Raw genomic sequence first — 225196 nt, forward strand, 5'->3', positions numbered from 1 at the left:
GTGTCCTCAGTAGAGATTGTCGCCCGCCGGCTCCGATCCGGGCATCGATATCGTCGACGGTCTCGCTGTCGAACCTTGTCTATTCCCGCAGGATTCCGACACGATCGCCAGCTCGGTGCGGTTGAGGCGAGAACCTGTTGCTTTCATGGTTCATTGACCAGTGGCACGAATGCCGGTTATCGTGAACATCATGCCAAATTCGCCCGCTGCTGCCGGCAGATCGCGTCTCTCCCGCGACAAGCGCGTCGTCGCCGTACTTGCCTATGATGGGGTCAATGCCTTCGAGCTCGGTCTTGCCGTCGAGGTCTTCGGCATGGCCCCCGACCAGTACCGCGTCATGGTTTGCTCCGAGCGTCCAGGACGGCCGCTGCTTGCCAATAATGGCCTCAGGATCATCGCCGATATCGGTTTACGGGCATTGGCGCGAGCTGACACGATCATCGTGCCTGGCTCGCTCGAAATCCTGGAGTCCCCGCCCGCAACGCTGCTCGATGCGCTCCGACGAGCGCATCGGCGCGGCGCGCGCGTCGCATCGATTTGTGCCGGCGCTTTCATTCTGGCTGCAGCAGGGTTGCTTGACGGCCGGCACGCTACAGCGCACTGGGCGCACACGGAGACGCTCGCACGGCGATATCCGCGTGTGCAGGTTGATGCAAACGTGCTCTATGTCGAGGACGGCAACATCATGAGTTCGGCCGGCCGGGCCGCCGGGCTCGATTTGTGCCTTCACATCGTGCGTCGTGATCATGGCGCCGAGATCGCCAACCGGGTGGCGCAGCGCCTGGTGATTGCGCCACATCGCGACGGCGGGCAGGCACAATTCATTCCCCAGCCGGTGCGCAAGACAGAAGGCGACGCCCTCAGCTCGGTATTCGCATGGGCACAGCGCCATCTTGATCGCGACCTGACGATTGCAGGTCTCGCGACGCGTGCAAGGATGAGCCGGCGCACCTTCATCCGACGCTTCGAGGACGCGACGGGGATATCGCCTGGCGAATGGGTGGTGCAGGCGCGCGTCTCAAAGGCGCGCGAGCTCCTGGAGGCGACAGAGATCCCGATCGAGCGCGTCGCGACCGAGACCGGCTTCGGCTCCGCGGACGCGATGAGGCATCACTTCAGGTCACGCCTCGGCACCAGCCCGGCACTCTACCGGGCAGCTTTTCGCGCACCCGCCGTCTAGGGCCTGCCTCAAAACGCAGGAATCTGGCCAGGCAACTTGTCTTTGATGAGTTGGCGAATGGTGTCGTTCTGATAGGCACGCACCAGCTTGGGTACCCACGGTGCATCCTTGTCCCGCTCACGTACGGCGATGAAGTTGTTGTAGGGGTTGTTGACGGCGGATTCGATCGCGATCGAATCTTTGCCCGGAATAAGTCCGGCTGGAACGGCGTAGTTGGTGTTGATGACAGCGGCGTCGAGATCGTCGAGGCTGCGTGGGAGCTGAGCCGCGTCGATCTCGCGGATCTGGAGCTTCCTGGGGTTGTCGATGACGTCGAGCACGGTCGGCAACAGGCCCACGCCGTCCCTCACCTTGATCAGCTTCTCGGCTTGCAGCAAGAGCAGCGCGCGCCCGCCATTGGAAGGATCGTTCGGAATCCCGATCGAAGCGCCCTCCCCGATCTCGGCGACGGACTTGGCCTTCCTGGAGTAGAGACCGATCGGGGCAACGATCGTCTCTCCGACCGGAACGATCTTGTAACCCCTTGTCTTGATCTGATTGTCGAGAAACGGCTTGTGTTGGAACGCGTTGGCGTCCAGCTCGCCGGCGTCGAGGGCCGCATTCGGCAAGAGATAGTCGTTGAAGACCACGACACTGACGTCGAGCCCATCCTTCGCGGCAATCTCCTTGACTTTCGCCCAGACGATCTCGGAGTCGCCGCCGGATATTCCGACCTTGATCTTCTGATCGGCAAGGGCTGGAGCAGCAAAGAAAGCGATTGCGACCACGAGAGAGAGTAGACGGTTCATTTGTACGATCCCCAAGACTCAGACTTAAGGCTCCACGCGAGGAGGCACGAGCCGTCATCACCGCATTCACTCGGCGGCGGCGTTCAACGAGCCTCGGCGAAGCGAAAGCCGCACTGGCGTGGGATTGTGAAGGATGTCCAGCACCGGGCAGTGACGGTCGACGATCTCTTTCAACCGCTTGAGGTCCGCCTCGGACGCCGGGCTGTCTAAAACAACCTCCGCCTCGATCGTCTGATAGCCCGGCCGCACGTCATCTTGGACATTGAAGAAGCCGCGCAGATCGATCGTGCCTGAGAGCTGAACGGACACGCCATTCAGGGGAATGCCGAGCGCATCGGCATAAAGGCGATAAGTGATCTCCTGGCACGAGCCTAGCGCCGCCAAGATGTATTCCACGGGATTGGGTGCACTATCCTGTCCACCAAGCCCCGCCGGCTCGTCGACAGCGACGCTGAATTGGCGAATGGCAACATTGCTATTGACGCCGTGACCAAGGCGAGATTGCGCATGAAACTCAGCCTGCGCCTGCGTGGGATCGGCGCCGAGCGCGGCTTGAGTTCCCGAAAACACTTCCTTGAATTTGAAGGTCATGCTGGTTGCCTCCGCTGGCAGTGGTCCACGATGAAATCATGTTGACCACCCTCATCCGCTTTATCAATTGAGCGGCAGCAAAAACGATGAACGCCATCCGGAGTGAACGAATGCCAGCACATTCATTCCACGACCAGGCACGATGGCAGACGAAACGGTGGGCTTGCGCGTTGCGAGGAGGAGCCCATTCCAGCCGATTACTGCCAACCCGAATGATCGGACTGCGCGTTCTCTTCGGATGGCCGCTAGTCTAGCAGCGTGTAGGAAATCGAAGAATGTCGTTCTTGACCGTCCTCGCGGTTCGGTAGCGGAGGCGAAGCTACTCCTGGGTTAAGGCTTCTCGGGCCCCCCGGATACGATCGAGGGCGACCTTGTAGGCCTTCTCGCCGATCTTCAGCCGGTGCCCCAAATCAACCGAAGCCTCGCCCCAGATGGGCTAGTAGTTCGTCGCGGACTTCTCGTTCGGAATGCCGTCGATCGGGCATTCCTCCGTCCCGACCGTCGGGCGGGTCAGCGCCTCGACCATGTTCCGCGTGCCTTCCGGATCAGCGATCCATTTCTGGTAAAAGTCGTAGGGGCAGGCGGCGACGCCGCGCGCGCCTTCGCCGGAATTGATCATGCCGGTGTAGCCGCGATGCAGCAGCTTGAACAAATGGTTCTGTGATTGGTTATTGCGGCGGGCATCCCGGATCAGGCTCTTCGACAGGCCGGCGTACTGGATTCCGTATTCCTCCTCGCCGGTCTCGCCAAGCGTGCGGCCATCGAATCCGATGATCGCGGAGTGGCCGAAATAGGAGTACACGCCATCGAAGCCCGCGGCATTGGCAACCGCGACGTAGACGTTGTTGGCCCAGGCCATCGCCTTGGATATCAGCACCTGCTGCTCCTTGGCCGGATACATATAACCCTGGCAGCGCACGATTAGCTCGGCGCCCCTCATCGCGCAGTCGCGCCAGATCTCCGGATAGTTGCCGTCGTCGCAGATGATCAGGCTGATCTTCAGGCCCTTCGGGCCTTCGGAGACATAGGTGCATTTGCCAGGATACCAGCCCTCGATCGGCACCCAAGGCATGATCTTGCGATACTTCTGCACGATCTCGCCCTTGTCGTTCATCAGGATCAGCGTGTTGTAGGGCGCCTTGTGCGGATGCTCCTCATGGCGCTCGCCTGTGAGCGAGAACACCCCCCACACTTTCGCCTTGCGGCACGCCTCGGCAAAAATCCCGGTCTCGGCACCAGGCACCTGTGAAGCGGTGTCGTACATCTCATTGGAGTCATACATGATGCCGTGCGTGGAATATTCCGGAAAGATCACCAGATCCATGCCCGGCAGGCCGCGCTTCATGCCGACGACCATCTCGGCGATCTTGCGGGCGTTGTCGAGCACCTCGGCCTTGGTGTGCAGGCGCGGCATCTTGTAGTTGACGACCGCGACGCCGACCGTGTCGTTGCTGGAAGATATGTCACCGTGAAGCATTTGAACGCCCTTTTCTGGTTTGAATTTTCAGTCTGCGACGGCCGCGCTACGTCAGTGGCTGATCATCCAAGGGCGCGCGGTCGGGAAGCCGACAGCGCCGCTCCTGCTTTTCGTGATGAGCCGTCCCGCTTTCTTCTTGCCGGTCGTGCAGCAGCCACAGCCCGCGCCGTGGCTAGCCTTGTACTGATCGAGCGTCTTCGGCGCATGCCTGCTCCGCTCGTTGGTAACGTGCGCCTTGCGCTTGTCCGCTGGCATGCAGAAGAGCGCCGGCGCGGTGAGGATCACGCGCGGCGATTTCATCTCGCATTGCGGACAATCCTGCGGATCGTCGCATTCGGTCATCGGACGCATATCAGTGAACGGGCCGCAATCGTTGCAGAGATATTCATAGACGGGCATTTCTGATCCTTGCGCAGCGGTTGATGGGTGCCGGGTGCGGGGCAGCGAAATACGGCCGTCCCGCATCCTTCGCACAGGGATCACTTGTCCGGCGAGATCGGCATCTGGATGTCGCCCTTGATGTGCTTCACCGGACCGGCCGACGACGGCATGACGTCGAATTCAAAGATCTCGGTCGGGAGCCACAGCGTGGCACAGGCGTTCGGCACGTCGACTACGCCCGAGATGTGGCCCTGGCACGGCGCGGTCCCGAGGATCGAATAAGCCTGCGCACCGGAGTAGCCGAACTTCTTGAGATACTCGATCGCGTTCAGGCAGGCCTGCCGATACGCGATGTGGACGTCGAGGTAATGCTGCTTGCCGGCCTCGTCCACCGAGATGCCCTCGAAGATCAGATAGTCCCTGTAGCTCGGCGTGATCGGCGACGGCTTGAATACAGGATTCTTAATGCCGTACTTCGCCACGCCGTCCTTGATGACCTCCACTTTCAGATGCAGCCAGCCGGCCATTTCGATGGCGCCGCAGAAGGTGATCTCGCCGTCGCCCTGGCTGAAGTGCAAATCGCCCATCGAAAGGCCGCCGCCCCGCACGTATACCGGAAAGTAAATCTTCGAGCCGCGGGAGAGATCCTTGATGTCGCAGTTGCCGCCATGCTCGCGCGGCGGCACGGTGCGGGCGCCTTCGAGACCGACCTTCTCCTTGGCATCACCCTTCGCCTGCCCGGCATGCGCGGTCGGCGCAAACGGTGGATTGGCAAGGCCGGGTACGCGTGTCGGATTGGTGGCGATCAAGTCGGCTTCGCGCGCATTCCAGGCCGCGAGCATCTTGGGATCAGGCAGGCAGCCGATCAGGCCGGGATGGATCAGGCCGGCGAAATTCACGCCGGGCACATGACGCGATGAGGTGTAAAGACCCTTGATGTCCCAGATCGACTTCTGCGCCAGCGGGAAATGATCAGTCAGGAAGCCGCCCCCGTTCTGCTTGGAGAAGAAGCCGTTGAAGCCCCACAAGCTCTCCTTCAGAGGGCCGACATCGAGCAGGTCGACCACGAGCAGATCGCCTGGCTCAGCGCCCTTGACGCCGATTGGCCCGGACAGGAAGTGCACGATCGAGAGGTCGATGTCGCGCACATCATCGGCGGAATCGTTATTTTTGATGAAGCCGCCGGTCCAGTCATAGGTCTCGATGATGAAGTCGTCGCCCGGATTGACCCACGCTACGATCGGAATGTCGGGGTGCCAACGATTGTGAACCTTGTCGTTTTCGTAGGCGGACCTGGCGAGATCGACCTTAATCAGTGTCTCTGGCATCGAGATGCTCCCCTTCGTTTACAGGCTGTGGTTAGACCGAGAGGTATTTCGAGATCTGCGCGGCATCGATGCCGTCCCGCGGATCGTCACGCACGATCTCGCCGTTCTCGATCACGAGCACGCGGTCGGCGATGTCGAGCGCAAAGCTCAGGACCTGCTCGGAGACGACGATCGACAGGCCCCGCTCGTCACGGATTCGCTTCAGCGTTCGCGCCATCTCCTTGATGATCGACGGCTGGATGCCTTCGGTTGGCTCGTCCAGCAGCAGCACCTTCGGCTTGGTGGCGAGCGCGCGCGCGATCGCCAATTGTTGCTGTTGCCCGCCCGACAGATTGCCGCCGCGGCGGTTCTTCATCTCCAGCAGAACCGGAAAAAGTTCGTAGATGTCTTTGGGCACTTCCGAGCCGCCAGACACGACCAGACCGGTCTCGATGTTTTCCTTCACCGTCATGGTCGAGAAGATCATGCGACCCTGCGGCACGTAAGCGAGGCCCTTGGCGACGCGATCGTAGCTCGGGAGCGCGCCGAGCTCGGTGCCGTCCATCGTCACCGAGCCGCTCTTGGTCGGCACGATCCCCATCAGCGACTTCATCAGTGTTGTCTTGCCCATGCCGTTACGGCCCATGATTGCCACGATCTCGTTGGGCGCCACCGATACGTTGAGACCGTGCAGCACCTCGCTCTGTCCGTAGGCAACGTGGAGATCATTGATGGCCAGCATGAACGTACTCCTTAATGGCCGAGGTAGACTTCGATCACTTTGGGGTCGTTCTTGACGTGCTCCATGGTGCCCTCGGAGAGGATCTGGCCCTGGTGCAGCACGGTGACCTTGTGCGCGATGTCCTCGACGAATTTCATGTCGTGCTCGATGACCAGAACCGAGCGGTCCTTGATGATGCGGTTGAGCAGCTCGGCGGTCTTGGCGCGCTCGCTGACGCTCATGCCGGCGACGGGTTCGTCGAGCATCAGCAGATCGGGGTCCTGGATCAGAAGCATGCCGATCTCGAGCCACTGCTTCTGGCCGTGGCTGAGCAGTGCAGCGCTCATGTTGAGGCGGTCTTTGAGGAAGATCATCTCGGCGACCTCGTTCACGCGGTCCCGTACGACAACGTCGCGCGTGAACGTCAGCGCGCCGAACACGGTGCGGCCACGCGGAAAGGAGATCTCGAGGTTCTCAAACACCGTGAGGTCGTCGTAGATCGACGGCGTCTGGAACTTGCGGCCGATGCCGGCCTTCACGATCTGGTTCTCCTTCAGTTTGGTCAGGTCCTTGCCGCGGAACTCGATCGAGCCTGACGTGGCCTTGGTCTTCCCACAGATCAGGTCGAGGACGGTGGTCTTGCCGGCGCCGTTGGGGCCGATAATGACGCGGATCTCGTTTTCCTCGACATAGAAGGAGAGATCGTTGACCGCCTTGAACCCATCGAACGATACGGTGAGTGCTTCGACCGACAGCAGGAAGGGTTTGGGCTGATGACCGATGAGCATGGTGTCCTCCTCATTCCGCCGGCGCGCCATCGGCGACCGAATCTTCGGTCCAGCCGGTGCCGGACTTCGGCTTGCGCGCGGCGATCAGCCGGCTGATCCGCGGCTGGACGTAGTCGCCCCAGAGACCGGCGAGGCCGTTGGGGAACGCGAGCACGACGGCAATGAACAATCCGCCGAGGCCGAATAACCAGAGTTCGGGAAAGGACTCGGAGAGACTGGTCTTGGCGAAGTTGACGAGGAGCGAACCGTAGACCGCACCCAAGATCGAGAGCCGGCCGCCGACCGCCGTGTAGATCACCATCTCGATCGAGGGCACGATGCCGACGAAGGAAGGCGACATGAAGCCGACATTGAGCGCGAACATCGCACCGCCGATCGCGGCGAAGACCGCGGCGATACAGAAGACGAAGATCTTGAAATTGGCCACGCTATAGCCGGAGAAGCGAACCCGGTCCTCCTGGTCGCGCATCGCGACCAGGATACGGCCAAGCTTCGAATGCCGGATGAATTGCGCGAGGAAGATGCAGGCGAACAAGCAGCCGACCTCGAAGAAGTAGAGCACGACCTTGGCGTGATCTGGCCGGATGTCCCAACCCTTCAGCGTGCGCAGATCGGTCATGCCGTTGATGCCACCGGTGTAGCCCTGCTGGCCAACGATCAAGATGGTCAGGATCGCAGCGACCGCCTGCGTGATGATCGCGAAATAGGTGCCGCCGACGCGGCGCTTGAACATGGCAGCGCCGATGATCAAGGCAAAGATGCCCGGCACCAGGACGACGGCGGCGATGGTGAAGGCGAGGCTGTGGAAGGGCTGCCAAAAAAACGGCAGCGTCGTGATCTGATTCCAGTCCATGAAATCGGGAATGCCGGGTGTCGACTGGATCTTGGTATTCTCCACGCTCGACGCCTCGAGCTTGAGGAACATCGCCATGGAGTAGCCGCCGAGGCCGAAGAACACGCCCTGCCCCAGACTCAGGATGCCGCCATAGCCCCAGCAAATCACCAGCCCCAGCGCAACGAAGGCGTAGGTGAGATATTTGGCGACCAGATTGAGCCTGAAGACGTCGAGGCAAAGCGGCAGGATGACCACCAGCAGGACGGCCAGCACCAGGATGCCGATCAACTCCGAACGCGTGGTGAAGCGACTGTCGTTCATGGATTCAGCCCCTGCACTTGTTATTTGCGGATCTTGAGGGCGAACAGGCCTTGCGGCCGCAGCATCAGAATTCCGACCACCACGAGCAGCGTCAGCACTTTCGCCATCGATCCTGACATGAAGAATTCGAGCGTCGATTGCGTCTGCGAGATCGAGAAGGCCGAAGCGATGGTGCCGAGCAGGCTGGCGGCGCCGCCGAACACGACGACCAGGAAGGTGTCGACGATGTAGAGCTGACCTGACGTCGGTCCGGTCGAGCCGATCATGGTAAAGGCGCTGCCGGCGACGCCGGCGATGCCGCAGCCCAGCGCAAAGGTGTTGCGATCGACCTTCGCGGTGTTGATGCCGACGGCACCCGCCATGACGCGGTTCTGCACGACGGCGCGGACCTGGCGGCCCCAGCGCGACCTGAACATAATGTAGGCGACCGCGATCGTGATCAGCACCGTCAGACCCATCACGAAGACGCCGTTGATCGGCACTTCAATCGAGTCGGTCACGTGCAGCGATCCCAGCATCCACTGCGGCAGTTCGACGCCCACCTCGCGCGCGCCGAAGATCGAGCGATAGGCCTGCTGCAGCATCAGGCTGAGGCCCCAGGTTGCAAGCAGCGTGTCCAGCGGCCGTTTGTAGAGATGGCGGATCAACAGCCACTCCACCACCATCCCGAGCGCGCCGGAGGCCAGGAACGCCAAGATCATCGCGAGGAAGAAATAGCCGCTGAAAAGGCCCGGCAGATAGGATTGGAAGACGTTCGACGTGATCCAGGTGACGTAGGCGCCGAGGATCATGAACTCGCCATGCGCCATGTTGATGACGCCCATCTGGCCGAAGATGATCGCAAGGCCGAGCGCCATCAGGACGTAGACGGAAAACAGAATCAGGCCGGCAAAGCCCTGCATGACGAAGATGGAGCCCAGATCACCAATCGAATAGTCGCCGAACATCGATGTTTCTCCGTCGGGAATAAGGTCCCGCGTCGCGAGACAATTCGCGATGCGGGGTCGTGAAGCGTGGATTGACGATCCACGCCAGGGAGCGGTTGGCTGGGAACGCCGGAGGAGAATTCCGCGCGCTTACTGATAGCCCTTCGGGAACGGATCCGGCTCGACCAGATCTGCCGTTTCGTAGATCAGCTCGAACTGGCCATCGAGCTTGGCGCGACCGACGCGGGTCTTCGACCAGAGGTGATGGTTCTCGTGGATGCGCACGTATCCTTCCGGGGCGCCCTTGAATTCCACGCCCGGCGAGGCAGCCGCGATCTTGTCGATATCGAAGCTACCGGCCTTCTCTACCGTCAACTTCCACAGCCACGGGCCAAGATAGGCGGCCTGCGTCACGTCGCCGATCACCGTCTTCTCGCCCCACATCTTCTTGAAGGCGGGGACGAAGGCCTTGTTATTGGCATTGTCGAGCGACTGGAAATACTTCATGCAGGCATAGGCGCCCGCGATGTTCTCGCCGCCGATGCCGTCGATTTCGTCCTCGGTGACCGAGATCGTCAGCAGCGCCTGCTTGGATAGATCGATACCGGCCGCCTTGAGCTGTTTGTAGAAGGCGACGTTGGAGCCACCGACCACGTCGGTGAAGATCACGTCCGGCTTGGTCAGCTTGATCTTGTTGATCACCGAATTGAACTGGGTGCTGCCGAGCGCATAATATTCCTCGCCGACGACCTTGCCCTTCAGCACGTTTTCGACATGCTTACGCGCGATCTTGTTCGAGGTGCGCGGCCAGATATAGTCCGAGCCAATGAAGAAGAACGACTTCGCCCCCTTCTCCTTGGCGATCCAGTTCAGGCCGGCGAGAATCTGCTGGGTGGCTTCCTGGCCAGTGTAGATGACGTTCTTGGACTGCTCGAGACCTTCATAGAAGGTCGGGTAGTAGAGCATACCGTTGTACTGTTCCACCACCGGCAGCACTGCTTTCCGCGACGCCGAGGTCCAGCAGCCCATGATCGCCGCGACCTTGTCGTTGACGAGAAGCTTCTTGGCCTTCTCCGCGAATGTCGGCCAGTCGCTGGCGCCGTCCTCCTGGATGAACTTGATCTTGCGCCCGAGCACGCCGCCGGCGGCGTTGATCTGCTCAATCGCGAGCTTCTCGGCTTCGATCGAGCCCGTCTCCGAGATCGCCATTGTGCCGGTGGCCGAGTGAAGGATGCCAACCGTGACCTCAGTATCGGTCACCGCAAGTCCCGTGGAGTTGACCGCGGATGTTGCTGGCGCCTGCGCAAAGGACGACCGCGGAAGCACGGTTATGGCGGGAATCGCCGCCATTCCCATCAGCAGCTTGCGGCGGAATGCCGATTGCAGGCCCTGGTTGGTTTCGTCTGACATTAGCACCCCGTTGGTTTGAGAACGCGCTTATTGGTCAGGCGAGGATGGCCTAGAATTGTGCACCGCACGGATACGCAAGATTGCGTATACTGCACCGCAAAATAGCGACGTAGGTTTTTGGTACGGGGTTTGCTGGCGATCGAGAGGGTCGGTCGTTTGCAGTGAGGGTACGGACGTGGCAGGACGGCAGCGGATAGACCGCGTCAGGCGCCAGTACAATCAATGGGTCGCCAACCAGACGCTGGAGGACTATGCGCTGCGCTTCACCGCCAAGGGCGCGCGGCGCTGGTCCGCCGCCCGCGTCGCCAACACCGCGCTCGGCGCGATCTCGTTCCTGGCGCTGGAAGCGATCGGCGGCACCATCACGCTGAACTACGGCGCGGCCAACGCGACCGCTGCCATCCTGGTCGTCAGCGTCATCATCTTCTGTTGTGGACTGCCGATTGCCTATTATGCCGCAAAATGCGGCATCGATATCGACCTGCTGACCCGCGGCGCCGGCTTCGGCTATATCGGCTCCACAATCACCTCGCTAATCTACGCGTCCTTCACCTTCATCTTCTTTGCCTTCGAGGCGGTCATTCTCGCGGCCGCCCTGGAGATGTGCTTTGGTATCCCGCGGCCGCTCGGCTATCTCATCAGCGCCATCGTCATCATTCCGCTGGTGACCTACGGCATCACCCTGATCAGCCGCTTCCAGTTATGGACGCAGCCGCTCTGGATCATCCTGCACGTCCTCCCCTTCCTGGCGATCGCCTATGCTGATCCGCATTCGTTCACGGAATGGCGGAAATTCGCCGGCGAGCATGGCAATCCAGACGGCCATCTCGACCTTCTGCTGTTCGGCACCGCGGCGTCGGTGGTGTTTTCGCTGGTGGCACAGATTGGCGAGCAGGTCGACTTCCTGCGCTTTCTGCCGCGCGACCGCCGCACCTCGCGGACCTCGTGGTGGATCGCCCTGCTCGGTGCCGGTCCCGGCTGGATCATCTTCGGTGCGCTCAAACTGCTCGTAGGTTCATTCCTCGCCTATTTCGCGCTGAGCCACGGCGTCGCCGTCGAACAGGCCGCCGAGCCCGCCAACATGTATCTCGAAGCGTTCCGCTACGTGCTGTCGCAACCGCATCTGGCGCTGGCGCTCACCGGCACCTTCGTCATCCTCTCGCAAGTCAAGATCAACGTCACCAATGCCTATGCCGGCTCGATCGCGTGGTCGAACTTCTTCTCCCGGCTGACGCACAGCCACCCCGGCCGCGTGGTCTGGTTGGTGTTCAACGTCATGGTGGCGCTTCTCCTGATGGAAATCGGCGTCTACAAAGCGCTAGAGCAGACGCTGGCGCTCTACTCCAACGTCGCGATCGCCTGGGTCGGCGCGCTGGTCGCCGATCTCGTCATCAACAAGCCGCTCGGCCTACGCCCGCAGCAGATCGAGTTCAAGCGCGCTCATCTTTACGACATTAACCCGGTTGGCGTCGGCGCCATGACGATCGCGACCATCGTCTCGATCAGCGCGTTCTACGGCCTGTTCGGTCCCACCGCGAAGGCGCTGTCGGCCTTCGTCGCGCTCGCGGCGGCCTTCATCTCGGCGCCGCTGATCGCGTGGGCCACCGATGGCAAGTATTATATCGCCCGCAAGCCGAAGCGGAGCTGGCAGAACGTCGAGGCGATCCAGTGCTGCATCTGCGAGCATTCGTTCGAACCGGAGGACATGGCGTCCTGCCCGGCCTACGCCGGGCCGATCTGCTCGCTGTGCTGTTCGCTCGATGCCCGCTGCCACGATCTCTGCAAGCCGCACGCGCGGATCGGCGCACAGGTGTCGGAGACGCTCGGTAAAATATTGCCCGAGGCAGTCTATACCCGGATCAACTCGCAGTTCGGACATTATATAGGCGTGTTCGCGATCTCCGCCGGCCTGGTCGGGTTGACGCTGGGACTGATCTATCTGCAGACATCGGCGACCGTGCATGCGGACGCACTATTGGCGGATGTGCTGTGGAAGGTGTTCTTTGCGCTGATCATCATCATTGGCGTGGTCGCTTGGCTGTTCGTGCTGGCGCAGCAGAGTCGCCGCGCCGCGGAACAGGAAACACGGCGACAGACCACGCTTCTGATCCAGGAGATCGACGCGCACAAACGCACTGATGCGAAATTGCAGCGCGCCAAGGAGGTCGCGGAATCCGCCAACCTCGCCAAGAGCCGCTATGTCGTGGGCTTGAGCCACGAGCTGCGCTCGCCGCTGAACGCGATCTCCGGCTATGCGCAGCTCCTGGAGCAGGACAGCAGTTTGCAGGCGCGCCCGCGCGAGCAAGTGCATGTGGTCCGCCGCAGCGCAGACCACCTCTCCGGACTGATCGACGGCATCCTGGATATCTCCAAGATCGAAGCGGGACGGCTCTATCTGTCGCGCGACGAGGTGCGCCTCAGCGATTTCCTCGATCAGCTCGTCGGCATGTTCCGCGTTCAGGCGGCGGCCAAGGGCATCGACTTCGTGTTCAAACGGCCTGCGGTGCTGCCCGTCGTGGTCTATGCCGACGAGAAGCGGCTGCGGCAAATCCTGATTAATCTCTTGTCGAACGCGATCAAGTTCACGCTGGCCGGCAGCGTGCAGTTCGTGGTGCATTACCGCAGCCCGGTCGCCGAGTTCGAGGTGACCGATACCGGGCCTGGCATCCGGGCGGATGACCTCGAGCGCATCTTTGCTCCCTTCGAACGCGGCGCGCTCGGCGTCTCGCAGCCGCAGACCGGCACCGGCCTCGGACTGACCATCAGCCGCTTGCTTGCCGGCGTGATGGGCGGCGACATCAAGGTGACCAGCACGGTCGGTACCGGCAGCACATTCCGTGTGAAACTCCTGCTCTCCGAAGTCACCAATCCCAGGCGTGAAGCGCCGGTGGAAGCTCCCATCTACGGTTATCTCGGTCCACGCAAGACCATCCTGATCACCGATGACGACCCGACCCATCGCGACCTCTTGCGCGAGGTGCTGGCGCCGCTCGGATTCATCGTGCTCAGCGCCCCGGACGGGCCGGGCTGCCTCGCGCTGGCGCTGCACTGCCGCCCGGATCTGTTCCTGCTCGACATCTCGATGGCCGGCATGGACGGCTGGACGGTCGCGGAGACGCTGCGCGCAAACGGCCATCACCAAGCGCGCATCCTGATGGTATCGGCGAGCGCGCTCGAAGCACACGGCGCGCCGCTGGCGCAGCCATTCCATGATGGTTATCTGATGAAACCGATCGATATCCCGCGGCTGCTCGAAACCATCAGGCAATTGCTCAGGATCGAATGGCAATATGAAGCCGACCAGATCTCGGCGCCGCTCTGGAAACCGGAGAGCGGCTCGCGGCCTCCGGTGAAATATGTCGAGGAGCTGATTGGTCTCGGCCAGCTCGGCTATATCAGAGCGATCCAACTCAAGCTCGACGAGATCGGCTCCGAAAACCCTGAACACGCCGACTTCGTCTCGCAGATGCGCACGCTGATCGACCGCTTCGATCTTGACCAATACATGGCGACGCTCAAAACCTTGCACAACTATGATCACTGATCCGAAAAAGCGCGACGTCGCCCTCGTCGTCGATGACTCCCCGGAGACGCTGCGGCTGCTGACCGACGCGCTTGACGGCGCCGGTATGACCGTCATGGTCGCGCTCGATGGCGCATCCGCGATGCGAATTGTCGACCAGATCACGCCCGACATCGTGCTGCTCGATGCGGTGATGCCCGGCATGGACGGGTTTGAGACCTGCAAGCGGCTGAGGCGCGACGCCGGCCTCGACGGCGTGCCGATCATCTTCATGACGGGACTGGCCGAGACCGAGCACATCGTGCGCGGGCTGGAGGCCGGCGGCGTCGATTATGTGACGAAGCCGATCGCGGTCGAGGAGATGCTGGCGCGGATCCGCGTCCACCTCGCCAATGCGCGGATGACCCAGAGCGCGCGCGCAGCCCTCGACGTCTCCGGCCGCTATCTGCTCGCAGTCAACAGCGATGGCAAGTTGTTATGGGCGACGCCGCAAGCCCAAAAGCTTCTCGCGGACACCCTGACCGACGACGCTATCGACGATTTCGTGCTGCCCGACCCGATGCCGCAATGGCTCGACGAGGTGCAGAAGGCCAAATCTGCCGCGAAGACCGCGACCATGCCCTCCCTCCCCGTCAAGGAGCAACTGCGACTGCAATATATGGGCAAGCTCGGGCCGAACGAATTCCTGCTCCGCCTCGCCAAGGATTCAGGCGCCGATGCGCCAGCGGAATTTTCAAAAGAGCTAGGTCTTACCACGCGCGAGGGCGAAGTGCTGTCCTGGCTGGCTAAAGGAAAGACCAACCGGGATATAGCGCAAATCCTGGGCTTGAGCCCACGTACCGTCGACAAGCATCTTGAGCAAATCTATTCCAAGCTCGGCGTCGAGAATCGCACCGCGGCGGCCGCGATCGCAGTCAAAGCCAAAAACTTGAAGCAATGATCTGCGAGGCCGCTTAAGCGGCACCACCCTGTTTTCTCAAAAGCTCTCGCGACGGGCATTCAGAAGCAATCCTTCCATAACGCGCCCATTTCGCGATTTGAACCTCCACGACTGACCGGCACAAATTCGCGGCTTGCCTAATAAGAGCACTCGCCTCCCGAACGTCGGCGGCAAACGCCGCAGTACGTATTCGATACTGCACAGCCTCACGCATCCACGGCTGATGACAACAGGAGACGCGAATCACGTAAATATTGCAAGTTTGACGACAGAAAGGAATGGATGCAGTAAGCCGGCGACTGCTGTCGTTGAAGCGCAGCAGCTTGGCTCCCCTCACCGGTCACGGCCAAGCGCCGAGCCGAAAAATGCATTCATCGTCGCGAGGCAGGTCAAACGCTATCGTGGGCAGTCGTAGGTTGGCGTCGAAAATTGTCGTATTCAGCGCTGACGGAGCCCAGTCCGGGTAACTTCCCCGATCGTCAGACCGCACAACCACCCTCAAGCTCGTCCATTTCCGCCCAAACGGGCATTCCCAAGCTAAGCAGTGCCAGCAGATCGGGTATCGACCAGCACCGCGCTCACTTCGACGTCGAACTCCGTAAAGCCCGACTGCATCAACACTCTGGCGGGCGGCGGATTTCCGACGTACTCGGCGTAAATGGCGTCAAATATCGCATGCTTGCCAAGATCCTTTAAGAAAACATCGATTTTGACCGCTGAGGCCGTGCTGTCGCTTCGCGCGTTCTGCCGCGAGATCCTGCGTAACGAGTTCTTTCTCGCGACTATCCAGCCACCGCGCCGCCGCGGGATTATCATCCAGATAGAAAAAGCTCACGATGCCGAGAACGATGGCGGCGACCGCGAACAGCAGGAACAGCCACTGCCAGCCTCGGAGGCCCGCCACGTCATTCAGATGCTGCACAATGAGGCCTGACAGCGGCGCTCCGATGATGGCCGACATCGGCACACCGACAAAGAACAATGCCGTGATCCGGGCGCGATATTGTGCCGAGAACCAAAACGTCAAGTACAGCATCACGCCCGGAAGAAAGCCGGCTTCCGCCGCTCCGAACAGAAGACGAAGAATATAAAGATCGGTCGAGTTCCGGATGAACATCTGCGCGCCGCTGACGAGACCCCACAGAACCATGATCCGAAGCAAAGTCTTGCGTACTCCGATGCGGTCGAGCATCAGGTTGCTTGGGACATCGAACAGACTGTAGATAACGTAAAACAGGCCCGCGGCTAGGCCGTAATGAGCGTCGGTAAGATGGAGGTCGTCGAGGAACTGCAGTTTGGCAAAGCCAATATGGACGCGATCGATATAGCAGATGAAGTAGAGCAGCAGGATAAAGGGGATTATGCGATAGGATATTTTTCGATACGTTGCGGCCTTGATATCGGCGAGACCTTCAGAAACCACGGCAATCCTCCCTTTCTTATTTTATCTCGTTTTTATCTTTATCTGGCTCGACATTTACGGCTTTCCAAAGCCGCCGCCGCCGGGTGTCTCCAGCGTCAAACGCGCGCCCGGCTGAAGCAGTATGATCTCCCGCGGATCGATTGGCGTACCATCGACCAAGACTCGGCCGCAGCTTCCTGCGCTGCCTCCCAACAAGCCGGGCGCTGGCGTTTTCAACCGATCGGCCATGAAGGAGGCGGTCACCGGACTATCCGCAAGAACGACCAACTCGAAGGTTTGCCCGTCGCCGCCGCGGTGATGGCCCCTGCCTCCTGTCTCGCGTCGAAGAGCACGACGGATGACGCGTACGGGCGCCTGCGTCTCCAGCACTTCGATAGGCGTATTGGCGAGGTTACTCGGCAAGCTGAGCGTCGGCAGGCCATCGCTGTTGGCTCCGCCGCCCTGCCCTCCGTTCAGGAAGAACCTTGAGGTGAAGCGATCATCTTGGTGAACGCCCGACAGATGAATGCACCACAGCGGAGAACCGGATGCAGCCCGTACCTTGTTCGGCAATATCGGAGCGAGCGCTCCCATGATGGCGGGCGGGATGAGCTGTCCCGTCATTGCACGCGCGCTGACGGCTGCCGGAAATTTAGGATTCAGGATCGAGCCGAGCTCGAACGATGAATTGGATCGAGCAACTGAGCGACGTAGTGAGCGCGACTACGCGGTATGGCCGGGATCGACATCCCTCGGGGTCTTCTTACGCGATTGTGGCGTCATCCTCGCAGGAGATGGCTTACCAAGCACACCGCGTGGTCCCAACTGTTCACGCTGGACGTCTTCTTCTGAAAAGTCCGGCTCTCTTCCATTGGGTTCTTTTGACATGTCGTTGTTCCAAAGGGATCAAGATGACAACCACTGCTCGTTCACACCTTTCCTGCCAAGTGGCAACGTTAATCGCCGCTCGAACGCCGATCTGGAATCGAAGAACGAGTAACTTCCCAACCGTCCAAGAGATAGCCGTCCCAAGCGATCACACCCTCGCCAGGCTCAGCGGCGAACTCGCGGTAATGAGGTGCCCACTCCGGCTTCCAGTTCAAGAACTGGTCGTTCAATCCATCATGCACGCGACATGGTTTGTCCGGATCAAATTCGCTCATAGGATTCATTTGTCGTCGTCCAGCTTCGGAGGTTCGTCATAGCCCTGACGGCTGCTGTAGAACAGTAAGGCCATCAAGCCGATTCCAATGATCAATGAGAAAGCGACGCCAGCCACCAAGGCGATCCAACCCGCAAGCGGCATATCGCCGAGCCCGGAATAGGCGAAGAGCAGACTGCCCGCGAGGAGCAGAAGAAGCGCAGTCCCAAAGAGGATACTTCCAATCCGCATGGCAGACCTCTGCTCACCAATCGCAATTGGATGTGGAGGTTCCTAGCGCTCAATGTCGTAAAGCGATAGAGCAGACTGCGGGGCACCTAAGGGCGGGTAACGAATTTTCCGACGACGCGATCTGCCGAGCAGGAGCTTGTGTCGCGGGCACAGTTCGACGGTGTTTCCCGGAGCCGGTTTTGCGATGCGGGAAAGATTACATCGCTAATCCACGGAGCCGCAGAAAACAATTTGGTGGTGTTCAATGGTGGCGCAGGAGAAAAGATGCAATCGCCCACGGTCGAACTTGCCCGGAAGCTCGTTCAGTTGCCCTCGTTGAATCCGCCCGGACAGGAGAAGGATTGCATCGCCCTTCTCGCGCATATGCTGACGGACGCTGAACTCGACGTCCGCACCTACGAATTCGCTGCGGGGCGTCCTTCCCTCGTCGCACGTGCCGTGGGGTCGGAAAACGCGAAACCCTTGGCATTCACCGTCATGTCGACGTTGTGCCGCTCGGAGAGAAGCCGTGGACGGTCGAGCCATTCGCTGGTGAGATTCGCGACGGTAAGCTGTTCGGTCGCGGCGCGAGCGATATGAAGTCCGGGGTGGCTGCCTTCGTCACTGCCACGCTGGCGCATGTGCGGAGCAATACTCCGCTCAAGCGCGGCGTCACGCTTGTCATCACCGCGGGGGAAGAGACGGGATGTGAGGGCGCCTTCCATCTCGCCAACCAGGGCGCGCTGGGGCCTGCAGATCTCCTGATTGTTGCTGAACCAAGCTCCAACCTGCCGATCATCGCGCACAAGGGCTCAGTGCGGCTGCGCATCTCCGCGAAGGGAAAGACCGCCCAGTCATCAATGCCGGAGTTGGGCGATAACGCGATCTACAAGATCACCAAGTGGATCCGGCTCATCGAGACTCTCAAATTCCCGATCCAAAACCACCCTTTGCTCGGTAGCACGACATCCTCGGTGACCACCGTATAAGGTGGACAGAACATCAACTCCGTTCCGGATTCAGCAGGGTTCACCGTCGACTTCCGTACCGTTCCCGCTCACGACCACAGCCGCCTCGTGGCCGATGTTCAGAAGATATGCGGCGATGAAGCGGCGATCGAAGTCGTCACCGACTTCCGGGGCTTCGCGACGGACCCAGACGATCCGAATATCGACCCGCTGGTGGACATCCTCGCGGCGCGGCTGGGAAGGCGGCCGCAAGCGACCGGTGCTCCGTATTTTACGGACGCTTCCGCATTGGTGCCCGGCTTCGACAACGTTGCGACCGTCGTCATCGGACCCGGCGAGGCCGCCCAGTGCCATCAGACCGACGAATTTTGCTACGTCCAGAATATCGATGACGCGTTCGACATCTATAGCTCGCTCATCCAACGGATGTGCAAATAACTCGGCGGCGCCTATCCCGGCGCCACTGGGCTCGTGACGGGACCGCCACGCCTGGCGTCAACCGGAACATCACACATCCTTCGGGCGTTCCTCTCTTTGAGGACGGTCGACATGTGAAGCACGGGCCGTTGATGGATCAGGTATGAGCCGAACGTCGACCCTGCCGAAGCGCCTGCAGCCGATGCTCGCGACACTGACGGACGCGCCCTTCGATGATCCCGGTTGGGTCTTCGAAGACAAGTACGACGGCTTCCGCATGATCGCCGAAATCGAGCACGGCAAAGTCACGCTCTACAGCCGCAACGGCAAGATCATCAGCCACAGCTACATCGAGGTCGCCAAGGCACTCGAAGGCGTCAAGAGCGACGGCGTCATTGACGGCGAACTCGTCGCAATGGGAAAGGATGGCGTCTCGCGTTTTCAACTGCTCCAGAACGCGCTGCGACACGAGGCAAAGCTTCTGTACTGCGTTTTCGACCTGATGTTCGAGAACGGAGTGGACCTGCGAAAGCAATCTCTCCTCGAGCGCAAAAAACGGCTTAAAACCATCTTGCCGCGCCAGAAGCTGATCGCGTTCAGTCACCACCGTAATGCAAATGGCACGAAGTTCTTCGCGGAGGCCGAGCAGAAGGGACTGGAAGGGATCATGGCGAAGCGCGCAGACAGCGCGTACACCTCCGGCGGCCGGACGGCCGATTGGCTTAAGATCAAGACGGCGAAGCGACAGGAAGTCGTGATCGCCGGCTTCACAGCGCCCCGACGCACTAGGCCGTTCTTCGGCGCCCTCGTTCTCGCGGTAAGAGAGAACGATGCCTGGAGTTACATCGGCCATGTAGGGACCGGCTTCAGCCACAAGACGCTGAAGGAGCTGCACGGCAAGCTCGTGAAGCTGAAAGCCTCAAAACGCCTTTCCCTGCCAAGGTCAAGGACGAGAGCGTGACCACCTGGGTCAAGCCGTCGCTGGTAGCCGAGGTGAAGTTCGCGGAGTGGACGAGCAAAGGCGAAATGCGTCAGCCCGTCTACCTCGGACTCAGAGCCGACAAGCAAGCGAATGACGTCGTACGCGAACGAGAGCGGCCTCGAAACAGCGCCCGGCGTTCAAAATAGAAGGGAGGACCATGCCCAAGGCCGACGCGAGAACGGTGGCGAAGCTTCTCCGGGAGTACGCGCAGCGCACGGCCTTGCGCGGGGGCAATCCCTACCGGGCGAAAGCCTATTCGCGCGCGGCGGACAGCCTGGCCGCTCTCGCTGAGCCGCTGGACAAGCTCATCATGGACGAGCGGCTCACGGAGATTCCGGGCGTCGGCGAAGCGATCGCCGACATCATCACGAAGCTCTACCAAACCGGCACCCACCCGAGCCTGGAACAATTACGCAAGGAAATCCCGGCGGGCGTGCTCGAACTCTTGGATGTTCCCGGGCTGCGGCCGGAAAAGGTTTTACCTCTCTACAAAGATTTGGGCATCACTTCACTGGCCGAACTCGAAGCGGCTGCGAAGGAAGACCGCATCAAGACAAGCAAGGGTCTGGGCGGCGCACTCCAGACGAAGATCCTGCAGAATGTGGCGATCGCGAAGAGCGGAGAAGGAAGCCTCCATCTGCACCGGGCCGCTGCCCTCCTCGATCACGCGAAGGACTCGCTGCGAACCGCCAGGCCAGAGCTCAAGCACCTGACCGTCGCCGGCGACTTCCGCCGTGGGTGCGAGTTGGTGCGAGACCTGGCGATCGTGGCGGAAAAACCCGTATCCGATGATCCCGACATCAATTCCGGCGGCCTTCAGCTCCACCTCGCCGATCGCAAGCACTTCGGAGCCGCCCTCCTATTCGCGACCGGCTCTGCCGCCCATCTCGAAGGGCTGCGCGAGCTCGCGGAAAGAAAAGGCATGACTCTCGAACCGGACGGACTCCACAAGGGCGGGAGCGTAATCGCCGCCAAGGAGGAGGATATCTACCGTGCGCTCGGCCTGCCTTTCATCGTACCGGAGTTGCGCGAGGGCCGCGGCGAGATCGAACGGGCGCTCAAGGGCAAGCTGCCGAAGCTCGTCAGGGATGATGACCTTCGCGGAATCCTGCATTGCCACACGGATGCGTCGGACGGGACGGAAACGCTGGAGACGATGGCCAAGGCCACGCGCGACCGAGGCTTCGACTATTTTGGGGTGGCCGACCATTCAAAGTCGGCGCACTACGCCGGAGGGCTCTCCGTGGAGCAGATTGAGCAGCAGCACCGCGAAGCCGACCGTCTCAACAAGAGGTTCGGAAGGGACTTTCGGATCCTGAAGGGTATCGAGTCCGACATCCTGGCGGACGGATCGCTGGACTATCCGGGCGATATGCTGGCCCCTTTCGACTTCGTGGTCGCCAGCATCCATGGCCGCTTCAAGATGGACAGAAAGACCCAGACCGACCGGCTGTTGCGGGCGATCGCCAATCCGTTCACCACGATCATCGGTCACATGACCGGCCGCCAGCTTCAGCGCCGCCCGGGATACGAAATCGACATCGAGAAGGTGCTTCGCGCCTGTGCGAAGCACGACGTCGTGGTCGAGATCAATGCGCATCCATGGCGGCTTGATCTGGACTGGCGCTGGCACCAGGCAGCGCTCGATTGCGGATGCATGATGAGCATCAATCCGGATGCGCACTCGATCCGAGAATTGGATCACATGCACTGGGGTGTCGAGATGGCCCGGAAGGGCGGCGTACCGCCTGATCGCGTGCTGAATGCGAGGTCGCTTCAGGAAATCACGCGATACTTCCGGCAAAAGCGGCGCTCTCAATCAAAAGCGACCTAACGGATTTCATCAGGATGGACGTACTCCGAGGCAGCGTGGTGGCAGTCGCCTGCGACTCCGGGCATCATTTCAGCAAGCCACGCCGCGGATTGGTGCAACTCGTCCCAGGTCACGGCCTGGAGGGCGATGCACATGGGAGACCGTACGTCCGACACCGTTACCTCGCTCGCCGCAACCCTCGCGCTCCAAACCTCCGCCAAGTCCATCTGATACCTGTTGAGTTGTTTGACGAGTTTGCAAGCTTCGGCCGCCAGATCTCGCCCGGGGATTTAGGCGAGAACATCACGACCAGCGGGCTCCAACTGGAGCGGTTGCCGCTCGGGACCTCCTGCGGCTAGGTTCACATGCCACCGTCGAATTGACGGGTCTGCGAACACCGTGCGTTCTCCTCAATCATTTCCAAACGGTCTGAAGAACCGGCTGCTCAACGGAAACGAGAGGCCGCCCTACAAATGCGGCGTCATGGGAATGGTGCGCGCAGGAGGTCCGTTACGCGCCAGCGACAAAATCTGCGTGTTCCTGCCGGACGGTGATCAGGTGCCGCTGCCTCCTCTGTAACGAAGGCGCCCTGCCGCCTCCCCCGCACGCGCAGTGCGCCTTTCAGCTGTTCTCTTCCTTTTCCACATCGAGCTTTTCTCGCCCGCGAGCAGGTATTGCCGGCGCCTCACGATCATGTGTCCGGCCAAATCCGGGTTGTCCTATTGAATTACGATTGTAATTTAATATTACGGTCGTAATGACATCTACTCGCCCTCTCGACGCGGCCACGAGATGCCGCCTTTCAGCTCTTTGCGAGGACCTCATGGACGACACGACCGCCACTCCGAGCCGCCCCGTATCCCGGGAAACGGACGACCTCGCATTCCTTGGGCTCGCAGCCGCTGCAGCCGCGATCCGCAAGGGCGACGTCACCTCCGAGAACTACGCTACTGCGCTTTTGCGGCGCGCCCGAGCCCTTGCCGATTTGCATGCCTTCATCACCATCGACGAGGCCTCCGTGCTCGCGGCCGCGAGGGAAGCAGATAAAGCGCGTGCAGCCGGCTCAGCGGCCGCGCTCCTGGGCGTGCCGCTGGGGGTAAAGGACAGCTATCTGACGAAAGGGCTGCCAACGAGCCTGGGCCTCGAAGAGCTTGCCCACTTTGTGCCGCATGAAGACGCAGACGCTGTTCGCGCCATCAAGGATGCGGGCGCTCTGGTCTTCGGCAAGAACAACCTCGTGGAGATGTCCTACGGCTTGACCGGTCACAACGCGCGGTATGGCCAGGTGAAGAACCCGCACGCCCGCGATCGCATGTCGGGCGGCTCGTCGAGCGGCTCCGCCGCATCCGTCGCTGCCAACATCGTACCGGCGTCTCTAGGGGGCGATACCGTCGGATCGATCCGGGTGCCCGCGTCGCTTTGTGGCGTGGTGGGGTTCAAGCCAACGACCGGGCGATGGCCGCGTAATGGGGTCGCGCCGATCTCGCATACCCTCGACACCACAGGCTTGTTCGCGCGCAACGTTGAGGATTGCGCTCTGGTGGATCAGGTCGTGATTGGTGAACAGGCCGCGGAGCTCCCAGACGGCGGCTACGGCCTGAAGGGAGTCCGGCTGGCCTTTGCGCCGCGGCAGTTCCTGCATCTGGTAGACTCGGAAGTCGAGGCCCGCTTCCGCGAGGTGATTCGGCGGTTGCAGGACGCCGGCGCGGAGGTCCTTGAGGTAAATCTTGGCGACGATTTCAATGCCCTTATCCAAACTGCGACATGGGGCATCTTTGCTCATGAGACAATGGGTGCAATTTCGGAATTCCTTCGTCGCCATGAGATTCCGACCACGTTCGAGGCCATTTACGAGGGTCTTAAACCCCAGCTTCGCCAGGCGTGGGGGCATATCGTATTGCCGGGCGGCGCAGGCGCTATATCGGCAGAGGCCTATCAGACGGCGCTCAACGTGAGCCGCCCGGAAATCAAGCGCCGCCTCAACGAGGCGTTCCTCACGGAAGGCGCGCAAGCCATTCTACAGCCAACGACGCCGTGCACGGCGCCTTTCATCGAGGAACAGGCAACCGTCCATATTGCCGGGCAGGAAGTCAGCTACCTTGCTTTGGCGAACCACACCGTGTCGGCGAGCAGCGTGGGGCTGCCGGGTATCAGCCTTCCTGTTGGCTTGTCTCGCGCAGGGCTGCCGATCGGCCTTGAGCTGGATGGCCCCTTAGGGAGCGACCGAGCGCTTTTGGATTTGGCGCGCCGTCTCGAAGGCGTTTTGAGCGCCTAGCCGCTTCGGTAGCTCAATATTCCTCGATGCAGCTGTAAGCGCGACAGGCGAGAAAACGGGAAGCAACGATGCGTTTCGAGAAAGGTCACAAAGCGGCCACGCGACGGCACATCGTCGATGTAGCATCGAAGTGCATCCGTCGAAATGGCGTCTCTGCCGCCGGGATCGGCGGCATCATGGCCGAATCCGGTCTGACAAAAGGAGCATTCTCTCCCCACTTCGAGTCCAAGGAAGCCCTCGTTCGCGAGGCGCTCGCGAGCGCGCTCGCCGTGCAGCAAGGTCGACTCGATGAAAATCAGCGGAAGGGTGTGGACCTCGATGGCGTGATCCGAAGCTACCTCAACCGCGCCCACCTCAAAGATCCGGCAGAGGGGTGCCCCTCGGCAGCGTTGCTTCCGGAAATCGGCCGACAACCCGTACCTACCCGGCAGGCCTATCAGGAGGGAGTGCGTAGCTATGTTTCGGCCTTGGCCGGGCTGCTTCCGGGCACCGACTCCGCAACGAACCATCGCCGCGCGACGGCAATCTTCGGCCTCATGGTCGGAACCCTGCAACTCGCGCGGGCCGTGCCCGATGCTACCCATGCCGAGCAGATCCTGGAAGGCGGCATCGAGGCTGCGCTCCACCTGGCGCGAACTCCGAGTCCCGATGGTTGAGGCGGTCTTGCCACCTACTCCCGCGCACGACGGAGCGCACCCTGGAGCCGCTCCCTCTCCTTTTCCCACCGGTCGTCCTCGGCGCGCGAGCGCTTCTCCAGAGCCTCGACCTCCGCCTGAATGGCCGCAGCCCTCTTCGCATGCTCGCGCTGGGCCTTGTCCAGCGCGGCCTGCGCCGTTGCCGTCGCCTTCTCGCGCCGTTCGCGATCCCGTTCCCGGGCGGCCTCCTCGCGCCGGCGCTCGGCGTCACGGCGTTTTTGCTCCTTCTCGAACTCGGCGGCGGCCTTGCGGGCATCCCGTTCGCTGATCTTGGGAGCGGCTCGCTTGCTCGGCTTCTCGCGGCGTCTTTCCCGCCGATCCTCCGATCCCAGGTCGGACGGGAGATTGGAGTGTTCCGCGAAGCGCCCGTTCGATCCTGCCGGCCGCTTCAGCACCACGCCCGGTTTCGACATCGTCGCTGCGACCACGTCCGGACCGTCCGTCTCCTTAGCGACGCCTTGGTGGAAAAAGATTGCTGCCCGCGCCCCAGGCCTCCAGCGCTGCCTTCATCGAGGGCGCCGCGATCGCAAGATCGTAAAAGCCGAGCGAGGTCTGGAATGTCTTGAGCTTCCTGGCCATGAATCGTGCTGGCTCTCGGGTCTCCTAGCGCCGACGCGCAACCCAGATACCAAGTAGAAACGCGACGAAGAGCGACTGCAAGGGAGCCTTCACAGTCACCTTGCGCAGCCGCTCGGCCCAGCGGACCGCGGTATCCTGCGAAGGCGACTGGAGCCATGGCCGGCGCGGTTGAACGAGTGCTCGTTACCGCCCTGCTCGTTCGTGAGCCCGGAGGCCTCGGTCACTGCCGAGGCCTCTTTCATATCCATACGGCTCTCCTCCTCGGGCTCAGGCAGACTTCCGATGCTGCCTAGCGGCGGGCTTCTTCGTCGCCGTCTCCTTTGCCTGCTTCTTGCCAGCGATCGACATCAGCATCTCCTTCTGACCAGCAGCCGCGGTGCGTTGCTTCTTGGCCGGCTTCTTCGAAGCCGAGGTCTCGGCCGCGGCGCCGCCGACGCTCCGGGGCAGCGCCTCCATCAGGTCGACGACGTTTTCGCCCCGCGGCCGCTCCTTCGGCGTGATCGGCTTGCCTTGACGGCGGGCCCAACGCCGCTGACGCCCGCGAACGATCTCGACCAGGCATGGACGCCATCAGAGGCGTTGCAGCGTTTTCTGAAACGCACCGAAAGCGGTGAAACGTACTTTAGGAAATTGATGCGGAGTCACCGCATCGCTAGACTCCAAGCATTGGCGTGCGGAGAACGCATGCTTGAGCCAGAAAAACGCGATCCCCGCGCGCCCGGGGATCGGCGGATGTATTTGTACTTCAACTATTCCGAGTCCGGCTCGCTGCGCTGGTATGTGAAAGTTAGTCGCAAAGGCCGCAGGATCGGGATCAGTGAGGAGTATGGCACGCCAGCGTTCGACGCCGCTTATGAAGCAGGCGTCGCAGCGTTGGGAGGGGTCACCCGTATGCGTCGCGTCAAGACCACGCTCAGACCGGACCAACCGGAGCGACGTTATCTCTATGTTGATGTGAGTCAGCGCGGCCAACTGCGCTACTATGTGCAATTGCGCAACAAGCTGCCGAAGATCCGGATTAAGCCTGAGTTCGGCACGACCGACTTCGAGACCGAGGTCGATGCTGCGATCGCCGCCCAGATCGCCGTCTGTGGCAATGAAGGCGACTACATCAACGCGCAGAAGCTGCGGAACGAGAAGCGCCTTGCTCTGCCGACCACGCAGGCCAAACTCGGCACGCTGCGCTGGTACTGGAACGGCTACCAGCAGAGTGATCATTGGCTTGGTGATCTCAGTGTCGGCCACGAAGGCCTGGCCGAGTCGACTCGGCTCCAGCGTACCGGGCTGATCGAGAGCTTGTTGCCCGAGAATGGGGAGAAGCCGTTCGCTGTACTGACACGCAAGGCCATCAAGGCGGAAATGAAGGCACGCACGCCCTCCCAGGCCGGCAACCTGCTGTCGGCCCTGCGTGGGATGATCCGCTGGATGATTGACGAGGGCCACCTCGATGAAGACGATAATCCAACGATCGGCCTGCGGTCGGGCAAAGCGAAGGCGTCACGCGAGAGCGGTGGGTTCGTGCCATGGACCGAGGAAGATATGGCAATGTACCGAGCGAAGTGGCCGCTTGGCACCGAGCCACGACTGATGTTCGACATCCTTCACTACACCTTCCTGCGGCTTGGCGATGCTCACCGTTTCGGCCCGCCGCACTTGCGGCAGATCGTGCGCAAGATGGCGGTGCAGATTGCCACCGAGAAAAGCCGGGGCAACACGACCGTCACTGTGCCTGTGCACCCCGAATTTGCGGAAAGCTTGTGGGCGGGTCGGGCTGCCGGGATCATCGGCTCCGAAGTATTCACCGGCAAGATTGTGCGCGGCCGCGTTCTGCCAATGAAGAAGAAGACATGGGCGGCCAAGTTCAAGAAATACGCGGTCCTGGCCGGCGTCAACGAGCCCAAGAAGAGCTGCCATGGGGTGCGTAAGGCCCGTGCGGAGGTCGCCGCTTATGCGGACTGCACGGAGAGCCAGATGATGGCGATGTTCGGTTGGACGGACCCGAAAATGCCCGCGCATTACATCGCGCAAGCGAACCGGGAAAAACTCGGCATGAGTGGTATGGAGAAGGTCGTGGCGTTCGATGAGAGCCAGTCACTCGACGACTTTTTGCAGCTGCCGGAGACGAACAGCACGCGAACGCCGGCCGGGAACGGACTGGTAACATTCCCGGGTAACATCAGGAAAAAAGCGTAGGGATTTCAAGGCCAAACGTGGGTTTATGGTGCGCTCGGAGGGACTCGAACCCCCACGATGTTACTCACTGCCACCTCAAGGCAGCGCGTCTACCAGTTCCGCCACGAGCGCGCTTGGGAAGTGCCGGCGAAGGCGCCGGATCAACGGCGCCGATGTAACAAATCGACCCCGGGGGGACAAGGCCTGACGGGCGTCCAAACCCAAGGTTTTGCGATAGTTTTGTGGGATCTTACCGGGTCCCTGGGGATTTCGGCAGCATCTGCTTGACCTCGACCGCAATGCGGTTGCGGTCGACCAGCACGACCCCGCTGGCAACGGGCAGATTATTGGCGAGCACCTTGACCTCGTCCGCCTCGGTGGCGTCCAGTTCGATGATGGCGCCGCGCGACAGCCGGAGGACTTGATGGATGGGCATGGTCGAAGTCCCCAGGACGACCATGAGATCGACGGTGACTTTATCGAGAGTTGACACTTTTGAACCGCCGAAACCGGGACTAGATGGCTACCTGGAAAGACATCACCACGTTATGGTTAGCCAATGGTTAATGGCCGCGAAAACCTCGATTTGACGCCCTTTGCGGGGCCGGCCGGCAATGCGGTGGAATGGCGGATTTCGGATTCGCTGGTCCCCTACCCGGACGCGGTCGCAGCTATGGAGGCGCGCGCGGCAGCTATCGCGGCCCAAGAGGCGCCCGAACTGGTGTGGCTCTTGGAGCACCCCCCGCTCTACACGTCCGGCACCTCCGGCAGGTCCGGCGACCTCCTGGAGGCCCGCTTTCCCCTGTTTGCGACCGGGCGCGGCGGCCAGGTGACCTATCACGGTCCGGGCCAGCGGGTCGCCTATGTCATGCTGGACCTGAAGCGGCGGCGGCCGGACGTGCGCGCCTATGTCGCCAGTCTGGAGGAATGGATCATCCGCACTCTTGCGGCCTTCAACGTCCGCGGCGAGCGGCGCGAGGACCGCGTCGGCGTCTGGGTGAAGCGGCCGGACAAGGGCCCCTCCTTCGAGGACAAGATCGCCGCCATCGGCGTGCGGCTCAAGCGCTGGGTCTCCTTCCACGGGGTCGCCCTCAACGTCGAGCCGGAGCTCTCGCATTTCTCCGCCATTGTGCCCTGTGGTGTCGTCGACCCGCGCTATGGCGTCACCTCGCTGGTCGATCTCGGTCATCTCGTGACCATGGCAGATGTGGACATCGCGCTGCGGCAGGCCTTTGAGGAGATTTTCGGCGCCACAAAGGCCCGCTTGCCGGAGGCAACGGCTTGAAAGCTCAAGCCGCCGCCTTGTCCGGCGCCACCTCGAGCTTGCGCGCGATATAGCGCCGCTCCTGGCTCAGGCCGCCAAAGCCATAGGCGTCCGCCTTCACCTCATCTACGTGAGCATAGCTCTCGTGGTGCAGTGGCCCGAGCAACTCGCCCATGCGCTGATGGATCGCGGCGAGATAGGCCGCCTTCTCATCCTTGGTGTTGGTGCCATCGACGACATGCACGTCGAGCCAGTAGCTCGCGAGCTTCGCTTCCGCCAGCGACTTGCCGCCGGCGAACCAATCCGCGGCATCGACCGCCTTGACGATGACGGCAGTCACCTTGGGATCCTTGCGCAGGATCTTTGCAGTGAGCTCGTTCACCGCGGACGCGATCTCGGCCTTCAGTCGCGGCCGCTCACGAGCGGTCGAATAGGTGACGGTGATCAGAGGCATGATCGTTCTCCTTTATCTTTCGCGCGAGGCTTTCGCCTCGCCGGGAAAAATAGACCCGCATCCGTCATTTTGGTATGTTATCTCGATTGATAACAATGATAACCATTCATAATGACAGGCATCCTCGACATCGCGACCGTCCAGGCCTTCCTGCTGGTTGCGGAATTGCAGAGCTTTACCCGCGCGGCCGAAGTGCTCGGCACGACGCAGGCCGCAGTCAGCCTGAAGCTGCAACGGCTCGAGGCGACGCTGGGCAAGCGGCTGGTCGACCGCGCGCAGTGCGCTTGACCGCGGATGGGAGGACCTTTGTTGCGCATGCCCGCGCCCTGATGGACGCGCACGATCGCGCCCTCTCCGCACCTGCCGTGCCGACGCAACAATTGACGCTTGGCATCAGCGATCATGCCGCCGGCGGCGAGCTCGTGCCGCTGCTCGAGCGGCTGCATGCGGTGTCCTCGCGGCTCGTGCTGTCGGTGACGATCGGCTTCTCCCGCGAACTGCTCGACGCCTACGATCGTGGCGAGCTCGATGCGGTGGTCGTGCGGCAGGAGGGCAGCCGGCGCGGCGGTGAGAAATTGGCGGAAGATGAGTTCGGCTGGTTCGCCTCGCCCCGTTTCGCCTGGCGCGGCGGCGAGCCGTTGCGGCTGGCCGTGCTGGCGCCACCCTGCGGCGTGCGCGCAACCGCGTTCCGCGCACTGGAGAAGGCGGGCACCGCCTGGAAAGAAGCGTTTGTCGGCGGCGGCGTGGCGGCCGTGGTCGCGGCGGCGCTGGCCGGATTGGCGGTGGCGCCGCTCGCGCGGCGCATCGCGCCGGCTGGCTTACGCGATATCGGCCCCGCGCACGGCCTGCCGCGGCTTGGCAGATCGAAGGTAATGTTGCACTCCAAGGTGAGCGAGCCTACCAAGCTTGCTGCGTTGCGAACGCTGGCGGCCACCTTCCGCAGCGTCGCCAAATCCGCCTAGCCAGAGGCAAAACGAACGAAATGCAATGGATGCGCTGACCCTGTTCGGCCTGTTCGCCGTCACCCTGATGCTCGTGTGCTACGCGCTCGAAGCGCGCAGCGTGTGGTATATACTTGCCTTTGCCGGCGCCTGCGCGCTCGGCTCCGCCTATGGCTTCCTGCAGGGCGCTTGGCCCTTCGGCTTGGTGGAGGCCGTCTGGGCCGTGGTTGCCTTCCGCCGCTGGCTTCAGGTTCGTGCGCTGGCTGGCTGAGTGGACGGTGACCCGAATTCAGGGGAAAAGGGCCATGCTGCGGAACAAAGTTCGGGCGCATGCGTTTGCCCGCGTCAAGGCGGGGTCCTGATGGTTCAAAAGGTCAAGCAACAGAGGGACTTGTTCGAGAGCGAACGCAGTTTCCGTCTTCTCGTCGAGGGCGTTGCCGATTACGCACTCTATATGCTCGATCCGAACGGGATCATTACCAGTTGGAATATTGGCGGCCAGCGCATCAAGGGCTATTTCCCCGAAGAGATCGTCGGCCAGCATTTCTCCCGCTTCTACACTGAGACCGACCGCGCCAACGGCAAGCCCGCGCGGGCGCTTCGCATCGCGCGTGAGCAGGGCCGCTACGAGGACGAAGGCTGGCGCGTCCGCAAGGACGGCACCTTTTTTTGGGCGAGCGTGGTCATCGATCCGATCTACGAGGATGGCGAGCTTATCGGCTACGCCAAGATCACCCGCGACGTCACCGAGCGGCGCGAAGCCCAGCTCAAGCTCGAGCAGATGCAGAAGCAGCTTGCCGAGTCGCAGAAGCTCGATGCGCTGGGGCAGCTCACCGGAGGCGTCGCGCACGACTTCAACAATCTCCTGATGATCATCAGCGGCAGCTTGCATGCGCTCAAACGTGGCGCCAGCAACGATCCCAAAATGCAGCGCGCCGTCGCTGCGATCGAGAGCGCGACCAAGCGCGGCGCGGCGTTGACCGGTCAGCTACTAACCTTCGCCCGCCGCCAGAGCGTCAACCCCGAACCTGTCAATCTGGCCGAAAGGATCGAGGCCGTTCGCGAGGTGCTGGACACCGGCGTCGGCAGCGCCGTGCGCCTCGTCTTCGACATGACGCCGGATATCTGGCCGGTGACGGTTGACATCGCCGAGTTCGAGACCGCGCTGGTCAACCTCGTGATCAATGCGCGCGACGCCATGCCCGTGGGCGGCACGATCACGATCTTTGCGCACAACGAGACGATCAACGAAGGGCCGAATGTGGGTGACTTCGTCGCGGTCGGCGTCGAAGACACGGGCCAGGGCATCGCGCCCGATATTCTCGGCAAGATCTTCGATCCCTTCTTCACGACCAAGCCCGTCGGCAAGGGAACGGGGCTGGGTCTGTCGCAGGTCCATGGCTTCGCGCATCAGGCTGGCGGCACTGTCAGGGTGGAAAGCGAGCTCGGCAAGGGCACCAAGCTGAGCATCCTGTTGCCGCGGCAGCATGTGGAGCACGGACCGGACCAGGGCGAAGCCATCGAGCTCGGCGGATGCGGTACCGTGCTTCTGGTGGAAGACAATCCGGATGTCGCTTCCGTGAGCCGCCATTTGCTGGAGCAACTCGGCTACAGGGTTCTTCGGGTGGCGGACGCCGATGCCGCGCTGCGCGAGATCGAGCGCGAGGACATTGATCTCGTGTTTTCCGATATCGTCATGCCCGGCAAGCTCGATGGCCTTGGGCTTGCGCGCCGCCTGAGGGAGAATCGTCCCGACCTGCCGGTCCTGCTGGCCACCGGCTATAGCGAGGCGGCGGCCGACGTCCGCGGCGATTTTCCGATCCTGCGCAAGCCCTATGAAATCCACCAACTCAGCCGCGCGATCGCCGGCCTGCGGCGCTAGATTAATCAAACGGTCGGAAGCACCGAGAAGCTCTCGCCCGGCCGGCGCAGATTGAGCTGGTGGGGCTCGGCAGGCTCGTTGAGCACGGCGCTGACGTAGGCCGAGGGTGGCCCCTGCTGGCACAACCTCACCAACTCGGCGACCGTAGGCGCGGCGCCTGCGAACAGCGCCTCCACGCTGCCATCGCGGCGATTGCGTACCCAGCCCTCGAGCCCGGCGGCCTGCGCCTGGTACTCGACCCAGGCGCGGTAGCCGACGCCCTGAACCCTGCCCTGAATCCGCACCAAGAGGATCGCGTGGGTCATCGCCTGGGCCCGAGAAAATCCGCGGCCCGCGCTTTCGTCGCCGCATCGCGCGTGACTTGGTTGGTGAGATCCGAAGAAGCAAGACCCTTTAGCTGCTTTGGCGGGGTTCCTTCACGCAGCGCCTTGAGCGTCTCGAAGACGGCCTGCGTTGCGGCAGCAATGGGCGCGTGGCCCTGCAGCGCGATCCGCACGCGCAGCGAGGCCAGGTAACCGAGATCGTTGATGTCGTCCGGCACCCCGCCAAGCACGATCGGGAGCTGCGTTGCGGCGGAGAGCGCTTCGAGCTCCGCAGCGCGCTTGATGCCGGTGAAAAACAGCGCATCGACACCGGCCGCCTCATAGGCTTTCGCGCGTGCGATCGCATCCTCAAGCGAGGTGATCGCTGCGGCACCCGTGCGGCCGATGATGACGATCGAGGGATCGCCGCGGCCGTCGAGCGCGGCCTTCATCTTGCCTACGCCCTCTTCCAGTGAAATCAGCCGCGTCTTCGCGTCGCCGAACGGCTGCGGCAGCAGCGTGTCCTCGATGGTGAGGCCACCCGCACCGGCCGCCTCCAATTCCTGCACGGTACGGCGGACATTGAGCGCATTGCCGTAGCCGTGGTCGGCATCGACCAGGACCGGCAACTGAGCTGCACGCGACATCCGCCGCATCTGTTCGGCAAGCTCGGTCAGCGTGATCAGTGCGATGTCGGGGTCGCCGAGCACCGCGAGCGAGGCAACCGAGCCGCCAAACATGCCGACCTCGAATCCGAGATCCTCCGCAATGCGGATCGAGATCGCGTCATAGACCGAGCCCGGACGGATGCAGGATGATCCCGCAAGCACCGACCGCAATTTCTCTCTGCGCTGACGAAAGGTCATGAAGATCTCTTCCAAACGTGACGTTTCGAGGACCGTCATTGCGATGAGCGAAGCGACGAGGCAATCCAGAGTCTCACGTGCGGCCTTGGATTGCTTCGCTGCGCTCGCAATGACGTCACGCAAACTCGAGGATCAACGCATCCACGGCCAGCGTGGCGCCCGGAGATGCATAGATCTTCTTCACCGTACCGTCCTGCTCCGCGCGCAACACGTTCTGCATCTTCATCGCCTCGACCACTGCAAGCGTCTCGCCGGCCTTGACCTCCTGCCCTTCGGTGACTGCGATCGAAACCACGAGCCCCGGCATTGGACACAATAGCTTCTTGCCGGTATCGGCTGCGGTAACGACCGGCATCAGCCGGGCGGAGGCGGCTTCCGCCTCGGTGAAGACGTAGACGGGAACTTCGACACCCTGATGGGCAAGCCGCACGCCGTTGGGAATCGGGCGCACCTGCACCGCGATCAAGAGACCATCAATGGTGCCTTCCCAGACGGGCTCGCCCGGCTTCCAGGGCGAGACCAGATGATGCGGACTGCCCAGCTCGCCGTCGGCGATGAATCGCACCGCGATCCCGCCATCCTCGCGCACGATGTCGAGCAGAACCTCATCATGATCGAGCCACACCGCGCGCCGGCGCTCGCGGCGCACCAGGCGTCCCTGCATCTGACCAGAGATTTGCCGCTTGCGCTCGCCGAGCACGTGGTCGATGGCGGCGCCGACTGCGGCGATCCGGCGCGCGATCTCGCCTTCGGGGCGCTGCGGCGAAAAGCCTCGCGGAAACTCCTCCGCGATGAAGCCGGTGGAGAGCTTGCCTTCACGCCAGCGCGGATGGTTCATCAAAGCCGAGAGGAACGGAATATTGTGCCGGATGCCGTCGACATAGAACGCATCCAGCGCGGTCGATTGCGCTTCGACGGCGGCCGCGCGCGATGGCCCGTGGGTGACGAGTTTCGCGATCATCGGATCGTAATAGATCGAGATCTCCCCGCCCTCCTGCACGCCGGTATCGTTGCGCACGGTGATGCCGTTGGCGCTGCTCTCCGGCGGCGGCTGGTATTTGACGAGGCGGCCGACCGAGGGCAGGAAATTGCGAAAGGGATCCTCGGCATAGACGCGAGATTCCACCGCCCAGCCCGTGAGCGTGACGTCCTTTTGCGTGAGCTGCAGTTTTTCGCCCGCCGCGACGCGGATCATCTGCTCGACGAGATCGATGCCGGTGACCAGTTCGGTTACGGGATGTTCGACCTGCAGGCGCGTGTTCATTTCCAGGAAGTAGAAACTCTTGTCCTGGCCCGCGACGAACTCGACGGTTCCTGCAGAATCATACTTCACGGCTTTCGCCAGCGCGACCGCCTGCTCGCCCATCTTGCGCCGTGTGCTCTCGTCCAGAAGCGGCGACGGCGCCTCCTCGATCACCTTCTGATTGCGGCGCTGGATCGAACATTCGCGCTCGCCGAGATAGATGACGTTGCCGTGCTTGTCCCCTAACACCTGGATCTCGATGTGACGGGGATCGACGATGAATTTCTCGACGAACACGCGATCGTCGCCGAAGGAGGATTTGGCCTCGGCGCGCGCGAGACTAAATCCTTCGGCGACTTCGGACTTTGAATGCGCAATGCGCATGCCCTTGCCGCCACCGCCGGCGGAGGCCTTGATCATCACGGGATAGCCGATCTCATCGGCGATCCGGACCGCGTGCTTGTCATCCTCGATGACGCCAAGATAGCCGGGGACGGTCGAGACTTTCGCTTTTGCCGCCGCTTTCTTGGATTCGATCTTGTCGCCCATCGCGGCGATCGCATCCGGATTGGGACCGATGAAGACGATGCCCGCCTTCGCGAGCGCGCGCGGAAAGGCCTCACGCTCGGACAGAAATCCGTAGCCCGGATGGACGGCCTCCGCGCCCGTCTTGCGGCAGGCCTCAATGATCTTGTCGATCACCAGATAGCTCTCAGCGGCCTGCGGCGGGCCGATCAACACGGCCTCATCGGCCATCTCGACATGCAGCGCGTCGCGGTCGGCGTCGGAATAGACGGCCACTGTCTGAATACCCATACGGCGGGCGGTCTTGATGATCCGGCAGGCGATCTCGCCGCGATTTGCGATCAGGATTTTCTTGAACATCTTTTGTTTTCAGGACCTTAGGCGGGCTCCTCCCGCGAGCCTTGCAGGCGGGGCGGACGTCACATTCCGTCTACAGCAAAACGGGGCCGAGGCAACGGCTGATCTGCCGCAAATGCGCAGGTCTGGGTGGATTTTGCCCGGGTGCTCTACCCCGTGCGTCCGCTTCGCACGCGCGAGGGCGCGGTCATGGCCTCCAGCTTCAAGAGCTCATCGAGCTGCTGGCGGGTCAAGAGCCCCTCCTCCAGCACGATGTCGGCGATTTTCCGCTTCTCGCTCAGCGCGCGTTTGGCGACGCGCGAAGATATCTCATAGCCGAGCGTCGGACCGAGCGCTGTGACGAGCCCGATCGAATCCTCGACCAGCGCGCGGCAGCGCTCGCGGTCGGCCTCGATCCCGTTGACGCAGCGCGTCGTCAACGTGGTGATCGCCGCGGTGAGATGGCGGAGCGACGACAAAAGGCAATAACCGATGGTCGGCTCGAAAGCGTTGAGCTGGAGCTGGCCGCCCTCGGCGCACATCGTCACGGTCATGTCGTGCCCGACCACCATGAAAGCAACCTGGTTGACGACCTCGGGGATAACGGGATTGACCTTGCCGGGCATGATCGACGATCCCGCCTGCACGGCGGGTAAGCGAATCTCCGCAAGGCCGGCGCGCGGGCCGCTGGAGAGCAGCCGCAGATCGTTGCAGATCTTGGAAAGCTTGACCGCGACCCGCTTAAGCACGCCCGAGAACAAAACGAATGCACCCATGTCCGATGTCGCCTCGATCAGGTTCGATGCCGGCACCAGCGGTTGTTTTGAGATGCGCGCAAGCTCCTCGATCGCGAGCGCCGCGTAGCGCGGATCGGTGTTGATGCCGGTGCCGATCGCGGTCGCGCCGAGATTGACCTCGCGGAACAACGCCGCCGCTTCCCTGATCCGTGACTCGTCTTCCTTGATGGTCACGAAATACGCATCGAATTCCTGACCGAGCGTCATCGGCACCGCATCCTGGAGCTGCGTGCGGCCGATCTTGAGCACGTCTCCGAATTCCACCGCCTTGGCCTTGAAGGCATAGGCCAATTCGTCCAACGCCGCGATCAAAGGTTCGGCGGCAAAGATCACCGCGAGGCGCAGGGCTGTTGGATAGGAGTCATTGGTCGATTGCGACATGTTGACGTCGTCATTGGGATGCAGCGCCGCATAGTCCCCCTTCGCACGCCCCATGCATTCCAGCGCGACGTTGGCGACGACCTCGTTGGTATTCATGTTCGTCGAGGTGCCGGCGCCGCCCTGCACGGCATCGACCACGAATTGGTCGTGATACCTGCCATCGGCGATGATGCTGCAGGCCCGGTCGATGGCGTCGGCCTTCTCCTCGGAAAGGTGGCCGAGCCGCCGATTGGCGCGCGCGGCCGCCTGCTTCACATAGACCAGCGCGCGCACGAAATTCGGGAAGTGCCCCACCGGCACACCGGTGATTGGAAAATTTTCGACCGCTCGCAAGGTGTGGACGCCCCAATAGGCGTCCGACGGAACGTCGCGTTCGCCGAGCAGATCGTGCTCGCGGCGCATCGTGGTCCGCGACAGCTCGATCGTCTGCGTGGTAGCAAGCTGGACGCTCGGACGAGCTTCGCCGGCAGGCGTTTCAGCGGAAGACGTTGTGACGGCCACTGGATGATCCCTTCAATGTAGCGTGCAGCAGGCCCGCTCAGTTGGATTCGGCGGGATGATGACCCGCTGCGTCGGCGCGTTCAAGCGCCGCTTGTTGACGGGATGCAGGCGGGATCAGCCGGAATAGCTGTGAAAGCGCCCGCGCACATAGGCGTGCGAAACCGCCTTCATCAGCTCGCTGACCTCGCATTCAAGAAAATTATTGGCAACGATAAGCGCGCGAATGGTCGCACGCATGTCTCCATCGCAGGCGGCAATGGCCTCATCCACCGTGCTCTCCAGTTCGTCGTCCTCCATCCCCTGCCGCTTTGAGCTGATGACATCGAAGCCATTCCCCTTGATCGCCATTTGACCGCCACAAGCTTCATGTTCTCCTTTTGTTCTCTTGTGTCAACAGGGAACAGCGGCGCCTCGGATTACCTCCCTCGCGGCTTGGCGACATCCTGCACCAAGCGGTGGATGAAGCGCAGCTTTTCGATCACTGCGGGTGTCAGCACGAACGGATAGAGATCCCGCGTGCCCATCGCGCGGTTGATGCTGTTCATGGCAAAAGTAAAGGGCAGCCACGCCGCAACGATCGCATCAAGACTTTCCGCGCCATAGGGATCAAAGGCGATCTGCGCCGACAGTCCGCCAATCCGGTCGGCGGAAGGTCTCACCTCGATCCCAAAGGCCGCCGCCATCTCCAGCGTGTCGACGATGTGCAGATAGTGCGCCCAGGTCTCGGCAAAATCCTCCCAGGGGTGCATGGCTGCGTAGGCGGAGACGAAATTTTCCCGCCAGTCCTGCGGCGGCCCTTCGGCGTAGTGGCGCTGCAGCGCGTGCCCGTAATCCATGGAGTCGTCGCCGAACATTGTGCGGCAGGCGTTGAGCCGGCCGCCATCGCGCACCAGCACATCCCAGAAATAATGGCCGACCTCATGCCGGAAATGGCCGAGCAGCGTGCGGTAGGGCTCGCCCATCTCGAGCCGGCGCCTCTCGCGTTCGAGTTCGTCCGCCTCGGTCAGCGCGATCGTGATCAGCCCGTTGTCATGGCCCGTCATGATGCGCTGTCCACGCGCGGGATCATCGGCGAGGAAGTTGAAGATCAGCCCGTGCTCGGGGTCTTCGGCGCGTGTCCTCACCGGCAGATTCCAGCGGAGCAGCGAATAGAACAGCCGGTGCTTTGCCGCCTCGAGCTCACGCCAGCACGCGAGCCGCACAGGGTCCGAGAGATCGGGCACCGTACCGTTGTGACGGCAGGCGCGACAATAGCGCTCGCCGGCATCGGTCAGCCAGTTGCACGCGTCGAAAGCGGCGTTGGCGCAGAACACGCGGCCTCTGCCCCCATCCGCCAGCGTCCGGAAGGTTTCGTCTTCAGGCTCGATCGCGGACATCGACGCCTTCTCCGGCAGAAATGCCAAGCCGTGACCGCAACGGGTGCAAGTGCGGTTCTCGAAATAAAGGACGTTGCCGCAGGCCTGACAGACGAACAGCTTCACGGGACCGATCCGACAGGTGAATAATTCGCAGCGCGCCCCCCCCGCAAAGACGCGGATCGGGCCGACATGGTTCCGTTGCGGCGGAACGATTCGCGGAGCGCTGCGTTTTCTCATGTGCGTTTCCCCAACGCGAGAAGAAGGCCCCGCCGATGGCGCTCCCAGGCAGAGCGACGGCGGGGCTTATCTTTGGCGCATCTCATTTTGATGGATTTGCACCGATGGCGCTTTACCGGGTGAAGCCGACGCGGACTGACGAGAAAATCGCCAAGGCGATTTCGCGCCACGCCAACCCCGCTTACGAGAAGGCTGCCGAGGCACTGTCCTGGGGCGCCGACGAGCATGTGCTGATCGCGCTCGCCGCAGGCTTTTGGCTGTACGCGCGAGGCTGCGGCGAGCGCGCGCGGGTCACCAGCAATCATCTGCTGTTAACAACCGCCGTGGTGACGCTGCTTCCGCATGTTCTAAAGAGCGTGTTCGATCAGGAGCGGCCCGACCGGCGTACGATCCGCGGCCATCTTCACGGCATCCCGTTTTCCGGCAAACCGTTCGACGCGTTTCCATCCGGCCATGCCATTCATGTCGGCGCGCTTGCCTCCGCCGCGACCGAGCTGCCGCCGCGCCAGCGTAACCTGGTATGGGGTGTCGGCGCCGGCCTGGTGCTGACGCGGGTGGTGCTGCTCGCGCACTGGCTGAGTGATGTGCTGGCGGGGCTTGCCATTGGTGCGCTGGCCGAGCGGCTGCTGCGGTTCTGGACCGGTTACGGTTCCACCCCCGAAGCATGACGGATAGAACTGCGCCCGCAATTGTGGGACTATTGCCCCGCTGGGGGATGTGTATGAGCAATCCGGACAGCTCGAACGGTATCCTGCCCGAAGCCGCCGCCGCCGAAAAGTTGCGGCTGCACTTGCAGGAAATTGCCCGCGAGCGCGACAGAGCCCATCGCGCGCTGCAGGAGCGCGAGGCTGAATTGGCGCGCATTCAGCGCATCGCGCGCGTCGGCGGATTGGAAATCGACCTGCGCGAGGGCTTTCGCAATTACCGATCGCCCGAATACCTCGTGATCCATGGCCTGCCGCCGGAAGCGGCCAATGAGACGCATCAAGACTGGGTCAAGCGCATCCACCCTGACGATCGCGCAGCGGCGGAAAGGCATTTTCTGGAGACCATCGCCGGCACGGCTGAGGACTACACAGCGGAATACCGCATCGTGCGGCCGAACGACGGCCAGGTCAGATGGATTCGCGTGGTCGCCAAGATCGAGCGCGATGCCGAAAGGCGTGCGATCCGCCTCGTCGGCGCCCATATCGACATCACCGACCGCATGCTCGCGCAGGCGACCTTGCGCGAGAGCGAGGAACGCTTCCGCCTCATCGCCAACAGCGCGCCGGTGCCGATCTGGGTCACCAGGCTCGACAGGACGCGCTCCTTCGCCAATCAGGCCTATGTCGACTTTCTCGGCCTGCCTTATGAGGAGGCGATCAAATATGACTGGCGCAAGGCCCTGCATCCGGACGATCTGCCGCGCATCCTGAAAGAACAGGTCGCCGGCGAATCCTCGCTCAAGCCGTTCGTCCTGGAGGCGCGTTACAGGCGTGCCGACGGCGAATGGCGCTGGCTGCGTTCGGAATCGCAGCCGCGCTGGGATCCGACCGGCAAGCATGTCGGCTTCATCGGCGTTGCGCATGACGTTACGGCCGCCAAGCAGGCCGAGATCGAGCTGCGGCGGCTGAACGAGACGCTGGAGCAGCGCATCAAGGAGCGCACCGCGCAGCTCGAAGCCAACGAAGCCAGGATGCGGGCCATCCTCGAGAGCAGCCATCAATATCAGGGCCTGCTGAGCCCTGAAGGCATTGTACTCTACGCGAACAGGACCGCGCTTGCCGGCATTCGCGCCACAACCGCCGACGTGATCGGCAAGCCATTCTGGGAAACACCCTGGTTCACCGCGACGGAAGGCGCGCCTGAAACAATCCGCGATGCCTTCGCCAGGGTGATGCAGGGCGAAGACATCCGCGCCGAGATGGCGCTGCGCCTGCCAATCGGCGAGCGCCATTTCGATTTCACCATGCGGCCGGTGTTCGATCAGCATGGCGCCGTCACCGGTGCCGTGCCCGAAGCGGTCGACACCACCGAGCGCCGCCAGGGCGAAGAGGTGCTGCGCCAGGCGCAAAAGATGGAGGCGATCGGCCAATTGACCGGCGGCGTCGCCCACGATTTCAACAACCTTCTCACCATCATCCGCTCCGCCACGGATTTCCTGCGCCGGCGCGATCTGCCGGAAGAACGGCGCCGCCGCTATGTCGACGCGATTTCCGAGACGGTGGAGCGCGCTTCCAAGCTCACCACCCAGTTGCTCGCCTTCGCCCGGCGCCAACCGCTCAAGCCGCAGCTCTTCGACGTCGGCACCGAGGTCGAAAATGTCGCTCAGCTCATTCGCCCGCTGGTCGGCAGCCGCATTCAGATCACGACGGACATCGCCGATGTCAAAACCTTCGCTGTCGCCGATATCGCCCAGTTCGAGACGGCATTGATCAATCTCGCCGTCAACGCCCGCGACGCCATGGATGGCGAAGGCCGCCTGAAGATCGCGGTCAAGACGGTCGGGCTGATCCCCGCCCTGCGCGGCCAGGCCCAGCGTCACGGCGACTTCATCGCCATTTCTGTTGAGGATACTGGTACCGGAATTGCGCCGGACCATCTCACCGCGATCTTCGAGCCGTTCTTCACCACCAAGGAAGTCGGCAAGGGCACCGGGCTCGGCCTCAGCCAGGCCTTCGGGTTTGCCAAGCAGTCCGACGGGGACATCGCGGTTGCCAGCACACTGGGCCAAGGCACAACCTTCACCATCTATCTGCCGCAGGCGGAGGCGCCAGCCGACGCCGCGCAGACCGCCAGCCTCGGCAACGAGCCCGCAACCAGCGGCCGCGGCTATCGCGTGCTGGTCGTCGAGGATAATGACGAGGTGGGGCGCTTCTCCACCGAGCTCCTGGAGGATCTCGGCTATACGGTCCACCGCGCTGATAATGCGGCCACGGCACTGAGGATCCTTGCCGAAGACGAGTTCACCGTCGATCTCGTGTTCTCCGACGTCATCATGCCCGGGATGAACGGCGTCGAACTCGCCGGCGCCATCCGCGATCGTTATCCGGGATTGCCGGTCGTGCTGACCAGCGGTTACAGTAACGTTCTGGCCGAGAACGCCCATCGCGGATTCGAGTTGATTCAAAAACCCTACTCCGTCGAAGCGCTGTCTCGCATCCTGCGCAAGGCCGTGGCAGGCAAGATAGCGGCCGCGCGTTGAGACCGCTTGCCCTGGAACAGAACACGGACGTCTGAGGCGCAAGAGCAGCAATGCCCTCCCTTCGCTCCCGATTGCTGGCTCTGTGGATCATGCTGGTCATCTCCGGCGCGGCGACGGCTTACCTTCTCGTCGAGTCCTTTCAGCAGACCGCAAATGCGCGCGTCGCGCGCGCGGAGGAACTGGTGGCGCGCGCTTGCCGCGACATCGCCGACCGATATCAATCCTCCGCTTCGGATCGGATCGGCCCGACGATCGATGACCGGCTCAAGCAACAGCTCACGGCCCTGGTCCAGGCGGCTCTCTCGACCGCCATTGGAGTCGAAGGCGGCATCTGGCAGGCGGACGCAGGCTCACTCGCTTATGCCTTTCCGTCCTATGAAGGCACCGGCCCGAAGACCGACCTTCCCGCGGCGGAGCTGAACACGATTGGCGGCATCAACGCCGAAGCGCTGCGCTCCGGGCAGCCGGCCGGGCTACGACAGCCGTCGCGCTCGCAAACTCTCCTCGTGCATGCCTGCCCGCTGCGCGGACCGCTGCAGGGCACCACCGCCTGGACGATGACGCGCGTGTTCTCGGCGCAGGGGCCGGCCTACACGCAGTTGCTCGCCGGCCTGATCGTCCTCGCACTGACCATTTTCGGTTCAGCCGCCTGGCTCGCGCGCGTGCTGCTGTCCTGGTCACGGAAGATCGCGCTATTGGAGGCGGCGCTTGGCAAGGGCGCCAGCGGCGCGGTCGATCTGCCCAAGCTTCCCCACACGCATGAGCAGGAGCTCGACCGTCTGGTCGACGCGCTGAATGAGACCGGCGAACGGCTTGCGCGGGAGCGCCGGCGTGCCGCCACGGCTGAACGGCTGGCCGCGGTCGGGCGGTTGTCCGCTGGACTTGCCCATGAAATTCGAAATCCCATCGCCGCAATGCGGCTCAAGGCCGAAAACGCACTCGCCTCATCGGACGACCGCCGCAAGACCACAGCGCTGCAAGCGATCCTTGCCCAGGTCGCGCGGCTCGATGCATTGCTGCGCAATCTCCTGCAAATGACCCAGGCAGGCGATCTGAAGCCGCAAGACATCGAGCTCGCCGCCTTCGTCCAAGGCACGATCGAACCCCATCAGGAGCTCGCGGCGGCAAAGGGCGTCACCTTGCAGGCCGGAACTTTGGATGCCGACAATCCGCTACCTCGCTTCGATCCCTTCCAGATGCAGCGGGCCCTCGATAACTTGATCCTCAACGCGATCCAGAACACCCAATCCGGTGATCGCATCATTATCGACGCGCTTCACTGCGGCGATAAACTGTTGTTGCGGGTCGCCGACACCGGCCCGGGCGTCAGCGAAGACATCCGCGAGCGCCTGTTCGAACCGTTTGCGACCGCGCGCGCCGATGGGACTGGCCTTGGACTGGCGATCGTGCGGGAAATCGCGGGCGCTCACCGCGGAGAAGCACGGCTTGCGCCGACAGCATCCGGCGCAAGTTTCGAGATCGAGGTGCCATGGCGAACGTCCTGATCATCGATGACGATGCAGCCTTGCGCGAGGGGCTCTCCGAGACGCTGAGCGATCTCGGCCACTCCGTGCAAACGGCCTCCTCGGGCCGCGAGGGTCTGGCCGTGCTCACCGACGAAGTGCATGCCGTGCTGCTCGACGTCAACATGCCGGTCATGGACGGCATCGAGGTGCTCAGGCGGATCCGATCGCGCGAGGCTCCGCCTGCCGTCGTGGTGTTGACCGCCTTTGCCAGTGCGGAGAACACGATCGAGGCGATGCGGCTCGGTGCATTCGATCACCTCACCAAACCGATCGGACGCGAGGAGCTGAAGCACCTGATGGAGCGCCTGCCTTCGCGACGGCGCGCGACGGCGATCGCCGCCAAAGGCACTCTTGATGCGCTGATCGGCTTCAGCGAAGGCATGCGGCGGGTGCAGAAGCAGATCGGACTTGCCGCCGACAGTCAGTCCACGGTTCTCATTCTGGGCGAGACCGGCACCGGAAAAGAGTTGGTAGCGCGCGCGCTGCATGTCCATAGCGCGCGCAAGAACGGCCCGTTCATCGCGGTCAATTGCGCCGCCATTCCCGAGGACCTCTTGGAGAGCGAGCTGTTCGGCCATGTGAAGGGCTCGTTCACCGGCGCGACCAACGACCGCTCGGGCGCGTTCCGCGATGCGGAAAATGGCACGCTGTTTCTGGACGAGATCGGCGACATGAAGCTCGCGATGCAGGCGAAGATCCTGCGCGTGCTCCAGGAGCGTATGATCACCCCGGTCGGCGGCAAGCCGGTCCGGACCACTGCCCGCATCGTCGCGGCGACCCACCGCGATCTGGCAAGGCTGGTGGCGCAGGGAGCGTTTCGCGAAGATCTTTATTACCGTCTGAACGTCGTTCCCGTCGCCATTCCGCCCTTGCGCGAGCGCGCATCCGACATCATGCCGCTCGCCGAGCACTTTCTCGCACTGTCCGCCTCGCCCGGACAGCCGATCAAGCAGCTCAGTCCGGCCGCGATCGACAAGCTCACGCGCCAGAGTTGGCCGGGTAACGTCAGGCAGCTCCGCAACGTCATCGAACGGGCCTGCGTGCTGACCAGGGGGCACGTGATCGAAGCCGATGATCTCGACACCAGCGCTGCGGACAACCATTCGGTTTCGACGGCGTTGCCCGAGAGCGATCTGCCGGCGGCGGTGGCCAAACTCGAGGAAGCAATGATCCGCAAGGCGCTGGAGGCTTGCGGCGGCAATCGCACCGAAGCGGCGCGACGCCTCAACATCAACCGCCAGCTTCTCTACACAAAAATGCAGCGCTACGGCCTTGCAGGAAGCGAAGCGTCAGGAAATCCGACGTCCGCCGTCGGGAAAGACGACGATTGAGCCCCCTCGCCCGCGGCTAACCCCTTAAAAAAACAAGCACCTTCTCTCTGGCACAGCGGTTGCTGAACCGCTTGTGTCGGCGACGTCGTCGCCACTTCGAAAAGAGGAAAGTCATGCACTGGATCGACCCCAACTGCCTGCCCGAGGTGAAAGGCACCATTGAACGCTTCGTGCTCAATCCGCACGGCGAGATCGACGGCTTCGTCATGATCGCCGAGAACGAGGCGCTCACGCTCGTTCACATGCCCCCACATCTGGAGGCCGAACTCGTGTCACATGTGAAGCCGGGGGACGCGGTCAGTGTCCGTGGCGTGCGGCCGCGCGGCACAGCCCTGCTCGCGGCCGTCGCGGTGACCGCGCCGGACGCCACAGAGATCATCGATCGCGGACCGGATCATGACCGCGAGCCGGCGCCGAAGCTCGAGAAAAAGAAGATGTCGGCGGCAGGCGCGGTGCGACTGTCGCTGTTCGGTCCCAAGGGCGAGCTTCGCGGCGCGCTCCTCGCCGATGGAACGGTTATCCGCATCGGGCCCAAGGAGGCCAAGGAGGTCGCGAGGCTTCTCGCGCCGGGTGCGAGCGTGGCGGTCAGCGGTGATGGCGCGGAAACCAAACATGGCCGCATCATCCACGCCAAGGAAATCGGCATCGCCTTGAGCGAGCTTTGGCCGATCAAGGCGGAAAGGCCGAAGCCCAAGCACGATGAGAAGCACAACCCCAAACGTGATGAAAAGCACGAGCACAAGCACGATCACGGGGCGCACGCCTGAGGCAGGCGCTCATCATCACTGATACGTCGAGGGCGCGAGGTTTCAACATGGCAGCCGATTCCAACACCAAACGGCGTGCGACCTGCGCCCTCGACACCGCCAATTTTTTTCTCGCCGATGTGCGTGACGGGCTGGGTCCGTATCTTGCGATCTATCTCTTGACCGAGCAGAAATGGGACGAGGCACGCATCGGCCTCGTGATGTCGATCGCAACCGTCGCCGGCATCATCGCGCAGACGCCGGCCGGCGCGCTGGTGGATGCGACACGCGCAAAACGTCTGATGATGGTCGCCGCGGCCCTGATCGTCACCGGCGCCTGCCTGCTGTTGCCGTTGTTTCCGAGCTTCTGGCCGGTCACGATCTCGCAAGGCATTGCGCATGCGGCCGGCGTGGTCTTCCCGCCGGCGCTGGCTGCGGTGTCGCTCGGCGCGGTCGGCACTCAGGCCTTCACCGCGCGGATCGGTCGCAATGAGAGCTTCAATCATGCCGGCAATGCGACCACGGCAGCCCTCGCAGGGGGAGCCGCCTACGTGTTCGGTCCGCAGGTGGTCTTCTGCCTGCTCGCCTTCAATTCCCTTGCCAGCCTCGTCAGCGTGCTCGCGATCCCGGAAAGTGCGATTGACCATAATCTCGCACGGGGCCTGAATGAACATGGAAGCAAGATCAGCGGCGCAAAGGGAGAGCCTTCGGGATTGAGCATTCTCCTGACCTGCCGCCCGCTCCTGATCTTCGCCGTCTGCGTGACGCTGTTCCATCTCTCGAACGCGGCGATGCTGCCGCTGGTTGGACAGAAGCTGGCGCTCCAGGACAAGAATCTCGGCACCAGCCTGATGTCGGCCTGCATTGTCGCCGCGCAAATCGTGATGGTGCCGATGGCGATGCTAGTGGGTGCGCGCGCCGACAGATGGGGCCACAAGCGCTTCTTCCTCGCCGCGCTCCTGATCCTCCCTTTACGCGGGGCGCTTTACACGCTATCCGATGACAGGGCGTGGCTCGTCGGCGTGCAACTGCTGGACGGTATCGGCGCCGGCATTTTCGGCGCAATTTTCCCCGTCATCGTGGCGGATATCACGCGCAACACCGGACGCTTCAACGTCGCGCAAGGCGCGATCATCACGGCACAGAGCATCGGGGCCGCGCTCTCCACCGCGCTTGCAGGCGTGGTGGCGGTCAAGGCCGGTTACAGCGCGGCGTTTCTCACACTTGGCGCGGTGGCGGCGGTCGGCTTTGCCGTGTGCTGGCTGCTGCTGCCGGAAACGCGCGAGAGGTCCGACGAAGGCACATGCCGATTGGGGCAGACAGAGCTGCCTGCATCCGCTATCGCTGCCGAATGATTATCCGCAACCTGCTGGAGACGACGCGAGAATGACGCCGCATGACATGCTTTGGGCCTGGAGCATCATCATCCTGGCGACCGCGGGCGTCATCGTCAGGCCCTTCCACCTGCCGGAAGCGATCTGGGCGGTTGCGGGCGCGGTCGCGCTGGTGCTGCTGGGGCTGTTGCCGTGGAACGATGCGCTCCGCGGCGTCGGCAAGGGTCTCGACGTCTATTTCTTCTTAATCGGCATGATGCTGACCGCCGAACTCGCACGCAGCGAGGGATTGTTCGATTACCTCGCGGCCTTTGCCGTCGACCATGCGCGCGGTTCACCGCGGCGGCTGTTCCTGCTGGTCTATGCGGTCGGCATTCTCGTGACGGTGCTGTTGTCCAACGACGCCAGCGCCATCGTGCTGACGCCTGCGGTCTATGCGGCGACCCGCGCCGCCGGCGCAAGTCCCCTGCCCTATCTCTTCATCTGCGCCTTCATCGCCAATGCGGCGAGCTTCGTGCTGCCGATCTCCAATCCCGCCAATCTCGTCGTGTTCGGCGCACGCATGCCGCATCTTGTCGAATGGTTGCGCGAATTCGCCCTGCCGTCGGTCGCCTCGATCGTCATCACGTATATCGTGCTTCGGCTGACCCAGGCCCGCGCCTTGGCCGAACAAAAACTCGAAACCAGTGTGCCCAAACCCAAGCTCGGGCGCGGCGGCAGATTGACCGCGATCGGCATTGCCGCAATCGGCGGGGTGCTCGTGACGGCCTCCGCGCTCGATGTGCAACTGGGCTTGCCGACCTTCATCTGCGGTGTACTTACCGCGACAGCCGTGCTCGGGTTGAGCCGACAGTCGCCTTGGCCGGTGATGAAAGGCATTTCCTGGAGCGTCCTGCCGCTGGTCGCAGGCCTGTTCATCATGGTGGAAGCGCTGGCCAGGATCGGTGCGATCGGCCAGCTTAACGCTTTCCTGCATGGCGCGGTCGAGATATCCGCAAGGCAGACCGCGTGGGGCACAGGACTCGTCACCGCAATGGCCACTAATGTCGCCAACAATCTTCCGGTCGGATTGGTGGCCGGCTCGGTCGCCGCAAGCGATCATCTTCCGTCGAAAGTGGTTAGCGCCATGCTGATCGGCGTCGATCTCGGGCCGAACCTGTCCGTCACCGGATCGCTTGCGACCATCCTGTGGCTGGTCGCGCTGCGGCGGGAGCGTATCCGCGTGACCGCCTGGCGCTTCCTGCAGATCGGCGTGCTCGTCACCCCGCCCGCTCTGATCGCGGCGCTTGCGGTGGCGATCCGCTAGATCATGATCCGATTGGACGGAATCGGATCATGATCTCATCTCTTTGTTTGAGCATGATGTTTTCGGAAAATTGGTTTCCACTTTTCCGGATCATGCTCTATCGCATGATCCGACCCGACGGGTCACGTCAGCGCATCCATTGATCAAGTTGTACCGACGAGTCCGTGTTTGCGAGACATCACTGGGCCGGCGGCCGCAAGGGGCTTTTGACCCATCCTTCGGCTTCGTCCGATTTGAGCGGATCGGGGCCGTCGCAGTCCAAGCATTGCGGCATGCGCTCGCCCTTGCCGCCCGGCACCAGGGCCAGCACCATTGGTTTGCCGCACTTTGGACAGCGCTTCTGGCCCGATGTTTGGGTCATTGCGACCCCACGATGGTCACTCCCGCGGGCGAACGCTGCGACCTGGCCCGCTCAAGCTTCTTATCAGCAGGGCGTCGGACTGGGCCGCCTCGCACGCGACTGTCTTTCCACGCCGACACTTCCTGTTGCAGCTTGGCCGCCCAGCGACGCTCGACGGCGTCGAGCACGTGCAGCGGCAATTTTGTCTCATACATATGCTTTTCCTCCCGTTCAGGCTGCGAGCGCTCGGCTCACAGATTGCAGGCGGTTGGGTTTTCCGCCCGGCGGATGCTGAGGCTTGCCGCCGCCCGGATCGCGCGGACCGTCATCAAGTTCGGACAGCGCTTCCAGGATCTCGTCGACCGTCACCGGCGCCTTGAGCACGCTTGGCTCGCGCAGCGCCGGGCATGAAGCGATGGCTGAGGCGTCGGAGACCCACGACGACAGGATGGCGCGCTTCTCGGCGAGGCTCAGCGTGGGATGTGACACCACATCTCGCGGATGGTCGAACTCGGTACCGGGATGCAGCAGCGCGTTGAAGTCGAACACATTGCCATTGGACGCGGTGGTCGGCCGCATGTTTTCCTCCAATCATTGACCAGTTGACTTAAAACCCGCGCACCCCGCGCGGGACGTCTCCAAGAGCAAAGTCGGATAGAAGAGGCTGCCCGCAAAGCCGGCTTGCGGGCGGCCACAACAAAATTGGAACGAGGCCAAAAGGTTTCAAGATCGCGGTGAAAAATTCGTCGCGGCGGCGCGCAATATGCACCCTGGCGAAAGTCGCCGGGGGCGTGGTCGGCATCGTCAAGCGGCCGCCTCGTAATTGACCGCCTTCTCCGCGATCTTGGTCAGCGTGTCGTCGGTCTTCTTTTCCTCCGACAGGGTCTGATCAAGCAGCTTCACCGCGTCCTTCAGGTCGAGCTTGGCCGCCCAGGATTTCAACGTGCCATAGCGCGAGATTTCGTAATGCTCGACCGCCTGGGCGGCGGCGAGCAGGCCTGCATCGAGCGCAGGCGTGTCGGCATATTCCTCCATCACCTCCTTGCCTTCGTCGATAATGCCGTCGATCGCCTCGCACTTCTTGCCGCGCGCGGGTTTCCCGATCAGCTCGAACACCTCCTCCAGGCGCTCGACGTGCTGTTCGGTCTCGTCATGGTGCTTCTCGAAGGCCGCCTGCAGGTCCTCCGAATTGGCGGCCTTGGCCATCTTCGGCAGCGCCCTCAGAATCTGCTTCTCGGCGTAGTAGATGTCCTTCAGCGTATCCAGGAATAGTTCGTTAAGGTCTTTCTCTTTCTGAGCCATCGCGCACTCCATTCGCTCTGCGCGAGACAACCGGGGCTTGCACGGAAGGTTCCTGTCGGGCTCGTGCAAGCGACAGTATTTCGGCGGGCTTCGGTTTCGTTCAGATCGACCTGGTCTCGAAATCGCATCGGGTTCTGGATCGGCTTACTCGCGCGCCTTGCCCTCCGGCAGCTCGCGGTCGCGGGCAACACTGAGCCGAGAGGCGGCCCCGCTCCGCCGGGTGTGGCGCAGCAAGCGCCGCAGCCACCACGCCGAGACGGCGAGGCCGAGCCAAGCGACACAAGCTATTGCGAGAGTGAGCACGGCCCCTTGGCGCGCCAAGAGCCACACGATGAGGCCGAAGACAGCAAGCGCGATGCTGCCCCAGCCGGCGCCCGCGGAATCGAGTGCGGCCGCCTCCTGCCCTCGCCGTCCGCCGGAGAGGCCCTTTTCCTCCTTACGCTTGCGCTCATGCTTTTCGATCAGTGTGGCGCTGGCGCAAAAGATGGCCGGAAAGGCGAGAAACAGGCCGCCGGTCACAGGCCCGTCGATTTTCGCGACGACACCGGCCAGCACCGTGGCGAGTCCGCCGAGCCCGAAGCGCACGGCGTGCTCGTACCAGCGGCTCTGCTGCAAACCCTGCGGCTTGAGATGAATGGGCATCGCCTACCCCAGCAAGGCGAGCTTGAGCGCAAAGGCGACGCCGAACCATACGACAACACACGTCAACGTCGCCGCGAGCGCCGACCAGCGCCAACGCATCAGGAGCTGGCAGACAGCGAAACTGTAGGTCGCAAGCGCGACCGCCCCGAGCGCCATCGAACGCCCCTCGATCGCGGCATAGCCGGCGCCCTCTTTCCAGAACGCTAGCGCCAATGTCGCGAGCGCGATCGAAGGCGCCGCGCCAAACAGGCCGGCAAAGCTCTTCGGCCGCAACATGTCGCCGAGCACGGCGAATGCGGACACGACCGCTCCGCCGACCAGAAAGCGAAACGCGTACTCCAAGGCGAGTTCCCTCCGAACAAGCTTTGAAGCTCAACGCCCCGCCGAAATCGCGGTTCCGGCCGGCTGTCATAATTGCGTCACGGACCGCTCGACCCGTGGGCAGAGGTTAACCCGCGTGATGCAGGTAAGCCGGGGTGAACAGGCCGGTATTTTTCAGCGCATCGAGATCGTTAATCGTCAGCATCCGCTCGCGCAGCACGATCAGGCCAGCCGCCCGCAATTCCTGCAGCGTGCGATTGAGATGCACGACCGACAGGCCGGTCGCGTCGGCAAGATCCATCTGGGTAATTGGAAAAGCGCAGCTGGTGCCGTCGACCTGTCCGATGGCCTTCAGCCGCTCGAAAATCTCGCAAAGCAAATGCGCGACGCGCTCCAGAGCGACCCGTCGGCCGATGTTGAGCGTCCATTCCCGCTGAATGGAGTTGTTGGCGAGCCATTCGCACCACACGGCCTCTGTCAAGGTGCGATCGCTCGCGATCAGTTCTTCAAAGCGCTCCCGTTCGATTTCGGAATAGATCACCGGCGTGAGCGAGCCGATCGAATGGTCCATGCGGGACAGCAGATAGGAATAGGCATCACAGACCTCGCCGGGCAGAATGAAATTCACGATCTGCCGTCGTCCGTCCTCCAGCGTCTTGTAGCGAGCGAGCCATCCCGACAGGATGAAGCGGATCCGGTCGGGCCGATCGCCTTCGGAGATCAGGTCCTGCCCCGCTCCCAGGCGCAACATGCGCTCGCGCACCGCCTTGTCCACGGCAGTGGCCGCCGGTCCGGACAATGGCCGGAACGCGGCCAGCCGACGCAATACCACCTGCGTTTGCGTTCCATCGAAGCGCGCCGGGCTCATTAACTCTCCATCGCCGGGCTATGCACAACCCGGCGGCTGAGCGGTATCTCGATCGTGCACTGGATGCCGGACGGATCGTATCGCAGCGAGGTCCTCGCCTTGAACTCGAACGCCAGCGTCCGCTCCAACATCTCGGTCCCAAAGCCCTTTCGCTGCGGCGGGGATACAGGCGGCCCGCCCCGCTCGTGCCATTGAAAGATCAGTTCGCGCGGATTGCTGGCCTCCACAATACGCCAGGTGATATCGATGCGTCCCGACGGCTGGCTCAGAGCGCCATATTTTACCGTGTTGGTCGCTAGTTCGTGAATGGCGAGCGCAAAGGTCTCCGCCGGTTTGGGCTGCAGGCGTATCGTCGGCCCGGAAATGCGCACCTGTTCGCCCTCGCGGGCATTGTAGGCCATCAATTCCTCGGCCACCAGATATTCGAGATCGACGCCGCCCTCCGGGTCGCGCGTCACCATGGCCTGCGTGCGCGCGAAAGCGTTCAACCGCCCGTCGAGATGAGCGGAATATTCCTCGACCGTGCTGCTGGTCAGCGCCGAGCGGCGGGCGATCGAGCGCACCACCCCGAGCGTATTGCGAACCCGGTGCTGGAGTTCCGAGAGCAGAAGCCGCTGCCGCTCTTCGGCGCGGGTGATGGCGGTCACGTCGATGAAGGTGATGACAACGCCCGCGATGAAATTGTCGATGCTGCGATACGGCAAAATCCGCACGATGTAGCGCGTGCCGCTGTCGGGCGCGGTGAGCTCGCGCTCGGCGCTCGCCAGTGTCCGTAGCACGCGCCGCACGTCGTCGTAGAGCTCCTCGATCGGGATTTTCGCCTTGATATGCGAGACCGGGCGGCCGATGTCGGTTTCCACCAGGTGCAACACCTGGGTAATGGCGGGCGTGAAATTCATCACCCGCATGTCGTTGTCGAGGAACACGGTTCCGATCTGCGTGCTCTCCAGGAAATTCTTCAGGTCGCTGGTGGCGCGGGTCAATTCCTGCACCCGATGCGCCAGCTCGCCGTTGACGGTCGTGAGCTCCTCATTGACTGATTGCAGCTCTTCCCGCGAGGTCTCCAGCTCCTCGTTGGCCGATTGCAGCTCCTCGTTCAGCGACTGGTATTCCTCGTTGGAGGATTTCAGCTCCTCATTTGTGCTCTCGAGCTCTTCGATGGTGGCCTGCAGGCGCTCGCGCGTGGCGCGCAGCTCGCTTTCCAACCTCTCGACATGCTCACTGCGGACCAGCGCATTGCCGTTGCTGTTCGGGCGGTTCGCGCCGCGGGCCGGTCCGTCCTTGAACAGCACCACGAAATTGCGATGCGCTTCGGCTCCCTCCAGAACAGGCTCGACCGTGATGTCGACCAACACGGTGTGTCCGTTCACACCGAGCGAGACCTGCTCGGCACGGACGGTATCGTTGCTTTCGCGCGCCTGGCTCAGCGCGGTGCGCAGTTCCAGCCGCAGATCGCGATGGACGAGACTGAGCAGGTCGAGCGTCGCGGCGCCCGCGGTCGGCTCGATGTAGCGGCCTGTCCGACCGGAAAAGTGCAGGATCTGGAACTGGTCGTCGGTGATGACATAGGCCGGCGCGTATCGCTCCGCGATGCGCTGGGCACGCCGCTCGAGGCCAACATCCGGGCCATAATTCCGCACCGGCGGCATCTCGACTGCCACCCGCCCCGCAGTCGTCGTGATTGGAAACTCCGGCGGCAGCCGTGTACCCGTCTCGAGCTTGCGGAAGATGCGGGCGCGGCGATCGACCGGCGCGAACAGCTTCGGATGCCGTGTAACGTTTTCGGAATTGCCGAGAAATAGAAAACGCCCCGGCAGCAGCGCAAAATGAAACAGCGGAATGACGCGGTTCTGCAGCTCGGAATTCAAATAGATCAGGAGATTGCGGCAGGAGACGAGATCGAGCTTGGAGAATGGCGCGTCCTTGACGACGTTGTGCTGCGAGAAGATGCACATCTCGCGCAATTCCTTCACGACGCAATAGGTGTCGCCTTCGCGGACGAACCAGCGCGCGAGGCGTTCGGGCGACATATCGTGCTCGATACTGGTGCGGTAGCGTCCGACGCGGGCGGTCGCGAGCGCGCGTCCGTCAATGTCCGTGGCAAAGATCTGCACCTGCGGCGGTGCTTCCAGTCTCGCCATGTGCTCGCGCAGCAGAATCGCGATCGAATAGGCCTCCTCGCCGGTCGCGCAGCCGAGAACCCAGACCCGCACCTGCTGGCCCGCGGACTTGTTCTCGAAGATCTTCGGGATCACCTGGGTTTCCAGCACTTCGAATTCGCGATTGTCGCGGAAAAATTCGGTGACGCCGATCAACAGATCGTTGAAGAGATGCTGGACCTCATCCTTGTCGCTGCGCAGAAAGTCGACATAAGCCGCGATGTCTTCGATCTGCACGACCTGCATCCGCCGCTGCACCCGTCGCAGGAAAGTGTTCTGCTTGTAGCCGTGAAAATCATTGCCGGTCTTGTTGCGCAGAATGTCCGCGATCCGCGTCAGAGAGGCGGCGGCGGCGGCAAGGACTTCGTCAAAACCCTGCCTCTGTTCGATCCGGCGCAGGTGCCGGGCATAGACCTGGATGTGCTCGGGAATCTCCTCGGGCGCGAGCACGAAGTCGGCAATTGCGGCAGGCGTGTTGACTTCGGCGAGATGATCCGCACTCGCCTGCGAGGTCTGCTCCGCGATAGCCAGTCCGCCGTGATCCTTCAATGTCGCAACGCCCAGCGTGCCGTCGCCGCCGGTCCCGGCCAGGATGACGCCGATCGAATGCTCTGCCCGGTCTTCGGCGAGAGAGACCAGAAAACTGTCGATGGTTGCGCGCTCCCCCGGCGCCTGCTCGGCCTCGCGAACCACAAATTTGTCACCTTGCAGCGTGGTGATCATATTGACGGGACAAAGATAGACGGCCCTGCCCTCGATCTCCGCGCCATCGCTCGCTTCGATCACTTTGACACCATCCAGATGCCCAAGCCGCTCCCGAAGCCACGCGGGATCGAGGGCCTCCCGATGCTGCAAGACGAGCACAACGGCCTGGTCGAGACCCAGCGCGAGCCTGGAGAAGAACCGCTCAATGCTGTCCTTGGCGCTGGCGGACGCGCCGACGCCAATCACCAGCGGCTTGCGCGTCGTTTGGCCGTCTCCGGTCTGCGTTTTACCGTCGTTGCTCATCGGGCCCGTTTTCAAAAAGTCCACAACTAGAAGAGCTTGCAAGTTAACCGAACTAGCCTTCCGGCGGAACAGGGGTGTCGATGTGGACGCCCGCCACCTCTGCGTGCCGGATGGTCGAACCCAGCTAACAGCGTACGGAAGACATTGGTCCGTGATGGCGTCCGATCTACCGCAACACGTTTTGCCATATCGCGTCTAGATTTTCTTCACGGCTGAAGCAATGACGCGCTCTCCGGATGGACCGGGACGAGTTGGCTGCTGGAAGGAGCTACGCCCGCCCGTTCCGGACTCGTGGGAGAGGCTGGGTGGGGGTCGGCCGCTGCACTGCATCGCGGAACCGCGGACTGCAGAACTGAATTATTGCGCGTGCTGAAGATGGACGATCCGCTGCTCGATGAGCGCACGGTGACGCTCCCATTCGACCAGCGTGCGTTTGAACAGCTCCAGAAGCCGTTCCGCCTGTGTGCTGTTCTGGCCGGAGGCTCGCAGCGACGTCACCAGGTCCTGCTGATTGCGAACCCGCTCCCGGCCCTTATCGATATCCGCCAGCGCCTTAAGCAACGTCCGTCGCTCCATCTGGAGCTCCCGAACCCATTCCGCTGCGCTTGGTTCCGGCATCTGGGCCCCACGGCCTAATCGTTGGAGGGCTTCGGATCGAGCGATTGTAGCATAACGCGCCGGATCATGTCGGCGTATCCACGATATTCGGCGGCCCTGGCATCGTACATCTGTGCCACCGCGAGCCTTCCGCTCTGGCGGCCATCTTCCGCCATGCGGTGGACGAGTTCGGCTCGCTCCTCGATGATGCGCAAAGCGACGCGTAGGGCCTCATCCACCCGGCCCTCCTGATCCTTCGCCAGCGCCTCGGCGGTATAGGCGTGACCGACCTGGCAGCGAAAACGCAGCGGACTGCCCGCTTTCAGCGTAGAGAGCACGCCGCCGCAACTCGGGCACGTCAGCGGCGCCGGATCAGCGATCTGCTTGATCCCTTCGCTGTCGATGCGCTCGCCGGCGGCGATTTCCACCTCCAGCCTGATCTCGGGCGGGATCGGCAACGGCGTGCCGGCCTGCTCGCGAACCAGGTCGGAGAGGACATCACCAAGCCGTGCTGCTGGAACGCAGAGATCGACCGTCGTCGTCTCCAGCGCCCGCCGCGGCATTTCATCCGCTGTCGCGTCCGAGGGGTCCTGCACCAGCGCCATCCCGCCGCAGCGCTTGATGGCATTGAGGCCGGCGGCCCCGTCCGAGAGCAGCCCGCTCAGCACCACACCGATAACACGTGGACCGTAGTGAAGGGCTGCGGAGCGGAATAAGGGATCGATGGCCGGGCGGACCATGTTCTCGCGCGGTCCGCGTCCAAGCATCATACGACCGTCGACCAGCAGCAGATGATGGTCCGGCGCAGCGAGATAAACATGGCCGTTCTCGATTTGCAGGCCATTTTCGGCCTCTCGTACCGGCAATTTGCCGGCCGCCGCGGCAACGGTACGGAGAATGCCAATTCCCCGAGCCGGAATGTGCAGCACAACAAATACAGCGGCCGGCAGATCGCGCTGCAGCCGGCCGAGAATATGCTTCAGGGGCGCCGTTGCTCCAGACGATCCCCCGATGACGATGATGTCGCGGTTGGCCAAGGCACTCATCCGCCTGCAAATCGTAGGCCCGGTGGAACCCAAGTAGCACCAAGTCGTTCTCCAACAAGGCCCAGCAACGGGTGGATGTTCCTAATTTGTTTTTAGCTGAATCGGGAATTGGAGCCAGATGTCGTCAATCGGCACGATCGCGGCGGCTGCACGCGCACCGCTGACTGGACGACGGGTGCTGGTCATCGAGGATGAGTATTTCATAGCCGACGACATCACCCGTGAACTCGCCTCGCTTGGCGCCGAAGTCATCGGGCCGATCGGCGAAATCGAAGAGGCGCAGCGCGTTCTGAGGGCCGGCACGGTCATTGACGGCGCATTGCTCGACATCAACATCAGAAGCTCGATGGTCTTTCCGCTCGCGCGCGAGCTGAAGACCCGCAATGTGCCGTTCCTGTTCACGACGGGATACGACAAGGCCACGCTCTCTCCCGAGTTCCAGGACGTGCCCGTGTTCGAAAAGCCGCTGGACCTGCCCGCGATGAGCCGCTCATTGGTCGGAATGATGCTCCGGGGCGGAACAGCCTAGCGGCAGGACGATCGCGGCACATCACAAGAGCGCTGTAGTCGCGCGGTCCGCCCGTCCTAATCCTCGGGCATGTTCGCGCCGCTCCTCTCGTTAGAATGGGGCAAGCTGCATCCACGCGACCCCGGCAATCAGGACAATGAACCCCGTCATGGCGACGACGAGGAAAGATCGTTCAACCCAATCCATTGCATACCTGCCCAATTGAAAGCCACAGGCTGTCGCGCCTCTCGCCGCGCGTCTGTCTCATTTGTGAATCTTTCGAAAAGATTTTGCGTAGTCCCAGTGAGAGCCGAGGTTTCTCGGCCGGAACATAGGTTCCGAACGTGGCTCGCGCTCTGGTCAGTCACAGCAAAGCTGCATCGCCGAACCACCCACGTAGGTCGGCTTGCCCACGGAAACGTTACAAAGCTCGCCTCACGCGCAACAAGACGCCGCATCGCTCTCTTTGCGGGCGCGGGAACGGCGCAGCAACTGGCAGGTTGATCGCACGTCTAAGCTCTTGAATGCATGGTCGAACGTGAACACCAGACAGCGATCCGCCGCCTCCGAGACCCGTCCAGCTGTGATGGTAGTCGAGGACGAGGTTCTCTTACGCATGATGATTGCCGAGGAACTTCGCAGATCCGACCTGCAAGTCATCGAATGCGGGACTGCGGATGAAGCGCTCGACGTACTGCATAGCGGCACGCCCGTTTCGACCGTCTTGAGCGATGTCCGCATGCCCGGTTCGCTGGACGGGGTAAAGCTAGCCAAGGCAGTACATGAGGAATTTCCGGGGGTGCCCGTCTTTCTGACCTCAAGCTTGGCTCCCCCGCTCGACACGGCGCCCCACGAAGGCTTCTTTCAGAAACCGTACGATCCGCGCGTGGTGGTGCGCACGATCAAATCCACCATGCGGTAGGAACGCCCGACGCCGGGTGCCGTTTGGCCGGCATGGAAGTCAGGCACGAACGAGTTGATGAACAGTGGGTGCTGCTTGCGGAGAACGACGTGCTCCTGCGCAGCCACCTGGCGCAATATTTGCGCGACTGCGGCTATAAGGTCGCGGAGGCCATCAGCGCATATGAGGCGATCACAATCCTCAACCGCAACCATCCGGGCATCGAGGCGGTGATCAGCAATGTCGAGATCGCGGGTGATGGTTTCGGGCTTTCGCAATGGCTGAGGCACAATCGAGCAGGGCTGCCAATCTTACTGACCGGCACTGCCCAACGCGCCGCCGACGCGGCTTCGCAACTGTGCAGGCGCGGGTCCGCCGCAACAGCATCGGAATCGCCTGATATCCTCCTGCGTCGAATTCAACAGGCGCTCGCGAATCGAAAAGCAGCAAATGCATCAGGACGAGCATAGCCCGTTGCTTTGAACGAGCGGTGCATACCGCATCGGCAATGAGTTATGAATGGCGCAAGCTGCAACGGCGGCGTGGCCGAACGCGACCGAGATCTGGTGCAGGTCGGTGACGACATCCCCGATCCCATATAATTGATCGACACTGCTCCGCTGTTTCGCATCCACTTTCAGGAAACCGTCGTCGGTGTGATCCGCACCAAGCTGAAGTGCCAATTCGGAGCGGACGTCGGACCCCATCGCCGGGTACACGACCTCGAACCGTTCGCGCGAGCGGTCGACGAGCACGGCTTCGATCGCACGCTCGCTTCTGTCAAGGCGGTGCAAAGGCGCAGTCACGCGCACCCCGGCCTTCGCCAGCCGCTGCAACGCTGCTTCATCGCGGTAGCCGTCGACTGGTATCAACGTGATATCGGCGCTGTAGACGCGCATGAACAACGCCTTCCCCGTCGCATGATCCGACGGGCCGATAATGGCGATTCGTCTATCGATAGCTTCGAAGGCATCGCAGATCGGGCAATATCTCAGGAGACCCTGCTGCACCGCCTGAACCCAATCAGGCAAAGGGGTCTGCTTGTCGACGATGCCGGTGGCCAGGATCACCCGGTCGGCCCAAAGCTCGCCACCGGCATGGCGGGCGAGGAACGCTGTCTCGGCTTTTTCCAGTGAGGTGACGGAAGCGCGGACGATGCGCACGCCGAGACGCCTAACCTGCTTCTCCATGCGCACCAGCAATTCGCGGCCCGGAATGCCGTCGGGAAATCCCGGCAGGTTGTGGCTGCGCGGGATCAGCGCCGCCCGGCTCGCACCATCATCGATGATGCTCACCTGCCGGCGGAAGCGCGCCAGGTAGATTGCCGCCATCAGCCCGGCCGGTCCTCCGCCGATGATCAAGACCTCGGCATGCGCATCGGATCCCGTCACTTGTGCAACCTTATCATCGATGGATGCAAGGGCGGCCGCGCCTGTCGCGCGCCTAATTGGTTAAGCCGCACCACCCGCGGAAGGTTCACATCCGGCGCTGATCGCGGCGACCAAGCCGCGACAGCCGGCCCACGACACACGAATGGCCAGGATCGGCGGAGCTTTGGCCAGGATCGACGGATGTCGCGCGTTGTAGCCAGCCTCCCGCGCTTTTAAGTCTCCGCTCGTCAACTCAATCGGCGCGGAGCCAAGCGATGTACCAGCTTCACTACTTTCCCGGCAATGCAAACGCAGCGCCTCACATGGTGCTGGAAGAGATCGGCCGGCGCCACGAGCTGGTCCTGGTCGATCGCGCCATGAACGCGCAGAAGTCGAACGACTATCTCAAGCTCAATCCCAACGGCCGCATCCCTACCCTGATCGATGGCGACCTCGTGCTGTTCGAGGCGGCCGCCATCATTCTCCATCTCGTCGACCAGCATCCCGAAGCGGATCTCGCGCCCAGGATCGGCGCGCGCGAGCGTGCGAAGTTCTATCAATGGATGATCTTCCTGACCAACTCGCTGCAGGAAGAGCTGATGATCTGGCAATATCCGGATCGCCTGACCGGCAGCGACGTCGCCGCGACCGAGATCGTCAGGCAAGGCGCCGAGAAGCGAGCCGGCGCCTATCTTGATGTGATCGAGCAGCATCTGACGGCCAACGGCCCGCTCTTCCTCGGCGACAAGCTGAGCGCCGCGGATTTCTACCTTGTCATGCTCGCCCGTTGGGCCCGCCCCATGGCCAACCCGCCGCGCGCGCGACCCCACATCGCCAATCTGCTCGACAAGATCACCGCCCTGCCCGCCGTCCGCCGCGCCTACGCGCGCGAAGGCATCACCGGCGAAATCTGCTGAGCAAGCAAACCAGTCCGCGCCCCTGTTGGCCGGCCCTAAGGAGCACAGAACCATGACGACACAGCGCACAAGCCGGAACATGCCTGATCGAATGGACCTGCCCTTCGTGGGACTGGCAACTTTCGCAGGCCAGCCCGCCTGCCCCGACTGGGACAGGCTCGACGGCGCCGATGTCGCCGTCCTCGGCATCCCGATCGACACCGCCTCGAGCTATCGCGTCGGAACGCGTTTTGGTCCGCGCGCCATCCGCGAGATGTCGATGTTCCACGGCTTCGGGCCGAAGGGCGTGTTCGATTTCGAGGACGAGGTCACCTATCTTTCCGCCGATGAAGTCAAGATCGTCGACGCCGGCGACAGCGACGTAATCTACGCCGATACCAAGCGTAGCCTGGCGAATGCCGAGCTGGCGGTCCGGGCGCTGCTGGATGCCAGGACGATGCCCTACATTCTCGGCGGCGACCACGCCATCACCATGGCGACCATCGCGGCCTACTCGAACGAGAAGCCGATCCACATCGTGCATCTCGACGCCCATTTCGATTTCATCGACCAGCGCAACGGCATAGGCTGGGGCCACGGCAGTCCGATGCGGCGCGCCTCCGAGATGGCGCATGTCAAAGCGATCACCACGCTTGGTCCCCACAACATGGCCGCCGTCAGCAAGGAGGATTACGAAGCCGCGAAAGCCTATGGCACCCATGTGGTGCCGTTACGCAAGATCCGCGCAATCGGTGCGGCCGCAGCCCTCGCCCATATCCCCGAGCGCGAGCGCGTCTACGTGTCGATCGACATCGACAGCTTCGATCCCTCCATCGCGCCCGGCACCGCGACCATCAGCCACGGCGGCTTCACTTACTACGAGGCGAAGGACCTCTTGCGCGAAGTGGCCCGGCGCTTCGAGGTGGTCGGCGTGGATTTCGTTGAGGTATCGCCGCCTTACGACCCCTCGGGAATCACATCGCTGCTCGCGGCACGAACCAGCCTCGATTTCATCGGCTCGATCTTCCACGAGCGCGCGAAGCGACGAGCCAGCTCGTAACCATACCGACCCCCGCAAGCAGACCTCGGGCGCAGCCTCTTAAGGCGCGCCAGCGATGAACTCATGCCTCTAAAACGAAAGGAAACTTCCGATGGACGACAAAATTAAAAGGCCGTTTCTGACTCACGCCTCCGGCGCGCCCGTGGCCGATAACGTGAACATCATGACGGCGGGGCCGCGCGGCCCGGCGCTGCTGCAGGATGTCTGGCTGATCGAGAAGCTCGCGCATTTCCACCGGGAAGTCATCCCCGAGCGGCGCATGCACGCCAAGGGCGCAGGCGCCCACGGCACGTTCACCGTCACCCGCGACATCACCCGTTACACCAAGGCCAGGATCTTCTCGAAGGTCGGCAAGCAGACGCCGATGTTCGCACGGTTCTCGACGGTGGCCGGCGAGCGCGGTGCGGCCGATGCCGAGCGTGATATTCGCGGCTTCGCGCTGAAGTTCTATACCGACGAGGGCAATTGGGATGTGGTCGGTAACAACACTCCGGTGTTCTTCTTCCGCGATCCCTTACGCTTCATCGACCTGAACCACGCGATCAAGCGACACCCGCGCACGGGAATGCGGGACCCGGATATGAACTGGGATTTCTGGACGCTGCTGCCCGAAGCGCTGCATCAGGTCACCATCATCATGAGCGATCGCGGCATCCCAAGGAGCTTCCGCCACCAGCATGGTTTCGGCAGCCACACCTACAGCCTCATCAACGCCAACAATGAGCGCGTCTGGGTGAAGTTTCACTTCCGCACGCAGCAGGGAATCCAGAATTTGACCGATGCCGAGGCCGAGGCGCTGGTCGGCAAGGACCGGGAGAGCCATCAACGCGACCTCTTCACCAGCATCGAACGCGGGGATTTCCCGCGCTGGACGCTGTTCATCCAGGTCATGACTGAGGCGCAGGCCAAGACTTTTCGGTTCAACCCGTTCGATCTGACGAAGGTCTGGCCGAAGGCGGATTATCCGTTGATCGAGGTCGGCTATTTCGAGCTCAACCGAAACCCGGAGAACTTCTTCGCCGAGGTCGAGCAGGCGGCGTTCACGCCCGCCAACGTGGTGCCCGGCATCGGCTATTCGCCAGACAAGATGCTGCAGGCTCGCCTGTTTTCATACGGCGATGCCCAGCGCTACCGTCTCGGCGTCAATCACCACCAGATCCCGATCAACGCGCCGAAATGTCCATTCCATACCTATCACCGGGATGGCGCCATGCGCACCGACGGCAATCTTGGCGGCACCGCGACGTATTGGCCAAACAGCCTGGGCGAGTGGACGGACCAGCCGGAGCTAAACGAGCCTCCGCTGGAGATCACCGGCGCAGCCGCCCATTGGGATCACCGTGTGGACGACGATCACTGGCAACAGCCGGGCGATCTGTTCCGCAAGATGAATGCCGCCCAGAAGCAGGCGCTGTTCGACAACACCGCCCGCCAGGTCGGCAAGGCTTCCAGGCACATCCAGGAGCGCCATGTGACCAACTGCGCCAAGGCGGACCCGGCCTACGGCAAGGGCGTTGCCGACGCGCTCGCCAAATTCGCCGCCGGCGAGCTTTGAGCCGACCGGAGTATGGTCCGAAATCTTCGCGACAAACGGGAAGATTTGCGCCGAGATCATGCTCAAAGGAAAAGATGGAGCGAGATGACGAAAGAAAAGCCATCCCGCTCGAGGTAGTTCAGCTCGTGCACGCTGTTCGACCGAGGCGAACGGCGTGCGCCGGCGCGGTCCACAGACAGCGGAACCGATGGCAGTAGGTGGGAACCGATCGATGGCGAAAGTGCTTCTGATCGAAGATGACAGCGAAACCGCAGAGGCCATTGCTGCAGGTCTGACCGATCGTGGCTTCGAGGTCGACTGGGCGTCGAACGGGATCGAGGGCCTGAACAAGGCGCGTGCGTCCCAGCCCGATGTCGTGATCCTCGATCGCCAATTGCCCGGAATGGATGGGCTCGATGTCATCTGGTCCTTGCGCCAGGACCGGATGCGCAAGCCCGTCCTGGTGCTAAGTGCGCTGACCGGAGTTGAGGATCGCGTGCGCGGGCTGCGAACGGGCGGTGATGACTATCTCACCAAGCCTTTCGCGCTCGTCGAACTCGCCGCCAGACTGGAAGCCCTGCTGCGTCGGCCGGCCGAGACGCGCGAGACCGTCTTGCGCGTCGGAGCGCTCGAGCTCGATCTGATCGAGCGGACCGTCAGGCGCGGCGACCGCCAGATCACACTCTTGCCGCGCGAGCTTCGCCTGCTCGAATATATGATGCGACGCAGCGGCCAATCGCTCACCCGGGCGATGCTGCTCAAGGACGTCTGGAACTACAACTTCGTCCCGGACACCAACCTGGTCGACGTGCATATGGGCCGCCTGCGCCATAAGGTCGACGGCCCGGGCGAGACGCCGATGATTTACAGTGTCCGCGGGGTAGGCTTTATTCTCCGTGAGACCGCGAGCAATCCACATGCCCCAGCGACGTCGTCACTTTCAGGCTGCGGCTAGAGCCCGCAGCCGCATTGCGGGCGATCGCTCGGGCGAAGGACGACATGCGTAGCATCCCTGTTGCCATCGTCGTTCCGGAGAACGCGCAGTCGCTGGACATTGCGGGGCCACTCGATGCCTTCCTGGAAGCTAACCGCCAGGCGCCGGGGACATGCAATTACGAGGTTCGGCTGTTGTCGACCGGCCGGAAACGCGCCGTCAAGGCGGGCAGCCTGTCGTTGCTGGCCGACAGCACGGTTTTCGACGACGACGGTCCGATCGAGACGCTGCTCGTCGCCGGCACCCCCGATTATGCTCAGGCTTATGGCAACACCGATCTTCACAACTGGCTGCGGCGCCGCGCACCGCAGAGCGCCCGCTATGGATCCGTCTGCACCGGCGCGTTCTTCCTCGGCGCCGCCGGATTGCTCGACGATCTGAACGCGACCACGCACTGGCAGCACGCCGCCGAATTGGCGGAGCGCTTTCCCAAAGCCAAGGTCGCGCCGGATCAAATCTTCGTCCAGGATGGCGCGCTATGGACCTCGGCTGGCGTGACGGCGGGCATCGATCTGGCGCTCAAGCTGATCGAAGACGATCACGGCCGCGGCGTCGCGCTTTCGGTCGCCCGCCGACTCGTGGTCTTTCTCAAGCGTCCGGGCGGCCAGTCGCAATTCAGCGCGCATCTGGCGGCACAGATCGCCGCGGAGAGCCGTATTCAGGCGGTGCAGCATTGGATCCTCGATCACCTTTCGATCGATCTCGCGGTCAAGACCCTCGCCTCCCGCGCAGCGATGAGCGTCCGCAATTTCACGCGCGTCTTCCAGCAGGAGACCGGGATCACGCCCGCCGATTTTGTTGAAATGGCGCGGATCGATTCCGCACGACGCCTGCTCGAGGAGACGGACAAGCCCTTGCAGCGCGTCGCGGCGGCCTGCGGCTTTGCCAATCCCGATACCATGCGGCGCGCCTTCTTGCGCCGGATCGGCACAGGACCCAGCGAATATCGGGAGCGGTTTCGCCGCTAGACATCGTCCGCGGCGCTGTTTCGCTTTGGCGGCTAATTCGTCGTCTGCCCCAGATATCGAAATAGAACGTCGTTCCACCAGTCCGACTGTTCCGCCTCAAGCAGCGCGACGTTCAGCTCTTTTCGCAACGGGCTGTCGCTGCGCAGCGCGATCGCATAGTCCTGCGGCTCAAACCTCACCTCGCTAAGTTCTGCGGACAAGCCACCCTGGCGGATCATCCAGGCCAGGATGGGCCGATCATAGGCAAACGCGTCGATCGTTCCCTTTCGCAGGGCCTCGAATCCCTCTTTTGGCGACGCAACCGTTCTGTATTTGACGCGCATCCGCGACAGCGCGTCCTCTGTCGCGGTGCCCTGCACGATGCCGACGCGCACGGCGGAAAGATCGCCAACGCTGTTGACCATGCCGTGCAGGCGCTTCGTCGTGAGTGTCGAGGTGATCCCTGCCGTGAACACCGCGATCGCGATCACCGAGACCACCATCCAGATTACGGCGATGATCCGCCCGGCCAGCGTGACAGGAATGATGCTGGCGTCGACACGCTGCGTCATCGCGTTGGCCGACCAAAATACGCCCGAACTGAGGCCGCGCACCACGCCGCCGCCAAATCCCTCATTGTTGCGGCGCTCGAACAGCCAGATCAGCACGCCTGCAAGGAGAGCTAGCCCAAGCAAGGCGCCTATGGCCTGCATGAAACTGTAGGAGGTGATCGAACGCACGACGGGCATCCAGCTTGCGACTCGGTCGGACTGCACGGCAACACCGGTTCCCGTGTGGAAGTAAGGCGTCGTGAAATCAACCTGCTGTTCACGCGCGGGCGTCACGGTAATGGCAGCCACGGCCACATCGAAATCCCCAGTGCGGACGCCATCCAGCAGTGATGGGACCGAGGCAGCCTCCGCGAACCGATATTGCAATCCGAGCTTGCCGGCAATGCGACGCCAGAGTTCGATGCTCATCCCTTCCCAGTTTCCGTCCTTGTCCTTCATCGCAAACGGCGGAGCCTCCTTGGTGCCGACAACGAGCTCGCGATTTTGGGCCTCGCCCTCCAGCGCGGCTGCCTGCAGGGACGTCGACAGAACCAGAACCGCGGTCAAAACAAGTATGACCGCGGTCGATACAGATCGAAGGTATCGCTTCATGCCATAACCAATATTCAGTTCACCGCCAGCCCTCGCGAATTTCCAGGTGCCGCTGAGAATTTTGTCGGGCGCGCGGTCGAGAGGGATCGTGTAGTTCCAGTCCCAGGATCGAGGATACCGATGACCGGCGCGGAAATGTGGTCGGCGCGCAGCGCCGTGCGGCGAGCCGAATGAGCACTCGCCTCCCGACCTCTCCAAGGCTCGATAGCACCGCTCCGCCAATCGGCCTCTTAGCGGCCTTTTTTCAAACCGACATCCCTGCGCAAACGGTTTTGCCGTTTGTCGCCGGGGGGCGCCACCGGGTCCACGCCAAGCGCAGGCCGATGACAGGCTCCGCGACGGCGCCTCGTCAGGGTGATGAGAGTTGCGTGCTCGCTTCGAACCGAGCTGATCTGCTCGCGTCAGGCCAGACCCCGCGCGATCAGTTTCTGGTCGCGCTCCGATTACCGTACGCCCACGGTTTTCGTTCCCGCCGGCTTATCTCACCGCGCGGGTTGGCGGCCCATGGTGTTCTTGATCAGACCAATGATCGCCGTAAGGATCGCGCCGGTGATACCGCCGCCAACGGCCTGGCCGACCAGCGCGCCGATATCGACACTATCGGCCGCGCCCTGCAGAACCGGCAGCAGCGCAGTGAGAATTGTCCCCCCGCCTGCCCCACCGATCGCGCCGGCGATGCTGTTGCCTAGCGGGCCGAGATCCAGGTTCTTCATCGACGCGCCCGCGGCGTTGCCTCCGATCGCGCCGGCAATAAGCTGGATGATGAGATTGATGATCGTTTCCGACATGACCTTCTCCCTTTCTCCACGCCATCAGAATCCTTCCGGTCGGCCCCATCATGAAGGTCCGCCATCAGCTCCAATCATCGAGATCTGCAATGCGCCGCCGCGAGAAGACGAGCGAGCCGGCGCCCGTCATTCCCGACTGTGCGCTGGGACGATCTTTCGGGTCCGGCGGGATCTGCGCCGTCGTTGCGTAGCGGTCGCCTCGACGGGTGCCGGTGCACTTCCGGTCGGTCACCGGTGTAAGATCGATCCGGAAGCCGTTCGCGCGCACGCGGTGAGAGGGCGCCCGTGCCGCACGATGACGGTTGGAACCCAGGCGGAAGGGGCGGCCGGGACTCCAGACCATGTCCCGAGCCAGAGCACCTTTTGGCTGCCTGCTACGCTCGATGCTTGGTTGCGGCATCGCGACGTCCCGCATCCGTTGGGCCGCGTCGAAAGATAGTTCTCGAAACCTTTCCGCCTGACGGAGTATTAGGTTAGGCGTACTACCCTAGGTAAGCAAGCAGATTAAATGACGTAGGCACTTACCTATTAGCAGCCGATGCATTCTGATGGTCGGCTATCGCCGGCCGCAAGCCTTGCGCTCAGTCCGCCGACCAAATCACAATCTGCTCTCCTCCGCTTCATGGGAGACGAGAGGAGAATCCTTCCGGAAAAGAACATACAACGCCGGCAGCACCAGGAGCGTCAGCACGGTTGAGGAGATGATGCCGCCGATGACCACCGTCGCCAGCGGCCGCTGAACCTCAGCGCCGGCGCCGGTCGCAATCGCCATCGGCACAAAGCCCAGCGAAGCGACGAGCGCCGTCATCAGAACCGGACGCAATCGCGTCAAGGCCCCCTCCTGGACCGCGTCCAGCACCGTCTTTCCATCTCGACGCAAGCGCTCGATGAAGGCGATGATCACCAACCCATTGAGGACCGCAACCCCCGAGAGTGCGATGAAGCCCACCGCAGCACTGATCGAAAGCGGAATGCCTCGCAGCAGTAGCGCCGCGACCCCGCCGGTCAGCGCCAGCGGCACGCCGCTGAACACCAGCAGCGCGTCGGCGGCCGACCCCATGCTCATGAACAGCAGCATGAAGACCAAGAGCAGCACCAAGGGCACGACAATCGTCAACCGCTTCGTCGCCGCGACGAGTTGCTCGAACTGGCCGCCCCATCCGATCCAATAGCCGGCCGGGACCTTCACGCTCCGGGCAACGGCATCCTGCGCCTCCGCCACGAACGAGCCGAGATCGCGCCCGCGGACGTTGGCCGTAACCACGATCCGCCGCTTGCCGTTCTCGCGGCTGATCTGGTTCGGTCCGGGCGTCGCCTCCACCGCCGCCAGCGAGGACAGCGGCACGAAGCGTGTCTGCGAGAGTGACGGTGCCGGCAATGCTGTCCTGATTGGTGCGAGCGAAGTCGCCTCCCCGCCAGGCAGCGGGATCGGAATTGCGCGGATCGCATCGAGATTGCCGCGCAGACGCTCCGGCAGTCTCACCACAATCTCGAAACGTCGATCTCCTTCGAACAGCTTTCCCGCGCTCTTGCCGCCGACGGCGATTTTCACCACGGTTTGAACGTCGCTGATGCTGAGGCCGTAGCGCGAAAGCGCGCGCCGATCGAGCTTTACGGTCAGGATGGGGAGTCCGGCGACCTGCTCGGTCTTGACGTCTGTCGCGCCGCGAATGCCGCGGATCACGCCTTCGACCTGCTTGGCCGCGCCTTGCAGGATGTCGAGATCGTCGCCGAAGACCTTGACGCCGACGTCGCTGCGCACGCCCGAGATCAGTTCGTTGACGCGCAACTGGATGGGTTGCGAGAACTCGTAGCTGCTGCCCAGGATTTCGTTGGCGGCATTTTCGATGGCCTCGACGACTTCGGATTTCGGCTTGTCCGGCTCAGCCCATTCCTCCCGCGGTTTGAGCATGACGTAGCCATCGGTCTGCGACGGAGCCATCGGATCGGTGGCCACTTCGGCTGTACCGATCCGCGTAAAGAAGTCCTTCACTTCCGGCACCTGCCGGACGCGCTTTTCCAATAGTTTTTGCAAATCGATCGATTCAGTAAGGCTGGTGCCGGGGATCCGGATTGCCGCGAGCGCCACGTCGCCTTCATCGAGGCTGGGAATGAATTCGCCACCCATGCGTGTGGCTGCAAAGCCGCCCGCGACTACGATGGCGGCAGCGCCGAGGGCGACCGCGCCCCTGTTTGCGATCGCAAGCCGCAACAACGGGACATAGATCCGCTTCGCCGCGCGCATGAACAGGCTTTCCTGCTCCGACACTTTGCCGGTCACGAAGACCGCGACCGCCGCCGGGACAAAGGTGATCGACAACAGGGCCGCACCGCCCAGCGCCATCAGCACGGTCAAGGCCATCGGCGTGAACATCTTCCCTTCGACGCCGGTCAGCGTCAGCACCGGAAGATAGACCACCGCGATGATCAGCGTCCCGAACAGGCTGGGCTTGATGACCTCGCTGGCGCCGCGGACAATAGTCTCCAGCCGCTCGGATGTCCTGAGTAGCCCGCCCTTGCGCCGCTGCGCCTGCGCAAGCAACCGGAGACAGTTCTCGACGATGATCACGGCACCATCGACGATGATGCCGAAGTCAATCGCGCCGAGGCTCATCAGGTTGGCGCTGACTTTCGTCTCGAGCATGCCGCTGACGGTCATTCCATGGACAGCGGTATCACGCAGGCTGCCACGAGCGCGGCCCTGATATTGCCGAGGATCAGGAACAACACGGCAACAACGAGAGCGGCGCCCTCCGCGAGATTGTTCTCGACCGTGCGGATCGTCGCCTCCACGAGGTGAGCCCGGTCGTAGACCGTCCGCGTCACGACGCCCTCCGGAAGGGACTTCGCGATCTCCCCCAGCTTTGCCGCGACGCGCCGGGCCACCGCCCGGCTGTTCTCTCCGATCAGCAGCATGGCGGTGCCGAGAACGGTTTCCTCGCCATCGAGCGTAGCGGCACCAGTTCGAAGGTCGCACCCCTCGGTGACCTCTGCGACGTCCCTGATCCGAACCGGCGTGCCGCTCCGGGACCCGATCACAACATCCTCGATCTCGGCAACGCTTCCGACCTGACCGGGAGAGCGGACCAGGTATTGTTCACCGTTCCGTTCGATATAGCCGGCACTGACGTTGGCGTTGTTGTTTGCGAGCGCGGTCATGACGTCGCGGAAGCCGAGGCCGTAGGCCATCAGCCTTCCAGGGTCGGGCAGGACATGGAATTGGCGCTCGAAGCCGCCGATGGTGTTGACCTCGATCACGCCGGGCACGTTGCGGAGCTGTGGCCGGATGATCCAGTCCTGCATGGTGCGCAGATGGGTCAGCGTGAAATCCTTGCCGCCGGGGGTCTTCACACCTGTCTTCGCTTCGACGGTGTACATGTAGATTTCACCGAGCCCCGTCGAGATCGGCCCCATCGCAACTTCGACTCCCGCCGGAAGCTGGTCCTTCACCTGCTGGATGCGTTCATTCACGAGTTGACGGGCAAAATAGATATCTGTGCCGTCCTGGAATACGACCGTCACCTGGCTCAAGGCGTAGCGCGAGAGCGATCGCGTGTAGTCCAGCTTGGGCAGGCCGGCCATCGCGGTCTCGACCGGAAAGGTGATGCGCTGCTCGGTTTCAAGCGGCGAATAGCCGGGCGCCTGCGTGTTGATCTGCACCTGCACGTTGGTGATATCGGGGACTGCATCGATCGGCAGGCATTGGAAATTCCACGTGCCGAACAGAGCAGCGCCGACGGCAAGCAGCATGATCAGCCAGCGTTGGCGCACGGAGAATGCGAGGATGCGCTCAATCATGGCCCGCTTCTCCCTTGCCCATCTCCGCCTTGACCAGAAAGCTCCTCTCGGCGACATAGCGCTCGCCGGCCGACAGCCCGGCCTTGATCTCCACGAAGTTCGGGTCCGACTCGCCGATTTCGACTGGCCGGGCCTCGATCTTGTCGCCCTCCTCGCGGACGAAGACGATCGTCCTGTTCTCAAGAGTCTGGATGGCCCCTGCCCGAACGGCCACCGGAACATGGCGCGCGGCCAGGACGAGCCGCGCGGTCACGAACAGACCGGGCCGCAGCCGTGCGTCGGCGTTCGGCAGCACCACGCGCGCCAGCGCCGTCTGGGTCTCGCTGGTTCCGATCGGAGCGAGATAGGAGATGGTGCCCCTGATCTCGCCGCGGCCATCGTCGGGATCGATCAGGATCGCCTCACCCACGCGGACGCGCTTCAGATCCTGGCGATAGATCGAAAGATCGGCCCAGATCGTGGAGAGATCCGCGACCACAAACGCCGGCTTCTGTTCGGAAACATATTCTCCGAGCGAAATCTGCCGGTCGATCACGGTGCCGCCGATCGGCGCCTTGAGATCATAGACGGTCAGGCTCTGGTTGCTTTCGATCGACGCCAGCAGATCGTCCTTCGCGACCGTGTCGCCGATCCGCTTTCTGATCGAACGCACGATGCCTGCGAATCTCGGGGTAACCTGAACCACCGTCTCCTGATTGGCGCGCAGCACGCCGTTGAACGAGAGAGTGTCGGAAAGCGTCGCGTTGGCGGCTTCGGCCAGCTTCACGCCGGCGGCAGCCAGCTTCACGTCGCTGATCCTGATCCGGTCGGCCCCGTGCTCGTCTTGTTCGACATGCTCCTCTGCCAGCTTCTCTTTCTTCTCCGACGCCTGGCCCGAAGCTTGCGTGGTCTCGACCTTTACGGGAGCGAGCACTTGGTGGCCGAAGGCGCCGATGGCAGCCGCCACAAAGGCCACAGCGAAAATGGTTGAGGTCTTCATCTCGCGCCCTCCCGCGCCAGCCTGAAAGGATCTCCGACAAGCCCCTCGATCGTCGCTACTGCGACGTGAAAATTCTGCAGAGCCTCCTGCTCGCGAAGCCGTGCCTGGGCGACGCTCGCCTGCGCGTCCAGCACTTCGAGCAACGTGTATCGGCCCTGGCCGTAGCCTTGCGAGATCGCGTCGGAAGCCTCTTGCGCTCGAGGGATCGCGGTCTCGCGCAGCACGGACAGCTCGCGCAGGGAGCCTTGCAGCGAGTCATAGGCGCGCCCTGCGATCACGATCAGCGCATTGCGGTTGGCCTCGCGCTCCGCTCGCGTCTTTGCGAGGCTTTCCTGGGCCGAAAGGATGTTGCCCTGGTTCTGATCGAACAGCGGGATCGGGACCGAAAGGGTCAGTCTGACCGCGTCGTCGTTAGTGTCGTTGAAATGACGCCATCCTGCGGCGATGCGCACGTCCGGATAGGGTTTCAGCCGCGCCAGCAGAAGCTCCGCGTTGCGCTGCGCATAGACGGCGGTCCAGCGGACCAGTTGCGGATTGGCGTCAATGGCCGCAATGACGGACTGAAAGGATGGCGGGCGGCCCGTGACCTCGAGCCGTCCGGAGACTGATACGAATTTGGGCGCTGTGTCCCCCATCAAGACCGCGAGTTCGCGGCGGGCGCTTGCCAGCATCGACCTGACCCGCTCGCGATCCGCCTTCACCAGCGCGGATGCGACTTCCGCTCGCCCCGTCTCTGCCGGCGAGGACGCTCCCGCCTCGACCCGGCGCCGCAACAGCGGCGTCAGCCGGTCGATGGCGGCGATCTGGTCATCGAGAATCTGAATCCGGCATTGCGCGCCGAGAACGTTGAGGAAAGCGACCGCCGTCTCCGACAGAACCTCGAGCCGAACAGCCTTGCGCTGGAAAGCGGCGACTTCGACTCCGGCCTGGCCGGCCGCGATCCGCGCCTCGCGTTTGCCGAACCATTCGAAGGCCTGGCTGATCTGCAGTGTGTTCTCCGCCGACTTGGTGCCCTGATAGATGCGCGACCCGAAGGAATTGTCCTGTTCGTACGACAGCTCTGGATTTGGCAGGACGCCGGACTGGATACGTTGCCCGGTGGCGATACCCATGTCACGCTCCGCCGAAGTCAGGCGCGGACTTGCGGCAAGAGAGCGCGCAAGCGCCTCCCGCAGCGTGAGCGTCTGAGCCTGCGAATCGCCCGCCACCACCAAGCTGATGGCAAATGCCGCCGCGCCCGCGATGCGCGCGGCCGTTGGTCCGAATGCCATGAAGACAACCTGCTGAACGAGGACTTTTGAAGCGGCCGCTGACGCGCCGCGACTCCGTTCAGATCAGGTGTTTGGGCGGTGGCGTATCGATGCCGGGTACGAGACCGGAAAGGCGCATCGTGCGCTGCAAGATCGGCGCACTCCGCGGCGCCAGGTTCATCCAAGCCTGAACCGGCGAAGGGACCGAGACCGAGAAGCAGCCGTGGCAGTGATGCTCGGCAGCAACGCCTTTGTCCCGGTGCTCCTCCCCTTTGGCAATATCGCTCACGACCATGCCGCCGGAAGGGTTCGTTACATCGAGGCCGCACACGCCGTGCAGCGCGCCCGCGAGCAAGTAGACCAGCGTCAGCAATACCGCCGCTATGCGTCGCGGAGCACTGATGACCAAGAGCTGGGGTTTTCTTGCGAACATTCGGAAATTGTTTGGTGCGGACTTCCGACTATCACGCCCTCCCCCCGGAGTCGACGTTACAACATTACGCTGTGAGTTCATCGGATGGTCGCAGCCCCGGAGCGAAGAATCGCAAGGCTGGCCTACTTGCGGTTGCCGCGCTGGGCTGGCGTGCACCGCCGCGGTGCGGTTGAAAAAAACTACGCATCGGCAGCGTGGATTGCCACGCGATCGGGCTGGCGAGGTCTGCCAGCCCGACTCTTTGTCACTATTGGAATGGTGCAGGAGCGGTATTGGGCATGCAGGGAGGTACAGTATAGGGATCCGAGGCAAACGCGCCGACATTTGGAGCCCGCATACAGTCTGTAACGCCTGGATGGCCCTTGGCCGTGGCGTGCCGTGCCGCGACGTCGCTGCGAGCAGCCATGGCCTGCGTTGTGAATACGGCAGCCGCGATCAACGCCGCCGACACGAAGGTCAGTTTGGTCATTTGTTTCTCCCACATGGTGACAGAAGCCAAGGAAGCGCTCGGCTCCTTGTTGTGAAGAGCGGCCGGGCTTGGAAAATATTTCATCACGCGCTTTCAACGAAACGCGATCTTCTGCGCACGCTGCGCGGCACGCTGAACACAGCTCACGCTGCTGCATCGAGGCTGAGCAACGGCACTGGTAGGCAATGTCATCGCTATCCGCCGCAGTCTCGCCGATACAGAAGTGGTGCGGCCCTGCCGTGAACCGATGCGATGTCTGCCTCATGGAGACAGATTTGCAAAGCTGCCAAACGTTTGCGTGATTGGGAAATATCCAGACTCCAATCTCGGTCTTCCTTTCAGAAACGCAAATGCCTCCGCTCGCGCGAGGCTCAATCGAGGAAGCCGACGTTGAAGATCACATACCTTCTGGCAGCCCTGCTGCTTGCGTCATCCTTCGCGACCCAAACCACGACTCATGTGCGAACCAACAGCAGCAGCAATCGAACGCATGTCGACACCCGACCGACAGATGGCAGTCGACTCCAGGGATACGGCATCGAAGGCCGCGAGATCGCAGCTCCGACCTGGAGCTTCGCCTGCATGAACGACCAAGGCCCACAACAATGTGACGAGCCCATGTGGGTCTATGGGAGCCCCGACTATCTCGCGCAATTTAAGAATGCCTTCTGACATTGACCCGCACACAGGAGAGAGAAAACGTGGAACTCACGACAGTAGCTAGCTGACGACTTGCCGCGACACCCAACTGGGCAGCCCTGCACCAGCGGCCATTCTGGTGGACGGCAATTGTCCACGCCGACCGTTCCGTCACCTCGGGAAATATTCCCGGGCGATGCCGGGAAAACATCTCAAGTCTTCCTTTGCCCTCTCAGCTATCGCTGCGCGTGCAGGATCTCCATCCTACAACGCGCGAAAGAATAGCCAGGGAGGAACACATGTGCACGTTGCCTCACCATGCCGGTTGCTCTTACGGTGCAGACGGACTCAGTCGGCGTTACATGCTGAAACGGCTCATGGCCCTGGGCCTGACGGCGTCGCTCGCCACGCTCGTCCTCGATCGCGGGGCCATGGCAGCCATAAGCCTTCTCGACCGCGCGGAACTCATCGACGGCGTGACGGCGCTCATCGCCAGGGCCAAATCCCCCGAGCTTCGCGAGGCCCGCGTTTTCGATCTCTCAGGCAGCGAGTTGCCGTGGAAGGATCTCGGCATCACCCTCGCTAAGGGGCAGGAAGTGACGTTCCTGCTCGGCGGTCGCGTGTGGCTCGCCCGCGAACAGGATCTGTGGGTCGAGCCCGGTGTTGCGTTTCACGTACGCACCCGCGGCGCCCGCCCGATGTTCAATCCGATGAGCAACACCGGGACGATGACCGCCGCCGCCGACGGTCCACTCGAAATCGCACGATCACTCGTCGAGTTCAAGGATGCGGCTGGCGAACTGGCGGTGCCGAAGGACGAGTACGCCAAGGCCGACGCGCACATCTACGGCGTGGCGCTGGTCTGGCGCGGCAGCGCGCTCGCGGGCCTGACAAGCCTGCTCAGCCACGGCGACATCGACGGCATCATCGCTGCGGAAGTGGCGCGGCTCCAGTCGCCCCGCAAGCTGCCGGCGGGCTGGCACAACTTCTTCATGCTAGGCGGCGGCCCGGTCATCTTCAACGATATCGGCAATGGCGCAATTTCCGTCGAACCGCTGAAAAACGCCGGCATTCTGCAGCGCCCCGTCGGCATCGAGCTGAAGCCGCAAACCAAGCTGAGCTGGCGTTGGATTGTCGAGGAGCTGCCCTCGCGGTTGCCGGAAGACCAGCTTACGTCGCACGACTATCTCTCCATCGCCGCGGAGTTCGACGACGGCCAGGACCTCACCTATTTCTGGAGCTCAAGCCTCCCTGTCGGCAAGGCGTTCCGCTGCCCGATCCCCCGCTGGACGCCGCTCGAGTCGCACATGGCGGTCCGCAGCGGCTCTGTCGATCTCGGCAAGTGGGTCAGCGACGAGCGTGACGTCTACGCCGACTACAAGGAGCACATCGGCGGCCCGGCCAAATCCATCGTAAACGTCTGGCTGCTCGGCGTCTCGCTCTTTCAGCGCCGTAGCGGCTCGTGCCGCTTCGCCGACATGCAGATCTCTCAACCGGGCGCCGAAACCCTGAACCTTTAAGACACCGCGAGAGTGAACCGGCTCAATCGGCTCGCCGCCAGGTTAAGTCAAGGTCTGAAGCCCGTGACGAACGGTTGTACGACGCGTGGCGCGGCCACCGTTCGGCGGATCGAAATCAAGACCAAGACAGCATCTCGTGGCACTCGCGGATCTGGTCACATGGCGCAGCTATTGCCCCTTCCGGCGCTGCGCACGCCGCGCGGCGAATCGCCGAATCGGGCGCGGAACAGGCGATTGAAATGCGAAACATCCGAAAAGCCAACCTCCAACGCGATATCGGAAATCCGGTGCGTGCTGGTCTGAAGCTCGGTTAGCAGTTCGAACGCCCGTTGAAGACGTAGTTCATTCAGGCGACAGGTGAACGACCTTCCCGATGACGCCATCAGGCGCTGCAGATAACGAGGAGAGATGCCCTGGCAGCGGGCAACTGTCTCGAGGCTAAGCTCGGGATCTTGAAAGTGCCCTGCGATGTAGTCGACGACGGCGCTGTGGCGCGCAGCCACAACAGCGCTCGCATTGCTCTCGCCCAACGGAGCGCACTCGCCGATTGCGAGCGCCACCAGATCATGGATGTGAGTCAGGACCGCATCGCGCAGCGCGGGGGCGGCTAGAGCGCCCTCGTTAAATGCGGACTTCAGATACGCCATGAGAAGTCGAAGCGCCTCGGCTCGGTGCGAAATCGGCCGCATCGCGAAAGTGTCGACATTCGTCACGCGCTGCGCAAGCGCGTCGCGCGGCACGGCCAAGCCGAATTGCAGCCCTTCCACATAGGTGACAGTGGCGGGCTCCGCATGCAGAATTGCGATTGCATCGCCGGCGCGAAGCTCGACTTCATGGCCGCGCTGCGACATGCGACTCCTGCTGGGAGAGCAGACGATGAGGCCGATCGAGTCATCACCATCAGCAATGCTCGTCTGCGAACGCTTGAAACGCATGGAGGACCCTCTCAACGCGAGCGTACGCAAACCCGGGATTGATTGCAGCCTTGCTTCAGCTCGAAATGGAACGTGCGACAGAGGTTCGATATCGACGTGAACTATGACCCTCCCAAAGTTCTCGCGCCACGAAGGGATGCGCATCCTCTCCGGGAGCTCACGCGTCGAGAACCGATATGATGAGAAATCGGCTGCGCCCGTAGACATGGGGAAATCTCCAGCCTTCATAAAAACGCTCGAATGAATTGCTGCCACAATCTACTACGGTATTTGTAATTTGCAGTTCGCGCACCGACCTTTTCTTGAGCGGTGCGCCGAAGTCCAAGAAGCTACACCATGTCCCTGCTAGTCTCATTCACCTGTGATCGATGGCGATGTGAACTGGCTTACGTTGCGCCTAGAAAATTAGGTCCATAGTGATTACGAAAGTCGTGATGCTAAAAAATCTCCTTTAAGAGGAGACGACCGTGGTGGCTCTATTTCTCGTTGCCGCCATCGGGTCCAATTTCAAACATAGCTGGCGGCTGCGAGCGCAAGTCCAGCTTTGCCAAATTGTTCGCGACTGATCGAACTCAACGATCCGCGGTGCAGATTGTTCTGCAGCACTTGGATGTCCTCTGATACCGGTTTCGGTTCGTCTGTTGGGCACGACACCGTCATCAGATTTCGTCGGACACAAACTCCCTTTACTTCCGCCGCGGGTGAAATGGCCGAAATCTATCGCGTACGACGTCAACGGTGATGATCAAGCGAGGGTTCGAGCATGCCCACCATATTCGACCTGCTTTACACCGAATATTGCCGTGCCCGCCTCGCCGAAATGCGAAAGCAGCTTCTGATCCCGGTTGTTTGCGACGAAAGCCTGAAAGCGGATCGGGATGGCGGCGATCCTGGCAGCCCCGTTGATCGGGATAGCGGTTGGGCTGACGGGCCGCGACGAACGGAGCTCGAACCACTACGTAGCCACCACCCGTAACCGCATCGCTCGGTCGGCGATCTGCTCGGTACCTACGCAGTCCAACGCGCATAGCGAGCGCTTCATCGACCCATCTCCGACCGAGAGCGTGCGCGCAACGCCGCACAGGGCAGTCAGATGCATGATCGAACTCACAGCTCGAAGCCATTGGTCGGCGAGACACCGCCGGAGCTCAAGGGGTCTGGTCGCGACCTGCGGATCGATGTCTGCCGCGGCATCGCGCTGTGGTGGATTTTTCTTGACCATGTTCCCAACAACATCGGGAGCTGGTTGACACTGCGGAACTACGGCTTCAGCGACGCGGCCGAGGTATTCATGTTCATCTCGGGCGTGACCTGCGCGCTGGCCTACGGCAGGGCATCTCAGCGCGACGGCTGGAGCGGTATGATCGGTCGCTCGGTCCGGCGGGCGTGGGACATCTATGCCGCATTTCTGCTGCTCACGCTCGCTTGCGCCATCATGGTCTACCTCACAGGCCGCGATCATCTTGCCGACGAGAGCAATACGCGAATTTTGTTGGAACGTCCGGGCGTGACCCTCGCGCACGCTGCGGTCCTCCAATACCGTCCCGTCAACACCGACGTCCTCGCCGTCTTTGTGATTTTCCACGCTTCGTTCGCGCCGCTGCTATGGCTGCTGCTGCGAGCACCAAACGCGACGCTTGGCGCCTCGCTGTTGCTTTATTCGCTCGTGCAGGTCTTCGGCTGGAGCGTTCCCGCCTGGCCCAGCGGGGCGTGGTTCTTCAATCCCCTGGCCTGGCAGTTTCTGATCGTGCTGGGCGCGTGGTGCGTGATCGAGGGGCAGAAATTCCGGCCGTTGCTGACCTCTCGCACCGCGCTGTTTCTTGCCGTTCTCTATCTGGTTTTCAGCCTGATCATCGCGTTGAGTTGGAATATCACGCCGCTGGAGCCGCTGGTCCCGCAGACTGTGACGAAGCTGCTTTTCCCGCTGGACAAATCGAATCTCAGCCCGCTGCGACTATTGCATTTCTTGGCTCTTGCCATTGTTGCGCTACGCTTCGTTCCTCACGATTGGCGCGCGCTATCGACGCCGGTGATGCGCTGCGCGAGGTGCTGTGGCGAGCACTCACTGCCAATTTATTGCCTCGGCGTTCTCCTGGCGCTCGCCAGCCACCTGACGCTACTCGACATCTCGGATCGGCTCGCGATGCAGATTGGGCTTAGTCTTGGTGGCATCCTGGTGATGATCGTCGCCGCGACGCTGCTGAAGTCGATCAGCATTAAACCCGGGCGGCAGCCACGGTGGATCCCGCCGATTAAGCCTGTTACCGCGACATTCTCAAACGAGTAGTGCGCAAATGGGCCGCTACACCGTAGCCGGCCATCTCCGGATCGGATCACAATCCGCGGTCGAAGCCTAGCCGCGGCAAAAATTTCCGCGACGCGAACATGTGCTCGCTGAAGTCTCTTGGCTTCATCGCTGCTTCCGCCACGAAATCAAAAAATTCAATTCGAAGAATTCAGAATTGTGACATCAAGACTGAAATAAGACATCGTCGTCGGCTGAGTTCGCAGGTAGCATACGGTAGAAGATAACGTGTGCAGAGAGGCCAAGGAGCCCTCTACCTGCACGGCTGGACATTATATGCACCGTCACCTGGCGGGGCGCCGTTTGCGGATGAGTGACGAGGAAGATTTGCGCTGCCCAACTCGCCAGGGCGGCAAGGAGGTGAGGCATGAGGATAACGACCGTAGCGTTCGCTCTCGGAGCGGCCCTGGTGTTGTGTGACTTGGGGACCTACAGTGCCGCAGCTCAAGTCGTTCGTGAGCCACGGGCGAGGCTTGTCGTCAGGGTGCCCGTGGTAAGGCCTTACTGGGATTCCTACATTGTTCCACGATATCGTTTTCGCCCTGAGGACGACCGCATCGATCCATACGGACCGCCCGTAGTTCCGGTGATACGCTATGGGGCTCAAGAGGTGACGCTTCCGGCGTGGGGCTGGTGGAGCTGGTAAGGACGCCGAGATACAAACGCGCGCCGTGCTGCCGGCGTTGTGACTGAGCCGCCGTCGAAGCGGAGCAAAAGTATGCCCCGCTGCACCTGCGCGAGATGCCGCCTATGATCTCGCACACCGGCAGCGGCTTACATTTGATTGCGCAGCACGTCACAATACGCACCGGCTGCCATTAGCGCCGCGCATAGCTTTTTTGCCGCGACCTGGGTGTCTTCACCGATTCGGACACGTGCGGCGCCCATCTCGCCCAGGATCCCGCGAACGACGACATGCGGTTCGCGGTCTGCGATGATCGCCGTGTATTTCGGCTTCCATTCACGATAGCGAGCAAGTGCCTTTGCCGGGGTTGGCGCGCCGACCACTTCCACGCCCCATGGTTTGATGGTTTCAGGTCTCGGCGAGGATGCATCCCCCTTAGGCGCAATCAAAATCGAGGTCGCCAGATTGCACGGCACAACTTCGACCGAGGCCATCGCAACTGGGTTGGTCTGGCCACTGGCCCATTCTTCGACGGAGCGACCGGTCACGAACCGCACATAGGCGCGCGTTTCCTGCGGAAGCGGCCGCCCTCCCCCAAGCCAATCGTGAACACGTCCAGATCCGGCATTGTACGCCGCTGCCGCAAGACCGAGATTTCCAAATTCACGACGCAGGCCAGCGAGCAGCTCACCGGACTTCGCAATCGCTTCGAGCGGATCAAACGGGTTTTCAAGGCCGCTCGATTTTGCGGTCGTCGGCATGAATTGAGCTATGCCCTGCGCACCTTTCGGGCTGATCGCGTCCGGCTTGAAGCGGCTTTCCTGCCAGATCAGGCGGGTGAAGAAATCGACCGGCAGATCATTGGCCGTTGCCGCCGTGGCGAGCACCTCACAAAGGCCTGGTGCTGACGATGGAGCGTTCTGCTCCGGCCGCTCATTTGACTTGGTCTCCTGATTATCTCCTGGTTGGCGGCTTTCACTGGAGGGCTGTTGTTGCACCGCCCTCGGATCACCGCCGAAGTCGGACGCGAGTGCGAGCGGCCCGATCAGCGCGACCATCGTGGACAGGAGCAGTCTCCGCAGGAAGTCGGAAGCCCGGCCGAAGCCGCCAGGTGATGGGGCGTTGCTCACCTCAAATCTCATTACGATCGCTTTCGCGAGGCCGGGTACGCGCGAAGCCAACCTCATCGGTGCCTCCCAGAACGCGACGATCAAGATCAGGACCTCAAGGAGGGCAAAGTAGAGAGCTTTGCAACGCACAACACCGAAGCGCGGGATGCGTTCCGACTAGCCGGACCGTCACGCCCCGCTCCGGCGGGGCACCCGGTAAGCCGCGGCCTATCGGCTCAAGCACCTGCGCCTCTGGAAGACTGGATGGCCCGGCCGAGAGCCGGACCATGACGGCGGCACGAGCGGCTGGCTGCAGTGCCCCCCACTCAATCGCCCGCGTCGCACACGCTTGCCCGCGCTGTAGCAAATCTGTCACATAGCAAAATTACACAGGGCACGCCCGGAATAGACCCCCATTCGTTTGCCCCAGGAGATTGTTATGCGCCGCGCCACCGTGCTGCTATCCGCCAGTCTACTCACCTTGGCCGCCAGCGCCGCCTCCGCTGCGAATAACGCCACGCCGCACAATCTGATTCTGTTCGTCCCCGACGGCCTGCGCGCACTGAAAGTCACGCCCGAGACGGCGCCGGCGATGGCCGAGGTCCGCGACAAGGGCGTCAATTTCAAAAATCCGCACTCGCTGTTTCCGACCTTCACTATGGCCAACGCCTCAGGCTTGGCAACCGGGCATTATCTCGGCGATACCGGCACCTTCTCCAACACCATCTTCACCGGCTACACCTCCGCGCCCGCGGGCGACACCGTGGTGCCCTTCCTCGAGAACGATGCAGTGCTCGGGGATGTCGACGAGCATTTCGGCGGCAACTACCTCAATGAGGAGACGCTGTTGAAACTGGCGCGCGCCAAAGGCTTTTCAACCGCGGCAATCGGCAAGCTAGGTCCGACCTACCTGTTCGATCACACCGACCGCGCCGACAAGGCGGGCGCGCATTCGATCGTGATCGACGACTCCACCGGGGCGAAGAACGGCGTCCCGTTATCCGATGACATGAAGGACGCACTCACCAAGTCCAACCTTCCCCTCACCGCGCCCTCGCGCGGCGACAATGGCAAGGCGGGCGACGCCAAGACGCCCGGCACGACGTCCGCCAACATCGCCCAGCAGGCCTATTTCGCCGACGTCGCGACCAAGGTCGTGCTGCCAATGTTCAAGGCGCGCAACAAGCCGTTCGTGCTCGTGTTCTGGTCCCGCGATCCCGATGGCACCCAGCATAACCAGGGCGACAGCCTCAACAGCACCACTCCCGGCATCAACGGGCCCACCACCATGGCCAGCATCAAGAACGCCGATGAGAACCTTGCGCAGCTCCGCAAGGCTCTCGACGAGCTCGGCCTCGCCTCCACCACCGACATCATCGTCTCCGCCGATCACGGCTTCTCGACGATCTCCAAGCAGAGCAAGACCTCGCCGTCGGCGAAGGTGACCTATGCGGATACGCCCGAGGGCTTTCTGCCCATGGGCTTCGTCGCGCTGGATCTCGCCAAGGCGCTGGATCTGCCGCTGTTCGACCCCAATGACAAGAATGCGCCCGTCGGCGCCAATGCCCATCCGAAGGCCGGCAACGGCGTGCTCGGCAAAGATCCCGCCAAACCAGACCTCGTTGTCGCCACCAATGGCGGCTCCGACCTGATCTATCTGCCAAACAAGGACAAGAAGCTCGCCGACCGCACCATCAAGGCGCTGCTCGAGCAGGACTATGTCAGCGGCCTGTTCGTGGACGACGCGCTGGGCCGCTTCCCGGGCACGCTGCCGATGTCGCAGATCAACATGAAGGGCAAGGCGGCGACGCCCACGCCCTCGATCGTGGTCAACTTCCGCTCTTATGTGGAAGGATGCAACGAGCCGACCAACTGCTCGGTCGAGGTCGCCGACACCGTGCTGCGGCAGGGCCAGGGCATGCATGGCAGCTTCGGGCGCGGCGACACCATGAATTTCATGGCGGCGATCGGCCCCGACTTCAAGGCCGGCTATGTCGATGCCCTGCCCGTCAGCAATGCCGATGTCGGCATGACCGCGGCGCAGTTGCTCGGTCTTCGTGCCGCCGCCAATGGCGGGCTCGAAGGCCGCGTGATCTCGGAGGCTCTGCCCAACGGCATCACGCCGAAAGCGGTTGCGGCCAAGCTGATTTCGAAGCCGGCCGCGAACGGCCTGCAGACGATCGTGAAGTACCAGCGGGTGCTGTCGCAGCGCTATTTCGACGTTGCCGGCTTCCCCGGCCGCACCGTCGGCCTGGATGAAGAGACCGGCAAAGAGAAGACGGCGGGGCGCTGACCCCGCCGCCCCGAAGGGAGATGCTGGTTGGTTGAATCGGCGCGAGTCGCGGATTCGGTTGACCTGCCCTAGAGGGAGAGGTCCGGGTGAGGGTTTACGGTGTCCGAGAGCTGCGGCCCCTCACGCGGATTGCACTGGACGATGCCTTAGCATCGCGAGGAGCAATCAGACCTTTTCCCGCCGCGGAGAGGTCAACGAGGGCCCGGCAACCGCGTCCGGTTGCGCCTACATCCCGATGTCGAAAACGTTCGGCAGTTGCGCAAGCGGCAGCGCGGCCACGCCGACGATGGTGGCGACCATCGCCATCAGCGTGCGGTTGGTGTTGCGCTTGCCGCGCATCTGGGCGGCGACCCACTCCAGGGCTTCGACATTGAGACCCTTCGCATAAGCAGGTGCCCAGCTCTCGATGTCGGTGGCCGGTGACAGCGCCACGTTGCGCGGCGGCACCGGCAGGCCGGACATCGCGGCGGCGTGGTGGGCCACCGCTTTCGCCAGCAGGTCGTCGAAACGGCCCTCATCGCTGCGCTCGGTCGCGGCTTGCGCGATCTCGAACAGCGCTTCGGCCTCGGCCCGGCTGACCGGCTGATTGTCGACCGCGGCCGCGGTGAGGATGCGCGCGCACCAGGCGGCGTCGTCGGCATCGAGCGAACGGGAAAAATGCACACGGCCCTTGGTCGTCGGGCCTTCGCCGGTGATCACGCCGTCGCGCACGATGGTCAGCGCGTGGGCGGCGGTATCGCGGCAGGTAGGTTCGAGGACGCTGAGTCCTTCAGCGGCCTCAACGCGAGGGGCAGACATAGTTAGGGTTCTCAGTTTCTTGTTCTCTTCCAGCATGTCCGTACGCGCATGAACGAGCGGTTAACGATTCGAAACCGTCATCCTTCAATTCGGAGATGGTTTCCGATTAGTCGCACGCATGTGCCGTTCGGTTCCGGCCTTGCGGTCGGGGGCGGCGTGATGAGAGCCATAAGAGGCGACATCGGGGCAATCAGGTATTTTGCGGGGGCTGTGCTTTTTCGCCGCAATCCCGTACTTCAAAAGAGGGTGCTAGAGCTATGCCTCACGAGAGAATGATTTTCCCTTTTTGACATGCCCCGTTCACTTAAGGCTATCCACCGCCTATACTAGCGAATCCGAATTCACCTGTAACATGAATGACATGAGGCTGTAACATGCCACTTCAGATCGGCTCTGTAGCCCCGGATTTCGAGGCCGAAACCACCCAAGGTAAAATCAAATTCCACGACTGGATCGGGGATAGCTGGGCCCTGCTGTTTTCGCATCCCAAAGATTTTACCCCGGTCTGCACCACCGAGCTCGGTGCGCTCGCCAAATTGAAGCCTGAGTTCGACAAGCGCGGGGTCAAGCTGATAGGCTTGAGTGTCGATCCCGTCGACCAGCACGCCAAGTGGTCGGAGGACATCAGGGAGACGCAAGGCGCCGCTCCCAATTATCCGATGATCGGCGACACCGACTATAACGTCTCCAAGCTCTACGACATGCTGCCGGCGTCGACCTCCGGCGATCCGAGCAAGCGCACGCCCGCCGACAACCAGACGGTCCGCAACGTGTTCGTCATCGGCCCGGACAAGAAGATCAAGCTGGTGCTGGTCTATCCGATGACGACGGGCCGCAATTTCCAGGAAATCTTGCGCGCGATCGACTCGCTGCAGCTCACCGCCAAGCATCGCGTGGCGACCCCATCCGATTGGAAGCAGGGCGAGGACGTCATCATCTCGGGCTCGGTTAGCGATGACGAGGCCAAGAAGATCTACCCGGATGGCTGGAAGGCGCCCAAGCCTTATATCCGCATCGTGCCGCAGCCGCGCTGAGCCGAGCCTGCCATTTCCGGGGGCCCGCGGCGGGTCCCCGGAATGATGCTAGCTCAAAACCTCAACTGTACCTTCATCGATTTCGCGCGGTCACTCGCGAGCTCAAAGGCCTCGACGGCCTGTTCGAACGGCACGGAGGCGGTGATGAGCGGCTTCACGTCAAGCCGGCCCTCGCCCATCAACCGCAGTGCGAGCTCAAATTCGCCATCGAAGCGGAACGTGCCGCGCAGCTTCAGCTCTTTCGTCACGATGCTGTTGACCGGAAGGGTCATCTCGCCGCCGAGCCCGAGCTGCACGATCACCGCGCCCGGGCGCAACACGTCAAATGCCAGCCGGAGCGCGGCCTGATTGCCGGAGGCCTCGAACAGGACATCGAACACGCCCTTGCCTGCGCGCCAGGGATCGAGCGCTGCGGGCTGCGCGGCGACATTGAAGACCTGGCTCGCGCCGAGGCTGCGGGCGACGGCAAGCGGCGTATCCGCGACGTCAGTGACGACGATTTCCGCCGCCCCCGCATAGCGCGCCACCAGCACCATCAGCGCCCCGATCGGGCCGCAACCGGTCACCAGCACCCGCTTACCCATCAACTGACCGGCCTGATTGGCCGCATGCAGGCAGACCGCAAGCGGCTCGGCCATCGCGGCCTCCGCCAGCGACAGCCTGTCCGCGATCGGGACCGCCTGCGCCGCGGCGACCGTGACATGCTCGCGGAAGCCACCCTGCACGTGCGGATTGCGCATCGCGCTGCCCATGAAGCGCATGTCGAGGCACTGGTTGCGCATGCCCTCGCGGCAGTGAACGCAAACGCCGCAAGGTTGGCTCGGGTTGACGGCGACGCGCATGCCCGGCGCGAGGTGCCGCACGCCCTCACCGACTGCGGCGATCACGCCGGCGATCTCATGACCCAGCGCCATCGGCTGTTGAATCCGCACCGTGCCGAACCCGCCATGATGGTAGTAATGGAGATCGGAGCCGCAGATGCCGCCGGCCTCTATCCTGACGCGAACTTCGCCCGCTCCGGGCGCCGGATCCGGAAAATCATCGATCCGCAAATCCTTCGGTGCGTGGATGACGACGGCGCGCATGGCTCAATCTCCCGTGGCTATTCCGGCAAAGGCAATCGCGACCATCACATCGCGGCCAGCATGCCTCCGTCGACATAGATGGTCTGCCCATTGACGTAGTCGGACGCGGTGGAAGCCAGAAAGATCGCCGCTCCCACCAGCTCGTCCGGACGTCCCCAACGCTTGGAGGGAATCCGCGACATCAGCCAGGCATTGAAATCGGCGTTGTCCACCAGGGCCTGGTTCATATCAGTCAGCATATAACCGGGGCCGATCGCATTGGCCTGGATGCCGCTCGCCGCCCATTCGACCGCCATCGACTTCGTCAGATTCTTGATGCCGGCTTTCGCCGCGGTATAGGGAGCGATGGTTGGCCGCGCGAGTTCGCTGGCAAGCGATGCAATATTGATGATCTTGCCGCACTTGCGCGGGATCATCCGCTTTGCGGCTTCGCGGCCGATGACGAAGGCACTGGTGAGATTGGTCTCGACCACCTTGCGCCAGTCCGCGCTGGAAAACTCCACCAGCGGCTTGCGCATCTGGATGCCGGCATTGTTGACGAGAACATCGATCTCGATCCCGGCTTTGTCGAATCCTTCGAACGCACCGACGATCGCGGCCTCATCGGTGACGTCGAAGGCTGCGCCTTCCGTGGCAAAACCAGCGGCACGCATTTCGCCGACGGCGGCCTCGACGCGCGCCGGGTCAGTGCCGTTGATGATCAGGCGCGCGCCGGCCTTCGCCAAGCCATCGGCGATCGCGCGGCCAAGCCCACGCGAGGAGCCCGTCACCAGCGCAGTGTGGCCTTTGAGATCGAACAGCGAGAGCGTCATGGCAATTCCTCACACATGGCTGCGGCGTACGACGAGACCGGAGCGGTCAAACACCGCAGGCAACAGATCGACGCCAAGCCCCGGCCCTTCCATCGGATAGACATAGCCATCCCTGATCACGGGCATCGCCGTGACCAGCTCGTTGTACCAGCCTTTGTAGAAGGCTCGTACCGATTCCTGGATCAGGGTGTTGGGCTGGCTGAACGACATATGGATGGCTGCGATGAAGCCGACCGGGCCGATGCAGTCGTGCGGCGCAAATGGCCGGTGATAGGTCTCCGCCATCGCCGCGATCTTGCGTCCCTCGGTCAATCCGCCGGTCCAGCACAGATCGGCCATCACGACGTGCATGGCGTCGCGGTCGAGCATGTCTTTATAGGGATAGCGCGACCCCAGCGTTTCGCTGGCGCAGACCCAGACATCGGTCGAACGCGCATACTCGGCCAGCGCCTGCGGCGAGTTCATCTTGATCGGGTCTTCGTACCAGGTCGGCTTGTAGGCTTCGAGCACGCTCGCGATCTGCTTGGCCGTGGGCAAATTCCATAGCGAGTGAAACTCGACCATGATCTCCATCTTGTCGCCGACGGCTTTGCGGATTTTTTCGAACGGCTCGACCGCCTTCTTCATCTGCTCGGCAGTGATGAAGAGCCCCTGGTTTTCCTGCGCGGGCGGATCGAACGGCCAGATCTTCATGGCGGAGATGCCGCTCTCGAGCAGGCTCTCGGCCAGCGCATCCGCGCGGTTCATGAAGGCGTCGAGGTCCTCATAGGGACTGTCCTCCTCACCAAGGCTCCAATTCGAGACGGGACGGATGTTGGTCGACCGCACGTATTTGGTGCCGGCGCAGGTGTTGTAGATGCGCTGCTTGTCGCGGCAGAGCCCGCCCAGCATCTGGTGCACCGGCTGGCCGCAGACTTTGCCGAACAGGTCCCACAGGGCGATGTCGATTGCCGAGGCCGCCCGATACTCGACACCGGTCGAGGACTGCGCCATCGGCAGATTGAGCAGGTCGCGGTGGATGGCCTCGATCGCCAGGGGATCGCGACCCAACAGCCGGCCGGCAAAGGTATCGTGAATCTGGGCTTCGACGGCGCCCGCGCCGTAAAAGGTCTCACCTAGCCCGATCAGGCCGGCATCGGTGTGCAGGCGGACCCACAGCACATTGGCGAATTCCTGCGTGCGCAAGGTCTCAATGGACGTGATTTTCACGCTTGTTCTCCTCCCCGCCGGGTTCTCTTTCTTGATCGCGCCGCCTCGGCGACGGCCCGTCACCAAGCCATACGCGCACTTGTAATATATCACAATATGTTTATGGTTGCACACAGGCCTGCGCCCAAGACGCGGCCGAGGAAACCCAAGGGAAACCCCATGGCGCGTCGTCGGAAAAGCGCTGTCAAAATCATCCAGCCAGCGCGGAACGAGGAGCCGGCAAGGCACAATCGGCTCAACCTGTTCGAACTCGCCTGTCAGCGGATCGAGGATCTGCTGGTCAATTGCCAGCTCCCTCCGGGCCGTTTTCTCACCGTGCAGGAACTGCAGAGCGCGACCGGCTTCGGCCGCACGCCCGTGCATAGCGCGGTCAACAGTTTTGCCGCCGACACGCTGATCATCATCCGCCCGCGCCACGGTCTGCAGATCGCGCCGATCGATCTGTCGCGCGAACGCCTGCTGCTCGGGCTGCGGCGCGACATGGAGCGCTTTGTCGTTCGGCTCGCGGCGGAGCGCGCCTCGCTGTCGCATCGCAACCAGATGCTGCATATCGAACGTGCGCTGGGCGATCGGCGGGCAACGCTGTCGATCGACGAATTCAACAAGCTCGACCGCCGCCTCGACGCCCTGATGCTTGCCGCGAGCGGCGAGCCGTTCTTGGCCCACACCATGCGGCCGCTGCATACGATCTACCGCCGCATCGGCTACGTCTACCATCGCCTCCTGCCCGGACACACCGACCTGACCGGCACGATCGATCGGCATCTCGCGATCATCAGCGCGGTCTCCAATCGGCACGTCGAGCGGGCCGTCGCGGCGAGCGATACGCTGATCGAGTTCATGGATCAGATGTTTGAGGAGATGGAAGCCGGCATCGACCCTCGCCTACTCGATTGCAGCATCGAACCTTTGCCCGGAACATGAACCAACAGACAAGGAAAGACGGGACATGACGACAGTCGCCACCGCAGCTCCCTCACCGCACCAGCCGGTGATCCAGGACACCGTTCGCTATCTGATCAAGAACTACAGTCCCAAGGGCAACCGGGTCGGATGGCTGATGATGGCTTCCATCCTGGTGGAAGCCTGGGATCTCTATTCGATCGCTTTCGTGCTCGTCTTCATTCGCGACCAGTACAATCCCGATCCGCTGCTGCTCGGACTTGCCGCCGCCGGAACGCAAGGCGGTGCGCTGATCGGTGCGCTGATCGGCGGCTGGCTCTCCGACAAGATCGGTCGCCGCGTGATGTTCCTGGCGACGATGATCATGTTCGTCGTGCTCGCATTGGCGCAAGCCTTCGTGCCCGGTGTCATCTGGCTGATCGTCATCCGCTTCCTGCTCGGCATTCCGCTCGGCAGCGACATTTCGACCGGCTACACCTACATCATGGAATCCATGGCCAAGGGCGAACGCGAGGTCATGGGCAACCGCTGGCAATTCATGTTCGCCGTCGGCGAGGTGCTGACGCTCGCCGTCATCGCGGTCTTCCTGGTGCTCGACATCAATCATGAAACGGTGTGGCGCGTCACGCTCGGCCTCGGCGCCGTGCCGGCGCTGATCATCCTGTTCCTGCGCCATGACGTGCCGGAGACGGCGGTGTGGCTCGTCAAGCAGGGTCGCTTTCGCGAAGCCAAGGTGGTCGCGCGACAGATGTACAATGACCCGCTCGACATGCTGCCGGACCAGGACGTGAAATTGTCGAAGCCGCGTCCGACCGCGTTCCTCGGCGATTTACGCCAGGATCCGATCCGCTGGCGCGCCACGATCTACGGCTGGATCGCCTGCTTCGCACAGGCCAGCGAATTTTCCACCTTCGCCTTCTACCTTCCCGTGCTGTTTGCGATGGTCGGCGTCTCATCCATGCTCGGCAATAATCTGGTGACCATGCTGCTGTTCTGCTTCGCGGCATTGTCGGGATGGGTGGGGCCGCTGCTCACGCCGAGGATCGGCCATCGCGGTATTGCCGTTGCCGGCTTCGGTATCGTGCTGGTGTCGCTCTTGATTGCTGCGGCCGCGCTCTATACCGGCCACAAATACATCCTGCCCTTTGCGGCGGCAGGCATGTTGTGGGGCCATTATTGGGACGCCTCGAACTGCATGACCATTCCGACCATGGTGGCCAAGCCCGAATATCGGGGAACCGCGAGCGGCTTCGCCTACATGTTCGTCAAGCTGCCGTCGTTCCTGGCGATCTTCCTGTTCCCCTCGCTATTCGCCGCGATCGGCCAGGCCAATGCCACGCTGTTCGTTGCAGTTTTCCCGCTCCTCGGCCTGCTGGCTGCGATCTTTGTCCTGCCCGAGGTCTACGGCTACGAGCATGACTGACGGCAGGCTCTGAGCGGGCTTCGCTCGAGCATCGGCAAGCAGTAGGGCGAGGCGCACGCCTCGCCCTACCAGTCATCCGGACAGGGATCGACGATCTTCCAGAGCTCGGTGCCGTTCTTGATCTTCTTCATCTCGGTGGTGAGGCCGCCGTTGCGGCGGATCCAGTCCTTCACCGAGTCGGGATAGTAGGACATCAGCTCGGAGGTCCCCTCGGCGCTGGTGACCTTGATGCCGAAGGTGAAGGCCTTGTCGTAATAGGCCTGGTGGAAGCCGAGGCTGGCGCGCGGGGTGACGCAGATCTTGTTCATCGGCACGATGCCGAGCACCAGCGTGCAGGCCGAATTGCAGATGCCATCGATGACGACGCGCTCGCCGCTGTCGCGGATGCGCTTGTACTTGGCTTTGTATTCCTCGACATAGCCGCCGTGATCCCTGGTGATGTGCAGCAGCGCATGCGCCGGCGTGGCGGCAACGAACCAGAGCAATAGCAGAGCAAGCGTCGTGATGCGCATATCGAGAGTGGCTTGGTCACCTGCGGTCAAGCGGGAGCGCCGTCAGCCCGGCTCTCGAAATGTCGCCAGACTGTGTTGGGAAAGTGTTAAGCATCCGGAAACGGCCAAAAATGGGCGTGGAAGGCCCTCTTTTTGCCGGGGTTTGCTCCCCGCCGGTCGCCAGCTTGCGGCTCATTTGACAGTCGGATTGGCTCGGCTAGCGTGGTACTTGTAGGAATATTCGGAGAATCGGGATGAAGACTCTCAAGCTTGTCGCAGCCGCCGCCCTCCTGTACGCGGTCGCCAGCCAGCCAAGCGCCGCGGACGGATGGCGCCACCATCACCACCGTCATCACGCCTGGCGGCTGCCCTACCCCATCAGCTATGTGCACAATTACGGCCCCGGTCCCACGCCCGACAGCTTTGCCTATTATGACGGCCCCTCGACCAATCTGTGCTATCGGGGTTCAGCCGCTTACCGCGGCCAGGACGGCCGGCGCCATCCCTGCTTCTGAGATTGGATAGAACTCGCCCGATAAGTCTGCTATCGGGTTTGCAGGCGCTCGTAGCTCAGCTGGATAGAGCATCGGATTTCGATTCCGAGGGTCGGGAGTTCGAATCTCTCCGAGCGCGCCATTTGCATTCAACACCGCGGACATTTCCGCTCTCAGAGGGGGTCAGCGCTCGATCGCCCGAACAAAGATGTCGACAAGCGACGTGATAAGATTCTGCATGTCGCGCTTGTCAGCCGCGGTCTCGCGCAGACCTCTCATGCTGAAGACGAGCGCACGCGCAGCCTGCTCCGTCGACATCTTTAGACGCGCAGTGCCGAAGCGCTCGGAGATGAGCTCGACGACGAGGCCCTGGAAATTTCGATAGACCTGCTGAACGACGGGATACTGCAGATCGAACAGGTCCGCGGCGTCCGGGTGTGTGGCCGCAAGATCAATGCCGTGACAACCCCATAATAGACAGGCGTGAAGCAGCTTACCACGCAGATCTTTCAGATGCGCCACCTCCGCACGGATGCTGGCCAGCTTATCCTGGTCCATCCGCTCGACCACCGCTGTGAAGATGGCCTCCTTGTCCGGAAACAGCAGATAGAGCGCCGGCCGGGAGATTTCGCAGCGTTCCGCAATGTCGCCCATTGTGGTGCGAGCAAAGCCATATCTGCAGAACACTTCCGTCGCGCGTTCGACGACGCGCTGATGCTTGCTGCCGGGAATAGCCATTCTTCTCGCATCTTCCTTTCGAAGGAGGTTGCCAAATTGACGATATGACATTAATACTTATTTTGTCAGATCGTCAAAAGAGCGCAAGCGAAGCGGAGAAGGCCACGTGAACAGCGAGATTCACTTGAAAACATGGAATGCGTATCAGCGCGCTTGGGGACCGGTCCATGAAACGGAACGCGAAGAGCTGCTTCGATCAAGCGTTAGCGACAACATTTTGTATACGGATCCTTCGTCGCAGACCCATGGTCTACAGGAACTCATGATCCGCATCGCGCAATCGCAGCAGAAGTTCACGGGCGCATACTTCAGAAACGACAGCTTTCTCGAACATCACGACCAGGGACTCTTCCTCTGGACGATGTACGACAAGGACGGCCGGGCCTTCGTGAAGGGGAGCAGCTTCGGCCGCTTTGGCAACGATGGCCGACTCGTTCAGGCAACGGGCTTCTTCGAAGCACCGTCGAACAAGACTTGAGCCATTCTCGACCACGTAGGAAAGCACCTCGTCCTTTCCGTCGGCGCGCTGGGTCACCCAGCACTCCTCCGAAAGAATCGGTGTTCTTTCCGTGTCGTTTTCAACAGTCTCTAGGCCGCCAAGCATCAATTGCTGCGAAACAGAGCCGTTCATAGCCAATCGCGTTGTTTTCCAAATGGATCGGCGTGGCGGCCACTCGAGGCCAAGCGGCAGACTAAGGCGATCGGGGATTGCCGCGAGGCGCAGCACGAAATCGTAGGGCATCGTAGAATGGGTGTTTCGACCGCGTCGCTGGCCGCAACATCATAGCGCCACGGCGAAACAGTAGTGCCCATCTTCATCGGCCGTGGCGCGCCACTGCACAATTTTGTACAATAGCGCCGCGCGGGCTTCGCAATTGGCGCATGAAGGCGCTGACGGCCACTTGAAAACTTGCTGCCGGCTGCCTCACGTAGCGCGCATTCCTTGCACCGAGCCTCTCGTAAGCTGGAGAAGTTGACAGTTCGGGACCCGCTTTGATCATGCGCACCATACCGATCAATGGGCAGAGCTTATCCAGGCCGAATCTTTATTCCCAAAACTCTTGCTCGCGCCCATATCCATCGGTACGGAATGGGCGCGATCAGGAGCGCAAGCGCCAGGACAGTAAAGCTCGCGGCCCAGCGCACGCGCTGGCGCGCCCGCCCGAGCACCTCGGTCATCACAAACTGCTCGCCATTGCGCATTTCACCGTAAGATCGCAGCAACGAGGAAATCCGCGCAAGGGTGAAGTCATCCAGCGCCTCACCCTCGCTCCGGCTTCGCCTCTCCAGATCGTTCAGGCGCTCCGCCTCAGTGCGGTAGCGCTCCGCGTGCTCGCTTGCATCCGCCAAGGCGGCCTGCTCGCCACGGGTCAAATAGATCATGCGCAGCCAAGGGAACATGTATTCGGCGCCGTCGAGCACCGGCTGGTCGGCATGCGGTACGACGGTGAGTTGTAGCGCGGAGGCAGCTAGAATCGTGACGGCACCCCAGCGCGCAGCTCTAGTCGTCCTGCGCCACGCCATACGGCGACTGTTCTGCAGGAAAGCATAGAGCACGCCGCTCAAAGCCAGCGCACCGCCAAAGGTGCAAACCATGGCGGCGCCGGTCGGTAGATCGAACGCAAATGAAGCCCCAAGTCCGACGGCACTGGTGAGCGTGCCGACGGCCCAGCCGATCGTCAGCTGGATTGCGAGCGAGCGGGCAAAAATGGCACCGATCGCGGCGGGGACGATGAGAAATGAAAAGACCAGCAGTACGCCGGCAATCGCGACCGAGCTTGTGACGACCACGCCGAACGTCGCGAAAAAGAAGAATTCCCAGCCGAGTGATGGAGATCCCGTCAGCTGGCGGCGCAACAGAAAGTGCAGCAGCGCCACGGCCGCATACAATGGAACGATTGCGTAAAGCTCGCCGGTCCCGGCGAAAAGAATATTTCCCGTCAAAATCTGCTTGAGATGTTCGGCCCCCTGCGGCGCGCGGTCTACGAGCAGGATCGCAACGGCGGCGGCGAAGACATAGATCACCCCAATCAGCGCCTCCTGGGGAACGCGGGTGGCCCAAGCCCGAGTGAAAGCAAGCAGCACCGATGCGAGCAGTGTGAACGCCAGCGAATAAGCATAGGTGGCTGGGCTCTGAGCCGGATGACCGAGCATGAATGCGACCGTGGCGCCGAGGGCGGCGATCTGCGCGAGCGCCAAGTCGACGAAGATTATTTTGCGGGCGAGGATTTGGATGCCGAAATAGGCGTGGATACCGACGAGGCAGACAGATACCAAAAACGGCGGCCAGAGAAGGACGATCGCCTGGCTCATTGTGCCGATGCCGCTGCTCTCAGGACTTCGACGTTTCGCTCGAACAGCGAAATGAAGTCGTCGGTTTGGGGCAGCGCGCCCACCGACGCCGCCAAGGTCACGACCGATGCGCCCGCTTTTGCCGCCACGAATGCCACCTCTCGTTCGGGCTGATATGGCTCGCGGACGACGATACGAACCGCTCGTGCGCGCATTGTCTGCAGGAGCGCGACGAGGTGCGAGGGGCTCGGCGGCACACCGGGCTTCGTTTCGAGAAAGCCGACGAAATCCAGGCGAAACCGCCGCGCAAAGTAAGGCCAGCTGTTATGGTAGGCGACGAGCGGCATGGCTTTCAGGGGCGCGAGTTTTGTCTCCCACTCGGACAGCTTCCTCTTCAGTCGGGCGAGGAAGGCCAGCCGATTGGCTTCGTAGGTTGCAGCGTTTGCGGGGTCGCGGCGCGCCAACGCTTCCAGAATTGTGCTCGTAATAATCTCGGCGTTCTTGGGATCGAGCCAATAATGCGGGTTCCCGTTGCCATGTGCGTGGCCGTCGCTCGGGCCAACGCTCATCCCGCGAACCTCCAGCACCGGAATAGCAAAAGAGGCATCGACATAACCGGCTTTGCCCCGGCTCAGGTCGGGATTTTCGGCTTTCGCGAGCAGGCCATCGAGCCACAAATCGTAATCGAGTCCCACCCGAACGAGCAGGCGCGCATTCTTCACGCGCAGCAGGTCCTGCGGCTTGGGCTGATATTCCTCGGCGTCCATGGCGGGCGGTACGAGGCTGATTGCCTCCACGCGATCTCCACCCACGGCTTCCACAAGACTGCGCAAGTCGGTCGTCGTTGTCACAATCTGAACGCGGCTCTGCGCGATTGCGGACGACACCAGGACAGAATAGGCGCAAGCGACCATCGTCGCGAAACACAACGAAATGGATTTCCTATTCGAAGAGCTGCGCATCATGGTCGACGCCGTGCGGCCCGAGGATAACAGCATTTACCATTCGGATTCCACCTGAGGACTTCTCAGCCACCGGCTGCTTGCCCGCAGCAAGTGCACACTGTTGTTGCGCTTGCGTCGCGCTCTCGGTGGACCTAAACTGTACCATAACCGCATGTCGTGGCAGAGGGCTTAGCAGGACTCCAGGCGAGCGGTTGATATGCGACAGTTAATTGCGGTCTTGATCGCGGCGTTACTGGTGCTTGTGGGCGCGAGCCGCACCGTAATTGCGCAGCAGACGCCATCTGCCCTTTCCGCAGCGCAGCAGCTTATGCTTGTGCCCGCTTCGAAGTACCCGGGCCGAGTCCACGTGCTGCCCGCAACTCTGGAAACGACACAATGGGGGTGGTTCGACAACGCCGAACTGCCGCGGCTGATCGTTGATTCCGGTGATACCGTCGTGGTCGAGACGATGTCGCATTCTCACGGTCAGCTTTGGCCTGGCCGCACCATCGAGGAATTGAAGAAGTTGCGGACGGATTGGCCTGGCCGGGGTCCAATGTCGTTGACAGGGCCGATCTACGTGAATGGAGCGGAACCGGGCGATACCCTGCGTATCAAAATTCAAAAGATCGTACCCCGGCCGTGGGGGGCAAACTTCAATATTCCCGGCTTGTTCGGCCAGTTCCCGAAGCAATTCCCGGACGGCCAAGTTAAATACTTTTACATCGACATCGAACGCAAGATAGCCGAATTCGCGCCGGGCATCGAAATTCCCTTGCGGCCATTTCCAGGGACGCTTGGTGTCGCACGCGCTGAACCCGGCCGGTACAACGCGGTGCCGCCAGGTCCGTTCGCGGGCAATCTCGACAACCGCGATCTCATCGAGGGGACGACGCTGTACGTTCCGGTGTTCGTCCGCGGTGCGCTCGTTTGGACCGGCGACTCGCATGCGGCGCAAGGCAATGGCGAGGTGAACCTCACCGCCATGGAAACCGCCTTTCAGGAAATCACGATCACCCTGACGGTCGACAAGACGACAAAGCTGCAATGGCCTCGCATCGAGGCGCCAACCCAGTGGATCACGATGGGATTCGACGAGGACCTCAACAAAGCGCTTGCCAACGCTAAGGCAGAAACCGGCAAACTGCTGGCGGAGCAGCGCAAGCTGCCGGCTGATGAAGCCGCGGCTCTGGTTGCGAAAGTCGCCGACTGTCGCGTGACGCAAGTCGTTGATATCAAGAAGGGCATCCACTGCATGACGTCGAAAGATGCGCAAAAATCGCTTGCCGAACCGCGACCATCGGCCGAAACGTCGGAATACCTCGTAACGTATGCCGCCGATGCGGACATAAACAAGGCGATGGATGCCGCGTCCTGGAGCATGATCGAACTCCTGCAGAAAGAGAGATCGCTCTCGCGTCTCGATGCTTACTCGCTCGCTAGCATGACAATGGATTGCCGCGTCGGCGGGATGGAGGCCGCCGAGAAGGGCGTACACTGTCTGGTGCCGAAGAGTCTCTGGGTCAAGCACTAGTCGGCTATGTCGAGTGCCTGAGGCCTAGCACAAGATCGCAAGCCGTCGCAGATTAGCCGATTCGAGCGGGTCGCAGGCTGAGGCATCATAGCGCCATAGCGAAGCAATAGTGCCCCTCTTCGTCGGCCGTGGCGCGCCACTGTTCGCCTTGACGTTCACGGAGTATCACCATGGCCGATGCAGTGAAGGACGCCAGTTCGCTCTACGAGGTCGAGCGCCGCGCGCAATATGGAGCCCGTCCCGGTTTCCGGATCACGGAATTGCAGATCAGCCCGACGCAGAAAGTCCCCTGGCATTATCACAGCAATGTCCAGGACACGTTTTACGTGATCGAGGGGGCGCTGCAGATCTTCCTGCAGAACCCGAAGGAGGACGTCCACCTTGCGCGCGGGCAGACATTTTCCGTGCCGCCGGGGGCGCCCTCACCTCGTCACCAATGCCGGCGACACATCGGCTGTGTTTCTCGTTCTGCAGGGCATCGGCGAATACGATTTCGTACCGCTGACGTGAGACGATCGGGGCGCGCCGCCGGAAGGCTGGCGTCCGCTCCGCCCCTTGCCGATCTGGTTAACGCGATCCCTTTCAGCGCTTGCCATGGCGTCATGTCGTTCGGTGGATTACGCTTTCGCTAATCCTCCCTACGCGCTACCGCCCCAATTCCCGGCCGGCAATGTCGGGCATCGTCGATAGCGGACCAGAAGGCGGACATGGCAATGCCGACGCGAATGGCCCGCAGCAGACACTCCGCCCGACCTAATCCGGCTCAAGTCGGGAGAAGCGAAAATTGCAGTGGCTCGCTCCGCCGGCCAGCGTTTGCGTCCGCTCCAGGCGGATGCCGCGCGTCGCATAAGCCTCGAAGTCGAGCCCGCAGATGTGCGGCAAGATTTCCTCGTCGCCATGACGCGCGGCAAATTTGCAGAAGCCGCACGCCTTGTAGTCGATGCCAAATTCGAAATTGTCGCCGGGGCCGGGCTCGATGAAATCGTAGACGAAATCGTCCTTGTAAGCTTCCGCAAGACTTTTCGCCGCCTGCTCGCGCAGCAAGGCGCGGTTTTCGGCCGACATAAATTGGCGCCCGGAGGCAAGCCTCTCGGCCTCAGGTACCGTAAGCAATTGCGCCTTGTAGCTCTCTCGCTCGATATCGCCGATGATTGGGAACGGCACGCCGTGTCGCCGCAGCACACGCCCGATAGCCATAAATCCCATCAGTCGTATGAAGAAGTCGCTCATGCGGCTGGCGAGACCGCCGACATAGGGCATTTGCGTGAGCACGACTTCAAACTCGTCCATGACCTCTAACCGGATCTTATCCAAATCGGAGAGGTGAGCACGCTCGCGCAACATTGGTTCGGCAAAATCAAGGCGCTGGCGCATGGCGGCTTCCATTGCGCCGCGATGGCCCTCGTAGAAGGGGTGGATTTCAGCCATCGAGAGTCCTCGTTTAAAGGGCGCAGCGTATTGCAGACTGCGCCTCGCGGTCCACCTCCGTGAAGTCGCTTTTACGAAGCTCGCGACGTTCAGCTCGTGGCCCATCACGTCGATCGCGCGACTGGTCGAAAGGGCCGCTATCGAAGGGTAACCGGGCCACAAGCGAAAGCGGGAAGACAGCCGCCCTTGAGGCGCAGCGCAAGATCGTGGTCCGTCGCTGCCAGGCGAGCCTGAAAAGACCGCCCCGCGCGACACACATGCGACACATGCCGTTGCTACCAAGGGCAAAGCTAGGAGGAAACACTATGGCGGATGACCATCTCGAGGATTTGTTGAAGGCACGCGCAGCTCTCGTCAACAAGCGCCGCACTTTGGCTCAAACCATCGCCGTTCCCAGTGATATCCCTGAGAACGCGATCCGAGGCATGATCGAGGTCCAGCAGGCAATCGCGGCGATCGACCTTGCTATCGAAGAGCTGGAAGAAGAGGAATTGGACGAAGAATTAGAAGAAGCCGAGGAAGAGGACGAAGAATGACAAGGCCCCGCCGGAGCGACCGGCGTACTTCATGAACTTTTTTGGATAGTCCGTGAAGGCACCGACAGTGTCATCCGGCAATTCGGCGGCCAGCCATTCGCTAGCCGTTGTATCCGCCATAGCACGCCATCCGATCCTGCCCCTGCGCCCGGCGTCACCGATCGCGGCGGCCGAGACGGTTGGAAAACGTCCCGATCACCAGCAGCCCGAACACGAGCAATGCGCATAGCAGCGCATCGGAGCGAATCGCGTGACTGGACATGCCGAAGTCGTTATGGGCGACATAAGCAAGCCAAAGCGCGGCCAGGGCCGCGGAGCCGGCAGCAACAGCGAGCATGAAGGGAATTTTAGGAATGCGCATGTGGCCGACTATGCGTCGGCGGGCCGGCCGAGGCAACCCTTCGCGCAATGCGCGTAAACGGACGATCCGCTATCGCATTACTTGAGCTGCCACAATCAAGAACGGTTAGACTGCCATCTGAGTCTCAATGGGGATTCCAGATGCCCAACGCCCGGCCCGCTCTTGCCGCGGACCTTCCATCATTGCTCGAGCTGTTTCGCGCCTCTGAGGTCAGCGCTGCGGCGGAGCCGAGAGGGCGGGCGGAAGCGATCTGGGCTCGGATGCTGGCGCATGAGGACGTTGCCGTGTTCGTGTCGGCAATGGACGACAGGATCGTCGCAACCTGCATGCTGATCATGGCGCCCAATCTGCTGCGCGACGGCCGCGGCTACGGCTTTCTCGAAAACGTCGTCACCCATCCCGCCTTTCGTGGCCAGGGCCATGGCCGCGCCGTCGTGAGCGCCGCACTCGCCACCGCCTGGGCGAAGGATTGCCATCACGTCCTGCTGCAGAGCGGCCGCAAGGACCCGCGCGTCCATCGCTTCTACGAGGGCTGCGGATTCATTCCCGGGCTTCGCGTCGGCTACGTCGCGCAGCGTCCGCGCGAATAACGCCTCCCCGAACTCCCCTGCTGGCCGCGTTGCGCTATTCGCCCACGCAGGTCTGGATGAATTCCTTCCGCTGCGGTCCGATCACCTTCTGGTCGATCGCCTGTTTCAAGCAGTCCAGGCGCGCTTGTGCCATGCAGAGCTGCATCTGATCGGCGCGATCCTGGCCCTTGAAGGATTGCGCCGCGGCCCGGCAGGCGAAGCGCTTGCTCGCCGTAACGGGCGCGGCCGGGGCGGTGTTGGCCTGAACGGCAGGCGCGGCTGGCATCGTGGTCGCGGACTGCGCGAACGCTTCAATCGCGAAAATCACCGCGGCCGCCGCAAGCAACGCGCCAAGCAGATGTTTCATCGGTCACCTCCCCAATCGACGACCACTCAAGTTAGGAATGCCCGGTCTGAATGGGAAGTGAACGCTGCTTCACGACGCATCAGGCGCGGCTCCAATTGCGCAAGTCCGGGCCCCGACTTCCTCAAAAGCTCTCGGTCGCGCCAGAGCCCGGCATGTCGGAGGTCATGACCCGATTGGACGGAATCGGATCATGATCTCATCTCTTTGTTTGAGCGTAATCTCCGCACAAACGCTTCGCGTTTGTCGCGAGGGAAAACCGGTTTCCACTTTTCCGGATCATGCTTTAGTGATGAGCCGCAACGCTCTTGACGCAACCCGACAAGAGCTCGCCATTGGCAAACTGGCCGATGTCGCCGAGGCTGACCATGCCGACCATGCGCTTGCTCTTGTTGATGACAGGAAGCCGACGGACCTTCAGGCTCTCCATGTGATGGATTGCTTTGGCGAGGTCATCGTCCTCGCGACAGCAGTGAATGCCTTGTGTCATCACGTCGCGCGCAGTGGCGCGAGACGCATCGAAATTCCTCGCGGCAAGTCCTTTGCAGACGATGTCGCGATCGGTCACCATCCCGATCAGGCGGTCATTGTCGCCGATGGGAATGCAGCCGATGTCATGACCCTTCATCAATTTGGCGATTTCGGTGACAGGCGTATCCGGGCCGACCCAGTCGACGCCCTTATGCATCACGTCCTTCACTTTCATGGCTGACCTCCGTTGCTGAACAAAACGCGATGTAGGCAACGCGCAGCCCCCTTGGCTTGATTATACAACCAATCAACCGCGACGAAACGCGCTGCTCCGGCACTGCAATGATGTCTGTTCGGGTTGCTCCTCGACATGTTCCGCCGAGACGCGACATCGCCTCATCCCGATCGTCCGCCACCACCGGTGTTCCGATCAGGTTGGAGGCGCTACGCCCGTCGCGCGCCTGTGCGGCGTCCGCGCGAAGAACCCCGCCAACAGCTTCTCCGGTGAAATCGAACGGCTTGGAATGCTTGTCCTAGGCCGCTTCCCGCAGCGACGGGCAGAGCCGGTTTCCCCGGGGCAGGCCAGGTGTCTGCCGATGGTGCATGTTGCGCGAGATCAAGTGGAAAGGCCGGCACGCGCGAAATTGTGAACGGCCCTCGCCGCGATTCCGCCGTTCGCCGCCCTATGATCCCGCCCGTTAAACGATTGAAAGCATTGGGAATTGATTGCGATGCGGATGAATCTGACGGCCATGTTGGCGATTTTGGCGCTGTCCCTGACCTCAATCCCGGCGGTCGACGCGCGCGGTGGCCATGGTTTCGGCCATGGCGGCTTCGGCCACGGCGTCCATGGCAGCCACGGGATGGGCGGGCACGGCGCCGGCTTTTCCGGCGATCAGCGTCACGCCAATGACACCTATGTGAACGCCGCAAGCGAAGAGGAAGACAAGCTGCTGGATACAAAGATCAAGAGCATCTGTCGCGGCTGCTAAAGGCCTGGATGGTCCAAGCGTCAGCCCGCCGATTGGGTGCCGACGAGTTCACCAGAAAAAGCCGAAATGCGGCTGCTGCGCGACCTGCATCGGCTGACGACCATAACCGTAGCCGTAGCCTCCACGGTACTGGGGATACTGGGGCGCATAGGCGTATTGGGGCGCGTAGGGCGAAGGCGCATGTGCTCTCGCGACCTTCCGCTTCACGACCGGCTTCTCCGGCTTCCTCGCCTCGGCCGCGACCTGTTTGGATTGGTCGGCGGGAACTTGAGCGAAAGCCTCGCGCATCCGCGCCTTGGCGGCCGCTTCAGCAAGTGCCGGCTGTGGCACCGGACCTTGCGGCTGTGCCACGACCGTAGCCCCAGCCGGCATGGGCGCACTGGTATCAAACACGATGCGCTCCGGCCATTTGCGTTCGGATTGGATGCGGATCGCCGGCGCGTCAGCGGCGGAAGCCACGGCGCCCTCCGTTGGTGACGGCTTCGGCAGCACGGCGGCGCAGACCAACAGCAGAACGAGCAGCGCACCGCCGACACACGCGAAATAACGAACGACCAACATCTTACTGCTCCACCCGCGCCCAGCGGGGACCACCCGGTAACATATGGTATCTAGATTTGTTCCTGGTCAGGATCGTCGGTTCAACTGGTGCGATAACTTTTTCGCTATCTAACCTTAGAGCATCAATCGACCCTGCCGACATTGCGGCGTCTCAAGGCGCCAGTCTTCCGAAAAAGCCCGCCCCGCGACGGGCGCATAGAGCGGGCTGAGGATTGAAGAAAAGGTTATGCCGCAGTCGGCCCGTTCGCCGAACGCAACGCGCGTGCGGCTCTCTTCGCATCAAGGTTACCGACCTGCTCTTCACACCAGCGAGGGACGTTTTTCGAGGCGTCCGACGCGCTCCCAAATCGGGACATCGGCACGATCCACCTCGCCTCCGCGCTCCGGGGATGGTCAGCGCGATGTGCGACCGGTAAGATGATGCGTGAACCGCTGCCGGTAAAGCGGCCATGAGGAGCATGAGGGAGACACAATGCCGATCGTCACATGGGATCATGTTCACCTGCGCAGCCCCGATCCGGAGGCAACCGCGGATTGGCTTGAGAATGTGCTTGGCGGCGTCGTCATCCGCGGCCCCGGACGCATCGACGTCAAACTGGGCGGCGCCAATGTCTTCATCGCCAAGGTCGAGCCGGGCTCCGGCGTCAACGCGCCGCCGCAGACGCCCTATCAGGGGCTGGACCATTTCGGGTTATCGGTAAAAGACATCGACGCCGTCGCCGCCGAAATCAAAGCCAAGGGCGTCGAGTTCACGACGGAACCGACGACCATCCGGCCGGGCGTGCGCATTTGCTTCATTCGCGGTCCGCAAGGCATTTCGATCGAGCTGTTGGAGCGCGATCCGAAATATACGTAAGGCGCGCCCTCACCCACCCGCCGCGCCATCTTGCCGTCGCGCCGTTTGCGGCACGCAGGACATGCGCCGCGAACGAGAAGCGATATTACAGACGTTTACGTCATGCTTCCGGGCATGAAGCAGCGGATCGAAATCCCGAGATAGCCGCGGATCGGCCACACCATGGTGCGTCCGATTCGATTGGGCTCGGTGATAACAGCTTCATCGGGCACTTCGATCCACTCGCCGTCGAGGCGTACCCGATAGTGACCGTTGGCCGACTCCCAATCGACATCGGCCACTGCGGTACCGTCCGCATCCGAACAGCACGGCCCCTTGCCGCTCCTCAATCCTTCGAACCATTTGTGCAACTCGGGATTTTGTGCCGCATAGCGGCCGTCGGGATCGCGCGCGTGCGATGTCGGCGCGGTCAGCATCACCAGGACTAAAGCACAAGCGATACGAACAGATGCTTTCCAGCCGCCAGCGCTGCCAATCGGATAGTTTTTACCTGCATACGCGTCACAAAACTGACGCGGCTCATGGCCGCCGGAATCAATCCAGTTGCTCATTTCCATGCTCCAGCCCTATCCCAGGGTGCACAGATCTGCATGCATTAAGCGGGCCAGATTGGGGGTCGCTCAATACGGACAACTACGGAACACGGAGAACTACGGGAAGCCGCGCATAAGACCCGCAAAGCCCACCGAGGCCGGCTTCGGCGGCCGATATCCCGCGTTGACGCTGTTCCCCGCACATTACAAAATACTGTGATCGATGGATGCGATCTTGGGGCACATGAAGAACGGTCTGTATTCCATCCATGTCAGCCTGCTGGATGGGCGAGTCGGCAAAGGCAGCGGCGTGGTGGTGTTCCGCGACGGCAAGATCGTTGGCGGCGACGCCTATCTCTATTACACGGGCACCTACACGGTGAAGGACAACACCTTCAAGGGCGAGGTGCTGGTGCGCCGTCATACATCGAGCAAGGACGACAATCCCCTGTTCGGCGGTCCGAACCCGGTTGGCATCGGCGTCTCCGGCACCTTCACCGACAAGGATGCCGTGATGAACGGCACCGCCCTGGTCGGCAACTCCAGCCAGCTCTTCGCCGCGACGCTACGCAGGCTCGCTGATATCGACTAGCCGGCAGTGCGCCGCCGCGCTTTGACGGAATGGTCCGTCAGACGAAAGGCCATCACACGTCTGAATAGCCCAACCGCAATGAACTGATTCGCCCGTTCGCGTTAATGTGACGCATGGACAGATCCGCGGCGTGCCCCAGGGCCTTCCGCCAGGACCAACACGACCCCGCTTACTCCGCCGCCTGCTCCAGCGGCGCGACGCGCGGCAGGATCATCTGGATGCGGGTGCCGCCGCCGGGCTCGGAATCGAGATCGAGCCGCCCGCCGAGCCGGTTGGTGACGATGCTGTAGACGATATGCAGGCCGAGTCCTGTGCCGCCCTGGTCGCGGCGGGTGGTGAAGAACGGATCGAAAGCACGGCGGCGTACGTCCAGACTCATGCCGACCCCGTTGTCGGAAAAAATGATCTCGACATTGTCCTTGCCGGACTCGCGCGCGGAGATCTCGATCACGCCGGGACGACCATCGGGAAAGGCATGCGCCACCGCGTTGAGGAACAGGTTCGTCAGCACCTGCCCGTAAGGACCGGGATAGCTGTTCATCATCAGATTGGGCTGGCAATCGACGCTCAACGTCAGATTCTGCTTGCGCAGGCCCGGCCGCAGACTCATCACCACCTGCTCGGTGAGATCGGCGAGATCGAAGCTGCGCTGGTCCGAATAGTTGCGGTCGGCGGCCACCTGCTTGAACGACTGGATGAGCTCGGCGGCACGATTGAGATTGGCGACGAGCTGCGACGACGCATCCTGCGTGGTGTTGAGGAAGTCCTTGAGGCTGGAGCGGCGCAGATCGCCGCGCGCCACTTCCGCGGCGAAATTCGCCGCCTTACGCTCCAGGGCGGACGCCACCGTGAGGCTGATGCCGACGGGGTTGTTGACCTCATGCGCAACGCCCGCGACCAGCCGCCCGAGCGCGGCGAGCTTCTCCGCCTCGATCAGCGAAGCCTGCGTCTCCCGCAGATTGCGCAGGGCGGTTTCGGCGGCATCACGCGCCTTCCGCATCTCCTGCTCGCCGCGCTTGCGCTCACCGATGTCGAGCGCGACGGTAACGATGTGCTCGATCTCGCCGTCGGTATCGAGCAGCGGCAGCTTGTTGACCAGCCAATGCCGCAGGTTGCCGGCCGAGTCCAGATACGCCTCTTCGTAGAAGCCGAGCCCGTTTTTGGTCCTCAAGACACGCTGGTCGTTCTCGTCGGTCTTCGCCGCGCCATAGCGCGACATCAGATCGGTGGTGGTGTGGCCGATGGCCTCATGAGGCTCGATGTCGAAGATGCCCGCCATGTAGCGGTTCATGAGCACGTAGCGCAGATTGCGGTCCTTGACGTTGATCACCGCCGGCACGGTATCGATTACCTGCTGCAACAGGCGGCGGCCTTCGGCAATCGCATCCTCGGCGCGCTTCTGGTCGGTGATGTCGCGTACCGTGCCCTCATAGCGCACCACCTCGCCCTTGTCGTCGCGCACCGCGGTCGCACTGTCGGAAAGCCAGAGAATGCCGCCGTTGCGCTGGCGTACCTGGTATTCGAAATCACGCACCATGCCGTGCCGCTGCATCAAGCGCTTGTATTCCTCGCGGGCCTCGGGATGGACATAGACATTCTTGGAGACGTCGCCGATGCCATTGATGAGCTGTTCGGGCGTGTCATAGCCCATCATCCGCGCCAGCGACGGATTGGCGTTGAGCAGCGCGCCGCCGGGGGTGGTGACGTAAATGCCCTCGACCGAGCCCTCGAACAATTTGCGATAGCTTTCCTCGGCAAGGCGCTGTTCGCTGAGCGCCCGCAGTGCCGCCTCGCGTGCGGCATCGGCATCGACCAGGGTGCGCCGGAAAACTTCGGCGGCGCGCGCGATGTCGCCGATCTCGTTCCTGATATCGGTGGCCGGGATCGAGGCGCTCTTCTCGCCCGCGGCGAGCGCGCGGATCGAGCTCGCGATCGAGGCCAGAGGACGCACGGTGCGGCGAACCACGAAGGACGCCGCGAAGGTGCCGATCAGCACGCCGATGGTGGAGAGAATGATGCTCTGCCATTTGGCCTCGGCGAGCGTACGCGCAAAATCGTGGCTCAGCACCCGCCCCCGCTTCGCGCTGAGCTCGCGCAGCAGCTCGGTCACGCGCCCGATCAGACGCCCCTCCGCACCGAGCACATCCTTATCCAGGGACGAAATCTCGCTCTCCGTTCCAGCGATCGCCGCGATCGCCTGCGCATAGGCATCGGCCGCCTCGTGCAGAGCGGGATCATCGATCGCGAGCGCCTTCATTCGTCTGGCCGCCTCCTCGGCACGAGCGGTGTCCCTGGCGAGCAAGGCGTTGGCGATTTCGTTCTGGGCCAAAAACAGGGCGCGGCGGCTGACGCGATCAGGCGCATCGGCGACGGCTTGCTCGAAGCGGGCGCGCGCCGGCGGCAAGGCCGCGACCAGTTCGGCGCGCCGCGTGATCAGGGTCGAGACCCGCTCGATGCCCTCGCGATAGTTCGCAAGGCGCTGACTGACGCCGTCGATCATGGCCTGCTGCTCGGGCGCGAGCTGCAGCCGCGTCTTCTTCAGGAGCGTGCTCAGTTCGGAAGCGGCTTGCGCCACGCGGTCCGACTGCGCCCCCGGGTCGGTGACGAAATCGCGCGCGGCGAGCCGCAATTCGTTCATCTGGCGGTCGATTTCGGCAGCGAGGTCGCCGACATCCTGCAGCCGCTGCAACTCGCTGAATGTGGTATCGATGTGGCGGATCGCGATCACGCTCGCCATGGAGATCGCGGCAATGACGGCGAGCAGCAGCAAAAAGCTGCCAAAGGTCAATTGCCCGATCGACAGCGAAAAGGATCGGGCACGTTTCAAGAACGCCGCGAAGGCAGGTGGCATGATAATTGGGGCCTAGGACTAAAGGCCCCATTATACGCTGTATTTTGTGCCGGCGAACATGCAGGAACGGCCCCTGCGGCGGCAAATAGGCCGATTCGGGCGAATCGGGCCCGCGCCGGCGTGGCGTTAACCAAGTGCGCCGACCTCGAAGACCTCACCGTCATAGCCGGCTTCGCGGGGAATGCGGAGCTGGCGGCCGCCATTGAGCCGGGTCATCACCGGCATCACGGTGACAATCGGCTGGTCGCGGGCATCCGCCAGCGCACCCCCGACACTCGTCTGTTTGCCCAGCTTGATCAGATTGCGCGTGGTCGGAAACGGCAGCTTGAACCGGCCGCTTTCGGCGCCCTCTAGCGCCTCGCGGGGCGACAGCCAGATCGAATCGGTCGATTCCCTGCCGTCGTGCGCGCCGAGTTGGTCCGGCGGGGCTGCCGCGAGGAAGAACCAGGTGTCGAAGCGCTTGGGCATGCCCTCCGGCGTGATCCAATGCGCATAGGGCACGAGTTCGTCCAGCGCCAGCCAGAGCTGGTTCTGAGCCAGCACGTTCAGGAACGTGGTCTTGCCCTCGCACAGCGGACCGCGGCACTCCGCCTCGATCTCTTTCGCGCGGGCGGCATCGATCAGGTCCTGCGACCCTTTCGGCCGCACCAGCAGAATCCCGCTCTCCTCAAAGGTCTCTCGAATGGCCGCCACGCGGAAGCTCAACGCGCTCAGCTCGAGCCCCGCTCCGCCGGCATAGAGCTCCGCCCTTTCGACGATCTCCCTGTCGCCCTGGTCGATGCTGCCGCCGGGAAACACCAGCGCGCCCGAGCTGAACTCGATCTGATGGTGACGGACCATCATGAACACCTCGATGCCGCCAACGCATGCGCTGTCGCGCAACAGCAGCGTGGTCGACGCAGGACGTGGAGCGACGATCTCAGCCATGGATCATCCTGCGGCGCTCGACTGTGGCTGCAGATTGGCGCGGCGATCGACGCGGGCAACGCGCGAGAGCAGATAATCGACCTCGGCTTTGGCCGTCGGCGTGATGCTCGCGCCGGGCTTGCGCTGCGCGCTGGACGCGATGATGCCGCGCTTCTGCAGCACATATTTGCGCACGGCGAGCCCTGCGCCGGGCTGCTGCTCGTAGCGGATCAGCGGCAGGTGCGCGTCGAACAGATCGTGCGCGGCATCGCGCTGGCCCGCCCTCGACAGCTTGACGACGTCGATCAAGAGCTCGGGGAAAGCGTATCCGGTCATCGCGCCATCGGCGCCACGCTCCATCTCGAAATCCAGGAACAACCCGCCATTGCCGCACAGGATCGACAGCGGCCGCAGCGAGCCATCCTTCTGGAAATTGCGCAGCGCCGAGATCTTTTCCAGCCCCGGCCAGTCCTCGTGCTTGAGCATCACGCAGGAGGGATTATCCATGACTATCTTGCGGATCACCGCCGGCGTAAAGACGACATTGAGCGTCAGCGGATAATCCTGCAGCACCCAGGGCACGTCCTCGCCGGTCGCTTCCTGCGCCTGCTTGAAGTAGTTGATGATCTGGTCGTCGGTGCGCAGGCTCGGCGGCGGCGCGATCATCACGCCGGCCGCCCCGGCATCCATCGAGGCCCGTGCCAGCGAGCGCATCGAGGCAAAGCCCGGCGCCGACACGCCGACGATGACCTGCATCGTCTTGGCGCGCCTCACAAAGCGAATCGCGACCTGCTCCGCCTCGACGGCGTCGAGCTTCGGCGCTTCCCCAAGGATGCCAAGCACGGTGACGCCCTCGCAGCCGACTTCGGCATAAAAATCGACGAGGCGGTCGATCGACCTTTCGTCGATGCGGCCGTCATCGTGGAACGGCGTCGGCGCAATCGCAAAGGTGCCTGCAGCCTGGGCGGTCAGTTTTGTCACGTGCGTCTCCAATCTCTTCCGTCATTCCGGGGCACGCGAACCGTGAACCCGGAATCTCGAGGTTCCGGGCTCGATGCTTCGCATCGCCCCGGAACGACAACCCATCAAAACCTCCGCGCCGACTTCTTGATCTCCTCGTCCGAGAAGAAGATCTCGCGCGCATGGTCCACAATGTCCTGCGCCGTCCAGCCGGTGTGCGGCGGTTTCCAGCCTTCCATCTCCATCATGCGCATTTCGCGCACGCCGCGCGGGCCGGAAACGCCGAGCACCTTGCCGGTTTGGTCGCCGGACAAATCGCTGACCATGTATAGCACGGCCGGCGCGATCCCGTCCGGTCCCAAAGCGGCGCCGGGGTTCTCTTTATATCGGGGCAGGTCTGCCGTCATGCGCGTCAGCGCACCCGGGGCAAGCGTCCAGACCCGGATGTTGTATTTGCGTCCCTCGATCGCGAGCACGTTGGAAAAGCCCCAGATGCCGCCCTTGGCGGCGCCGTAATTGCTCTGGCCGAAATTGCCGATGAGGCCGGAGGTGGAGGACGTATTGACGATCACGCCACCGCCATTCTCGCGCATCCAGCGGAATACCGGGAGCGTGGCGCAGAAGGTGCCCTTCAGGTGCACCTTGATGACCTTATCCCAATCTGCCTCATTGGATTTCGCAAAGGTCTGGTCGCGCAAGATGCCGGCATTGTTGACCAGAATGTCGGCCCGGCCGAAATGCCTAATCGCGTCGTCGAAGATCGACTGGCCGCCTTGCATGGTCGAGATATCCGCACCATTGGCGATAGCGCGGCCGCCCTCGGCCTTGATCACCTCCACCACCTTCTCAGCCATTGACGTGTCGGCGCCGGAACCATCGCGGGGACCGCCGAGATCGTTGACCACGACCGCCGCGCCTTCACGCGCAAACAGCTTTGCGTATGCCTCGCCTAGCCCGCCGCCCGCACCCGTGATCAGCGCCACCTTGCCGTCGAGCAATCCCATGCCGTCCTCCCGATTTTGTTGGTGTCATTCCGGGATGGTCCGAAGGACCAGACCCGGAATCTCGAGATTCTCAGATGTTCAATCGCACATCAGAGTTCGCGCTATCGCGCGCCCCGGAATGACGACGTTAACTGAGCACCGTCATGCCATTCTTGATCACCGTGACGCCACGCGCCTTTACCTTGGCTTCGAACGAAATCACATTGCCGTCCTTCCACATGTCGAGCGTCACGGTTTCGCCGGGATAGACCGGCGACGAGAAGCGCGCCGCGTGGCGCTTGAAAGCGCTCGGGTCGTAATCGGCATAGGTCTGCAAGATACCGCGGCAGGTCATGCCATAAGTGCACATGCCGTGCAGGATCGGCCTTGGAAAGCCCGCGCGCCTGGCGAATTCCGGATCGGAGTGCAGCGGGTTGCGGTCGCCGCAGAGACGATAGATCAGCGCCTGATCCGGCCGGGTCGAGATGTCGATGGTTCTGTCGGGCCGGCGGTCCGGCACCTGGTGCGGCTCGGGTTGGCCCTCCGACGGCCCGCCAAAGCCGCCGTCGCCGCGGGCGAAACGCGAGGCGACCAGCGTTGCCAGCGGTTCACCATCAGCGTTCTTCAACACGGTCTGGTGCCGGATCACCGCGCCCTTGTCCTTGCCCTTGTCATAGACGGCGAGCACCGAGGAATCAGCGGTGATGTGCGCCGCAGTCTGGAGTGGCTTGTGGAAGGTGATGTCGCGCTCGCCATCGACCACCATGACGCGGTTGAGATTCATCTCGCCGGGCCCCGCGCCCCAGGCCGCAACGGAGGCAAAGGTCGGCACCACCTTCAGCGGGCGCGGCGTGGCGGCTGCCTCGTTGACGAAGACGAGTTCCTTCTCATCCAGAGGATCGGCGCCCATTCCGATGCCGTAGGCGTAGAGCATCACCTCGCGATCGGAGTAGCTGTATTTCTGGCCGAGATTTTTCAGGGCCATCAGCTCTTCGTATTTGATCGGCATTTTTGCTGTTGCCTCCCCATATCGCTCTTTACATCATGCTGGCGAAGGCTGGCAGCCCGCGTAGGATGGGTTGAGCGGAGCGAAACCCATCACCGCCAACCGTGGGTTTCGCTTTGCTCAACACGAACTACGAACCGTGCAACCTCTCTACACCGGCGTGAAGAACGGCAGCGGCACGCCTTCAGTCGGCTTGAACACCACCTTCACCTTTTGCCCGATTTTCAATTTGTCGATGTCGCAATCGACGAAATTCGTCTGCAGCGACGGCCCTTCCTTCAGCGTGACATAGCCGATGGCGTAAGGACCGGTCGGGGATTTGCGCATCAGGCTGAAGGTGTAGATCGTGCCCTCACCCGCACTTTCCTCCCATACCGTCTTATCCGAAAAGCAGAACGGGCAGATCGAGCGCGGGAAGTAGTGCGCTTCGCCACAGGCGGTGCAGCGCTTGATCAGGAACTTGCCTTGGGCCGCGGCATCCCAGAACGGCTTCGTCTCGGGATTGGTGACGGGCGCCGGATACTTTCTTGCTTCGGTCATTTACACGCGCTCCAGAATTGCGGTTGAGGCGGCGTGGCGAACGCCAAGCAATCCGCCGGTGCCATGGGCGATGGCGAGGTCGCAATTTTTCACCTGCACCTTGGGATGGGCTTCGCCGCGCAACTGCCGCACCGCCTCGATGATCTTGGTCATGCCGCCGCGATTGACGGGGTGATTACTGCACAGGCCGCCGCCGTCAGTATTGAACGGCAGCTTGCCGACCCCGGAGATCAGGTTGCCGTCCGCGACGAACTTGCCGCCCTCGCCCTTCCTGCAGAAGCCAAGGTCCTCGAGCTGCATCAAAACCGTGATGGTGAAGCTGTCATAGATCGATGCGTATTTGATGTCTTTAGGCGTGACACCCGCCTCTTCGAACGCGCGCGGACCGGACCAGACGCCAGCGGAATAAGTGAGATCGAGATCCTTGCCGCCACGCGGTCCCTTCATCGCCTCGCCATGGCCGATCAGCCGCACGAGTGGCTTCTTCAGGCTCTTGGCAATCTCCGGCGTGGTCACGATCAACGCGCCGCCGCCATCGGTAACAACGCAGCAATCCATGCGATGCAGCGGATCCGAAATCATCGGCGAGTTGAGCACGTCCTCGACCGTGACGACATCTTTCAGAAACGCGTGCGGATTGTATTGCGCATGATGCGAAGCGGCGACCTTGATCCAGGCGAGCTGCTCGCTGCTGGTGCCATAGTCGTGCATGTGGCGCATGGCACACATGCCGTAGGCATTGTGGGTGGTCGCGCCATAGGCCGCCTCGAAATCGGCCTCGGCGCCGGCGGCGCGCGGCGGCATCGGGCCGGTGCGCGGCTTGCCGGCGAGCGTAATCAACGCGATCGAACATTTGCCGGCGGCGATCGCCTCCGCGGCATGGCCAAGATGGATGATGTAGGAGCAGCCGCCGGTCTCGGTGGAATCGACATGGCGCACTTTCAGGCCGAGATAATCGACCATCGGCCAGGCGCCGCCAGGCGCGTCGCCGGCACAGAAATAACCGTCGATGTCTTGCTTCGAGAGCCCCGCGTCTTCAATCGCGCCCTTGGCGACCTCAGCATGAAGTTGTGCGGTGGATTTGTCCGGTGCGTGCCGGGTCGGATGCTCATAGATCCCGGCGATGTAGGCCTTGCCTTTGATGGTCAAGTCGTTCTCCGCTGGCGTTTCTTCTTCCAGCGGATTTCTTGGCCTGTTGCCGCGGCCTTGGCAAGCGGCGAAATATTCCGCCACGCGAGATGGAGCCGCAACTCACTCCGCCGCGAGCTGCCGCGGTGCCGGCGGTGGGCTGGCGAGATCGGCAGCAAGCTGCGCGTGCCGGGCCTTCGCCTCCTTGGCAGCCTTCTCCTTCACCGGACCGAAGCCGCGGATGCGATCGGGCAGCGACAGCAGCTCGACGGCAGTATCGATCGTTGCCGGCGACAGCAGCTCCAGCACGCTGGCAACATCCTTTTCGTAGGACGTGATCAGCTCACGCTCGAGCTTGCGATCGGCGCTGTAGCCGAAAATGTCGAGCGGCGTGCCGCGCAAGAACCTCATCTTCGCGAGAAAGCGGAACACCGGCATCATCCATTCACCGAACGCGCGCTTCTTCGGGCGCCCGAGCGCATCCACACCGCTTGCGAGAATTGGCGGCGCGAGGTTGAAGTTGAACTTGAATTCGCCTTCGAACTGATCCCGGAGTTGCTGCTCGAACCGGCCATCGGTATAAAGCCGCGCCACTTCGTATTCGTCCTTGTACGCGAGCAGCTTGGCGTAGTTGATCGCAACTGCACGCGGCAGCGCCTCACCGTAACCTCCAGCGGTGGCGGCGTCGCGCACCTTGTCCACCAGCTTGCGATAGCGCGCGGCCAGGCGCTTGTTCTGGTAATCGGTCAAGAGCGCGCTGCGATGGGCGATGATCTCCTCGAGCGACATCGAATCCAGCGTCTTCGCCGGCGCGGCCGGCGTCTCCTGGCCCCTGATCATGGCGTCCAGCCGGGTCGGATCGACCACGGCGAGCCGCCCGAGCCGGAAGGCTTCGGTGTTCATCTTGATGGAGACGCCATTGACCTCGATCGCCTTCTCGATGGCTTCCGCCGAAAGCGGCAGCAAGCCTTTCTGATAGGCGTAGCCCAACATCATGATGTTGGTCGCGATGGCATCGCCAAGCAGGAGCTCCGCAGGCCTCGTGAAATCAAAGAAGACAGACCCTTTGCGCAGTGCGCTTTCCAGGACCGAATTGATCTTGCGAGTCTGGAAATTGAAGTCGCGGTTAAGGATGAAATCCGCTGTGGGAATAACGTGGCTGTTGATGATCCCAGTGGTACGAGTGGATTCGCACAGCGTGATCGTATCTTTGGACGCCGCCACCACCTCGTCGGCCGCGAGTACGAGATCGGCCGTGCCGGTGACGATACGCGAGCAGGTCACATCGGCCGTATGTTCGGAGAGTCGAACATGGCTCAGCACCGCCCCGCCCTTTTGCGCAAGGCCGGACATGTCGAGGATCATGCTGGCCTTGCCCTCGATATGGGCGGCCATCCCCAGCAGCGCGCCGATGGTCAGCACACCAGTGCCGCCGACGCCGGCAACGCCAATATTGTAGGGCTGCTCCAGCGACGGAAGGGATGCCGGCTCCGGCAGCTCGCCGATCTCGCCGAGTTCGGCCGGCGCACGGCTCCGCAGCTTGGCGCCGTCGACGGTTACAAAGGACGGGCAAAAACCCTTCAGGCAAGAATAGTCTTTGTTGCACGCCGATTGATTGATGGCGCGCTTGCGTCCGAGCTCGGTTTCGAGCGGCTCGACCGAGATGCAGTTCGACTGCACCGAGCAATCGCCGCAGCCTTCGCACACCGCCGGATTGATGATGACGCGGCGGGCCGGATCCTCCATCAGACCGCGTTTGCGGCGGCGGCGTTTTTCGGCGGCGCATGTCTGCACAAAAACGATGGCGGATGTGCCCTTCGTCTCCCGGCAGGTCTTCATCACGGCGTCGAGTTCATCGCGATGCGCGATCTTAACGCCCGGCGCAATGTCGGACGGCGGATAGAGATGCGGACTTTCAGAGACCAGGTAGATCTCGCGGATACCTTCGGCATGAAGCTGGAAGGTAATCTGCTGCGGCGACAGATCACCGTCGTGCCGCTGACCGCCCGTCATGGCGACGGCATCGTTGTAGAGGATCTTGTAAGTGATGTTGGCTTTCGACGCGATGGCCTGGCGTATCGCGAGAATGCCGGAATGGAAATAGGTGCCATCGCCGAGATTGGCGAAGATGTGCTTTTCGCCCGTGAACGGTGCAATGCCGACCCACGGCACGCCCTCTCCGCCCATATGGGTGAATGTCTCCGTGTTGCGGTCCATCCAGAGCGCCATGAAGTGGCAGCCGATCCCGGCCATGGCGCGGCTGCCTTCCGGCACCTTGGTAGAGGTATTGTGCGGGCAGCCCGAGCAGAAATAGGGCGTCCGACTGATCGGCGCGACCTTCTGCACCTGCGTGGCCTCGCGACCGTTGAACCAATCGGCCTTGGCGCGCAGCATCTCCGCGATTTCGGGATTGAGGTTGAGCCGCAACAGGCGTTCCGTCAGCGAGCAAGCCAGGGAAGCGACCGAAAGCTCGGCGGCAAAGGTCAAAAAACGCTTGTCGTGCTCGTCCATCTTGCCGACGATGCGAGGCCGCACGTCGTCGCGCCAGTTGAACAGCTCCTGCTTGACCTGGTTCTCGACGATCTCGCGCCGTTCCTCGACGATGAATATCTCTTCCAGGCCCACGGCGAAATTCCGCACCCCTTCCGGCTCGAGCGGCCAGGGCATGCCGATCTTGTAAAGTCGAAGTCCGATCTTGGCGGCGACGTCTTCGTTGATACCGAGCTCGCGCAGCGCCTGGCGGACATCTTCGTAGCTCTTGCCGGACGCCATGATGCCGTAGCGCGCATTGGGGCTGTCCATGGTGATGCGGTTGACCTTGTTGGCGCGCGCAAAGGCGATCGCGGCAAAGCCCTTGTAGTCCTGCAGACGCAGATCCTGCTGATAGCGATCATCGGGCCAGCGCAGGTTCAGCCCACCTGGCGGCAGCTCGAAGTCGGTCGGGATGACGAAAGGCTTCATCTCATCGGTGAGATCGATCTCGGCGGTGGTCTCCACCACTTCCGTGATCACCTTCATGCCGACCCAGCAGCCGGAATAGCGCGACATCGCGATGCCGAGCAGGCCCATCTCAATCATCTCGTGGATGCTGGAGGGATAGAGATAAGGCATCAGCGCCGAGATGAACGCGTGGTCCGACTGATGCGGGACGGTCGAGGATTTCGCGCCGTGATCGTCGCCGGCGAGGCAGAGCACGCCGCCGTTCTTGGCCGAGCCTGCGGCGTTGCCGTGCCGAAAGACGTCGCCGGAACGGTCGACGCCGGGGCCCTTGCCGTACCAGATTCCGACGACGCCATCATAGTTGGCGCCGGGGGATAAATTGAGCTGTTGCGAACCCCAGATCGCCGTGGCGGCGAGATCCTCGTTCACGCCGGGCTGAAATCTGATGTTGTACTGCTCAAGGTGCTTGCGGGCGGCGAAGAGTTGCTGGTCATAGCCGCCAAGGGGCGAGCCGCGGTAGCCGGAAATGAAGCCTGCGGTATTGAGGCCGATGGCGCGATCCCGGCGGATTTGCGCCATCGGCAAGCGGACCAGCGCTTGTATGCCGGTCAGAAAGACGTGGCCAGTGCCCTGGGTATATTTCTGATCGAGGCTGATCGCACCTTGGTTGATTCCCATTCCACCCTCGCTAAGGCCTTTGGCCGTCTCGGCTCTTTGTCAGCTATCGAATAGCTAATGCCGCCGCTCGCAATTGCCAATCTAAGGCGGTTTTTTGTGCCCACGCACCACAAATCTGGGGCGCCGAGACCGGCACACCCAAATCGCAATTTCGTGGCTTGGCAGCCGCTCTGTTTTTCGTCTTGTGTCGCAACCGAGCATGCCCGCGAAACGACATAACGCCCGTATAATGCGGCGTGAGCAAACGGGTGCAGGGAAGAGCTAGATCGATGCGGGCGATTCTTGCTTGGCTGTTTTTGTGCAGTGCATTCGCCAGCGGCGCGCAAGCCGCCGAGCCCACTGATGAGATGATCGCACACGGCAAGGCGCTGGTGGATGCCGGCGACTGCACGGGCTGCCATACCGCAGATCCGGCAAAACCGTTCGCCGGCGGCGTCCGGATCGACACCCCGTTCGGCGCCATCTATTCCCCAAACCTCACACCGGATCGAGAGACCGGTATCGGGGCGTGGAGCGACCAGGAATTCTACAATGCGTTGCGGTTCGGGATCGCGCCCGACGGCTCGCGCTACTACCCGGTCTTCCCCTATCCCAATTTTTCCAAGCTCACCCGCCCCGACATCCTTGCGGTCCGTGCTTACCTTGCCACGCTGACGCCGTTCGCCAACAAGGCACCGCCGCCACAGCTCCGCTTCCCGTTCAATTTCCGCATGACCATGCGGCTGTGGAACTATCTGTTTTTCCGGCCCGGCATCCTGGAGCCGGACCAGCAGAAGGGTACGGACTGGAATCGTGGTCGTTATCTGGTCGAAGGCCTCGGGCATTGCGGCGTCTGCCACACGCCGAAGAACTTCTTTGGCGCCGACCGGCGCGGACGCGCCTTTAGCGGCGGGGCGGTCGGCGGCTGGTTCGCGCCACGGCTCGATGGCGCCGAGCGGAGCGGACTGAAATCCTGGAGCGTCGATGACGTTGCCGAATATCTGGCGAGCGGGCGCAACGGCAGAAGTCACGCCGATGGGCCGATGGCCGACGTCATCGTCAATTCCACCTCGAAGATGAGCGATGCCGACGTCCACGCAGTCTCGGTCTATCTGAAGAGCCTGCCGCCGGGCCCACCCGAGGCCACCACCGTGCAGCCGCCGGATGCCAGCATGAAGGAGGGGGCGGCGATCTATGCCCATGCCTGCGTCGCCTGCCACGAGGCCGACGGATCCGGCGCGCCGCGCATCTATCCGCCGCTGCCTGGCAATGCGCTGCTGCAATCGGCCGACCCATCGAGCACGTTGCGCGTCATTCTCGATGGCGCGCAGACCGTCACCACGCCGCGCGCGCCCAACACGGGCTCGATGCCGGGCTATGCGAAGCAATTGTCCGATCAGCAGATCGCCGACGTCACGAATTACATCCGAAATTCCTGGGGCAATGCCGCCTCGCTGGTCACGGCAGACCAGGTCGCCAAGGCACGCAATACTCGATAGGCGCTCACCGCTCCTCGGCGCTAAGAATGACTCGGCATTTCCCATTTGCATGCCCTTCCCATTTGCATGCCCGCGACAATCACGACCGGCAGCGAAGCATCCATCTGCTATCGCTTGGTGCCCAGTTCCACATGGTGTTCCGGAAAACAGCTCCGGTTGAGACCGCGAAGTTCAGGTTCCAACCTGAACGGGACCAAAGGAACTGCCCGGCTCCGGGAACAGTGACCTCCATCCGGCGATTGTCCTTGCGCAACGGAGGAGCCCATCATGGCACGCATTCCGAATGACCCCTATGATCCCTACCGCTCCGCGTTCAGCGACGATCCCGTCGACCGCCGGTTCGACAGCGAGGCGCAGGTCGATCCCCAACTGTCCGAGGGTCCCGCCAGCAGTGGCAAGGTGATGCTGTATGCAATCGCCATCGCGGTGGTGCTGGGGGCCATTTTCTACGGCCTCAATAACACGAGCATCCACCAAGCCTCGACCGCGCCACCGGCTCAGACCGCGCAGACGCAGCCGGCGAACCCGAATAACCAGCCCGGTATGACCACGGGTTCGGCAACCAACCGGCCGACCCCTCCGCAGTCTTCATCGACCGGATCGGAGCTCGACCGCTCGGCCAATCCGACGGCCGGTCAGAACAACGACAACCGCTAGCGCGTCAACCCCTTCACGCTCGCGGCGGACATTGGCCATTGTCCGCCGCGTTCGTTCGCCCGGACTATTCGAACATCTTGTTCAGTTCGCCGCCCGGATAGCCGCCGGCCAGTTCCGCAAACGTCCCCTTCTCCGCCATCTCACGCGCCGCCCGCATGAAGCCTGCCCAGGCCATGCGAGCCAAGGAGCCGCCGACGCTGATGCGGCGCACGCCAAGCTCGGCCGCTTCATTGAGCGACAGGCCCGATGCCCCGATCAGAAGATTGACCGGCTTCGGCTGCACCGCCTTCACGACAGCCACAATCTCCTCTCTCGTCTTGATGCCCGGCGCATAAAGACAATCTGCGCCCGCATCGGCATAGGCAGTGAGCCGATCGATCACCAGCTTGAGATCGCTCTGCCCCCACAGAAACGCCTCGCAACGGCCGACCAGCATCACGCCGCTGTTGTCGGAATCGATCGCCGCACGCGCCGCCTTGATCCGCTCGATCGCCAAGGCGCGATCGTACAGCGGATTGGACTTGTCGCCGGTGGAGTCTTCGATCGATAGTCCGGCGACGCCGGTCCTCACCCCGCGCGCGACATTGGCGGCAACTTCGTCCGGCTCCCGCGCAAATCCGCCCTCGAAATCGGCGTTGACGGGAATATCGACCGCCGCGCAAAGCGCGGTGAGATGCGCGCATACATCATCGACGGTGACATGGTTGTCGGCCTTGCCGATCGACCAGGCGAAACCGGCGCTGGTGGAAGCAATCGCCTTGAAACCGAGATGCTCCAGCGCCTTCGCCGAACCGACGTCGAAAGGATTCGGCAGCGCGAAACAGCCGCTTTCGTGCATCTTGCGGAACGCGGCACGCTTGTCAGCAGTTGTCAGCGGCATGGCTCTCTCCCATTTTGCTATTGAAAAAGCGCAAGATAGCGTTGCGCGGCTTAAGCGACAACCTTGCGCAGGAATGTTCGCTGTTCCGCCAGAATGAACTTGTGCTCCTCGGCGAAATTGAAGTTCGCAACGCCATCGGCATCGCCGCGCAGCCTTGCGCGATAGGCTTCATAGGCGGCGAGGCTCTCGAACGAGATCAGGCCGTAAGCGATGTTGTTGCTGCCCTCGTGCGGCATGAAATAGCCGATCAATTCGCCGCCGCATTTGGGAATGATGGCGAGCCAGCGCTTGGCATATTGCTCGAACTGCGCGCGCTTGAACGGATCGATCTGGTAGCGGATGAAAACGGTGATGGTCATGGGAACCTCCGATGTTTCCGTCATTGCGAGAAGCGTAGCGACGAAGCAATTCAGTCACTCTCCCGTGACTCTGGATTGCTTCGCGGAGCTCTGTCATCGGGCGCGCGTTCGCGCGACCTGTTGGCTCGCAATGACGGCGGCCAATTTTCGTTCCTGACAATAGCCGCTTGCCCGTCGACAATGCTTCGGTTATCATCGAAGCATGAAAGCCGGACCCGACATCGCCATGGTTGCATCGCTGGTGGGCGATCCCGCCCGCGCCAACATGCTGACCGCGCTTCTGAGCGGCCGCGCGCTCACCGCAAGCGAGCTCGCGCAGGAGGCCGGCATCACGCCGCAGACCGCAAGCTCCCATCTTGCCAAGCTCGAGGCAGGCGGCCTGATCGAGCCGGAAAAACAGGGCCGCCATCGCTACTACCGCCTCTCCGATCCCGATGTTGCGGGTGTCCTCGAAGGTCTTGCCGGGCTTGCCGCGCGCGCCGGCCATATGCGCGTGCGCACGGGACCGAAGGACCCGGCGCTGCGGCGCGCGCGTATCTGCTACGATCATTTGGCCGGCGATCTCGGTGTGCAGATGCTCGAGAGCATGAAGGCGCAAAAACTGGTACGGCAGAAGAAGCAGGATATCGAGCTGACGCCCGAGGGCGAACGCTTCCTGGAAAAGAACCTGCAGATATCGCCCCGCATGCTGGCCCACCCGCGCCGCCCGCTGTGCAAGGCCTGTCTCGACTGGAGCGAGCGGCGTCATCATCTTGCAGGGATGCTGGGCGCGGCGCTGATGGCGCGCTTCACCGAGCTGAAATGGGCTGCCCGTGATCCCACGCCCGGCAGCCGCGTGGTTAATTTTTCGCGAACCGGCGAGAAGCGTTTTGCCGCGCTGTTTGGCAAGGGCGAATAACAGAATAACATTCGCGTGTGACTAATCATTGTCCTCACCGCCGGGCTTGACCCGGCCGTCTGCGTGTTTATTGCCTGCCGCACCGTGGAGACGTGGATGCCCGGCACGAAGCCAGGCATGACGATGGAGTTTTCGAATGCACCGCCTACCTGCCGCGACATTGGTTGTGGCTGCCCTGCTCTCGCCCTTCATGCCCGCCAACGCGGCCGATGCGCCGCGCGAGCCCTATGGCATTGCGCTCGAGGGCTATCCCTATCCTTATCCCGTCAACCTGCTGCCGCTGGTCAATGACGGGGAGCAACTCCGCATGGCCTACATGGATGTGGCACCTGCTAATCCGAACGGCCGTACGGTGGTGCTGCTGCACGGGCGCAACTTCCCGGCAAGCTACTGGGCGCCGGTCATCAAGGTGCTGAGCGATGCCGGCTATCGCGTGGTCGTGCCGGACCAGATCGGCTTCGGCAAATCCTCCAAACCGATGGGCGAACTGCATTTCGATACGCTGGCGCGCAACACCATCGCGCTGCTCGATCATCTGCAGATCCAGAAGGCCGATATCGTAGCCCATTCCATGGGCGGCATGCTGGCGGTGCGGATCGCGCGTGCCTATCCCGATCGCGTCGCCCACCTCGTGCTCACCGCGCCGATCGGGCTCGAGGACTACCGGCTCTATGTGCCGCCGGTGCCGACCGAGAAGATCCTGGAGAACGAGGACAAGCTGACGGCGGAGGGCTACCGCAAGCAACTCGAAAACAATTATGCCATCAAGCTGCCGTCGGACCAGATCACGCCGTTCATCGATGCGCGTTTCAACATCAAGGGCAGCGCCGAATATCCGCGCTGGCTGCGCGCCTTTGTCAGCTCGGGACAGATGATCTATCGCGAGCCGGTAGCGCACGAGATCCCGCTCATTACCCAGCCGACGCTGTTCATCATGGGTGCCGACGACCACAACGCGCCGGGTCGGCCGAACGCTCCGGAAGCACTGCGGCCGAAGATGGGCCATAACGCCGAACTGGCGCAGGCGCTTGCCGCCAAAATGCCCCATGCGCGCGCCGAGGTGATCCCGAACACCGGTCACCTGGTGTTCTTGGAAGCGCCGCAGAAATATGACGAGCTGGTGCTTGGATTCCTCAAGCAGTGAGTCAGAGGCACGCATGTGGCGCAATGCGCCATGCCGTTTTCGCTGTCTGCGTTCATCGGGCATATAACTCGCATCCTTAATCTCAGTGGCGGCGTGTCGACATGTCGCAACGATTTTGCATGTCGACTCGCGCAACATGCGAAGGGCCGCACTTGCCTCGATGGCGGTATCCGCTTTTCGGGGTCACGCTCTGATGCGGCTCCAAGAAAAAGGAAGACATCCATGAAGTATCTTGTCGCTATCGCTCTCGTTGCTGGCACGGTCGCGGGCTTCAGCGGCGCAGCCAATGCCGCCGGCGGCTGCGGACCCGGCTTCCACCGCGGTGCGTATGGCGCATGCCGCCCCAACTATGGACCGCCGCCGCGCGTGTATGGACCGCGCGTGGTCGTACCGCCCCACCGCTTTTGTCCTCGCGGTTTTGTCTGGCGTTTCGGACGCTGCCGTCCGATCTGATGATTCTTTCCAGATCAAATTTTGCCAGCTCAAAGGCCGCGCCGAATACCCCGGCGCGGCCTCATTTGCGAATCGCCACGCCTTACGTTGAAGCGTCCGCGCCTCCTGATGATAAGAATCGCACATCGTCCTGCTGACGATACGCGCGCTCGTTCTCGCCGCGCGATCCGCGCCCGAGCTTTGCATTTCGTTCGTCCCTCCAGTGAAATCAGAGGGCGCAGGGAAGGCCGCGGGAAGGCCGGGTGCCCGCCGCACCCGCGGCCCCGTGTGCAAAAAATGCGCGAGAAGCGCACACGGGAGTAACCACAGGTACAAGCGGAAGCATTCCGGCCTTCCCTGCGCGATGGTTTACGGCTTACTCCGCGCTCTCCCCGGTGAGCCAGACGTTGTTGTCACAGTCATCGGCGCGATGCGCTTGCGCATCGTCGCCAACTTAGCGCCAGCCTTGGGGCGCCAGGACCACACGGCTTCGCCGTCCGCGGAACATGCGGCACGTCTCTCAGCACGCTCGCGTCCACCGCATTCCGCTCCACGTTCGTGACGACGCGTACGCCCCTTCTCGGTGCGGAACGCCACCATTAGCCATCAATTTCGGGAAAAACGAAAGCAGAATATTTTTGCGCAAAGGACTGGACGACCCAAATCAGCTTGAAGCGCCTCATGAAATTGGCTTTTACGCGCAACGATTTTTCAGGACTTGTGGCCGAGAGAGCAACATAGCGCCCGGGTAGATTCGAACCGATGGCCCGGCGGGCAAACCCCCTCGTCGTCTCGGCCCAGCCAACGGGTCCGCGCAAAGCGCGGCCCGACGACAGGCTCCGCGCCGCCTACGCTCTCACCTCCTGCGCCAGAACAAAGGTCTCTCGCGTCCGCGGAATGCCTGGCCAGTCGCGATCAAAATCCTTCACCAGCCGCTTGAGCTCCTCGCCTTTCAGCATGCGCTCGAGCGAGGCTTCATCATCGAACTGATAGGTCGCCTGGTGCAGGGAAGGATCGGACAGGCTCCAGAAGCGCCACGCCTTCGTCACGCCGAACGATCTGACGGCGTCCGGCAGATGCTCGGTCTCGTACCATTTGTCGAAGGCGGCACGCTTCGAAGCATCGGACACGGTGGCGCGGACGACAAAGAAAGCGGCGGGCATGGGTTTCCTCCCGTGGTTGTTTTGTCCTACGCGGATGAGATGGAACCCGTGCATTGGCTCGATCCATCATCTGGCCGGACCATCACGCTTGTTACACGGCGGTCACACTTTCTGCAAAGAACAGGAGAAGGATTTGGAAAAAAAGAGACGCGGGGGCTGAGTTCATCCTTGACGTGAACCATATGAACCATGTCCAGTAAACCAGAGGAGACAGCCATGGCAACAAAGGCAAAACCGGTTCCCGAGGGCTACCACACCATCACGCCGTATCTTGTCGCCGATGGCGCAGAGAAGATCATCCGTTTCATGAAGGAAGCCTTCGGAGCCCAGCCTCTGTTCGAGCCGATGATGCGGCCGGACGGCAAGATCATGCACGCGGAATTCAAGATCGGGGATTCCATCGTGATGATCGCCGATGTGTCCGAACGCGCGCAGGCCACCACTGACGCGTTGCATGTGTACGTACCCAATGTCGATGCGGTCTATCAAAAGGCCCTCAAGGCAGGCGCCAGCTCGCTGATGGAGCCGGCGGATCAATTCTATGGGGACCGCAGCGGCAGCGTGAGGGACCCGGCCGGCAACCGCTGGCACATCGGCACCCACATCGAAGATGTGCCGCCAGCCGAGTTGAAGAAGCGTGCGGAGGATTTTATGAAGCAGCAAAACAAGGCGGCGTAAGCCGCGTCTGTCGCATTTGTCGGCGGGCGAGCGAAGCAAAAAATCAAGCGAGCGCGACGCCCGCCGCAGCATCCAAATGATCAGTCCTTCGGATGGCTTGAGCAAAGTGAACCGATCACGACGACGAGTGGATTGTGGAATCTGTCATCGGGCGCGCGTTCGCGCGACCTGGGTTCAACCCACCTCGATGGTGCGGTCGCGCGGCCCTGTTGCAAGCCGCAATGACGGCTCCGCATGAGGCTTTGCAACCATCGCCGATCACATTTGAGTCGCGCAAACGTCATTCCGGCCATCGCAGCCCGGCCGGAAGAAACGATGCTGGCCGATGTTCTCCCCTGATCCGGCAATGAAGCCGGACAGCAAAAGCAAAAGAAAAGGGAGACGTAAGGTGGTCAAAAACTTGCTCGCAGCAGCCGCCGTCGCTGCAACCGTCTATGCTTTCGTGCCTGTCCATGCCGCCAAGGTCGGCGTCGGATGCACTGGCGAGAACCTGGCCAGAGCGGAAGGCGCCGTCGAGACCATGCCTGACAGTCCCAGCAAGTCCATCGCCGAAAGGGAGGTCGCCGCGGCGCAGGACGCAATGCTCACGGGAAGGATGAGCGGATGCGCGATGCATCTTACGCGGGCCATGCATGCCGGCGCCATGGCTCAGGCTCCCCGCCCGGGAATGCCGGGCCAACCTTCCTACACAAACACGGTCGCCCAGCCCTCGGCCGAAACCATGCCGCAAGCCCCGTCACAACCTCAATGGGGATGGAAACCGCTGCAGTCGGCGCAATGAACTCGTGTGAGGCATTCGGACTGACCGGCAGGCCCTGTTTGGCTTGGAGTCCGCACACAAAGCCGCGCTCCACCTGGAGCGCGGCAACAGCGATAGATTACGCTAATCCGCCCTGCGTCGCTGTGTGAGACTGGGCGCGGCCCTTACTCCCGCTTCGCGGGCGGGCCGCTCTTGTTTCCAGGCATGCCCTGGATTTTCGCGGGGTCCTGCTGCCGAACCGTGGCATTGTCCTGCTTCTCTGTCGCGGAGCCGACTGTACCCGAGCGCGCAGACGGCCCGCTCTTGCTCCCCGGATGACCCTGTATTCCGGCACCAGAATTCTGCCCGCTGGGAACTGTAACATTCGAGCCCGCATTCGGGCTGTTGCTCGATTGCGCCAACGCCGGCAGGGCCGATGTCGTCAGCGCGAGCACTATTGCGCTTGCAATCATCTTCATGGTGTCAACCTCAATGGGGTTTCAATGCTCTGCGAACGTCGGCCCGTGCCCGCCGTTCCGGCCCGCGACGAATTTAAGTAGATCAATCTCCCTGCCCTACATCGCATCGCGGGAGTCCCTGCGGTGCCACACACGCGGGGCTCTTGCGCTTTCGCAAGCGGTTCCGAGCTAAGGCGACTTGACGCACGCCCCAGCCAATTTCTGCTGCATCAGGCGAGGCATGTAGAAATCGAAAAAGCGATCGGAGTCGGAGCGCAGACAGACGGAGCTGTTCGCCGCACCTGATGCGGCGCGGGTAAAGCCCTTGTCGTCGACCTCGATCCGCATCGGCGATGCTGGGCACATCGCGGGATCGATTGCGTAGGCCACGGCGACGTCGTCGTACAGGATCGGCGTCTGCTGGCGGAATCCTTCGGCCCATTGCAGGTACAGCAGTGCCAGATCGCCGGTGACATTCGTGCTCTCGGTGAAGAGCTGCTGGCGCTTCACCTCGTCCAGTTTGAGCTGCGTGGCATCGAGCGGCATCATAGTGAGCGGCACGCCGGCGTTGAAGACCGCGCGTGCTGCCGCAACGTCTCTCGCGATATTGTATTCCGCGTCGGGATGCGGATTGGGTGCGTAAGCGTCACCATAGCCGCGATGGATCGAGCCGCCCATGATCACAATCCGCTTCAGCTTCTTGAAAGTGGCGGGGTCGCGCTCGATCGCCGCAGCCAAGTTCGTGAGCGGCGCGATGCCGATCAGAGTGATTTCGCCGGGATGCTGGCGGATCTGCTCCAGCAGAAAATCGACCGCGGCCGGATGGGCCTTCTCCGCCTGGCGCGCGGCCCAGCGCGCCTGGCTGAACATCGCCTCGCCCGGAGCGTGCTTCTCGATCCCGACCGCCACGGGAATGTCGCTGCGCCCCGTGTCGCACAGCAGACGGTCGAGCAAGCGCGCTCGCAGGGCCGTATCGCCCCAGGCCGAGGTGATGCCGAGGATCTTCAGCTCGGGGCTTGCGAGCGCAAGGCCGACGGCGAAGGCATCGTCGATGTCGTCGCCGATGTCGGTGTCGATGATGACCGGCTGCTGGGCCGGCGCTTCTGCCGCCAGCGCCGGTACGCTATCGGCGAGATGTCCGAAGACCATCGCTATCAGCAGCACGGTTGCGATGCGGCCGAAGAGCGGTGACGGAAGAAGTCGTGCGACAAAGCACATTGCGAGCTCCCAAGCGCGCGTCGCCTGCGTCAACCTACCGGGATTGTGGGGCAGATTAGCGACAGCGTAATCCGCCATGACGCACACCTCGCAAAGACGGCGGATTACGCTTCGTTAATCCGCCCTACGAACTACGAGCTCTACAACGGCAAATTATCGTGCTTCTTCACTGGCATCTCGACATGCTTGTCCCGCAGCATCGCCAGCGCCCGGGCGATCCTGCGGCGCGTCGAATGCGGCATGATGACGTCGTCGATATAGCCGCGCTCGGCGGCGATGAAGGGCGACAGGAAGCGATCCTCATATTCCCTGGTGCGGGCGGCGATCTTGTCGGGATCGCCGATGTCGGAGCGGAAGATGATCTCGACCGCGCCCTTGGCGCCCATGACAGCGATCTGCGCGGTCGGCCAGGCATAGTTCATGTCGGCGCCGATCTCCTTCGAGGCCATGACGTCGAAGGCGCCGCCATACGCTTTCCGCGTGATCACGGTGACCAGCGGAACGGTGCATTGCGAATAGGCGAACAGGAGCTTGGCGCCGTGCTTGATCAGGCCGCCATATTCCTGCGCGGTGCCGGGCAGGAAGCCCGGCACGTCCACGAAGGTGACGATCGGGATGTTGAAGGCATCGCAGAAACGCACGAAACGCGCCGCTTTCCGCGAGGCGTCGGAATCCAGCACGCCCGCCAGCACCATCGGCTGGTTGGCGACGAAGCCGACGGTGCGGCCGGCGATGCGGCCGAAGCCTGTGATGATGTTTTTCGCGAACGCCTCGGAGATCTCGAAGAAGTCGCCCTCGTCCACGACCTTCAGGATCAATTCCTTCATGTCGTAGGGCTTGTTCGGATTGTCGGGGATCAGCGTATCCAAGGACATGTCGACGCGCTCGATGTCGTCGAAGCTCGGCCATTCCGGCACGCCGTCGGTGTTGTTGGAGGGAAGGAAGTCGATCAGGCGCCGCATCTGCAACAGCGCCTCGACGTCGTTCTCGAAGGCACCGTCCGCGATCGAGGAGCGCGTTGCATGCACCGAGGCGCCGCCGAGCTCTTCCGCGGTCACCACCTCGTTCGTGACGGTCTTCACCACGTCAGGTCCGGTGACGAACATGTAGCTCGTATTCTTCACCATGAAGATGAAGTCGGTCATCGCAGGCGAATAGACGTCACCGCCGGCGCAGGGGCCCATGATTACGGAGATCTGCGGGATCACGCCCGAGGCGATCACGTTGCGGCGGAAGACATAGGAATAGCCCGCGAGCGCCGCGACACCCTCCTGGATGCGCGCACCGCCCGCGTCATAGAGACCGATGATGGGGGCGCGCGCCTTCATCGCCATGTCCTGGATCTTGACGATTTTCTGCGCATGGGTCTCGGAGAGTGAGCCTCCGAACACCGTAAAATCCTTGGCGAAAACGAAGGTCTTGCGGCCATTGACGGTGCCCCATCCCGTGACGACGCCGTCGCCCGGGATCTTGGTTTTCTCCATGCCGAACTCGGACGAGCGGTGTTCGACGAACATGTCGAACTCCTCGAAACTGCCCTTGTCGAGCAGCAGCTCGATGCGCTCGCGCGCGGTCAGCTTGCCGCGCTTGTGCTGCGCCTCGATGCGCTTCTCGCCGCCGCCAACGCGAGCCCCGGCGCGCCGTTCTTCGAGGGTGTCCAGAATGTCTTTCATTGGCCTTCGCCCGTCCCCGCATTAGGATGGTTTTGAGGGGTTCTACACGGCCATTTCGCAAATCGGAAGGCGCATTCTGCCGATCCGAAAGCCCCTGATCCGCGTTAGAAGGGGTCTCGAATCGAAACGGGGAGCGACAGAAATGACCGAGATGACCATGCCCGCCAGCACCGCGCCCGCCCCGGCCGGCGCCGTCACCGGCGGGGTAAAGATCCTGCTCCGGCTCGAGGGCCTGACGCTGTTCGCCGGCATGGTGGTGCTCTACGACGTCTGGGGCGGCTCCTGGTGGGTGTTCGCGCTGCTGTTTCTCGCCCCCGATCTCAGCTTCATCGCCTATCTCGACAATCCCAGGACCGGCGCGGTCATCTACAACGCGGCCCACAGCTACATGGCGCCGGTGGCGCTGATGACGACGGGATTTGCGTTCGGCGAGCCGCTGACGCTGTCGATCGCGATGATCTGGCTCGCCCATATCGGCATCGATCGCGCGCTCGGCTATGGGTTGAAATATCAGGCCGGCTTCGGCTTCACCCATCTCGGCCGCATCGGCCGCGCGCGAGGGCCGGCCTGACGCGGTTCGCGTGCGAGCAGCCGCGGGCGCCCGAGCCGGGATTAGCGGATCGTTAGATATTTCTTCTGAAGAATCCCTGCTTTGATGAGGGCGTTCGCCCTGCTAACTCGTGCAGGATTCGTGAGATGAAGAAGTTCGTGCTTGGAGATGTGGTCAACAGCGACAAGGGGCGGCGCGGCATCGTCCGCGCCATTTTCCGCTCAAAGGACGGCCAGCAGCTCTACGCGATCGAGAAGGACGGTTCGTTGGATTTTATCGAAGAGGCCCGGCTGTCGCCGGCGCCGCGCATCGAACTCGCGGCATAGAACGAGATGAATTTTGGTTGAATCAAGCGCTAGCGAATTCGCTCCACCTCTCCCCAGCGGGGAGAGGTCGGATCGCATCGAATGATGCGATCCGGGTGAGGGGCCGCCGCCGCAAACAAACACCGTAACCCCTCACCCGATTTGCTGCGCAAATCGACCTCTCCCTTCGGGAGAGGTGAAGCGCAAGTCGTTTCAACCTAACTCAAATCGCCCCGATGTCGCGCAGGCAGGCCTGCGTCAAGGTCATGCGGTCGGCGATGTGGCGCGGCTCGCGGCAATCCATGTTCAGCGCGAACACGGTTTGCGCTGAACCCTTTTCAGCCCAGCCGACCATCCAGCCGAGCGACGGCTCGCCGCGCTCGGCACCGACCAGCCCGGACTTGAAGCGGATGACGGCGTCACCGACCTTGGTCACGGGCAAAATGTCGCGCACCAGATCCTGGCTGCGCTTGGAAATCGGCAGCGCGCCGCGGCGCAGGCGGTCGACGAAATCGACCTGCTGCACCGGATCGATGCGCAGCTTGCCGGTGAGCCAGAACTGATCGATGCCGCCGCCGATGTCGCGGTTGCCGTAGTCGAAGAGATCGACATATTTCTGCATCCGCTCCTGGCCGATGCGGCGCGCGATCTCCTGATAGACCGGAACGACCGAGGCCGCGATCGCCGAGCGCAGGGTGTGATCCTTATTCCACGCCTCGATCGGGCGTGTGACGCCGTCCCATTTGAACACGTCCTTGTCGGGGTCCTGCACCACACCGGTTTCCAGCGCGATCAGCGAATTGGGAATCTTGAAGGTCGAGGCCGGCAATTGCGGTTCGCCCGAGCGCTCCCTGTCGCTCGCGATGACGAGATAGTCGTCGACCTTGTAGGCGACGAAGGTGCCCGCCGTTCCGTCATCGCTAAAGCGCGTCGCCAGGCCTTCGCGAATCTCGCTGTTCATCGGTGCGATATCGGCGAGGCCGCGGCGGGGCAATAAGGTCGCCGCGGCCAGAAGTGTTAGCGCATGACGACGGTCGATCACGACTGGCTCCATTCCGGTTGAAAAACGGCCGCGACGATGCTGACGCGATCGTGGTGAAAGCAAGGCGAGGCTCAGCCTGCGGGCCTGCTCAGCCTGAGCACGAACACCAGGACCTCGGCGACGGCCTTGTAGAGCTCCACCGGAATTTCGTCGCCAAGTTCGACATTGGACAACGCGCCCGCGAGCACCTCGTTCTCCTCGATCGGGATGTCGTGCTCTCTGGCGATCTCGACGATCTTGGCGCCGATCGCGCCCCTGCCCTTGGCGAGGACGGTGGGCGCTCCCTTGCGATCGCGGTCGTAGTGCAGCGCGACCGCAAGCTGGTTCTTGGCAGGCGCGTTCATAGCGCGCGGTCCAGGAAATGGCCCGCTTTGGCGAGCGGTGCTTGCGGGGGCATGCCCTCGCGGATCACGATGTCGCCGGGCGCCAGATCAGCCCGGCTCAGCGCCTGGCTGAGCTCGGCGGCGCCGGCGCGCAGGCGCGCCGCGGTCTGCGGCCGTTCCGCCCACATCCGCACCGAGGTGCGCTGCCCGCTTAAGGAAACCAGCGCATGCACCGGACCGGCCGGCTCGATGTCGAGCGTGAAGCGCGCCCGCCACACCCGTTTTGCGCCCTCGCGCTCGGCGGCCCCGCCGCCATCGCGCGAAATCTCGAACTGTGCCATCGCGGTGCCCTGCTGGGTCGCGAAGGGGATTTCGAAATTCCAGCGCGGCAGGGTGGGATCGATGCGGGTCTGGGAGGGATCGGCCTGGCCGGGCAGCGAAGCGACCTGCAGCAGCGTCTGGCGCGCCAGCGCCGCGTCGGTATCCTCAAGCAGGCGGTGGGCGACCGTTGCCAGCGAGGCATCCTGCGGGATCGAGGCATTCGCGACCGGTTGTGCCGACGGCAGCGCACCGCGAAACGGCGGTGGCGGTGTCAAAGTGTGAAGAGTGACGTCCTCGCTGCGCCCATCCGGCAGCGTGATGGTGGCCGTCGGGCCGCCTGTGGCACGCGGGATCTCCTGCAGCGCCTCCTGCACCAGAGTCAGCACCGCGGCCGTGTTGGCCGAGCCGGTTTCGAGGCTGAGCAGTGCATCGGACAGCAGGATCTGCGCATTGCCGGCCACACCCTGCTGAGGGGGCGAGAGCTGCACCTGCGGCAGCAGGATGTCGTGGCCGAGGTGTTGCACGTCCATGTCGGGCGAGAGCGGCGGAGCTTGCGGCGCGCCCGCTGCATAGGTCGCCGGCTTGGCCACGCCGGCCTGCGGACTTGCGGCCGGAGGCGAGCTCGGAGCAGCACCCGTGGTCTTCACCGTCGCGGCCAGCGCCTCGCGCAGCACGATCAGCGCAGCCTTCAGGTCGGGAATGCCGCCGGACGGCAGAGATGATGGCGAGGCGAGCGAGGCTTCGAGAAACAGCCCGGATTTCTGAAACGCGGCCTGGATGTCGCTGCCGTCGAGATTCGGGCCGAGGCTGGTCTGCTGCGACAGCACCTGCATCACCGCCCGCTGCAGGGCCGGCGGCAGACTGTTCGACGCCGCCGCGGCCGTGAGGTTGGCAAACAGCGGGCCCAAGCTTTGCTGCCGCGTCGCGGCGCTTTCGGAAGCGACCGACACCGCCATGCGTTCGAGCGGCGTCAATGGATCGCGCGGCGCGACCGCTAGCGGTGACGTGATAGCCGCAGCATTCATCCCCGCATTTGGCGCGAGGCTCACGGTATCGGTGATGGTGGCGAGCGCCGTGCCTGCGCCGGTCCCCTGCCCCTGCCCGACGATGGCGAGCCTGACGCCGCCGTCCTGGGTTTGCGAGACCGAGAGCTGCAGCGCCTGGCCCGCGGTCAACGGCACTTCCGAGAGCACGTCGAGCGTCAGGCCAGCAATGGCAATCTGCACCAGATTGTCGGCGACCTTGAGAACCTCCGCGTTGACCAGCGCGCCCGGCTGCAGCGCGACGCTGCCCGTCGCGGTACCGGCACCGACATCTTGGCTGATGCCTTGGACGGCAATGACAGGAATGGTCGGGTTGATGGAGAGGGCCATACGCGGAACTCGGCTTAAGGCGTAAAGCCTAACCTGCCCTGCGTAAACCTCGCCTTAACCGACGCGCAGCTCGCTCCGCTTCATGATGCGGATGATCTCGGCGGCAGCTCGGAAATCGACCAGCCGCGCCGCACGCCGCTCCGCCGCTTCCTCGTCCACGCCCCACTGCGAGGCATTCCAGTCCTCATCGACGTGCGCGGCGGCCCAGACCTGGTCGGGGTCACGCGCGCCGTGCAGCAGCGCGATCGCAAGCAGCGCCGAGCCCGTCAGCGTCGTCACGACGTGCAGAGCCGCGATCGACCAGGGCTCATCGGGCAAGGCCGCGCGCGCGGCCTCGATCGCCGCGTCCGGCTGGCGCACGTGCATGATGCCTTGAGCCAGGATGAAATGCGCGCCCAGCTCGTCCGCGGCCCAGAACAGCACCGGGTCCCAGTGCTCGGCCTCGCGCGCCACCAGGCCTTCCGGATGGCCGGCGCGATAAAACAGGAGATCGGAGTCAAAGTATTTGGCGATGTCCTCGGCGACGAGACCAACCCGGTCGACCACCGCCTCCACGACGCTGTTGGCAAAGCGGGTCATCGGCATGGTCAGCGGATCGATGGTCTCCTGCTGCGCCTCCCATTCTGCCGCGATCGCTTGCGCGATCCCCCGCGCCGGCGCATTGACGACGCGGCCCGAGGGCGTGCGGATCGGCCTGCCATCCAATGTTACCGCAAAGCCGCCTTCGGCCTCGATCACATCGGCCTTGGCATAGAACCGCTTGCGCTCGGGCGCGCGGGCCGCCCGCCGCGCCGCCTCCTGCGGGTCGAGTGGCGACTGGCCCGCCACTTCGTCGAACAGCTCGCGCATGTGATTTTCGCTTCCTTTGGCCGCGTCAGGATTTGCCGCCATCTATGATAGGTATGGGCCTGAAATAAAGCGAGCCGTGGGTTCTCGAAAGTTTCGGCTAGCGGAATATTCGTGCTGCGAAGGATTTGGGTTGCGAGGGATCGTTCGAGCCGGAGTGATCCTGCTTGTGGGCCTCAGCGCCTGCCGCGCCGAGGCGGGGTTTCGTTCGCCAGAATCGCTGGTCCGCAACGTCTATGCCCATTACGGCGACGGCGCACCCGAACTGTCCAAGGGCCTGCCGCGCGACCAGGACACCGCACGAAAATTCTTCGATCCCAGCCTGCGCGTGCCCTGGACCTCCGTGACGAACGAGCCCTACGACTTTCTGGTGCAGAGCCCGACCTGGAAGCTTTCCGCCATCTCGATTTCGATCTTGCGTAAACAATACGACAAGACCTTCGTGGCTGTCGCCTTCGACAATGAAGGCCGCCACGTCAGCCTCAATTTCATTCTGGTCAAGGGACCGGAGGGCTGGCTGATCACGGACATCGAAAGTCCGTATGATTCCTTGCGGATGTTTCTCGAGCAATTCAGGAACTGAGGACCCGCGTCCCCGATCAGTGCGCTTCGAACCTCTTCTCGACGACAACGGCCTCAACGAGTTGATCAGCGCGAGATCGTGTGTGCAGCTTCGGGTTATGCAGTCGATGTCCGCGCGCCCGGTGGGGCCTGGATGGTCGGAGCGGCCGCGGCGAGGAGATCCGCGCGGTCGCGTGTTTGCGGCGGATAAATTCGCTTGTGATTGATGGTTTGCTTGGTCAGCTTGGCGGATGCGCCGACCGCGTGGACCTGGCGATCCCAGCCGACCGTGTAGAGCGCACCCCACGCGCCGAGATCGAGCACGGTGACATACCAGTCGATCTCAAGAGGCAGCATGGGAAGACCGAACAGATCCGCGACCACATTGTGTCCCGCAAAGCGTCCCATCGGTCGGGCGAACTGGCATGACATGACCGTCGCGTGAACGCCGTCGACGATGCTAGAGGCAACATCGCCGGCGGCAAAGACGTGGCTCAATCCGCTCGCGCGCATAAACTTGTCCACGAAAAGACGACCCTCATGGTCTCGCTTGGTCCCCAATGCGGCGGCAACCGGGCTTGCCCGCATCCCTGCGCACCACACCACGGTGTTGGTCGCGATGAACTCGCCCGAGCTGAGCCTGACGCCATTTGCATCAACGGCGCTCACCGAAACGTTCAATCGGGTTTCGATGCCGAGCGCCGAAAGTGCCTCATGGATCGTCGCTCGCGCATTGACCCCGATCGTCGCGCCAACATCCGAACTTGGATCAACGAGTATGATCCGATACGGGCCTGAGAGGTGCGCGCTGTCGAGCTTGGCCGGCATCTCGGTCGCAACCTCGATGCCGGTGAAGCCGGCTCCAACCACGACAACCGTGGAGCGTTCCGGCGAAAGCGTCTGTCTGCCAAGCTCCGCCAAGTGCGCCTGGAGTCGGGACGCGGCCGCATAGGTATCTACGTCAAAGCTGTAGACGGCCAGGCCGGGTATGGTGGGTCGCACCAATTGGCTACCCAGCGTCAGCACAAGGCGATCATAATTCAAAAACTCTTGGCCATGATCGGTCGCTAGCGTCACCCGCCGGGTGGTTGGATCGACCGCCTCGACCTCCGCGACGATATGCTCAACGCCGATCGGATCGAGCAGTTCGGCAAGCGGAATTGCAACGTCGCTCAGGTCGACTTCGTAATTTCGCACCCGGATATTGTGATAGTCGTTTCGGTCCACGACCAATATCTCGACCTCGGATGCTGCCCGCCCGATTTGATCGAGTTTGCGCGCCGCGCCGATCGCCGCCCACAGGCCGGCAAACCCCGCTCCAAGGACCAAAATGCGCGGCACCTTGCTCTCCGGCTTACTGTCGCAAGCGAACCCTCTTGACGCGACTATATCGGAGAGACCGGCGTTGCGGAATGAGGCAAGCGACTGGTTGTTGCTAGGGTAATCAGAGCAGTCGCCGAGCTGAACCAATCGGACGCGCGCCCAACCTCTGCTGTCATTGCGAGCGAAGCGAAGCAATCCAGACTTTCTCCGCGGATGCAGTCTGGATTTGCTTCGTCGCCTTCGCTCCTCGCGATGACGGAGCTGGGGTGCCGCCAAACCAGCTCACCAAGTAGAGAACGGAGCGCCGAAAGGTGAGCCCCAAAACGGCTGCCGTTCGCGCGGACGGGCGTAGCCGAATTCGGTCGCGGGAGCGCGTCGCCGAAACTTGATTCCTCCTTGCGGTTCGCCGCTCAACAGGACCACGAAGTCAGTTCCTTTGCCGGTTTCCGAGCTAGGTGCCTCGTCGGTTACGATCAACGACGATCGCGGCACAATCCCCGGGATGCGATCGAGCACGTCCTGCGCAATGACGATCCGGTCGAGCGCCGCCTTTGCGCTGTCGAGCCGTGCCGGCATCGTCTTGGCGTTTTGGTCATCACCGCCGCGAGACCTGCCATGTGGATCGGCACCGCTACCCTGCTCATGTCCATCGTCCAGCGAGACGACGCTCCATCGAGTCTTGGCGTCACCATCACTCCGCTCCATGGCGGTGAAGACATGCGTGCCAATCGGACGATCAGGATCCACGATCGTGACCGGGGCATCAAACAGGGGCTCAAAACCCTGCCGGACGTAAAGCCGCTGTGTCTTGCGGCTAATCAACACCGAGACCGGCTCGAGTTGGCGCGCGGCCTGACGCGCTACGTCCGCTGCAGCGGCGCGCGCAGTCTGCGCCGCCTCCGCTGCTTCTCGCGCGGCCGCGCGGGCATCGAGCTTCGGCTGCAACTCCGCTTTGGCGGCGGCCACTTGTGCTTCGAGTTCGGCGATCCTGGCGGCAGCCTTCGCCTTGGCATCTTCGGCCTGTTGCTTGGCCTCATCGGAGATCGCCGAGGCACGCGCGGTTTCTGCCGTTGCCAGTTCGGCCTCGGCTCTGAGTTTTAGATTTTCCGCCGTGCGCACCGGCACCATAGCCTTCGAGGCTTCGCGAAAGGCCGACGCGGCGGCAGATCTCGCCTGATCGGCTTTCCTGGCCGCCTCGTCCGCCTCCGCGATGCGCGCAGCGATCAAAGCGCCGGCACCTGGTTTTGGCTGGAACAGAAGGGGATGGGTGATCTCGACGGGGGCAACATCGGTCGGCGCGACAATCACCCGAAGGCCGAGGTCTGTCACGTCGAACAGGCGCGCCGCGAAGTCGAAGGGCATCCGGATGCAGCCATGAGATGCCGGATAGCCTGGCAAGGGGCCGCCGTGGAGCGCGATGCCGGACCAGGTGAGGCGTTGCATGTTCGGCATGTAAGCGTCGTCATAGATGTTCGAGTAATGCTCGGCATCCTTTTGGATGACGCTGAAGACTCCCGCAGGCGTCTCGCGTCCCTTCTGGCCACTCGACACCGGCGCCCTCAAGATCCAACCGCTGGCGTCGTAGACGGTGATCCGCTGCCGCTGCAGCGAAACGATGGCCATGATCGGCTCGCCGGCGGTGCGCGACTCCACCGTCTCGACGGAGCGTTCACCGCCCCTGCTTCTGGCGCTCGCAGGATCGCCTGTCGCGATCAGCGCAGCTAGAACGGCGATCGCAAGATGCACGGCACGTATCGGCATCCGCTTCGGCTTCGGCTTCGAAACATCACACGCCATGCGAGTCTCATCGGATCGCCCCGCGCCTTGCGGAGATTAACGCTATTCAGTCCCGGCAGCCAACTCGGAACTTGGCGAGAAGCGCCGCGTGCGAATCGCTATCGCGCCGTAGAGCATGATCCGGAAAAGTGCGCAGTGGTTTTCAGAACAAAACCTAAGGGTGCGATGACGATTCACCCTGATCTCATCGCGCGCTAGAGTCTTGATTGGGCAGGATCTTTTTTCGAAAGACCAATACCCGTCGCGCCTCGAGGGTCCGAACCATGCGTTTATGTTCGCCGGGCCGACCGGCGCAACCTGCGCGCCGTGTGTCAAAGGATCGCGAATGAGATGGGACAGCCGCCGACGATGCGCGACGCGCATCACCAATGGGCGCAGCGCGCGCAGCCCTCGCGGCTGAACGCGATGGCGATTGATCGACCGCGCAATAAGAAACGGCGCTGTTACCAGCGCCGTTCTGGTGCACCTAACGCGTGGTATCGCCCCACTTTGACTGGCGCTGACGGGAGCGACCCGCTCTGGCTCTGCTGGCGTGGGAAGCCTGTTCGCGATCCACCGAAAAGGTACGCCGCCTCCAAGCGGAGTCAATCGGATCGATAACAAATTTAGGCGAAAGCGATCCGCTCGCTGCACAGCAGCATCGGGGCGGGATCGCGGGACCGCGGATGATCTGCGCGCAAAAGGTTCGCGCGTCGCGATGGGAACCGGCTTTCGCTTTGAGCTTGCGCGGGTCTTCGGCCCGGATCACGCGCCCAACGGGTTGGCCCGCGATGCTTCACAGAGCCGCGACTTAATCGCCCTCTACTCCTCGGGCGCGTTTTCGATCGGATCGAACCGGCTCGTCTCAAGCCCCAGGAGGTTCCATGATTGCTGCATGTGCGGCGGCAGCGGCGCGGTGGCATCGATCACCCCGCCGCGAGGATGTGGGATCACGATGCGGCGCGCGAGCAGGTGCAGGCGGTTCTGCAGGCCGCCGGGAAACTCCCAATTCTCGCGATTGAAATATTTGGGATCGCCGACGATGGGATGACCGATATGCGCCATGTGCGCGCGCAACTGATGCGTGCGTCCGGTGACCGGCTTCAGCGACACCCAGGCGAGCTTGTTGCCGGCGGTCTCGACCACCGCATAATAGGTCACCGCATGGCTTGCGCCCTCATCGCCATGCGCGGCGATGCGCATGATGGTCTCCTCCTCGCCTTCCTCCTTCGCAAGATAGGTCGAGATGCGGCCCTGCTTGGGTTTCGGCACACCCGCGACCAGCGCCCAGTAGATCTTTCGCGCCGAGCGATGCCGGAAAGCGCCCGTGAGTGCGGTGGCGGCAAAGCGGGTCTTTGCGACCAGCAGGCAGCCTGCGGTCTCCTTGTCGAGGCGATGCACCAGCCGTGGCTTCTGGCCCTTGGCATCGCGCATGACTTCCAGCATCTGATCGACATGGCGCGTGGTGCCAGAGCCGCCCTGCACGGCGAGGCCCGCCGGCTTGTTGAGCACGAGGACATCGTCGTCCTCGAACAGCGTCATCTCCTTCAGCGCTGCAAGCGTCTTCTGTTCCGCTTCCGACCATGCGCCCGCGAGCTTCGGCGCATCGAGCCGAAGCGGCGGAATGCGCACGCTCTGGCCCGCCTGCAGCCGATCCTTGGAATCGGCGCGCTTGCCGTTCACGCGCAGCTCGCCTTTGCGGACGATGCGCTGGATGTGGGAGAACGACAGGCCGGGAAAGCGCGCCTCGAGAAAACGGTCGACGCGCATGTTATCTTCATCCGCCGTCACGACTACGGTCTGCACCTTGGTCGGAAGCGGCAGCGGCTCTGCGGGTGACTTGGGTGGTTTCGCCGGCTGTTGCGCAACGGCCCGTTTCTCGCCGCGCTCGGCCGCAAAGCGAGCAGCCTTGCCGGGCGCGCGAAAGCCCGCCTTCTGCTCGCTATGTGGCCGCTCGCGAAACGGACGCGGCGCCTTATCCTCGCGTGCGCGGGGGTTTGACTGGGTTCTCTTGATGCGACGGCTCATGAAGCCTCCTAGCGCAAAAGCCGCCAATCGTCACGGCGAAAACGGTATAAATCCGCACGCATGTCGGGCAAGTTGGGCAAAGGACTTCAAGATATTCGAGCAAGGCCCTTATGAGACCACCGAAATTCGCTACCGCCGTCATCGCCGCCACCTTGCTTCTGACTACGGCCGCACGAGCCGAAGGCCCGATGCCCGACGACCTCGCCTGGCAGTTGATCGAGATGGGCCGGACCATTGATCCGCCCAAGACAGCCGCGCTTTATGCGCCCCTCCAGCAGAAAGAGCCTTATCCGGGCGTTACGGTCGAGCGCGATGTCCAATATGGGCCGGCGGAGCTGAACCGGCTCGATCTTTTCGTACCCGATACCAGCTCGGACGCCCGCCCGGTGCTGGTCTTTCTTCGCGGCGGCGCTTTCATCACCGGCGACAAGCACATATCCGGCAGTCCGTTCTACGACAACGTCATGCTGTGGGCCGGGAAGAACGGCTTTGTCGGCGTCAACCTCAATTACCGTCTCGCACCGCGATCGCCGTGGCCCGCGGGGGCCGAGGATATCGCCGCCGCCATTCAATGGGTGGTCGACAATATCGCTGCGCATGGCGGCGATCCCACGCGGATTTATCTCATGGGCCATTCCGCCGGCGCGGTGCACGTTGCGACCTATGTGTCGCATGCCGAATTTCACAAGCTGAAAGCCGGAGGGCTCAAGGGCGCGATCATGCTCTCTGGCATCTACGATCTCACCGCGACACCGCTGGCCGAGCCCGAGAAGGCCTATTTTGGGTCCAATCCGGCCCGCTACGCGGAACGATCTTCGCTGGACGGCCTGACGGCGACGAGGATTCCTTTCATGATCGTCACCGCGGAATTGGACCCGCCCGGATTCAACAAGCAGTTCGATCTGTTGAAAGAGGCACGCTGTAAGGCCGAAAGCGGCTGTGTCCGGGCGCTGCTGCTGCCGCAGCACAGCCATATGTCGGAAGTCTATTCCATCAACACGGCGGATACGCGCCTGACCGACCAGATCCTGGATTTTGTGAAAAGCGGAAAGTAGGGAGTGGTCTATTCACCTCTCATCGGGAGAGGTCGGATCGCATCGGAACGATGCGATCCGAGTGAGGGCTCACGGTCCAGGTGAGAGCTGCGGCCCCTCACCCGACGCTTTGCGTCCACCTCTCCCCACTGGGGAGAGGTGGACCGAATCTGCGGCGCTACTTCCCCGCGCGCTCGCGCCTGAGCTTGGCCCAGTAATCCAGCCGCTTCCTGATCTCGCGCTCGAAGCCGCGCTCGGGCGGATTATAGAAGGTTTGGCGTCCCAGGCTTTCCGGGAAATAGTCCTGGCCGGAGAAGGCGTCCGGCGCGTCGTGATCGTATTCGTAGCCGGCGCCGTAGCCTTCTTCCTGCATCAGCCTGGTCGGCGCATTGAGGATGTGCTTCGGCGGCAGAAGCGAGCCGGCCTCCTTCGCGACCCGCTTGGCTGCGCCAAAGGCCGTGTAGGCGGCGTTCGATTTCGGCGCGGTCGCGACATAGATCACGGCCTGCGCGATCGCGAGTTCGCCTTCGGGGGAGCCGAGAAAATCGTAGGCATCCTTAGCGGCATTGGCGATCAACAGCGCCTGCGGATCGGCGAGGCCAATGTCCTCCACCGCCATGCGCACCACGCGCCGCGCCAAAAACAGCGGGTCCTCGCCGGCGTCTAACATGCGTGCGAGATAATAAAGCGCGGCATCGGGATCGGAGCCGCGCACCGCCTTATGCAGCGCGGAGATTAGATTATAATGGCCGTCGGCCGATTTGTCGTAGATCGGCGCGCGCCGCTGCAGGATATCCTGCAATTGCGCGGCATTGAAAATCTCGCCGTGGCGCGCGGCGCGCCAGACTTCTTCGGCAAGCGTCAGCGCGGCGCGGCCGTCGCCATCGGCCATGCGCACCAGCGCGGTGCGCGCTTCCGCATCGAGCGGCAGCTTTTTGCCTTCGACCTCCTCCGCATGCTTGAACAGCTTTTCGATGGCGGCGGCATCGAGGGAATGGAACACCAATACGCGCGCCCGCGACAGAAGCGCCGCGTTGAGTTCGAACGAGGGGTTCTCGGTGGTGGCACCGACCAGCACCACGGTCCCGTCTTCCATCACGGGCAGGAAGGAATCCTGCTGCGCGCGGTTGAAGCGATGCACCTCGTCGACGAAGAGCAGCGTGCCCTTGCCGGTCTCGCGCCGTGCGCGCGCCGCATCGAACGCCTTCTTCAGGTCAGCGACGCCGGAGAAGACCGCGGAGATCTGCTCGAAATGCATTTCCGTGGCATCCGCCAGCAGCCGCGCCACCGTGGTCTTGCCGGTCCCCGGCGGCCCCCAGAAAACCAGCGAGCCGAGCGTGCGCGTCTCCAGCATGCGCGTCAGCGCGCCGTCCGGCCCCAGGATGTGATCCTGGCCGACCACTTCGGACAGCTTGTGCGGGCGAAGGCGGTCTGGCAGCGGGCGCGGCGCGTCCTGCTCCAGCCCGGCTGCGGCGAACAGGGTTGAACTGGTGTCGCGTGGTCGCTTCGCGCTCATCCGCCCAGGGTCACATTGATCTGCTGGCCGCCGCGCACCAGCGTGATGCGCCACAGCCGCGCCTGTTCCCGCGCGGCCTTATCGAGGTCGCTGGTTCTGGCGATCTTCCTGTTGTTGACGGCCATGATGATGTCGCCCTTCTGGAAGCCGACATTGGCGGCGGCGGAATCCTCGGCAATGCTGGTCACCACGACGCCTTCGGTAGCGGCATCGAGATGCAATTCGTCCGCAACAGCCGGTGAGATATTGGCGATGGTTGCGCCGGAAAAGGGCGAGCGGCCCGACAGCGTAATCTCGTTGCGATCGCTGTCGGGTGCGGTTTCGAGCGCCACCGTCAGCTTCACCGGGCGCCCCGCTCGCACCACGTCGATCTGCGCGGTGCCGCCGAGCGGACGCGTCGCAAAGCGGTAGTCGAAGGCATTGGGATCCTCGACGGGCTGACCATCGATGGCCGTGATGAGATCGGACGACTTCAGCCCGGCGCGTGCCGCGGGAGAATTGGGCACGATGCTTGCGACCAGCGCGCCGCTCGGGGTCTTCAGTCCGAGGCTGTCGGCGATGTCAGGCGTCACCGCCTGCAGCCGCGCGCCCAGCCACGGCCGCTTCACCGCCTTGCCGCCGTTCTTGGCGGAAGCGACGACCACGCGCACCATGTTGGAGGGAATCGCAAAGCCGATGCCCTGCGAACCGCCGGAACGCGAATAGATCGCTGTGTTGATGCCGACGAGATGACCGCTCATGTCGACCAGCGCGCCGCCGGAATTGCCAGGATTGATCGCCGCATCGGTCTGGATGAAGAACTGGTAATCGGTAATGCCGACCTGCGTGCGTGCCAAGGCCGACACGATGCCGTGGGTCACGGTCTGGCCGACGCCGAAGGGATTGCCGATCGCGAGCACGACATCGCCGACCATCAGCTCGTCGGAATTGGCGAAATCGAGCGTCGGAAATTTTTCGTGGGAATCCTTGAGCCGCAGCACCGCGAGATCGGAGCGCGAATCCTTCAACACGATCTCGGCCTCGAATTCCCGCTTGTCAGAGAGCGAGACCTTGACCTGGTCGGCGCCCTCGATGACGTGAACATTGGTGACCACGAGGCCGGACGGATCGACCATCACGCCCGAGCCGAGCGAGCGCTGCATCTGCTCCTGCGGACCGCCGGGAATGCCGAAGAAGCGTCGGAAGATCGGATCATCCAGGAACGGATTGTGGTTCTGCACGACCTTGGCGGCATAGACGTTCACCACCGCCGGCTGCACGCGATGCACGATCGGCGCGTAGGACAGGCGGAGCTCGGCGGGTGAGCTCGGCACACGGCGGTCCTGCGCGGCCAAGGGCGTTGCAATCAGCGCGGAGACACACAGCGCGGCAAGGAAGCGGATCAGCGTCATCTCGAAAGGTCCTGAAAAGACTGCCCTGACATGGGCGGAAGGTAAGTTGGGAGAAAGGGCGAGCGTCAAGCCGCACGGCCGGGCGCTTGTGCGACGTCCGGCACAGGGGCGCAAGATAGACGCTCCTGGTGGCGTTCGCCCCATTCTTTCAGCGTATCGATCACCGGGCGCAGGCTTTCGCCGACCTCGGACAGGCAATACTCCACCCGCGGCGGCACTTCGGCATAGACTTTCCGGATGATCAGCCGGTCGTCCTCCAGCGCGCGGAGCTGCTTGGTGAGCATGCGCTGGGTGATGCCGGGCATCCGCCTGCGCAGCTCGCCAAAGCGCTGCGTGCCCTGCTGCAGGTGGAACAGGATGACCCCCTTCCACTTGCCGTCGATCAGGTCCAGCGTCGCCTCGACCGCGCAGCCCGGCCGATGCCCGAAATTCCGCCTTTTCATGGGAAGTCTTCCAATAGTATCCAAACGGGGACTATATCCCTGAATTTACAGTACTTGCCAAGTCGGCGCCATAGCGACAGTTAGACGGCGGGTTTCAATCCGAGGAGACAACAGCCATGAAGGCCGTAGGCTACAAGAAATCGCTGCCGATTGAGGCGGCTGACGCCTTGATCGATTTCGACACCGCCAAGCCGGAGCCGACCGGAAAGGATATCCGCGTCGCGGTGAAGGCGATCTCGGCCAATCCGGTCGACTACAAGGTGCGCAAGCGCGCCGAACCGCCGGAGGGGCAGTACAAGATTCTGGGCTTCGATGCGGCCGGAATTGTGGATACGGTCGGGCCTGATGTGACGCTGTTCAAACCGGGCGACGAGGTCTTCTATGCCGGCTCGATCCAGCGCCAGGGCACCAATTCCGAGTTTCATCTGGTCGATGAGCGCATTGTCGGCAACAAACCAAAATCGCTGTCCTTTGCGCAGGCCGCCGCCCTGCCGCTCACCTCGATCACCGCGTGGGAATTGCTGTTCGACCGGCTGGGTGCGGTGCCCGGCAAGAGCCTCGATCCGCGCACGCTGCTGATCACCGGCGGCGCCGGCGGGGTCGGCTCGATCCTGATCCAGCTCGCGCGGCGGCTGACGGGACTGACGGTGGTCGCCACCGCCACGCGGCCGGAGTCGCAGAAATGGTGTCTCGAACTCGGCGCGCATGCGGTGATCGATCACGGCAAGCCGATGAAGGAGCAGATCGAGGCCTTGAAACTGCCGCCGGTCGCACTGGTCGCGAGCCTCACGGCCTCCGACCAGCACTACAAGGCGATCGCCGATTTTATGGCGCCGCAGGGCAGGTTCGGCCTGATCGACGATCCGCCGGAGTTCAACATCGCGGTCTTCAAGGGCAAGGCGGTTTCGGTGCACTGGGAGTCGATGTTCACCCGCTCCTCATTCCAGACGCCCGACATGATCGCCCAGCATCAGCTCTTGAGCGATGTGGCCGACCTCATCGACAAGGGCGTGCTGCGCACGACGCTGGACCAGATCTTCGGCACCATCAACGCGACCAACCTGAAGCGCGCGCATGCGTTGCTGGAGAGCGGCAAGTCGCGCGGCAAGATCGTGCTGGAGGGATGGTAGGCACCAGATGAGGTGTAGGGTGGGCAAAGCGGAACGTGCCCACCAGCCAACGCGATGATCTCGCGACATGGTGGGCACGGCGCAATAGCGCCTTTGCCCACCCTACAGGTCTACGTCCTGTCGCGAGGAGGCTCGGCGCGCTCAACAAATCCCTTGGCGAGGGCGTGGTAGACGCCCTCCTCGCAAATGAGACGCGACGAGGCGTGAGCGATCAGGGCCGCCGCCATCAGCGGCACCACCATGGCGTGGTTGTCGGTCATCTCCGTCACGATGACGAAGGCGGTGATCGGCGCCTGCACCACCCCGGCGAAATATGAGACCATGCCGAGCAGCATGATCGCGGGCAGCGGCGCACCGTGAAAGAGCAAGGCGACGTTGGCGCCAAGTCCGGCACCCACCGCAAGCGATGGCGAAAAGATGCCGCCGGGAATGCCGCTGATCGCCGCAAAGGTGGTGGCCAGGAATTTGAGGATGCCGAAGTCGGCGGGCAGCGGGGCGCCATTCTCCAGCGCCGCCTTCACCTGTGCGTAGCCGGTGCCATAGATGGTGTCGCCGGAGATCAGGCCGCAGACCGCAACCGCAAGCCCGCAGAGCAGCGCGAAGGCGAGCAAATGGCGTTTGATCGCGCGCCCCACGCCGTTTGGCAGGCCGCGCGCCATCGTGATCAGGATGCGGCTGAACAGCCCGCCCATCAGGCCACCGACGACCCCGCAGACCGGAATCGCCAGCCAGTCGATGCCGTTCCGCAGCGCCATGGGGCTGGAGCCGAAATACGCGTAATTGCCCATCAGGGCGATCGAGGTCAGGCCGGCCGCGATCACCGCGGCGATGATGAGGCTGGAGGTACGGGTCTCGAATGCCCGGCTCATCTCCTCGATGCCGAACACGATTCCGGCCAATGGCGTGTTGAAAGCCGCGGCGACGCCGGCGGCCGCGCCGGCCAGAATCAATCCCGGTTGCCGGCGTGGCGAGAAGCGACCCAGCGCGAACATGATGGACGCGCCGACCTGAACCGTCGGTCCTTCGCGCCCCACCGAAGCGCCACATAGGAGTCCGAACAGCGTGAGAATGATCTTGCCGATCGCAATACGGATCGAGACAAGGCTGCCGCGGGCTGCCTGGTCTGTCAGGTGGCGTGCCGCGATCGCCTGCGGGATTCCGCTGCCCTGGCTGTTCGGGAAGAAGCGGTTGGTCAGGAACACCGAAAGCGCGAAGCCAAGCGGCGTCACCACCAGCGCGGCATAACGCGATTTCGAGAGCAGAAGCGCAAAGGCAGCTTGCGCCTGGTCGGCGAGCGCGGCCAGCGCCACCGCGGCACCGCCGACCACGACGCCGCCGAGCAGGAAGATCGCGCGGCGCTGCCATCGTGCCGACGTGATTTTCAGGCGTCGTTTGTTGCGGGTGGAGAGCGCCGGTATCATGCGCTGAGATTGCCGATCGCCGCGCCGGATGCAAGCCGATATCCTGCGCAGGCGCCATCCGGCAGATGCGCGCCCAAGCCCGCCCCATCGGCGAGTCCGCTGGGCTCAGACGACTGGCAGCCCCTCGGCGAAAATCAGCCGCCGCTCCAGCGCCGTCCGCCGCACCTTCAGTGCTTCGGCGTATTCCTTCGAAGCGTACCATTCGCGCGCACGCTGCATCGAGGGGAATTCGACAATGACCAGCGCCTTCGGCGGTGGAGCGCCTTCCACCGCTTCCGCCGCACCGCCGCGCGCCAGATAGCGGCCGCCATATTGCGCGATCGATTGCGCAGCAAGCGTGCGGTAGCGCTCGATCGCCTTTGCGTCCCGCACCTCGACTTCGGAAATGACGTAAGCCGTCATGGCGCCGCGCCTCAAGCGATGGTATCGACGATGCCGCCCTCGACCCTCAGGGCCGCGCCGTTGGTGGCGGACGCCTCCTTCGAGGCGACATAGACGACCATGTTGGCGATTTCCTCGGTCGAGGCAAAGCGTTGCAGCAGCGAACCCGGCCGATGCTGCCTGACGAAGTTGGCCACCGCCTCCTGCTCCGACTGGCCGTTTTGCCTGGCGAGATCCTTCACGAAGGTCTCGACGCCTTCCGACAGTGTCGGGCCCGGCAGCACGGAATTGACGGTCACGGCTGTGCCGCGCGTCAGCTTGGCCAGCCCCCGCGCGATCGCGAGCTGCGCGGTCTTGGTCACGCCGTACTGGATCATTTCGGTCGGGATGTTAAGCGCGGACTCCGAGGAGATGAAAACGATGCGCCCCCAATTGCGCTTCAGCATGCCCGGCATATAGGCGCGCGACAGCCGCACGCCGGACATCACGTTGACCTCGAAAAAGCGCGTCCAGTCCTGATCGGAGATCTCGAAGAAATCCTTCGGCTCGAAAATCCCGGCATTGTTGACGAGGATGTCGACCTCCGGCAGCGCTTCGAGCAGCGCGTTGCAGCCGCCTGATGTCGAGACGTCGGCGGCGATGCCGCGGACCTTGGCGCCGGGCGCAGTTTTCGCGAGCGTTGCAGCGGCCGCATCGACCTTGCCTTGACCGCGCCCGTTGATCACGACATCGGCGCCCGAGGCCGCAAGGCCTTTGGCAATGGCGTAGCCGATCCCCGCGGTCGAGCCGGTCACCAGCGCGGTTTTCCCCGAAAGGTCGATGTTCATGCGTTATCTCCGTCAGTTGGTGCGGGAGATATTGGAGACGATGATTGCAGACGCAATCGCCGACACCTTGCTTTTCAGCATGGCGGCTCCTACCCCGTCGTCCTGGCGAAAAGCCAGGACCTCAGCGCGCGCTTGCGCTCGTCGCGACACGCGCAAGCTGTCAATTGAAGTCGGTAGTAGACACCGTCCGCGAAACCACGGCCGTGGTTATGGGTCTTGGCTTTCCGCCAGGACGACGGTGGAAGATGGCCGCCGCAAATAAAAAGCGGCGCTCTTGGCGCCGCTCTTGAAACCCAGACGAGGCAGCCGGCTTACGCCGCTTCGGCCTTCGTCTCTTCCACCGGGCCGGAGTCCTGGCCCTTGGCATCGACGTCGCGGTCGACGAACTCAATCACCGCCATCGCCGCGTTGTCGCCGTAGCGGAAGCCCGCCTTGATGATGCGGGTATAGCCGCCCTGGCGGTCCTTGTAGCGGGTGGCCAGCGTGTCGAACAGCTTCTTGACCATGTCGACGTCGCGCAGCTCGCTGATCGCCTGGCGGCGATTGGCGAGACCGCCCTTCTTGCCGAGCGTGACCAGCTTCTCCACGATCGGCCGCAGCTCCTTGGCCTTGGGCAGCGTGGTGACGATCTGCTCGTGCTTGATCAGCGCCGCGCACATATTGGCGAACATCGCGCGCCTGTGCTCGTGGGTGCGATTAAGCTTCCGATGAACCCTGCCGTGACGCATAGTCTATCCCTCTACGTTTGATCTGCCGCGACGGTTCGTCGGACATGTTGTCAGGTGGGCTTCCTGCGTTCGCCCGCCAAAGCGCAATCGCGCTTTGGCTTTTCATATGATCAGTAATGATCCTCGAAGCGCTTGGCGAGTTCGTCGATGTTCTCCGGCGGCCAGCCCGGCACTTCCATGCCGAGATGCAGGCCCATCTGCGCCAGCACTTCCTTGATTTCGTTCAGCGACTTGCGGCCGAAGTTCGGGGTGCGCAGCATCTCCGCTTCCGACTTCTGCACGAGGTCGCCGATATAGACGATGTTGTCGTTCTTCAGGCAGTTTGCCGAACGCACCGAAAGCTCGAGCTCGTCGACCTTCTTGAGGAAGGCCGGATTGAAGGCGAGATCCGGAATGATCTCCTGCGCGACTTCCTTGCGCGGCTCTTCGAAGTTGACGAACACGTTGAGCTGATCCTGCAGGATGCGCGCGGCGAACGCGACCGCATCCTCCGGCGTGATCGCACCGTTGGTCTCGATCGTCATGGTCAGCTTGTCGTAGTCGAGGATCTGGCCCTCGCGGGTGTTCTCGACCTTGTAGGAGACCTTGCGCACGGGCGAGAACAGGCTGTCGATCGGGATCAAGCCGATCGGCGCGTCCTCGGGCCGGTTGCGCTCGGCAGGCACATAGCCCTTGCCGGTCGCGACCGTGAATTCCATGCGGATCTCCGCACCCTCGTCCAGCGTGCAGATCTGCAGCTCCGGATTGAGCACGGTGATGTCACCGACCGTCTGAATGTCACCGGCGGTGACGACGCCCGGGCCCTGCTTCTTCACGACCATGCGCTTGGGGCCTTCGCCCTGCATCTTGATCGAGATGTCCTTGATGTTGAGCACGATGTCGGTCACGTCCTCGCGCACGCCGGCGATCGAGGAGAACTCGTGCAGCACGCCGTCAATGTGCACCGACTGTACGGCCGCGCCCTGCAGCGAGGACAACAGCACGCGGCGCAGTGCGTTGCCGAGCGTCTGGCCGAAGCCACGCTCCAGCGGCTCGGCGACGAGTGTCGCAAAGCGCGAGGCATCGGAGCCCGGCGTCACCTGGAGCTTGTTGGGGCGGATCAATTCCTGCCAATTTTTCTGGATCGTCACGGTTTCACCCTCAGGCCGGCCAATCCGCCATTTCGATTGCCGGCGTTGGAAACTTCGCGGATCACTTGCCGCGGATCATCAATAAAAGTTCAAGACGCCGCGAGGGACAGGCTCTCCCTGCGGCGACAACGTCAAACGCGCCGGCGCTTGCGCGGACGGCAACCATTATGCGGAATCGTCGTCACGTCGCGGATCGAGGTGACGGTGAAGCCCGCGGCCTGCAACGCGCGGAGCGCGGATTCGCGGCCCGAACCAGGGCCCGCGACCTCGACTTCCAGCGTGCGCATGCCATGTTCCTGCGCCTTCTTGGAAACATCCTCCGCCGCGACCTGCGCGGCATACGGGGTCGATTTGCGCGACCCTTTGAAGCCCATCGTGCCGGCCGACGACCAGGCGATCGTGTTGCCCTGCGCGTCGGTGATGGTGATGGTGGTATTGTTGAACGACGAGTTCACATGCGCCACGCCGGAGGCGATGTTCTTACGCTCGCGACGGCGGACGCGGGTGGCTTCCTTGCCCATTTAAAACCTTTCCTCAAGATCTCAACGCCGCCGTAACGCCAGCGGCTACACCTGTGAACGCGAACGATCGGCGGTGAACGAACCTGCTCGCCGCTGACTGCTCGCAAAGTCTCGATTACTTCTTCTTGCCGGCGATCGCCTTGGCCGGGCCCTTGCGCGTGCGCGCGTTGGTGTGGGTCCGCTGACCACGCACCGGCAGGCCGCGGCGATGACGCAGGCCACGATAGCAGCCGAGATCCATCAGCCGCTTGATGTTGATGCCGGTCTCGCGGCGAAGGTCGCCTTCCACGACATAGTCGCGGTCGATGACTTCGCGGATCTGCAGCACTTCCTGGTCGGTCAACTGGTTGACGCGGCGATCCTCGGGGATCTTGACCTTTTCCATGATATCGCCCGCGATCTTGGGGCCGATGCCATGGATGTACTGGAGCGCGATCAGCACGCGCTTATTGGTCGGGATGTTGACGCCGGCAATACGGGCCACGGACTTCTCTCCTGTCGCCGCTCCCTCCGGGGAGGCAGCTTCTTAAGTTCTTGCTCTCGGGCAGGTGTCCGCAAACGCGAACACGACGCCTTGCCCTCTGCTTCCTCGGGGCGAGGCATCGTCTGAAAAACTATCCGACTTGGATGCCGCGCTTATTAATGGATTCAAGTGGCTTTCGTCAACCGCCTCTAGCCTTTAGCTCGCTTTTTCGTGAGCTTTTTTGCGACCTTCCGGGGCGCCTTCTTGGCCGCTTTCCGGCTGGCCTCCGAAGCCCGTTTAACCGCTCTGCGGGCCGCTTTTGGGCTCTTTTTGGCCGGAGTTCGGCCCTTGGCCGCCTTGGCAGCCGATTTTGCTGGCCTTGCTGCGACCTTTTTGGTGGTCTTCCGCGCCCCCGCGTTCCGCTTGGCGGAACCCGCTTTCTTGGCCGGCTTGGCTTCCGCCGCGCCGATGGCGTGCAGGATGCGGTTGATCTCGCGGGTGACCTCCTCGATCGTCATCATGCCGTCGACGGTCAACAGCTTGCGCCGCTCGGAATAATAGTGAATCAGCGGCTCGGTCTGGGCGCGATAGCTCGCCAGGCGCTTGGTGAGGACCTCCGGCGTGTCGTCGACCCGCACCTCCTCGCCGCGCGCGCGCATCTGCGCGACCCGGGTCTCGACACGCTCTAAAAGCGCGCTCTCGTTGACGCGCAGTTCGATCACCGCGTCCAGCTTTAGGTGCTTTTTCTTCAGGAGCTCATCCAGCGCCTCGGCTTGCGGAACCGTGCGCGGAAAGCCATCCAGCACGAAGCCGCTTTTGGCGTCGGGTTGCTCGATGCGATCGGAGATGATGCCGACGACGATCTCGTCCGGGACCAAGCCGCCGGCCGCCATGATGTCCCTGGCTTGCAGCCCGACCGGCGTACCCGCTGCGACGGCCGCGCGCAGCATCTCGCCGGTGGAAAGCTGCACAATGCCGTAACGCTGAACCAGCCGCTGTGCCTGGGTGCCCTTGCCCGACCCCGGCGGTCCCAGAAGAATCAGTCTCATCGGTGTTCGCCCCCCGGCGATCGGTGAGCGAAACTCACCTGTAGTTATCTGTCCACCGCGGCAGCCGCAGCTTCTTAGCGGCGCCGCCCTCTCAGTTTCGACTTCCTGATCAGCCCTTCATATTGATGGGCGAGCAGGTAGCCTTGAACTTGCGCCACCGTATCCATGGTGACACTGACTACGATCAAAAGCGACGTACCACCAAAGTAGAACGGCACCGAAGCGTAGGAAATCAGTATTTCCGGTATCAGGCAGACGATCGCAAGATAAATCGCACCGACGACCGTAATCCGCGACAGCACGTAGTCGATATACTCCGCGGTGCGTTCACCGGGGCGGATGCCCGGGATGAAACCGCCATGCTTCTTCAGATTGTCGGCCGTCTCGGTCGGGTTGAAGACGATCGCGGTATAGAAGAAGGCGAAGAACACGATCATCGCGAGATAGAGCACGAGGAACAGCGGCCGGCCATGGCCGAGCTGAGTCGTGATCCACTGGAACCATTCCGGCCCCTTCCCGGCATTGAAGTTGGCGACCGTGGTCGGCAGCAGGAGCAGCGAGGACGCGAAGATCGGCGGAATCACACCCGAGGTGTTCAGCTTCAGCGGCAGATGCGAGGATTGGCCCTCGAACATCTTGTTGCCGACCTGACGCTTCGGATACTGGATCAGCAGCCGGCGCTGCGCTCGCTCCATGAACACGATGAAGGCGATCACGGCGACCGCCATCACGATGACGATCAGGATGAGACCGGTCGACAGCGCGCCCTGGCGGCCGAGCTCGAGCATGTTGGCGAGCGCTGTCGGCAGCTCGGCCACGATGCCGGAGAGAATGATGAGTGAGATGCCGTTGCCGATGCCGCGCGAGGTGATCTGCTCGCCCAGCCACATCAGGAACATGGTGCCGCCGGTGAGCGTCACCGCCGTGGAGAGGCGGAAGAACAGGCCGGGGTCGGTGACGACGTTGCCGGCGCCTTCGAGACCGACCGCGATACCATAGGACTGGAACGCGGCAAGCAGCACCGTCAGGTAACGGGTGTACTGGTTCAGCGTCTTGCGGCCAGCCTCGCCCTCCTTCTTCAGCGCCTCGAGCTGCGGCGAGACCGTGGTCAAGAGCTGGATGATGATCGAGGCCGAGATGTACGGCATGATGTTCAGCGCAAAGATCGCCATGCGGTGGATGCCGCCGCCAGCGAACATGTTGAACATGCCGAGAATGCCGCCGGCCTGGGTGCGGAACACCTGCTCCCAGACGTTGGGATCGATGCCGGGCAGCGGGATGTAGGTGCCGAGCCGATACACCAGCAGCGCACCCAAGGTGAACCAGATGCGCTTCTTGAGTTCGTCGGCCTTGGCCAGCGCGCCGAAGTTAAGGTTGGCCGCCAATTGTTCCGCTGCTGAGACCATCTTTGACTCTCTCCCGCCGGCCCTGCGCCGTCATGCTCGCGTGACGCGAGACATCAGGCAGGCGCCGGACAGTATTTGGTGCTCGGCCTTTGATAAGTCCATCGCAAATCCTGCGTCGTCGCCCGCGAAGGCAAAGAATGACGCAGAATTTACGCCGCCTCGCCCTCTTCCTTCGCAGGTGCGAGGACCTTGACCGTACCGCCGGCCTTCTCGACCGCGGCGATCGCCGACTTCGAGGCGCCGTGCACCTCGACGTTCACCTTCGACTTGATCTCGCCCCGCCCGAGCAGCCGCACGCCGGCCTTCGCGCGGCGGAGAACCCCGGCCTTCACCAGCGCCTCGGCGTTGATGACGCTGCCCGCATCGAGCCGCTTGGCATCGATCGCCTGCTGGATACGGTCGAGGTTGAGTTCGGCGTACTCGACCCGGAACACGTTGTTGAAGCCGCGCTTGGGCAAGCGGCGGTGCAGCGGCATCTGGCCGCCTTCAAATCCCTTGATGCGCACGCCCGAGCGCGCGGTCTGGCCCTTGCCGCCGCGGCCCGAGGTCTTGCCTTTGCCTGAACCGATGCCGCGGCCGACGCGCATGCGCTTTTTGCGCGAACCGGCGTTGTCGGCGATCTCGCTGAGCTTCATCGCCCTTCTCCTTGTCTCACTACTTCTCGTCGACGATGCGGACGAGATGTTGAACCTTTTCAATCATGCCGCGAACCGCCGGCGTATCCGGCAGTTCGGCGGTGCGGCCGATCCGATTGAGCTTCAGCCCGATCAGCGTCGAACGCTGCGAGTGGTGGCGGCGGATCGGGCTGCCGGTCTGCTCGACCCTGATGGTCTTTGCGGCCATGGTCCTAAACTCCGAAAGCTTGAATTAGTCCGCCGCCGCCTCGGCATCGCCGCCGACGCGACGAGCCTGTAGCGTGGAGACCTTGATGCTGCGGCGCGCCGCGACCGAGCGCGGCGAGTCCTGGTTCTTCAGCGCGTTGAAGGTCGCGCGCACCATGTTGTACGGGTTGGACGAGCCGATCGACTTCGCCACCACGTCCTGGATGCCGAGAGTCTCGAACACCGCGCGCATCGGACCGCCGGCGATGATTCCGGTACCGGCGGGGGCGGCACGCAGGTAGACGCGGCCCGCGCCGTGGCGGCCGGCGATGTCATGATGCAACGTGCGGCCTTCACGCAAGGCGACCCGGGTCAGGTTGCGCTTGGCGGAGTCCGTTGCCTTGCGGATCGCCTCCGGCACCTCACGCGCCTTGCCGTGGCCGAAACCGACCCGGCCCTTCTGGTCGCCGATCACGACCAGTGCCGCAAAGCCGAAGCGCTTGCCGCCCTTGACGACCTTCGCCACGCGATTGATGTGGACCAGCTTGTCGACGAACTCGCTGTCGCGCTCCTCGCGCTCCCTGCTCCGTTCGCGTCCGCCGCGTTCGCGTTCCGCTGCCATAGCTCTTTCCAATCTCTAGAGAGGCCTTCGCCTCTGTTCTATCCGTTCAGTTCGTTTTGAGCATGATCTTGTCGGAAAACCGGTACCCCCTTTTCCGGATCCTGCTCGTTAGAAGCTCAACCCGCTCTCGCGCGCCGCGTCCGCGAGCGCCTTGACGCGCCCGTGATAGAGATAGCCGCCGCGATCGAACACCACTTCGGTGACGCCGTTCTTCACGGCGCGCTCCGCCAGCAACTTGCCGACGGCCTTGGCCGCATCGATATTGGCGCCGGTGTTGCCGCTTGTGCGCATTTCCTTCTCGAGCGACGAGGCCGAAGCCAGCGTCTCGCCCTTCAGGTCGTCGATCACCTGGGCGTAGATGTGCTTCGACGAGCGGAACACGCTCAGCCGCGGACGGCCATTGGCCGAGCGCCGCAACGCCAGGCGCACGCGCTGCTTGCGCCGGGCATTCGTGACCTTGTTTCTGGACATGACCGGCTCCGTTACTTCTTCTTGCCTTCCTTGCGGAAGATGAATTCGTCGACATACTTCACGCCCTTGCCCTTATAGGGCTCCGGCGGACGGAAGGCGCGGATCTCGGCGGCTACCTGGCCGACGCGCTGCACGTCATTGCCGCTGACCGTGATCTCGGTCGGCTTCGGCACCGCGATCGAGATACCCTCCGGGATCGGGTAGATCACGTCGTGGCTGTAGCCGAGCGCGAGCTGCAGGTTCTTGCCCTGCATCGCGGCGCGGTAGCCGACGCCGGTGATCTCGAGCTTCTTCTCGAAGCCCTTGGTGACGCCGGCCACGAGATTAGCGATCTGCGCCCGGGCCGTGCCGTAAAGCGCACGCGCACGGTTGGTCTCGTAGCGCGGCGCGACCTTCACGGCGCCGTTCTCGAACTTCACCTCGACGTCGTCGTGGACGACGAACTGAAGCTGGCCCTTCGGCCCCTTCATCTTGACGGTCTGCCCTTCGACGGTCGCGGTCACACCGGACGGCACCGCCACGGGCTTTTTGCCAATGCGTGACATGGCGTAAAAATCCTTCCTCAGAACACCGTGAAGAGAACTTCGCCGCCCACATTCGCCTCGCGCGCTTCGTGGTCAGCCATGATTCCCTTCGGCGTCGACAACACCGAAATGCCGAGCCCGTTGTTGACCCGCGGCAGGTTCTTCACCGAGGTGTAGACCCGCCGGCCCGGCTTGGAGACCCGCTCGATCTCGCGGATCACCGGCTCGCCATCGAAATACTTCAGCTCGATCTCGAGCTCGTTGCGTCCCGACGGGTGCTCGACCGTGGCGTAACCGCGGATGTAGCCTTCCGACTTCAGCACATCGAGCACGTTCTGGCGCATCTTCGAGCCCGGAGACGTCACCTTGGATTTCGAGCGCATCTGCGCGTTGCGGATGCGGGTGATCAAATCGCTGATCGGATCGTGCGTTGACATCGTGCGACCCTCCTTACCAGCTCGACTTCACGAGCCCGGGAACCAGGCCCTTGGAGCCGAGTTCGCGCAGCGCGATGCGGGAGAGCTTGTTCTTGCGATAGTTGGAGCGCGGACGCCCCGTCAGCTCGCAGCGGTTGCGGATCCGCGTGGCCGACGAATTGCGCGGCATTTCCGCGAGCTTCAGGGTCGCGGCGAAACGCTCTTCCATCGGCTTGGTCTTGTCGGCGATGATCGCCTTCAGCCTCGCCCGCTTGGGCGCGGCATTCTTGGCCATCCGTTTGCGCCGGTTGTTCTTCTCGACTGAACTCTTCTTTGCCATGCTTGGCTCCTAGGTATCCGCGTTTGAGACGCTTCTCGTCAGCGTCTCACTGCCGGAACGGGAAATTGAAAGCGGTCAACAGGGCACGTGCCTCGTCGTCGGTGCGCGCGGTGGTGCACACGGTGATGTCCATGCCCCAGGACTCCCCGGCCTTGTCGAAATCGATCTCCGGGAAAATGATGTGCTCCTTGATGCCGAGCGAATAGTTGCCGCGGCCATCGAAGCTCTTCGGGTTCAGCCCGCGGAAGTCGCGCACGCGCGGCAACGCGACGTTCACGAGCCGGTCGATGAACTCGTACATCCGTGCCTTGCGCAGCGTGACCTTGCAGCCGATCGGCTGGTTCTCGCGCAGCTTGAACGTCGCGATCGCGCCCTTGGAATAGGTCACCACGGCCTTCTGGCCCGCGATCAGCGACAGGTCGGCCGCCGCGGTCTCCGCCTTCTTGCGGTCGTTCACGGCCTCGCCGACGCCCATGTTGAGCACGACCTTGTCCAGCCGCGGCACCTGCATGACGTTGCTGTAGCCGAACTTCTCGGTCAGCATGGATTTGATCTTGCGATCATACTCCGCGCGCAGGCGCGGCACGTAAGCGGTCTCAGCCATCGATCTCAGCTCCCGAGCTCTTGGCGATGCGGACTTTCTTGCCGTCCGCGTGAATCTTGAATCCGATGCGCGTCGGCTTACCGTCCTTGCCGAGATACGCGATGTTGGACAGGTGGATCGGCGCCTCCTTGGAGATGATGCCGCCCTCCTGGGACTGGGTCTGCTTCTGGTGGCGCTTCACCACGTTCACGCCGCGGACCAGCGCGGTGCCTTCCGCGGGGCGCACCTCGAACACCTCGCCGGTGCGACCCTTGTCGCGGCCGGTCAGCACGATGACCTTGTCACCTTTGCGAATCTTGGCAGCCATCACAGCACCTCCGGCGCCAGCGAAATGATCTTCATGTGGTTCTTGGCGCGCAGCTCGCGCGGTACCGGCCCGAAAATACGGGTGCCGACCGGCTCCTGCTGGTTGTTGATCAGCACCGCGGCGTTGCGGTCGAAACGGATCACCGAGCCGTCGGGCCGGCGGATGTCCTTGCGGACCCGCACCACGACGGCCTTCATCACGTCGCCCTTCTTCACCTTGCCGCGCGGAATGGCTTCCTTGATGGACACGACAATGACGTCGCCCACGGTCGCATAGCGGCGCTTGGAGCCCCCGAGCACCTTGATACACATGACACGGCGTGCGCCGGAATTGTCGGCCACGTCGAGGTTGGTCTGCATCTGAATCATTGATGCACCTCGTCCTCTTCAATCTGTCGCGCAAGCAGCTTGCGCTTTGAACTTTCAAAAAAGCCGGCCCGGCCACTCAAGGCCGGAGCCCGCCTCAGGCGGTTTTCTTGTGTTCGCCCCGGATCACGGTCCAGCGCTTCAACTTCGAGATCGGCCTGCTCTCCTCGATCCACACCGTGTCGCCCGGCTTGAACTCGTTGTTCTCGTCGTGCGCGTGGTAGTTCTTGGAGCGGCGGATCGTCTTCTTGTAGATCGGGTGGGTGAAGCGGCGATCGACGCGCACCACCACCGTCTTGGCTTGCTTGTCGCTGACGACCACGCCCTGCAGCGTACGTTTCGGCATAGGTTGTCCCTTACTTCTTCTTCGCGCGCTGTTCGGCGGCGATGGTCTTGATGCGGGCGATGTCGCGACGCGTCTCCTTCAGCCGCGAGGTGTTCTCGAGCTGCCCGGTGGCGCGCTGGAAGCGCAGGTTGAAACGCTCCTTCTTCAGATTGAGGACGGCATCCTCCATCTGGTCGGGGCTCATCGCGCGGATGTCGGAAACTTTCATCTGGGCCATGAGCATTACTCCGCAATGCGCTCGACGAAGCGCGTCTTGATCGGCAGCTTGGCGGCGGCGAGCCCCAAGGCCTCGCGCGCGGTCTGGTTGTTGACGCCGTCGATCTCGAACAGCACGCGGCCGGGCTTCACCCGCACCACCCACAATTCCGGCGAGCCCTTCCCGGAGCCCATGCGGACTTCGGCCGGCTTCTTCGACACCGGCACGTCCGGGAACACGCGGATCCAGACGCGGCCGGCGCGCTTCATGTGACGGGTGAGCGCGCGGCGGGCGGCCTCGATCTGGCGCGCTGTGACGCGCTCCGGCTCCAGGGCCTTCAGGCCGAACTGGCCGAACGACAACGTCGCGCCCGAAGACGCGACGCCGTGGATGCGGCCCTTATGCGCCTTCCGGAACTTCGTTTTCTTTGGTTGCATCATGGCTTTAAGCCCTCAAACTCTTCTTTGCCTTAGGCGGCGTCGCGGCGCTGCCGCGGGCTGCTCTCGCCCTCGGCCATCCGCTTGTCCTGCGCCATCGGATCGTGCTCGAGGATCTCGCCCTTGAAGATCCAGACCTTCACGCCGCAGGTGCCGAAGGTCGTGAACGCGGTGGCGACGCCGTAGTCGATGTCCGCGCGCAGGGTATGCAGCGGCACCCGGCCCTCGCGATACCACTCCATACGCGCGATTTCGGCACCGCCCAAGCGGCCCGAGCAGTTAATACGGATGCCTTCGGCGCCCAGCCGCATCGCCGACTGCACCGCGCGCTTCATCGCGCGGCGGAACGCGACGCGACGCTCGAGCTGCTGTGCGATCGATTCGGCGACGAGTGTCGCATCGAGCTCCGGCTTGCGGATCTCGACGATGTTGATGACGACGTCCGACGAGGTGATGTCGGCGACCTTCTTGCGCAGCTTGTCGATGTCGGCGCCCTTCTTGCCGATCACAACGCCCGGCCGCGCCGAGTGGATGGTGACGCGGCACTTCTTGTGCGGGCGCTCGATGACGATGCGCGCGACCGCAGCCTGCTTCAATTCCTTGTGCAGGATCTCGCGGATCTTGACGTCCTCGTGCAGCAGCTTGCCGTACTCGGCCTTGCCGGCGAACCAGCGCGAATCCCAGGTCCGGTTGATGCCGAGACGCAAGCCGATCGGATTGATCTTCTGACCCATCTTATTCTCCTACGCCCCGCCTTACGCGCTCGCCTCGACCTGACGAACCACGATCGTGAGCTGCGAAAACGGTTTGAAAATGCGACCCGAACGGCCGCGGCCGCGCGGAGCGAAACGTTTCATCACGATGCCGTTGCCGACGAACGCCTGCGAAACCACGAGATCATCGACGTCGAGGTCGTGGTTGTTCTCGGCATTGGCGATCGCCGACTCCAGGCACTTCTTCACGTCGACCGCGATCCGCTTGCGCGAGAACTGCAGGTCGGCGAGCGCGGCCGAGGCCTTGCGGCCGCGGATCATCTGCGCGACCAGGTTGAGCTTCTGCGGGCTCACCCGCAGCATCCGGGCGACCGCCTTGGCCTCATTGTCCGCGAGGGCGCGTTGGCGCTTTGGTTTGCTCATGGCTTAATCCTCAAGCCTTCTTGGCTTTCTTGTCGCCCGAATGGCCGTGGAAGGTCCGGGTCGGCGAGAACTCGCCGAACTTGTGACCGACCATTTCCTCGTTGACCGAGACCGGCACGTGCTTCTGGCCGTTGTAGACGCCGAAGGTCAGCCCGACGAACTGCGGCAGGATGGTCGAGCGGCGGCTCCAGATCTTGATCACGTCATGACGGCCGGAGGCGCGCGCCGCATCTGCCTTCTTCAGCAGCGACGCTTCGACGAACGGGCCTTTCCAGACTGAACGAACCATGTCCGGCGTTCCTTACTTCTTCCGCTTGTGGCGGCTTAGGAGAATGAATTTGTCGGTCGACTTGTTGGAGCGGGTCTTCTTGCCCTTGGTGGGCTTGCCCCATGGGGTGACCGGATGACGGCCGCCCGAGGTGCGGCCTTCGCCGCCGCCGTGCGGGTGATCGATCGGGTTCATGGCGACGCCGCGGTTATGCGGCCGACGGCCGAGCCAGCGCTTGCGTCCCGCCTTGCCGATCGAGATGTTCATGTGATCGGGGTTGGACACCGCGCCGATGGTGCCGCGGCAGCGGCCGTGCACCAGGCGCTGCTCGCCGGAGTTCAGGCGGAGAATGACGTGGTCCTGGTCGCGGCCGACGATCTGGGCATAGGTGCCGGCAGAACGCGCGAGCTGACCGCCCTTGCCGATCTTGGTCTCGATGTTGTGCACGATGGTACCGACCGGCATGTTGCCGAGCGGCATGACATTGCCCGGCTTCACGTCGACATAGCTGCCGGCGATGATCGTGTCGCCCACGGCCATGCGCTGCGGCGCCAGGATATAGGCCTGCTCGCCGTCCTGGTACTTGATCAGCGCGATGAAGCCGGTGCGGTTCGGATCATATTCCAGCCGCTCCACGGTCGCGGGAACATCGACCTTGTTGCGCTTGAAATCGACCAGGCGATAGGCCTTCTTGTGGCCGCCGCCGCGGAAGCGCACGGTGATGCGGCCGTTGTTGTTGCGTCCGCCGGTCGACAGCTTGCCTTCGGTCAGGGTCTTGACCGGCTTGCCCTTGTAGAGGGCCGAGCGATCGACCGTGACGAGCTGACGCTGGCCCGGGGTCGTGGGATTATAGTTTTTAAGTGCCATGACCGTATCGCCTTAGAGTCCGGTGGTCACGTCGATGCGGTGGCCCTCTTCGAGGGTCACGATCGCGCGCTTTGAGTCCGACTGCGAACCGAAATTGCCGCGGAACACCTTGGTCTTGCCCTTGCGCACCAGCGTGTTCACGCTCTTCACCTTGACGTCGAAGAGCTTTTCGATCGCTTCCTTGATCTGCGGCTTGGTCGCCTTCGCAGCGACCTTGAACAGGACCTTGTTGTGCTCGGACGCCATCGTGGCCTTTTCGGTCACGACCGGTGCGATGATCACGTCGTAATGGCGCGGCTCGATATTCTTCATTTGAAGCGCGCCTCCAGCGCATCGATCGCCGCCTTGGTCAGCACCAGCTTCTGACGGCGCAGAATGTCGTAGACGTTGATGCCCTGGATCGGCAGCACGTCCATGTTCGGGATGTTGCGAGCAGCGGCGGCAAAGCCGTTATGCAGCTCGGCGCCGTCGATGATCAGCGCATTGGTCAGCCCCAGGCCGGAGAAATGTCCGACCAGCGCCTTGGTCTTGGCGGCCTCGAGCTTCGCCTCCTGCAGCACGACCAGGTCGCCGTCCTTGGCCTTGGCCGAGAGCGCGTGCTTGAGCGCGAGCGCACGGACCTTCTTCGGCAGGTCGGTGGCGTGCGAACGCACCACCGGACCGAAGGCACGACCGCCGCCGCGGAACTGCGGCACGCGGGCCGAGCCGTGACGGGCGCCGCCGGTGCCCTTCTGCTTGTACATCTTCTTGCCGGTGCGCCAGATTTCGGCGCGGCCCTTGACCTTGTGCGTGCCGGCCTGGCGCTTGTTGAGCTGCCACTGCACGCAGCGAGCGATGATGTCGGCGCGCGGCTCGAGACCGAAAATCTCGTCCGAGAGCGTGACCGAACCCGCTTCCTTGCCTTCGAGAGTCGTGACTTTCAGTTCCATCTCACGCCCCCTGCACGGCCGGCGCTTCGGCCGCCTGTTCGCCTGAACCCGCAACCTTGAACTTGCCGGGCTTCGGCGCATCCTTCGGCAGCGGCTTCTTGATGGCGTCGCGCACCCTGATCCAGCCGCCCTTGGAGCCGGGAACGGCGCCTTCGACCAGGATCAGGCCGCGCTCGACGTCGGTCTGCACCACACGCAGGTTGAGTGTGGTGATGCGATCGACACCCATGTGACCGGGCATCTTCTTGTTCTTCCAGGTCTTGCCGGGGTCCTGACGGCCGCCGGTCGAACCGATCGAACGGTGCGAGATCGAGACACCGTGGGTCGCGCGCAGACCGCCGAAATTCCAGCGCTTCATGCCGCCCGCAAAACCCTTACCGATCGAGGTGCCGGTCACGTCGACGAACTGGCCGACCACGAAGTGATCGGCCTGGATCTCCGCGCCGACCGGGATCAGCGCGTCCTCGGACACGCGGAATTCCGCGACCTTGCGCTTCGGCTCGACCTTGGCGACCGCGAACTGGCCGCGCTCGGCCTTGGGCATGTAGACCGTCTTGCGGGCGCCGGCGCCGAGCTGCAGCGCGACATAGCCGTTCTTGTCCTTGGTGCGGTGGCCCAGCACCTGGCAATTGCCCAGCTTCAGCACGGTCACGGGGATATGCTCGCCGGTCTCTGTGAAGACCCGCGTCATCCCGACCTTTTGTGCGATCACTCCGGAGCGCATCGGTGTGCTTCCTGTCCTTAACTGTCCGCTTCATCAAAAGCGGACGGAATTGAAATCCTTAGAGCTTGATCTCGACGTCGACGCCGGCGGCCAGATCGAGCTTCATGAGAGCATCGACGGTTTGCGGTGTCGGATCGACAATGTCGAGAAGGCGCTTGTGAGTGCGCATCTCGAATTGCTCGCGGCTCTTCTTGTCGACGTGCGGCGAACGGTTGACGGTGAACTTCTCGATGCGGGTCGGCAGCGGAATGGGTCCGCGAACCTGCGCGCCGGTCCGTTTCGCCGTGTTCACGATCTCACGGGTCGACGTATCGAGGATCCGATGGTCGAACGCCTTGAGCCGTATGCGAATATTCTGGCCGTTCATTGCCGTTTGCTTTCTTTAAGTCGGTGGTGGATAGCGAGCGGCCGATTTTCGTCGGCTGCTCGCTACCCTATTCGTTGGTTTGCTTACTCGATGATCGAGGCAACGACGCCGGCACCGACGGTGCGGCCGCCTTCACGGATGGCGAAGCGCAGCTTCTCTTCCATCGCAATCGGCACGATCAGGTGCACTTCCATGTTCACGTTGTCGCCCGGCATCACCATTTCGGTGCCTTCCGGCAGGTGCACGACGCCGGTCACGTCGGTGGTGCGGAAGTAGAACTGCGGACGATAGTTGGTGAAGAACGGCGTATGGCGACCGCCCTCCTCCTTGGTGAGAATGTAAGCCTCGGCCTTGAACTTGGTGTGCGGCTTGACCGAACCCGGCTTGCACAGCACCTGGCCGCGCTCGACTTCCTCGCGCTTGGTGCCGCGGAGCAGCGCACCGATGTTGTCGCCCGCCTGACCCTGATCCAGCAGCTTGCGGAACATTTCGACGCCCGTGACGGTGGTCTTCTGGGTCGGACGCAGACCGACGATCTCGATTTCCTCGCCGACCTTGATCACGCCGCGCTCGACACGGCCCGTCACCACGGTGCCGCGGCCGGAGATCGAGAACACGTCTTCGACCGGCATCAGGAAGGGCTGATCAATCGGACGCTCGGGCTGCGGAATGTACTCGTCGACATTGCGCATCAGCTCGAGGATCGCGTCGTGACCGAGCTTCTTGTCGGAGTCTTCAAGAGCGGCCAGCGCCGAGCCCTTGATGATCGGGATCTTGTCGCCCGGGAATTCGTACTTCGAGAGCAGCTCGCGCACCTCGAGCTCGACCAGCTCGAGCAGCTCCGGATCGTCGACCATGTCGCACTTGTTGAGGAACACGACGAGCGCGGGCACGCCGACCTGGCGGGCGAGCAGGATGTGCTCGCGGGTCTGCGGCATCGGGCCATCAGCGGCCGACACGACCAGGATCGCACCGTCCATCTGGGCCGCGCCGGTGATCATGTTCTTCACATAGTCGGCGTGGCCGGGGCAGTCGACGTGCGCATAGTGGCGCTTCTGGGTCTCGTACTCGACGTGGGCGGTCGAGATGGTGATGCCGCGCGCCTTCTCTTCCGGCGCCTTGTCGATCTGGTCGTACGCCGTGAACGTTGCACCGCCGGTTTCCGCCAAGATCTTGGTGATCGCCGCGGTCAGCGACGTCTTGCCGTGGTCGACGTGACCGATCGTTCCGATGTTGCAGTGCGGTTTGGTACGTTCAAACTTTGCTTTGGCCATTTGACTCTCCGTTCAATCGCTAGCTTGCGGCTACCGACAATCAGGCAAACTTCTTCTGGACTTCTGCCGATACGTTCGCCGGCGCTTCCGCGTAGTGGTCGAACTGCATCGTGAAGGTTGCGCGCCCCTGGCTCATCGAGCGCAGGTTATTCACGTAACCGAACATGTTCATGAGCGGCACCATCGCACTGATGACGTTGGCGTTGCCGCGCATGTCTTGACCCTGGATCTGCCCGCGCCGCGAGTTGAGGTCGCCGATGACGGAGCCGGTGTAGTCTTCCGGCGTCACCACCTCGACCTTCATGATCGGCTCGAGCAGAACGGACTTGCCCATCTGCAGCGCCTCGCGGAAGCAAGCGCGCGTTGCGATTTCGAAGGCCAGCGCCGACGAGTCGACGTCGTGGAACTTGCCGTCGATGAGCTGGACCTTCACGTCCACCACCGGGAAGCCCGCGACAACGCCCGAACCCAGCACGCTCTCGAGGCCCTTTTCGACACCCGGGATGTATTCCTTCGGCACCGCACCGCCGACGATCTTCGATTCGAACTCGTAGCCTTTGCCCGGCTCGTTCGGCTCGACGATGAGCGTCACCGCGGCGAATTGACCGGTACCGCCGGTCTGCTTCTTGTGGGTGTAGCTGTGCTCGACCCGCCTGGTCACCCGCTCACGGAACGCCACCTGCGGCGCGCCGATGTTGGCGTCGACCTTGTAGGTACGCTTCAGGATATCGACCTTGATGTCGAGATGGAGCTCGCCCATGCCCTTCAGAATGGTCTGGCCGGACTCGTGATCGGTCGATACCCGGAATGACGGATCCTCGGCGGCGAGCTTGGCGAGCGCGATGCCCAGCTTTTCCTGGTCCGCCTTCGACTTCGGCTCGATCGCGATCTCGATCACCGGCTCCGGGAATTCCATCTTTTCCAGGATCACGGGATGGTTGGGATCGCACAGCGTATCGCCGGTGCGCGCTTCCTTCAGGCCCGCCAGCGCCACGATGTCGCCGGCATAGGCTTCCTTGATGTCCTCGCGGTTGTTCGCATGCATCAACAGCATGCGCCCGATCCGCTCCTTCTTCTCGCGGGTCGAGTTGATGACGCCGGTGCCCGATGCCAGCACGCCCGAATAGATGCGGCAGAAGGTGATGGTGCCGACAAACGGGTCGTCCATGATCTTGAACGCGAGCAGCGACAGCGGCTCCTTGTCGTCGGCCTTGCGCACGACCTCGTTGCCCTTGTCGTCGGTGCCTTTGATCGCGGGCACGTCGAGCGGGGACGGCAGATAATCGACCACGGCGTCGAGCAGCGGCTGCACGCCCTTGTTCTTGAAGGCCGAGCCGCACAGCACCGGATAGAACGCGCCCGAGAGCACCGCTTTGCGGATCAACCGCTTCAGCGTCGCCTCGTCCGGCTCCTTGCCTTCGAGGTAGGCGGTCATGGCGTCGTCATCGAGCTCGACGGCGGCCTCCACCAGCTTCTCGCGATATTCCTTGGCCTGGTCGGCGAGATCGGCGGGGATGTCGACATAGTCGAACTTCGCGCCGAGCGACTCGTCGTTCCAGACGATGCCCTTCATCCTCACGAGGTCGACGACACCCTTGAAGTTGTTTTCGGCACCGATCGGGAGCTGGATCGCAACCGGCTTGGCACCGAGGCGATCGACGATGTCGGACAGACACTTGAAGAAGTCGGCGCCGGTCTTGTCCATCTTGTTGGCGAAGACGATGCGCGGAACCTTGTACTTGTCGCCCTGGCGCCAGACGGTTTCGGTCTGGGGCTCGACGCCCTGGTTGGAATCGAGCACGCATACGGCGCCGTCGAGCACGCGAAGCGAACGCTCGACCTCGATGGTGAAGTCGACGTGACCGGGCGTGTCAATGATGTTCAGCCGCTTGCCGTTCCAGAACGCGGTGGTCGCAGCGGAGGTGATGGTGATGCCACGCTCCTGCTCCTGCTCCATCCAGTCCATCGTCGCGGCACCTTCGTGCACTTCGCCGATCTTGTGGCTCTTGCCGGTGTAATAGAGGATGCGCTCGGTGGTCGTGGTCTTACCGGCGTCGATATGCGCCATGATACCGAAGTTGCGGTAGTCCTCGATGGCATGTTGACGGGGCATGGAGCTATTCCTTCAAATTCCGTTCGTTTCGCCGGATCACCAGCGATAATGCGAGAAGGCGCGGTTGGCTTCCGCCATGCGGTGCACGTCCTCACGCTTCTTGACGGCGTTCCCCCGGTTGTTCGACGCATCGAGCAGCTCCGCCGAGAGCCGCTCGGTCATGGTCTTCTCGTTGCGATCGCGCGCAGCCGCGATCAGCCAGCGAATCCCCAACGCCTGCCGGCGCACCGAGCGAACCTCGACCGGAACCTGGTAGGTGGCACCGCCGACCCGGCGGGAGCGCACCTCGATCGTGGGCATGACGTTTTCCAGCGCCTGCTCGAAAACTGTCAGCGGGTTCTGCTTGGTCTTGTTCTCGATGATGCCGAGCGCGCCGTAGACGATGCTTTCGGCGACCGACTTCTTCCCGGCATACATCACCGAGTTCATGAACTTCGTAATGATGATGTTTCCGAACTTCGGGTCCGGAAGCACTTCACGCTTTTCGGCAGAATGGCGACGCGACATCTGTTCGTTTCTTTCCTCGTCATGGCCGGATTTGCCCCGGCCATCCACGACTTGGTTCCTTGCTCGAGGCCCCCGGGTCTCATTTCGTTCGCCCGAGGATGACCTTCGCTACGCTCCGGTCAGTTATTTCGGACGCTTGGCGCCGTACTTCGAACGGCGCTGCTTACGGTTCTTGACGCCCTGGGTATCGAGGACGCCGCGGAGAATGTGGTAGCGCACGCCCGGCAGGTCCTTGACGCGGCCGCCGCGGATCATCACCACCGAGTGCTCCTGCAGGTTATGCCCCTCGCCCGGGATGTAGCCGATCACCTCGAAACCGTTGGTCAGGCGCACCTTGGCAACCTTGCGGAGCGCCGAGTTCGGCTTCTTCGGGGTCGTCGTATAGACGCGCGTGCACACGCCGCGCTTCTGCGGCGACTGCTGCAGCGCCGGCACCTTCTTGCGCGACTTCTGCACCACGCGCGGGCTTGCGATCAGTTGGTTGATCGTCGGCATCTTGGCCTTCACCTTCCAGTTCGCGCGAAACCGATCGGCTTCGCAAAAATCTCTCGTTCGGGGTTACCCGCCCCGGCGGTTTCGAGGGTTACCCGCCCCGCCGGGCTCCGCTCCTTGCGAAAACAATCGCGCAAAGCGAAATCGCGCCAGCCGCTCATCGCTGAGCGGAAAGCGCTTCGACGCCACAGAGGACCGCGGTTTATTGACCTAACAGCAAGCGCTGTTCGATCCGCCACCGAGGTCATGCATCCGAATTCAATCTCAAGAGGACGTGCTCTAGAGAACTAAAATCGTCCTGGCATTGCCTAGCTATTTGCGACAGCGTTTGAGCGGCATTCGTCGAGGTTGGTGCCCATCCATGCCACCAGGGCGGGATGGGTGTTCCGTGCCGACGCTGGCGTTGCTCACCGCCTGTCGTTAAGTGCGCGCCTTGTATAAGCGTGAAATAGGCAAGTCAAGGCGAAACCACAAGTAAAGGAGAACGGAAGAAGCGCCTTTCTCAGCTACGGAATTGGCTGCTTCGCAAATGTGCAACCGATGGTCGAGGCCACCCTCGCCGCCTATGCCTTTATATCTAGCATATCCAGCAGGCGGCCGAGTCGGTGTTCGGCACCGAGCCGACCGGCATTTTACCCGGACATTATATTGCCAGATATTGCCGGGCATCAAGGCCGCCAAGCCGAGGACCCCCAGCGCCGCGATGATGGTGCCGGAATCGAGACGGCGGGTGCCTGATTCGGCCCCATAGGCATCCGGGCGACCGTTCACCAGCAGTTGCAAAGGCCCGACGGTGGTATGTACCGGCCGGCGCGATCAACGGCCATTGCCCCCGGCTTAAGACGCCAGTGCAAGCGCCATCCCCCCGCAGGCGCTTGCGATGACAACCACGAGCGGCGGCGCCCGCCACGCGATCAGCAGCACGAAACCGACCAGGGCGATTGCGAAATCACCCGGCGCCTTCACGCTCGAGGTGAAGACCGGGTTGTAAAGGGCTGCCCCGAGAATGCCGACCACGGCGGCATTGACCCCACGCATCGCGGCCTGCGCGTCCGGGCGCGTCCGGAATGCGTCCCAGAACGGCAGCATGCCGAGGAGAATCAGGATTCCCGGAAGAAATATGCCGATCAGGCCGAGTGCCGCGCCGGCGAGGCCGTGCGGCTCCGGCCTGACGACGGCGCCGAGATAGGCGGCGAAGGTAAAGAGCGGTCCCGGCACCGCCTGCGCCGCACCATAGCCGGCGAGAAAGGCGTCGTCGCTGATCCAGCCTGGCGTGACGAAGGCTTCACGGAGCAGCGGCAGCACCACGTGGCCGCCGCCGAACACCAGCGCGCCGGAGCGATAGAAGGCCGCGAACAGATCGAGCCCGCCGGCCTGCGAATGGCCCGGCACGGCCAGGACCCCGACCAGAAGGATGAAAAAGGCGGCAAGCGCCGCCACGCCGGCGCGGCGCGAGACCGGCATGCTGACATGCCCGCCGGTCGGCGGGGGTGCGCCGCGGCAGAGCCAGAGGCCTGCCAGAGCGCCGAGCAGGATCGCCGCGATCTGTGCGACGGAGGCGGTGCTGAAGAGGATGATCACGGCGGCAAGCGCCGCGATCGAGGCGCGCTCGCGATCGGGACATAGTGAACGCGCCATGCCCCAGACCGCCTGCGCGACAATTGCAACCGCGACGAGCTTGAGGCCGTGCAGCAAGCCCGTGCCGAGCGGGCCGCCTAGCGAGGCCGCGCCATAGGCAAACAGCACCAGCACGATCGCTGACGGGAGCGTGAAGCCGGTCCATGCCGCCAGCCCGCCGAGATAGCCGGCGCGCATCAGACCGATGGAGAAGCCGACCTGGCTGCTCGCAGGCCCCGGCAGAAATTGGCACAACGCGACCAGATCGGCATAGGCCTGCTCGTCGAGCCAGCGCCGGCGCGTGACGAACTCATCACGAAAATAACCGACATGCGCGATCGGTCCGCCGAAACAGCTCAAGCCCAGCTTGAGAAAGGCCGAGAGCACCTCGATGGCAGCCCCCCTTCCGGAGGCCTCCGACTGCTGTGATTGAGCAATGCCTGCCATTGAACCCCCTTCTTCGCGCTCATGCCGCACCAGCTTGTCAGGCGTAGTTGAAGAGCGCCATGAAGCCGAAATCCATATGCAGTTGCTGATGACAGTGAAATAAAGTCGATCCGGGATTGTCGGCGACGAAGTCGAATTCCGCCTCCTGAAAGCCGCCGAGCATCACCACATCCTTGATCACGCCCGCCGTCGGCTTTCCGCCGACGCGAACGAGTTCGAAGCTGTGTCGGTGCAGATGCAGTGGGTGAATGTCGTCGCTGGCGTTCCGGATTTTCAGGCGATAGCGCCGCCCCTTTTGGATAGTATAGGCGGGCTTCAGGCTGTCCATCGAGAACGCCTCACCGTTGAGCGTCCACTGGTTGAAGCCGCCGAGCGCCGCATTGTGCTTGAGGATCGTAAACTCCATCGTCTCCTCGGGCGCTGGGGGCGAAGTGTTTGCCTTGCCGAACCGGCTGTAGTCCCAGCGGAACGGCTTCGGCTTGCTCCACTGCGGTTTGCCCTTGTGACCGGCATATTCGACGACGATGCCCATCCCGCGGTTTCGATCGTCGTCGGTGAGATCGCCCATGATCCAGACGCCGGGATGCTTCATTTCGACGCTAGCGGAAACGCGTTCGGCAGTCCCGATCCAGAGCAGCGGCACCTCGGCCTCGGTTGGCACCGGATTGCCATCGAGGGCGACGACGTTGAAGCTGTGCCCCGGCAGCGCGAGGCTGCGTATCTCGCCCGCGCTGGCATTGAGCACATGAAAGAGCACCCGCTCGCCCTGCTTGACGCGGATGGGCTCACCATGACCCAGCATCCTGCCGTTGATCGAGAACAGGTCGTAGCTGAGTTCGTAACCCTTCGCCTTTTCTCTCGCCGCTGCGTCGGCGGCCTTGCCCATGTCCTGCAGCGCCTTGATCGGCTCGCCGACCAGCGCCTCCATGGGCATGTCACCGCCGTGGCTGAAGGAAGGCTCGAATTCCTTCAAGACCAGGAAGATTTCCTGGTCGTAGGCACCGGGATTGTTGCGCGGTTCGATGTAAACCGGGCCGGCCTGGCCCGTATAGGTGCCGCGATCGAGATCACTGCCCGCCACCACATGGGTGTGATAGAAGCGAAAGCCTGAAGGCTTCGGGGTGAACGCGATCCTGCGCATGCCGTGGGCTGGCACGAAGGGCGTGCCCTCCTCGGCCGCACCGTCCACCTGGCTCGGAAGCATCTGCCCGTGCCAGTGAACGAGCTCCGGCGTATCGGTATCGTTGTGAACGTCCACGACGACGCGCTGCCCCTCGTGGAAGCGCAGCCGCGGTCCTGGAAACTGTCCATTGTAGAGCGTGGTCGAGACGATGTGGTCGGGCGCGAGCTCAACCAGGCCATTGGCAATTCGCAAGGTGTAGTCAGGCTTCTCATGATCCGGCTCCTCGGCCCTCGCGAGCCGCGGCCACGCGCCTGCGAACGGCACCAGGGCGGCGCCTTTGAGTAAGTTGCGGCGGTCAATCGACATGGTTTCCTCCAAGTCGTTTCCTCACGGCCGCCCTGCCCGGATCATGCTAACGCGCGAGATTATCGAATGTCGATTCGCGAGCTGACCGGCGAATTGCACGGCTCAAAGCGAGGGTGGCGCATGCGCGTGTGGACCGGCTGGCCAACGAGGGATCCCTGTCATCCGTGGCGCGTGAAGCCGCGGGTCAGTCCTCGTCGTCATCATCGTCGTCTTCGTCGTCAGCGTGATCCGCACCGTGCTGCGCGTGGCTTTGGTCGTCCCAGAGCTTGCGATAGACGCCGTTCTTCGCCAGGAGTTCCTCATGCGAGCCGCGCTCGATCGCCTTGCCGCCCGAAATGACGATAATTTCGTCCATATCCACCACCGATGTGAGGCGATGGGTTGACCAGATCAGCGTTCGCCCCTTGGCGAGCTTGAGCAGCGTGCGGTTGATTGCGGCTTCCGTGGTCTGATCGAGCGCCGAGGTCGCTTCGTCAAGCAGCAGCACCGCGGGATCGCGGATGATCGCGCGCGCAATCGCGATGCGCTGGCGCTGGCCGCCTGAGAGCGTATCGCCGCGCTCGCCCACGACCGTGTCGTATTTCTGCGGCAGGCTCATGATGTAGCGATGGATCTCCGCCTTGCGCGCAGCCTCGACCACCTCCTCGTCCGTCGCATCCTCCTTGCCGAGCCGGATGTTCTCGCGGATCGACATGTTGAACAGCATGTTTTCCTGAAACACCACCGCCATGCAGCCGCGCAGCGACGCTCGGGTGACCTTGCGGATGTCGACGCCGTCGATCGTGACCCTCCCCTCGTCGGGCACGTAGAGGCGAAGGACCAGGTTCAGCAGCGTGCTCTTGCCCGAGCCACTGGGGCCCACGATCGCGATCGTCTTGCCGACGTTGAGCCGGAGCGAGAAATCGTCCAACACCGGCGTCAGCGCGCCCTCATATTGGAAGGTCACATGATCAAAGCTGATGTCATGGGTGATGCCCGGCAGATCCGGCGCGCCGGGCCGGTCGGCGCCACGCGTCGGCTCGTCAAGGAGTTCCTGGATGTGACGCACCGCCGCGGCGGAGGAGATCGAGACCGGGATGAAGTGCATCACATGGGCGATGTTGTAGGACACCTCCCAGAACGCGCTCTCGAAGGTGACGAAAGTGCCGACGGTGATCTGGCCCTTGGTCGCGAGATAGGCGCCGATCGCCAGCACGACGAGGTGCAGCAGCAGCACCGCGATCGTCACGGTACGCTCGACCATGGTCGACAGGAACGTGGCCGAAGCGATCTTGCGGCGCGCCTCGTCGTTGCGGAAACGGAACCAGCCGAAGGCTTTACGCTGGAGGCTGAAGGCCTTCACCACCGCTTGCGCGGCGATATTCTCCTGCAGCATGCCGAGCAGCGCGGATTCGTTGAGCTTCTGCTCGTAATTCGCCTGCACTGCCTTGGGCGTGAGAATGCGCGGACCGATCAGCGTGATCGGGAACACGAGCAAGGACACTACGGCAAGCTGCCAGTTCAAGAACAGCATCAGGATGATGCCGGCGATCAATTCGAGAAACGGCAGCGCCGCGCTGTTGGAAAAGCCTTTGACCGATCCCTCGAATGCGGACATGTCGACGGAAAAGCGCGACAGGATTTCGCCGCGCTTGGTGCGCGCGAAAAATGCGGCCGGCAGATTCTGGATATGCTCGAACAAGCGCGTGCGCACATCTGAAATCAGCGCCGCCGCGAGCCTTGCGTCCCATCTTTCGTACCAGACGGCTACGATCGAGGTGAAGATGCCGGCTGCCGCCAGCACGCCCAGGATGCGGTAAAGGGCCTGGAAATCCTCCTCGCCCAGCGCATCATCGATCAGGAACTTGAGGCTGAGCGGCATGATGACGTTGAACAGCGTCTCGACGACGACGCCGAGGCTGACGAATGCCAGTGTCTTCTTGTAGTTGCTTAGGAGGGGTTTGATGAAACCGTAGATGGTCGCGAGCGCACCGGCGGCTTCCTTCGCGCTGAAGACGACGAGCTCTTCGTCCTCATCGTCGTCCTCGAGTTCCAGCGCCTCCTCATCGTCCTCCTCCGGCTCGTCGGACGACGGCTTCGCCGGACGCTCTTCGACGACGCGCATGGGCGCGCTTTTTCGGGCGCCGAGCCGCTCATCCGGCTCCGGCGCATCCAGGGCGCTCAGGATCTCTTTTTCCGACACTGAAGGCTTGGGCGCCATTCGACCAACCGATGCTGCACGGCCGGCACGACCGCAAACAGGGCAAGGCGCGCCACCGCAACGATTCCATGCGATCGCGCGATCAACAAAACTAATACGGCAATGCGACGGCGAGGTTAATCCTCGTCGTCGACCTTGTCGAAGAACGAGTAGCGCAGGCTCTCGGCGTCCGCATACCACTGACCGGGTCCCTTGTTCGCGGCAAGGGTCGCGGCCCATAGCGCATCGCTGCAGTCGTGGCGATGCATGGAGAGGTCGAAACCGTTGCTGAAAAACAGTTCAGACCATTCCCACCAGGTGCCGAGCTTCTTCACCCCGCGCAAGAGATCGTAGCGGTCGATCAGGCCAGGCGCCATGTCCGAGGTGACCGATCCGAAGATGAGACCGGTCTTGATCACACGATTGAGTTCGCGAATGGCGCGAAGGACCTGCTTTTCGGTGACGTGGCACAGGCTGGTCTCGAATACAAAATCGAACTCGCCGTCCTCGAATGGCATGTCGACGATCGATCCGAACTTATTGAACGGCTTCAGCGCCTCCGGCGTCTTGTTGTGGACGAACCGGTTGTTCTCGATCCCCCAGGCATCGATGCCGCGATCGCGCAGCGCGCCCACCAATTCGCCGCTGGCGGAGCCGGCGACCAGAAGCTTAAAGCCCTTGTCCTGGCCCCAGACGATCTTGATCAGCTCGCTCAGATAGGCGGGATCGGTGAACTGCCGCCACACGTCACGATACGGGCCGAGCCCACGGTAATTCTCGAAATAGTCGCGATCGATCTTGTCGGACAGCATCTTGCCGTCCTGTGCGCGCGCGCGGCGCAGGCGCATCATCTCGGTGACGATAATGTCAGTCGCGGCATCCGAGGAATCGAGCAGCCCGTTGAGGGTCGAATCGAAAAGATAGTCGCCGACCAGCACCAGGCCCGGATGCTCATTCGGCTCAGGCCTATGATTGGTCATGACGTCCCGCACCGGCAGCCCGCCCGGGATCGCATTCACCGACGACAGCCAGCGATGCACCTTGCCTTCCATGAAGTGCGCGCGGGCATCGCCGAGCGAGGCCGGGAGCGACTTCAGCGCCGCCGTGATCAGCTCCTCGTCGCTGAGATTGGCAAAGGCCAGCGCGTCGGAACCTGGGATCAGGAAGTTGAGCACACCGTGCCTGCCGACATCGTGGCGCGCGCCTTCATTATAGACGCAGCAGCCGCCGAAGGCCTCCGACATGAACCAGGCGCCCGGGATCTTGTCGCCCCAGAACGGCTCGTCGAACAGCAGCGATGCGCGCAGATAATGCGCCGGCCGGTCGAAATAGGCGATGTGCTTGACCATCGACTTGCGCAGGATCTCGCCCTCCCAGCCCAAGGTCGCGAGCCAGGAGTGCGGCAGGCACATCAGCACGAGGTCGAATTCCCGCGTCTCCGGTCCCTTGCCGTTCATCATGTTGAGGCGGTAGCGGCCGGATGCGGCCTTGCCGACCTTGAGGACGCGATGATTGAGCTGAATGTCCGCATCGACCTCGGACTGCAGGCACTCGATCAACTGCTCGTTGCCGTTCTGGATCGAGTACAGGCCGATATAGCCGTCGATATCCATCACGAAGTTTTTCAGCGCGTTCAGGCCGTTGGTGTTGTGGCTTTCGGTCGCGATGTCGGAGCGGGCCATCACCTTGAAGAAGCGCCTGGCGGTCTCGTCGTCGACCTCCCTGTCGAGCAGTTCATCCGCCGTGATCTGGCTCCACGGATGCTCGTTATCGTGCGCACCGACGCCTTCGTAATATTCGATCGGAGAGATCATCTCGCTGCAGCGCCTGCGGAAGGCTTCGATGGCCTGCGCGGTCTTGGCGCCGTATTTGCGGCGCATGCCATGCACGTCGTCGAGGAGTTCACCATCGAGCTGGACCTGCTCGGCATCCATCGGAATCGTCTGCAGGCCGAAATGCTGAATCAGTTCGCGCAGGGGATCCGGCCCCGTCATCGAGTAGTCGTAAATCTCCGCGACCCCCGCCTCATACATTGCAGGAGCCGAATCGAACTTGCGCGTCGCGATCTTGCCGCCAAGGCGGTCGGACGCCTCGAAGATGGTGACGCGGCACAGGTTTCCCAGTTTCCGCTTCAGATACCAGGCGCTCATCAGGCCCCCGGGCCCGCCTCCGACAATTGCGAGATCAAGCATGATTGTTCCGTGGTTGCCGGCCGCTCCCCCAGGAACTTCCGGTCTAAGTCAAAACAGCAAAAGCGCTTTTCAGCCTGAAGGAAAGATGAACAAACCGCGCAGCGCAGCGCACAAACAGGGAAAGGAGGAAGAATATAGGTTCTTTTGGCGGCCTTTTTGGCCGATCCGTAGTCATACGGAGGCATCCCGCAGAGGTCGCCTCTCCGGAAAACCGGGACCGCCCCGCCTGACCGGGCGGCATCGCGCCTGCCGGTTGTCGCGCGGTCAGGGCCCGGCGAAGCCTCAAGACCTGCCCGCCGATCCAAAATGAAAAACCACCGGCGGGGCATCGCCGGTGGTTTTTGGAGGTTTAGCAAAAAGTAGTGACGTCTCCCCGAGACTAAGCTGCCGTCAAACGATTTGACCGGCTACCTGCGGAGGACACTACGTTATCAGATTATGTGAGTAAATAAGGTTTTGAAGAAAGCGTTATTCTTCCGGCGTGGTGTGGCGTTTCGGCATCACGCGAAGGCCGATCGGCGCACCTTTCGACCGCCCCGAGATCGTCGTCTGGGCAGCACCGGCGATCAGATCCTTGGAGTCGAGCGAAGCCCCCGGAGGGAATTCCATCCGGGGGCTTTGTTAGATTTTGAGGTTAGATTTTGAGACGATCGCGGGATCAGAAGTTGCGCTGAGCGCGAACGTTGAACGACAGCGTGTCCTGATCCTTGTATGTCCAGGTCTGTGCCGGCTCCGGTGCACCCGGCGAGAACGTCGCCGATCCCGAGAAGCCGGTGTGCAGGTGGGTCCACATCGCTTCGGCCGAGAACGTCAGGTTCTTGACCGGAGTCCAGCGGGTGATCACGCCGAGCTGAGAGACCGAGAAGTTCGGATCGCAGCTATAAGTCGTGTTCAGGCCGGCGACGACCGCACCATAGGCAGCGCAGTACTGCACCTTGGCGGTGTCGTCATACTTCACCCAGCTCCAGCCACCGAACAAGCTGGTCGACCAGTAGGGATCCCAATTGTGGTTGAACGCACCGCGGAAGCCAAAAGCCTCCGTCAGGTGGATCGAACCGTCGCCCCTGACGCCGCCAACCGTGGAGGTGGTGGGCAACCAGATGCCGTCGGTGGTCGCACCAAAGCCGATGCTGCCATCCGATCCGAACTGACCGAGCGTACCGCCCGCCATCAGGAAGTTCGGCGAAGTCGAAGACGTCGCGATCACGTTCTTGGTGTCGCCCTTCGCCCAGCTCGCGTCGATCTTGATGTCGTCGCCGGGTCCGGTCGGGATGTTCTTGATCTGCAAGGCAGCCATCACCGAGCCACCGTACTTCGTCTCGGGAGAGCCCGACAGGATCGAAGCAGTCGTCGGCGCTGCGCTCGAGCCGAGCGTGTTGTACGAGCCATTAACCTCGTGCAACGCACCCGAAATCTGGAACAGGCCCCAGGCTTGGTCGATGCGAACGTTGCCGACCACGTCCGGCATACGCACGCCGGCATAGGCGTTGGACGACGTGCCGGCCGGAGTGAGGCCGACCGAGAGGTTGTACACGGCGGTGCGGTTGTACACGACCGGATCGTCGAGACCGATGGTGGCCGACACGCCGTTGCCGAACTGCGCGGTGTATTGGATGTTGTTCACACCGGTGACGGTATCGTGACCGCCGAGCAGGTAGGACGAGTTGTTGCCTGGATACCCTTCCCAAGGCGTCGCATAGGCCGAGGACGACTTACCGAAGGTGAAGCCAGCGAACTGGATGAACACGTACTCAACCGCGACATAGCCGCCACCGGTTGTGTTCAACAGGTTCTGGTTGTTGCCGAGGTTGGTGGCGAGACCGTTCGGGTTCTGCGAGTCGTTGCCCAGCGTGTCGAACTGGATGTCGGCCTGCGCGAAGGTACGGACCACGCCGTACTCGGTCGCAGTGCGCGTATCGGTCGTGAACGCGAAACGCGAGCGGGTGATGAAGTAGTTCTTGTAGCGATCACCGAGACCGGAATCGCCGTTCCAGGCCGGCCCGTCCTGCGTACGGCTGCCGTTGAAGGTAGTGTCGATACGGAAGTAGCCGCCCAGCTTGATGCAGGTGTCGGTGCCCGGGATGTACCAGAAACCAGCACCGTACAGCGAACAGACCTTCACGTATTCGACCGCTTTGGCCTTTACGGGAAGATCAGCAGCCTGCGCCCCGCCCACGGCGAGCAAGCCCGCCGCAGAGCCGAGGATGAGGCTCTTAATCGTCTTCATTTCAATCCTCCAAGTTGCTCACTGGGAAAGGCGCCGGCCAAGCGGATTTGCATCCCCCCAGGGGCCGACCCCCTTGTCCCCTTAAAAACCGCTCAGTCGTTTCGCGCCTTTGGGACTTCCCGCCCTAAATGCGCGGGACTTGAGCGAACCACCTCACGGGACGATCCAGGACCCCCAGGCCGTCGGGAACGAATATGCATTTGCCACTTCGGTAATCAAAATAGTTTATTTGATCAGCTATTAGATTGCGGAACGCATGTATCCTTTTTGCAACGTCACAGATGCTTAAAGAGCGCAGCAAGCTGCTTTATTGACTTGGTAAATGATCTTTTTTTCTTGTTTTGCAGAAGAATTGGCACAAGATGGGGTATGGGAGCGAACAGCAAGAGGAGCGTGAGCCCAAGCGGTCCGACAAAGATGGCCGGCTTGAGCAGCGCGACGGGCAAGAATCAGGATGCGATCAGGCGACTCACCTGGGTGATCGCCGCGATCAGCGTGCACCTCGAAGAACTGCGCTACTACTGGGCCAAGACGCTCGGCATCAGCGGTCCGCAATGGATGATCCTGATGGCCTTGGCGGACCTGGACCAGAATGACGGCGTGCCGGTGAACGTCGTCTCCAAGAGGCTGCACGTCGATTCCTCGTTCGTCACCACCCAGTCAAAGCTTCTGGAGAAGAAGGGTTTTGTCCGCCGCCGGCCGTCGACCGAGGATGCGCGGATCGTCCAGATGTCGCTGACCGACAAGACCTATAAGCATCTGGCAGGCCTGGCCTCGCAGCAGGAAACCTTGAACGAGTTCATTTTTGCGGAGTTCGACAACCGCGAGCTGGAAGAGATCACCGACAAACTCGCCGCCCTGCAGGCGCGCCTCGAGAAGGCCTGCATGAAGGTGACCCTGGACATCTGAGCCCGAACGAGCAGCGAAGACGACGAAGAATCCGGACTGCATCCGCGGAGAAAGTTTGGTTGCTGCGCTTACGCTCACAATGACGTCCGCAGGTTGGACGCGCTGGCTGGAATCGCGGAGATCAGCGGCTGCGCTAGCTGGCCACGCGCTCGCCGTTGCCCAGGCGCGCGGCGATCCAGTCGAATATGAACTCGTTCGCCAGCGTCGGATTATCCAAATGTCCCTGCGCCGCGCCGGTTTCCTCGTTGGTGAAGATCTTCAGCGTCACATCCCGACCATCGGCCTTCAGACCCTCGTAGAGTTCACGCACACGATCGGCCTTGAGCCAGCCACCCTCGCCGGCCGGAATCAATACCGGGCATTTGATGTTGCGTGCTACCCTGCTCACGGCAGCACCGGAGCCGGTACGTCCGAAGCGTTCGCGCAGGAAAGCCCGTTCATGCAAGTCCCAGATGCCGCCGTCGCAAACGGCGGCCGCAAAGCGGTCATCGAATGCAATTCCACGCGCGACAAAGGATGAGCTGCCGCCGTCTGCAACGATCGCGATTTGACGGGCGTCGACGTCATCCCTTGCGACGAGATAGTCCATGATGTCGCCGATCACGGTCTCCAGATCAGATCGGCCGACCACGTCCTCGAAGGGCTCGTCGGACCCCGCCCCCAAGAGATCGACCGCCAGCAACGACATGCCGCGGTCATTGGCGTAGCGCGCCATCTTGAACAGATATTCTTCCTTCGGCTGTCCGGGCTCACCGATACAAATCACCGCCGGTCGGGGGCCCGATCCGTCGCGGGGTGGCAGAAAATAGGCCTCGAGCGGATAGCCGCTTGCCCAGGGAATCAAGACCACCTCACCCGCTGGGTCGCGGTGGCGAACATAGTTGGCGGCGCAACTGCGCATGCTCTCGACAGCGGCGTGATGTCGTTCGTCGGTGCGCTCGAAAGGAAAGGCTGCAGCCTGGTAGTAGCCGATCGCGCGGAGCCAGTTGCTGTTTGCCGTCAAGACATTGCCGCCGCGCAGCGCCGCATGGCCCCGCTTGTCGCTTGCCTCAGCGATTCTCATCCATTCCGCGTGCCATGACTCGTCGTCGGAAAAGTCGATGCGGCTCGCGGTCAGCAAGCACTCGGCAACGGTAGATCCGCCTTCTTGGGCGGCGCCAAGCAGACGCGTGAATTCGACCGACAAGTCTTCCCTGTCGGGCCAAAAGGCCTGACCTGCAGGGCTCGCTTCAAATTTCATGTGGTGAAGGTTCAAGGCATTATTCCGTCAGGTGACTTAGCCAATCGCCTTGCTCTGGGGAAGACGATAGCCCACGCCGTCGGTGCATGGGTACCCATCATTTCCAATGGGACGAGGTAGAGCGCTGCAGGATTTGCCGTAAATGTGCAGGCGCTCGGATTCGCGACGGCCGATCTTGCGCGCATGAGCGCATTGCGCGCAAAGCCGAGCAGCGCGATCAAGGCCTAACATCGTTCGTTTGCGAGCAAATGAGTTTTCGCGGCGGTTGCTGCCAATTGTTGCCGCGCGCGGATCAAGCAGTCCCGCGCGCCGCAAATGACTGCTGCCGCGCAGAGCCCCTACGATTGATGCGCCCGGCATATGCCGCCTTTCCAGTCCACGCCACCGCGCCCCTGCTTAATGCGTCTTGTTTGCGGTTTTGCGAACGCGGTCTTCACATATCTTTACACTGTAAAGATCATAGTATAGTTCGGAAACCGTCCGGTCAAGGTCAAAGTTGTCGCAACGCAACACAGAGACGCGGTACCGAACGCGAAAAACTCCTGCACCATGAGGGCTTAGCGGGAGTGACGGTGCGGGCACACGAATTGGTGATAAGCCGCACCTTGCATCGGACGATCGGATCGCGCCCAACCGCAACTAATTGCGCAATCAGCGCGCTCTCAAATCATCGAATGAGCAACGAGCATGACCGCTTCAGCCGAGCGGGCAAGCGGTTCTGCATTCATCGTGATACCGACCTGACCTCATCTTCTTGTTTGAGGATGTGCACGCTGCGCGATGCGGCCAGTATGTGACGCTCTCGCGTCTCGAATGCAGCGCTGTGATCGATCGAGAACGGCTGCCAGCAACGCCAGTTCACAACCAGCAACAAAAAAGGCCGGCGCGAGCCGGCCTTTTCGTCGATGGAATCGGGATTACTCCGCCGGCGGCAACGCCAACGGTTCGGTCTCCGGCGCCGACGGCACGATGGCCGCCTGCTTCTCGCGCTCGTCCAGAATCAGCTTGTCGCGCTTCATCGCGACTTCGCGGATCCTCGCCATCGAGGCGCCGGTACCGGCCGGGATCAGACGGCCGACAATGACGTTCTCCTTGAGGCCTTCCAGCGGGTCCACCTTGCCGTTGACGGCGGCTTCGGTGAGCACACGGGTGGTCTCCTGGAAGGAGGCCGCCGAGAAGAAGGAGCGGGTCTGCAGGCTCGCCTTGGTGATGCCGAGCAGAACCGGCGTACCCGTGGCGGGCTTCTTGCCCTCCTCCTTGGCCTTGGCGTTGAGCGCGTCGAACTCGATCTTGTCGACCTGCTCGCCCGCGATCATGTCGGTGTCACCCTGATCGGTGATCTCCACCTTCTGCAGCATCTGACGGACAATCACCTCGATGTGCTTGTCGTTGATGAGCACGCCCTGCAGCCGATAGACCTCCTGGATTTCGTTGACCAGATAGGCGGCGAGTTCCTCGATGCCCTTGATCGCCAGGATGTCGTGCGGTGCCGGATTGCCCTCGACGATGAAGTCGCCCTTTTCGACGACGTCGCCGTCCTGCAAGTGGATGTGCTTGCCCTTCGGGATCAGGTACTCACGCGGCTCTTCGGTCTTGTCGAGCGGCTCGATCGAGATGCGACGCTTGTTCTTGTAATCGCGGCCGAAGCGGATGGTACCGGCGATCTCAGCGATGATCGCCGCATCCTTCGGCTTGCGAGCCTCGAACAGTTCCGCCACCCGCGGCAGACCGCCGGTGATGTCGCGCGTCTTGGCGCTTTCGGTGGAGATACGCGCCAGGATGTCGCCGGGCTTGACCACCGTGCCGACGTCGACCGACAGAATGGCGTCGACCGACAGCATGTAGCGGGCATCGCCGCCACGCGCGAGCTTCTGCACCTTGCCGTCCTTGCCCTTGACCACGATCGCCGGGTGCAGGTCGGAACCACCCCGGGTCGTGCGCCAATCGATGACGACACGCTTGGCGATACCCGTGGACTCGTCGAGCGTCTCCGAGATCGACTGGCCCTCGACCAAATCCTCGAATCCGATCGTGCCCTCGGCCTCCGACAGCACCGGCCGGGTATAGGGATCCCATTCCGCGATCCGCTGGCCACGCTTGACCATGTCGCCTTCGTCGACATGCATGCGCGAACCGTACTGGATGCGGTGGGTCGCCCGTTCGGTGCCGTCGGCATCGACGATCGCGACCACCATGTTGCGCACCATCGCGATCAGGTGGCCCTCGCTGTTCCTGGCCACGGCGCGGTTCTTGATGACGATCTTGCCTTCGAAGTTCGATTCCACGAAGGACTGCTCGTTGATCTGCGCCGCACCGCCGATGTGGAAGGTACGCATGGTGAGCTGCGTGCCGGGCTCGCCGATCGACTGCGCGGCGATGACGCCGACCGCTTCGCCGTGGTTGACCGGCGTGCCGCGGGCGAGATCGCGGCCATAGCATTTGCCGCAGATGCCGTTGACGAGCTCGCAGGTCAGCGCCGAGCGGATCTTCACCTCCTGAATGCCAGCCTGCTGGATGGCATCCACGTGGCTTTCCTCCATCAGCGTTCCGCGCTTGACGACCACCTTGTTGGACGCGGGATCGCGCACGTCCTCGCCCGCCACGCGGCCGAGAATGCGGGAGCCCAGCGACGCGACGACCGTGCCGGCATCGACGATGGCGCGCATCTTGATGCCGAGATTGGTGCCGCAGTCGTCGGCATTGATGATGCAGTCCTGCGCCACGTCGACCAGGCGGCGGGTCAGGTAACCGGAGTTCGCGGTCTTCAACGCGGTATCCGCGAGGCCCTTGCGGGCGCCGTGGGTCGAGTTGAAGTATTCCAGCACCGAGAGGCCCTCCTTGAAGTTGGAGATGATCGGCGTCTCGATGATCTCGCCCGACGGCTTGGCCATCAGGCCGCGCATGCCGGCGAGCTGACGCATCTGCGCGGGCGAACCACGCGCACCGGAATGGGCCATCATGTAGATTGAGTTAATGTCGGCATCCGCGCCCTTGGACGTCTTCTTGGTCGCGGAGATCTCCTTCATCATCTCCTTGGCGATTTCTTCGGTCGCCTTCGACCAGGCGTCGACCACTTTGTTGTACTTCTCGCCATGGGTGATCAGGCCGTCATTGTACTGCTGCTCGAAATCCTTCGCGAGCGTGCGCGTGGAATCGACGATCTTCCACTTGCCGTGCGGCACCACCATGTCGTCCTTGCCGAAGGAGATACCGGCCTTGAACGCATTGTAGAAGCCGAGCGCCATGATGCGGTCGCAGAAGATGACCGTCTCCTTCTGGCCGCAGTGGCGATAGACCTGATCGATCACGCCCGAGATTTCGCGCTTGGTCATCAGCTTGTTGATGATGTCGAACGCGATCTTCGGGTGCTTCGGCAGCACGTTGCCGAGCATCACACGGCCAGGCGTGGTCTCGATCCAGCGGCGGACCGGCTTGCCGGCCTCATCCGCACCTTCCCAGCGATACTTGATCTTGCTGTGGAGGTGGATGACCTTGGCATGCAGCGCGTGCTCGAGCTCGGCCATGTCGCCGAACGACTTGCCCTCGCCGGGCATGCCCTCGCGCATGATCGAGAGATAGTAGAGGCCGAGCACGATGTCCTGCGACGGCACGATGATCGGCTGACCGTTCGCCGGGTGCAGGATGTTGTTGGTCGACATCATCAGCACGCGCGCTTCGAGCTGCGCTTCCAGCGACAGCGGAACGTGCACGGCCATCTGGTCGCCGTCGAAGTCGGCGTTGAAGGCAGCGCAGACCAGCGGATGGAGCTGGATCGCCTTGCCTTCGATCAAGACCGGCTCGAAAGCCTGGATGCCGAGGCGGTGCAGGGTCGGAGCACGGTTGAGCAGAACGGGGTGCTCGCGGATCACCTCGTCCAGGATGTCCCAGACCTCGGGCCGTTCCTTCTCGACCAGCTTTTTCGCCTGCTTCACCGTGGTGGACAGGCCCTTGGCGTCAAGCCGCGAATAGATGAAGGGCTTGAACAGCTCCAGCGCCATCTTCTTCGGCAGGCCGCACTGGTGCAGGCGCAGCTCCGGACCGACTACGATCACCGAACGCCCCGAATAGTCGACGCGTTTGCCGAGCAGATTCTGGCGGAAGCGGCCCTGCTTGCCCTTCAGCATGTCGGCGAGCGACTTCAGCGGCCGCTTGTTGGCGCCCGTGATGACGCGGCCGCGGCGGCCGTTGTCGAACAGCGCGTCGACGGCCTCCTGCAACATGCGCTTTTCGTTGCGGATGATGATGTCGGGCGCGCGCAGCTCCATCAGCCGCTTCAACCGGTTGTTGCGGTTGATGACGCGGCGATAGAGATCGTTGAGGTCCGAGGTCGCAAAACGGCCGCCGTCCAGCGGCACCAGCGGACGCAGGTCCGGCGGAATCACCGGGATCACGGTCATGATCATCCATTCCGGCTTGTTGCCGGAATGGCGGAACGCCTCGACGATCTTCAGCCGCTTGGCGAGCTTCTTGTGCTTGATGTCGGAGTCGGTCTCGGCCATCTCCGCGCGCAGCGAGGTCTCGAGCTTCTCGAGGTCGAGCGCCTTGAGCATCTCGCGGATCGCCTCCGCGCCGATCATGGCGGTGAACGAGTCCTGGCCGAACTCATCCTGCGCCTTCAGATACTCGTCTTCCGACAGAAGCTGACGGTCCTTGAGCGAGGTGAGACCCGGCTCGAGCACGACGTAATATTCGAAGTACAGGATCCGCTCGAGGTCCTTCAGCGTCATGTCGAGCAGAAGGCCTATGCGGGAGGGCAGCGACTTCAAAAACCAGATGTGGGCAACGGGAGCTGCGAGCTCGATATGGCCCATGCGCTCGCGCCGCACACGCGACAGCGTCACCTCGACCGAGCACTTTTCGCAGATGATGCCCTTGTATTTCATCCGCTTGTACTTGCCGCACAAGCACTCATAGTCCTTGATCGGCCCGAAGATGCGCGCGCAGAACAGGCCGTCACGCTCGGGCTTGAAGGTGCGGTAGTTGATGGTCTCCGGCTTCTTGATCTCGCCGTAGGACCAGGACAGAATCTTTTCGGGGGACGCGATCGAAATCCGGATCTGGTCAAAGACCTGAGCCGGCGTGGTCGGGTTGAAGAGATTCATAATCTCTTGGTTCATCGTCTTCTCCTCGCGTGCCGGTCAAGGCCGGCAGGAAATTCGAAATCTTTGGTCGAGGCCGCACTGCCCTTTCTTGTGCGGGTCAGGCGCGCATGCCCGGCGCGGGGCGCCGGGCATCAATGTCTTCGCTACTCGGCCGCCTCGGAGGTCGGGGCCGGCCCCATCTTGGAGTTGTGCAGATCGACGTTGAGGCCGAGCGAGCGCATTTCCTTGACCAGCACGTTGAACGATTCCGGAATACCGGCCTCGAACGTGTCGTCGCCGCGCACGATCGCCTCGTACACCTTGGTGCGGCCGGCGACGTCGTCCGACTTCACCGTCAGCATCTCCTGCAGCGTGTAGGCCGCGCCATAAGCCTCCAGCGCCCACACCTCCATTTCGCCGAAGCGCTGGCCACCGAACTGCGCCTTGCCGCCCAGCGGCTGCTGGGTGACCAGCGAGTACGGTCCGATCGAACGCGCATGGATCTTGTCGTCGACCAGATGGTGCAGCTTGAGCATGTAGATGTAGCCCACCGTCACCTTGCGATCGAAGGGATCGCCGGTCCGGCCGTCATAGACGGTCGACTGGCCCGATGCGTCGAGACCGGCAAGCTTCAGCATCTCCTCGATGTCAGTCTCCTTGGCGCCGTCGAACACCGGCGTTGCGATCGGCACACCGTGGCTCAGGTTCCGGCCGAGTTCGATCAGCTCATTGTCGTTGAGCGTCTTGATCGTCTCGTCGTCGCCATAGATCCGCTTCAAGGTCTCCTTCAGCGGCTTGATGTCCTGCTTCGAATAGTAGGCATCAACCGTCTGCGCGATGCGCCGGCCGAGGCCCGCGCAGGCCCAGCCGAGATGCGTCTCGAGAATCTGGCCGACATTCATGCGCGAGGGCACGCCGAGCGGGTTGAGCACGATGTCCGCATGCGTGCCGTCCTCGAGGAACGGCATGTCCTCGATCGGCACGATCTTGGACACGACGCCCTTGTTGCCGTGACGGCCGGCCATCTTGTCGCCGGGCTGGATCTTGCGCTTCACCGCGACGAAGACCTTGACCATCTTCATGACGCCGGGCGGCAATTCGTCGCCGCGCTGCAGTTTCTCGACCTTGTCGAGGAAGCGCTGCTCGAGCCCCTTCTTCGACTCATCGTACTGCTTCCGCATGGCCTCGATTTCGGCCATCAGCTTGTCGTTGGGCGAAGCGAACAGCCACCACTGCGACTTCGGATACTCATCGAGCACCGCGCGGGTGATCTTGGTGTCCTTCTTGAAGCCCTTCGGACCCGCGATGCCCTGGCGGCCTTCCAACAGCTCGGCAAGGCGGCTGTAGACGTTGCGGTCGAGAATCGCCTGCTCGTCATCGCGGTCCTTGGCGAGACGCTCGATCTCCTCCCGCTCGATCGCGAGCGCACGCTCGTCCTTGTCGACGCCGTGCCGGTTGAACACGCGCACTTCGACGATCGTGCCCTGCACGCCCGGTGGCACGCGCAGCGAGGTGTCACGCACGTCAGAGGCCTTTTCGCCGAAGATCGCGCGCAACAGCTTCTCTTCCGGCGTCATCGGGCTCTCGCCCTTCGGCGTGATCTTGCCGACCAGGATGTCGCCGGCCCGCACTTCCGCGCCGATATAGACGATGCCGGCTTCGTCGAGGTTCTTCAGCGCTTCTTCCGAGACGTTCGGAATATCGCGGGTGATTTCCTCAGGACCGAGCTTGGTGTCACGGGCCATCACCTCGAATTCCTCGATGTGGATCGAGGTGAAGACGTCCTCCTTCACGATCCGCTCGGAGAGCAGGATGGAGTCTTCGAAGTTGTAGCCGTTCCACGGCATGAACGCGACCAGCACGTTGCGGCCGAGCGCGAGCTCGCCGAGATCGGTCGACGGACCGTCGGCGATGATGTCGCCCTTCTTGACGGTGTCGCCGACCTTCACCAGCGGACGCTGGTTGATGCAGGTCGACTGGTTGGAGCGCTGGTACTTCATCAGCCGGTAGATATCGACGCCCGATTTGGTCGGATCGAGATCTTCGGTGGCGCGGATGACGACGCGAGTGGCGTCGATCTGGTCGACCACGCCGGAGCGGCGAGCCGCGATTGCGGCGCCGGAGTCGCGGGCGACCACGCCTTCCATGCCGGTGCCGACGAACGGCGCCTCGGCGCGAACCAGCGGGACCGCCTGGCGCTGCATGTTCGAGCCCATCAGCGCGCGGTTGGCGTCGTCGTTCTCGAGGAACGGGATCAGCGCGGCGGCCACCGACACGAGCTGCTTCGGCGAGACGTCCATATAGTCGACCTTGTCCGGCGTCATCGGCACGACCTCGCCGGCGTGACGGCAGACCACGAGGTCTTCGGTGAAGCGGCCCTTTGCGTCGAGCGGCACGTTGGCCTGCGCAACGCGATAACGTCCCTCCTCCATCGCCGAGAGGTACACCACCTCGTCGGTGACGCGGCCGTCCTTGACCTTGCGGTACGGCGTCTCGACGAAGCCGTATTTGTTCACGCGCGCGAAGGTGGCGAGCGAGTTGATCAGGCCGATGTTCGGACCTTCCGGCGTCTCGATCGGGCAGATACGGCCGTAATGCGTCGGGTGCACGTCGCGCACCTCGAAGCCCGCGCGCTCGCGGGTCAGACCGCCCGGCCCGAGCGCCGACAGGCGGCGCTTATGGGTGATCTCGGACAGCGGGTTGGTCTGGTCCATGAACTGCGAAAGCTGCGAGGAGCCGAAGAACTCACGCACCGCGGCGGCCGCCGGCTTGGCGTTGATCAAATCCTGCGGCATCACGGTGTCGATATCGACACTGGACATGCGTTCCTTGATCGCGCGCTCCATGCGCAAGAGACCGATGCGGTACTGATTCTCCATGAGCTCGCCGACCGAGCGGACGCGGCGGTTGCCGAGATGGTCGATGTCGTCGATCTCACCCTTGCCGTCGCGCAGGTCGACCAGCGTCTTGATGACCGACAGGATGTCTTCCTTGCGCAGCGTGCGCTGCGTGTCGGGCGCATCGAGGTCGAGGCGCATGTTCATCTTGACGCGGCCGACCGCGGAAAGATCGTAGCGCTCGGCATCGAAGAACAGCGACTGGAACATCGCCTGTGCCGACTCCAGCGTCGGCGGCTCGCCCGGACGCATCACGCGATAAATGTCGAACAGCGCGTCTTCGCGCGTCATGTTTTTGTCGGCATGCAGCGTGTTGCGGATGTAAGGGCCGACATTGACATGGTCGATGTCGAGCAGCGGCAGTTCCTTGTAGCCCTGCTCGTTCAGCGACTTCAGAAGCTTCTCGGTGATCTCCTCGCCGGCTTCGGCATAGATTTCGCCCGTCTTCGGATTGACGAGATCCTCGGCGACATAATTGCCGACCAGTTCCTCATCCGACATGCGCAGCGCTTTCAGCCCCTTCTCCTGGAGCTGGCGGGCGGCGCGCACGGTGAGCTTCTTGCCCGCCTCGAGCACGACCTTGCCGGTGTCGGCGTCGATCAGGTCGTTGACGGTCGAGTAGCCGCGGAAGCGGTTGGCGTCGAACGGAACGCGCCAGCCTTCCTTGGTGCGCTTGTAGAGGATCTTCTTGTAGAAGGTCGAAAGGATCTGCTCGCCGTCGAGACCGAGCGCGAACATCAGCGAGGTCACGGGAATCTTGCGGCGACGATCGATGCGCGCGTAGACGATGTCCTTGGCGTCGAACTCGATGTCGAGCCAGGACCCGCGATAGGGAATGACGCGCGCAGCGAACAGGAGCTTGCCCGAGGAATGGGTCTTGCCCTTATCGTGATCGAAGAACACGCCCGGCGAACGGTGCATCTGGGAAACGATGACGCGCTCGGTGCCGTTGACGATGAAGGTGCCGTTCATCGTCATGAGCGGAATGTCGCCCATATAGACGTCCTGCTCCTTGATGTCCTTGACCGATTTGGCACCGGTCTCTTCATCGATATCGAACACGATCAGGCGCAGCGTCACCTTCAGGGGCGCAGCAAAGGTCATGCCGCGCTGGCGGCACTCGTCGACGTCATATTTCGGCGGTTCGAACTCATACCGGACGAACTCCAGCATGGAGGTGCCGGAAAAGTCCGAAATCGGGAACACCGAGCGGAAAACCGCCTGCAAACCCTCCTCGGGACGCCCGCCCTGGGGCTCCTCGACCATCAGGAACTGGTCATAAGACGCCTTCTGAACCTCGATGAGGTTCGGCATCTCGGCGACTTCCTTAATATGTCCAAAGAACTTGCGTACGCGTTTGCGACCGGTGAATGTCTGCTGCGCCATCGGGGCCTCTCATTTCGTCGCCCTTTAGGAGGGACGACCCTTCCGGAGCGCGACTGCCACCGCCCCCGGGTTGAATTTTGATCCATTTCGAAGGCCGAAAGCCCGGTTTCAGGCTGCTTAAGTCCTGAATCTGTTCTTCAGACCATCAAAACGCAAAACGACGCGCGGGGCGCAGGAGCGCGCCCGCCCGTCAGAACCATTTCCGTCACGGACTGCAAAAGCCCGAAATTGCCTATTCTCCCAACGGCTTAAGGGGATAACGCCGCCGTCCCCGCCTCAAACCGTGCTTTCGTGCTGCCGTCCCGATATGGGATGGCGATCGTGAAGATTCGAGGGACAAGCCCGCGAATCCCCACACTTTTTTGTGTTTGACGCGCAACGGGTCGCCCCTTTGCACATCTTTGCAGCGATTCCCGGCTCCGGCCCCGGGCACCGCCCAAATTTCAACTCCCGGGGCTTGCCTCGCTTCGCCCCAAGAACTCGCCCTCTCCTCGTCTTGGCAGGGCTGGACCCAGCCCTCCACGACGCGGAGAAAGATCCCCGGACCTTCGCTTTCGCTCGCCCGGGGATTCCGCTCAAGTAACCACGGTTACTTAAGCTCGACCTTCGCGCCGGCCTTCTCGAGCTGGGCCTTGATCTTGTCGGCTTCTTCCTTGTTCACGCCTTCCTTCAGCGGCTTCGGAGCGCCTTCGACGAGGTCCTTGGCTTCCTTCAAGCCCAGGCCGGTGATGGCACGGACTTCCTTGATGACCTCGATCTTCTTGTCGCCGGCAGCGGCCAGCACGACCGTGAAGTCGGTCTTCTCTTCAGCCGGAGCGGCGGCGCCACCGCCAGCAGCTCCCGGAGCGGCAACCGCGACCGCAGCGGCGGCCGAAACGCCCCACTTCTCTTCCAGGAGCTTCGCAAGCTCGGCCGCTTCGAGCACGGTGAGATTCGAGAGGTCGTCGACGATTTTCTGCAAGTCAGCCATTGATCTGTTTCCTTAAGCGATTTGGTTCGAACCAGGGTTTGAGTTTTGCGAAGGGCGTCAGGCCGCTTCGCCCTTTGAGGCATAGGCCTGAATGACGCGCGCGAGCTTCGCCGCGGGCGCGTTCGAGAGCTGGGCGAGCTTGGTCGCCGGCGCCTGGATGAGGCCGACAAGCTTGCCGCGCAGTTCGTCGAGCGACGGCAGGGAGGCAAGCGCCTTTACGCCATCGACATTCAGGACGGTCTTGCCCATCGAGCCGCCGAGAATGACGAACTTTTCGTTCGCCTTGGCGAATTCGATGGCGACCTTTGGCGCCGCGACCGGATCGTTCGAAGTAGCGATTACGGTCGGCCCCTTCAGCAGGGAACCGATGGCAGCGACGTCAGTGCCTTCAAGAGCAATTTTGGCGAGACGGTTCTTCGAGACCTTCACCGCCGCGCCCGCCTGCTTCATCTGCTTACGCAGGGTCTGCATCTGGGCTACGGTGAGGCCGGAATAGTGAGCAACGATCGCGACGCTCGTGGTCTTGAAGACCTCATTGAGCTGTTCGACCGCCTCTTTCTTTGCCGCTCGTTCCACAGCAAGCTCTCTCCGGTTGGCGGCCTTCGCGCTTTCCGCGGGACCGCCGGGTTGCACCCATCGTCCCGCCCAAATCCACTTTACGGAGCCTTTAGGACCCCAGCGACACGGGCAAGACGACGATCTAGAAGCCTGCCCTCCCGAGACGCCTCGCGGCCCCTCGGGGTGTCAAGGTTCGAACCAAATCGGCCTCATACCGCAAGGCGCGATGAGAGGCTTAAATCCGGTCTTCACCCGTCTATGCAGGCCATGAGATTAAGCCGCTGGAGAAACTTAGCATTTCACCGTGGCGCCTGCAGTCTCGGACAGGATCGGGGCCATCAAGCAAAGCCGAAGGCCCCTCGCCCGCATACCGCAAAAGCGATAGGCCTCCCTTCCTTTCGGGTGATCCACGAGGGACGTCCTGAAAGGAATGGTCTCCTATCGTTCTCTATTCGGAATGCGAGCACGGCCGTGCCGGCCAGAGCCGGCGCGTCCGGAGCGCGCTGTTTAGCCGGTCTGCCACGGCTTGCCAAGAGCAAAATTCACACCAATTTCGGATATGCGAACCCTAGAATCTATTGCGTTGAGGTCACGCCCGGAGCCGCCCGCGCACCTCGGACGAACGGGAACTCTTGCCCGAACCAAGCAAGGCCGCGACGCATCAGACCACCGCATATGGAAGCGGCTTTCCTTGAAAGAATGCCGCGAGGTTCGCGACGACGCAGTCCTGCATCGCCTGATGCGATTCCAGCGTGTGGCCGCCGATATGGGGCGTCAGTACCACATTCGGAAAGGCGGTGAGCGCCCCCGGCGGATACGGCTCCTTGGCATAGACGTCGAGCCCGGCGCCGGCGATGATCTTGTCCTTCAGCGCCGCAACCAACGCGTCCTCATCGATCACCGAACCGCGCGCGATATTGACGACATAGCCGTCCTCGCCGAGCCTCTTGAGGATATCGCCGTTGACAATGTGATGTGTCTCGGGCCCCGCCCGCACCGCGATCACCAGCACGCTGCACCAGTCGGCGAGCGCATCGAGCGACGGGAAATATTGATACGGCAGATCATCGTGCCGGCTGCGGCTGAAATAGCCGACCTCGGCCTCGAACGCCGCCGCGCGGCCGGCGACCTTGCGGCCGATCGCGCCCATGCCATAGAGACCGACTTTTCGCCCGCGTATGCCCTGCTGCGCGCGCATCATCGGCGATGGTTTCGCCGCGGCCCAATCGCCGCTGCGCACGTAACCATCGGCGACGACCAGCCGCCGCATGGCGCCCAGCATCAGGGTAATGGCGACATCGGCGACCGATGACGCATTCGCACCCGGACTGTGGCCGACCGCGATGCCGCGGCGACTGGCCGCCTGCAGATCGATACCGTCATAACCGGTGCCATAGCAGACGATAGCCCCGAGCTTCGGGAACCGGTCCATCATCTCACCATTGAGCAGCGAACTGCCCTGGGTGATCATCGCGCGGACCTGATCGAGCTCATGCTTTGCAAAGACCTCATGCGGCGGCTTGCCGCCGGCGTCGAGGAGGTCGAAGTGGTCGCCTATGCGCTGCATCAGCGACTTGGGAAACCGTGAATAGACCAGGACTTTCTCGGGCATTGTTCTTGTTTCCCGTTAGCGCCGCCACTTCACGCGCAAAGGGCGGAACTGGTTGCCCAATTCCGCCCTTTGACCAACTCTCTTGAAGTTCACCCTTAGGCGAGCAGCGTCGAGGTGTCGACCTTCACGCCGGGCCCTTGCGTCGATGACACCGCGACGCGCTGGATGTAGGTGCCCTTCGCGCCGGCGGGCTTCGCCTTGGCGACGGCATCAGCGAGTGCGCGAACGTTTTCGACGAGCTTGTCCTCGGCGAACGAGGCCTTGCCGATGCCGGCCTGCACGATGCCGGCCTTCTCGACACGGAACTCGACCGAGCCGCCCTTGGCACCCTTCACCGCACCCGCAACATCCATTGTCACGGTGCCGACCTTCGGGTTCGGCATCATGCCGCGCGGGCCGAGCACCTTACCCAGACGGCCGACCAGCGGCATCATGTCGGGCGTAGCGATGCAGCGATCGAAGTCGATATTGCCAGCCTGGACCTTCTCAACTAGGTCCTCGGCACCGACCACGTCGGCGCCCGCGGCCTTCGCCTCGTCCGCCTTGGCACCGCGCGCGAACACGCCGACCCGCACAGTGCGGCCGGTGCCGTTCGGCAGGCTGACCACGCCACGGACCATCTGGTCGGCGTGACGGGGATCGACGCCAAGATTCATCGAGATCTCGATGGTCTCATCGAACTTGGCCTTGGCGCGTTCCTTGACCAGCTTGATGGCCTCGGGCAGCGGGTAAAGCTTCTCGCGATCAACGCCTTCGCGGGCCTTCTTCAAACGTTTTCCGACTGACATCGCCGCTTACCCCGCAACTTCCAGACCCATCGAACGGGCGGAGCCCTCGACCATCTTCATGGCCGCTTCGACGGTGTCGCAATTGAGATCCTTCATCTTCTTCTCGGCGATCTCGCGCACCTGCGCTTTGGTCACCTTGCCGGCCTTGTCGCGGCCCGGCGCCTTGGAGCCGGACTGGATCTTGGCCGCCTGCTTGAGGAAGTAGGACATCGGCGGCGTCTTCATCTCGAAGGTGAAGGACCGGTCCGCGTAGATGGTGATGATCACCGGGATCGGTGTATTCTTCTCTTCCTTCTGCGTCTGGGCGTTGAACGCCTTGCAGAATTCCATGATGTTGAGACCGCGCTGACCGAGCGCGGGGCCGATCGGGGGCGATGGGTTCGCAGCCCCGGCCGGCACCTGCAATTTCAGGTATCCGGTCACTTTCTTAGCCATTTATCACTCCTGTTCTGCCGGCTCGCGCCGGCGGTTTCAGGTTCGTGGTTCGGTTCCGGACGGCTGGCTGACCGCCCTTCACCTCCCACGTCCTCAATTGGTGCGAAGATGTCCTTCGCGCCCTCCAATCAGACCTTCTCGACCTGATTGAATTCCAGTTCCACGGGCGTCGCGCGGCCGAAGATCGACACCGCGACTTTCACGCGCGAACGCGCCTCGTCGATTTCTTCCACCACGCCGGAGAACGACGCGAACGGGCCGTCCGCGACGCGCACATTTTCGCCGATCTCGAAGGACACCGACGCCTTCGGCCGCTCCACGCCCTCCTGCACCTGATGCAGGATGCGCATGGCCTCGGCTTCCGAAATCGGCATCGGCTTGTTTTCCGCGCCCAGGAAGCCGGTAACCTTCGGCGTGTTCTTGATGAGATGGAAGGCCTCATCCGTCAGCTTCATCTTCACCAGCACGTAACCGGGGAAGAATTTGCGCTCGGCGTCGATCTTGCGGCCGCGGCGCACCTCGGTGACCTTTTCGGTCGGAACGAGCACCTGCTCGAACAGATCCTCAAGCCCGCGCTGCTTGGCCTGCTCGCGGATCGATTCCGCGACCTTCTTCTCGAAATTCGAATAGGCGTGGACGATGTACCAACGCTTGTCGGCAGTTTGGATTGCTGCGGTTGCCATCAGTGGATGCCCAGCACAAAGGTGACGAGAACGCGGATAATCTGATCCGCTGCGAAAAAGAAAATCGACGCCAAAGCGACCATGACGAACACCATGATGGTGGTGATCGTGGTCTCGCGGCGGGTCGGCCAGGTGACCTTGGCGGTCTCCGAGCGCACTTCCTGCAGGAATTTGAACGGGCTGAAAGCCATCGTCTTAAGGATCCGCGTCCGTCGCCAGACGTATTAAGATTGAAGGAAACCGAACAGCCCTGTAGCCGCCCAACCCTCTTTTTGAAGGATGAGCCGGCACGCGGGCTCGCTTGTTCGGGGATTTTAATGCCGCGCCGGAAATCCGATAACGGGCCGGCTGCGGGTTGCGCGCTATGTACTGCCGGGAGGGGCAAAGGTCAAGCTGCGCCAAGGCGGAGTCTGTTAACGCCTCGTGGTACTTTTGATTGATTTCAACGGCTTCGCTGGCAGGAGTGGTAGGGCTCGAACCTACGACCCCCGGTTTTGGAGACCGGTGCTCTACCAATTGAGCTACACTCCTAGCGGGACCGAAGCAGTGCCGCCGGCAAGCGTCCTTCAAGCATAAGCCATGGCTGATTTGCAAGGGTGAACCGGGCCGGATGGCCTGTTCAAGCCCCAGCTTCTGCGTCAGACTTCGCCTTAAGCAAGAACGAGAGCTTTGGGAGAGATCATGACTGCCCAGACCGCCGCCAAAACGACCGCCGCCCCCCAGAGCCCGCCTCTGCCGCGAGGCAAGCCGGAGTCGCTTGGGCTCAGTCCTGCCGGTCTCCAACGGCTTTCGGACGCGCTGAAGCGGGAGGTCGACAAGGGAACCATGCCCGGCGCAACCATCATGGTGGCGCGCCGCGGCGAGATCGGCTGGTTCGACGCCGTCGGGCGCCAAAGCCCTGCCTCGCCGGGGCCTATGACGGAGGACAGCATCTTCCGCATCTTTTCCATGACCAAGCCGATCGTCTCGGTCGGCATCATGATGCTGCTCGAGGAAGGCCACTTCCTCCTCAACGAGCCCGTCGCGAAGTTCATTCCGGAATTTGCCAGCCAGAAGGTCGGGGTCGAGAATAACGGGAAGCTCGAGCTCGTCCCGGTCGAGCGGCCCATGACCATCCAGGACCTGCTCCGGCACACCTCCGGCGTCACTTACGATCACACCGGCAACAGCCTGGTGCAGCAGCTTTATCGGGAATCGCGGCTGCGCAGCCGCAAGATCTCCAACGCCGAACATGCCGCCCTGGTGGCGAGCCTGCCCCTGATCTGCCAGCCCAGCGCGGAATGGAATTACAGCCGCTCGACCGACATCCTGGGCCGCATCATCGAGGTCGTCGCCGGCAAATCGCTTGGCGCCTTCCTCACCGAGCGCATCCTCGCGCCGCTGCAGATGGCCGAGACCGCCTTCTTTACCGGCGAGGTGAATGCCGGTCGGCTCGCCGAACCCTTCCCGATCGACCCCTGGAACGGCGAGAAGGTCGTGCTTTTCAACATGCTCGAGAAGCCCGCGATGGAATCCGGCGGCGGCGGACTGGTGTCGACCACCATGGACTACGCGCGCTTCTGCCAGATGCTGCTCAACGGCGGCACGCTTGATGGCACCAGGATCATCGGCCGCAAGACGCTGGAGCTGATGGCCTCCGATCATCTCGCGCCCGGCGTGAAGATCCAGGGCACGCTGGTGCCGCCCGGCCACGGCTTCGGGCTGGGCTTTGCCGTGCGCACGCAACCCGGCATCGCCTCCTTCCCGGGCTCGGTCGGCCAGTTCTTCTGGAGCGGCATGGCCGGCACCTTCTTCTGGATCGACCCGAAGGAAGAGCTGTTTTGCGTCTTCATGTCGCAGGCGCCGGGACAGCGGGAGTACACGCGCACCCTGGTGCGGAATCTGGTGTATGCGGCGGTGGAGTGAAGCTGCGGCCAGCTCAATGTTGCCCCAACAACCCTTCAGGCGAGCTTGCTTTCCGTCGTGATCTCCGGACCCGCAGGCTGATGCATGGCCTTGTGCGAGACATCGGCGATCCAGGGCTGCTGGTTCACCATCGGCAGCCGCCAGCCGCTGTGATTATCGCTCGCGAGATGATCGAGCCGCGTCACCGAGCAATTGTCGATGGTGAAGGCCAGCCCCTTTTCGACGAGTCCGCCGAGCGCGAGGCCGATTGCGGCCTTGATGGTGCCGCCATGCGCCGCCACGATGACGTCGCGTCCCGCCTGCTCGACATTGATGCGATCGACCGCGGCCTTTACGCGGATATAGAGGTCAAGAAAACTTTCGCCGCCCGGTGCGGGATCATCGACCGGCGCAAACCAGTAGCTGCCGACCTCGATCGGACGGCTTGCAAAAAACGCGGCGCGATTGAGGCCCTGCCATTCGCCCAAATTCTGCTCGGCAAATGCTGCTTCCTGGATGAGCACCCCTGGCCGCGGATAGCCCGCGGCCCAGATCGCCTCCGCGGTTTGGTGAGTGCGCTTGAGATTGCTCGCGAACCACACCGCATCGCGCGGCAGGATCTTTCCCACCGCCTCCATCACCACGCGATCGGAGGTGTCGCAACCGATGTCCTCCTGCCCATAGATGCAGCCGCCATCCTCGCGCACCGGCGCATGGCGTATCCACCACCAGCGCGTCGATACGACGCCTTTCGGAACGGCATGCTGGGCGACGAAGGGTTGATCTGGCTTGGACATCTTGGACATGATGAAGGACCTTCCCTACTCTTTGCTGTCGCTGTACGTGAGAGCACGCATGGTCTCAAGTGACATCGGCGTTTGAAAATCTGTTTGAAATTCCGCGCGGCGGCAGGCGAGCGGAAGGTAAAGGGAGAAGCGCATGGGCCGCCTCGAAGGCAAATCCGTCATCATCACCGGCGCCGGAAGCGGCATCGGCCGTGCGGCAACGCTGCTGTTCGCAACGGAAGGCGCCAGACTGATCGCGGTCGACCGCAGCGATGGCGTCAATGAGACCGTGAGCGAGGTGAAGAAAGCGGGCGGCAGGGCCGAAGCCGTGATGGCGGACGCGGGATCGGAAAAGGATGTGATCGCCTTCATCGACAGGGCACTGAAGGCTTACGGCAAGCTCGATGCGATCTGGGCCAATGCCGGCATCAGCGGCGGGCTGGTGCCGCTCGCCGAGCAGACGGTGGAGCATTGGCAGGAAATCCTGCGCGTCAACCTGATCGGCGCGTTCCTCGCAGTCAAACATTCCATACCGCACATGACACGACAGGGCTTCGGCTCGATCGTCTGCACCGCGTCCGTCGCGGGACTCAAGGCCGGCGCCAGCGGTCACCCTTACGCAGCGAGCAAGGCCGGCGTGATTAGCCTCGTGCAGACCACCGCCTATTCGCTCTCCGGCACCGGCATTCGCATCAATGCGGTCTGTCCGGGCTTGATCGAGACCGGCATGACCAAGCCAGTGTTCGACCGCGCCAAGGAGCGCGGCACCACCGACAAGATCGGTCAGCTCAATCCACTGAAGCGCGCCGGCCAGCCGCACGAGATCGCGGCCATGGGCCTGTTCCTGGCGAGCGATGAGGCGTCCTACGTGAATGGCCAGGCGTTTCCGGTGGATGGCGGCTTGACGGCGTCGATGCCGTATACGGGCAAGCCGGTTTGAGGTTTTGGCGCGAGTTGTAGACGCCACAGCGCGTGTCAGACCCCGGTCGTCATACCCCACAAAAGCGGGTATCCAGTGTGCCGCGGCCTCTCAGTCTGACCTCCACGTCTCTGGAATACCGTCATCGTCCGCTTTCGCGGACGATGACAGTGCAGAACATGGCTTTGCTCTCGCAAACACGAGCCCGCGCTCGCGGCGGCTTTCGCCCGAGTTTTTGCGTCATCCTTGTCCCTCAAAAAGAATAGAGGGCGCAGGGAAGACCGGGGAAGACCGGGTGTTCGCCACACCCATGGCCCCGTGTGCAAAAAAGTGCGCAAAAGCGCACACGGGTGGTAACCACAGGTACAGGCGGAAACACTCCGGCCTTCCCTGCGCAGTGGTTTACGGCTTACTCCGTGCTCTCCTCGGTGAACCGAGCTTGATTGCCACCGTCGCCGGCGCGATGCGTCAGCATCGTCGCCAACTTGACGCCTGCATGGGCGCGCCGGGACCACACGACTTGGCCGTCCGCGCTTGTGCCGCTCGTCAGTCAACACCATCGCGTCCACCGCATCCCGCACTCAACGTCCGTGACGACGCGTACGCTCCTCAGCGAGGCGGGACGCGAAGAGGATGCGACTGATTTGGGCCAATCGCAAAGCGATTTATTTTTGCGGGCACATCTTGAACAGACCGATCAGCTTGAAGCGCTTTGCGAAATTGGTTTTTGCGCGCACGCTGGTTCAGCAGCTCAAGCTGGCGGAGTCCTGCAGCGGCCCGTGCCCGCGCGCGGGGCTGCGCTGCGGGTTCGTAGGAGGGCGTTGAGCGGCAGCGAAACCATCATGGCGCGCGTCGAGCATGATGAGTACCGCCTCGCTCCGCCCATCCTATTGCTAGCCCGTGCGCTCCTGACAATCGGGTCCGGAAACGCTCTCAGCACAACCATCACGTTATCGGCATCTGTGGGCAGCATCACACGCTCATTGTGCAATCCAACATACGCTTCTTGCGCAAGTTGTAAGCAGTGAAACTTGATTAGGAATTCGAGAAATGTAACTTCACGGAGAAATTTGTCATGGCTCGATCAATTCGCGTCCTGTATCGGGGTCAACAGGGCCGACAGCGCAAGAATTTCAACTGGCCGCCCATCAATTTGGATTCCGCAGTGATCATTACAGCCGCAGAATTTATCCCCCAATTCGGCGGTTTGGGGGGTGGCCCCAAGACACTTGGTCGCCCGAACCTTGGCGACGCGAATGTCTACGTTACGAATGTCGGACCTCATGGAAGACCGGGCGGCGAAGCTGGGGGCGTGGAATTCCATCTGCATGTCGATTTTGGCAGCCCGCTCGACGTGGTCGTAACTATCACCGTCCTCGACGACATCGAGCAATTCGCCCAGACCTAGAGAACTCTGGGACCTCTCTCCAAGGCCGAGTCAGTTCGTAGGATGGTTGAGCGGCAGCGAAACTCATCGCGGCGCCGCGCATGATGGTGTCGCTTCGCTCCATCATCCTGCTTGCGCGCCTTACCTGCAGACAGTTTGCTTTCCTCGGCGATATAGTTGGGGGATGACCAACACAGGCACTGCATCTCCCCTTGCCGCCCCCTCCTCGACCGACCGCCAGTCGCTGATCCGCGACGCCTTCCGGCTGGAATGGCTGACCATCGGATGGATGACGGTTGAAGCCGTCGTGGCCATTGCGTCCGGCGTGACGGCAGGAAGCCTTGTGCTGCTCGCCTTCGGTCTCGACAGCGTGATCGAATTGGCATCGGCCGGGGTGCTGATCTGGCGCCTCAGCGTCGAATTGCGACATGGGCACGCCTTCTCCGAACGCGCCGAACATATTGCCAGCAGGATCGCCGGCATCTTGCTGCTTATTTTGGCGGCCTACGTGGCGATTGCCGCGGGCTGGCGACTTTGGACCGGCGCGAGCGAAGCGTTCTCCTGGCCAGGCTTTGTGATTGCCTTGCTTTCAATTCCAGCAATGCGTTACCTCGCCCACCGCAAACTCGCGATCGCCGGGAAGATCGGCAGTCGCGCGCTGCGCGCGGATGCGATGGAGGCAGTTGCCTGCGGCTGGTTGTCGTTCGTCGTCGTCGCGACGCTCGCCGCCCAATGGCTGTTCGGCGCATGGTGGATCGACAGTGTGGGCGCGCTGGCCATCGTCTACTTCCTGGTTAAGGAAGGCCGCGAGGCGCTCTCGGGTGATGAATGCGATTGCTGCTGCGGGTGAGCATCGCAGTACCGCATGAACGAAGCGATATGCGGGGCCGGGCTACACGTGGTGCGGCTACTGTGAGCCGTCATTGCGAGCGAAGCGAAGCAATCCAGACTGTCGCCGCGGCGGCAGTCTGGATTGCTTCGTCGCTTCGCTCCTCGCAATTGTGCATGTTCACTAATTCGCTGATCGAATCCAGCCCGCAGGGGGGATTCGATGCGCGACAACAGCTTCGACCGGACGATTGAACGGAATTACATTCAGAAGTGGCAGTTCTTGATCGCAGAGTATGAGGAAGTGAAAGCGGGGCGATCGGCGACATTCCGGCGGGTCGGGGATTTCTACCGCCACCACGGCACGTGCTCGCAGACCTTCCGGAAGTACTATAACCGCTACCTGCGCAGCGGCGCGGAGGCCGACCTGCTGCCGCAGCGCCGCGGGCCGAAATGGCGCGAACGCCGCCAGCCGGAAGGCATTGAGGCGGAGATCGTCGCCTGCCGCAAGCGCGGCATGAACCGATACGAGATCCATGCCGCCTTGCGTGAACAGCGCGATACGGTACCCTCGCCATCGACCATCTATCGCGTCCTAAAGCGCCACGAGCTGAACCGCCGCACCCCGGCGATGCGTGAGGAGAAACGCCGCATTATCAAGGACAAGATCGGGGAACTCGGCCATATTGACCTGCACCAACTGCCGCGCGACATGTTCCTGGTGCCGCCGCCAAGCCCTGCCTTCATCATCAGCCTGCTCGACAGTTGCTCACGCCTGGCCTGGGCCGAAGTCCTGACCTCGAAAAAGGCGCTGCCGGTCATGTTCAAGGCCCTGAAGATGATCAACACCCTGAGCGTCACCTATGGGGTCCAGTTCGCCGAGATCCTCTCTGATAACGGGGCCGAGTTCGCCTCCCGCAATAAACCGGAGGAGCACCCCTTCGAAGCCATGCTGATCGAGCTCGGCATCAAGCACCGCTACACCAGGCCCTACCGGCCGCAGACCAATGGCAAGGTCGAGCGGTTCTGGCGAACCCTGGACGATGACGTCATCGAGGGCGCCACCTTCGATAACCTTGAGCACTTCGCCAATGAACTGTTCGAGTACCTGATCTACTACAACAACTTCAGACCTCATCAGGCCCTCGGCGGCAAGACCCCAAAGGACTTCGCCGCCGCCCAGACTCAAACCATTCGATCAGCGAATTAGTGAACATGCACAGCAATGACGGCGAGTCCTCAGGCGACGCGCGCAAAAAAGGGCGCACCTCTCGGCACGCCCCTTTATGTCACATCGCGCCCGCCTTTTGCGCGTAGGCCCATGATGCCTTGGCGAGCGGCACGGTGCGCTTGGCGGATTCGATAGCCTTCGCGTTCGCGGCCGTGCCGTCGCGGATGCGGCCGGCGATGCCTTGTGTGATGCCGGCGAGGCGGAAGAGATTGTAGGAAAAATACCAGTTGAGATCCGGCAGCGCGGTGCCGGTGTAATCGCAATAGACCTGCGCCGCTTCTTCCATCGTCGGGATGTTGAGCGCCTTGAGATCGACGCCCTCCAGGCCGGGCATGATCCATTGCATCAAGAGATAGGTGAAATCCGCCATGGGATCGCCGAGCGTCGACAATTCCCAGTCCAGCACTGCGATCACGCGCGGCTCGGTCGGATGGAAGATCATGTTGTCCAGGCGATAGTCGCCGTGGACGATGGAGACGCGCTTCTGCTCGGGCAGCGTCTTTGGCAGCCACTCGATCAGCTTCTCGATTTCCGGAATGTGCTGCGTCTCCGACGCCCGGTATTGCTTGGTCCAGCGGTCGACCTGGCGCGCGAAATAGTTGCCCGACTTGCCGAAGTCGGAAAGGCCGATCCTTGCGGGATCGTACATGTGCAGCTTTGCGAGCGTCTCGATCTTGCTCTTGAAGATTTTCGGCCGCAGCTCCGCCGGCTGGCTCGGCAGCGTGGGGTCCCAGAGCACCCGGCCCTCTTCCATCGACATGATGTAGAAGGCGGCCCCGATCACGGCGTCGTCGGTGCAGAGCGCATAGGCATGCGCGACCGGAAAACCCTGGCTCCCGAGCGCGGAGATCACCCGGAACTCGCGGTCCACCGCATGCGCCGAGGGCAGCAATTTGCCGAACGGCTTGCGCCGCATCACATAGGAGCGACCTGGCGTGTCGAGCCGGTAAGTCGGGTTGGACTGGCCGCCTTTGAACTGCAGGACGGTCAGCGGGCCCGCATAGCCTTCGACGTTCTGGTGCATCCAGGCATCGAGATTTGCTTCGTTGATGCGATGCCGCTCCTCGACGGGCCTCGTGCCCGAGAACTCCTCGTCCTTTCTGACGCTGTCGGCCAAGGCGACGCTCCCTTAAGTCTTCTTATCCGTCATTCCGGGGCGCGCGAGTCAGCGAACGAACCCGGAATCTCGAGATTCCGGATTCGCCTCTTCGAGGCGCCCCGGAATGACGACCGGGAGCGCCTCTTGGTGCTCCCTTTTTACTTCACTGGAGCGTTTGCATACTTCCGAAGTTCAAGTCTGGCAATGGCGCGGCAGTGGACTTCATCGGGGCCATCCGCCAGGCGCATGGTGCGCATGGAGGCATAGTCACGGGCGAGCCCGGCCTCGTCGGATACGCCGGCGCCGCCGAAGGCCTGGATCGCCTGATCGATGATCTTCAGCGCCATCCGCGGTGCGGCGACCTTGATCATCGCGATCTCGAGCTGGGCGGTCTTGTTGCCGACCTTGTCCATCATATCGGCAGCCTTCAGGCACAGCAGCCGGTTCATCTCGATGTCGATGCGGGCTTCCGCGATGCGCTGCTCCCACACCGAGTGCTCGATGATCTTCTTGCCGAAGGCGACGCGGGAGTTGAGCCGCTTCACCATCTTCTCCAGCGCTTCCTCGGCCTTGCCGATGGTGCGCATGCAGTGATGGATGCGGCCCGGGCCGAGCCTGCCTTGCGCGATCTCGAAGCCGCGACCTTCGCCCAGCAGGAGATTGCTGGCGGGCACGCGGACGTTCTCGAGCAGCACCTGGCCGTGGCCGTGCGGTGCATCATCGAAGCCGAACACCGGAAGCATTTTTTCGATCTTGATGCCGGGGCTGTCCAGCGGCACCAGGATCTGCGACTGCTGCTGATGGCGCGCCGCTTTCGGGTCGGTCTTGCCCATCACGATCGCGATCTTGCAGCGTGGATCGCCGACCCCGGATGACCACCACTTGCGGCCGTTAATCACGTAGTGATCGCCGTCACGTTCGATGCGGGTTTCGATGTTGGTGGCGTCGGACGAAGCCACCGCCGGCTCCGTCATCAGGAAGGCTGAGCGGATCTCCCCGTTCATGAGCGGCTTCAGCCATTGCCGCTTCTGCTCCTTGGTGCCGTAGCGGATCAGCACTTCCATGTTGCCGGTGTCGGGCGCCGAGCAATTGAAGACTTCCGAGGCCCAGCCGATGTGGCCCATCTCTTCGGCGAGCGGCGCGTATTCCAGATTGGTCAATCCCGCCCCGCGAAATTCGTCATCCTCATGGGAGGACGGCGGCAGGAACATGTTCCACAGACCCTCGGCGCGCGCCTTCCTCTTCAGCTCTTCAAGCACCGGGATCACCTTCCAGCGATCGCCCGCGCCGTCCTGCTGCTTGTAGACGGGAACGGCGGGACGGACATGCTTGGTCATGAACGACTGCACCCGGTCGAGCCATTCCTTCTGCTTCGCCGACATCGTGAAATCCATGGGACGCTCCTCTCTTAAAGACTTGGGCCGCACTCTCTTCCCGCCGCTGCCACGCCACAAGAGCCTCTTCGGGACGCGCTTCGCAACCTGCGCAGCGTCGAGCCGGCATGCCGTCGCGCGGAATGCGCGCATTGACAAAACCGGCTCTCAAACGATAGTTTCATACAAATGTTTGAAATGCAACTGCGCTCTAATCTGCTGTCATTCCGGGGCGACGCGTCGAGCGTCGAACCCGGAATCCAGAGCTTGTGGCGCGAGATTCCGGGTTCGCGCTCACGCGCGCCCCGGAATGACGGAGGACTCATGAGCCTCTTGTATTGGATTTGAAACATGGCGAGCGATCAAACCAGGTCCGCCATCCTCGCCGCAGCCGAGCGGCTTTACGCCGACCGCGGCTTTGGCGACGTGACGCTGCGCGACATCGTCGCCGAAGCGAACGTCAACCTCGCCGCGGTGAATTATCATTTCGGCTCCAAGGACGAGTTGATCGCGGAGTTGTTCGTCACCCGCAGCCTGCAGCTCAACCGCGAGCGCCTGCGGCAGTTGCGCGCGGCGGAAGAAAAAGGCGGCGGCGTTGCCGACATCTCCGACATTCTGCGCGCGCTGATCGGCCCTTCTCTGCGCGGCTGTCTCGGCCCCGACAGCCAGCACTCGACCGCGGCGCGTTTCATGATCCGCGTCAACATCGAGTCGGTGCCGGCGATCCGTCGCATCCGCAACCGCGAGATCGATCATTTGCGCAAATTCATCGCGGCGATGGCGCGCGCGCTGCCCGGCCACAGTGACGTCGAACTCTATTGGGGCCTGCACTTCGCGCTCGCCATGGCGCAGCAGACCGTGCGCGATGCCGAGCGCCTGACCAAATTGTCGGACGGCAAATGCGATGTCGACGACGTCGAGGGCATCATTGAGCGCGTGGTGAAGGTGGCGGTGATGGCGCTGAATGCGGGTAATGCTGCAGGCAAGACAGCGACGCGGGCGATGGCGCGCGAGGCGCGTTAATTCGAAGCGAACGCAGCAGTTCTCCCTCGCCCGCTCTTCGCGGGGAGAGGGTCGGGGTGAGGGGCTGTTCCACGAGTGGAGATCGCCGAGAGTCCCCCTCACCCGCATCACATCTTTCGATGCGATGCGACCTCTCCCCGCAGGCGGGGCGAGGTGCACCAAGCACGCGGATCGAGCGACAACAGCGCTAAATCACGCCTTCCTTCTTCAGCCCCGCGATCTTCGCGTCATCATAGCCGAGCTTCGACGACAATATCTCCCGGGTGTGCTCCCCAAGGCGCGGCGGGTAACGATACTCTTTGACCGGCGTTTCCGAAAAGGTCAGCGCGTTGCGGATCAAGGAGAGCGAGTGCTCGAACGGATGGTCGACCTTCACCTCCATGCCGCGCGAGCACACGTGGGGATCGGCGAACACCTGCGCGAAATCGTTGACGGGGCCGCAGGGGATGCCGGCTTTCTCCAGCTCCTCCAGCCAGTAGGCGACCTTGTTCTTCAGGAACAGCCCGGCGAAGATCGCCATGATCTCCTTGCCGTGGACGACGCGGTCGTTGTTCTTGATGAATTTGGGGTTGTTGGCGAGTTCCGGTTCCCCGAGCACGGCGCAGGTGCGCGCGAACTGGGCGTCATTGCCGACCACCAGCATCAATTCGCCGTCGGCGCAGCGGAACACGCCGGCCGGCATTCCGCCATTGCCCCAGGTGCCGCGTCGCGGCGGCGTCTTGCCGCCCACGAGATAGATTTGCGCGTAATGCGACAGCGAGGCGATCACGGTGTCGAGCAGGCAGACGTCGATGTGCTGCCCCTGCCCGCCATTGGCCTTGCGGTGATAGAGCGCAGCCAGAATGCCGATCGAGGTATTCATGCCGGTCATGTAGTCGACGATCGAGGGGCCGACCTTCATCGGCCCCGCGCCGGGCTCGCCGTCCATATGGCCGGTGACGCTCATCAGGCCGCCCATGGCCTGGAAGATCGCGTCATAGCCGGCGCGCGGCGCGTAAGGCCCGGTCTGGCCGAACCCGGTCACCGAGCAATAAATCACGCCGGGATTGATCGCGCGGATCGACTCGTAATCAAGGCCGTAGCGCTTGAGGTCGCCGACCTTGTAGTTCTCCATGAAGACGTCGCAATCCTTGGCGAGCTCGCGGACGATCGCCTGCCCCTCGGGCGTGGCGATATTGACGGTGACCGAGCGCTTGTTGCGGTTGGCGCAGAGATAGAAGGAATTGTTGTTGTTCTCCCTGCCCTCGGGATCCCTGAGGTAAGGCGGCCCGAAGGCGCGCGCATCGTCGCCGGTGCCCGGCCGTTCGATCTTGATCACGTCCGCGCCGAGATCCCCCAGCATCTGCGCCGACAGCGGCCCCGCCAGCACGCGCGTGAGGTCAAGAATCTTGATGCCAGAAAGCGGCAGCGCCGACATGAAGGTTTCCTCCGGGATTTGGCTCTTGCGGCGGCTTGAGCGCGCCGAACCCCTTGCCGATACACTATTTTTTGGCTGCCGAGCACTGCGTTGGCGGCATGCGGCAATGCGCGGTATCAGGACAATCCCGGTGCACCGACAACCTTCCGGAACCCTGCCGGGGCTGCCCCTCCTGTCGAACTACGTAAACATCCGTAGTTTTGAAGGCGCCCGGCATTCCTCATATTCGGCGGCATGGGCCGCCATATCATATTTCGATGTCCTCACACCGGTATGAACGTCCAGCATTGGCTGGCCGCCTTGCCGAGCGAGCCCGCGGACAGCCATACGGCCGTCACCTGTCCGGCATGCTCCAAGTTGCATTTCATCAATAGCGCGACCGGCAAACTGCTGGGCGACGTGAACGACAAATAGCGGCGCTGCGAAGCTCACCCGCCGGAACGGCAAGACCATTAAAGCGCCTTACCCACGCTGATATCCAGCCACCCCAGCGCATTCACCGAGACTGCATCGCTCTCGTTGATCACGACCGTCGTGGTCTCGGCCTCGACGATGGCGGGTCCCTCGAGCGTTTGGCCAGGCTTGAGATCGTCCAGCGCATAGACATCGACCTCGCGCCAGGTCCCGAAATAGGCCTTGCGGCGGGAGCGCGGCAAGCATGGCGGCGCGGCGGTTGCCGCCCGCACCGCCTCTTCGACGACCGACACCGCCCCGACCGCAGCAACGCGGGCATTGACGAGCACGACCTCCTGGTCGCGCGAGGCATAGGTATAGAGCTCCTCGTGGCGGCGGTGGAAACGTTCCTCGATCTCGGCGATCAGCGCCGACGAATTGAAGTCGATGCCCTCGAGGGGCACGTCGATCTCGAAAATCTGCTCGCCGTAACGCATCTCGGCCGAGCGCTCGACCGTGATCGGGCCATCGAACCAGCCGCGCAGCCGCTGCACGCTGCGCGCTTCCAGGTGGGAAAAGATCGCCCTCACCTCGTCGGCCGTCGTGCGCGCGCCGCTCTCGAAATGCGTGCGGCTCAGCTCATAGCGCAGGTCGCTTGTCAGCATGCCCCAGGCCGACAGCACCGAGGCGGTGGTCGGGACGATGATGCGGGTGATGTCGAGCTGGCGCGCGAGCTCGGCGGCATGCAGGCCGGCGGCGCCGCCGAAGCTGAGCAGCGCAAAGCGGCGCGGATCGACGCCGCGACGCACCGTCATCAGGCGGATGCCATCGGCCATCTTCAGGTTGACTAGGCGAAAGATGCCGGCGGCCGCCTCGATGCGGGTGATCTTGAGCGCGGCAGCTAATCGGTCGATCGCGGCTTCCGCGGCCGCGACGTCCAGCGGGCGCTTGCCGCCCATGAAGGCCTTGGCGTCGAGATAGCCCAGCACGACGTTGGCATCGGTCACCGTCGCAGCAATGCCGCCATTGCCATAAGCTGCCGGACCCGGCATCGCGCCGGCGCTTTCGGGGCCGACCCGGAAAATGCCGCTGGTCTCGACTGACGCGATCGAGCCGCCGCCGGCGGCGATGCTGGCGATGTCGAGGCTGCGCAGGGCGATGCGCTCGCCCGCAAGCCCGCCGTCGGCCGACAGCGTCACGCGCCCATCCGCAACCAGCGAAATGTCGGTCGAGGTGCCGCCCATGTCGAAGGCTACGACATCGGCAATGCCGAGCATCGCCGCGCAGCGCCGCGAGCCGGAGATGCCGCCGGCAGGCCCCGACAGCACGGTCGCAGCCGCAAGCCGCGCGGCTTCTTGGACCGGCGCCATGCCGCCATGGGACAGAATGATGAACAGCGAGCCCTTCAGGCCCGCCTCGCGCAGGCGCCGCTCCAGCCGCTCGAGATAGCGCCGGACCACCGGCCCGACATAGGCATTCACCACCGTGGTGGAGACGCGTTCATATTCCTTGATCTGCGGCAGCACATCGCTGGAGCAGGACACGTTGACGTCAGGCAGCTCGCGCGCGAGCCGTTCGGCGGCGGCGAGCTCGTGAGCCGGATTGCGGTAAGCATGCAGGAAGCAGATCGCAACCGAGGTCGCGCCCGATGTCTTGATCGCCGCGATGGCCTCGCCGAGCGAGTCCTGGTCGAGCGGGGTCAGGACCTCGCCATTGGCCTTGAGCCGCTCGCGCACCCCGAAGCGCAGCTCGCGGGGCACCAGCGGCTCGGGCGGCGGGTTGCGCAGATCGTAGCGATTGGGTTTCAGGCCCTCGCGCATTTCCAGGACATCGCGATGGCCTGCGGTGGTCAGCAGCGCAACGCGGGCGCCCTTGCGCTCGAGCAGCGCGTTGGTCGCGACCGTGGTGCCGTGGACCAGCCGCTGTGTTTGCGCGAGCATCTCCCCGACAGAAAGCCCAAGCCGGCGCGCCAGCTCGTCGAGCCCGGCCATCACACCGATCGACTGATCCTGCGGCGTGGAGGGCGATTTGGCGAACACCGTGCGTCCGCTCTCGTCGATGGCGACGAGATCAGTGAAGGTGCCGCCGACGTCAATACCGATGGTGAACATGCGTCAACTCGCCCGCGCCTTCGCCGGATCGTCCGTGACGAGGCCCTGCAAACGATCGCGCTCGCGCGCTGCCGGCAAGCGCTTCTCCGGCGGTCCCCAACCGCCGCCGCCGGCGGAGCGGATCTCCAGGCAATCGCCCGGAAAAATCTCGATGCCGACCTCTTTGGTGCGCAGCTCGCGCGGCGGCCGATCCTTCGAGAGCAGCCGGTAGCGGTGTGGCTTGGAGTCCTCGCCGCCGAGCAGACCGGCCGAGCCGTGCTTGATACCCTCGCCCGCGGTATTGCCGAGCGCGACCGTCTCGGTCTCGACAACGAGATCGAGCGCCACGCCAAGCCCGCCGCGAAACTGGCCGTCGCCGCCGGAATCGGCCAAGAACTCGTGGTGACGGAAATGCAGCGGGAAACGCGCCTCCGCCACTTCGATGCTGCCGAATTTCAAGCCGCCGACGGAATGCCACTCGCCGATCGACGACCAGCCGTCACCGCCGGCGGAGGCACCGCCGCCGGGACGGGCATGGAACAGATGCCAGATGAAGGGCCGCCCGGTGCGCGGGTTCTCGCCCTTGATCGCGATCCGGAAGCGGCGGCCCCAGCCGGCCATCACCCTGTCGGGACAGGAGGCGGCGAGCGCCTTGATGATCGCTTCGACGATTTCGTTGGAGGGATGGCTGGTGCAGAGCGTCACCGGGTGACCCGGATCGGCCCAGACGATGGTGCCTTGCCTCGCCACCACCTTGAGCGGCCGCAGCGCGCCGGAATTCTTCGGCGTGTCCGGATCGATCAGATAGAAGAAGGCCATCGCCACCGCCGCATGCATGTTGGCATGCGAGGAATTGACGAAGCTCAACACTTGCGGATCGGAACCGGAGAGATCGACCTCGATGTCGCTGCCTTGCTTGATCACCTTGGCCGCGATGCGGATGTCATTGTGACCGCGCCCGTCATCATCGAGAAAGGCTTCGCCGTGGAAGGTGCCGTCCTTCCAGGTGGCGACCACACTGCGCGCCTGGCTTTCGGCCGCATCGAGCACGCCTTCGATCGCGGCCTCCACGAGCGGCGCGCTGAGCTCAGCGAACAGCTTTTGCATCCGCCGCTCGCCGAGATGCGCCGCCCCGATCATGGCGAAGAGATCGCCGCGAAAATCGTAGGAGTTGCGGACATTGAGCGCGAGCATGTCGAGAATGTCGTCGCGCAGCCTTCCAGCCTCGTAGAGCTTGATCGGCGGAATGCGCAATCCTTCCTGCCAGATCTCGGTGGCGTCCGGATTGTAGGCGCCGTGAGTGGCGCCGCCGATGTCGCTCTGGTGCGCGCGCACGATGGTCCAGAACAGCCGCCGGCCGGACGCGAAGACCGGCACGAAGATGGTGAGATCGGGAAGATGGCTGCCGCCGTGATAGGGATCGTTCATCAGGATGACATCGCCCGGCGCCACCTCGGTAAAGCGCGCCTCCACCGCGCGGGCCGCCCAAGGCAGCGCGCCGACATGGACCGGGATGTGGTCCGCCTGCGCGATCAGCCGGCTCTGTGCGTCGCAGATCGCGAGCGAGAAATCGCGACTGGAATTGAGGATCTGCGAATAGGAGGTGCGAAGCATGGCTTCGCCCATTTCGGCGACGATGCCGCTCAGGCGATGCTGGACGACCGAGCGCGTGACGGGATCAACGGTGATCATCATCGGCCTCCGCTCGCACCAAGGATGGCCCACGTCAATTCCACGTCAGGCTTTCTTCTTTTTCGCCGGCTTTGCCGTCTTCGCTGACTTGGCTGGCCCCTTCTCCTTGGCGGGCTTGGTTGCCGCCAATTCCTCCGCCGCCCGCTTGATCGACCGCGCGTAGCTGTCGGCCGCGTTCTCCGCCGTGATCTGCAGCCGCCGCGCCGCAGCCGCCGCCAGTTGCTGCGTGTTCCTGGCAAGGTGCCTGTAGCGGTCCCTGCTCTCTTTGTCCTTCGCCTTGGCAGCCAAGCCCATGAACCGGGCGTGCCGCTTCTTGGCTGCGTCGGTCAAAGTCTTGATCTGCTTTTTCGCAATCGACCGAATGACGATATCGAGGTCTGCTTCGGCCATGTCTTAAGTCCCGCGCTCCACCATTGCGCGGTCTTGATACACTGGCTCCGTGTTCCAATCAATTTGCGAAAAGCGAGCGCGGCCAAGCGGAGCTGGCCACTGGGCATAAGCGCCATGAGCAAGAACCGCGCTCCGGATTAGTTGAATGGACCACGCCCCAACAAGACGCTGCCGTTAACCTTTTATTAACCCGGGAAATTCAACCTCAAAGTGTTCTTTTTCGGGTAAATATCTGGATACGAAAGTGTCAGCGATCTTGTCCCGGTGATTTGCTGCTTCTTCGGTCAATCGTCCCTGGGACTGGGCGCGATCCCCGATGGGGCTCGATGGAGCAACGGGCATGGCTGGGCGTGAGCTGCAGGCCGATGGAAACCTACTCCTGGCCTTCGCATTGATGATCGCTGGCGCGCTGGGCGTCGGCCTTCCCATGGCGCTCCTGATCATTTGGATCTGCGCGTAGGAGTTTTCCACGCAGCGGTCTTGGCTAACTGCGCCTCGTGGCCTCGGCCGGCGCGACAAGGCTTGCTGACCTGACCCAGCGCAGCAGCAAATAGAACGCAAGCGCGTGCGTGATCATCAGCAAGGGTACATAGATGATCGGGATCGCGTAAGTGGCGCCCAGCTCGCCCGCCAAATTCGTAAGACCGATCTGGTTGCCATGGTGATAGTCGACGATGATGTCGACCGTGCCCACGACGTTGAACGCGACCACGAACAGCCAGAACAGCGGACGTATCCTCACCGTCAGAAGCGCGAGCATGGCCAGTACCCCGGTTGCGAAGTCGCCATAAGCGGCGAAGGCGGCGAAGCTCGCAGGCAGATTGGGATCGACCACGCCCGGAACGAGGAAGACCAGCCCGAAGAAGCGGAAGCTGTGCAGCGTCGCGATGGCGCGCTGCGCCTCCAGGTGATCCATCGCGTTGAGCCGGGGCAGGACATAGGCTCCGAGGCAAAGCAGCCAGGGAACGTAGCCGAGAGCGAGATGGATATCGAAGATGGCTGCCGGCGACATTGGCTCCTCCCTCTTTTCAGGAGTTGATCGGCGCAGCCTCGAACACCGCGGTCAGGATGCCGAGGCGACCTTCGAGCAGGTTTCGTCCGAGATTGGCCGCGAGTTGCGCAAAGTCCGGCCCCATCACCACGCCAAGATTGGGCGAAGGCGGCGGCCCCGACGGGCGCATTTGCGCGATCCAGGCCTTGGCGGCCTCGGAGTCGTCTTGCCAGAAGAGCGTGCGGAAGCCGGCCGGCTCGATTGCCTGGCGCGTCGCGGCGGCTGTCAGAAGAAAACTCGTGGCGTGCGTTCGCGCCCAAGGGACGGGATAAGGTGGCTCGCCGCCGTTCGATACGACGTCGAAGGTCGCAAATCTGCCGCCAGGCTTGAGCACGCGCCTGACCTCGCGGTAGAGCCGCGCGCGGTCGGAAATATTCATCGCAACGTGCTGCAGCAGCACGACGTCGAAACGGCCCTCATCAAATGGCAACGCCAACGCGCTGGCGGCCTGGAACGACACCCGCCCGCTCTGCCCCGTGCGTTCGCTCAAATAGCGCGCCGCCTCCACAAATGGTTCGCTGAGGTCGATGCCCGTGACCCGGCAGCCGTAGGTCGCAGCCAGAAAGCGCGCCGGCCCGCCGACGCCTGAGCCGATATCCAGGACTGATGTCTCCGCGGTAATCCCGGCCAGCCCCGCGAGCTCGACGGTCGCAGCGAGCCCGCGTGTGTGAAACTGGTCGAGAGGAGCGAGCTGCTGAGGTGTCAGCCGCTGATCCTCCGGTCCAAAAACGGCAAGCGCAACCTTCAGCCGTTCGGTCAGGCCGGTCGCGCGATAATGGTCGCGCACATGATCAAGAACATCGGTCACGTCAAAATCTCCTGTGAGTTTGCGCGGGGTGTGCTCGACCGCCATCAGCGGCCACGATAGGCGGGAGCACGTTTTTCCTGCAGCGCTCGAAAATACTCTTCGTGGTCTTCGCTCTGCGCGAGTCGGCCAAGTTCGGGAAACAGCGCCGCGAAGGCTGCGTCCTGGCCGTCACTGAGCGCGCGATGGGCCGAACCAAGTGTCGCTCGAACGCCGAGCGGGGCTGCGGCTGCGATCTTACGCGCGACCTCGATTGCGCGATCGAGTTGCCGTCCAGGCGGCGTCACGTATTGAACAAGGCCGAGACGGTAGGCCTCGTCGGCCCCCCATTCATCGCCGGTCAACATGTAACGCATCGCATTGCCCCAACCTGCCTCGCGAACGAATGTGACGGTCGCGCCGCCGGCCGGGAAATGACCCCTCGTCACTTCTCCTTGAGCGAATACGGCATCGCTCGCAGCAATTCGGATATCGGCGGCGAGGAAAAGCTCGTGACCTGCTCCCTGGGTCCTGCCCTGAACGGCGACAACGAGCGGCTTCTCTCGACGCGGCGGCACCGTGCCGACCGGATTGATGAATTCGCGTGTCCCCGGATTGAAGCGACCGGCGCGTAGGACTGGTGCCCAGCTTGCTGGATCGAGGATCCCCCCTACGAAGTCGGGGCCTTGAGCATAGAGGATCCCGACGCGCAACGCGTCATCGTGATCGAGCAGATAGTATGCACGGCCGAGGCCGATGACCGTCGAAAAGTTGATGCGGTCCGACTCCTGGCGATCGATGCCGATCAGCAGAATCGAGCCATCCAGGCGGTCTAGCTTGACTATGCTAGGAGCTGCCTCAATCGTCGGAGCGGACGCGTCCGGCGGCTGGTTCTGCGCAAAGCTAGTCCGGCTGCCGGCAAGCACCGTAGCGGCTGCGCCGACAGCGAGGAAGGCTCGGCGATCAACGCGATACTGGTCGCGCATGCGATCAGGAACATCAGTCATGAGGTTCCTCCAAAGCTTCAGTGGCGGTCGCGGCTCTTGGGCTCGAGATTCCGCGTCGCCTTCGGATGGCAACTCACATAGGCCGGCTTTCCGCGAGCGACTATTCGCGATAATGTCGATGGGCTATGAAGCAGAACTTCACAGTCCGGCATGGCGCGCTTGATGGCGTGGAGGCGTTCTTGAGCGTCGCCCAGCACCGCAGCTTTCGCCGGGCGGCCACCGAACTCGGCGTGAGGCATTGGCGATCAGCCAGGCCGTGCGCGCGGTCGAGCCGCGCATTGGAGCTGCGCTCTTCACCGCACGACGCGCAGCGTCGGATTGACGGAAGCGGGCGACAGGTTTCTCTCGCGCGCGCGAAGCCGGGTTTTCGAGGAGCTCGTCGCGGCGAGCGAGGTCGCGCGTGAACCCGGACAACGGCCGCCGCGGCGTCCGCGTTGCGCCGACGATTTCCGCGAGGACCATCCCGGATCGGCGTCGCCGGCACTCAACGCGGTAGCATCAGGCAGCGGCCTTCTCGTCGTCCCAGACCTTTTCGGGCATCGGCAGGCCGGCGAAGGTCTCGGCTCCCAAAGGTTTCTCGGGCGCAATCCCCATCATTTCCAACACCATCATGAGCTGGCGCGTATGTTGTCCGGAATGCCAGGTGGTGCGCTCCAGGAACTCACGCAGGTTCTGCGTGCCATAGTAGACCTGCGCGGATTGGGTGAAGTCCTTGCGCGATCCGCTCTCGTTCCACCAGTGCTGCAGTCCCTCGAAGACCTCGTCGCCATAGGCCGTGAGCGCCGCTTTCGTGCCCTTGCCGGGCTCCGGCACGCGATTATAGGAGTCCCAGATCAGGGGAATGCCGCGCTCATGCTCCAGTAGCGCATCGGCGATATTGAAGATGTGGTAAACGAGATCGGCGTAGCTGCGCGGGCGGTTCGGCAGCAGCCTGTCGAGACTGTCGTCGGGAAGCTGCTGTAGGTAGCGCCGCGCCGCCTGCTGCACCCGGCATAGCCGCGCGAAAAGATCGGCCGGCGGCAACTCGATGAAGTGACGAAGCTCGATCCCGGCGATGCGCGCGACATCGGCAAGAACCTGGCCGTTGACCCATTCGTCACCGCGGACCACGATCGGGACCTGCTGCAACCCGAACCGCTCCAGCTCCTCAAAACCCTCCTCCAGCACGTTCACGGATACGAACGGAACGTTGTGGCGGGTCAGGAATTCCTTGGTGCGCAGGCAGCTCGTGCAGCCGGGCTGCCAGAACACTTTGATTTCAGGCGTCGTCGTCGCAGTCATCTTTGTTTACTCCCTTATCCTCGGTCTTGTAGGGCAACTTGGAGCCGAGGGCTGTTTTCCAGCACGTACCTCTCCGCTTCCAGCGCCGCCATACAGCCCATGCCGGCGGCGGTGACGGCTTGACGATATTTCGGGTCCGACACGTCGCCGCAGCTAAAAACCCAGGGGCGGCTGGTACGCGTCGACCAGGGCGCGATCCGGATGTAGCCGGCCTCGTCCATATCGAGTTGGCCACGAAACAGTGCGGATGCGGGGTCGTGTCCAATAGCGACGAAAACCCCGTCGAGCGGCAGTTCCGCCGTCTCGCCGCTCACAGTGCTCACCACCTTCGCGGCTCTGGCCCGGTTCGCTCGCGCCCCACCACCGCCGAGGATCTCGCCCACCCGGCTGTTCCAAAGAATCTTGATCTTCGGGTTGCGCATGAGCCTGTCCTGCAGGATCTTCTCGGCACGGAGCGTGTTGCGCCTGTGGATGAGGAAGACGCGCGCGGCGAGGTTGGCGAGGTGAAGGGCCTCTTCAACCGCAACGTTGCCGCCGCCCACGACGGCCACCACCTTGTCGCGGAAGAAGATTCCGTCGCAAACGGCGCAGGCCGAGACACCGCGGCCACTATATTCCTGCTCTCCGGGGATGCCGAGCCAGCGCGCCTTTGCGCCGGTGGCGACAACAAGCGTGTCGGCGATATAGATGTCGCCGAGCTCTCCACCGGCCCGCACGGGCGCCTGCCTCACATCGACGAAGGTCATCATGTCCTCGATGATCCGTACGCCGACATTCACCGCCTGCTGCCGCATCTGCTCCATCAGCCAAGGCCCCTGCACGCCGGCGGCGAAGCCGGGATAGTTCTCGACGTCGGTCGTGATCGTCAGTTGACCGCCGGACTGTGGGCCCGTCACCAGGATCGGCGCAAGATTGGCGCGCGCGGCGTAGATCGCCGCGGTGTAGCCGGCCGGACCGGAGCCGATGATCAAGACCTTGCTTCGATGGGTTTGCACGCGGACCTCGCTGATGGCTTTCGCCACGCCGCGGGTCCGCTCTTGCGATCCGCCCGGTCGAGGCTATAGCTTTGCGATCCTTATGGTCTGCGAGGCACCAAGGCGATCCCTGTTTGGGCAACGGCGCGTTCGCGAGCCAAGAAATCATCGCAGCAAATCCGCGCCGACAGGACATCGAAACTTGAATCGCAGCCTTATTCGCCGCCTCGATCTCGTATCGCTCCAACTCTTCATCGCCGTCTGCGAAGAGGGCACGCTCGCGCGCGCGGCGGAACGGGAAGCGATTGCCATCTCTGCCATCAGCAAGCGTCTGGGCGATCTTGAAGCGCATCTGAACGTCGCGCTCTTCCACCGTAAGGCCCGCGGCATGGTTCCGACGCGCGCCGGCGAAGCCCTCCTCCATCATGCTCGCAGCGTGGTGCGCAGCGTCGAAAAGCTCGGCGAGGAGCTCGACGAATTCAGCCGCGGCGTGCGCGGTTATGTCCGCATCCTCGCGAACATTTCGTCGATCGTCCAGTTCCTGCCGGAAGACATTTCGAGCTTTCTGGCGCTGCACCAGCAGATCAAGGTCGACATGCAGGAGATGCCGAGCGTCCAGGTTCTGCGCAGCATCGAGGAGCGACTGGGCGATGTCGGGGTGTGCTGCGCAACGGGTTACGAGACCAGTCTCCAGACCCTGTTTTACCGCCGCGACCATCTCATGGTCGTCGTGCGCGAGGATCATAGCCTTGCCAGCCTTGCGGAGATCACCTTCGCTGAGACGGTGGATTTCGACTGCGTCGCGCTGCATCCGTCCAGCGCGATCTTCACGCTGATCCAGCGCGAGGCCGCCCGTCTCGGCCGGTCTTTGCGATGCATGATCCATGTTCCGAGCTACGATGGCCTTTGTCGCATGATCCAGGCAGGTCTCGGCATCGGCATCGTACCGAGCGGCGCTTTCGACGTCGCTGCACGGGGGCTGGGGCTGAGAGCGATCCGGCTCACCGATTCCTGGGCCAATCGTGAGATGCATGTCGTGACGGCGAACCGGGAGGCATTGTCCCGCCCCGCTCAGCTTTTCGTCGATCATCTCGTCGGCGCAAGCCTGGGGCCGGCTACCGCCTGAGGCTTTCGCGCTTCAAGAACGCTCCGTTGCCAAGACAAAAATTGAGTCCCGCGGCGCGAGCCGGTCTTCTGGCCGCCAATAGAGGCAGCGGCCAGAGCTGCGAAGCAAACCCGGGGAGGAAACATGAGAGAGCTGGAAGCGCGCACGATGCGCAAGGTGACGTGGAGACTCGTTCCGCTTCTCGCGCTGCGTCTCCTACATCGATCGGACGAACCTCGCCTTCGCCGGCTTGACCATGAACAAGGATCTCGGCTTCTCGGCGAGCGTGTTCGGGTTTGGCGGCTCTCTCTTCTTCGCGGGCTATCTGCTGCTGCAGATCCCCGGCACGCTCGCCATCAACCGCTTTGGTGCGCGGCGCGTCATGATGGTCATGACCCTGACCTGGGGTATCGTCGCGACCGGAATGGCGTTCGTCTGGAACGAGAGCAGCTTCTATGCCATGCGCGCACTGCTGGGCGCTGCGGAATCCGCGTTCTTTCCCGGCGCGATCTTTTACATCAGCCTGTGGTTTCCCGCCGCCTATCGAACGCGGATGATGGCGTTCTTCCTCCTCGCCAACCCGCTTTCGGCGGTCATCGGCTTTCCGCTGTCGGCCGCGCTCATCCAGCTCCAGGGCGTACTGGGTCTCACCGGATGGCAGTGGGTTTTCATTGGAGAGGGGTTGCCCGCCGTCGCGCTCGCCGCACTGGCATTGAAGCATCTGACAGACGTTCCGCAAAAGGCAGACTGGCTTGCACCAGAGGAACGCCAATGGCTCATCAACACCATGGCGGCCGATATGGCATCGCGCCCGCACGGGTCAGCGCGCGGCATTAGCCGCGCCATATTCAGCCGCTCCGCGATCGCGCTGGCGGTCGGGTATTTCGGGATCATCATGGGAATCTACGGCCTCAACCTCTGGCTGCCCCAGCTCGTGCGCCAGTTCGGATTCTCCATCGCCCAGACCGGGCTCGTGGCCGCGCTTCCCTATGTCGCCGCCAGCGTCGCCATGCTTATCGCCGGGCTACGCCATCCCGGAAAGAGAACGATGGCGGAGCAAGCCGCCATCGCAGCCCTGGTGGCCTGCATTGGTCTTGTTGCCAGCGCCCTGAACCAGACGGCAGCCGTGAGCCTGATCGCACTCTCGGTGGCGGCGATGGGTCTTTACTTCGCTCTCTCGGCCTTTTGGACTATTCCGACGACGATGTTTGCGGGCACGGGGGGTGCAGCCGTCATCGGTTTCGTAAGCTCGATGGGCCATGTCGGCGGCTTTGCCGGCCCGCTCCTGATGGGTCTGTTTCGCGATCTCTACAACAGCTTCGCCTTCGGCCTCTGTGGGTTGGCATTGGGCCTGTTGATCACCGCCTGGGTCGCCTGGACCTTCCGCGGCTCCTCTGCCCGGCACCTTGTACCCACCGTAGCAGCCACCGCTCCAGCGCCGCGATCCTGACCGTCTCTGACGGGCAACGCCCTGCGCCCGCTTCCGCCGCAAGCACGGCGGGCGGCGCGCGACCGGAGCATCGAAAGCTTATGGGGTCAAATCGTGTTCGCCGGATAGCCGAGCGGCAATCCGGCGCGGGCGAGCCCGCCATGGAGCGGCTCGTTCGGCATCTCGGCACGCGCAATCGCCCGCACCGCGATCAGCTTCTCGATATCGATGCTGGTGGCAAAGCCCTTGCTCTCACAGAGGAACACCAGATCTTCGAAGACGACATTGCCGGTCGCGCCGGGCGCGAACGGGCAACCGCCGAGGCCCCCGAGCGAGCCGTCGAGAATGCGCGCGCCTTCGTCGAGCGCGGCCGCGGCATTCGCAATTCCCATGCCTCTGGTATCGTGCAGGTGAACGCAGACGGGCTTTGATCCCGCAAGCCTGACGGCGGCACGCGTCAACTCACCGACCTGCTTGGGGCCCGCATATCCGACTGTATCGGCAATGCCGATCGCATCGACGCCGGCTTCGAAGCATTTTTCGACCAGCCGCAACACCTCGTCGGGATCGACCGGCCCCGCGATCGAGCAGCCCAGCGCCATCGAAATCGCCGCACTGACGATCGGCTTATGCGCGCTCGCGTCGCGCAACTCGCACAGCCGCTTGATATTCGCGATCGCGGACTCGCGCGAACGCCTGGCATTGGCCTGGCTGTGCTCTTCAGTCGCCGACAGCACCGACCCGATCTCGGCAACGCCCGAGGCCAGCGCCTCATTGGCGCCGCGCTCGTTCAACACCAGCGCGACACCGTGCGCGCCGGCCAAGGTCCCGACCGTGCCGACGATCTCGCGAACGTCGGCAAATTGCGGAAACGTTTTTGCCGGCAGGAATGAACCGACCTCGAAGTGTCGAACTCCCGCCGCATATTCGTCGCGCACCCAGCACTGCTTGGCCGACGTCGAGGGATAAGCCTTCACGAGCTGCAGTCCGTCGCGCAGACCGACCTCACGCAAGGTAATGCGTCCTTCGGGATAGACCTCCGCAACCTGCGTCATGCCCGCCTCCCAGCGGCCTTCGTAGTCGGAATATCCGGTGCGTCCAGTTCGGCGCGGATCGCGTCCGTATCGGCACCGAGCCGAGGGACTTGCAGGCCCTCGCCGAGATTGGCGCCGTTCCATTGGACCGGCAACGCCGGCACGCGGAAAGGGGCTCCGTTGGCGTTGACATTGCTGACGAGCCCACCCGGCCGCAGCACATGCGGATCATCGAACAGATCTTCGGGGCGGTTGATGGGCGAGAAGCAGATGTTGAGCGAATCGAGCTTTGCCGAGAGTTTTTCGACGTCCCAGCGCCTGATCTCTTCCGCCACACGCGGAATGATCGTTGCGCGCGCCAGAATCCGATCCGTCGTGGTGCGCAGGCTTGGGTCCTCGAGAAACTCTTGCAATCCGAACTCCCTGCAAAAGCTCTGCCAGTGACCTTCGGTGACCACGCCGACAAAAATGCGATTGCCGCCGGCGGTCTCAAAGATGTCGTAGACCGGCCAGGCATGCTCGCGCTCCGGCATCGAGCGCGGCTTGTTGCCGGTCATCTCATATTCGACCATATGCTGGGCGACCAGGAACAGGCAATTCTCGAATAGGCCGATGCGGATGTCCGAGCCTTCCTTTCGCCCACCGCGTTTCTGGTAGAGCGCAGCCAGAATCGAGATCGCGCCGAACATTCCGCCCATGATGTCGTTGGCGGACGAGCCGACACGCTGCGGCTTGTCCCTGGTGCCGGTCATGGCGGCCAGTCCCGACATCATCTGCACGACCTCGTCCAGCGCCGGGCGATGCTCGTAGGGGCCTGAGAGAAAACCCTTGTGCCCCGCGATGATCAGGTGCGGATGGCGGCGACGCAGTTCTTCGGCACCCAGACCCTGCTTCTCAAGCTGACCGTCGCGAAAATTTTCCAGGAACACGTCGGCGGTCGCCAGCAGCCGGTGCATGGTCTCGCGATCCTCTGACTTGGCGAAGTCGAGCACGACGCTGCGCTTGCCCCGGTTGAACAGCGGGAAGAAAGATGTGCCCATGCCGCCGAGCGAGCGCGTCTTGTCGCCGACGGGCGGCTCGACCTTGATCACCTCGGCGCCCAATTGGGCCAGAACCATGCCGCAGGCGGGCCCCATGACCATGTGGGTCATCTCCACGACCCTCACCCCCTCAAGCGGCAGTCCCATTGCGGCCATCGCGCCTCTCCCTGACTTTGCGAGGGCCAAACTAGGCTTTCCGCAGCCATCTGAGAAATACAATCTGCCGAATGCTACATTCGCGGTTCTAGAACGCTTGACCGTGGCTTCGCGGCAGAGCGTCGATGCACCGCCACGCGCGAACGGTCCGTGCCGAATGGCTGGACTTGCGTCGTATCGGGATACGCATCAGTCTCGGTCGTCGTGATGCACCATGAAGGCGCCGCAACGCGCCTGCGCTAGGCGACAGCCTTGGCGAGTTGCTGAGGGGTCCAGACACCGGCGGGAAACGGCTCCGCGGGGAGGAGTTTTTCGGCGCCAGCACCGGCCAATTGGGTCAGGATCTCGCAAATATCTTCGACCGAGCGCCGCATCGAGAAGCGCGGGTAGATTTCGGCAAAGGTTGCGGCCGTCGCGGCTTGCGCGGCTGCCGGATCGGCAAGCACCGTTTCGACCGCGGCGCGAAGACTGTCAGGATCTTGAGCGAAGCTGAAGCGGGAGAGAAGCGGCAGGTGCCACCTCGAGAACTGGTTGGCATCGAAGATCGGGACCGTGCCGGCTCCGAGTGAAAAGAAGACGCGGTCGTGCATCGAGAACTCGGCGTTGGGATTGAGCGAAACCGCGCCGAGATAGGAGCCAAGGCCTGCCCGCTCCGCGTCGAACGGCAGAGGTCCGAGAAAGCGCGCCGATTTTGCCATCGTGGTTTCGGCGAGCTCGCTCCAGCCGCCGCCGACGAAATCGACGGGATAATCGGCCAGCATCGCGCCGACCTCCTGAGTTCGCTGCGCCCGGGTATAGTTGTCCAAGCGCGTGAGAAGCGCGTTGAAGATCGTGTCGCCGGGGTGAGATAGACCAGATGATCGGCTGCGATGGCGGTGAGGATTTCAGGAAAGGCGCCGCAGCTTTTGCCGCGCGCGGCTTCGATCGCCTCGAACAGAATCCTCGCCAGTTTCTCCGGCATCGTCGCCCGAAATTCCCGCTCGAGTTCGGCGGTGCTCCATCCGGATTTCGCAAAGAGGATTCGTCCGTTCCTCTTCTCCGGGGATGCCGCACTGAAAAAGCCCGGATCGGGAATGCCGATATGCGCGGCGAAGACCGGGCTCTCGAGCCGAAGAAAATCGCGATTGAAGGCGGCGTGGTCCGGGAAGACATATCCATGCACCACGTACCGGCTTTGGATGCGGTGACGGCGGACGAAGTACGAGGGGTGATCGCAATACCAGGAGAAGAACGGAATTTGCGCGGCTTCCCAGAACAGCTTGTGGTCTGAGGTGTAGAGCTCAAGGCCGATACCGGACATGCCGATTGCGACCGTCTCCGAACGGCGCGGCAACAGGGCGTTGAGACGCTGCGCGGCATCCGGCGCCCGATGTTGAGCAGTTCAACCTCATGCCCGAGACGGTCGAGCTCGGCACCGGCCATTGCCAGGATTCCGCGAACTGAATCGTAAGCCGTGGTGTTCGCGGTCGGAATGCAGATAACGGTCATGATCGACGGATCTCGGCGCTAAGACTGTCCAAGACGTCGCGAAGCGCTGCAAATCCCGGACTTTGTCGTTGAACGAGTAACCGAGTTTTCTCCGGCGCGATATTTTTGCGTTTCCTCCTGAATATTCCGCCTGAACCGCTTCCCTGCCCCGTACCACCCCGGCGGGATTGCGGGCGATCCGCCGCTCCCGGCAAAAATCAGGCTGAGCGGGGACACATGCATTTGACAGACTTCGACGTCGTCGTGGTCGGAGCCGGGTTCTACGGGGCGACGATGGCCGAGCGGGTCGCGAGCCAACTCGGATGCTCGGTCTGCGTCATCGATCGACGCCACCATGTCGGCGGCAACGCGTATTCGGAAGTGGATGCCGAAAGCGGCGTCGAAGTCCACCGTTACGGCACCCATATCTTTCACACCAATTCGGAGCTCGTCTGGAGCCATCTGCAGCGCTTTACGAGCTTCACGGACTATCGCCATCGCGTTATCACCGTTGCGCGTGGCCGCGTCTATTCGATGCCGATCAATCTGGCGACGATCTCGGCTGCCTTTGGCCGTCACATGACGCCGCAAGAGGCGAGCGCCGTGATCGCCGCGGAAGCCGGCGCCGCTGGCCAGTCGCGGGCGCTCAATCTCGAGGACAAGGCGGTCGGCTCGATCGGTCGTACGCTCTACGATCTCCTCATCCGCGGCTACACGCAAAAGCAGTGGCAGACCGATCCCAAGGACCTTTCGGCCGACATCATCAGCCGGCTGCCGGTGCGGATGACCTATAATGATCGCTATTTTTCGGACCGCTTCGAGGGAATGCCCAGCCGCGGCTATACGGCGGTCTTTCAGCAGATGCTCAAGCATCCCAAAATCGACGTTCGCCTCGGCGTCGACTTCTTTGACGTCGCCGAAAGCTTACGGCCGCGGCAGCTCGTGATCTATACCGGCCCGATCGATCGCTTCTTTGGCTATCGTTGCGGCCTTCTGGGTTGGCGCACGGTCGAGCTCGAGCGGCAGGTGCATGATGTTGCCGATTTCCAGGGCACCGCCGTGATCAATTACGCTGACGAGGAGGTGCCGTTCACCCGCATTCACGAGTTCAAGCATCTTCACCCCGAACGGGAGCATGCGCTCGCGAAGACGACCATCTACCGCGAATATTCCCGCTTTGCCGGCCGCGAGGACGAGCCCTATTACCCGATCAACACCCAGGCCGACAAAAGGATCATGGAGTCCTACAAGATCATGATGGCGGCTCATCCGAACGTCATCTTCGGCGGGCGCCTCGGATCCTATAAATACCTCGACATGCACCAGGCCATCGGTGCCGCGCTCAAGACTTTCGAGCATCAGGTCCGGCCATTTCTTGCAGGAGCCGGCATGCGCGAGCGGGTCGCTGTGAACGACTGAACAAGCGCCGGTCAGATGCTTGCGCGGAGGGGCGCCACGGCGGCAGAGCTGGCCTGCTCTGCTGCGCCGATCTTATATGTAGGAAAATGCGGGCGAGCGCTCCTAAGGCGCTCGCGCCTGGTTTGGTATCGTGATCTGGGGTCGCCTCAAGCGGCCTTGGCGGTCGGTTCCGGCTCGGACGTTTCCATCGCCCTCATATAGAGATCAAGCAGAGTCTCACGCTCGTCGCGCTCCTCCTGATCCTGCTTTCTCAGCTTGATGATTTCCTTGAGGATCTTGACATCAAAACCCTCGGCCTTGGCCTCTGAAAAGACCTCCTTTTTCTGCTCGTTCAACTCCTGCAATTCGGCATCCAAGTGCTCGATCCGCTCCACAAAAGAACGAATCCGTCCGCCGGGAAGGGTGATGTCCGACATGGTGACTCCCTGTTGAATGAGATCGGGAAAATGAGCGCAAACAAGTGACCAATGTGTTAAGCCGGAGGCTGTCGTCCCCGGGCAAGCCAACGGGTCCGCGCGAAAGCGCGGCCCGATGACAAGCTCCGCGCGAGCCGGGACCCATAACCCCAGGCTGTAGTTGTGGCGCGAGATTATGGGTTACCGATCTTCGCCAAAATCCAGCCCGGGGTTATGGCCGCCTTCGCGGGGACGACACCGAATTCGTTGAAGCGGCTGCCGCACGAACAGCAGAAATCCACATGCCATAGCCCCGCCGCGCAACCGGACGGGTGGCCGGCGCGACCTGATCAGGGTGCCGCCGACAATTTCGCTTTTCCGTTCCCCGCCTGCGGGCTGACGCTGCGGCGTGATGTTGCCGTCCCCGCCCCCATCTTGCTTGCCCCCAACATCTGTTCCTTGATCAGCGCGTATAGCGCCTCTGCCGCAGGCGACAGGGTCTCATTCTTCCGCCTGACCAGCGCAATGGAACGGTAGACGACGGGCTCGACCAGCGGCACCTCGATCAGTCCCGTCGCCACGGTCGTGGCCTTCATCGCGGCCGGCAAGATGGCCGCCCCGACATTTTCGCGCGCCAGCGCAATCGCACTTGGCGTGCTTTCCACCACAAACCTGCCGCGCGGCTTCAGCGCGGCCTTGCTCAAATGGGCTTCGACGATGCGACGGTTGCCGCTGGCGCCGCCGAGCGTAATGAGATCGATACCCTGCAGACCAGACCACGCCACCTTCTTCAGTTTTGCCACCCGGTGCGAGCGGCTGCACACCAGGACGAAGGGATCGCGCATCAGCGTCTCCTCCGTAAGATCAGGATGAGGCTCGTGCTGGATGTGAATGCCGAAATCAGCCTGGCCCTGGCGCACGGCCTCCGTCACCAGCGCGCCCGATCGCTCCAGCAGTTGAACGCGATTTTCGGGATATTTCCGGGAATAGCTGCGCAGGGCCAGCGGCAACTGCCGGAACGCGACCGATTGCAATGTCGCGACCGTGACGTCGCCAACCCCCAGCCGCGACGAGGTTCGGAGCCGATCGAGTCCATGAACGAGGTCATCGACGATCCGCCGCGCCAGCGGCAAAAAATCCTTACCCGTCGGACTTAGGGACGTCGAACGCGTCGTGCGGTCCAGCAGGCGCAGGCCCACGAACGCTTCGAGGCGCTGGATGCGCCGGGTCAGCGCGGTCTGAGTGATGAAGAGATGCTCGGCCGCGCGGTTGAAGCTGCCCAACTCGGCGACATGGACAAAGGCCTGGACGCCATCGATGGGGATTTTCATGCCTATTTCTCATGAATAATTGCCATTAATGCATTTTACGTGAAGGTCGGCCTCCTGCAAGCTTCCCGGCGACGGTCGGGCAGCAACCGGCCGCACAAAGATGCCTCACGGAGGAAACGATGACGAGCGATGCGGTCGCCGACCCGATGCCCCCGGCCGCCGCTCACGCGACGCCAATCGCGACGCCTGGTTCCAACCGGCTGCAACGCTTGATGGAAATCCGGGTCGGCATCATCCCTCTGCCGATCTATCTTCTCCTGCTCGGCTTGATCGCGGCGTTCTCGTTCATGGGCAAGATCTCCGGCGAGGTGACGGTGATGATCGCCGTGCTTGTCGTCGGCGGCTTCAGTTGCGCCGAGATCGGGCGGCGGATCCCGGTTCTGAACGCGATCGGCGGATCATCACTCCTGACGATCTTCCTGCCGTCATTTCTGGTCGCGCATCAGCTATTGCCCGCGCCGCTGGTGCAGCAGGTCACGACCTTCACCAAGGCAACCAATTTCATCTATCTCTTTATCACGGCGGTCGTCGTCGGTTCGATCCTGAGCATGAACCGGCAGGTGCTGCTGCAGGGATTCGTGAAGATCTTCGTGCCGCTCACCGCCGGCTCGCTCGCCGCGCTCGGCGTCGGCGGCATCATCGGTTGGATTTGCGGCCTCGGCTTCTGGCGCTCGATCCTCTATGTCGTGATACCGGTGATGGCCGGCGGGGTCGGCGAAGGCGCAATTCCGCTCTCGGTCGGCTATACGGAGACGCTGGGACTCGATCAGGGCGCGATGATCGGCCAGATTCTGCCGCTGGTCTTCTTCGGCAATCTGGTCGCTATCGTCTGTTGCGGCGCGCTGAACTCGCTCGGCAAAAGCCGTCCCGATCTCACCGGCAACGGCCAGCTCGAGCCGGACAGCGGCGGCACGGCGGACGACGCGCAGCATCGGACGTATTCGAGCGTCACGAATATCGATGTAGCCACCGTCGCTGCGGGCGGGATCACTGGCATCGCCATTTACGTGTTTGGTACGTTGATTTACAGGCTTGTCGGTCTGCCCGCCCCGGTCGCCATGCTGTTCCTGGTGGTGGCGGCCAAGCTGTTTCGCGCCGTCCCGGCGTCAATCGAGGAAGGCGCCCGCGTCGTGTTCCGTTTCTTCGTTATCGCCGTGACCTACCCTCTGCTGTTCTCGACTGCGGTTGCATTGACACCCTGGCACGAACTGGTCGCGGCCTTCCATCCCGCCAATCTCATCACCATCGTCGCAACCGTTGTGACCCTCACGGCAACGGGATTTTACGTCGGCCGCTGGATGAAGATGTACCCGATCGAGTCCGCGATCGTGAACGCCTGCCACAGCGGCCTCGGCGGCACCGGCGATGTGATGATCCTCACCGCGGCCGAGCGAATGGAATTGATGCCGTTCGCGCAGGTGGCGACCCGGATCGGCGGTGCTATCACCGTGACTCTCGCCATCATCGCGATGGCTCATTTCAAGGTCCTCTGAACCGACACAAGGAGGATAATATGTTGA

The 225196-nt window shown here is 62.7% G+C and carries 213 protein-coding genes, 3 tRNA genes and 7 pseudogenes (1 of these 223 only partly in view); 73 read left to right on the forward strand and 150 right to left on the reverse strand.

What is annotated here, in order from left to right:
* The first annotated feature begins 190 nt into the window (after nucleotides 1-190).
* The gene (locus P6U23_RS24410; protein WP_407181564.1) at nucleotides 191-1180 is read left to right on the forward strand and encodes a helix-turn-helix domain-containing protein; all 990 of its coding nucleotides are present in this window, start codon (nucleotides 191-193) and stop codon (nucleotides 1178-1180) included.
* An 8-nt stretch (nucleotides 1181-1188) separates the two neighbouring features.
* Here the strand turns inward: P6U23_RS24410 and P6U23_RS24415 are convergent, their stop codons facing one another.
* From P6U23_RS24415 to urtA, 10 genes are all read right to left on the reverse strand, one after another.
* Nucleotides 1189-1968: a MetQ/NlpA family ABC transporter substrate-binding protein gene (locus tag P6U23_RS24415; protein WP_407175105.1), complete on the reverse strand. Its 780-nt coding sequence runs from the start codon at nucleotides 1966-1968 to the stop codon at nucleotides 1189-1191.
* Between the two features lie 66 nt (nucleotides 1969-2034).
* The gene (locus P6U23_RS24420) at nucleotides 2035-2559 is read right to left on the reverse strand and encodes an OsmC family protein (RefSeq protein WP_407175106.1); all 525 of its coding nucleotides are present in this window, start codon (nucleotides 2557-2559) and stop codon (nucleotides 2035-2037) included.
* Between the two features lie 436 nt (nucleotides 2560-2995).
* Complete coding sequence (locus tag P6U23_RS24425) at nucleotides 2996-4036, reverse strand: aliphatic amidase (RefSeq protein ID WP_407175107.1); 1041 nt, start codon at nucleotides 4034-4036, stop codon at nucleotides 2996-2998.
* A gap of 51 nt (nucleotides 4037-4087) precedes the next feature.
* Nucleotides 4088-4435: an FmdB family zinc ribbon protein gene (locus P6U23_RS24430; RefSeq protein ID WP_407175108.1), complete on the reverse strand. Its 348-nt coding sequence runs from the start codon at nucleotides 4433-4435 to the stop codon at nucleotides 4088-4090.
* 80 nt (nucleotides 4436-4515) lie between these two features.
* Entirely contained in the window at nucleotides 4516-5745 is a 1230-nt protein-coding gene (gene fmdA, locus P6U23_RS24435) for a formamidase (protein WP_407175109.1), read from the reverse strand.
* Between the two features lie 31 nt (nucleotides 5746-5776).
* Nucleotides 5777-6466: an urea ABC transporter ATP-binding subunit UrtE gene (gene urtE / locus P6U23_RS24440; RefSeq protein WP_407175110.1), complete on the reverse strand. Its 690-nt coding sequence runs from the start codon at nucleotides 6464-6466 to the stop codon at nucleotides 5777-5779.
* A gap of 11 nt (nucleotides 6467-6477) precedes the next feature.
* Entirely contained in the window at nucleotides 6478-7233 is a 756-nt protein-coding gene (gene urtD / locus P6U23_RS24445; RefSeq protein ID WP_407175111.1) for an urea ABC transporter ATP-binding protein UrtD, read from the reverse strand.
* A gap of 10 nt (nucleotides 7234-7243) precedes the next feature.
* Nucleotides 7244-8389, reverse strand: coding sequence for an urea ABC transporter permease subunit UrtC (gene urtC, locus P6U23_RS24450; protein WP_407175112.1), 1146 nt, complete (start codon nucleotides 8387-8389; stop codon nucleotides 7244-7246).
* A 20-nt stretch (nucleotides 8390-8409) separates the two neighbouring features.
* A complete protein-coding gene (urtB, locus tag P6U23_RS24455) occupies nucleotides 8410-9336 on the reverse strand; it encodes an urea ABC transporter permease subunit UrtB (protein ID WP_407175113.1) in 927 nt (308 codons plus the stop codon).
* A 129-nt stretch (nucleotides 9337-9465) separates the two neighbouring features.
* Nucleotides 9466-10725: an urea ABC transporter substrate-binding protein gene (gene urtA / locus P6U23_RS24460; RefSeq protein WP_407175114.1), complete on the reverse strand. Its 1260-nt coding sequence runs from the start codon at nucleotides 10723-10725 to the stop codon at nucleotides 9466-9468.
* A 175-nt stretch (nucleotides 10726-10900) separates the two neighbouring features.
* On the opposite strand from urtA, the gene P6U23_RS24465 reads away from it, so the two are divergent.
* Both P6U23_RS24465 and P6U23_RS24470 read left to right on the forward strand, forming a co-directional pair.
* Nucleotides 10901-14269 carry an ATP-binding protein gene (locus P6U23_RS24465; protein ID WP_407175115.1) on the forward strand — a complete coding sequence of 1123 codons (3369 nt, stop codon included), beginning with the start codon at nucleotides 10901-10903 and terminating at the stop codon, nucleotides 14267-14269.
* Nucleotides 14259-15188, forward strand: coding sequence for a response regulator (locus P6U23_RS24470; protein ID WP_407175116.1), 930 nt, complete (start codon nucleotides 14259-14261; stop codon nucleotides 15186-15188). The genes P6U23_RS24465 and P6U23_RS24470 overlap by 11 nt, the downstream gene beginning before the upstream one ends.
* A 664-nt stretch (nucleotides 15189-15852) precedes the next feature.
* On the opposite strand, the gene P6U23_RS24475 is transcribed toward P6U23_RS24470, so the two are convergent.
* Together P6U23_RS24475 and P6U23_RS24480 are read right to left on the reverse strand one after the other, a co-directional pair.
* On the reverse strand, nucleotides 15853-16611 hold the full coding sequence (locus P6U23_RS24475) for an MFS transporter (protein WP_407175117.1): 759 nt from the start codon (nucleotides 16609-16611) through the stop codon (nucleotides 15853-15855).
* A 54-nt stretch (nucleotides 16612-16665) separates the two neighbouring features.
* Nucleotides 16666-17214 carry a hydantoinase B/oxoprolinase family protein gene (locus P6U23_RS24480; protein ID WP_407175118.1) on the reverse strand — a complete coding sequence of 183 codons (549 nt, stop codon included), beginning with the start codon at nucleotides 17212-17214 and terminating at the stop codon, nucleotides 16666-16668.
* On the opposite strand from P6U23_RS24480, the gene P6U23_RS24485 reads away from it, so the two are divergent.
* The gene (locus P6U23_RS24485; RefSeq protein ID WP_407181780.1) at nucleotides 17153-17590 is read left to right on the forward strand and encodes a hypothetical protein; all 438 of its coding nucleotides are present in this window, start codon (nucleotides 17153-17155) and stop codon (nucleotides 17588-17590) included. The genes P6U23_RS24480 and P6U23_RS24485 overlap by 62 nt on opposite strands.
* Here P6U23_RS24485 and P6U23_RS24490 read toward each other — a convergent pair.
* Both P6U23_RS24490 and P6U23_RS24495 read right to left on the reverse strand, forming a co-directional pair.
* Nucleotides 17547-17753: a hypothetical protein gene (locus P6U23_RS24490; RefSeq protein WP_407175119.1), complete on the reverse strand. Its 207-nt coding sequence runs from the start codon at nucleotides 17751-17753 to the stop codon at nucleotides 17547-17549. The two genes, P6U23_RS24485 and P6U23_RS24490, sit on opposite strands and share 44 nt — an antisense overlap.
* Nucleotides 17754-17758: 5 nt before the next feature.
* A complete protein-coding gene (locus P6U23_RS24495; protein WP_407175120.1) occupies nucleotides 17759-17983 on the reverse strand; it encodes a hypothetical protein in 225 nt (74 codons plus the stop codon).
* Between the two features lie 231 nt (nucleotides 17984-18214).
* Between P6U23_RS24495 and P6U23_RS24500 the strand changes: the two genes are divergently transcribed.
* The 7 genes and pseudogenes from P6U23_RS24500 to P6U23_RS24530 all read left to right on the forward strand — a co-directional run bounded on the left by P6U23_RS24500 (nucleotide 18215) and on the right by P6U23_RS24530 (nucleotide 25073).
* Nucleotides 18215-18562 carry a hypothetical protein gene (locus P6U23_RS24500; RefSeq protein ID WP_407181781.1) on the forward strand — a complete coding sequence of 116 codons (348 nt, stop codon included), beginning with the start codon at nucleotides 18215-18217 and terminating at the stop codon, nucleotides 18560-18562.
* A pseudogene (locus P6U23_RS24505) lies at nucleotides 18472-19017 on the forward strand (M20/M25/M40 family metallo-hydrolase); the annotation flags it as partial. The gene P6U23_RS24500 and the pseudogene P6U23_RS24505, both read left to right, overlap by 91 nt.
* A gap of 21 nt (nucleotides 19018-19038) precedes the next feature.
* Nucleotides 19039-19368 carry a M20/M25/M40 family metallo-hydrolase gene (locus tag P6U23_RS24510; RefSeq protein WP_407181565.1) on the forward strand — a complete coding sequence of 110 codons (330 nt, stop codon included), beginning with the start codon at nucleotides 19039-19041 and terminating at the stop codon, nucleotides 19366-19368.
* Between the two features lie 181 nt (nucleotides 19369-19549).
* Nucleotides 19550-20352, forward strand: a pseudogene (ligD, locus tag P6U23_RS24515) (non-homologous end-joining DNA ligase); the annotation flags it as partial.
* A gap of 134 nt (nucleotides 20353-20486) precedes the next feature.
* On the forward strand, nucleotides 20487-22163 hold the full coding sequence (locus P6U23_RS24520) for a PHP domain-containing protein (RefSeq protein WP_407175121.1): 1677 nt from the start codon (nucleotides 20487-20489) through the stop codon (nucleotides 22161-22163).
* An 802-nt stretch (nucleotides 22164-22965) separates the two neighbouring features.
* The gene (locus P6U23_RS24525) at nucleotides 22966-24417 is read left to right on the forward strand and encodes an amidase family protein (protein WP_407175122.1); all 1452 of its coding nucleotides are present in this window, start codon (nucleotides 22966-22968) and stop codon (nucleotides 24415-24417) included.
* A 68-nt stretch (nucleotides 24418-24485) separates the two neighbouring features.
* On the forward strand, nucleotides 24486-25073 hold the full coding sequence (locus P6U23_RS24530) for a TetR/AcrR family transcriptional regulator (RefSeq protein ID WP_407175123.1): 588 nt from the start codon (nucleotides 24486-24488) through the stop codon (nucleotides 25071-25073).
* Between the two features lie 14 nt (nucleotides 25074-25087).
* Here the strand turns inward: P6U23_RS24530 and P6U23_RS24535 are convergent.
* Both P6U23_RS24535 and P6U23_RS24540 read right to left on the reverse strand, forming a co-directional pair.
* Nucleotides 25088-25691, reverse strand: a pseudogene (locus P6U23_RS24535) (cell envelope biogenesis protein TolA).
* A gap of 267 nt (nucleotides 25692-25958) precedes the next feature.
* Nucleotides 25959-26210 (reverse strand): annotated as a pseudogene (locus tag P6U23_RS24540) (Ku protein); the annotation flags it as partial.
* A 165-nt stretch (nucleotides 26211-26375) separates the two neighbouring features.
* On the opposite strand from P6U23_RS24540, the gene P6U23_RS24545 reads away from it, so the two are divergent.
* On the forward strand, nucleotides 26376-27884 hold the full coding sequence (locus P6U23_RS24545; RefSeq protein WP_407175124.1) for a tyrosine-type recombinase/integrase: 1509 nt from the start codon (nucleotides 26376-26378) through the stop codon (nucleotides 27882-27884).
* Between the two features lie 26 nt (nucleotides 27885-27910).
* Here the strand turns inward: P6U23_RS24545 and P6U23_RS24550 are convergent.
* Both P6U23_RS24550 and P6U23_RS24555 read right to left on the reverse strand, forming a co-directional pair.
* Nucleotides 27911-27995 (reverse strand) — tRNA-Leu (locus P6U23_RS24550).
* 118 nt (nucleotides 27996-28113) lie between these two features.
* The gene (locus tag P6U23_RS24555; RefSeq protein ID WP_024508577.1) at nucleotides 28114-28356 is read right to left on the reverse strand and encodes a FliM/FliN family flagellar motor switch protein; all 243 of its coding nucleotides are present in this window, start codon (nucleotides 28354-28356) and stop codon (nucleotides 28114-28116) included.
* Nucleotides 28357-28422: 66 nt separating this feature from the next.
* Between P6U23_RS24555 and lipB the strand changes: the two genes are divergently transcribed.
* Nucleotides 28423-29148 carry a lipoyl(octanoyl) transferase LipB gene (gene lipB, locus P6U23_RS24560; protein ID WP_407175125.1) on the forward strand — a complete coding sequence of 242 codons (726 nt, stop codon included), beginning with the start codon at nucleotides 28423-28425 and terminating at the stop codon, nucleotides 29146-29148.
* A gap of 4 nt (nucleotides 29149-29152) precedes the next feature.
* Here the strand turns inward: lipB and P6U23_RS24565 are convergent, their stop codons facing one another.
* Nucleotides 29153-29581: a 4-oxalocrotonate tautomerase family protein gene (locus tag P6U23_RS24565; protein WP_407175126.1), complete on the reverse strand. Its 429-nt coding sequence runs from the start codon at nucleotides 29579-29581 to the stop codon at nucleotides 29153-29155.
* Between the two features lie 111 nt (nucleotides 29582-29692).
* Between P6U23_RS24565 and P6U23_RS24570 the strand changes: the two are divergent.
* From P6U23_RS24570 to P6U23_RS24580, 3 genes and pseudogenes are all read left to right on the forward strand, one after another.
* Nucleotides 29693-30543: pseudogene (locus tag P6U23_RS24570) on the forward strand (LysR family transcriptional regulator).
* A gap of 25 nt (nucleotides 30544-30568) precedes the next feature.
* Nucleotides 30569-30793 carry a hypothetical protein gene (locus tag P6U23_RS24575; RefSeq protein WP_024508573.1) on the forward strand — a complete coding sequence of 75 codons (225 nt, stop codon included), beginning with the start codon at nucleotides 30569-30571 and terminating at the stop codon, nucleotides 30791-30793.
* A gap of 90 nt (nucleotides 30794-30883) precedes the next feature.
* Nucleotides 30884-32404, forward strand: a complete 1521-nt coding sequence (locus tag P6U23_RS24580; RefSeq protein WP_407175127.1) for an ATP-binding protein — start codon at nucleotides 30884-30886, stop codon at nucleotides 32402-32404.
* Nucleotides 32405-32409: 5 nt separating this feature from the next.
* Here the strand turns inward: P6U23_RS24580 and P6U23_RS24585 are convergent, their stop codons facing one another.
* From P6U23_RS24585 to P6U23_RS24610, 6 genes are all read right to left on the reverse strand, one after another.
* Entirely contained in the window at nucleotides 32410-32709 is a 300-nt protein-coding gene (locus tag P6U23_RS24585) for an acylphosphatase (RefSeq protein WP_024508571.1), read from the reverse strand.
* Nucleotides 32706-33572, reverse strand: a complete 867-nt coding sequence (locus tag P6U23_RS24590) for an oxaloacetate decarboxylase (RefSeq protein ID WP_407175128.1) — start codon at nucleotides 33570-33572, stop codon at nucleotides 32706-32708. Before P6U23_RS24590 ends, P6U23_RS24585 begins: the two co-directional genes overlap by 4 nt.
* Nucleotides 33573-33687: 115 nt before the next feature.
* Nucleotides 33688-35700 carry an acetyl-CoA carboxylase biotin carboxylase subunit gene (locus tag P6U23_RS24595; RefSeq protein WP_407175129.1) on the reverse strand — a complete coding sequence of 671 codons (2013 nt, stop codon included), beginning with the start codon at nucleotides 35698-35700 and terminating at the stop codon, nucleotides 33688-33690.
* Between the two features lie 146 nt (nucleotides 35701-35846).
* Nucleotides 35847-37355, reverse strand: coding sequence for an aspartate ammonia-lyase (locus P6U23_RS24600; RefSeq protein WP_407175130.1), 1509 nt, complete (start codon nucleotides 37353-37355; stop codon nucleotides 35847-35849).
* 114 nt (nucleotides 37356-37469) lie between these two features.
* A complete protein-coding gene (locus tag P6U23_RS24605) occupies nucleotides 37470-37652 on the reverse strand; it encodes a hypothetical protein (RefSeq protein WP_407181566.1) in 183 nt (60 codons plus the stop codon).
* A 119-nt stretch (nucleotides 37653-37771) separates the two neighbouring features.
* A complete protein-coding gene (locus P6U23_RS24610) occupies nucleotides 37772-38836 on the reverse strand; it encodes a putative zinc-binding metallopeptidase (protein ID WP_407175131.1) in 1065 nt (354 codons plus the stop codon).
* 218 nt (nucleotides 38837-39054) lie between these two features.
* Here P6U23_RS24610 and P6U23_RS24615 point away from each other — a divergent pair, with 218 nt between their 5' ends.
* From P6U23_RS24615 to P6U23_RS24645, 7 genes are all read left to right on the forward strand, one after another.
* The gene (locus P6U23_RS24615) at nucleotides 39055-39618 is read left to right on the forward strand and encodes a phosphatase PAP2 family protein (protein ID WP_407175132.1); all 564 of its coding nucleotides are present in this window, start codon (nucleotides 39055-39057) and stop codon (nucleotides 39616-39618) included.
* 53 nt (nucleotides 39619-39671) lie between these two features.
* Nucleotides 39672-42137, forward strand: coding sequence for a PAS domain S-box protein (locus tag P6U23_RS24620; protein ID WP_407175133.1), 2466 nt, complete (start codon nucleotides 39672-39674; stop codon nucleotides 42135-42137).
* A gap of 50 nt (nucleotides 42138-42187) precedes the next feature.
* Entirely contained in the window at nucleotides 42188-43642 is a 1455-nt protein-coding gene (locus tag P6U23_RS24625; RefSeq protein WP_407175134.1) for a sensor histidine kinase, read from the forward strand.
* Nucleotides 43627-44994: a sigma-54-dependent transcriptional regulator gene (locus P6U23_RS24630; protein ID WP_407175135.1), complete on the forward strand. Its 1368-nt coding sequence runs from the start codon at nucleotides 43627-43629 to the stop codon at nucleotides 44992-44994. The genes P6U23_RS24625 and P6U23_RS24630 overlap by 16 nt, the downstream gene beginning before the upstream one ends.
* Nucleotides 44995-45107: 113 nt before the next feature.
* Nucleotides 45108-45761, forward strand: coding sequence for a hypothetical protein (locus P6U23_RS24635; RefSeq protein ID WP_407175136.1), 654 nt, complete (start codon nucleotides 45108-45110; stop codon nucleotides 45759-45761).
* 47 nt (nucleotides 45762-45808) lie between these two features.
* Nucleotides 45809-47095: an MFS transporter gene (locus tag P6U23_RS24640; protein ID WP_407175137.1), complete on the forward strand. Its 1287-nt coding sequence runs from the start codon at nucleotides 45809-45811 to the stop codon at nucleotides 47093-47095.
* Nucleotides 47096-47126: 31 nt separating this feature from the next.
* The gene (locus P6U23_RS24645; protein ID WP_407175138.1) at nucleotides 47127-48380 is read left to right on the forward strand and encodes an arsenic transporter; all 1254 of its coding nucleotides are present in this window, start codon (nucleotides 47127-47129) and stop codon (nucleotides 48378-48380) included.
* A 178-nt stretch (nucleotides 48381-48558) separates the two neighbouring features.
* On the opposite strand, the gene P6U23_RS24650 is transcribed toward P6U23_RS24645, so the two are convergent.
* The 10 genes from P6U23_RS24650 to P6U23_RS24695 form a co-directional block, all read right to left on the reverse strand.
* On the reverse strand, nucleotides 48559-48693 hold the full coding sequence (locus tag P6U23_RS24650) for a hypothetical protein (RefSeq protein ID WP_407175139.1): 135 nt from the start codon (nucleotides 48691-48693) through the stop codon (nucleotides 48559-48561).
* Between the two features lie 44 nt (nucleotides 48694-48737).
* Nucleotides 48738-48935 carry a hypothetical protein gene (locus P6U23_RS24655; protein WP_407175140.1) on the reverse strand — a complete coding sequence of 66 codons (198 nt, stop codon included), beginning with the start codon at nucleotides 48933-48935 and terminating at the stop codon, nucleotides 48738-48740.
* A gap of 16 nt (nucleotides 48936-48951) precedes the next feature.
* Nucleotides 48952-49299: a hypothetical protein gene (locus tag P6U23_RS24660; RefSeq protein WP_407175141.1), complete on the reverse strand. Its 348-nt coding sequence runs from the start codon at nucleotides 49297-49299 to the stop codon at nucleotides 48952-48954.
* 225 nt (nucleotides 49300-49524) lie between these two features.
* Complete coding sequence (locus P6U23_RS24665; RefSeq protein ID WP_407175142.1) at nucleotides 49525-50022, reverse strand: ferritin-like domain-containing protein; 498 nt, start codon at nucleotides 50020-50022, stop codon at nucleotides 49525-49527.
* A gap of 144 nt (nucleotides 50023-50166) precedes the next feature.
* Nucleotides 50167-50664, reverse strand: coding sequence for a hypothetical protein (locus P6U23_RS24670; RefSeq protein ID WP_407175143.1), 498 nt, complete (start codon nucleotides 50662-50664; stop codon nucleotides 50167-50169).
* A 3-nt stretch (nucleotides 50665-50667) separates the two neighbouring features.
* Complete coding sequence (locus P6U23_RS24675) at nucleotides 50668-51006, reverse strand: hypothetical protein (RefSeq protein WP_407175144.1); 339 nt, start codon at nucleotides 51004-51006, stop codon at nucleotides 50668-50670.
* 106 nt (nucleotides 51007-51112) lie between these two features.
* The gene (locus P6U23_RS24680; RefSeq protein WP_407175145.1) at nucleotides 51113-51853 is read right to left on the reverse strand and encodes a Crp/Fnr family transcriptional regulator; all 741 of its coding nucleotides are present in this window, start codon (nucleotides 51851-51853) and stop codon (nucleotides 51113-51115) included.
* A complete protein-coding gene (locus P6U23_RS24685) occupies nucleotides 51853-55020 on the reverse strand; it encodes a CheR family methyltransferase (protein ID WP_407175146.1) in 3168 nt (1055 codons plus the stop codon). Before P6U23_RS24685 ends, P6U23_RS24680 begins: the two co-directional genes overlap by 1 nt.
* Nucleotides 55021-55377: 357 nt before the next feature.
* Complete coding sequence (locus P6U23_RS24690) at nucleotides 55378-55596, reverse strand: hypothetical protein (RefSeq protein ID WP_407175147.1); 219 nt, start codon at nucleotides 55594-55596, stop codon at nucleotides 55378-55380.
* 56 nt (nucleotides 55597-55652) lie between these two features.
* On the reverse strand, nucleotides 55653-56654 hold the full coding sequence (locus P6U23_RS24695) for a chemotaxis protein CheB (RefSeq protein WP_407175148.1): 1002 nt from the start codon (nucleotides 56652-56654) through the stop codon (nucleotides 55653-55655).
* Between the two features lie 127 nt (nucleotides 56655-56781).
* On the opposite strand from P6U23_RS24695, the gene P6U23_RS24700 reads away from it, so the two are divergent.
* The 3 genes from P6U23_RS24700 (at nucleotide 56782) to P6U23_RS24710 (ending at nucleotide 58542) form a co-directional block, all read left to right on the forward strand.
* Nucleotides 56782-57192, forward strand: a complete 411-nt coding sequence (locus P6U23_RS24700; protein ID WP_407175149.1) for a response regulator — start codon at nucleotides 56782-56784, stop codon at nucleotides 57190-57192.
* Between the two features lie 595 nt (nucleotides 57193-57787).
* The gene (locus P6U23_RS24705; RefSeq protein ID WP_407175150.1) at nucleotides 57788-58093 is read left to right on the forward strand and encodes a response regulator; all 306 of its coding nucleotides are present in this window, start codon (nucleotides 57788-57790) and stop codon (nucleotides 58091-58093) included.
* Between the two features lie 32 nt (nucleotides 58094-58125).
* Complete coding sequence (locus P6U23_RS24710) at nucleotides 58126-58542, forward strand: response regulator (RefSeq protein ID WP_407181567.1); 417 nt, start codon at nucleotides 58126-58128, stop codon at nucleotides 58540-58542.
* Here P6U23_RS24710 and P6U23_RS24715 read toward each other — a convergent pair.
* On the reverse strand, nucleotides 58528-59463 hold the full coding sequence (locus tag P6U23_RS24715) for an NAD(P)/FAD-dependent oxidoreductase (protein ID WP_407175151.1): 936 nt from the start codon (nucleotides 59461-59463) through the stop codon (nucleotides 58528-58530). The genes P6U23_RS24710 and P6U23_RS24715 overlap by 15 nt on opposite strands.
* 254 nt (nucleotides 59464-59717) lie before the next feature.
* Here P6U23_RS24715 and P6U23_RS24720 point away from each other — a divergent pair, with 254 nt between their 5' ends.
* The 5 genes from P6U23_RS24720 to P6U23_RS24740 all read left to right on the forward strand — a co-directional run bounded on the left by P6U23_RS24720 (nucleotide 59718) and on the right by P6U23_RS24740 (nucleotide 64894).
* Complete coding sequence (locus tag P6U23_RS24720; protein ID WP_407175152.1) at nucleotides 59718-60359, forward strand: glutathione S-transferase family protein; 642 nt, start codon at nucleotides 59718-59720, stop codon at nucleotides 60357-60359.
* 79 nt (nucleotides 60360-60438) lie between these two features.
* On the forward strand, nucleotides 60439-61398 hold the full coding sequence (locus P6U23_RS24725; RefSeq protein ID WP_407175153.1) for an arginase family protein: 960 nt from the start codon (nucleotides 60439-60441) through the stop codon (nucleotides 61396-61398).
* Between the two features lie 91 nt (nucleotides 61399-61489).
* On the forward strand, nucleotides 61490-62953 hold the full coding sequence (locus tag P6U23_RS24730) for a catalase (protein WP_407175154.1): 1464 nt from the start codon (nucleotides 61490-61492) through the stop codon (nucleotides 62951-62953).
* 211 nt (nucleotides 62954-63164) lie between these two features.
* Nucleotides 63165-63887, forward strand: coding sequence for a response regulator transcription factor (locus P6U23_RS24735; protein ID WP_407175155.1), 723 nt, complete (start codon nucleotides 63165-63167; stop codon nucleotides 63885-63887).
* A gap of 44 nt (nucleotides 63888-63931) precedes the next feature.
* The gene (locus P6U23_RS24740) at nucleotides 63932-64894 is read left to right on the forward strand and encodes a GlxA family transcriptional regulator (RefSeq protein WP_407175156.1); all 963 of its coding nucleotides are present in this window, start codon (nucleotides 63932-63934) and stop codon (nucleotides 64892-64894) included.
* A 32-nt stretch (nucleotides 64895-64926) separates the two neighbouring features.
* Here P6U23_RS24740 and P6U23_RS24745 read toward each other — a convergent pair whose 3' ends face one another.
* From P6U23_RS24745 to P6U23_RS24770, 6 genes and pseudogenes are all read right to left on the reverse strand, one after another.
* On the reverse strand, nucleotides 64927-66036 hold the full coding sequence (locus P6U23_RS24745) for a transporter substrate-binding domain-containing protein (protein ID WP_407175157.1): 1110 nt from the start codon (nucleotides 66034-66036) through the stop codon (nucleotides 64927-64929).
* Between the two features lie 482 nt (nucleotides 66037-66518).
* Complete coding sequence (locus P6U23_RS24750; protein WP_407175158.1) at nucleotides 66519-66824, reverse strand: hypothetical protein; 306 nt, start codon at nucleotides 66822-66824, stop codon at nucleotides 66519-66521.
* 598 nt (nucleotides 66825-67422) lie between these two features.
* Nucleotides 67423-70622, reverse strand: a pseudogene (locus tag P6U23_RS24755) (efflux RND transporter permease subunit).
* Complete coding sequence (ihpB, locus tag P6U23_RS24760; protein WP_407175159.1) at nucleotides 70615-71601, reverse strand: divalent metal ion exporter adaptor subunit IhpB; 987 nt, start codon at nucleotides 71599-71601, stop codon at nucleotides 70615-70617. Before ihpB ends, P6U23_RS24755 begins: the two are co-directional and overlap by 8 nt.
* Complete coding sequence (gene ihpA, locus P6U23_RS24765; protein WP_407175160.1) at nucleotides 71598-72872, reverse strand: divalent metal ion exporter subunit IhpA; 1275 nt, start codon at nucleotides 72870-72872, stop codon at nucleotides 71598-71600. Before ihpA ends, ihpB begins: the two co-directional genes overlap by 4 nt.
* Before the next feature lie 58 nt (nucleotides 72873-72930).
* Complete coding sequence (locus tag P6U23_RS24770) at nucleotides 72931-73224, reverse strand: hypothetical protein (protein ID WP_407175161.1); 294 nt, start codon at nucleotides 73222-73224, stop codon at nucleotides 72931-72933.
* Nucleotides 73225-74143: 919 nt separating this feature from the next.
* On the opposite strand from P6U23_RS24770, the gene P6U23_RS24775 reads away from it, so the two are divergent.
* Nucleotides 74144-74425 (forward strand): hypothetical protein, encoded by a 282-nt coding sequence (locus P6U23_RS24775; protein WP_407175162.1) that lies wholly within the window; start codon nucleotides 74144-74146, stop codon nucleotides 74423-74425.
* 344 nt (nucleotides 74426-74769) lie between these two features.
* Complete coding sequence (locus P6U23_RS24780; RefSeq protein WP_407175163.1) at nucleotides 74770-75912, forward strand: DUF3047 domain-containing protein; 1143 nt, start codon at nucleotides 74770-74772, stop codon at nucleotides 75910-75912.
* A gap of 155 nt (nucleotides 75913-76067) precedes the next feature.
* On the opposite strand, the gene P6U23_RS24785 is transcribed toward P6U23_RS24780, so the two are convergent.
* On the reverse strand, nucleotides 76068-76991 hold the full coding sequence (locus P6U23_RS24785; RefSeq protein WP_407175164.1) for an AraC family transcriptional regulator: 924 nt from the start codon (nucleotides 76989-76991) through the stop codon (nucleotides 76068-76070).
* Between the two features lie 949 nt (nucleotides 76992-77940).
* Between P6U23_RS24785 and P6U23_RS24790 the strand changes: the two genes are divergently transcribed.
* Nucleotides 77941-79134: an OpgC domain-containing protein gene (locus P6U23_RS24790; RefSeq protein ID WP_407175165.1), complete on the forward strand. Its 1194-nt coding sequence runs from the start codon at nucleotides 77941-77943 to the stop codon at nucleotides 79132-79134.
* A 792-nt stretch (nucleotides 79135-79926) separates the two neighbouring features.
* Here the strand turns inward: P6U23_RS24790 and P6U23_RS24795 are convergent.
* Complete coding sequence (locus tag P6U23_RS24795; protein ID WP_407175166.1) at nucleotides 79927-80835, reverse strand: lytic transglycosylase domain-containing protein; 909 nt, start codon at nucleotides 80833-80835, stop codon at nucleotides 79927-79929.
* A 490-nt stretch (nucleotides 80836-81325) separates the two neighbouring features.
* Here P6U23_RS24795 and P6U23_RS24800 point away from each other — a divergent pair, with 490 nt between their 5' ends.
* Nucleotides 81326-83179, forward strand: coding sequence for an alkaline phosphatase family protein (locus P6U23_RS24800; RefSeq protein ID WP_407175167.1), 1854 nt, complete (start codon nucleotides 81326-81328; stop codon nucleotides 83177-83179).
* Nucleotides 83180-83404: 225 nt separating this feature from the next.
* Here P6U23_RS24800 and P6U23_RS24805 read toward each other — a convergent pair whose 3' ends face one another.
* The gene (locus P6U23_RS24805; RefSeq protein WP_407181568.1) at nucleotides 83405-83977 is read right to left on the reverse strand and encodes a hypothetical protein; all 573 of its coding nucleotides are present in this window, start codon (nucleotides 83975-83977) and stop codon (nucleotides 83405-83407) included.
* Nucleotides 83978-84351: 374 nt separating this feature from the next.
* Here P6U23_RS24805 and P6U23_RS24810 point away from each other — a divergent pair, with 374 nt between their 5' ends.
* Nucleotides 84352-85011: a peroxiredoxin gene (locus P6U23_RS24810; protein WP_407175168.1), complete on the forward strand. Its 660-nt coding sequence runs from the start codon at nucleotides 84352-84354 to the stop codon at nucleotides 85009-85011.
* Nucleotides 85012-85064: 53 nt separating this feature from the next.
* On the opposite strand, the gene P6U23_RS24815 is transcribed toward P6U23_RS24810, so the two are convergent.
* The 3 genes from P6U23_RS24815 to P6U23_RS24825 are packed head-to-tail and all read right to left on the reverse strand — an operon-like array spanning nucleotide 85065 to nucleotide 88117.
* On the reverse strand, nucleotides 85065-86096 hold the full coding sequence (locus P6U23_RS24815; protein WP_407175169.1) for an L-idonate 5-dehydrogenase: 1032 nt from the start codon (nucleotides 86094-86096) through the stop codon (nucleotides 85065-85067).
* A 44-nt stretch (nucleotides 86097-86140) separates the two neighbouring features.
* Nucleotides 86141-86908, reverse strand: a complete 768-nt coding sequence (locus tag P6U23_RS24820) for an SDR family oxidoreductase (RefSeq protein ID WP_407175170.1) — start codon at nucleotides 86906-86908, stop codon at nucleotides 86141-86143.
* Nucleotides 86909-86917: 9 nt separating this feature from the next.
* Complete coding sequence (locus P6U23_RS24825) at nucleotides 86918-88117, reverse strand: mandelate racemase/muconate lactonizing enzyme family protein (protein ID WP_407175171.1); 1200 nt, start codon at nucleotides 88115-88117, stop codon at nucleotides 86918-86920.
* Between the two features lie 159 nt (nucleotides 88118-88276).
* On the opposite strand from P6U23_RS24825, the gene P6U23_RS24830 reads away from it, so the two are divergent.
* Nucleotides 88277-89041 (forward strand): GntR family transcriptional regulator, encoded by a 765-nt coding sequence (locus P6U23_RS24830; RefSeq protein WP_407175172.1) that lies wholly within the window; start codon nucleotides 88277-88279, stop codon nucleotides 89039-89041.
* Between the two features lie 25 nt (nucleotides 89042-89066).
* Entirely contained in the window at nucleotides 89067-90443 is a 1377-nt protein-coding gene (locus P6U23_RS24835; RefSeq protein ID WP_407175173.1) for an MFS transporter, read from the forward strand.
* A gap of 65 nt (nucleotides 90444-90508) precedes the next feature.
* On the opposite strand, the gene P6U23_RS24840 is transcribed toward P6U23_RS24835, so the two are convergent.
* Entirely contained in the window at nucleotides 90509-90955 is a 447-nt protein-coding gene (locus tag P6U23_RS24840) for a hypothetical protein (protein WP_407181569.1), read from the reverse strand.
* A 233-nt stretch (nucleotides 90956-91188) separates the two neighbouring features.
* Between P6U23_RS24840 and P6U23_RS24845 the strand changes: the two genes are divergently transcribed.
* Together P6U23_RS24845 and P6U23_RS24850 are read left to right on the forward strand one after the other, a co-directional pair.
* Nucleotides 91189-91449 carry a hypothetical protein gene (locus P6U23_RS24845; protein ID WP_407175174.1) on the forward strand — a complete coding sequence of 87 codons (261 nt, stop codon included), beginning with the start codon at nucleotides 91189-91191 and terminating at the stop codon, nucleotides 91447-91449.
* 44 nt (nucleotides 91450-91493) lie between these two features.
* Nucleotides 91494-91570: transfer RNA gene (locus P6U23_RS24850), tRNA-Arg, on the forward strand.
* Between the two features lie 41 nt (nucleotides 91571-91611).
* On the opposite strand, the gene P6U23_RS24855 is transcribed toward P6U23_RS24850, so the two are convergent.
* From P6U23_RS24855 to P6U23_RS24870, 4 genes are all read right to left on the reverse strand, one after another.
* Nucleotides 91612-92166 carry a TetR/AcrR family transcriptional regulator gene (locus P6U23_RS24855; RefSeq protein WP_407175175.1) on the reverse strand — a complete coding sequence of 185 codons (555 nt, stop codon included), beginning with the start codon at nucleotides 92164-92166 and terminating at the stop codon, nucleotides 91612-91614.
* A 250-nt stretch (nucleotides 92167-92416) separates the two neighbouring features.
* Entirely contained in the window at nucleotides 92417-92908 is a 492-nt protein-coding gene (locus P6U23_RS24860; RefSeq protein WP_407175176.1) for a hypothetical protein, read from the reverse strand.
* Between the two features lie 287 nt (nucleotides 92909-93195).
* Nucleotides 93196-94479 (reverse strand): metal ABC transporter permease, encoded by a 1284-nt coding sequence (locus P6U23_RS24865; protein ID WP_407175177.1) that lies wholly within the window; start codon nucleotides 94477-94479, stop codon nucleotides 93196-93198.
* Nucleotides 94476-95456, reverse strand: a complete 981-nt coding sequence (locus P6U23_RS24870; RefSeq protein ID WP_407175178.1) for a metal ABC transporter substrate-binding protein — start codon at nucleotides 95454-95456, stop codon at nucleotides 94476-94478. The genes P6U23_RS24865 and P6U23_RS24870 overlap by 4 nt, the downstream gene beginning before the upstream one ends.
* A 184-nt stretch (nucleotides 95457-95640) precedes the next feature.
* On the opposite strand from P6U23_RS24870, the gene P6U23_RS24875 reads away from it, so the two are divergent.
* Together P6U23_RS24875 and P6U23_RS24880 are read left to right on the forward strand one after the other, a co-directional pair.
* Complete coding sequence (locus tag P6U23_RS24875; RefSeq protein ID WP_407175179.1) at nucleotides 95641-96936, forward strand: acetamidase/formamidase family protein; 1296 nt, start codon at nucleotides 95641-95643, stop codon at nucleotides 96934-96936.
* Nucleotides 96937-97106: 170 nt separating this feature from the next.
* Complete coding sequence (locus P6U23_RS24880) at nucleotides 97107-97568, forward strand: cupin domain-containing protein (protein ID WP_407175180.1); 462 nt, start codon at nucleotides 97107-97109, stop codon at nucleotides 97566-97568.
* Between the two features lie 121 nt (nucleotides 97569-97689).
* On the opposite strand, the gene P6U23_RS24885 is transcribed toward P6U23_RS24880, so the two are convergent.
* Complete coding sequence (locus P6U23_RS24885) at nucleotides 97690-98364, reverse strand: L-2-amino-thiazoline-4-carboxylic acid hydrolase (protein WP_407175181.1); 675 nt, start codon at nucleotides 98362-98364, stop codon at nucleotides 97690-97692.
* Nucleotides 98365-98669: 305 nt separating this feature from the next.
* On the opposite strand from P6U23_RS24885, the gene P6U23_RS24890 reads away from it, so the two are divergent.
* Nucleotides 98670-98900, forward strand: a complete 231-nt coding sequence (locus tag P6U23_RS24890; RefSeq protein WP_407175182.1) for a hypothetical protein — start codon at nucleotides 98670-98672, stop codon at nucleotides 98898-98900.
* 154 nt (nucleotides 98901-99054) lie between these two features.
* Here the strand turns inward: P6U23_RS24890 and P6U23_RS24895 are convergent, their stop codons facing one another.
* A complete protein-coding gene (locus P6U23_RS24895) occupies nucleotides 99055-99261 on the reverse strand; it encodes a hypothetical protein (RefSeq protein WP_407175183.1) in 207 nt (68 codons plus the stop codon).
* Nucleotides 99262-99401: 140 nt separating this feature from the next.
* Here P6U23_RS24895 and P6U23_RS24900 point away from each other — a divergent pair, with 140 nt between their 5' ends.
* Nucleotides 99402-99851 carry a GNAT family N-acetyltransferase gene (locus P6U23_RS24900; protein ID WP_407175184.1) on the forward strand — a complete coding sequence of 150 codons (450 nt, stop codon included), beginning with the start codon at nucleotides 99402-99404 and terminating at the stop codon, nucleotides 99849-99851.
* 34 nt (nucleotides 99852-99885) lie between these two features.
* Here the strand turns inward: P6U23_RS24900 and P6U23_RS24905 are convergent, their stop codons facing one another.
* Together P6U23_RS24905 and P6U23_RS24910 are read right to left on the reverse strand one after the other, a co-directional pair.
* Nucleotides 99886-100197, reverse strand: a complete 312-nt coding sequence (locus P6U23_RS24905; protein WP_407175185.1) for a hypothetical protein — start codon at nucleotides 100195-100197, stop codon at nucleotides 99886-99888.
* 283 nt (nucleotides 100198-100480) lie between these two features.
* Nucleotides 100481-100900: a CBS domain-containing protein gene (locus tag P6U23_RS24910; RefSeq protein WP_407175186.1), complete on the reverse strand. Its 420-nt coding sequence runs from the start codon at nucleotides 100898-100900 to the stop codon at nucleotides 100481-100483.
* Nucleotides 100901-101396: 496 nt separating this feature from the next.
* Here P6U23_RS24910 and P6U23_RS24915 point away from each other — a divergent pair, with 496 nt between their 5' ends.
* On the forward strand, nucleotides 101397-101657 hold the full coding sequence (locus P6U23_RS24915) for a hypothetical protein (protein WP_407175187.1): 261 nt from the start codon (nucleotides 101397-101399) through the stop codon (nucleotides 101655-101657).
* 48 nt (nucleotides 101658-101705) lie between these two features.
* Here the strand turns inward: P6U23_RS24915 and P6U23_RS24920 are convergent, their stop codons facing one another.
* Nucleotides 101706-102218, reverse strand: coding sequence for a hypothetical protein (locus P6U23_RS24920; RefSeq protein ID WP_407175188.1), 513 nt, complete (start codon nucleotides 102216-102218; stop codon nucleotides 101706-101708).
* A 472-nt stretch (nucleotides 102219-102690) separates the two neighbouring features.
* Between P6U23_RS24920 and P6U23_RS24925 the strand changes: the two genes are divergently transcribed.
* The gene (locus P6U23_RS24925) at nucleotides 102691-103074 is read left to right on the forward strand and encodes a VOC family protein (RefSeq protein WP_407175189.1); all 384 of its coding nucleotides are present in this window, start codon (nucleotides 102691-102693) and stop codon (nucleotides 103072-103074) included.
* Between the two features lie 95 nt (nucleotides 103075-103169).
* Here the strand turns inward: P6U23_RS24925 and P6U23_RS24930 are convergent, their stop codons facing one another.
* Entirely contained in the window at nucleotides 103170-103625 is a 456-nt protein-coding gene (locus tag P6U23_RS24930; RefSeq protein ID WP_407181570.1) for a hypothetical protein, read from the reverse strand.
* A 226-nt stretch (nucleotides 103626-103851) separates the two neighbouring features.
* On the opposite strand from P6U23_RS24930, the gene P6U23_RS24935 reads away from it, so the two are divergent.
* A complete protein-coding gene (locus P6U23_RS24935; protein ID WP_407175190.1) occupies nucleotides 103852-104199 on the forward strand; it encodes a GrlR family regulatory protein in 348 nt (115 codons plus the stop codon).
* A gap of 169 nt (nucleotides 104200-104368) precedes the next feature.
* Here P6U23_RS24935 and P6U23_RS24940 read toward each other — a convergent pair whose 3' ends face one another.
* The 8 genes from P6U23_RS24940 to P6U23_RS24975 all read right to left on the reverse strand — a co-directional run bounded on the left by P6U23_RS24940 (nucleotide 104369) and on the right by P6U23_RS24975 (nucleotide 116191).
* Nucleotides 104369-107050 (reverse strand): PAS domain S-box protein, encoded by a 2682-nt coding sequence (locus tag P6U23_RS24940; protein WP_407175191.1) that lies wholly within the window; start codon nucleotides 107048-107050, stop codon nucleotides 104369-104371.
* Nucleotides 107051-107176: 126 nt separating this feature from the next.
* Complete coding sequence (locus P6U23_RS24945; protein ID WP_407175192.1) at nucleotides 107177-107977, reverse strand: NUDIX hydrolase; 801 nt, start codon at nucleotides 107975-107977, stop codon at nucleotides 107177-107179.
* A gap of 3 nt (nucleotides 107978-107980) precedes the next feature.
* Complete coding sequence (locus tag P6U23_RS24950) at nucleotides 107981-108937, reverse strand: dihydrodipicolinate synthase family protein (protein ID WP_407175193.1); 957 nt, start codon at nucleotides 108935-108937, stop codon at nucleotides 107981-107983.
* 104 nt (nucleotides 108938-109041) lie between these two features.
* Nucleotides 109042-109920, reverse strand: coding sequence for an SDR family oxidoreductase (locus tag P6U23_RS24955; RefSeq protein ID WP_407175194.1), 879 nt, complete (start codon nucleotides 109918-109920; stop codon nucleotides 109042-109044).
* A gap of 127 nt (nucleotides 109921-110047) precedes the next feature.
* Nucleotides 110048-110908 carry a MaoC/PaaZ C-terminal domain-containing protein gene (locus P6U23_RS24960; RefSeq protein WP_407175195.1) on the reverse strand — a complete coding sequence of 287 codons (861 nt, stop codon included), beginning with the start codon at nucleotides 110906-110908 and terminating at the stop codon, nucleotides 110048-110050.
* Between the two features lie 147 nt (nucleotides 110909-111055).
* A complete protein-coding gene (locus P6U23_RS24965) occupies nucleotides 111056-111445 on the reverse strand; it encodes a Zn-ribbon domain-containing OB-fold protein (protein ID WP_407175196.1) in 390 nt (129 codons plus the stop codon).
* A complete protein-coding gene (locus P6U23_RS24970; protein ID WP_407175197.1) occupies nucleotides 111446-112594 on the reverse strand; it encodes a thiolase domain-containing protein in 1149 nt (382 codons plus the stop codon).
* A gap of 102 nt (nucleotides 112595-112696) precedes the next feature.
* Nucleotides 112697-116191, reverse strand: coding sequence for an indolepyruvate ferredoxin oxidoreductase family protein (locus P6U23_RS24975; RefSeq protein WP_407175198.1), 3495 nt, complete (start codon nucleotides 116189-116191; stop codon nucleotides 112697-112699).
* Between the two features lie 269 nt (nucleotides 116192-116460).
* On the opposite strand from P6U23_RS24975, the gene P6U23_RS24980 reads away from it, so the two are divergent.
* Together P6U23_RS24980 and P6U23_RS24985 are read left to right on the forward strand one after the other, a co-directional pair.
* Complete coding sequence (locus P6U23_RS24980; protein ID WP_407175199.1) at nucleotides 116461-117669, forward strand: c-type cytochrome; 1209 nt, start codon at nucleotides 116461-116463, stop codon at nucleotides 117667-117669.
* 267 nt (nucleotides 117670-117936) lie between these two features.
* Nucleotides 117937-118326, forward strand: a complete 390-nt coding sequence (locus P6U23_RS24985) for a hypothetical protein (protein ID WP_407175200.1) — start codon at nucleotides 117937-117939, stop codon at nucleotides 118324-118326.
* 64 nt (nucleotides 118327-118390) lie between these two features.
* On the opposite strand, the gene P6U23_RS24990 is transcribed toward P6U23_RS24985, so the two are convergent.
* Both P6U23_RS24990 and P6U23_RS24995 read right to left on the reverse strand, forming a co-directional pair.
* Nucleotides 118391-119206, reverse strand: coding sequence for an oxaloacetate decarboxylase (locus tag P6U23_RS24990; protein ID WP_407175201.1), 816 nt, complete (start codon nucleotides 119204-119206; stop codon nucleotides 118391-118393).
* A 50-nt stretch (nucleotides 119207-119256) separates the two neighbouring features.
* Complete coding sequence (locus P6U23_RS24995) at nucleotides 119257-119565, reverse strand: NIPSNAP family protein (protein WP_407175202.1); 309 nt, start codon at nucleotides 119563-119565, stop codon at nucleotides 119257-119259.
* A 202-nt stretch (nucleotides 119566-119767) separates the two neighbouring features.
* Between P6U23_RS24995 and P6U23_RS25000 the strand changes: the two genes are divergently transcribed.
* The 3 genes from P6U23_RS25000 to P6U23_RS25010 all read left to right on the forward strand — a co-directional run bounded on the left by P6U23_RS25000 (nucleotide 119768) and on the right by P6U23_RS25010 (nucleotide 122060).
* Entirely contained in the window at nucleotides 119768-120463 is a 696-nt protein-coding gene (locus P6U23_RS25000) for an ArsR/SmtB family transcription factor (RefSeq protein ID WP_407175203.1), read from the forward strand.
* Between the two features lie 136 nt (nucleotides 120464-120599).
* Complete coding sequence (locus tag P6U23_RS25005) at nucleotides 120600-121607, forward strand: alpha/beta fold hydrolase (RefSeq protein ID WP_407175204.1); 1008 nt, start codon at nucleotides 120600-120602, stop codon at nucleotides 121605-121607.
* A 222-nt stretch (nucleotides 121608-121829) separates the two neighbouring features.
* Nucleotides 121830-122060 carry a GCG_CRPN prefix-to-repeats domain-containing protein gene (locus tag P6U23_RS25010; protein ID WP_407175205.1) on the forward strand — a complete coding sequence of 77 codons (231 nt, stop codon included), beginning with the start codon at nucleotides 121830-121832 and terminating at the stop codon, nucleotides 122058-122060.
* An 827-nt stretch (nucleotides 122061-122887) separates the two neighbouring features.
* Here P6U23_RS25010 and P6U23_RS25015 read toward each other — a convergent pair.
* Complete coding sequence (locus tag P6U23_RS25015; RefSeq protein WP_407175206.1) at nucleotides 122888-123202, reverse strand: hypothetical protein; 315 nt, start codon at nucleotides 123200-123202, stop codon at nucleotides 122888-122890.
* Between the two features lie 216 nt (nucleotides 123203-123418).
* Here P6U23_RS25015 and P6U23_RS25020 point away from each other — a divergent pair, with 216 nt between their 5' ends.
* Both P6U23_RS25020 and P6U23_RS25025 read left to right on the forward strand, forming a co-directional pair.
* Nucleotides 123419-123880, forward strand: coding sequence for a VOC family protein (locus P6U23_RS25020; RefSeq protein WP_407175207.1), 462 nt, complete (start codon nucleotides 123419-123421; stop codon nucleotides 123878-123880).
* A gap of 325 nt (nucleotides 123881-124205) precedes the next feature.
* Nucleotides 124206-124661, forward strand: coding sequence for a hypothetical protein (locus P6U23_RS25025; protein ID WP_407175208.1), 456 nt, complete (start codon nucleotides 124206-124208; stop codon nucleotides 124659-124661).
* Between the two features lie 605 nt (nucleotides 124662-125266).
* Here the strand turns inward: P6U23_RS25025 and P6U23_RS25030 are convergent.
* Entirely contained in the window at nucleotides 125267-126373 is a 1107-nt protein-coding gene (locus P6U23_RS25030; RefSeq protein ID WP_407175209.1) for a nucleoside hydrolase, read from the reverse strand.
* A 62-nt stretch (nucleotides 126374-126435) separates the two neighbouring features.
* Entirely contained in the window at nucleotides 126436-127968 is a 1533-nt protein-coding gene (locus tag P6U23_RS25035) for an acyl-CoA carboxylase subunit beta (protein WP_407175210.1), read from the reverse strand.
* Between the two features lie 142 nt (nucleotides 127969-128110).
* Here P6U23_RS25035 and P6U23_RS25040 point away from each other — a divergent pair, with 142 nt between their 5' ends.
* The gene (locus P6U23_RS25040) at nucleotides 128111-128539 is read left to right on the forward strand and encodes a DUF4260 domain-containing protein (RefSeq protein WP_407175211.1); all 429 of its coding nucleotides are present in this window, start codon (nucleotides 128111-128113) and stop codon (nucleotides 128537-128539) included.
* 125 nt (nucleotides 128540-128664) lie between these two features.
* Nucleotides 128665-128844, forward strand: coding sequence for a hypothetical protein (locus tag P6U23_RS25045; RefSeq protein WP_024509002.1), 180 nt, complete (start codon nucleotides 128665-128667; stop codon nucleotides 128842-128844).
* A 202-nt stretch (nucleotides 128845-129046) separates the two neighbouring features.
* Here P6U23_RS25045 and blaOXA read toward each other — a convergent pair whose 3' ends face one another.
* The 4 genes from blaOXA to P6U23_RS25065 all read right to left on the reverse strand — a co-directional run bounded on the left by blaOXA (nucleotide 129047) and on the right by P6U23_RS25065 (nucleotide 132731).
* Entirely contained in the window at nucleotides 129047-129865 is an 819-nt protein-coding gene (gene blaOXA, locus P6U23_RS25050; protein ID WP_407175212.1) for a class D beta-lactamase, read from the reverse strand.
* 71 nt (nucleotides 129866-129936) lie between these two features.
* Nucleotides 129937-130209: an EscU/YscU/HrcU family type III secretion system export apparatus switch protein gene (locus P6U23_RS25055; RefSeq protein WP_407175213.1), complete on the reverse strand. Its 273-nt coding sequence runs from the start codon at nucleotides 130207-130209 to the stop codon at nucleotides 129937-129939.
* A complete protein-coding gene (locus P6U23_RS25060; protein ID WP_407175214.1) occupies nucleotides 130206-131882 on the reverse strand; it encodes a flagellar hook-length control protein FliK in 1677 nt (558 codons plus the stop codon). The genes P6U23_RS25055 and P6U23_RS25060 overlap by 4 nt, the downstream gene beginning before the upstream one ends.
* Before the next feature lie 54 nt (nucleotides 131883-131936).
* Nucleotides 131937-132731, reverse strand: coding sequence for an ATP12 family chaperone protein (locus tag P6U23_RS25065; RefSeq protein ID WP_407175215.1), 795 nt, complete (start codon nucleotides 132729-132731; stop codon nucleotides 131937-131939).
* Between the two features lie 154 nt (nucleotides 132732-132885).
* Here P6U23_RS25065 and P6U23_RS25070 point away from each other — a divergent pair, with 154 nt between their 5' ends.
* Complete coding sequence (locus tag P6U23_RS25070) at nucleotides 132886-133311, forward strand: hypothetical protein (RefSeq protein ID WP_407175216.1); 426 nt, start codon at nucleotides 132886-132888, stop codon at nucleotides 133309-133311.
* A gap of 95 nt (nucleotides 133312-133406) precedes the next feature.
* Here P6U23_RS25070 and P6U23_RS25075 read toward each other — a convergent pair whose 3' ends face one another.
* From P6U23_RS25075 to P6U23_RS25085, 3 genes are all read right to left on the reverse strand, one after another.
* Nucleotides 133407-134630 (reverse strand): NAD(P)/FAD-dependent oxidoreductase, encoded by a 1224-nt coding sequence (locus P6U23_RS25075; RefSeq protein WP_407175217.1) that lies wholly within the window; start codon nucleotides 134628-134630, stop codon nucleotides 133407-133409.
* A 264-nt stretch (nucleotides 134631-134894) separates the two neighbouring features.
* A complete protein-coding gene (locus P6U23_RS25080) occupies nucleotides 134895-136409 on the reverse strand; it encodes a L,D-transpeptidase family protein (protein ID WP_407175218.1) in 1515 nt (504 codons plus the stop codon).
* 801 nt (nucleotides 136410-137210) lie between these two features.
* Nucleotides 137211-138416: an RluA family pseudouridine synthase gene (locus P6U23_RS25085; RefSeq protein WP_407175219.1), complete on the reverse strand. Its 1206-nt coding sequence runs from the start codon at nucleotides 138414-138416 to the stop codon at nucleotides 137211-137213.
* 110 nt (nucleotides 138417-138526) lie between these two features.
* Between P6U23_RS25085 and P6U23_RS25090 the strand changes: the two genes are divergently transcribed.
* Nucleotides 138527-139471, forward strand: coding sequence for an alpha/beta hydrolase (locus tag P6U23_RS25090; RefSeq protein ID WP_407175220.1), 945 nt, complete (start codon nucleotides 138527-138529; stop codon nucleotides 139469-139471).
* A 157-nt stretch (nucleotides 139472-139628) separates the two neighbouring features.
* Here the strand turns inward: P6U23_RS25090 and P6U23_RS25095 are convergent, their stop codons facing one another.
* The 3 genes from P6U23_RS25095 to P6U23_RS25105 all read right to left on the reverse strand — a co-directional run bounded on the left by P6U23_RS25095 (nucleotide 139629) and on the right by P6U23_RS25105 (nucleotide 142800).
* A complete protein-coding gene (locus P6U23_RS25095) occupies nucleotides 139629-140966 on the reverse strand; it encodes a replication-associated recombination protein A (RefSeq protein WP_407175221.1) in 1338 nt (445 codons plus the stop codon).
* Nucleotides 140963-142357 (reverse strand): DegQ family serine endoprotease, encoded by a 1395-nt coding sequence (locus tag P6U23_RS25100; RefSeq protein ID WP_407175222.1) that lies wholly within the window; start codon nucleotides 142355-142357, stop codon nucleotides 140963-140965. Before P6U23_RS25100 ends, P6U23_RS25095 begins: the two co-directional genes overlap by 4 nt.
* Nucleotides 142358-142422: 65 nt before the next feature.
* Nucleotides 142423-142800 (reverse strand): winged helix-turn-helix transcriptional regulator, encoded by a 378-nt coding sequence (locus P6U23_RS25105; RefSeq protein ID WP_407175223.1) that lies wholly within the window; start codon nucleotides 142798-142800, stop codon nucleotides 142423-142425.
* 116 nt (nucleotides 142801-142916) lie between these two features.
* Between P6U23_RS25105 and P6U23_RS25110 the strand changes: the two genes are divergently transcribed.
* A complete protein-coding gene (locus P6U23_RS25110) occupies nucleotides 142917-143930 on the forward strand; it encodes a zinc-binding alcohol dehydrogenase family protein (RefSeq protein ID WP_407175224.1) in 1014 nt (337 codons plus the stop codon).
* Nucleotides 143931-144040: 110 nt separating this feature from the next.
* On the opposite strand, the gene P6U23_RS25115 is transcribed toward P6U23_RS25110, so the two are convergent.
* The 40 genes from P6U23_RS25115 to P6U23_RS25310 form a co-directional block, all read right to left on the reverse strand.
* A complete protein-coding gene (locus P6U23_RS25115) occupies nucleotides 144041-145351 on the reverse strand; it encodes a chloride channel protein (RefSeq protein ID WP_407175225.1) in 1311 nt (436 codons plus the stop codon).
* A 105-nt stretch (nucleotides 145352-145456) separates the two neighbouring features.
* A complete protein-coding gene (locus P6U23_RS25120; RefSeq protein WP_407175226.1) occupies nucleotides 145457-145753 on the reverse strand; it encodes a DUF1330 domain-containing protein in 297 nt (98 codons plus the stop codon).
* 11 nt (nucleotides 145754-145764) lie between these two features.
* Nucleotides 145765-146559, reverse strand: a complete 795-nt coding sequence (locus P6U23_RS25125) for an SDR family NAD(P)-dependent oxidoreductase (RefSeq protein ID WP_407175227.1) — start codon at nucleotides 146557-146559, stop codon at nucleotides 145765-145767.
* 311 nt (nucleotides 146560-146870) lie between these two features.
* Nucleotides 146871-147287 carry a 50S ribosomal protein L17 gene (rplQ, locus tag P6U23_RS25130; RefSeq protein WP_024509022.1) on the reverse strand — a complete coding sequence of 139 codons (417 nt, stop codon included), beginning with the start codon at nucleotides 147285-147287 and terminating at the stop codon, nucleotides 146871-146873.
* 110 nt (nucleotides 147288-147397) lie between these two features.
* A complete protein-coding gene (locus tag P6U23_RS25135) occupies nucleotides 147398-148441 on the reverse strand; it encodes a DNA-directed RNA polymerase subunit alpha (RefSeq protein WP_407181571.1) in 1044 nt (347 codons plus the stop codon).
* A 107-nt stretch (nucleotides 148442-148548) separates the two neighbouring features.
* Nucleotides 148549-148938, reverse strand: a complete 390-nt coding sequence (gene rpsK, locus P6U23_RS25140; RefSeq protein WP_007603045.1) for a 30S ribosomal protein S11 — start codon at nucleotides 148936-148938, stop codon at nucleotides 148549-148551.
* A 115-nt stretch (nucleotides 148939-149053) separates the two neighbouring features.
* On the reverse strand, nucleotides 149054-149422 hold the full coding sequence (gene rpsM, locus P6U23_RS25145) for a 30S ribosomal protein S13 (protein ID WP_407175228.1): 369 nt from the start codon (nucleotides 149420-149422) through the stop codon (nucleotides 149054-149056).
* Between the two features lie 188 nt (nucleotides 149423-149610).
* Entirely contained in the window at nucleotides 149611-150450 is an 840-nt protein-coding gene (locus P6U23_RS25150) for an adenylate kinase (RefSeq protein WP_407175229.1), read from the reverse strand.
* A 74-nt stretch (nucleotides 150451-150524) separates the two neighbouring features.
* The gene (gene secY / locus P6U23_RS25155) at nucleotides 150525-151856 is read right to left on the reverse strand and encodes a preprotein translocase subunit SecY (protein WP_024509026.1); all 1332 of its coding nucleotides are present in this window, start codon (nucleotides 151854-151856) and stop codon (nucleotides 150525-150527) included.
* A gap of 149 nt (nucleotides 151857-152005) precedes the next feature.
* Complete coding sequence (rplO, locus tag P6U23_RS25160) at nucleotides 152006-152491, reverse strand: 50S ribosomal protein L15 (protein ID WP_407175230.1); 486 nt, start codon at nucleotides 152489-152491, stop codon at nucleotides 152006-152008.
* 19 nt (nucleotides 152492-152510) lie between these two features.
* Entirely contained in the window at nucleotides 152511-152699 is a 189-nt protein-coding gene (rpmD, locus tag P6U23_RS25165; protein WP_024509028.1) for a 50S ribosomal protein L30, read from the reverse strand.
* Between the two features lie 24 nt (nucleotides 152700-152723).
* Nucleotides 152724-153299: a 30S ribosomal protein S5 gene (gene rpsE / locus P6U23_RS25170; RefSeq protein ID WP_024509029.1), complete on the reverse strand. Its 576-nt coding sequence runs from the start codon at nucleotides 153297-153299 to the stop codon at nucleotides 152724-152726.
* Nucleotides 153300-153407: 108 nt separating this feature from the next.
* Nucleotides 153408-153770, reverse strand: a complete 363-nt coding sequence (rplR, locus tag P6U23_RS25175) for a 50S ribosomal protein L18 (RefSeq protein ID WP_024509030.1) — start codon at nucleotides 153768-153770, stop codon at nucleotides 153408-153410.
* Nucleotides 153771-153781: 11 nt separating this feature from the next.
* Complete coding sequence (gene rplF, locus P6U23_RS25180) at nucleotides 153782-154315, reverse strand: 50S ribosomal protein L6 (RefSeq protein ID WP_024509031.1); 534 nt, start codon at nucleotides 154313-154315, stop codon at nucleotides 153782-153784.
* A 17-nt stretch (nucleotides 154316-154332) separates the two neighbouring features.
* Nucleotides 154333-154731 (reverse strand): 30S ribosomal protein S8, encoded by a 399-nt coding sequence (gene rpsH / locus P6U23_RS25185; RefSeq protein ID WP_407175231.1) that lies wholly within the window; start codon nucleotides 154729-154731, stop codon nucleotides 154333-154335.
* A 13-nt stretch (nucleotides 154732-154744) separates the two neighbouring features.
* On the reverse strand, nucleotides 154745-155050 hold the full coding sequence (rpsN, locus tag P6U23_RS25190; protein ID WP_012045038.1) for a 30S ribosomal protein S14: 306 nt from the start codon (nucleotides 155048-155050) through the stop codon (nucleotides 154745-154747).
* A 46-nt stretch (nucleotides 155051-155096) separates the two neighbouring features.
* Nucleotides 155097-155654 carry a 50S ribosomal protein L5 gene (rplE, locus tag P6U23_RS25195; RefSeq protein ID WP_035722323.1) on the reverse strand — a complete coding sequence of 186 codons (558 nt, stop codon included), beginning with the start codon at nucleotides 155652-155654 and terminating at the stop codon, nucleotides 155097-155099.
* Complete coding sequence (gene rplX / locus P6U23_RS25200; protein WP_024509035.1) at nucleotides 155647-155961, reverse strand: 50S ribosomal protein L24; 315 nt, start codon at nucleotides 155959-155961, stop codon at nucleotides 155647-155649. The genes rplE and rplX overlap by 8 nt, the downstream gene beginning before the upstream one ends.
* The gene (rplN, locus tag P6U23_RS25205; protein WP_024509036.1) at nucleotides 155961-156329 is read right to left on the reverse strand and encodes a 50S ribosomal protein L14; all 369 of its coding nucleotides are present in this window, start codon (nucleotides 156327-156329) and stop codon (nucleotides 155961-155963) included. Before rplN ends, rplX begins: the two co-directional genes overlap by 1 nt.
* A gap of 94 nt (nucleotides 156330-156423) precedes the next feature.
* Nucleotides 156424-156672 carry a 30S ribosomal protein S17 gene (gene rpsQ, locus P6U23_RS25210; protein WP_407175232.1) on the reverse strand — a complete coding sequence of 83 codons (249 nt, stop codon included), beginning with the start codon at nucleotides 156670-156672 and terminating at the stop codon, nucleotides 156424-156426.
* A 10-nt stretch (nucleotides 156673-156682) separates the two neighbouring features.
* Nucleotides 156683-156889, reverse strand: a complete 207-nt coding sequence (gene rpmC, locus P6U23_RS25215; RefSeq protein ID WP_407175233.1) for a 50S ribosomal protein L29 — start codon at nucleotides 156887-156889, stop codon at nucleotides 156683-156685.
* 5 nt (nucleotides 156890-156894) lie between these two features.
* Nucleotides 156895-157308 carry a 50S ribosomal protein L16 gene (gene rplP, locus P6U23_RS25220; RefSeq protein WP_024509039.1) on the reverse strand — a complete coding sequence of 138 codons (414 nt, stop codon included), beginning with the start codon at nucleotides 157306-157308 and terminating at the stop codon, nucleotides 156895-156897.
* A 29-nt stretch (nucleotides 157309-157337) separates the two neighbouring features.
* On the reverse strand, nucleotides 157338-158039 hold the full coding sequence (gene rpsC, locus P6U23_RS25225) for a 30S ribosomal protein S3 (protein WP_407175234.1): 702 nt from the start codon (nucleotides 158037-158039) through the stop codon (nucleotides 157338-157340).
* A gap of 21 nt (nucleotides 158040-158060) precedes the next feature.
* Entirely contained in the window at nucleotides 158061-158441 is a 381-nt protein-coding gene (gene rplV, locus P6U23_RS25230) for a 50S ribosomal protein L22 (protein ID WP_024509041.1), read from the reverse strand.
* Between the two features lie 10 nt (nucleotides 158442-158451).
* Nucleotides 158452-158730 (reverse strand): 30S ribosomal protein S19, encoded by a 279-nt coding sequence (gene rpsS, locus P6U23_RS25235; protein ID WP_024509042.1) that lies wholly within the window; start codon nucleotides 158728-158730, stop codon nucleotides 158452-158454.
* Between the two features lie 12 nt (nucleotides 158731-158742).
* Nucleotides 158743-159576: a 50S ribosomal protein L2 gene (gene rplB, locus P6U23_RS25240; RefSeq protein ID WP_407175235.1), complete on the reverse strand. Its 834-nt coding sequence runs from the start codon at nucleotides 159574-159576 to the stop codon at nucleotides 158743-158745.
* Nucleotides 159577-159588: 12 nt separating this feature from the next.
* The gene (locus P6U23_RS25245; protein ID WP_024509044.1) at nucleotides 159589-159888 is read right to left on the reverse strand and encodes a 50S ribosomal protein L23; all 300 of its coding nucleotides are present in this window, start codon (nucleotides 159886-159888) and stop codon (nucleotides 159589-159591) included.
* Nucleotides 159885-160505, reverse strand: a complete 621-nt coding sequence (rplD, locus tag P6U23_RS25250; RefSeq protein ID WP_024509045.1) for a 50S ribosomal protein L4 — start codon at nucleotides 160503-160505, stop codon at nucleotides 159885-159887. The genes P6U23_RS25245 and rplD overlap by 4 nt, the downstream gene beginning before the upstream one ends.
* A 1-nt stretch (nucleotide 160506) precedes the next feature.
* The gene (rplC, locus tag P6U23_RS25255) at nucleotides 160507-161229 is read right to left on the reverse strand and encodes a 50S ribosomal protein L3 (protein ID WP_407175236.1); all 723 of its coding nucleotides are present in this window, start codon (nucleotides 161227-161229) and stop codon (nucleotides 160507-160509) included.
* Between the two features lie 58 nt (nucleotides 161230-161287).
* The gene (gene rpsJ, locus P6U23_RS25260; RefSeq protein ID WP_002712302.1) at nucleotides 161288-161596 is read right to left on the reverse strand and encodes a 30S ribosomal protein S10; all 309 of its coding nucleotides are present in this window, start codon (nucleotides 161594-161596) and stop codon (nucleotides 161288-161290) included.
* A gap of 83 nt (nucleotides 161597-161679) precedes the next feature.
* On the reverse strand, nucleotides 161680-162870 hold the full coding sequence (gene tuf / locus P6U23_RS25265) for an elongation factor Tu (protein WP_407175237.1): 1191 nt from the start codon (nucleotides 162868-162870) through the stop codon (nucleotides 161680-161682).
* A 40-nt stretch (nucleotides 162871-162910) separates the two neighbouring features.
* Nucleotides 162911-164983: an elongation factor G gene (gene fusA / locus P6U23_RS25270; RefSeq protein ID WP_407175238.1), complete on the reverse strand. Its 2073-nt coding sequence runs from the start codon at nucleotides 164981-164983 to the stop codon at nucleotides 162911-162913.
* Between the two features lie 36 nt (nucleotides 164984-165019).
* Nucleotides 165020-165490, reverse strand: a complete 471-nt coding sequence (rpsG, locus tag P6U23_RS25275; RefSeq protein ID WP_024509049.1) for a 30S ribosomal protein S7 — start codon at nucleotides 165488-165490, stop codon at nucleotides 165020-165022.
* Nucleotides 165491-165613: 123 nt separating this feature from the next.
* Nucleotides 165614-165985: a 30S ribosomal protein S12 gene (gene rpsL, locus P6U23_RS25280; protein WP_011473880.1), complete on the reverse strand. Its 372-nt coding sequence runs from the start codon at nucleotides 165983-165985 to the stop codon at nucleotides 165614-165616.
* Nucleotides 165986-166819: 834 nt separating this feature from the next.
* Complete coding sequence (chrA, locus tag P6U23_RS25285; RefSeq protein ID WP_407175239.1) at nucleotides 166820-168046, reverse strand: chromate efflux transporter; 1227 nt, start codon at nucleotides 168044-168046, stop codon at nucleotides 166820-166822.
* A gap of 37 nt (nucleotides 168047-168083) precedes the next feature.
* Complete coding sequence (locus P6U23_RS25290) at nucleotides 168084-169535, reverse strand: multicopper oxidase family protein (RefSeq protein WP_407175240.1); 1452 nt, start codon at nucleotides 169533-169535, stop codon at nucleotides 168084-168086.
* A gap of 184 nt (nucleotides 169536-169719) precedes the next feature.
* Nucleotides 169720-171735 carry an ABC transporter ATP-binding protein gene (locus P6U23_RS25295; RefSeq protein ID WP_407175241.1) on the reverse strand — a complete coding sequence of 672 codons (2016 nt, stop codon included), beginning with the start codon at nucleotides 171733-171735 and terminating at the stop codon, nucleotides 169720-169722.
* 116 nt (nucleotides 171736-171851) lie between these two features.
* Complete coding sequence (locus tag P6U23_RS25300; RefSeq protein WP_407175242.1) at nucleotides 171852-173906, reverse strand: FAD-dependent oxidoreductase; 2055 nt, start codon at nucleotides 173904-173906, stop codon at nucleotides 171852-171854.
* A 468-nt stretch (nucleotides 173907-174374) separates the two neighbouring features.
* Nucleotides 174375-174515 carry a hypothetical protein gene (locus P6U23_RS25305; protein WP_407175243.1) on the reverse strand — a complete coding sequence of 47 codons (141 nt, stop codon included), beginning with the start codon at nucleotides 174513-174515 and terminating at the stop codon, nucleotides 174375-174377.
* A gap of 49 nt (nucleotides 174516-174564) precedes the next feature.
* On the reverse strand, nucleotides 174565-176133 hold the full coding sequence (locus P6U23_RS25310) for a porin (protein ID WP_407175244.1): 1569 nt from the start codon (nucleotides 176131-176133) through the stop codon (nucleotides 174565-174567).
* A 417-nt stretch (nucleotides 176134-176550) separates the two neighbouring features.
* Here P6U23_RS25310 and P6U23_RS25315 point away from each other — a divergent pair, with 417 nt between their 5' ends.
* Entirely contained in the window at nucleotides 176551-177042 is a 492-nt protein-coding gene (locus tag P6U23_RS25315; protein ID WP_407175245.1) for a MarR family winged helix-turn-helix transcriptional regulator, read from the forward strand.
* A gap of 133 nt (nucleotides 177043-177175) precedes the next feature.
* Here P6U23_RS25315 and P6U23_RS25320 read toward each other — a convergent pair whose 3' ends face one another.
* The 11 genes from P6U23_RS25320 to P6U23_RS25370 form a co-directional block, all read right to left on the reverse strand.
* Nucleotides 177176-178105 carry an alpha/beta hydrolase family protein gene (locus tag P6U23_RS25320; protein ID WP_407175246.1) on the reverse strand — a complete coding sequence of 310 codons (930 nt, stop codon included), beginning with the start codon at nucleotides 178103-178105 and terminating at the stop codon, nucleotides 177176-177178.
* A gap of 1094 nt (nucleotides 178106-179199) precedes the next feature.
* On the reverse strand, nucleotides 179200-183399 hold the full coding sequence (gene rpoC / locus P6U23_RS25325) for a DNA-directed RNA polymerase subunit beta' (RefSeq protein WP_407175247.1): 4200 nt from the start codon (nucleotides 183397-183399) through the stop codon (nucleotides 179200-179202).
* A 128-nt stretch (nucleotides 183400-183527) separates the two neighbouring features.
* On the reverse strand, nucleotides 183528-187646 hold the full coding sequence (gene rpoB, locus P6U23_RS25330; RefSeq protein ID WP_407175248.1) for a DNA-directed RNA polymerase subunit beta: 4119 nt from the start codon (nucleotides 187644-187646) through the stop codon (nucleotides 183528-183530).
* A gap of 589 nt (nucleotides 187647-188235) precedes the next feature.
* Nucleotides 188236-188616 carry a 50S ribosomal protein L7/L12 gene (rplL, locus tag P6U23_RS25335; RefSeq protein WP_024509060.1) on the reverse strand — a complete coding sequence of 127 codons (381 nt, stop codon included), beginning with the start codon at nucleotides 188614-188616 and terminating at the stop codon, nucleotides 188236-188238.
* 57 nt (nucleotides 188617-188673) lie between these two features.
* Nucleotides 188674-189192, reverse strand: coding sequence for a 50S ribosomal protein L10 (gene rplJ / locus P6U23_RS25340; protein ID WP_407175249.1), 519 nt, complete (start codon nucleotides 189190-189192; stop codon nucleotides 188674-188676).
* A gap of 643 nt (nucleotides 189193-189835) precedes the next feature.
* Nucleotides 189836-190786 carry a 2-hydroxyacid dehydrogenase gene (locus P6U23_RS25345; protein ID WP_407175250.1) on the reverse strand — a complete coding sequence of 317 codons (951 nt, stop codon included), beginning with the start codon at nucleotides 190784-190786 and terminating at the stop codon, nucleotides 189836-189838.
* 95 nt (nucleotides 190787-190881) lie between these two features.
* Nucleotides 190882-191574 carry a 50S ribosomal protein L1 gene (rplA, locus tag P6U23_RS25350; protein ID WP_407175251.1) on the reverse strand — a complete coding sequence of 231 codons (693 nt, stop codon included), beginning with the start codon at nucleotides 191572-191574 and terminating at the stop codon, nucleotides 190882-190884.
* A 6-nt stretch (nucleotides 191575-191580) separates the two neighbouring features.
* Nucleotides 191581-192009, reverse strand: a complete 429-nt coding sequence (gene rplK / locus P6U23_RS25355) for a 50S ribosomal protein L11 (protein ID WP_024509064.1) — start codon at nucleotides 192007-192009, stop codon at nucleotides 191581-191583.
* A gap of 128 nt (nucleotides 192010-192137) precedes the next feature.
* Complete coding sequence (gene nusG, locus P6U23_RS25360) at nucleotides 192138-192692, reverse strand: transcription termination/antitermination protein NusG (RefSeq protein ID WP_407175252.1); 555 nt, start codon at nucleotides 192690-192692, stop codon at nucleotides 192138-192140.
* Nucleotides 192692-192883 carry a preprotein translocase subunit SecE gene (gene secE / locus P6U23_RS25365; RefSeq protein WP_407175253.1) on the reverse strand — a complete coding sequence of 64 codons (192 nt, stop codon included), beginning with the start codon at nucleotides 192881-192883 and terminating at the stop codon, nucleotides 192692-192694. Before secE ends, nusG begins: the two co-directional genes overlap by 1 nt.
* 264 nt (nucleotides 192884-193147) lie before the next feature.
* Nucleotides 193148-193223: transfer RNA gene (locus tag P6U23_RS25370), tRNA-Trp, on the reverse strand.
* Between the two features lie 150 nt (nucleotides 193224-193373).
* Between P6U23_RS25370 and P6U23_RS25375 the strand changes: the two genes are divergently transcribed.
* Nucleotides 193374-194597 (forward strand): serine hydrolase domain-containing protein, encoded by a 1224-nt coding sequence (locus tag P6U23_RS25375; protein WP_407175254.1) that lies wholly within the window; start codon nucleotides 193374-193376, stop codon nucleotides 194595-194597.
* Between the two features lie 35 nt (nucleotides 194598-194632).
* Here P6U23_RS25375 and P6U23_RS25380 read toward each other — a convergent pair whose 3' ends face one another.
* Nucleotides 194633-195382, reverse strand: coding sequence for a histidine phosphatase family protein (locus tag P6U23_RS25380; protein ID WP_407175255.1), 750 nt, complete (start codon nucleotides 195380-195382; stop codon nucleotides 194633-194635).
* A gap of 133 nt (nucleotides 195383-195515) precedes the next feature.
* On the opposite strand from P6U23_RS25380, the gene P6U23_RS25385 reads away from it, so the two are divergent.
* The 4 genes from P6U23_RS25385 (at nucleotide 195516) to P6U23_RS25400 (ending at nucleotide 199705) form a co-directional block, all read left to right on the forward strand.
* Nucleotides 195516-196301: an SDR family NAD(P)-dependent oxidoreductase gene (locus P6U23_RS25385; protein WP_407175256.1), complete on the forward strand. Its 786-nt coding sequence runs from the start codon at nucleotides 195516-195518 to the stop codon at nucleotides 196299-196301.
* Nucleotides 196302-197355: 1054 nt separating this feature from the next.
* Nucleotides 197356-197688, forward strand: coding sequence for a hypothetical protein (locus tag P6U23_RS25390; protein WP_407175257.1), 333 nt, complete (start codon nucleotides 197356-197358; stop codon nucleotides 197686-197688).
* A 286-nt stretch (nucleotides 197689-197974) separates the two neighbouring features.
* On the forward strand, nucleotides 197975-198517 hold the full coding sequence (locus tag P6U23_RS25395; protein ID WP_407175258.1) for a cation diffusion facilitator family transporter: 543 nt from the start codon (nucleotides 197975-197977) through the stop codon (nucleotides 198515-198517).
* Nucleotides 198518-198718: 201 nt separating this feature from the next.
* Nucleotides 198719-199705, forward strand: coding sequence for an integrase core domain-containing protein (locus P6U23_RS25400; RefSeq protein WP_407175259.1), 987 nt, complete (start codon nucleotides 198719-198721; stop codon nucleotides 199703-199705).
* A 79-nt stretch (nucleotides 199706-199784) separates the two neighbouring features.
* Here P6U23_RS25400 and P6U23_RS25405 read toward each other — a convergent pair whose 3' ends face one another.
* Both P6U23_RS25405 and P6U23_RS25410 read right to left on the reverse strand, forming a co-directional pair.
* Nucleotides 199785-200843, reverse strand: coding sequence for a phosphotransferase family protein (locus tag P6U23_RS25405; RefSeq protein WP_407175260.1), 1059 nt, complete (start codon nucleotides 200841-200843; stop codon nucleotides 199785-199787).
* 140 nt (nucleotides 200844-200983) lie between these two features.
* Nucleotides 200984-202219, reverse strand: coding sequence for an acyl-CoA dehydrogenase family protein (locus tag P6U23_RS25410; RefSeq protein WP_407175261.1), 1236 nt, complete (start codon nucleotides 202217-202219; stop codon nucleotides 200984-200986).
* Between the two features lie 330 nt (nucleotides 202220-202549).
* On the opposite strand from P6U23_RS25410, the gene P6U23_RS25415 reads away from it, so the two are divergent.
* A complete protein-coding gene (locus tag P6U23_RS25415; protein ID WP_407175262.1) occupies nucleotides 202550-203221 on the forward strand; it encodes a TetR/AcrR family transcriptional regulator in 672 nt (223 codons plus the stop codon).
* A 187-nt stretch (nucleotides 203222-203408) separates the two neighbouring features.
* On the opposite strand, the gene P6U23_RS25420 is transcribed toward P6U23_RS25415, so the two are convergent.
* From P6U23_RS25420 to P6U23_RS25450, 7 genes are all read right to left on the reverse strand, one after another.
* Complete coding sequence (locus P6U23_RS25420) at nucleotides 203409-204638, reverse strand: CaiB/BaiF CoA transferase family protein (RefSeq protein ID WP_407175263.1); 1230 nt, start codon at nucleotides 204636-204638, stop codon at nucleotides 203409-203411.
* Nucleotides 204639-205090: 452 nt separating this feature from the next.
* Nucleotides 205091-207142, reverse strand: coding sequence for a hydantoinase/oxoprolinase family protein (locus tag P6U23_RS25425; RefSeq protein WP_407175264.1), 2052 nt, complete (start codon nucleotides 207140-207142; stop codon nucleotides 205091-205093).
* 3 nt (nucleotides 207143-207145) lie between these two features.
* A complete protein-coding gene (locus tag P6U23_RS25430) occupies nucleotides 207146-208816 on the reverse strand; it encodes a hydantoinase B/oxoprolinase family protein (protein ID WP_407175265.1) in 1671 nt (556 codons plus the stop codon).
* A gap of 42 nt (nucleotides 208817-208858) precedes the next feature.
* Nucleotides 208859-209203 (reverse strand): hypothetical protein, encoded by a 345-nt coding sequence (locus P6U23_RS25435; RefSeq protein WP_407175266.1) that lies wholly within the window; start codon nucleotides 209201-209203, stop codon nucleotides 208859-208861.
* A gap of 484 nt (nucleotides 209204-209687) precedes the next feature.
* Complete coding sequence (locus P6U23_RS25440; RefSeq protein WP_407175267.1) at nucleotides 209688-210215, reverse strand: hypothetical protein; 528 nt, start codon at nucleotides 210213-210215, stop codon at nucleotides 209688-209690.
* A gap of 16 nt (nucleotides 210216-210231) precedes the next feature.
* A complete protein-coding gene (locus P6U23_RS25445) occupies nucleotides 210232-211062 on the reverse strand; it encodes a class I SAM-dependent methyltransferase (RefSeq protein ID WP_407175268.1) in 831 nt (276 codons plus the stop codon).
* Between the two features lie 44 nt (nucleotides 211063-211106).
* On the reverse strand, nucleotides 211107-212045 hold the full coding sequence (locus P6U23_RS25450) for a crotonase/enoyl-CoA hydratase family protein (protein ID WP_407175269.1): 939 nt from the start codon (nucleotides 212043-212045) through the stop codon (nucleotides 211107-211109).
* Between the two features lie 125 nt (nucleotides 212046-212170).
* Between P6U23_RS25450 and P6U23_RS25455 the strand changes: the two are divergent.
* Nucleotides 212171-212465, forward strand: a pseudogene (locus tag P6U23_RS25455) (LysR family transcriptional regulator); the annotation flags it as partial.
* Nucleotides 212466-212543: 78 nt separating this feature from the next.
* On the opposite strand, the gene P6U23_RS25460 reads toward P6U23_RS25455, so the two are convergent.
* Nucleotides 212544-213326 carry a glutaredoxin domain-containing protein gene (locus tag P6U23_RS25460; RefSeq protein WP_407175270.1) on the reverse strand — a complete coding sequence of 261 codons (783 nt, stop codon included), beginning with the start codon at nucleotides 213324-213326 and terminating at the stop codon, nucleotides 212544-212546.
* A gap of 14 nt (nucleotides 213327-213340) precedes the next feature.
* Nucleotides 213341-214321: a thioredoxin-disulfide reductase gene (gene trxB / locus P6U23_RS25465; RefSeq protein ID WP_407181572.1), complete on the reverse strand. Its 981-nt coding sequence runs from the start codon at nucleotides 214319-214321 to the stop codon at nucleotides 213341-213343.
* A 181-nt stretch (nucleotides 214322-214502) separates the two neighbouring features.
* Here trxB and P6U23_RS25470 point away from each other — a divergent pair, with 181 nt between their 5' ends.
* Nucleotides 214503-215426 (forward strand): LysR family transcriptional regulator, encoded by a 924-nt coding sequence (locus P6U23_RS25470; RefSeq protein ID WP_407175271.1) that lies wholly within the window; start codon nucleotides 214503-214505, stop codon nucleotides 215424-215426.
* A 235-nt stretch (nucleotides 215427-215661) separates the two neighbouring features.
* Nucleotides 215662-216855, forward strand: coding sequence for an MFS transporter (locus P6U23_RS25475; protein ID WP_407175272.1), 1194 nt, complete (start codon nucleotides 215662-215664; stop codon nucleotides 216853-216855).
* A gap of 86 nt (nucleotides 216856-216941) precedes the next feature.
* On the opposite strand, the gene P6U23_RS25480 is transcribed toward P6U23_RS25475, so the two are convergent.
* The 3 genes from P6U23_RS25480 to P6U23_RS25490 form a co-directional block, all read right to left on the reverse strand.
* A complete protein-coding gene (locus P6U23_RS25480) occupies nucleotides 216942-217889 on the reverse strand; it encodes a hydroxymethylglutaryl-CoA lyase (protein ID WP_407175273.1) in 948 nt (315 codons plus the stop codon).
* Complete coding sequence (locus P6U23_RS25485) at nucleotides 217886-219064, reverse strand: CaiB/BaiF CoA transferase family protein (protein ID WP_407175274.1); 1179 nt, start codon at nucleotides 219062-219064, stop codon at nucleotides 217886-217888. Before P6U23_RS25485 ends, P6U23_RS25480 begins: the two co-directional genes overlap by 4 nt.
* Nucleotides 219065-219303: 239 nt before the next feature.
* Nucleotides 219304-219825, reverse strand: a complete 522-nt coding sequence (locus P6U23_RS25490) for a glycosyltransferase (RefSeq protein ID WP_407175275.1) — start codon at nucleotides 219823-219825, stop codon at nucleotides 219304-219306.
* A 95-nt stretch (nucleotides 219826-219920) separates the two neighbouring features.
* Between P6U23_RS25490 and P6U23_RS25495 the strand changes: the two genes are divergently transcribed.
* Together P6U23_RS25495 and glf are read left to right on the forward strand one after the other, a co-directional pair.
* The gene (locus P6U23_RS25495) at nucleotides 219921-220334 is read left to right on the forward strand and encodes a hypothetical protein (protein ID WP_407175276.1); all 414 of its coding nucleotides are present in this window, start codon (nucleotides 219921-219923) and stop codon (nucleotides 220332-220334) included.
* Between the two features lie 434 nt (nucleotides 220335-220768).
* Nucleotides 220769-221950 carry a UDP-galactopyranose mutase gene (gene glf, locus P6U23_RS25500; protein WP_407175277.1) on the forward strand — a complete coding sequence of 394 codons (1182 nt, stop codon included), beginning with the start codon at nucleotides 220769-220771 and terminating at the stop codon, nucleotides 221948-221950.
* A 146-nt stretch (nucleotides 221951-222096) separates the two neighbouring features.
* On the opposite strand, the gene P6U23_RS25505 is transcribed toward glf, so the two are convergent.
* Both P6U23_RS25505 and P6U23_RS25510 read right to left on the reverse strand, forming a co-directional pair.
* Nucleotides 222097-222366, reverse strand: a complete 270-nt coding sequence (locus P6U23_RS25505; protein ID WP_407175278.1) for a DUF2312 domain-containing protein — start codon at nucleotides 222364-222366, stop codon at nucleotides 222097-222099.
* 329 nt (nucleotides 222367-222695) lie between these two features.
* Nucleotides 222696-223676 carry a LysR substrate-binding domain-containing protein gene (locus P6U23_RS25510; protein WP_407175279.1) on the reverse strand — a complete coding sequence of 327 codons (981 nt, stop codon included), beginning with the start codon at nucleotides 223674-223676 and terminating at the stop codon, nucleotides 222696-222698.
* A gap of 119 nt (nucleotides 223677-223795) precedes the next feature.
* Here P6U23_RS25510 and P6U23_RS25515 point away from each other — a divergent pair, with 119 nt between their 5' ends.
* Nucleotides 223796-225169 (forward strand): 2-hydroxycarboxylate transporter family protein, encoded by a 1374-nt coding sequence (locus P6U23_RS25515; protein ID WP_407175280.1) that lies wholly within the window; start codon nucleotides 223796-223798, stop codon nucleotides 225167-225169.
* 20 nt (nucleotides 225170-225189) lie between these two features.
* Nucleotides 225190-225196, forward strand: partial view of an HpcH/HpaI aldolase/citrate lyase family protein gene (locus tag P6U23_RS25520; protein WP_407175281.1) — the start only. Its footprint extends 869 nt past the window's final position; the window shows 7 of its 876 coding nt (coding positions 1-7); it begins with the start codon at nucleotides 225190-225192; the stop codon falls past the right edge of the window.

Source organism: Bradyrhizobium sp. STM 3562 (assembly GCF_045571435.1).
GTDB lineage: Bacteria > Pseudomonadota > Alphaproteobacteria > Rhizobiales > Xanthobacteraceae > Bradyrhizobium.

What these genes read in the sequence shown, in the direction of transcription:
- P6U23_RS24810 (WP_407175168.1), top strand. Translation starts at nt 84,352, where the DNA reads ATGCCACTTCAGATCGGCTCTGTAGCCCCGGATTTCGAGGCCGAAACC.
- P6U23_RS24725 (WP_407175153.1), top strand. Translation starts at nt 60,439, where the DNA reads ATGCCTGATCGAATGGACCTGCCCTTCGTGGGACTGGCAACTTTCGCA.
- P6U23_RS25055 (WP_407175213.1), bottom strand. Translation starts at nt 130,209, where the DNA reads ATGAACGCGCCTGCCAAGAACCAGCTTGCGGTCGCGCTGCACTACGAC.
- P6U23_RS24880 (WP_407175180.1), top strand. Translation starts at nt 97,107, where the DNA reads ATGGCCGATGCAGTGAAGGACGCCAGTTCGCTCTACGAGGTCGAGCGC.
- P6U23_RS24470 (WP_407175116.1), top strand. Translation starts at nt 14,259, where the DNA reads ATGATCACTGATCCGAAAAAGCGCGACGTCGCCCTCGTCGTCGATGAC.
- P6U23_RS24425 (WP_407175107.1), bottom strand. Translation starts at nt 4,036, where the DNA reads ATGCTTCACGGTGACATATCTTCCAGCAACGACACGGTCGGCGTCGCG.
- P6U23_RS24935 (WP_407175190.1), top strand. Translation starts at nt 103,852, where the DNA reads ATGAAGAACGGTCTGTATTCCATCCATGTCAGCCTGCTGGATGGGCGA.
- P6U23_RS25485 (WP_407175274.1), bottom strand. Translation starts at nt 219,064, where the DNA reads ATGGCCGCAATGGGACTGCCGCTTGAGGGGGTGAGGGTCGTGGAGATG.
- P6U23_RS25045 (WP_024509002.1), top strand. Translation starts at nt 128,665, where the DNA reads ATGAAGAAGTTCGTGCTTGGAGATGTGGTCAACAGCGACAAGGGGCGG.
- P6U23_RS24965 (WP_407175196.1), bottom strand. Translation starts at nt 111,445, where the DNA reads ATGACCGAAGCAAGAAAGTATCCGGCGCCCGTCACCAATCCCGAGACG.
- P6U23_RS25385 (WP_407175256.1), top strand. Translation starts at nt 195,516, where the DNA reads ATGGGCCGCCTCGAAGGCAAATCCGTCATCATCACCGGCGCCGGAAGC.
- P6U23_RS24930 (WP_407181570.1), bottom strand. Translation starts at nt 103,625, where the DNA reads ATGAGCAACTGGATTGATTCCGGCGGCCATGAGCCGCGTCAGTTTTGT.
- glf (WP_407175277.1), top strand. Translation starts at nt 220,769, where the DNA reads ATGCATTTGACAGACTTCGACGTCGTCGTGGTCGGAGCCGGGTTCTAC.
- rpmD (WP_024509028.1), bottom strand. Translation starts at nt 152,699, where the DNA reads ATGGCCGCAAAGACCATCAGGGTCGAGCAGACCGGCAGCCCGATCCGC.
- P6U23_RS25495 (WP_407175276.1), top strand. Translation starts at nt 219,921, where the DNA reads ATGATCGGCTGCGATGGCGGTGAGGATTTCAGGAAAGGCGCCGCAGCT.
- P6U23_RS24660 (WP_407175141.1), bottom strand. Translation starts at nt 49,299, where the DNA reads ATGCGGCCGACCACCGCGTCCAATGGCAATGTGTTCGACTTCAACGCG.
- P6U23_RS24920 (WP_407175188.1), bottom strand. Translation starts at nt 102,218, where the DNA reads ATGTTGGTCGTTCGTTATTTCGCGTGTGTCGGCGGTGCGCTGCTCGTT.
- P6U23_RS25450 (WP_407175269.1), bottom strand. Translation starts at nt 212,045, where the DNA reads ATGACTGATGTTCCTGATCGCATGCGCGACCAGTATCGCGTTGATCGC.
- P6U23_RS24700 (WP_407175149.1), top strand. Translation starts at nt 56,782, where the DNA reads ATGTCGTCAATCGGCACGATCGCGGCGGCTGCACGCGCACCGCTGACT.
- rpsL (WP_011473880.1), bottom strand. Translation starts at nt 165,985, where the DNA reads ATGCCGACGATCAACCAACTGATCGCAAGCCCGCGCGTGGTGCAGAAG.
- P6U23_RS24640 (WP_407175137.1), top strand. Translation starts at nt 45,809, where the DNA reads ATGGCAGCCGATTCCAACACCAAACGGCGTGCGACCTGCGCCCTCGAC.
- P6U23_RS24915 (WP_407175187.1), top strand. Translation starts at nt 101,397, where the DNA reads ATGCGGATGAATCTGACGGCCATGTTGGCGATTTTGGCGCTGTCCCTG.
- P6U23_RS25480 (WP_407175273.1), bottom strand. Translation starts at nt 217,889, where the DNA reads ATGACGCAGGTTGCGGAGGTCTATCCCGAAGGACGCATTACCTTGCGT.
- P6U23_RS25025 (WP_407175208.1), top strand. Translation starts at nt 124,206, where the DNA reads ATGTTCTCCCCTGATCCGGCAATGAAGCCGGACAGCAAAAGCAAAAGA.
- P6U23_RS25310 (WP_407175244.1), bottom strand. Translation starts at nt 176,133, where the DNA reads ATGAAGACGATTAAGAGCCTCATCCTCGGCTCTGCGGCGGGCTTGCTC.
- urtE (WP_407175110.1), bottom strand. Translation starts at nt 6,466, where the DNA reads ATGCTGGCCATCAATGATCTCCACGTTGCCTACGGACAGAGCGAGGTG.
- P6U23_RS24585 (WP_024508571.1), bottom strand. Translation starts at nt 32,709, where the DNA reads ATGACCCACGCGATCCTCTTGGTGCGGATTCAGGGCAGGGTTCAGGGC.
- P6U23_RS25375 (WP_407175254.1), top strand. Translation starts at nt 193,374, where the DNA reads ATGACTGCCCAGACCGCCGCCAAAACGACCGCCGCCCCCCAGAGCCCG.
- rplF (WP_024509031.1), bottom strand. Translation starts at nt 154,315, where the DNA reads ATGTCACGCATTGGCAAAAAGCCCGTGGCGGTGCCGTCCGGTGTGACC.
- rplC (WP_407175236.1), bottom strand. Translation starts at nt 161,229, where the DNA reads ATGCGCTCCGGAGTGATCGCACAAAAGGTCGGGATGACGCGGGTCTTC.
- P6U23_RS24720 (WP_407175152.1), top strand. Translation starts at nt 59,718, where the DNA reads ATGTACCAGCTTCACTACTTTCCCGGCAATGCAAACGCAGCGCCTCAC.
- P6U23_RS24805 (WP_407181568.1), bottom strand. Translation starts at nt 83,977, where the DNA reads ATGTCTGCCCCTCGCGTTGAGGCCGCTGAAGGACTCAGCGTCCTCGAA.
- P6U23_RS24845 (WP_407175174.1), top strand. Translation starts at nt 91,189, where the DNA reads ATGAAGACTCTCAAGCTTGTCGCAGCCGCCGCCCTCCTGTACGCGGTC.
- rpsJ (WP_002712302.1), bottom strand. Translation starts at nt 161,596, where the DNA reads ATGAACGGCCAGAATATTCGCATACGGCTCAAGGCGTTCGACCATCGG.
- P6U23_RS25085 (WP_407175219.1), bottom strand. Translation starts at nt 138,416, where the DNA reads ATGAGCCGTCGCATCAAGAGAACCCAGTCAAACCCCCGCGCACGCGAG.
- P6U23_RS24925 (WP_407175189.1), top strand. Translation starts at nt 102,691, where the DNA reads ATGCCGATCGTCACATGGGATCATGTTCACCTGCGCAGCCCCGATCCG.
- P6U23_RS24480 (WP_407175118.1), bottom strand. Translation starts at nt 17,214, where the DNA reads ATGACGGGACAGCTCATCCCGCCCGCCATCATGGGAGCGCTCGCTCCG.
- P6U23_RS24590 (WP_407175128.1), bottom strand. Translation starts at nt 33,572, where the DNA reads ATGACCTTTCGTCAGCGCAGAGAGAAATTGCGGTCGGTGCTTGCGGGA.
- rpsS (WP_024509042.1), bottom strand. Translation starts at nt 158,730, where the DNA reads ATGGTTCGTTCAGTCTGGAAAGGCCCGTTCGTCGAAGCGTCGCTGCTG.
- P6U23_RS25005 (WP_407175204.1), top strand. Translation starts at nt 120,600, where the DNA reads ATGCACCGCCTACCTGCCGCGACATTGGTTGTGGCTGCCCTGCTCTCG.
- P6U23_RS24650 (WP_407175139.1), bottom strand. Translation starts at nt 48,693, where the DNA reads ATGGTGCTGGCCCTGGTGCCGGGCGGCAAGGGCGAGCGCATGCCGCAA.
- rpsH (WP_407175231.1), bottom strand. Translation starts at nt 154,731, where the DNA reads ATGTCAACGCACGATCCGATCAGCGATTTGATCACCCGCATCCGCAAC.
- P6U23_RS25505 (WP_407175278.1), bottom strand. Translation starts at nt 222,366, where the DNA reads ATGTCGGACATCACCCTTCCCGGCGGACGGATTCGTTCTTTTGTGGAG.
- P6U23_RS24785 (WP_407175164.1), bottom strand. Translation starts at nt 76,991, where the DNA reads ATGCGCATCCCTTCGTGGCGCGAGAACTTTGGGAGGGTCATAGTTCAC.
- P6U23_RS24990 (WP_407175201.1), bottom strand. Translation starts at nt 119,206, where the DNA reads ATGCCGCTGACAACTGCTGACAAGCGTGCCGCGTTCCGCAAGATGCAC.
- P6U23_RS25035 (WP_407175210.1), bottom strand. Translation starts at nt 127,968, where the DNA reads ATGAAAGACATTCTGGACACCCTCGAAGAACGGCGCGCCGGGGCTCGC.
- P6U23_RS24885 (WP_407175181.1), bottom strand. Translation starts at nt 98,364, where the DNA reads ATGGCTGAAATCCACCCCTTCTACGAGGGCCATCGCGGCGCAATGGAA.
- P6U23_RS25065 (WP_407175215.1), bottom strand. Translation starts at nt 132,731, where the DNA reads ATGCGCGAGCTGTTCGACGAAGTGGCGGGCCAGTCGCCACTCGACCCG.
- P6U23_RS24625 (WP_407175134.1), top strand. Translation starts at nt 42,188, where the DNA reads ATGCCCTCCCTTCGCTCCCGATTGCTGGCTCTGTGGATCATGCTGGTC.
- chrA (WP_407175239.1), bottom strand. Translation starts at nt 168,046, where the DNA reads ATGGCAGGCATTGCTCAATCACAGCAGTCGGAGGCCTCCGGAAGGGGG.
- P6U23_RS25400 (WP_407175259.1), top strand. Translation starts at nt 198,719, where the DNA reads ATGCGCGACAACAGCTTCGACCGGACGATTGAACGGAATTACATTCAG.
- rpsN (WP_012045038.1), bottom strand. Translation starts at nt 155,050, where the DNA reads ATGGCAAAGAAGAGTTCAGTCGAGAAGAACAACCGGCGCAAACGGATG.
- P6U23_RS24835 (WP_407175173.1), top strand. Translation starts at nt 89,067, where the DNA reads ATGACGACAGTCGCCACCGCAGCTCCCTCACCGCACCAGCCGGTGATC.
- P6U23_RS25515 (WP_407175280.1), top strand. Translation starts at nt 223,796, where the DNA reads ATGACGAGCGATGCGGTCGCCGACCCGATGCCCCCGGCCGCCGCTCAC.
- P6U23_RS24750 (WP_407175158.1), bottom strand. Translation starts at nt 66,824, where the DNA reads ATGTCGGAAACGATCATCAATCTCATCATCCAGCTTATTGCCGGCGCG.
- P6U23_RS24595 (WP_407175129.1), bottom strand. Translation starts at nt 35,700, where the DNA reads ATGTTCAAGAAAATCCTGATCGCAAATCGCGGCGAGATCGCCTGCCGG.
- P6U23_RS24995 (WP_407175202.1), bottom strand. Translation starts at nt 119,565, where the DNA reads ATGACCATCACCGTTTTCATCCGCTACCAGATCGATCCGTTCAAGCGC.
- P6U23_RS25080 (WP_407175218.1), bottom strand. Translation starts at nt 136,409, where the DNA reads ATGGCGTGTGATGTTTCGAAGCCGAAGCCGAAGCGGATGCCGATACGT.
- tuf (WP_407175237.1), bottom strand. Translation starts at nt 162,870, where the DNA reads ATGGCCAAAGCAAAGTTTGAACGTACCAAACCGCACTGCAACATCGGA.
- P6U23_RS25090 (WP_407175220.1), top strand. Translation starts at nt 138,527, where the DNA reads ATGAGACCACCGAAATTCGCTACCGCCGTCATCGCCGCCACCTTGCTT.
- P6U23_RS24645 (WP_407175138.1), top strand. Translation starts at nt 47,127, where the DNA reads ATGACGCCGCATGACATGCTTTGGGCCTGGAGCATCATCATCCTGGCG.
- P6U23_RS24530 (WP_407175123.1), top strand. Translation starts at nt 24,486, where the DNA reads ATGCGTTTCGAGAAAGGTCACAAAGCGGCCACGCGACGGCACATCGTC.
- P6U23_RS25010 (WP_407175205.1), top strand. Translation starts at nt 121,830, where the DNA reads ATGAAGTATCTTGTCGCTATCGCTCTCGTTGCTGGCACGGTCGCGGGC.
- P6U23_RS24960 (WP_407175195.1), bottom strand. Translation starts at nt 110,908, where the DNA reads ATGCCGATCAAATACGAAGAGCTGATGGCCCTGAAAAATCTCGGCCAG.
- P6U23_RS24630 (WP_407175135.1), top strand. Translation starts at nt 43,627, where the DNA reads ATGGCGAACGTCCTGATCATCGATGACGATGCAGCCTTGCGCGAGGGG.
- P6U23_RS24855 (WP_407175175.1), bottom strand. Translation starts at nt 92,166, where the DNA reads ATGGCTATTCCCGGCAGCAAGCATCAGCGCGTCGTCGAACGCGCGACG.
- P6U23_RS24525 (WP_407175122.1), top strand. Translation starts at nt 22,966, where the DNA reads ATGGACGACACGACCGCCACTCCGAGCCGCCCCGTATCCCGGGAAACG.
- P6U23_RS24860 (WP_407175176.1), bottom strand. Translation starts at nt 92,908, where the DNA reads ATGCCCTACGATTTCGTGCTGCGCCTCGCGGCAATCCCCGATCGCCTT.
- P6U23_RS24420 (WP_407175106.1), bottom strand. Translation starts at nt 2,559, where the DNA reads ATGACCTTCAAATTCAAGGAAGTGTTTTCGGGAACTCAAGCCGCGCTC.
- P6U23_RS24665 (WP_407175142.1), bottom strand. Translation starts at nt 50,022, where the DNA reads ATGGCTCAGAAAGAGAAAGACCTTAACGAACTATTCCTGGATACGCTG.
- secE (WP_407175253.1), bottom strand. Translation starts at nt 192,883, where the DNA reads ATGGCTTTCAGCCCGTTCAAATTCCTGCAGGAAGTGCGCTCGGAGACC.
- P6U23_RS24410 (WP_407181564.1), top strand. Translation starts at nt 191, where the DNA reads ATGCCAAATTCGCCCGCTGCTGCCGGCAGATCGCGTCTCTCCCGCGAC.
- fmdA (WP_407175109.1), bottom strand. Translation starts at nt 5,745, where the DNA reads ATGCCAGAGACACTGATTAAGGTCGATCTCGCCAGGTCCGCCTACGAA.
- P6U23_RS25120 (WP_407175226.1), bottom strand. Translation starts at nt 145,753, where the DNA reads ATGACGGCTTACGTCATTTCCGAAGTCGAGGTGCGGGACGCAAAGGCG.
- P6U23_RS25410 (WP_407175261.1), bottom strand. Translation starts at nt 202,219, where the DNA reads ATGGATTTCACGATGTCGGCGAAGCAGAAGGAATGGCTCGACCGGGTG.
- P6U23_RS24985 (WP_407175200.1), top strand. Translation starts at nt 117,937, where the DNA reads ATGGCACGCATTCCGAATGACCCCTATGATCCCTACCGCTCCGCGTTC.
- rpsG (WP_024509049.1), bottom strand. Translation starts at nt 165,490, where the DNA reads ATGTCGCGTCGCCATTCTGCCGAAAAGCGTGAAGTGCTTCCGGACCCG.
- P6U23_RS24870 (WP_407175178.1), bottom strand. Translation starts at nt 95,456, where the DNA reads ATGCTGTTATCCTCGGGCCGCACGGCGTCGACCATGATGCGCAGCTCT.
- P6U23_RS24940 (WP_407175191.1), bottom strand. Translation starts at nt 107,050, where the DNA reads ATGCCACCTGCCTTCGCGGCGTTCTTGAAACGTGCCCGATCCTTTTCG.
- P6U23_RS24945 (WP_407175192.1), bottom strand. Translation starts at nt 107,977, where the DNA reads ATGGCTGAGATCGTCGCTCCACGTCCTGCGTCGACCACGCTGCTGTTG.
- P6U23_RS25320 (WP_407175246.1), bottom strand. Translation starts at nt 178,105, where the DNA reads ATGAGAATCGCTGAGGCAAGCGACAAGCGGGGCCATGCGGCGCTGCGC.
- P6U23_RS24690 (WP_407175147.1), bottom strand. Translation starts at nt 55,596, where the DNA reads ATGGAGCGACGGACGTTGCTTAAGGCGCTGGCGGATATCGATAAGGGC.
- rpoB (WP_407175248.1), bottom strand. Translation starts at nt 187,646, where the DNA reads ATGGCGCAGCAGACATTCACCGGTCGCAAACGCGTACGCAAGTTCTTT.
- P6U23_RS24685 (WP_407175146.1), bottom strand. Translation starts at nt 55,020, where the DNA reads ATGAGCAACGACGGTAAAACGCAGACCGGAGACGGCCAAACGACGCGC.
- rpsK (WP_007603045.1), bottom strand. Translation starts at nt 148,938, where the DNA reads ATGGGCAAGGAAGCCACCCGCGTCCGCCGTCGCGAGCGTAAGAACATC.
- P6U23_RS24620 (WP_407175133.1), top strand. Translation starts at nt 39,672, where the DNA reads ATGAGCAATCCGGACAGCTCGAACGGTATCCTGCCCGAAGCCGCCGCC.
- rplL (WP_024509060.1), bottom strand. Translation starts at nt 188,616, where the DNA reads ATGGCTGACTTGCAGAAAATCGTCGACGACCTCTCGAATCTCACCGTG.
- P6U23_RS24745 (WP_407175157.1), bottom strand. Translation starts at nt 66,036, where the DNA reads ATGAAGCGATACCTTCGATCTGTATCGACCGCGGTCATACTTGTTTTG.
- nusG (WP_407175252.1), bottom strand. Translation starts at nt 192,692, where the DNA reads ATGGCAACCGCAGCAATCCAAACTGCCGACAAGCGTTGGTACATCGTC.
- P6U23_RS25095 (WP_407175221.1), bottom strand. Translation starts at nt 140,966, where the DNA reads ATGAGCGCGAAGCGACCACGCGACACCAGTTCAACCCTGTTCGCCGCA.
- rplV (WP_024509041.1), bottom strand. Translation starts at nt 158,441, where the DNA reads ATGAGCAAACCAAAGCGCCAACGCGCCCTCGCGGACAATGAGGCCAAG.
- rpmC (WP_407175233.1), bottom strand. Translation starts at nt 156,889, where the DNA reads ATGGCCCAGATGAAAGTTTCCGACATCCGCGCGATGAGCCCCGACCAG.
- P6U23_RS24495 (WP_407175120.1), bottom strand. Translation starts at nt 17,983, where the DNA reads ATGCGGATTGGAAGTATCCTCTTTGGGACTGCGCTTCTTCTGCTCCTC.
- P6U23_RS25430 (WP_407175265.1), bottom strand. Translation starts at nt 208,816, where the DNA reads ATGATGATCACCGTTGATCCCGTCACGCGCTCGGTCGTCCAGCATCGC.
- P6U23_RS24790 (WP_407175165.1), top strand. Translation starts at nt 77,941, where the DNA reads ATGCATGATCGAACTCACAGCTCGAAGCCATTGGTCGGCGAGACACCG.
- rplB (WP_407175235.1), bottom strand. Translation starts at nt 159,576, where the DNA reads ATGGCACTTAAAAACTATAATCCCACGACCCCGGGCCAGCGTCAGCTC.
- P6U23_RS24710 (WP_407181567.1), top strand. Translation starts at nt 58,126, where the DNA reads ATGGAAGTCAGGCACGAACGAGTTGATGAACAGTGGGTGCTGCTTGCG.
- P6U23_RS25300 (WP_407175242.1), bottom strand. Translation starts at nt 173,906, where the DNA reads ATGCTTGATCTCGCAATTGTCGGAGGCGGGCCCGGGGGCCTGATGAGC.
- P6U23_RS24605 (WP_407181566.1), bottom strand. Translation starts at nt 37,652, where the DNA reads ATGGAGGACGACGAACTGGAGAGCACGGTGGATGAGGCCATTGCCGCC.
- urtC (WP_407175112.1), bottom strand. Translation starts at nt 8,389, where the DNA reads ATGAACGACAGTCGCTTCACCACGCGTTCGGAGTTGATCGGCATCCTG.
- lipB (WP_407175125.1), top strand. Translation starts at nt 28,423, where the DNA reads ATGGTTAATGGCCGCGAAAACCTCGATTTGACGCCCTTTGCGGGGCCG.
- urtB (WP_407175113.1), bottom strand. Translation starts at nt 9,336, where the DNA reads ATGTTCGGCGACTATTCGATTGGTGATCTGGGCTCCATCTTCGTCATG.
- P6U23_RS24615 (WP_407175132.1), top strand. Translation starts at nt 39,055, where the DNA reads ATGGCGCTTTACCGGGTGAAGCCGACGCGGACTGACGAGAAAATCGCC.
- rplE (WP_035722323.1), bottom strand. Translation starts at nt 155,654, where the DNA reads ATGGCTGAGACCGCTTACGTGCCGCGCCTGCGCGCGGAGTATGATCGC.
- P6U23_RS24905 (WP_407175185.1), bottom strand. Translation starts at nt 100,197, where the DNA reads ATGAAACATCTGCTTGGCGCGTTGCTTGCGGCGGCCGCGGTGATTTTC.
- fusA (WP_407175238.1), bottom strand. Translation starts at nt 164,983, where the DNA reads ATGCCCCGTCAACATGCCATCGAGGACTACCGCAACTTCGGTATCATG.
- rpsC (WP_407175234.1), bottom strand. Translation starts at nt 158,039, where the DNA reads ATGGGTCAGAAGATCAATCCGATCGGCTTGCGTCTCGGCATCAACCGG.
- P6U23_RS25040 (WP_407175211.1), top strand. Translation starts at nt 128,111, where the DNA reads ATGACCGAGATGACCATGCCCGCCAGCACCGCGCCCGCCCCGGCCGGC.
- P6U23_RS25115 (WP_407175225.1), bottom strand. Translation starts at nt 145,351, where the DNA reads ATGATACCGGCGCTCTCCACCCGCAACAAACGACGCCTGAAAATCACG.
- P6U23_RS25100 (WP_407175222.1), bottom strand. Translation starts at nt 142,357, where the DNA reads ATGACGCTGATCCGCTTCCTTGCCGCGCTGTGTGTCTCCGCGCTGATT.
- P6U23_RS24520 (WP_407175121.1), top strand. Translation starts at nt 20,487, where the DNA reads ATGCCCAAGGCCGACGCGAGAACGGTGGCGAAGCTTCTCCGGGAGTAC.
- P6U23_RS24705 (WP_407175150.1), top strand. Translation starts at nt 57,788, where the DNA reads ATGATGATTGCCGAGGAACTTCGCAGATCCGACCTGCAAGTCATCGAA.
- P6U23_RS25460 (WP_407175270.1), bottom strand. Translation starts at nt 213,326, where the DNA reads ATGACTGCGACGACGACGCCTGAAATCAAAGTGTTCTGGCAGCCCGGC.
- rplA (WP_407175251.1), bottom strand. Translation starts at nt 191,574, where the DNA reads ATGTCAGTCGGAAAACGTTTGAAGAAGGCCCGCGAAGGCGTTGATCGC.
- P6U23_RS25060 (WP_407175214.1), bottom strand. Translation starts at nt 131,882, where the DNA reads ATGGCCCTCTCCATCAACCCGACCATTCCTGTCATTGCCGTCCAAGGC.
- urtA (WP_407175114.1), bottom strand. Translation starts at nt 10,725, where the DNA reads ATGTCAGACGAAACCAACCAGGGCCTGCAATCGGCATTCCGCCGCAAG.
- P6U23_RS24800 (WP_407175167.1), top strand. Translation starts at nt 81,326, where the DNA reads ATGCGCCGCGCCACCGTGCTGCTATCCGCCAGTCTACTCACCTTGGCC.
- rpsQ (WP_407175232.1), bottom strand. Translation starts at nt 156,672, where the DNA reads ATGCCGAAACGTACGCTGCAGGGCGTGGTCGTCAGCGACAAGCAAGCC.
- secY (WP_024509026.1), bottom strand. Translation starts at nt 151,856, where the DNA reads ATGGTCTCAGCAGCGGAACAATTGGCGGCCAACCTTAACTTCGGCGCG.
- P6U23_RS25390 (WP_407175257.1), top strand. Translation starts at nt 197,356, where the DNA reads ATGGCTCGATCAATTCGCGTCCTGTATCGGGGTCAACAGGGCCGACAG.
- P6U23_RS25245 (WP_024509044.1), bottom strand. Translation starts at nt 159,888, where the DNA reads ATGAAGAATATCGAGCCGCGCCATTACGACGTGATCATCGCACCGGTC.
- P6U23_RS24655 (WP_407175140.1), bottom strand. Translation starts at nt 48,935, where the DNA reads ATGTATGAGACAAAATTGCCGCTGCACGTGCTCGACGCCGTCGAGCGT.
- P6U23_RS24890 (WP_407175182.1), top strand. Translation starts at nt 98,670, where the DNA reads ATGGCGGATGACCATCTCGAGGATTTGTTGAAGGCACGCGCAGCTCTC.
- P6U23_RS24910 (WP_407175186.1), bottom strand. Translation starts at nt 100,900, where the DNA reads ATGAAAGTGAAGGACGTGATGCATAAGGGCGTCGACTGGGTCGGCCCG.
- P6U23_RS24740 (WP_407175156.1), top strand. Translation starts at nt 63,932, where the DNA reads ATGCGTAGCATCCCTGTTGCCATCGTCGTTCCGGAGAACGCGCAGTCG.
- P6U23_RS25015 (WP_407175206.1), bottom strand. Translation starts at nt 123,202, where the DNA reads ATGCCCGCCGCTTTCTTTGTCGTCCGCGCCACCGTGTCCGATGCTTCG.
- P6U23_RS24575 (WP_024508573.1), top strand. Translation starts at nt 30,569, where the DNA reads ATGGATGCGCTGACCCTGTTCGGCCTGTTCGCCGTCACCCTGATGCTC.
- P6U23_RS25305 (WP_407175243.1), bottom strand. Translation starts at nt 174,515, where the DNA reads ATGGAATTCCCTCCGGGGGCTTCGCTCGACTCCAAGGATCTGATCGCC.
- P6U23_RS25435 (WP_407175266.1), bottom strand. Translation starts at nt 209,203, where the DNA reads ATGGCCGAAGCAGACCTCGATATCGTCATTCGGTCGATTGCGAAAAAG.
- P6U23_RS24900 (WP_407175184.1), top strand. Translation starts at nt 99,402, where the DNA reads ATGCCCAACGCCCGGCCCGCTCTTGCCGCGGACCTTCCATCATTGCTC.
- urtD (WP_407175111.1), bottom strand. Translation starts at nt 7,233, where the DNA reads ATGCTCATCGGTCATCAGCCCAAACCCTTCCTGCTGTCGGTCGAAGCA.
- P6U23_RS24580 (WP_407175127.1), top strand. Translation starts at nt 30,884, where the DNA reads ATGGTTCAAAAGGTCAAGCAACAGAGGGACTTGTTCGAGAGCGAACGC.
- P6U23_RS25000 (WP_407175203.1), top strand. Translation starts at nt 119,768, where the DNA reads ATGAAAGCCGGACCCGACATCGCCATGGTTGCATCGCTGGTGGGCGAT.
- rplP (WP_024509039.1), bottom strand. Translation starts at nt 157,308, where the DNA reads ATGATGCAACCAAAGAAAACGAAGTTCCGGAAGGCGCATAAGGGCCGC.
- rpsE (WP_024509029.1), bottom strand. Translation starts at nt 153,299, where the DNA reads ATGGCAGCGGAACGCGAACGCGGCGGACGCGAACGGAGCAGGGAGCGC.
- P6U23_RS25420 (WP_407175263.1), bottom strand. Translation starts at nt 204,638, where the DNA reads ATGTCGGCGCTGCCGCTTTCTGGCATCAAGATTCTTGACCTCACGCGC.
- P6U23_RS25295 (WP_407175241.1), bottom strand. Translation starts at nt 171,735, where the DNA reads ATGGCGCCCAAGCCTTCAGTGTCGGAAAAAGAGATCCTGAGCGCCCTG.
- P6U23_RS24670 (WP_407175143.1), bottom strand. Translation starts at nt 50,664, where the DNA reads ATGCCCATTCATCTCAAGCCGCAGGGTTTGCAGCAGAGCCGCTGGTAC.
- P6U23_RS24430 (WP_407175108.1), bottom strand. Translation starts at nt 4,435, where the DNA reads ATGCCCGTCTATGAATATCTCTGCAACGATTGCGGCCCGTTCACTGAT.
- P6U23_RS25475 (WP_407175272.1), top strand. Translation starts at nt 215,662, where the DNA reads ATGAACAAGGATCTCGGCTTCTCGGCGAGCGTGTTCGGGTTTGGCGGC.
- rplN (WP_024509036.1), bottom strand. Translation starts at nt 156,329, where the DNA reads ATGATTCAGATGCAGACCAACCTCGACGTGGCCGACAATTCCGGCGCA.
- ihpA (WP_407175160.1), bottom strand. Translation starts at nt 72,872, where the DNA reads ATGGCATTCGGACCAACGGCCGCGCGCATCGCGGGCGCGGCGGCATTT.
- rplQ (WP_024509022.1), bottom strand. Translation starts at nt 147,287, where the DNA reads ATGCGTCACGGCAGGGTTCATCGGAAGCTTAATCGCACCCACGAGCAC.
- P6U23_RS24795 (WP_407175166.1), bottom strand. Translation starts at nt 80,835, where the DNA reads ATGGTCGCGCTGATCGGGCCGCTCGCACTCGCGTCCGACTTCGGCGGT.
- P6U23_RS25440 (WP_407175267.1), bottom strand. Translation starts at nt 210,215, where the DNA reads ATGTCGCCGGCAGCCATCTTCGATATCCATCTCGCTCTCGGCTACGTT.
- P6U23_RS24865 (WP_407175177.1), bottom strand. Translation starts at nt 94,479, where the DNA reads ATGAGCCAGGCGATCGTCCTTCTCTGGCCGCCGTTTTTGGTATCTGTC.
- P6U23_RS24780 (WP_407175163.1), top strand. Translation starts at nt 74,770, where the DNA reads ATGGCCCTGGGCCTGACGGCGTCGCTCGCCACGCTCGTCCTCGATCGC.
- P6U23_RS25415 (WP_407175262.1), top strand. Translation starts at nt 202,550, where the DNA reads ATGGCGAGCGATCAAACCAGGTCCGCCATCCTCGCCGCAGCCGAGCGG.
- P6U23_RS25105 (WP_407175223.1), bottom strand. Translation starts at nt 142,800, where the DNA reads ATGAAAAGGCGGAATTTCGGGCATCGGCCGGGCTGCGCGGTCGAGGCG.
- P6U23_RS24680 (WP_407175145.1), bottom strand. Translation starts at nt 51,853, where the DNA reads ATGAGCCCGGCGCGCTTCGATGGAACGCAAACGCAGGTGGTATTGCGT.
- P6U23_RS24490 (WP_407175119.1), bottom strand. Translation starts at nt 17,753, where the DNA reads ATGAGCGAATTTGATCCGGACAAACCATGTCGCGTGCATGATGGATTG.
- P6U23_RS25510 (WP_407175279.1), bottom strand. Translation starts at nt 223,676, where the DNA reads ATGAAAATCCCCATCGATGGCGTCCAGGCCTTTGTCCATGTCGCCGAG.
- P6U23_RS24415 (WP_407175105.1), bottom strand. Translation starts at nt 1,968, where the DNA reads ATGAACCGTCTACTCTCTCTCGTGGTCGCAATCGCTTTCTTTGCTGCT.
- P6U23_RS24830 (WP_407175172.1), top strand. Translation starts at nt 88,277, where the DNA reads ATGGCGCGTCGTCGGAAAAGCGCTGTCAAAATCATCCAGCCAGCGCGG.
- P6U23_RS24980 (WP_407175199.1), top strand. Translation starts at nt 116,461, where the DNA reads ATGCGGGCGATTCTTGCTTGGCTGTTTTTGTGCAGTGCATTCGCCAGC.
- P6U23_RS24635 (WP_407175136.1), top strand. Translation starts at nt 45,108, where the DNA reads ATGCACTGGATCGACCCCAACTGCCTGCCCGAGGTGAAAGGCACCATT.
- P6U23_RS25315 (WP_407175245.1), top strand. Translation starts at nt 176,551, where the DNA reads ATGGCCGGCTTGAGCAGCGCGACGGGCAAGAATCAGGATGCGATCAGG.
- P6U23_RS25020 (WP_407175207.1), top strand. Translation starts at nt 123,419, where the DNA reads ATGGCAACAAAGGCAAAACCGGTTCCCGAGGGCTACCACACCATCACG.
- P6U23_RS25150 (WP_407175229.1), bottom strand. Translation starts at nt 150,450, where the DNA reads ATGAGACTGATTCTTCTGGGACCGCCGGGGTCGGGCAAGGGCACCCAG.
- P6U23_RS24815 (WP_407175169.1), bottom strand. Translation starts at nt 86,096, where the DNA reads ATGCGCGCCGTCGTCATCCACGCACCGAAGGATTTGCGGATCGATGAT.
- P6U23_RS25290 (WP_407175240.1), bottom strand. Translation starts at nt 169,535, where the DNA reads ATGTCGATTGACCGCCGCAACTTACTCAAAGGCGCCGCCCTGGTGCCG.
- rplR (WP_024509030.1), bottom strand. Translation starts at nt 153,770, where the DNA reads ATGTCCAGAAACAAGGTCACGAATGCCCGGCGCAAGCAGCGCGTGCGC.
- ihpB (WP_407175159.1), bottom strand. Translation starts at nt 71,601, where the DNA reads ATGAAGACCTCAACCATTTTCGCTGTGGCCTTTGTGGCGGCTGCCATC.
- P6U23_RS24975 (WP_407175198.1), bottom strand. Translation starts at nt 116,191, where the DNA reads ATGGGAATCAACCAAGGTGCGATCAGCCTCGATCAGAAATATACCCAG.
- P6U23_RS24820 (WP_407175170.1), bottom strand. Translation starts at nt 86,908, where the DNA reads ATGACGCTCTCGCTGTTCGATCTCAAAGGCCACACTGCGCTGGTGACG.
- P6U23_RS24565 (WP_407175126.1), bottom strand. Translation starts at nt 29,581, where the DNA reads ATGCCTCTGATCACCGTCACCTATTCGACCGCTCGTGAGCGGCCGCGA.
- P6U23_RS24840 (WP_407181569.1), bottom strand. Translation starts at nt 90,955, where the DNA reads ATGCGCATCACGACGCTTGCTCTGCTATTGCTCTGGTTCGTTGCCGCC.
- P6U23_RS24895 (WP_407175183.1), bottom strand. Translation starts at nt 99,261, where the DNA reads ATGCGCATTCCTAAAATTCCCTTCATGCTCGCTGTTGCTGCCGGCTCC.
- P6U23_RS25030 (WP_407175209.1), bottom strand. Translation starts at nt 126,373, where the DNA reads ATGGCGGATTACGCTGTCGCTAATCTGCCCCACAATCCCGGTAGGTTG.
- rpoC (WP_407175247.1), bottom strand. Translation starts at nt 183,399, where the DNA reads ATGAACCAAGAGATTATGAATCTCTTCAACCCGACCACGCCGGCTCAG.
- P6U23_RS24735 (WP_407175155.1), top strand. Translation starts at nt 63,165, where the DNA reads ATGGCGAAAGTGCTTCTGATCGAAGATGACAGCGAAACCGCAGAGGCC.
- rplX (WP_024509035.1), bottom strand. Translation starts at nt 155,961, where the DNA reads ATGGCTGCCAAGATTCGCAAAGGTGACAAGGTCATCGTGCTGACCGGC.
- P6U23_RS24730 (WP_407175154.1), top strand. Translation starts at nt 61,490, where the DNA reads ATGGACGACAAAATTAAAAGGCCGTTTCTGACTCACGCCTCCGGCGCG.
- rplK (WP_024509064.1), bottom strand. Translation starts at nt 192,009, where the DNA reads ATGGCTAAGAAAGTGACCGGATACCTGAAATTGCAGGTGCCGGCCGGG.
- P6U23_RS24545 (WP_407175124.1), top strand. Translation starts at nt 26,376, where the DNA reads ATGCTTGAGCCAGAAAAACGCGATCCCCGCGCGCCCGGGGATCGGCGG.
- P6U23_RS25380 (WP_407175255.1), bottom strand. Translation starts at nt 195,382, where the DNA reads ATGTCCAAGATGTCCAAGCCAGATCAACCCTTCGTCGCCCAGCATGCC.
- rplD (WP_024509045.1), bottom strand. Translation starts at nt 160,505, where the DNA reads ATGGAACTGAAAGTCACGACTCTCGAAGGCAAGGAAGCGGGTTCGGTC.
- rplO (WP_407175230.1), bottom strand. Translation starts at nt 152,491, where the DNA reads ATGAAGCTCAGCGAGATCGCCGACAACGCCGGTTCGCGCAAAAAGCGC.
- P6U23_RS25490 (WP_407175275.1), bottom strand. Translation starts at nt 219,825, where the DNA reads ATGCTGGCCGATTATCCCGTCGATTTCGTCGGCGGCGGCTGGAGCGAG.
- P6U23_RS25125 (WP_407175227.1), bottom strand. Translation starts at nt 146,559, where the DNA reads ATGAACATCGACCTTTCGGGGAAAACCGCGCTGGTGACCGGCTCGACC.
- P6U23_RS24955 (WP_407175194.1), bottom strand. Translation starts at nt 109,920, where the DNA reads ATGGGATTGCTCGACGGCAAGGTGGCGCTGATCACGGGTGCGGGCGGC.
- P6U23_RS25110 (WP_407175224.1), top strand. Translation starts at nt 142,917, where the DNA reads ATGAAGGCCGTAGGCTACAAGAAATCGCTGCCGATTGAGGCGGCTGAC.
- P6U23_RS25345 (WP_407175250.1), bottom strand. Translation starts at nt 190,786, where the DNA reads ATGCCCGAGAAAGTCCTGGTCTATTCACGGTTTCCCAAGTCGCTGATG.
- P6U23_RS25425 (WP_407175264.1), bottom strand. Translation starts at nt 207,142, where the DNA reads ATGTTCACCATCGGTATTGACGTCGGCGGCACCTTCACTGATCTCGTC.